The organism is Rhizobium sp. PAMB 3174, assembly GCF_052908375.1.
Map to the genome: position 1 here is coordinate 2,354,026 of NZ_CM128608.1, position 224,370 is coordinate 2,578,395.

Annotated in this window: 226 protein-coding genes, 1 pseudogene and 1 riboswitch (2 of these 228 cut by a window edge); of the genes and pseudogenes, 93 read left to right on the forward strand and 134 right to left on the reverse strand. The window is 63.7% G+C overall.

What is annotated here, in order from left to right:
• Positions 1-313, forward strand: the end of a protein-coding gene (locus ACU5AY_RS11280) for a pyridoxal phosphate-dependent aminotransferase (protein WP_446826275.1). It extends 800 nt beyond the left edge of the window; only the last 313 of its 1,113 coding nucleotides appear in the window; the start codon falls outside the window, past its left edge; it ends in the stop codon at positions 311-313.
• On the opposite strand, the gene ACU5AY_RS11285 is transcribed toward ACU5AY_RS11280, so the two are convergent.
• Together ACU5AY_RS11285 and ACU5AY_RS11290 are read right to left on the reverse strand one after the other, a co-directional pair.
• Positions 306-2,333: a hydantoinase/oxoprolinase N-terminal domain-containing protein gene (locus tag ACU5AY_RS11285; protein ID WP_446826276.1), complete on the reverse strand. Its 2,028-nt coding sequence runs from the start codon at positions 2,331-2,333 to the stop codon at positions 306-308. The genes ACU5AY_RS11280 and ACU5AY_RS11285 overlap by 8 nt on opposite strands.
• 123 nt (positions 2,334-2,456) lie before the next feature.
• Positions 2,457-3,356 carry a DMT family transporter gene (locus ACU5AY_RS11290; RefSeq protein WP_446826277.1) on the reverse strand — a complete coding sequence of 300 codons (900 nt, stop codon included), beginning with the start codon at positions 3,354-3,356 and terminating at the stop codon, positions 2,457-2,459.
• Between the two features lie 101 nt (positions 3,357-3,457).
• Between ACU5AY_RS11290 and ACU5AY_RS11295 the strand changes: the two genes are divergently transcribed.
• The 4 genes from ACU5AY_RS11295 to ACU5AY_RS11310 all read left to right on the forward strand — a co-directional run bounded on the left by ACU5AY_RS11295 (position 3,458) and on the right by ACU5AY_RS11310 (position 5,709).
• Entirely contained in the window at positions 3,458-4,309 is an 852-nt protein-coding gene (locus ACU5AY_RS11295; protein ID WP_446826278.1) for a LysR substrate-binding domain-containing protein, read from the forward strand.
• 80 nt (positions 4,310-4,389) lie between these two features.
• The gene (locus ACU5AY_RS11300; protein WP_446826279.1) at positions 4,390-4,704 is read left to right on the forward strand and encodes an ArsR/SmtB family transcription factor; all 315 of its coding nucleotides are present in this window, start codon (positions 4,390-4,392) and stop codon (positions 4,702-4,704) included.
• Entirely contained in the window at positions 4,701-5,057 is a 357-nt protein-coding gene (locus tag ACU5AY_RS11305; protein WP_446826280.1) for an SRPBCC family protein, read from the forward strand. Before ACU5AY_RS11300 ends, ACU5AY_RS11305 begins: the two co-directional genes overlap by 4 nt.
• A 52-nt stretch (positions 5,058-5,109) precedes the next feature.
• Positions 5,110-5,709, forward strand: a complete 600-nt coding sequence (locus ACU5AY_RS11310) for an ATP-dependent Clp protease proteolytic subunit (protein WP_446826281.1) — start codon at positions 5,110-5,112, stop codon at positions 5,707-5,709.
• Positions 5,710-5,821: 112 nt separating this feature from the next.
• Here the strand turns inward: ACU5AY_RS11310 and ACU5AY_RS11315 are convergent, their stop codons facing one another.
• The 3 genes from ACU5AY_RS11315 to ACU5AY_RS11325 all read right to left on the reverse strand — a co-directional run bounded on the left by ACU5AY_RS11315 (position 5,822) and on the right by ACU5AY_RS11325 (position 8,580).
• Complete coding sequence (locus ACU5AY_RS11315) at positions 5,822-6,298, reverse strand: HXXEE domain-containing protein (RefSeq protein WP_446826282.1); 477 nt, start codon at positions 6,296-6,298, stop codon at positions 5,822-5,824.
• A 524-nt stretch (positions 6,299-6,822) separates the two neighbouring features.
• Complete coding sequence (locus ACU5AY_RS11320; RefSeq protein WP_446826283.1) at positions 6,823-7,812, reverse strand: hypothetical protein; 990 nt, start codon at positions 7,810-7,812, stop codon at positions 6,823-6,825.
• Positions 7,813-8,313: 501 nt separating this feature from the next.
• Positions 8,314-8,580, reverse strand: a complete 267-nt coding sequence (locus ACU5AY_RS11325) for a sel1 repeat family protein (protein ID WP_446824808.1) — start codon at positions 8,578-8,580, stop codon at positions 8,314-8,316.
• 517 nt (positions 8,581-9,097) lie between these two features.
• On the opposite strand from ACU5AY_RS11325, the gene ACU5AY_RS11330 reads away from it, so the two are divergent.
• A complete protein-coding gene (locus ACU5AY_RS11330) occupies positions 9,098-9,439 on the forward strand; it encodes a DUF2147 domain-containing protein (protein ID WP_446826284.1) in 342 nt (113 codons plus the stop codon).
• An 87-nt stretch (positions 9,440-9,526) separates the two neighbouring features.
• Here ACU5AY_RS11330 and ACU5AY_RS11335 read toward each other — a convergent pair whose 3' ends face one another.
• Both ACU5AY_RS11335 and ACU5AY_RS11340 read right to left on the reverse strand, forming a co-directional pair.
• Positions 9,527-9,817 (reverse strand): YciI family protein, encoded by a 291-nt coding sequence (locus tag ACU5AY_RS11335; RefSeq protein WP_446826285.1) that lies wholly within the window; start codon positions 9,815-9,817, stop codon positions 9,527-9,529.
• Positions 9,818-9,861: 44 nt separating this feature from the next.
• Positions 9,862-10,440, reverse strand: coding sequence for a TetR/AcrR family transcriptional regulator (locus tag ACU5AY_RS11340; protein WP_446826286.1), 579 nt, complete (start codon positions 10,438-10,440; stop codon positions 9,862-9,864).
• A 254-nt stretch (positions 10,441-10,694) separates the two neighbouring features.
• Between ACU5AY_RS11340 and ACU5AY_RS11345 the strand changes: the two genes are divergently transcribed.
• The 3 genes from ACU5AY_RS11345 to ACU5AY_RS11355 all read left to right on the forward strand — a co-directional run bounded on the left by ACU5AY_RS11345 (position 10,695) and on the right by ACU5AY_RS11355 (position 13,392).
• Positions 10,695-10,865, forward strand: coding sequence for a hypothetical protein (locus ACU5AY_RS11345; protein WP_446826287.1), 171 nt, complete (start codon positions 10,695-10,697; stop codon positions 10,863-10,865).
• A 72-nt stretch (positions 10,866-10,937) separates the two neighbouring features.
• Positions 10,938-12,437 carry an AMP nucleosidase gene (locus ACU5AY_RS11350; protein WP_446826288.1) on the forward strand — a complete coding sequence of 500 codons (1,500 nt, stop codon included), beginning with the start codon at positions 10,938-10,940 and terminating at the stop codon, positions 12,435-12,437.
• Between the two features lie 10 nt (positions 12,438-12,447).
• The gene (locus ACU5AY_RS11355) at positions 12,448-13,392 is read left to right on the forward strand and encodes a zinc-dependent alcohol dehydrogenase family protein (protein WP_446826289.1); all 945 of its coding nucleotides are present in this window, start codon (positions 12,448-12,450) and stop codon (positions 13,390-13,392) included.
• Between the two features lie 11 nt (positions 13,393-13,403).
• On the opposite strand, the gene gfa is transcribed toward ACU5AY_RS11355, so the two are convergent.
• Positions 13,404-13,976 carry an S-(hydroxymethyl)glutathione synthase gene (gene gfa / locus ACU5AY_RS11360; protein ID WP_446826290.1) on the reverse strand — a complete coding sequence of 191 codons (573 nt, stop codon included), beginning with the start codon at positions 13,974-13,976 and terminating at the stop codon, positions 13,404-13,406.
• A gap of 241 nt (positions 13,977-14,217) precedes the next feature.
• Here gfa and ACU5AY_RS11365 point away from each other — a divergent pair, with 241 nt between their 5' ends.
• Both ACU5AY_RS11365 and ACU5AY_RS11370 read left to right on the forward strand, forming a co-directional pair.
• Positions 14,218-14,541 (forward strand): hypothetical protein, encoded by a 324-nt coding sequence (locus tag ACU5AY_RS11365; RefSeq protein WP_446824814.1) that lies wholly within the window; start codon positions 14,218-14,220, stop codon positions 14,539-14,541.
• Between the two features lie 112 nt (positions 14,542-14,653).
• On the forward strand, positions 14,654-16,135 hold the full coding sequence (locus ACU5AY_RS11370) for a multicopper oxidase family protein (RefSeq protein ID WP_446826291.1): 1,482 nt from the start codon (positions 14,654-14,656) through the stop codon (positions 16,133-16,135).
• Positions 16,136-16,178: 43 nt separating this feature from the next.
• On the opposite strand, the gene ACU5AY_RS11375 is transcribed toward ACU5AY_RS11370, so the two are convergent.
• Positions 16,179-17,450, reverse strand: coding sequence for a serine hydrolase (locus ACU5AY_RS11375; RefSeq protein ID WP_446826292.1), 1,272 nt, complete (start codon positions 17,448-17,450; stop codon positions 16,179-16,181).
• Between the two features lie 118 nt (positions 17,451-17,568).
• The gene (locus tag ACU5AY_RS11380) at positions 17,569-18,540 is read right to left on the reverse strand and encodes a lysylphosphatidylglycerol synthase domain-containing protein (protein WP_446828996.1); all 972 of its coding nucleotides are present in this window, start codon (positions 18,538-18,540) and stop codon (positions 17,569-17,571) included.
• 109 nt (positions 18,541-18,649) lie between these two features.
• Here ACU5AY_RS11380 and ACU5AY_RS11385 point away from each other — a divergent pair, with 109 nt between their 5' ends.
• The 4 genes from ACU5AY_RS11385 (at position 18,650) to ACU5AY_RS11400 (ending at position 24,439) form a co-directional block, all read left to right on the forward strand.
• The gene (locus ACU5AY_RS11385; RefSeq protein WP_446826293.1) at positions 18,650-20,191 is read left to right on the forward strand and encodes an ArnT family glycosyltransferase; all 1,542 of its coding nucleotides are present in this window, start codon (positions 18,650-18,652) and stop codon (positions 20,189-20,191) included.
• Positions 20,192-20,366: 175 nt separating this feature from the next.
• On the forward strand, positions 20,367-21,362 hold the full coding sequence (locus ACU5AY_RS11390; RefSeq protein ID WP_446828997.1) for a glycosyltransferase family 2 protein: 996 nt from the start codon (positions 20,367-20,369) through the stop codon (positions 21,360-21,362).
• A gap of 54 nt (positions 21,363-21,416) precedes the next feature.
• A complete protein-coding gene (locus ACU5AY_RS11395; RefSeq protein WP_446826294.1) occupies positions 21,417-22,940 on the forward strand; it encodes a glycosyltransferase family 39 protein in 1,524 nt (507 codons plus the stop codon).
• On the forward strand, positions 22,937-24,439 hold the full coding sequence (locus tag ACU5AY_RS11400; RefSeq protein ID WP_446826295.1) for a glycosyltransferase family 39 protein: 1,503 nt from the start codon (positions 22,937-22,939) through the stop codon (positions 24,437-24,439). Before ACU5AY_RS11395 ends, ACU5AY_RS11400 begins: the two co-directional genes overlap by 4 nt.
• Here ACU5AY_RS11400 and ACU5AY_RS11405 read toward each other — a convergent pair.
• On the reverse strand, positions 24,436-25,794 hold the full coding sequence (locus tag ACU5AY_RS11405) for an aspartate aminotransferase family protein (RefSeq protein WP_446828998.1): 1,359 nt from the start codon (positions 25,792-25,794) through the stop codon (positions 24,436-24,438). The genes ACU5AY_RS11400 and ACU5AY_RS11405 overlap by 4 nt on opposite strands.
• 119 nt (positions 25,795-25,913) lie before the next feature.
• Between ACU5AY_RS11405 and ACU5AY_RS11410 the strand changes: the two genes are divergently transcribed.
• Complete coding sequence (locus ACU5AY_RS11410; RefSeq protein WP_446826296.1) at positions 25,914-26,489, forward strand: helix-turn-helix domain-containing protein; 576 nt, start codon at positions 25,914-25,916, stop codon at positions 26,487-26,489.
• 85 nt (positions 26,490-26,574) lie between these two features.
• Positions 26,575-27,171: an HD domain-containing protein gene (locus ACU5AY_RS11415; protein ID WP_446828999.1), complete on the forward strand. Its 597-nt coding sequence runs from the start codon at positions 26,575-26,577 to the stop codon at positions 27,169-27,171.
• A gap of 41 nt (positions 27,172-27,212) precedes the next feature.
• On the opposite strand, the gene ACU5AY_RS11420 is transcribed toward ACU5AY_RS11415, so the two are convergent.
• The gene (locus tag ACU5AY_RS11420; RefSeq protein ID WP_446826297.1) at positions 27,213-27,653 is read right to left on the reverse strand and encodes an EF-hand domain-containing protein; all 441 of its coding nucleotides are present in this window, start codon (positions 27,651-27,653) and stop codon (positions 27,213-27,215) included.
• Positions 27,654-27,777: 124 nt separating this feature from the next.
• Positions 27,778-28,197 (reverse strand): winged helix-turn-helix transcriptional regulator, encoded by a 420-nt coding sequence (locus ACU5AY_RS11425; protein ID WP_446826298.1) that lies wholly within the window; start codon positions 28,195-28,197, stop codon positions 27,778-27,780.
• 103 nt (positions 28,198-28,300) lie between these two features.
• Here ACU5AY_RS11425 and ACU5AY_RS11430 point away from each other — a divergent pair, with 103 nt between their 5' ends.
• Together ACU5AY_RS11430 and mgtE are read left to right on the forward strand one after the other, a co-directional pair.
• Entirely contained in the window at positions 28,301-29,314 is a 1,014-nt protein-coding gene (locus ACU5AY_RS11430) for a zinc-binding alcohol dehydrogenase family protein (protein WP_446826299.1), read from the forward strand.
• A 302-nt stretch (positions 29,315-29,616) separates the two neighbouring features.
• Entirely contained in the window at positions 29,617-30,987 is a 1,371-nt protein-coding gene (gene mgtE, locus ACU5AY_RS11435) for a magnesium transporter (RefSeq protein ID WP_446824824.1), read from the forward strand.
• Between the two features lie 56 nt (positions 30,988-31,043).
• Here the strand turns inward: mgtE and ACU5AY_RS11440 are convergent, their stop codons facing one another.
• From ACU5AY_RS11440 to ACU5AY_RS11450, 3 genes are all read right to left on the reverse strand, one after another.
• Positions 31,044-31,997 carry an AEC family transporter gene (locus ACU5AY_RS11440; RefSeq protein WP_446826300.1) on the reverse strand — a complete coding sequence of 318 codons (954 nt, stop codon included), beginning with the start codon at positions 31,995-31,997 and terminating at the stop codon, positions 31,044-31,046.
• Between the two features lie 159 nt (positions 31,998-32,156).
• On the reverse strand, positions 32,157-32,801 hold the full coding sequence (locus ACU5AY_RS11445; RefSeq protein ID WP_446826301.1) for a hypothetical protein: 645 nt from the start codon (positions 32,799-32,801) through the stop codon (positions 32,157-32,159).
• A gap of 180 nt (positions 32,802-32,981) precedes the next feature.
• Entirely contained in the window at positions 32,982-34,088 is a 1,107-nt protein-coding gene (locus tag ACU5AY_RS11450) for a branched-chain amino acid aminotransferase (RefSeq protein ID WP_446826302.1), read from the reverse strand.
• Positions 34,089-34,286: 198 nt separating this feature from the next.
• On the opposite strand from ACU5AY_RS11450, the gene ACU5AY_RS11455 reads away from it, so the two are divergent.
• A complete protein-coding gene (locus ACU5AY_RS11455) occupies positions 34,287-34,433 on the forward strand; it encodes a hypothetical protein (protein ID WP_446826303.1) in 147 nt (48 codons plus the stop codon).
• 108 nt (positions 34,434-34,541) lie between these two features.
• Here ACU5AY_RS11455 and ACU5AY_RS11460 read toward each other — a convergent pair whose 3' ends face one another.
• Entirely contained in the window at positions 34,542-36,206 is a 1,665-nt protein-coding gene (locus ACU5AY_RS11460) for a 4Fe-4S dicluster domain-containing protein (RefSeq protein ID WP_446826304.1), read from the reverse strand.
• 281 nt (positions 36,207-36,487) lie between these two features.
• On the opposite strand from ACU5AY_RS11460, the gene ACU5AY_RS11465 reads away from it, so the two are divergent.
• From ACU5AY_RS11465 to ACU5AY_RS11495, 7 genes are all read left to right on the forward strand, one after another.
• A complete protein-coding gene (locus ACU5AY_RS11465; RefSeq protein WP_446826305.1) occupies positions 36,488-37,780 on the forward strand; it encodes an Hsp70 family protein in 1,293 nt (430 codons plus the stop codon).
• Between the two features lie 79 nt (positions 37,781-37,859).
• On the forward strand, positions 37,860-38,648 hold the full coding sequence (locus ACU5AY_RS11470) for an SDR family oxidoreductase (protein WP_446826306.1): 789 nt from the start codon (positions 37,860-37,862) through the stop codon (positions 38,646-38,648).
• Positions 38,649-38,868: 220 nt separating this feature from the next.
• On the forward strand, positions 38,869-39,912 hold the full coding sequence (locus tag ACU5AY_RS11475; RefSeq protein ID WP_446826307.1) for a diguanylate cyclase domain-containing protein: 1,044 nt from the start codon (positions 38,869-38,871) through the stop codon (positions 39,910-39,912).
• 109 nt (positions 39,913-40,021) lie between these two features.
• The gene (locus tag ACU5AY_RS11480; protein ID WP_446829000.1) at positions 40,022-40,216 is read left to right on the forward strand and encodes a hypothetical protein; all 195 of its coding nucleotides are present in this window, start codon (positions 40,022-40,024) and stop codon (positions 40,214-40,216) included.
• Positions 40,217-40,266: 50 nt separating this feature from the next.
• Positions 40,267-41,136 (forward strand): uracil-DNA glycosylase, encoded by an 870-nt coding sequence (locus ACU5AY_RS11485; RefSeq protein WP_446826308.1) that lies wholly within the window; start codon positions 40,267-40,269, stop codon positions 41,134-41,136.
• Between the two features lie 207 nt (positions 41,137-41,343).
• Positions 41,344-41,526, forward strand: a complete 183-nt coding sequence (locus tag ACU5AY_RS11490) for a hypothetical protein (protein WP_446824834.1) — start codon at positions 41,344-41,346, stop codon at positions 41,524-41,526.
• A gap of 45 nt (positions 41,527-41,571) precedes the next feature.
• Positions 41,572-41,727 carry a hypothetical protein gene (locus ACU5AY_RS11495; RefSeq protein WP_446826309.1) on the forward strand — a complete coding sequence of 52 codons (156 nt, stop codon included), beginning with the start codon at positions 41,572-41,574 and terminating at the stop codon, positions 41,725-41,727.
• Between the two features lie 96 nt (positions 41,728-41,823).
• Here the strand turns inward: ACU5AY_RS11495 and ACU5AY_RS11500 are convergent, their stop codons facing one another.
• Positions 41,824-42,759 carry a hypothetical protein gene (locus tag ACU5AY_RS11500; RefSeq protein WP_446826310.1) on the reverse strand — a complete coding sequence of 312 codons (936 nt, stop codon included), beginning with the start codon at positions 42,757-42,759 and terminating at the stop codon, positions 41,824-41,826.
• Positions 42,760-43,123: 364 nt separating this feature from the next.
• Here ACU5AY_RS11500 and ACU5AY_RS11505 point away from each other — a divergent pair, with 364 nt between their 5' ends.
• Positions 43,124-44,362, forward strand: coding sequence for an MFS transporter (locus tag ACU5AY_RS11505; RefSeq protein ID WP_446824837.1), 1,239 nt, complete (start codon positions 43,124-43,126; stop codon positions 44,360-44,362).
• Positions 44,363-44,368: 6 nt separating this feature from the next.
• Here ACU5AY_RS11505 and ACU5AY_RS11510 read toward each other — a convergent pair whose 3' ends face one another.
• Complete coding sequence (locus tag ACU5AY_RS11510) at positions 44,369-45,307, reverse strand: DMT family transporter (RefSeq protein WP_446826311.1); 939 nt, start codon at positions 45,305-45,307, stop codon at positions 44,369-44,371.
• On the opposite strand from ACU5AY_RS11510, the gene ACU5AY_RS11515 reads away from it, so the two are divergent.
• The 3 genes from ACU5AY_RS11515 (at position 45,306) to ACU5AY_RS11525 (ending at position 50,880) form a co-directional block, all read left to right on the forward strand.
• Complete coding sequence (locus tag ACU5AY_RS11515) at positions 45,306-45,503, forward strand: hypothetical protein (RefSeq protein WP_446826312.1); 198 nt, start codon at positions 45,306-45,308, stop codon at positions 45,501-45,503. The two genes, ACU5AY_RS11510 and ACU5AY_RS11515, sit on opposite strands and share 2 nt — an antisense overlap.
• A 103-nt stretch (positions 45,504-45,606) precedes the next feature.
• Positions 45,607-48,255, forward strand: a complete 2,649-nt coding sequence (gene pepN, locus ACU5AY_RS11520; protein ID WP_446826313.1) for an aminopeptidase N — start codon at positions 45,607-45,609, stop codon at positions 48,253-48,255.
• A 240-nt stretch (positions 48,256-48,495) separates the two neighbouring features.
• Positions 48,496-50,880 (forward strand): PAS domain-containing sensor histidine kinase, encoded by a 2,385-nt coding sequence (locus ACU5AY_RS11525; RefSeq protein ID WP_446826314.1) that lies wholly within the window; start codon positions 48,496-48,498, stop codon positions 50,878-50,880.
• Here the strand turns inward: ACU5AY_RS11525 and ACU5AY_RS11530 are convergent.
• The 22 genes and pseudogenes from ACU5AY_RS11530 to ACU5AY_RS11635 all read right to left on the reverse strand — a co-directional run bounded on the left by ACU5AY_RS11530 (position 50,825) and on the right by ACU5AY_RS11635 (position 75,824).
• Entirely contained in the window at positions 50,825-53,785 is a 2,961-nt protein-coding gene (locus ACU5AY_RS11530) for a bifunctional [glutamine synthetase] adenylyltransferase/[glutamine synthetase]-adenylyl-L-tyrosine phosphorylase (protein WP_446826315.1), read from the reverse strand. The genes ACU5AY_RS11525 and ACU5AY_RS11530 overlap by 56 nt on opposite strands.
• A 50-nt stretch (positions 53,786-53,835) precedes the next feature.
• On the reverse strand, positions 53,836-55,248 hold the full coding sequence (locus ACU5AY_RS11535) for an ATP-binding protein (RefSeq protein ID WP_446826316.1): 1,413 nt from the start codon (positions 55,246-55,248) through the stop codon (positions 53,836-53,838).
• Between the two features lie 7 nt (positions 55,249-55,255).
• Positions 55,256-56,005 carry a response regulator transcription factor gene (locus ACU5AY_RS11540; protein ID WP_446824844.1) on the reverse strand — a complete coding sequence of 250 codons (750 nt, stop codon included), beginning with the start codon at positions 56,003-56,005 and terminating at the stop codon, positions 55,256-55,258.
• 79 nt (positions 56,006-56,084) lie between these two features.
• Positions 56,085-57,620, reverse strand: a complete 1,536-nt coding sequence (locus ACU5AY_RS11545) for a Do family serine endopeptidase (protein ID WP_446824845.1) — start codon at positions 57,618-57,620, stop codon at positions 56,085-56,087.
• Between the two features lie 163 nt (positions 57,621-57,783).
• Positions 57,784-58,239 (reverse strand): cytochrome c-type biogenesis protein, encoded by a 456-nt coding sequence (locus ACU5AY_RS11550; protein ID WP_446826317.1) that lies wholly within the window; start codon positions 58,237-58,239, stop codon positions 57,784-57,786.
• The gene (locus ACU5AY_RS11555; RefSeq protein WP_446826318.1) at positions 58,236-60,227 is read right to left on the reverse strand and encodes a heme lyase CcmF/NrfE family subunit; all 1,992 of its coding nucleotides are present in this window, start codon (positions 60,225-60,227) and stop codon (positions 58,236-58,238) included. The genes ACU5AY_RS11550 and ACU5AY_RS11555 overlap by 4 nt, the downstream gene beginning before the upstream one ends.
• Positions 60,224-60,676, reverse strand: a complete 453-nt coding sequence (ccmE, locus tag ACU5AY_RS11560; RefSeq protein ID WP_446824848.1) for a cytochrome c maturation protein CcmE — start codon at positions 60,674-60,676, stop codon at positions 60,224-60,226. The genes ACU5AY_RS11555 and ccmE overlap by 4 nt, the downstream gene beginning before the upstream one ends.
• Positions 60,673-61,812, reverse strand: coding sequence for a c-type cytochrome biogenesis protein CcmI (ccmI, locus tag ACU5AY_RS11565; protein WP_446826319.1), 1,140 nt, complete (start codon positions 61,810-61,812; stop codon positions 60,673-60,675). The genes ccmE and ccmI overlap by 4 nt, the downstream gene beginning before the upstream one ends.
• 121 nt (positions 61,813-61,933) lie before the next feature.
• Entirely contained in the window at positions 61,934-62,344 is a 411-nt protein-coding gene (locus tag ACU5AY_RS11570; protein ID WP_446824850.1) for a hypothetical protein, read from the reverse strand.
• Between the two features lie 137 nt (positions 62,345-62,481).
• Positions 62,482-63,867, reverse strand: a complete 1,386-nt coding sequence (locus ACU5AY_RS11575) for an ATP-binding protein (RefSeq protein WP_446826320.1) — start codon at positions 63,865-63,867, stop codon at positions 62,482-62,484.
• 5 nt (positions 63,868-63,872) lie between these two features.
• Positions 63,873-64,559, reverse strand: a complete 687-nt coding sequence (locus ACU5AY_RS11580) for a response regulator transcription factor (RefSeq protein ID WP_446824852.1) — start codon at positions 64,557-64,559, stop codon at positions 63,873-63,875.
• 67 nt (positions 64,560-64,626) lie between these two features.
• Complete coding sequence (locus ACU5AY_RS11585; protein ID WP_446824853.1) at positions 64,627-64,875, reverse strand: hypothetical protein; 249 nt, start codon at positions 64,873-64,875, stop codon at positions 64,627-64,629.
• A gap of 113 nt (positions 64,876-64,988) precedes the next feature.
• Positions 64,989-65,195, reverse strand: a complete 207-nt coding sequence (locus ACU5AY_RS11590; RefSeq protein ID WP_446824854.1) for a hypothetical protein — start codon at positions 65,193-65,195, stop codon at positions 64,989-64,991.
• Positions 65,196-65,219: 24 nt separating this feature from the next.
• Complete coding sequence (locus ACU5AY_RS11595) at positions 65,220-69,083, reverse strand: baseplate multidomain protein megatron (RefSeq protein ID WP_446826321.1); 3,864 nt, start codon at positions 69,081-69,083, stop codon at positions 65,220-65,222.
• 32 nt (positions 69,084-69,115) lie between these two features.
• Positions 69,116-69,560 (reverse strand): annotated as a pseudogene (locus ACU5AY_RS11600) (NlpC/P60 family protein).
• Positions 69,557-70,429, reverse strand: coding sequence for a DUF2163 domain-containing protein (locus ACU5AY_RS11605; protein WP_446826322.1), 873 nt, complete (start codon positions 70,427-70,429; stop codon positions 69,557-69,559). The pseudogene ACU5AY_RS11600 and the gene ACU5AY_RS11605 overlap by 4 nt, the downstream one beginning before the upstream one ends.
• On the reverse strand, positions 70,426-71,016 hold the full coding sequence (locus ACU5AY_RS11610; protein ID WP_446826323.1) for a phage distal tail protein, Rcc01695 family: 591 nt from the start codon (positions 71,014-71,016) through the stop codon (positions 70,426-70,428). The genes ACU5AY_RS11605 and ACU5AY_RS11610 overlap by 4 nt, the downstream gene beginning before the upstream one ends.
• Positions 71,017-71,331, reverse strand: coding sequence for a DUF6107 family protein (locus tag ACU5AY_RS11615; protein WP_446826324.1), 315 nt, complete (start codon positions 71,329-71,331; stop codon positions 71,017-71,019).
• Positions 71,332-71,699: 368 nt separating this feature from the next.
• Positions 71,700-72,848, reverse strand: coding sequence for a phage portal protein (locus ACU5AY_RS11620; protein WP_446826325.1), 1,149 nt, complete (start codon positions 72,846-72,848; stop codon positions 71,700-71,702).
• A gap of 224 nt (positions 72,849-73,072) precedes the next feature.
• A complete protein-coding gene (locus tag ACU5AY_RS11625; RefSeq protein WP_446826326.1) occupies positions 73,073-73,702 on the reverse strand; it encodes a glycoside hydrolase family 19 protein in 630 nt (209 codons plus the stop codon).
• A gap of 105 nt (positions 73,703-73,807) precedes the next feature.
• Positions 73,808-75,148 carry a DNA-packaging protein gene (locus ACU5AY_RS11630; protein WP_446829001.1) on the reverse strand — a complete coding sequence of 447 codons (1,341 nt, stop codon included), beginning with the start codon at positions 75,146-75,148 and terminating at the stop codon, positions 73,808-73,810.
• Positions 75,149-75,191: 43 nt separating this feature from the next.
• On the reverse strand, positions 75,192-75,824 hold the full coding sequence (locus ACU5AY_RS11635) for a hypothetical protein (protein WP_446826327.1): 633 nt from the start codon (positions 75,822-75,824) through the stop codon (positions 75,192-75,194).
• A 375-nt stretch (positions 75,825-76,199) separates the two neighbouring features.
• Between ACU5AY_RS11635 and ACU5AY_RS11640 the strand changes: the two genes are divergently transcribed.
• Positions 76,200-77,087: a hypothetical protein gene (locus ACU5AY_RS11640; RefSeq protein ID WP_446826328.1), complete on the forward strand. Its 888-nt coding sequence runs from the start codon at positions 76,200-76,202 to the stop codon at positions 77,085-77,087.
• A 13-nt stretch (positions 77,088-77,100) separates the two neighbouring features.
• On the opposite strand, the gene ACU5AY_RS11645 is transcribed toward ACU5AY_RS11640, so the two are convergent.
• The 5 genes from ACU5AY_RS11645 to ACU5AY_RS11665 all read right to left on the reverse strand — a co-directional run bounded on the left by ACU5AY_RS11645 (position 77,101) and on the right by ACU5AY_RS11665 (position 80,944).
• The gene (locus ACU5AY_RS11645) at positions 77,101-77,454 is read right to left on the reverse strand and encodes a carboxymuconolactone decarboxylase family protein (RefSeq protein ID WP_446826329.1); all 354 of its coding nucleotides are present in this window, start codon (positions 77,452-77,454) and stop codon (positions 77,101-77,103) included.
• An 85-nt stretch (positions 77,455-77,539) separates the two neighbouring features.
• Positions 77,540-78,172, reverse strand: a complete 633-nt coding sequence (locus ACU5AY_RS11650) for a LysE family translocator (protein ID WP_446826330.1) — start codon at positions 78,170-78,172, stop codon at positions 77,540-77,542.
• Positions 78,173-78,258: 86 nt separating this feature from the next.
• Complete coding sequence (locus ACU5AY_RS11655) at positions 78,259-79,308, reverse strand: hypothetical protein (protein WP_446826331.1); 1,050 nt, start codon at positions 79,306-79,308, stop codon at positions 78,259-78,261.
• A gap of 79 nt (positions 79,309-79,387) precedes the next feature.
• Positions 79,388-80,440: a hypothetical protein gene (locus tag ACU5AY_RS11660; protein WP_446826332.1), complete on the reverse strand. Its 1,053-nt coding sequence runs from the start codon at positions 80,438-80,440 to the stop codon at positions 79,388-79,390.
• Positions 80,441-80,515: 75 nt separating this feature from the next.
• On the reverse strand, positions 80,516-80,944 hold the full coding sequence (locus ACU5AY_RS11665) for a YcgN family cysteine cluster protein (RefSeq protein ID WP_446829002.1): 429 nt from the start codon (positions 80,942-80,944) through the stop codon (positions 80,516-80,518).
• Between the two features lie 173 nt (positions 80,945-81,117).
• Between ACU5AY_RS11665 and ACU5AY_RS11670 the strand changes: the two genes are divergently transcribed.
• The 4 genes from ACU5AY_RS11670 (at position 81,118) to ACU5AY_RS11685 (ending at position 87,385) form a co-directional block, all read left to right on the forward strand.
• Positions 81,118-83,310: a transglycosylase domain-containing protein gene (locus tag ACU5AY_RS11670; RefSeq protein WP_446826333.1), complete on the forward strand. Its 2,193-nt coding sequence runs from the start codon at positions 81,118-81,120 to the stop codon at positions 83,308-83,310.
• Positions 83,311-83,490: 180 nt separating this feature from the next.
• A complete protein-coding gene (locus ACU5AY_RS11675) occupies positions 83,491-86,061 on the forward strand; it encodes an autotransporter outer membrane beta-barrel domain-containing protein (protein ID WP_446826334.1) in 2,571 nt (856 codons plus the stop codon).
• Between the two features lie 186 nt (positions 86,062-86,247).
• A complete protein-coding gene (locus ACU5AY_RS11680; RefSeq protein ID WP_446826335.1) occupies positions 86,248-86,835 on the forward strand; it encodes a DUF1214 domain-containing protein in 588 nt (195 codons plus the stop codon).
• Positions 86,828-87,385, forward strand: coding sequence for a DUF1254 domain-containing protein (locus tag ACU5AY_RS11685; RefSeq protein WP_446826336.1), 558 nt, complete (start codon positions 86,828-86,830; stop codon positions 87,383-87,385). The genes ACU5AY_RS11680 and ACU5AY_RS11685 overlap by 8 nt, the downstream gene beginning before the upstream one ends.
• A 19-nt stretch (positions 87,386-87,404) precedes the next feature.
• Here ACU5AY_RS11685 and ACU5AY_RS11690 read toward each other — a convergent pair whose 3' ends face one another.
• Positions 87,405-87,566, reverse strand: coding sequence for a hypothetical protein (locus tag ACU5AY_RS11690; RefSeq protein WP_446824887.1), 162 nt, complete (start codon positions 87,564-87,566; stop codon positions 87,405-87,407).
• Positions 87,567-87,877: 311 nt separating this feature from the next.
• Here ACU5AY_RS11690 and ACU5AY_RS11695 point away from each other — a divergent pair, with 311 nt between their 5' ends.
• Positions 87,878-88,897, forward strand: a complete 1,020-nt coding sequence (locus tag ACU5AY_RS11695; RefSeq protein ID WP_446829003.1) for a DUF2336 domain-containing protein — start codon at positions 87,878-87,880, stop codon at positions 88,895-88,897.
• A gap of 8 nt (positions 88,898-88,905) precedes the next feature.
• Here the strand turns inward: ACU5AY_RS11695 and ACU5AY_RS11700 are convergent, their stop codons facing one another.
• The 4 genes from ACU5AY_RS11700 to ACU5AY_RS11715 all read right to left on the reverse strand — a co-directional run bounded on the left by ACU5AY_RS11700 (position 88,906) and on the right by ACU5AY_RS11715 (position 93,375).
• The gene (locus tag ACU5AY_RS11700; protein ID WP_446826337.1) at positions 88,906-89,244 is read right to left on the reverse strand and encodes a DUF1491 family protein; all 339 of its coding nucleotides are present in this window, start codon (positions 89,242-89,244) and stop codon (positions 88,906-88,908) included.
• A 97-nt stretch (positions 89,245-89,341) separates the two neighbouring features.
• The gene (locus ACU5AY_RS11705) at positions 89,342-90,778 is read right to left on the reverse strand and encodes a methyl-accepting chemotaxis protein (protein WP_446826338.1); all 1,437 of its coding nucleotides are present in this window, start codon (positions 90,776-90,778) and stop codon (positions 89,342-89,344) included.
• Between the two features lie 94 nt (positions 90,779-90,872).
• On the reverse strand, positions 90,873-91,898 hold the full coding sequence (locus ACU5AY_RS11710) for a peptidoglycan-binding protein (RefSeq protein ID WP_446826339.1): 1,026 nt from the start codon (positions 91,896-91,898) through the stop codon (positions 90,873-90,875).
• Positions 91,870-93,375 (reverse strand): sensor histidine kinase, encoded by a 1,506-nt coding sequence (locus ACU5AY_RS11715; protein WP_446829004.1) that lies wholly within the window; start codon positions 93,373-93,375, stop codon positions 91,870-91,872. The genes ACU5AY_RS11710 and ACU5AY_RS11715 overlap by 29 nt, the downstream gene beginning before the upstream one ends.
• A gap of 507 nt (positions 93,376-93,882) precedes the next feature.
• Between ACU5AY_RS11715 and ACU5AY_RS11720 the strand changes: the two genes are divergently transcribed.
• Both ACU5AY_RS11720 and ACU5AY_RS11725 read left to right on the forward strand, forming a co-directional pair.
• On the forward strand, positions 93,883-94,293 hold the full coding sequence (locus tag ACU5AY_RS11720) for a DUF5330 domain-containing protein (protein ID WP_446826340.1): 411 nt from the start codon (positions 93,883-93,885) through the stop codon (positions 94,291-94,293).
• Positions 94,294-94,483: 190 nt separating this feature from the next.
• A complete protein-coding gene (locus ACU5AY_RS11725; RefSeq protein WP_446824892.1) occupies positions 94,484-94,906 on the forward strand; it encodes a SufE family protein in 423 nt (140 codons plus the stop codon).
• Positions 94,907-94,926: 20 nt separating this feature from the next.
• Here ACU5AY_RS11725 and ACU5AY_RS11730 read toward each other — a convergent pair whose 3' ends face one another.
• The 11 genes from ACU5AY_RS11730 to ACU5AY_RS11780 form a co-directional block, all read right to left on the reverse strand.
• Positions 94,927-95,760 (reverse strand): FkbM family methyltransferase, encoded by an 834-nt coding sequence (locus ACU5AY_RS11730; protein ID WP_446826341.1) that lies wholly within the window; start codon positions 95,758-95,760, stop codon positions 94,927-94,929.
• 190 nt (positions 95,761-95,950) lie between these two features.
• The gene (locus ACU5AY_RS11735) at positions 95,951-96,802 is read right to left on the reverse strand and encodes a DUF6456 domain-containing protein (RefSeq protein ID WP_446826342.1); all 852 of its coding nucleotides are present in this window, start codon (positions 96,800-96,802) and stop codon (positions 95,951-95,953) included.
• Positions 96,795-97,232 carry a helix-turn-helix domain-containing protein gene (locus ACU5AY_RS11740; protein ID WP_446824895.1) on the reverse strand — a complete coding sequence of 146 codons (438 nt, stop codon included), beginning with the start codon at positions 97,230-97,232 and terminating at the stop codon, positions 96,795-96,797. The genes ACU5AY_RS11735 and ACU5AY_RS11740 overlap by 8 nt, the downstream gene beginning before the upstream one ends.
• Before the next feature lie 294 nt (positions 97,233-97,526).
• Positions 97,527-97,955, reverse strand: coding sequence for a MucR family transcriptional regulator (locus ACU5AY_RS11745; RefSeq protein WP_446824896.1), 429 nt, complete (start codon positions 97,953-97,955; stop codon positions 97,527-97,529).
• A gap of 432 nt (positions 97,956-98,387) precedes the next feature.
• Positions 98,388-98,726: a monovalent cation/H(+) antiporter subunit G gene (gene mnhG, locus ACU5AY_RS11750; RefSeq protein WP_446824897.1), complete on the reverse strand. Its 339-nt coding sequence runs from the start codon at positions 98,724-98,726 to the stop codon at positions 98,388-98,390.
• Positions 98,727-98,729: 3 nt separating this feature from the next.
• Entirely contained in the window at positions 98,730-99,074 is a 345-nt protein-coding gene (locus ACU5AY_RS11755; protein ID WP_446825920.1) for a cation:proton antiporter, read from the reverse strand.
• Positions 99,074-99,547 (reverse strand): Na+/H+ antiporter subunit E, encoded by a 474-nt coding sequence (locus ACU5AY_RS11760; protein WP_446824898.1) that lies wholly within the window; start codon positions 99,545-99,547, stop codon positions 99,074-99,076. The genes ACU5AY_RS11755 and ACU5AY_RS11760 overlap by 1 nt, the downstream gene beginning before the upstream one ends.
• A 1-nt stretch (position 99,548) precedes the next feature.
• Positions 99,549-101,114, reverse strand: a complete 1,566-nt coding sequence (locus ACU5AY_RS11765) for a Na+/H+ antiporter subunit D (RefSeq protein ID WP_446826343.1) — start codon at positions 101,112-101,114, stop codon at positions 99,549-99,551.
• A gap of 18 nt (positions 101,115-101,132) precedes the next feature.
• A complete protein-coding gene (locus tag ACU5AY_RS11770; RefSeq protein WP_446824900.1) occupies positions 101,133-101,510 on the reverse strand; it encodes a Na+/H+ antiporter subunit C in 378 nt (125 codons plus the stop codon).
• Positions 101,510-101,929, reverse strand: a complete 420-nt coding sequence (locus ACU5AY_RS11775) for a Na+/H+ antiporter subunit B (protein ID WP_446824901.1) — start codon at positions 101,927-101,929, stop codon at positions 101,510-101,512. The genes ACU5AY_RS11770 and ACU5AY_RS11775 overlap by 1 nt, the downstream gene beginning before the upstream one ends.
• On the reverse strand, positions 101,926-104,301 hold the full coding sequence (locus ACU5AY_RS11780) for a putative monovalent cation/H+ antiporter subunit A (RefSeq protein ID WP_446826344.1): 2,376 nt from the start codon (positions 104,299-104,301) through the stop codon (positions 101,926-101,928). Before ACU5AY_RS11780 ends, ACU5AY_RS11775 begins: the two co-directional genes overlap by 4 nt.
• 414 nt (positions 104,302-104,715) lie before the next feature.
• On the opposite strand from ACU5AY_RS11780, the gene msrB reads away from it, so the two are divergent.
• Both msrB and chrA read left to right on the forward strand, forming a co-directional pair.
• Positions 104,716-105,132: a peptide-methionine (R)-S-oxide reductase MsrB gene (gene msrB, locus ACU5AY_RS11785; protein ID WP_446826345.1), complete on the forward strand. Its 417-nt coding sequence runs from the start codon at positions 104,716-104,718 to the stop codon at positions 105,130-105,132.
• An 80-nt stretch (positions 105,133-105,212) separates the two neighbouring features.
• The gene (gene chrA, locus ACU5AY_RS11790; protein ID WP_446826346.1) at positions 105,213-106,430 is read left to right on the forward strand and encodes a chromate efflux transporter; all 1,218 of its coding nucleotides are present in this window, start codon (positions 105,213-105,215) and stop codon (positions 106,428-106,430) included.
• Between the two features lie 82 nt (positions 106,431-106,512).
• Here the strand turns inward: chrA and ACU5AY_RS11795 are convergent, their stop codons facing one another.
• Positions 106,513-107,421 (reverse strand): LysR substrate-binding domain-containing protein, encoded by a 909-nt coding sequence (locus ACU5AY_RS11795; RefSeq protein WP_446826347.1) that lies wholly within the window; start codon positions 107,419-107,421, stop codon positions 106,513-106,515.
• 214 nt (positions 107,422-107,635) lie between these two features.
• Here ACU5AY_RS11795 and ACU5AY_RS11800 point away from each other — a divergent pair, with 214 nt between their 5' ends.
• The 7 genes from ACU5AY_RS11800 (at position 107,636) to ACU5AY_RS11830 (ending at position 110,776) form a co-directional block, all read left to right on the forward strand.
• Positions 107,636-108,061, forward strand: coding sequence for a cupin domain-containing protein (locus ACU5AY_RS11800; protein WP_446826348.1), 426 nt, complete (start codon positions 107,636-107,638; stop codon positions 108,059-108,061).
• A 104-nt stretch (positions 108,062-108,165) separates the two neighbouring features.
• Complete coding sequence (locus tag ACU5AY_RS11805; protein WP_446826349.1) at positions 108,166-108,597, forward strand: hypothetical protein; 432 nt, start codon at positions 108,166-108,168, stop codon at positions 108,595-108,597.
• Between the two features lie 183 nt (positions 108,598-108,780).
• Positions 108,781-109,455, forward strand: coding sequence for a spermidine synthase (locus ACU5AY_RS11810; protein ID WP_446826350.1), 675 nt, complete (start codon positions 108,781-108,783; stop codon positions 109,453-109,455).
• Positions 109,456-109,720: 265 nt separating this feature from the next.
• On the forward strand, positions 109,721-109,936 hold the full coding sequence (locus tag ACU5AY_RS11815) for a hypothetical protein (RefSeq protein WP_446826351.1): 216 nt from the start codon (positions 109,721-109,723) through the stop codon (positions 109,934-109,936).
• A gap of 99 nt (positions 109,937-110,035) precedes the next feature.
• Positions 110,036-110,176 (forward strand): hypothetical protein, encoded by a 141-nt coding sequence (locus tag ACU5AY_RS11820; protein WP_446826352.1) that lies wholly within the window; start codon positions 110,036-110,038, stop codon positions 110,174-110,176.
• A 134-nt stretch (positions 110,177-110,310) separates the two neighbouring features.
• Complete coding sequence (locus ACU5AY_RS11825) at positions 110,311-110,493, forward strand: hypothetical protein (protein ID WP_446824911.1); 183 nt, start codon at positions 110,311-110,313, stop codon at positions 110,491-110,493.
• Positions 110,494-110,530: 37 nt separating this feature from the next.
• Complete coding sequence (locus tag ACU5AY_RS11830) at positions 110,531-110,776, forward strand: hypothetical protein (RefSeq protein ID WP_446824912.1); 246 nt, start codon at positions 110,531-110,533, stop codon at positions 110,774-110,776.
• Between the two features lie 94 nt (positions 110,777-110,870).
• Here ACU5AY_RS11830 and ACU5AY_RS11835 read toward each other — a convergent pair whose 3' ends face one another.
• From ACU5AY_RS11835 to ACU5AY_RS11850, 4 genes are all read right to left on the reverse strand, one after another.
• Positions 110,871-111,371, reverse strand: coding sequence for an N-acetyltransferase family protein (locus tag ACU5AY_RS11835; protein WP_446826353.1), 501 nt, complete (start codon positions 111,369-111,371; stop codon positions 110,871-110,873).
• Positions 111,372-111,414: 43 nt separating this feature from the next.
• Complete coding sequence (trhA, locus tag ACU5AY_RS11840) at positions 111,415-112,080, reverse strand: PAQR family membrane homeostasis protein TrhA (RefSeq protein ID WP_446824914.1); 666 nt, start codon at positions 112,078-112,080, stop codon at positions 111,415-111,417.
• 132 nt (positions 112,081-112,212) lie between these two features.
• Entirely contained in the window at positions 112,213-112,536 is a 324-nt protein-coding gene (locus ACU5AY_RS11845) for a TraR/DksA family transcriptional regulator (RefSeq protein ID WP_446824915.1), read from the reverse strand.
• Between the two features lie 19 nt (positions 112,537-112,555).
• Complete coding sequence (locus ACU5AY_RS11850) at positions 112,556-112,966, reverse strand: universal stress protein (RefSeq protein WP_446824916.1); 411 nt, start codon at positions 112,964-112,966, stop codon at positions 112,556-112,558.
• A 262-nt stretch (positions 112,967-113,228) separates the two neighbouring features.
• Here ACU5AY_RS11850 and ACU5AY_RS11855 point away from each other — a divergent pair, with 262 nt between their 5' ends.
• The 3 genes from ACU5AY_RS11855 to ACU5AY_RS11865 all read left to right on the forward strand — a co-directional run bounded on the left by ACU5AY_RS11855 (position 113,229) and on the right by ACU5AY_RS11865 (position 115,318).
• Complete coding sequence (locus tag ACU5AY_RS11855; protein WP_446826354.1) at positions 113,229-114,512, forward strand: NAD(P)/FAD-dependent oxidoreductase; 1,284 nt, start codon at positions 113,229-113,231, stop codon at positions 114,510-114,512.
• A 102-nt stretch (positions 114,513-114,614) separates the two neighbouring features.
• Entirely contained in the window at positions 114,615-114,974 is a 360-nt protein-coding gene (locus tag ACU5AY_RS11860; protein ID WP_446826355.1) for a type II toxin-antitoxin system RelE/ParE family toxin, read from the forward strand.
• Positions 114,974-115,318 carry a helix-turn-helix domain-containing protein gene (locus ACU5AY_RS11865; RefSeq protein WP_446826356.1) on the forward strand — a complete coding sequence of 115 codons (345 nt, stop codon included), beginning with the start codon at positions 114,974-114,976 and terminating at the stop codon, positions 115,316-115,318. The genes ACU5AY_RS11860 and ACU5AY_RS11865 overlap by 1 nt, the downstream gene beginning before the upstream one ends.
• 189 nt (positions 115,319-115,507) lie before the next feature.
• On the opposite strand, the gene ACU5AY_RS11870 is transcribed toward ACU5AY_RS11865, so the two are convergent.
• Entirely contained in the window at positions 115,508-115,927 is a 420-nt protein-coding gene (locus tag ACU5AY_RS11870; protein ID WP_446826357.1) for a DUF930 domain-containing protein, read from the reverse strand.
• A 253-nt stretch (positions 115,928-116,180) separates the two neighbouring features.
• Here ACU5AY_RS11870 and ACU5AY_RS11875 point away from each other — a divergent pair, with 253 nt between their 5' ends.
• Positions 116,181-118,277: a S9 family peptidase gene (locus ACU5AY_RS11875; RefSeq protein ID WP_446826358.1), complete on the forward strand. Its 2,097-nt coding sequence runs from the start codon at positions 116,181-116,183 to the stop codon at positions 118,275-118,277.
• A gap of 263 nt (positions 118,278-118,540) precedes the next feature.
• The gene (locus ACU5AY_RS11880) at positions 118,541-119,041 is read left to right on the forward strand and encodes an N-acetyltransferase family protein (RefSeq protein ID WP_446826359.1); all 501 of its coding nucleotides are present in this window, start codon (positions 118,541-118,543) and stop codon (positions 119,039-119,041) included.
• Between the two features lie 41 nt (positions 119,042-119,082).
• On the opposite strand, the gene ACU5AY_RS11885 is transcribed toward ACU5AY_RS11880, so the two are convergent.
• From ACU5AY_RS11885 to ACU5AY_RS11920, 8 genes are all read right to left on the reverse strand, one after another.
• On the reverse strand, positions 119,083-119,316 hold the full coding sequence (locus tag ACU5AY_RS11885) for a hypothetical protein (protein ID WP_446826360.1): 234 nt from the start codon (positions 119,314-119,316) through the stop codon (positions 119,083-119,085).
• A 25-nt stretch (positions 119,317-119,341) separates the two neighbouring features.
• Entirely contained in the window at positions 119,342-119,647 is a 306-nt protein-coding gene (locus ACU5AY_RS11890; protein ID WP_446826361.1) for an addiction module antidote protein, read from the reverse strand.
• Positions 119,640-119,945 (reverse strand): type II toxin-antitoxin system RelE/ParE family toxin, encoded by a 306-nt coding sequence (locus ACU5AY_RS11895; protein ID WP_446826362.1) that lies wholly within the window; start codon positions 119,943-119,945, stop codon positions 119,640-119,642. Before ACU5AY_RS11895 ends, ACU5AY_RS11890 begins: the two co-directional genes overlap by 8 nt.
• A gap of 89 nt (positions 119,946-120,034) precedes the next feature.
• Positions 120,035-120,949 (reverse strand): c-type cytochrome, encoded by a 915-nt coding sequence (locus ACU5AY_RS11900; protein WP_446829005.1) that lies wholly within the window; start codon positions 120,947-120,949, stop codon positions 120,035-120,037.
• A 101-nt stretch (positions 120,950-121,050) separates the two neighbouring features.
• A complete protein-coding gene (locus ACU5AY_RS11905; RefSeq protein ID WP_446826363.1) occupies positions 121,051-121,497 on the reverse strand; it encodes a c-type cytochrome in 447 nt (148 codons plus the stop codon).
• Between the two features lie 183 nt (positions 121,498-121,680).
• Positions 121,681-122,280 (reverse strand): superoxide dismutase, encoded by a 600-nt coding sequence (locus ACU5AY_RS11910; protein ID WP_446826364.1) that lies wholly within the window; start codon positions 122,278-122,280, stop codon positions 121,681-121,683.
• Between the two features lie 128 nt (positions 122,281-122,408).
• The gene (locus tag ACU5AY_RS11915) at positions 122,409-123,290 is read right to left on the reverse strand and encodes a branched-chain amino acid aminotransferase (protein WP_446826365.1); all 882 of its coding nucleotides are present in this window, start codon (positions 123,288-123,290) and stop codon (positions 122,409-122,411) included.
• A 188-nt stretch (positions 123,291-123,478) separates the two neighbouring features.
• On the reverse strand, positions 123,479-125,608 hold the full coding sequence (locus ACU5AY_RS11920) for an EAL domain-containing protein (RefSeq protein WP_446826366.1): 2,130 nt from the start codon (positions 125,606-125,608) through the stop codon (positions 123,479-123,481).
• 203 nt (positions 125,609-125,811) lie between these two features.
• Here ACU5AY_RS11920 and ACU5AY_RS11925 point away from each other — a divergent pair, with 203 nt between their 5' ends.
• Entirely contained in the window at positions 125,812-126,465 is a 654-nt protein-coding gene (locus ACU5AY_RS11925; protein ID WP_446824931.1) for a haloacid dehalogenase type II, read from the forward strand.
• Positions 126,466-126,486: 21 nt separating this feature from the next.
• On the opposite strand, the gene prmB is transcribed toward ACU5AY_RS11925, so the two are convergent.
• Positions 126,487-127,407: a 50S ribosomal protein L3 N(5)-glutamine methyltransferase gene (gene prmB / locus ACU5AY_RS11930; protein ID WP_446826367.1), complete on the reverse strand. Its 921-nt coding sequence runs from the start codon at positions 127,405-127,407 to the stop codon at positions 126,487-126,489.
• 144 nt (positions 127,408-127,551) lie between these two features.
• Between prmB and ACU5AY_RS11935 the strand changes: the two genes are divergently transcribed.
• Positions 127,552-128,352, forward strand: a complete 801-nt coding sequence (locus ACU5AY_RS11935) for a pseudouridine synthase (RefSeq protein WP_446829006.1) — start codon at positions 127,552-127,554, stop codon at positions 128,350-128,352.
• Positions 128,353-128,506: 154 nt separating this feature from the next.
• On the opposite strand, the gene ACU5AY_RS11940 is transcribed toward ACU5AY_RS11935, so the two are convergent.
• Positions 128,507-129,382 carry a LysR family transcriptional regulator gene (locus ACU5AY_RS11940; protein WP_446826368.1) on the reverse strand — a complete coding sequence of 292 codons (876 nt, stop codon included), beginning with the start codon at positions 129,380-129,382 and terminating at the stop codon, positions 128,507-128,509.
• 108 nt (positions 129,383-129,490) lie between these two features.
• On the opposite strand from ACU5AY_RS11940, the gene ACU5AY_RS11945 reads away from it, so the two are divergent.
• The 4 genes from ACU5AY_RS11945 (at position 129,491) to ACU5AY_RS11960 (ending at position 132,485) form a co-directional block, all read left to right on the forward strand.
• On the forward strand, positions 129,491-130,123 hold the full coding sequence (locus tag ACU5AY_RS11945; RefSeq protein WP_446826369.1) for a glutathione S-transferase family protein: 633 nt from the start codon (positions 129,491-129,493) through the stop codon (positions 130,121-130,123).
• A gap of 69 nt (positions 130,124-130,192) precedes the next feature.
• Positions 130,193-130,963 carry an enoyl-CoA hydratase/isomerase family protein gene (locus tag ACU5AY_RS11950; RefSeq protein ID WP_446826370.1) on the forward strand — a complete coding sequence of 257 codons (771 nt, stop codon included), beginning with the start codon at positions 130,193-130,195 and terminating at the stop codon, positions 130,961-130,963.
• Positions 130,964-131,037: 74 nt separating this feature from the next.
• Positions 131,038-131,715: a peroxiredoxin-like family protein gene (locus ACU5AY_RS11955; RefSeq protein ID WP_446826371.1), complete on the forward strand. Its 678-nt coding sequence runs from the start codon at positions 131,038-131,040 to the stop codon at positions 131,713-131,715.
• 56 nt (positions 131,716-131,771) lie between these two features.
• The gene (locus ACU5AY_RS11960; protein ID WP_446826372.1) at positions 131,772-132,485 is read left to right on the forward strand and encodes an SDR family oxidoreductase; all 714 of its coding nucleotides are present in this window, start codon (positions 131,772-131,774) and stop codon (positions 132,483-132,485) included.
• 205 nt (positions 132,486-132,690) lie between these two features.
• Here ACU5AY_RS11960 and ACU5AY_RS11965 read toward each other — a convergent pair whose 3' ends face one another.
• The 3 genes from ACU5AY_RS11965 to ACU5AY_RS11975 form a co-directional block, all read right to left on the reverse strand.
• A complete protein-coding gene (locus ACU5AY_RS11965) occupies positions 132,691-133,482 on the reverse strand; it encodes a YkgJ family cysteine cluster protein (RefSeq protein WP_446826373.1) in 792 nt (263 codons plus the stop codon).
• Positions 133,449-133,949, reverse strand: a complete 501-nt coding sequence (locus ACU5AY_RS11970) for a YchJ family protein (RefSeq protein WP_446826374.1) — start codon at positions 133,947-133,949, stop codon at positions 133,449-133,451. The genes ACU5AY_RS11965 and ACU5AY_RS11970 overlap by 34 nt, the downstream gene beginning before the upstream one ends.
• A 140-nt stretch (positions 133,950-134,089) precedes the next feature.
• Entirely contained in the window at positions 134,090-134,980 is an 891-nt protein-coding gene (locus tag ACU5AY_RS11975; RefSeq protein ID WP_446826375.1) for a LysR family transcriptional regulator, read from the reverse strand.
• 170 nt (positions 134,981-135,150) lie between these two features.
• On the opposite strand from ACU5AY_RS11975, the gene ACU5AY_RS11980 reads away from it, so the two are divergent.
• Complete coding sequence (locus ACU5AY_RS11980; protein WP_446826376.1) at positions 135,151-136,047, forward strand: DMT family transporter; 897 nt, start codon at positions 135,151-135,153, stop codon at positions 136,045-136,047.
• A gap of 68 nt (positions 136,048-136,115) precedes the next feature.
• On the opposite strand, the gene ACU5AY_RS11985 is transcribed toward ACU5AY_RS11980, so the two are convergent.
• Positions 136,116-136,508, reverse strand: coding sequence for a hypothetical protein (locus tag ACU5AY_RS11985; protein ID WP_446826377.1), 393 nt, complete (start codon positions 136,506-136,508; stop codon positions 136,116-136,118).
• A gap of 216 nt (positions 136,509-136,724) precedes the next feature.
• Between ACU5AY_RS11985 and ACU5AY_RS11990 the strand changes: the two genes are divergently transcribed.
• The 3 genes from ACU5AY_RS11990 (at position 136,725) to ACU5AY_RS12000 (ending at position 139,254) form a co-directional block, all read left to right on the forward strand.
• The gene (locus ACU5AY_RS11990; RefSeq protein WP_446829007.1) at positions 136,725-138,296 is read left to right on the forward strand and encodes a helicase HerA-like C-terminal domain-containing protein; all 1,572 of its coding nucleotides are present in this window, start codon (positions 136,725-136,727) and stop codon (positions 138,294-138,296) included.
• 92 nt (positions 138,297-138,388) lie between these two features.
• The gene (locus tag ACU5AY_RS11995; RefSeq protein ID WP_446824941.1) at positions 138,389-138,613 is read left to right on the forward strand and encodes a DUF2188 domain-containing protein; all 225 of its coding nucleotides are present in this window, start codon (positions 138,389-138,391) and stop codon (positions 138,611-138,613) included.
• A gap of 5 nt (positions 138,614-138,618) precedes the next feature.
• Positions 138,619-139,254, forward strand: coding sequence for a hypothetical protein (locus ACU5AY_RS12000; protein WP_446824942.1), 636 nt, complete (start codon positions 138,619-138,621; stop codon positions 139,252-139,254).
• A 91-nt stretch (positions 139,255-139,345) separates the two neighbouring features.
• Here the strand turns inward: ACU5AY_RS12000 and ACU5AY_RS12005 are convergent, their stop codons facing one another.
• A complete protein-coding gene (locus ACU5AY_RS12005) occupies positions 139,346-140,572 on the reverse strand; it encodes an argininosuccinate synthase (RefSeq protein ID WP_446826378.1) in 1,227 nt (408 codons plus the stop codon).
• A gap of 126 nt (positions 140,573-140,698) precedes the next feature.
• Here ACU5AY_RS12005 and ACU5AY_RS12010 point away from each other — a divergent pair, with 126 nt between their 5' ends.
• Positions 140,699-141,166 (forward strand): Lrp/AsnC family transcriptional regulator, encoded by a 468-nt coding sequence (locus ACU5AY_RS12010; protein WP_446826379.1) that lies wholly within the window; start codon positions 140,699-140,701, stop codon positions 141,164-141,166.
• A gap of 125 nt (positions 141,167-141,291) precedes the next feature.
• Here ACU5AY_RS12010 and ACU5AY_RS12015 read toward each other — a convergent pair whose 3' ends face one another.
• Positions 141,292-142,080, reverse strand: coding sequence for a VOC family protein (locus tag ACU5AY_RS12015; RefSeq protein ID WP_446826380.1), 789 nt, complete (start codon positions 142,078-142,080; stop codon positions 141,292-141,294).
• 189 nt (positions 142,081-142,269) lie between these two features.
• Between ACU5AY_RS12015 and ACU5AY_RS12020 the strand changes: the two genes are divergently transcribed.
• The gene (locus tag ACU5AY_RS12020) at positions 142,270-142,716 is read left to right on the forward strand and encodes a MarR family winged helix-turn-helix transcriptional regulator (protein WP_446826381.1); all 447 of its coding nucleotides are present in this window, start codon (positions 142,270-142,272) and stop codon (positions 142,714-142,716) included.
• A 15-nt stretch (positions 142,717-142,731) separates the two neighbouring features.
• On the opposite strand, the gene ACU5AY_RS12025 is transcribed toward ACU5AY_RS12020, so the two are convergent.
• Complete coding sequence (locus ACU5AY_RS12025) at positions 142,732-143,157, reverse strand: organic hydroperoxide resistance protein (protein ID WP_446826382.1); 426 nt, start codon at positions 143,155-143,157, stop codon at positions 142,732-142,734.
• A 129-nt stretch (positions 143,158-143,286) separates the two neighbouring features.
• Between ACU5AY_RS12025 and ACU5AY_RS12030 the strand changes: the two genes are divergently transcribed.
• On the forward strand, positions 143,287-143,754 hold the full coding sequence (locus tag ACU5AY_RS12030) for a MarR family winged helix-turn-helix transcriptional regulator (RefSeq protein ID WP_446826383.1): 468 nt from the start codon (positions 143,287-143,289) through the stop codon (positions 143,752-143,754).
• Here ACU5AY_RS12030 and ACU5AY_RS12035 read toward each other — a convergent pair.
• From ACU5AY_RS12035 to ACU5AY_RS12050, 4 genes are all read right to left on the reverse strand, one after another.
• Positions 143,687-144,100: a hypothetical protein gene (locus tag ACU5AY_RS12035; protein WP_446824948.1), complete on the reverse strand. Its 414-nt coding sequence runs from the start codon at positions 144,098-144,100 to the stop codon at positions 143,687-143,689. The genes ACU5AY_RS12030 and ACU5AY_RS12035 overlap by 68 nt on opposite strands.
• 92 nt (positions 144,101-144,192) lie before the next feature.
• Positions 144,193-144,948, reverse strand: a complete 756-nt coding sequence (locus ACU5AY_RS12040; protein ID WP_446824949.1) for a GGDEF domain-containing protein — start codon at positions 144,946-144,948, stop codon at positions 144,193-144,195.
• Positions 144,949-145,112: 164 nt separating this feature from the next.
• The gene (locus tag ACU5AY_RS12045; protein WP_446824950.1) at positions 145,113-145,304 is read right to left on the reverse strand and encodes a hypothetical protein; all 192 of its coding nucleotides are present in this window, start codon (positions 145,302-145,304) and stop codon (positions 145,113-145,115) included.
• 286 nt (positions 145,305-145,590) lie between these two features.
• Positions 145,591-147,942, reverse strand: a complete 2,352-nt coding sequence (locus ACU5AY_RS12050; RefSeq protein WP_446826384.1) for a putative bifunctional diguanylate cyclase/phosphodiesterase — start codon at positions 147,940-147,942, stop codon at positions 145,591-145,593.
• Positions 147,943-148,478: 536 nt separating this feature from the next.
• Between ACU5AY_RS12050 and ACU5AY_RS12055 the strand changes: the two genes are divergently transcribed.
• Positions 148,479-149,849, forward strand: a complete 1,371-nt coding sequence (locus ACU5AY_RS12055) for a TIGR03808 family TAT-translocated repetitive protein (RefSeq protein ID WP_446826385.1) — start codon at positions 148,479-148,481, stop codon at positions 149,847-149,849.
• A 114-nt stretch (positions 149,850-149,963) separates the two neighbouring features.
• Complete coding sequence (locus ACU5AY_RS12060; protein ID WP_446826386.1) at positions 149,964-150,629, forward strand: glutathione S-transferase family protein; 666 nt, start codon at positions 149,964-149,966, stop codon at positions 150,627-150,629.
• Positions 150,630-150,645: 16 nt separating this feature from the next.
• On the opposite strand, the gene ACU5AY_RS12065 is transcribed toward ACU5AY_RS12060, so the two are convergent.
• The 8 genes from ACU5AY_RS12065 to ACU5AY_RS12100 all read right to left on the reverse strand — a co-directional run bounded on the left by ACU5AY_RS12065 (position 150,646) and on the right by ACU5AY_RS12100 (position 157,633).
• Complete coding sequence (locus ACU5AY_RS12065) at positions 150,646-151,422, reverse strand: hypothetical protein (protein ID WP_446826387.1); 777 nt, start codon at positions 151,420-151,422, stop codon at positions 150,646-150,648.
• Positions 151,423-151,707: 285 nt separating this feature from the next.
• On the reverse strand, positions 151,708-152,715 hold the full coding sequence (locus ACU5AY_RS12070) for an asparaginase (protein WP_446826388.1): 1,008 nt from the start codon (positions 152,713-152,715) through the stop codon (positions 151,708-151,710).
• 89 nt (positions 152,716-152,804) lie between these two features.
• Positions 152,805-153,281 carry a DUF2127 domain-containing protein gene (locus tag ACU5AY_RS12075; RefSeq protein WP_446826389.1) on the reverse strand — a complete coding sequence of 159 codons (477 nt, stop codon included), beginning with the start codon at positions 153,279-153,281 and terminating at the stop codon, positions 152,805-152,807.
• 40 nt (positions 153,282-153,321) lie between these two features.
• Entirely contained in the window at positions 153,322-153,816 is a 495-nt protein-coding gene (locus tag ACU5AY_RS12080; RefSeq protein ID WP_446826390.1) for an RES family NAD+ phosphorylase, read from the reverse strand.
• Positions 153,813-154,310, reverse strand: coding sequence for a type II RES/Xre toxin-antitoxin system antitoxin (gene parS, locus ACU5AY_RS12085; RefSeq protein ID WP_446826391.1), 498 nt, complete (start codon positions 154,308-154,310; stop codon positions 153,813-153,815). The genes ACU5AY_RS12080 and parS overlap by 4 nt, the downstream gene beginning before the upstream one ends.
• Positions 154,311-154,386: 76 nt before the next feature.
• Positions 154,387-155,367, reverse strand: coding sequence for an NAD(P)H-quinone oxidoreductase (locus ACU5AY_RS12090; protein ID WP_446829008.1), 981 nt, complete (start codon positions 155,365-155,367; stop codon positions 154,387-154,389).
• A 106-nt stretch (positions 155,368-155,473) separates the two neighbouring features.
• A complete protein-coding gene (locus ACU5AY_RS12095; protein WP_446824959.1) occupies positions 155,474-157,267 on the reverse strand; it encodes a bifunctional diguanylate cyclase/phosphodiesterase in 1,794 nt (597 codons plus the stop codon).
• A 108-nt stretch (positions 157,268-157,375) separates the two neighbouring features.
• Positions 157,376-157,633, reverse strand: coding sequence for a ribbon-helix-helix domain-containing protein (locus tag ACU5AY_RS12100; protein ID WP_446826392.1), 258 nt, complete (start codon positions 157,631-157,633; stop codon positions 157,376-157,378).
• A gap of 336 nt (positions 157,634-157,969) precedes the next feature.
• Here ACU5AY_RS12100 and betI point away from each other — a divergent pair, with 336 nt between their 5' ends.
• From betI to betB, 3 genes are read left to right on the forward strand one after another with little or no spacing between them, the layout of a single operon-like run.
• Positions 157,970-158,572, forward strand: coding sequence for a transcriptional regulator BetI (betI, locus tag ACU5AY_RS12105; RefSeq protein WP_446826393.1), 603 nt, complete (start codon positions 157,970-157,972; stop codon positions 158,570-158,572).
• Positions 158,569-160,095 carry a choline-sulfatase gene (betC, locus tag ACU5AY_RS12110; RefSeq protein WP_446826394.1) on the forward strand — a complete coding sequence of 509 codons (1,527 nt, stop codon included), beginning with the start codon at positions 158,569-158,571 and terminating at the stop codon, positions 160,093-160,095. Before betI ends, betC begins: the two co-directional genes overlap by 4 nt.
• Positions 160,095-161,558, forward strand: coding sequence for a betaine-aldehyde dehydrogenase (betB, locus tag ACU5AY_RS12115; RefSeq protein WP_446826395.1), 1,464 nt, complete (start codon positions 160,095-160,097; stop codon positions 161,556-161,558). The genes betC and betB overlap by 1 nt, the downstream gene beginning before the upstream one ends.
• A gap of 20 nt (positions 161,559-161,578) precedes the next feature.
• Here betB and ACU5AY_RS12120 read toward each other — a convergent pair whose 3' ends face one another.
• The gene (locus tag ACU5AY_RS12120) at positions 161,579-161,929 is read right to left on the reverse strand and encodes a helix-turn-helix domain-containing protein (protein WP_446826396.1); all 351 of its coding nucleotides are present in this window, start codon (positions 161,927-161,929) and stop codon (positions 161,579-161,581) included.
• Between the two features lie 6 nt (positions 161,930-161,935).
• Positions 161,936-162,313 (reverse strand): type II toxin-antitoxin system RelE family toxin, encoded by a 378-nt coding sequence (locus tag ACU5AY_RS12125; protein WP_446826397.1) that lies wholly within the window; start codon positions 162,311-162,313, stop codon positions 161,936-161,938.
• On the opposite strand from ACU5AY_RS12125, the gene betA reads away from it, so the two are divergent.
• Both betA and ACU5AY_RS12135 read left to right on the forward strand, forming a co-directional pair.
• Positions 162,312-163,961, forward strand: a complete 1,650-nt coding sequence (gene betA, locus ACU5AY_RS12130) for a choline dehydrogenase (RefSeq protein WP_446826398.1) — start codon at positions 162,312-162,314, stop codon at positions 163,959-163,961. The genes ACU5AY_RS12125 and betA overlap by 2 nt on opposite strands.
• Positions 163,962-164,095: 134 nt before the next feature.
• Positions 164,096-165,475, forward strand: a complete 1,380-nt coding sequence (locus ACU5AY_RS12135; protein WP_446826399.1) for a chloride channel protein — start codon at positions 164,096-164,098, stop codon at positions 165,473-165,475.
• Positions 165,476-165,479: 4 nt separating this feature from the next.
• Here ACU5AY_RS12135 and ACU5AY_RS12140 read toward each other — a convergent pair whose 3' ends face one another.
• The 5 genes from ACU5AY_RS12140 to ACU5AY_RS12160 all read right to left on the reverse strand — a co-directional run bounded on the left by ACU5AY_RS12140 (position 165,480) and on the right by ACU5AY_RS12160 (position 169,929).
• Positions 165,480-166,511, reverse strand: coding sequence for a sulfate/molybdate ABC transporter ATP-binding protein (locus ACU5AY_RS12140; protein ID WP_446826400.1), 1,032 nt, complete (start codon positions 166,509-166,511; stop codon positions 165,480-165,482).
• Between the two features lie 9 nt (positions 166,512-166,520).
• On the reverse strand, positions 166,521-167,405 hold the full coding sequence (gene cysW, locus ACU5AY_RS12145; protein WP_446826401.1) for a sulfate ABC transporter permease subunit CysW: 885 nt from the start codon (positions 167,403-167,405) through the stop codon (positions 166,521-166,523).
• Positions 167,395-168,258, reverse strand: coding sequence for a sulfate ABC transporter permease subunit CysT (gene cysT / locus ACU5AY_RS12150; protein ID WP_446826402.1), 864 nt, complete (start codon positions 168,256-168,258; stop codon positions 167,395-167,397). Before cysT ends, cysW begins: the two co-directional genes overlap by 11 nt.
• Positions 168,259-168,262: 4 nt before the next feature.
• Entirely contained in the window at positions 168,263-169,282 is a 1,020-nt protein-coding gene (locus tag ACU5AY_RS12155; RefSeq protein ID WP_446826403.1) for a sulfate ABC transporter substrate-binding protein, read from the reverse strand.
• Positions 169,283-169,488: 206 nt separating this feature from the next.
• The gene (locus tag ACU5AY_RS12160; protein WP_446824970.1) at positions 169,489-169,929 is read right to left on the reverse strand and encodes an RrF2 family transcriptional regulator; all 441 of its coding nucleotides are present in this window, start codon (positions 169,927-169,929) and stop codon (positions 169,489-169,491) included.
• Between the two features lie 260 nt (positions 169,930-170,189).
• Here ACU5AY_RS12160 and ACU5AY_RS12165 point away from each other — a divergent pair, with 260 nt between their 5' ends.
• From ACU5AY_RS12165 to cysN, 3 genes are all read left to right on the forward strand, one after another.
• Positions 170,190-170,939, forward strand: a complete 750-nt coding sequence (locus ACU5AY_RS12165) for a phosphoadenylyl-sulfate reductase (RefSeq protein WP_446826404.1) — start codon at positions 170,190-170,192, stop codon at positions 170,937-170,939.
• Between the two features lie 174 nt (positions 170,940-171,113).
• Complete coding sequence (cysD, locus tag ACU5AY_RS12170; RefSeq protein ID WP_446826405.1) at positions 171,114-172,064, forward strand: sulfate adenylyltransferase subunit CysD; 951 nt, start codon at positions 171,114-171,116, stop codon at positions 172,062-172,064.
• A gap of 1 nt (position 172,065) precedes the next feature.
• Positions 172,066-173,544: a sulfate adenylyltransferase subunit CysN gene (cysN, locus tag ACU5AY_RS12175; RefSeq protein ID WP_446826406.1), complete on the forward strand. Its 1,479-nt coding sequence runs from the start codon at positions 172,066-172,068 to the stop codon at positions 173,542-173,544.
• A gap of 330 nt (positions 173,545-173,874) precedes the next feature.
• Here the strand turns inward: cysN and ACU5AY_RS12180 are convergent, their stop codons facing one another.
• From ACU5AY_RS12180 to ACU5AY_RS12190, 3 genes are all read right to left on the reverse strand, one after another.
• Positions 173,875-174,093: a PilZ domain-containing protein gene (locus tag ACU5AY_RS12180; protein WP_446826407.1), complete on the reverse strand. Its 219-nt coding sequence runs from the start codon at positions 174,091-174,093 to the stop codon at positions 173,875-173,877.
• A gap of 202 nt (positions 174,094-174,295) precedes the next feature.
• Positions 174,296-175,513: an NAD(P)/FAD-dependent oxidoreductase gene (locus ACU5AY_RS12185; protein ID WP_446826408.1), complete on the reverse strand. Its 1,218-nt coding sequence runs from the start codon at positions 175,511-175,513 to the stop codon at positions 174,296-174,298.
• A 182-nt stretch (positions 175,514-175,695) separates the two neighbouring features.
• A complete protein-coding gene (locus ACU5AY_RS12190) occupies positions 175,696-176,376 on the reverse strand; it encodes an energy-coupling factor ABC transporter permease (protein WP_446826409.1) in 681 nt (226 codons plus the stop codon).
• A gap of 48 nt (positions 176,377-176,424) precedes the next feature.
• Positions 176,425-176,646, reverse strand: a riboswitch (cobalamin riboswitch).
• A 113-nt stretch (positions 176,647-176,759) separates the two neighbouring features.
• Between ACU5AY_RS12190 and ACU5AY_RS12195 the strand changes: the two genes are divergently transcribed.
• The 5 genes from ACU5AY_RS12195 (at position 176,760) to ACU5AY_RS12215 (ending at position 181,281) form a co-directional block, all read left to right on the forward strand.
• A complete protein-coding gene (locus ACU5AY_RS12195) occupies positions 176,760-177,158 on the forward strand; it encodes a hypothetical protein (protein ID WP_446824977.1) in 399 nt (132 codons plus the stop codon).
• Positions 177,159-177,252: 94 nt separating this feature from the next.
• Positions 177,253-177,957, forward strand: coding sequence for a helix-turn-helix domain-containing protein (locus ACU5AY_RS12200; protein ID WP_446826410.1), 705 nt, complete (start codon positions 177,253-177,255; stop codon positions 177,955-177,957).
• A 53-nt stretch (positions 177,958-178,010) separates the two neighbouring features.
• Positions 178,011-178,547 (forward strand): copper chaperone PCu(A)C, encoded by a 537-nt coding sequence (locus ACU5AY_RS12205; protein ID WP_446826411.1) that lies wholly within the window; start codon positions 178,011-178,013, stop codon positions 178,545-178,547.
• Between the two features lie 240 nt (positions 178,548-178,787).
• Complete coding sequence (locus ACU5AY_RS12210) at positions 178,788-179,939, forward strand: glycosyltransferase family 4 protein (RefSeq protein WP_446826412.1); 1,152 nt, start codon at positions 178,788-178,790, stop codon at positions 179,937-179,939.
• Positions 179,940-179,952: 13 nt separating this feature from the next.
• Positions 179,953-181,281, forward strand: coding sequence for a hypothetical protein (locus ACU5AY_RS12215; protein ID WP_446826413.1), 1,329 nt, complete (start codon positions 179,953-179,955; stop codon positions 181,279-181,281).
• 2 nt (positions 181,282-181,283) lie between these two features.
• On the opposite strand, the gene ACU5AY_RS12220 is transcribed toward ACU5AY_RS12215, so the two are convergent.
• The 18 genes from ACU5AY_RS12220 to ACU5AY_RS12305 form a co-directional block, all read right to left on the reverse strand.
• Positions 181,284-182,423 carry a glycosyltransferase gene (locus ACU5AY_RS12220; RefSeq protein ID WP_446826414.1) on the reverse strand — a complete coding sequence of 380 codons (1,140 nt, stop codon included), beginning with the start codon at positions 182,421-182,423 and terminating at the stop codon, positions 181,284-181,286.
• Positions 182,416-183,429, reverse strand: coding sequence for a polysaccharide deacetylase family protein (locus tag ACU5AY_RS12225; RefSeq protein ID WP_446826415.1), 1,014 nt, complete (start codon positions 183,427-183,429; stop codon positions 182,416-182,418). The genes ACU5AY_RS12220 and ACU5AY_RS12225 overlap by 8 nt, the downstream gene beginning before the upstream one ends.
• Positions 183,422-184,969, reverse strand: a complete 1,548-nt coding sequence (locus ACU5AY_RS12230; protein ID WP_446826416.1) for a lipid II flippase MurJ — start codon at positions 184,967-184,969, stop codon at positions 183,422-183,424. Before ACU5AY_RS12230 ends, ACU5AY_RS12225 begins: the two co-directional genes overlap by 8 nt.
• On the reverse strand, positions 184,966-186,099 hold the full coding sequence (locus ACU5AY_RS12235) for a glycosyltransferase family 4 protein (RefSeq protein ID WP_446826417.1): 1,134 nt from the start codon (positions 186,097-186,099) through the stop codon (positions 184,966-184,968). Before ACU5AY_RS12235 ends, ACU5AY_RS12230 begins: the two co-directional genes overlap by 4 nt.
• The gene (locus tag ACU5AY_RS12240; protein WP_446826418.1) at positions 186,099-188,297 is read right to left on the reverse strand and encodes a GumC family protein; all 2,199 of its coding nucleotides are present in this window, start codon (positions 188,295-188,297) and stop codon (positions 186,099-186,101) included. Before ACU5AY_RS12240 ends, ACU5AY_RS12235 begins: the two co-directional genes overlap by 1 nt.
• Positions 188,298-188,301: 4 nt before the next feature.
• On the reverse strand, positions 188,302-189,456 hold the full coding sequence (locus tag ACU5AY_RS12245; protein ID WP_446826419.1) for a glycosyltransferase: 1,155 nt from the start codon (positions 189,454-189,456) through the stop codon (positions 188,302-188,304).
• A gap of 159 nt (positions 189,457-189,615) precedes the next feature.
• Entirely contained in the window at positions 189,616-191,340 is a 1,725-nt protein-coding gene (locus tag ACU5AY_RS12250; protein WP_446826420.1) for an alpha/beta hydrolase, read from the reverse strand.
• A gap of 139 nt (positions 191,341-191,479) precedes the next feature.
• The gene (locus ACU5AY_RS12255) at positions 191,480-192,472 is read right to left on the reverse strand and encodes an ABC transporter ATP-binding protein (RefSeq protein ID WP_446826421.1); all 993 of its coding nucleotides are present in this window, start codon (positions 192,470-192,472) and stop codon (positions 191,480-191,482) included.
• The gene (locus ACU5AY_RS12260; RefSeq protein ID WP_446826422.1) at positions 192,469-193,494 is read right to left on the reverse strand and encodes an ABC transporter ATP-binding protein; all 1,026 of its coding nucleotides are present in this window, start codon (positions 193,492-193,494) and stop codon (positions 192,469-192,471) included. Before ACU5AY_RS12260 ends, ACU5AY_RS12255 begins: the two co-directional genes overlap by 4 nt.
• Positions 193,495-193,498: 4 nt before the next feature.
• Positions 193,499-194,470 carry an ABC transporter permease gene (locus tag ACU5AY_RS12265; protein WP_446826423.1) on the reverse strand — a complete coding sequence of 324 codons (972 nt, stop codon included), beginning with the start codon at positions 194,468-194,470 and terminating at the stop codon, positions 193,499-193,501.
• Positions 194,471-194,480: 10 nt separating this feature from the next.
• Positions 194,481-195,506, reverse strand: coding sequence for an ABC transporter permease (locus tag ACU5AY_RS12270; RefSeq protein WP_446826424.1), 1,026 nt, complete (start codon positions 195,504-195,506; stop codon positions 194,481-194,483).
• 186 nt (positions 195,507-195,692) lie between these two features.
• Positions 195,693-197,390 (reverse strand): ABC transporter substrate-binding protein, encoded by a 1,698-nt coding sequence (locus ACU5AY_RS12275; RefSeq protein WP_446826425.1) that lies wholly within the window; start codon positions 197,388-197,390, stop codon positions 195,693-195,695.
• Between the two features lie 68 nt (positions 197,391-197,458).
• Complete coding sequence (locus ACU5AY_RS12280; protein ID WP_446826426.1) at positions 197,459-198,352, reverse strand: proline iminopeptidase-family hydrolase; 894 nt, start codon at positions 198,350-198,352, stop codon at positions 197,459-197,461.
• A 30-nt stretch (positions 198,353-198,382) separates the two neighbouring features.
• Positions 198,383-198,973 carry an ANTAR domain-containing response regulator gene (locus ACU5AY_RS12285; RefSeq protein WP_446826427.1) on the reverse strand — a complete coding sequence of 197 codons (591 nt, stop codon included), beginning with the start codon at positions 198,971-198,973 and terminating at the stop codon, positions 198,383-198,385.
• Complete coding sequence (locus tag ACU5AY_RS12290; RefSeq protein ID WP_446826428.1) at positions 198,970-200,157, reverse strand: transporter substrate-binding domain-containing protein; 1,188 nt, start codon at positions 200,155-200,157, stop codon at positions 198,970-198,972. The genes ACU5AY_RS12285 and ACU5AY_RS12290 overlap by 4 nt, the downstream gene beginning before the upstream one ends.
• Before the next feature lie 213 nt (positions 200,158-200,370).
• Positions 200,371-201,540: an alanine racemase gene (locus ACU5AY_RS12295; RefSeq protein WP_446826429.1), complete on the reverse strand. Its 1,170-nt coding sequence runs from the start codon at positions 201,538-201,540 to the stop codon at positions 200,371-200,373.
• A complete protein-coding gene (locus ACU5AY_RS12300) occupies positions 201,537-202,835 on the reverse strand; it encodes a D-arabinono-1,4-lactone oxidase (RefSeq protein WP_446826430.1) in 1,299 nt (432 codons plus the stop codon). Before ACU5AY_RS12300 ends, ACU5AY_RS12295 begins: the two co-directional genes overlap by 4 nt.
• Positions 202,832-204,025, reverse strand: a complete 1,194-nt coding sequence (locus ACU5AY_RS12305; RefSeq protein ID WP_446826431.1) for an MFS transporter — start codon at positions 204,023-204,025, stop codon at positions 202,832-202,834. Before ACU5AY_RS12305 ends, ACU5AY_RS12300 begins: the two co-directional genes overlap by 4 nt.
• Positions 204,026-204,157: 132 nt before the next feature.
• On the opposite strand from ACU5AY_RS12305, the gene ACU5AY_RS12310 reads away from it, so the two are divergent.
• On the forward strand, positions 204,158-204,796 hold the full coding sequence (locus ACU5AY_RS12310; RefSeq protein ID WP_446826432.1) for a TetR family transcriptional regulator: 639 nt from the start codon (positions 204,158-204,160) through the stop codon (positions 204,794-204,796).
• Here the strand turns inward: ACU5AY_RS12310 and ACU5AY_RS12315 are convergent.
• The 9 genes from ACU5AY_RS12315 to ACU5AY_RS12355 all read right to left on the reverse strand — a co-directional run bounded on the left by ACU5AY_RS12315 (position 204,793) and on the right by ACU5AY_RS12355 (position 213,090).
• Positions 204,793-205,131 (reverse strand): DUF2147 domain-containing protein, encoded by a 339-nt coding sequence (locus tag ACU5AY_RS12315; RefSeq protein ID WP_446829009.1) that lies wholly within the window; start codon positions 205,129-205,131, stop codon positions 204,793-204,795. The genes ACU5AY_RS12310 and ACU5AY_RS12315 overlap by 4 nt on opposite strands.
• Positions 205,132-205,223: 92 nt before the next feature.
• Positions 205,224-205,985 carry an SDR family NAD(P)-dependent oxidoreductase gene (locus ACU5AY_RS12320; protein WP_446826433.1) on the reverse strand — a complete coding sequence of 254 codons (762 nt, stop codon included), beginning with the start codon at positions 205,983-205,985 and terminating at the stop codon, positions 205,224-205,226.
• A gap of 23 nt (positions 205,986-206,008) precedes the next feature.
• Positions 206,009-207,055 carry an NAD-dependent epimerase/dehydratase family protein gene (locus ACU5AY_RS12325; protein WP_446826434.1) on the reverse strand — a complete coding sequence of 349 codons (1,047 nt, stop codon included), beginning with the start codon at positions 207,053-207,055 and terminating at the stop codon, positions 206,009-206,011.
• Positions 207,056-207,203: 148 nt separating this feature from the next.
• Positions 207,204-207,851 carry a class II aldolase/adducin family protein gene (locus tag ACU5AY_RS12330; RefSeq protein WP_446826435.1) on the reverse strand — a complete coding sequence of 216 codons (648 nt, stop codon included), beginning with the start codon at positions 207,849-207,851 and terminating at the stop codon, positions 207,204-207,206.
• A gap of 8 nt (positions 207,852-207,859) precedes the next feature.
• Positions 207,860-209,314 carry an aspartate aminotransferase family protein gene (locus tag ACU5AY_RS12335; protein WP_446826436.1) on the reverse strand — a complete coding sequence of 485 codons (1,455 nt, stop codon included), beginning with the start codon at positions 209,312-209,314 and terminating at the stop codon, positions 207,860-207,862.
• Positions 209,315-209,316: 2 nt separating this feature from the next.
• Complete coding sequence (locus ACU5AY_RS12340) at positions 209,317-209,988, reverse strand: class II aldolase/adducin family protein (RefSeq protein ID WP_446826437.1); 672 nt, start codon at positions 209,986-209,988, stop codon at positions 209,317-209,319.
• A complete protein-coding gene (locus tag ACU5AY_RS12345; RefSeq protein ID WP_446829010.1) occupies positions 209,969-211,588 on the reverse strand; it encodes a xylulokinase in 1,620 nt (539 codons plus the stop codon). The genes ACU5AY_RS12340 and ACU5AY_RS12345 overlap by 20 nt, the downstream gene beginning before the upstream one ends.
• Before the next feature lie 86 nt (positions 211,589-211,674).
• Positions 211,675-212,730, reverse strand: a complete 1,056-nt coding sequence (locus ACU5AY_RS12350) for an AraC family transcriptional regulator (protein ID WP_446825006.1) — start codon at positions 212,728-212,730, stop codon at positions 211,675-211,677.
• Between the two features lie 120 nt (positions 212,731-212,850).
• Positions 212,851-213,090 carry a hypothetical protein gene (locus ACU5AY_RS12355; RefSeq protein WP_446826438.1) on the reverse strand — a complete coding sequence of 80 codons (240 nt, stop codon included), beginning with the start codon at positions 213,088-213,090 and terminating at the stop codon, positions 212,851-212,853.
• An 89-nt stretch (positions 213,091-213,179) separates the two neighbouring features.
• On the opposite strand from ACU5AY_RS12355, the gene ACU5AY_RS12360 reads away from it, so the two are divergent.
• The 11 genes from ACU5AY_RS12360 to ACU5AY_RS12410 all read left to right on the forward strand — a co-directional run.
• Complete coding sequence (locus ACU5AY_RS12360) at positions 213,180-214,592, forward strand: coniferyl aldehyde dehydrogenase (RefSeq protein ID WP_446826439.1); 1,413 nt, start codon at positions 213,180-213,182, stop codon at positions 214,590-214,592.
• A 156-nt stretch (positions 214,593-214,748) separates the two neighbouring features.
• Positions 214,749-215,930: an OmpP1/FadL family transporter gene (locus ACU5AY_RS12365; RefSeq protein ID WP_446826440.1), complete on the forward strand. Its 1,182-nt coding sequence runs from the start codon at positions 214,749-214,751 to the stop codon at positions 215,928-215,930.
• Between the two features lie 571 nt (positions 215,931-216,501).
• Entirely contained in the window at positions 216,502-216,906 is a 405-nt protein-coding gene (locus tag ACU5AY_RS12370) for a hypothetical protein (protein ID WP_446826441.1), read from the forward strand.
• 127 nt (positions 216,907-217,033) lie between these two features.
• Positions 217,034-217,744, forward strand: a complete 711-nt coding sequence (locus ACU5AY_RS12375; RefSeq protein ID WP_446826442.1) for a GntR family transcriptional regulator — start codon at positions 217,034-217,036, stop codon at positions 217,742-217,744.
• A gap of 103 nt (positions 217,745-217,847) precedes the next feature.
• Complete coding sequence (locus ACU5AY_RS12380) at positions 217,848-218,681, forward strand: transporter substrate-binding domain-containing protein (protein WP_446826443.1); 834 nt, start codon at positions 217,848-217,850, stop codon at positions 218,679-218,681.
• 113 nt (positions 218,682-218,794) lie between these two features.
• Positions 218,795-219,460 carry an amino acid ABC transporter permease gene (locus ACU5AY_RS12385; protein WP_446826444.1) on the forward strand — a complete coding sequence of 222 codons (666 nt, stop codon included), beginning with the start codon at positions 218,795-218,797 and terminating at the stop codon, positions 219,458-219,460.
• Between the two features lie 12 nt (positions 219,461-219,472).
• Positions 219,473-220,138 carry an amino acid ABC transporter permease gene (locus tag ACU5AY_RS12390; RefSeq protein ID WP_446825013.1) on the forward strand — a complete coding sequence of 222 codons (666 nt, stop codon included), beginning with the start codon at positions 219,473-219,475 and terminating at the stop codon, positions 220,136-220,138.
• A 25-nt stretch (positions 220,139-220,163) separates the two neighbouring features.
• Positions 220,164-220,940: an amino acid ABC transporter ATP-binding protein gene (locus tag ACU5AY_RS12395; RefSeq protein ID WP_446826445.1), complete on the forward strand. Its 777-nt coding sequence runs from the start codon at positions 220,164-220,166 to the stop codon at positions 220,938-220,940.
• A gap of 47 nt (positions 220,941-220,987) precedes the next feature.
• Positions 220,988-221,908: an aminotransferase class IV gene (locus ACU5AY_RS12400; protein WP_446826446.1), complete on the forward strand. Its 921-nt coding sequence runs from the start codon at positions 220,988-220,990 to the stop codon at positions 221,906-221,908.
• 17 nt (positions 221,909-221,925) lie between these two features.
• On the forward strand, positions 221,926-223,692 hold the full coding sequence (locus tag ACU5AY_RS12405; RefSeq protein ID WP_446826447.1) for a chloride channel protein: 1,767 nt from the start codon (positions 221,926-221,928) through the stop codon (positions 223,690-223,692).
• Between the two features lie 236 nt (positions 223,693-223,928).
• Positions 223,929-224,370 carry the 5' portion of an RNA polymerase sigma factor gene (locus tag ACU5AY_RS12410; RefSeq protein ID WP_446826448.1) on the forward strand. 158 nt of this gene lie beyond the right edge of the window, so 442 of the gene's 600 nt are visible here — the first part of the coding sequence; it begins with the start codon at positions 223,929-223,931; its stop codon lies beyond the right edge, outside the window.

A 224,370-nucleotide genomic window follows, 5' to 3' on the forward strand; every position in this document is an offset into this window, starting at 1 on the left:
GGCGCTGGCCGACCAGGCCTATCTGCGTGAGGTGATCGGCCGTATCGCCGCATCGCGCGCCGAAATCACCCGGATCGCCGGCGACAACGGCCTTTCCGCCCTGCCCTCGGCCACGAATTTCGTCGCCATCGACTGCGGCCGCGACGGCACCTATTCGCGCGCCATCGTCGACGGGCTGATGGAGCATGGCGTCTTCATCCGCATGCCGGGCGTCGCGCCGCTCAACCGCTGCATCCGCATCAGCTGCGGCGTCGAGGCCGATATGGCGCTTCTGGCGGAAGCTCTGCCGAATGTGCTGGAAGCGATCAGCTGACCGCTTCCGGATGCGCGATGCGCGGCCGGCCGCTGGCGGTCGCCACCATATGCGCCTCGATGAAGGACCGGCGGCCTTCGATCTCCGCCGTCTTCAGTTCCGTAGACACCTGAATGTCGGCCTCGTCCGTGCCGGCATCCACGGCGCGTCGGGCGACGATTGCACGCAGGCGGTCTTCGGCGGCGGCGAGTGCCTGCTCCTCTGTGGTGAAATCCTCGATGCCGTCCGGCCCCATGACACGGAACAGTCCCTCGACCGGCTGGCTGATCTGTGCTTCCGCCGAGACGCGCACCTGGCCGACGACCGCGCCGAGTGCATTGGCCACGTCCGCATCCTCCGGCACGATGCAGTCGCCGCCGACAAGCGCCGGCAGGTTGCGGTAGTGCAGGCCGGCCGACGCACCGAGGCCGATTACCGGCCGGTCGAGCGAGACCGACAGTTTCGCCACACCCGGGACCTTGTCGATGGCCCGCTGCACCAGCTGGCTTGCGACCATGGCCGCACCATCAAGTCCATCCTCACCGAAGGCGGTCTCGAAGATGACTTCCGCCGAAAGCCGTGTCAGCTGCTTCAACACCAGCCCGGCGAAGACCTCGCCCGACGCCGCAAGCGGCTGGCCGCGCCCGTCCTTCTGGCGACAGAAGAGTTCGGCGCCCATCTTCGCGGCTTCAGAATTCCAGATCGACTGCAGGCCGAGCGCATGGGCAGCGTCCGACGGCGTGAAGCCGACGATGTGGACCACCCCTCGGGCGACGAGCCGGGCGAGGACCGCCGTCTGCGCCGAATAGGCGAGCAGCGTTTCGAGCGGCTGCGGCACGTCGCCAATCTTGGCGTAGACCGCGCTCTCACTCTGCGACAGGCCGGCGGCAAGGCGGGCCGGAACGCCGGTTCTCACCGCAAAACGTCCGTCGTGACGGCCGTTGCCCGAGGCGCGCAGCTGGCGCTCCAGCACCGCGGTGACTGCATCGCCATGCAGATGAGCGGCAAGCGACAGCGGCACGATGCGGCGCGGACCGAGCAACAGCTTCGGCTTCAAGCCGCCCTGCTCCATCGCCACCTCACTGTCGCCGCCGAGCCCGAAGGTGCGCATGGCGACGGCCTCGACCATTGTGCGGTAGCCGCCGACGGTCGCGCCTTCCGGGCTCAGCCGCGGCCTGCCGCCGGCGAGAACGGCGACATCGGTCGTGGTGCCGCCGATATCGGAGACGATGGCGTCGTCGAGGCCGGTCAGGTGGCGCGCGCCGACAAGGCTTGCTGCCGGGCCGGAGAGGATCGTCTCGACCGGCTTCAGCCGCGCCGAGGCGGCCGAAATCAGCGCGCCGTCGCCGCGCACGATCATCAGCGGCGCATCGATGCCACGCGTCGCAAGATAGCCTTCGGTGGCATCGACAAGCCGGTCGATCATCGAGATCAGCCGGGCGTTCAGGAGCGTCGTCAGCGCCCGTTTCGGGCCGCCGAGCTTGGCCGACAGTTCATGGCTCATCGTCACCGGCAGGCCGGTCGCCGCGACGATCCGGTCGCGCACGGCGATCTCGTGGGCGGGATTGCGGACGGCGAACTGGCCGCAGACGGCAAAGCCGGAAACGCTTTCGGCAAGTGCGGGCAGCGCTTCATCCAGCGCATCCATGACCAGCGGCTGGGCGTTGCCGAAGACATCGTGACCGCCGGGGCAGACGACCAGCGGATCGGAGCCCAGAGCCTCCTTCAGCCCGTTCTTGGAAAGCTCCGCCTCGCCGAAGCCGATCAGCACCAGCGCCACGCGACCGCCCTGCCCCTCGACCAGCGCATTGGTGGCGAGCGTCGTCGAGATCGACACGAGCCGGATCTGATGCGGCGGGCATTGCGACTGCGCCAGAACGGCCTCGACGGCGTTCGAAATGCCGATGGCGAGGTCATGGCGGGTCGTCAGCGCCTTGGCCTTGGCGACGATGCCGGTCGCCTCCGACCAGAGAACGGCATCGGTATAGGTTCCGCCGGTGTCGATACCGAGAAACAGCGGAGCCTCAGAGGTATGCAGCATTTCCAATTCGACAGGCTCCTGGTGGCGCGGGGCTGACGCGGCATGATGGCGATGACCAGACATACTGCGCCCGGCTTTTCCTTGGCAATGGGGAGTTTCGCGCCGATGCCCGATCCGGCAGCGCTACGCCGCCGGGGCCGGCACGGCAGTGCGGACGCCCCAGCGCAGGGTGACGCCGAGGCTGGCGATCAGGATGGCGGCGAAGCCGGCATACTGGACCGGCACCAGATGGTGGCCATAGACGACGGCATCGGCAAGGATAGCGCTGACCGGATAGAGGAACAGGAGGACGGCGGCGAGCGGTGTCGAAAGCTTCGGCAGCGCGCCGTAAAGCAGGACATAGACCCCGCCCGTATGCACCAGGCCGATCAGCAGGAACCAGCCCCATTGGCCGGATGTCACCTGCAGCGGACCGAGGGGTGCGGCGGCAAACAGCAGCAACGTGCCGCAGAGGCATTGGACGGTCACGAGCTGCGGCGCGTTCATGCCTTTCAGCCCCTTGGCGATCAGCGTCACCAGCGCATAGAGGACCGCGCCGCCGAGCGCGCAGGCAAGGCCGAGCAGATAGGACCCGCCCGGCAGGACGCCGCCCTCGCCGATATCGGTCGCCAGCACCAGCCCGGCCAGCGCCAGAAGGATCCACGCGCATGTCGCGAGATGCAGCCGCTCGCGGAAGAACAGTGCGCCAAGAAGCACCACGATCAGGGGCTGAACGTGAAAGACGATGGTCGAGACGGCAATACCGATGTGCTGGATCGCCGTGAAGAACAGCACCCAGTTGCCGACCATCAACAGGCCGCTGGCGCAAGCCAAGGCGAGAACGCCCGCCGGCAGGCGCAGGAGCGCCGTCAACCGGCCGCGCCAGGCCGCATGCAGCGCCAGCGCCAGGCCGCCGATCAGGCAGCGGTAGAAGGTGACGGAGATGGGATCGGCGCCGCTTTCGACGACGCTGACGCCGAGCGTACCGAGCAGCGTCTGCGCGGCCATGACGCCGAGAATGCCTTGCGTCTGGCGGGTGATCATCGGCCTCTCCTTCTGCCTGCTGCCGATGAAAATCCTAGCGTCGTTGATTCATTTCACAATCAATATAGTCTGGCGGCATTATTCAGCTTTTCGAGGCAATCATGCAGCTCGACCATGTCCTGCTCCGCACCTTCGTCGCCTGCGTCGACACGATGAGCTTTGCCCGTGCGGCGCAAAGGGTGAACCGCTCGCCGGCGACGATCTCCAGCCAGATCGCCCGGCTGGAGGCGGAGGTGGGCACGCTGCTCTTTGTCCGCGACACCCGCAACCTGGCGCTGACGCGGGCCGGCGAGCAGATGGAGGCGCATGCCCGGCGCATTCTCCGGTTGCATGACGAGGCGGTGGAGGCCTTCCGCAAGCCGGACGTGGCGGGATCAATCCGCATCGGCGCGCCGGAAGACTACGTCGCCAACATCCTGCCGCCGGTGCTCAGGCGCTTCAGCCTTTCCTTCCCCAAGGTGGAGATCAAGGTCGTCTGCGCGCAGTCGACGGTGCTCGTTCCGCAGGTTCGAAACGGCGAGATCGATCTGGCCGTCGTCACCCGCTCGCGCGGCGTCGAGGGACAGCTTTTGCGGCGCGAGCCGATGATCTGGATCGCCTCGCACGACCGCGTGGCGCTGGAGAGACGGCCGCTCCCCGTCGCCCTGTTCGAGCCCGGCAGCCAGGCGCGGCACGTGGTGCTGGCGGCGCTGACGCGCAGCAACATCCCGTTTCGCGCGGCCTATGAGAATGTCAGCCAGTCGGCGCTGCTGACGGTCGTCGAGGCCGGGCTGGCGGTGGCCAGCGTGGCGCGCATGTCGGCACCGCCAAGCGTCGCGCAGCTGACCGAGGCCGACGGCCTGCCGGCGCTCGATGCGGTGGAAATCGCCCTCGTCCGCAGCACGGGCTCCCACAACCGGCTTGGCGACGAGATGGCGGAGGCCATCTGCCAGCGTGCCGACGCCGCGCTCTAACGGCGGCCCGGCGCGGCGGACATCAAAAAATCCCGCATTGCCTCTTGCGAATCGAATAAGTATTGACTTATGTATTATGCATGATCGAGAACGATATCTTCCGGGCGCTCGCCGACCCGACCCGCCGCACGATTTTCGAGAAGCTGGCCGCCGGCCGGCAGAATGCCAGCGCGCTGCGCGAGGGCATGACAATCAGCCAGCCGGCGATGTCGCAGCATCTCGCCGCCCTGCGCGACGCGGGCCTCGTGCGCGAGGAGCGGCAGGGCCGCTTCGTCCATTACGAGGTAGATCCGGACGGGCTGGCGGCGATCGCGCAATGGCTTTCAAGATACCGGGCCTACTGGCCCGCCCGCATCGATGCGCTGAAAGATCTCCTGAAGGACATGGACCAATGATGGACGCCACGACAGACAAGACCGCGCCCCTCCGCCTCGACTACGCGCTCGACGCGCCGCCAGAAAAGGTCTGGCGCGCCATCAGCCTGGCGGAGTTCCGCCGGCGCTGGCTGCCGGACGGTGCGCTGTCCGGGGACGACGGCACGACTATCGTGCCCGGCCGCGAGGTGCGCTACCGGCTGCGCGACAGCGCCCCGCCCTTCCTCGAAAGCGACGTCACCTTCCGCATCACGCCCGACCCCGCCGGCGGCACCTCACTGCAGATCGTCCAGCAGCTGACGGCCGAGAGCCTGGAACGGCTCAGGCGGGCGGCGGCCAACGATGACGGGCCGATGCTGATGCTCGCCGCCTGACGGGCCTAAGCCCCCAACCCTTCGCAACACCAGACATGATTGGAGTTCGCCGATGCGCGAAGCGATGCAACTCGTCCCCATGGTCGTCGAACAATCGAGCCGCGGCGAGCGGTCGTTCGACATCTATTCCCGTCTGCTGCGCGAGCGGATCATCTTTTTAAACGGCGAGGTCAACGACGCCGTCGCGGCGCTGGTCTGTGCGCAGTTGCTGCTGCTCGAATCCGAAAACCCGAAGCGGCCGATCCACCTCTATATCAATTCGCCGGGCGGTGTGGTGACCAGCGGGCTCGCCATGTACGACACGATGCAATATATCCGCGCGCCGGTGCACACGCTCTGCATGGGCACGGCCCGCTCCATGGGCTCCTTCCTGCTGATGGCCGGCGAAGCGGGCGAGCGCGCGGCGCTGCCGAATGCCAGCATCCATATCCACCAACCCTTGGGCGGCTTCCAGGGCCAGGCCTCAGACATGCTGATCCACGCCGAGGAAATCCGCCGCACCAAGCACCGCATGACGCGGCTCTATTCCGAACACTGCAGGCGCAGCTACGACGAGTTCGAAGCCGGCATGGACCGCGACCGCTTCATGACCGCCGAGGAAGCGCTGGAATGGGGGCTGATCGACCGGATCTTGAGGGTGCGGGAGGATTGAGGCTTCGATCGGCTGCGTCGCACACCGATCCGGAGATCGGCGGTCTCCGGACCCGAAGACCGGAAGCCCTCTCTCGTTGCAAACTGTCAAACAACCGAAAGACAGCCCCCTTTCAGCCTGCCCGGGCCCGCCGGCGATGGTTTGTGAGCGACCAGAGCGGATAGCAAAGGCCAAGCGCGGTTGAGAAGACGACCTGTGTCGTGGTCGCCATGCCGTGGCTGACGAGGACGGGCACGCCGGCAAAATAGAGCGGGAGATATAGAAGCGTTCCGGTCACCACGCCCGGAGAATAGCGCCGCATGATCCAGACCGCCCGCAGGTGAAAGAATGCGTTGCTCATCAGGATTGCGGCGAGGACAACCCAGGCCGAGAGGTAGCCTTCAGCCGTCGTGCCGCGCCACGCGATCCATATTGCGACGGCGACCATGACCGCATTGATGCGCACGAGAAAAGCGACCGTCAGGCTTTTTGCGATTTCCGGGCGATATTCGGCGTACCACCGCCCGAAGCCGCCGGGCCATGCGAACTCCTCGATCAGATGGAAAAAGCAAGCGGCGAGCGGCAGATAAGGGAGTATGTCGGCGTTCATGTTCAGGTCTCCATTGTTGATTGAAGCCCGTCAAACACCGCGATCCCCAGGGCATCAAACCCGCTTACGCAGTCTGCAGCCCCCATTCGTGAACGACGGTCAATGCGCTTCACGCTTCGTGAATAACGCGGGTGTTTTCGCAGGGAATTCCGACGCTTGCCGAGTTGGCGCGTGAACAGCAGCCCCGGCCCCGGTAAGCCCCGCCTCCCCTTTCAACGCTTCTGCCACGCCGGATGGCATCGGCCTTTCAGATCAGACATGGCCGGGGCAGCGACGAAGAGTTCGACGCCGGCATGGTCCGCGAGCGACTTATGGCTGTCGAGGGGGCGCTGGGACTCCGGGGGGAACGTTTGGATCATGAGGGTGCGGGAAGATTGAGGGGGATGGGGAACCGGCTGGTTCGCGCCTTCGATTTGGAAGTTCAGGGTATTTCGCGCGGAGCCTGAAAGCTGCCGTTCGGCATGTCCATAGTCAGAGGTCAAAAAAGCAAAATATAGCTTGGCGTGTGGCGGCAACTGCTCCGCCTACATTCGCCTGATATTTGCGGCGTATTGGGCCGCGCGCTTCCTACCCTCCACGAGCTGTTCAGGTGTCGCGATAAAGACTGAAAGAGTACCAGACCAGTCACCTACTCCTTCAACCTCGAAATCAACCTCAATTTGTAGCTTCTGCTCCTCAAGCTCAAACGAAGGGACGGAGACGCGGTTCACCCTATTGACGCACAAGAACGGAGTAGCGTCCGCACCTGTGAGGCGGTTACTTTTCGGGATAGAAGCCAGACGTACAATCTCGTTCATAGCCAGTGGCTCGAACCAAGGCGAGCCATGATAGCGCCAGTACAGGTCAGCTAGGTGGCTGCCCAACCCCAAATCGGCAAACCACTCTCCCCGCGCTATGCCAAGCGTCTGTTCAAAGTTTTGGACGAGCGCGTCCATGCCTTCGATCCATCGGCCTGTCTCGACGCACATGCTGACGATGTTATGTGTCGCATTACGTCGAGGTGTTCGATCTGAGAACGTGAACTCAAGCTCGTAATGGATGCCTTGGCGAGACACGCTCGGCGTGTCAGCTAGCAAACCACCATAACCAAGCTCATTGAGAAGAACGTACCGATCGCCAACGTCAGTTTGTTGGAATTCGTTAGCAAAACGCATGAGGTCTCTGCCTGACCCCTGCACGAAATGAAGCAAGCGCACTTTGAACCCTTCACGCCCTGTACTCAGGATGTCGCCGGCGGTGATGATATGACGCCCGATGGCAATGACATCCGAGCGGTCGATCTCGTTGTCCCCGTCTATACGACGCGACGCTTCATGCTCGTCACGAATACGCCTCAGCTCTGCTACTGTGAAACGCTCTTCGTCCCGATCAATTAGCACGCTACAGCTCGCACAAAGCCAAATTCCATTACTGATGTGTCTCCGCTCTTCGGAGGTCATGTTTGGATCATAGCGACGTGCGCCCTGTCCCGATGCCGCAGCGGAAATATGCGCAGCAATACCGATATTGGTCACTGCGCTTGGACTTTCATCGCTAGGGCCAGATGTCGAGCGCTTGCATTTCGAGCACATGTGGCTAGCCCTAAGGGCTAAATCGCTGCGCGTTTTGGCGCTGAAATCATCTCGGCTGCGATTCATTGAATTATTTTAGTCGTGCTACACGTTTGATTCAATATACCAGATAGCTCTTGATGCAGAAGACGAAATAGATGTGGCCAAGTGGCAGTTCTATTCCGTTGGTTATTAAGTGGCTTGTAACGATCAGTGTCGGATTTGCCGAATGGGATTAGGAAACCTGCCATTCTGCTCCCGGCCCCTTAGCATCTCCCTCCCCCCCAAAACAAAATACCGCGCCGGCCTTGTTCCTGCCGGTCGCGGTTTTCTCAAGTGGCGTCTGCCCCGTCCAAAAGGCCCCGCCTGTCCCCCTCTTGTCGAGGTTTTCCCGCCGGCTTGCGGCGGAGAATTCGATTCAAGGCCCTCGCGAGTTGATTCAGCGAAGGGCCCCAAGCCTTTGAATTAGTGCATCGTCATCCATTCGCGGGCGGCGCGGAGCGCTTCGGCGAGCTCGAGCTTGGACATCGTCGCGGCGACGTCCTGGCGCAGTTCGGCGGCGCGTTCGCAGCCCTTGATGGCGGCGATGTTGAGCCATTTGTGGGCGGCGACGAGGTCGATGCCGCAGCCGCGGCCCGTTGCATACATGAGGCCCATTTCGCAGAAGACGTCGGCCTTGGTTTCGCCACCCATCGTGGCCATTTCAACCGGATTGATTTCAAAGCGTGCCATTGGTCAAGTTCCTGTTTTGCCTGTCTCAGTTGCCATGTCTTGCCCCTGTTTTTTGAGAGGCATGCCCGAGAGGCTCCGCTTTGTCTTTCCTTCGCGGAACCGGTCAGGACCGGCCGGGTTTTCCCCGCTCGTTTGATGAGCCAACTATCGCCGACGGCTTTCAACAGGCGCTTAAGCTGCATGATTAATGGCCCGCAAACAAAATCCAAACAGGCGGTAAACGGCGATTTCCGTTAACCATGCGAGTGCTTGAATTCATTCGACTTTGCCTCGAATTTTACGAAAATTTCACGCGCGCCCCTCAACCCTTTAATAACCAAGGCACGAATTGGCACAGAAGCGCTCGCGGCAAATGGCGTTGTCGCGGCCAGGAAATCCGGCCGAATTGCCTATTTACCTTTACGTGTTGGTAAGATAATTTCAGTGTCGGAACATGCGGGTTTGGCGCCGGCCTGTTCCCTGGAGGAGAGAAGCACCGGCCGGACGTGCCCGGCGGTGAAACGGGATTGGAGGATCCATGGCATTCAAGACACTTCTGGCTGCGGCAGCCATTGCGCTCGCCTCGGCCACGGCCCATGCGGGCGAACCGATCGAAGGCAAGTGGAAGACGGCGAGCGGCGAAACCGCCGAGATCAGCTCGTGCGGCGGGGCGTTCTGCGTGACGCTGAAGACCGGCGAGTTCGCCGGCAAGCGCATCGGCAAGATGAGCGGCAGCGGCGCGGACTATTCCGGCCAGATCACCGACCCGAAGGACGACAAGACCTATACCGGCTACGGCACCGTCTCCGGCGCGGCCTTGAAGATGAAGGGGTGCGTGCTGAAGATCCTCTGCAAGTCGCAGACCTGGACGCGGCTCTGATCCCGAAAATCTGATCCCTGCAAAAGGCGGCGGGCCCATCGGCCTGCCGCCTTTCTTATGCGGTTCGGGCGCAGAACCGGGCTGCGATCACGACGCCATCAGGAATGACAGGCGCGCATCGGTGCGCGCCGGGCTGATCTCGACGATCTCCGCCTCGACCACGCCCTCCTTCACGAAGGGGTCGGCGGCGACCCTCCGCTCCAGCGCTTCGCGCGCAATGTCGTGGGCAATGACCGCGCCGCCGGCGTTCGGCTGCAGGCTGCCGACCATCAGGAAGACGCCGTCTTCAAACCCCTGCCTGATCCAGTCCTTGTGTCCTTCCATGAATTCCGGCGCCCGCGCCTTCGCGCGAGCAAATTTCAGCTGAACGACAAACATCGCGTCTTCTCCTGTTTCCTGACCGGCGGCACGCGCCGTCTTCCTCAAATTGCCGCCCGCGCGGCCGTGGATTGTTCAGCCAGCCAGGCGCACATCTCATCCACTTCCTTGCGGATGAAGACCTCGTCGTGAAACGCGTTGGCGAGTGCGGCCACGCCCTGGCTGCGCGCCAGGAGATGCATCGCGAGCGCATCGGCCCTGCCGGCAAGCCCGATTTCGGAGAACTGCCGGGCAAGCCAGGTGCGGAACAGATCGAACAGGCCGTTCGCCTCCTCGCGCGCCGGATGGGCGAGCTTGGCGAGTTCGCCGCACAAGGTGCCGACCGGGCAGCCGTAGAGCATGATCTTCGCCTGGTTGGCGATCAGGATGTGGATGAAGCTGCGGATCCGCTCCTCGGGGCTCGCGCCGTCGACCTGCCAGCGGTCGAGCATCTCGCGGGTCGAGGCGAGCCGGCGGGCGATCACCGCCTCCAGAATCTCGTCCTTGGTGCGAAAGTGATAATAGAAGTTGCCCCGCGAAATGCCGACGGCTTCGGCGATGTCGGCAAACGAGGTGTGCTCGAAACCCCTTTCGTAGAAAAGCCGGTCGGCCTCCTCGACGATATTGATCCGGGTATCCTTCATGTTGCCTCGCAGATTGCCAATTAGGACAATTGACCAAATAATTAGGACGATCGCCCTAATCTGTCAACATCCACGTCTCTGGCGCCCCGTTTTCCTTCGTCCCCAAAAATTGTCCCATTCCGGTGCCATTCTCTCCTTTCCCTGCCTTGCAAGGGTGTTAAGGAAGCTGAATTCCAGATGAATGCCGGTCTCAGGCGTCATTCAGACGGGTTCGGTCATTGTAACTGCGTCAACACACTTCAAAGGGGCGAACAATGATCCTGGCACGACGCATGACGATTATCGGACTTATCGCAGCGATCTTCGCGATGCTGATGTCGATGGCTGTCGAAGGCACATCCCGCCGCGGCTATGTCCACCAGGCGGGAACCTCGGTCTCCTGCATCTTCAGCGACGATATCGGCTGCCGGCCGGTCATCCGCTAAATCCGAAACGAAATTTCGACGGCAGCCGCCGGCTGCCGTTTGCTTGTCACCAAGGCCAATCTATAATGGCGCATGAACAAGCGAATCTCTCCCATGTCCGTCTCCCATATTCTGACGCCCCCGCCGTTCGAGCCCTTGACCGTCGATGATCCGGCGGAGGCCGTCGAAAGGCTCTCCGAGCTTTACGAACGCAACACCCGCTTCCTGACCGGCGCGTTCGCCGCGCTCGCCGAAAGCGGCGTGCTGCAGGGCCGCTTCCGCGCCTGCTATCCGCAGGTGTCGATCGAGACGACGAGCTTCGGCCATGTGGATTCGCGCCTCTCCTACGGCCACGTGACGGCACCCGGCGTCTACACCACCACCGTCACCCGGCCGGAGCTGTTTCGTTATTACCTGAAGCAGCAGCTCGGCCTGCTGATGAAGAACCACGGCGTGCCGGTGACGATCTCGGAATCGGCGACGCCGATCCCGCTGCACTTCGCCTTTGGCGAGGACAGCTATGTGGAAGCGACGCCGGCCATGGCCGACATCCTGTTGCGCGACATCTTCGATACGCCCGACCTCAACACCACCGACGACCTGATCGCCAACGGCGAATACGAGCCGGCGCCGGGCGAGCCGCTGCCGCTCGCGCCGTTCACCGCCCAGCGCATCGACTATTCGCTGGCCCGGCTGGCGCATTACACGGCGACCAGCCCGAAGCATTTCCAGAACTTCGTCCTCTTCACCAACTACCAGTTCTACATGGACGAGTTCTGCGCCATGGCGCGCAAGCTGATGGCCGATGGCGGCGGGGGCTACGCCGCCTTCGTCGAGCCCGGCAATGTCGTAACCCTGCCCGGCCAGAGCGAGCCGAGCGAGGGTAGCCCGCCCGGACGACTGCCGCAGATGCCGACCTATCACCTGAAGAAAAAGGGCCATGCCGGCATCACCATGGTCAATATCGGCGTCGGCCCCTCCAACGCCAAGACGATCACCGACCATATCGCCGTGCTTCGCCCGCATGCCTGGCTGATGCTCGGCCATTGCGCTGGCCTCAGGAACTCGCAGCGGCTCGGCGACTATGTGCTGGCGCATGCCTATGTGCGCGAGGATCACGTGCTCGACGACGACCTGCCGGTCTGGGTGCCGATCCCGGCGCTCGCCGAAGTGCAGCTGGCGCTGGAAGAGGCGGTGGAGGAGGTGACCGGCTACGAAGGCTTCGAGCTGAAGCGCATCATGCGCACCGGCACGGTCGCCACCATCGACAACCGCAACTGGGAACTGCGAGACCAGGCCGGCCCGGTCAAGCGGCTGTCGCAGTCGCGGGCGATCGCGCTCGACATGGAATCCGCGACGATCGCCGCCAATGGCTTCCGCTTCCGCGTGCCCTACGGCACCCTGCTCTGCGTGTCCGACAAGCCGCTGCATGGCGAGCTGAAGCTGCCGGGCATGGCGACCGCCTTCTACAAGACGCAGGTCAGCCAGCACTTGAAGATCGGCATCGCCGCGCTGGAAAAGCTTGGCGCCATGCCGCCGGAACGGCTGCATTCACGCAAGCTCAGAAGCTTCTTCGAGACGGCGTTCCAGTAAGGCCTGCGGCATGGACGGCGACGCCCTCTGGTACCGGCGCTTCGGCGCGCCGGAAGAGGTTCTCACTCTTGAGGCCCATGAGCCGGGTCCACTGGCACCCGGCGTGCTGCGCGTCGCCATGCATGCGGCGCCTGTCAATCCGTCCGACCTCATCCCGATCACCGGCGCCTACGGGCATCGCGTCCGCCCGCCGCTGATCGCAGGCTATGAGGGTGTCGGGACAGTCATCGCGGCAGGCAACGTTTCAGGAGGCTGGCTCGGCCGCCGCGTCCTGCCGTTGCGGAGCGGCGGCACATGGGCGTCATTCGTTGATTGCGACGCGGCGCTCGCGGTTCCGGTGCCGGACGACATCGACGATACGATCGCGGCCCGCGCCTACATCAATCCGGTCGCGGCACTCCTGATGCTGAAAGGCTGGCCTGTTGCAGGTCGGCGCATCCTGCTGACGGCAGCGGGCTCGAGCTGCGCCGCGCTGCTGGCACAATGGGCGCTTGCGGCCGGCGCGAACACGGTCACCGGCATCTGCAGATCTCGCATACATGATGATCGGCTGCGGGCGCTCGGCGTTGACGTTCTCGCTGACACGGATGCGGAAGCGATCCGGTCAGCGGCATCCCGCGCCGATGTCGTCTTCGATGCCGTCGGCGGTTCGCTGGCGAACGGCATCATGGCCGCCATGCCGCAAGACTCCGCCTTTGTCGGCTATGGACTGCTGTCGGAACGTCCGGTGACGCCGGGCGCATCCGGCCCGGCGCTGCAACGCTTCCATGTCCGCGACCATCTCGCCCGCCTGTCGACGGACGGATGGCACGGATTGTTTGACGAGATCTGGCCGCTTCTGCGCAGGACGACGACGCCACCGACCCGGAGCTTTCCCCTTGCCGACTGGCAGTCAGCCCTGGCGTTCTTCCGGACGGCGTGCCGGCAGGAAAAGCCCCTGTTGCTGATGCGCTGAGGAGACCGGTGCTACTCGACGTAGGTCCCGGCCTTCTTGGCGGCGAAGGTGGCGAGGTAGTCCATCAGCGGCGGGTTGAGGCAGTCATAGGGTTCCAGGCCCAGTTCCTTCAGCCGGGCGCGCACGGCGTCCATCTTCTTCGGACTGACGCCCGATTCGATGACCGAGGAGACGAAGGCGGCAAAGCCCGGCGCCGACCAGCCCTTTTCGGCAAAGCGCTCCGGATGGATGAAGGACAGACCCTTGAAGGCGTGGTCGCGTTCGACCGGACCGTACATGTGGACGCTGCAGACCTTGCAGGCGTGCCGCTGGATCAGCGCGGAGGGATCGACCACGGCGAGCTTGTCGCCGTTTTCGACGACCTCGACATTGTCGCTCGGCACGACGGCCACCACCGAGAACATGGCACCGTCCGGCTTCCAGCACTTGGTGCAGCCGCAGGCATGGTTGTGGGCAACGTCGCCCTTGATCTTCAGCCGCACCGTCCTGTCGGTGCAGCCGCAGGACAGCGTGCCGCCGGCAAAGCTGCCGCTGCCCTTTGATATTCCATTGTCGATAGAGGGATGCAAAGCCATTCCGCCCATGTGAATTCCTCCCACATTGTCAGGCATTCAGCTTTAGTGCGGGAGGAAGTCTTTCACAGCGCCGGACCGGTTTCAACGAGCAGTGCAGCATGACCCGCACTCAGTGCCGCCACCGTCAATATTGCGTGATGGCTATTGAACATCACGCGGCGCACGCGCATATTCATGGGCAACGAAACGTTCGGTTTTCCTGATGGCAATTGCTCGGTTTTCCCGGTCCGGTCACAGGCGCAGCCTCTCCATGATGCTGGCCATCATGATCGCATTCGCGCCGCTGGCCGGCTTCATTGCCGTCTTGTGCCTGAGCACGCCGGACGCTATGGCCGCACCTCACCACATGATGCATCAGTCCATGCAGATGGATGAGGCGAAGCCGTGCCACGGCGATATCGTACCGGCCCAAAAGCTCGCCTGTGTCGGCGCCTGCAGCCAGTTGCCCGTATCGATCGGCACGGTCGAGGCGCCCGTCGTCTTCGACATCACCCGGCCCGTCTACGTTGCGGACGCCATGAGGACGCTGGTCGGCCAGCGCGCGCCTCCCGACCTCGAACCGCCCCGCCTCTGATCTTCCGATGCTGACCGCCTGCACTGCAGGCCGGTTATTCACGACCCGCACGCACTGACGTGCGGGACATCGGTCATGCCGGAGCATCCGGCACATATCAGAGGATCTCATCATGGATCGCAGAGACTTCTTGCGCACCGCGCTCGCTGCCACCACCGCGCTTGCCGCGTCATCCTTCACCCGCTTCGCCAATGCCGCGACGGAAGCGCCGGCCTCGGCCTCCCGCCAAAGACTGCTGATCGGCAGCCGCACACTGGAGGTCAACGGCCGGGCCGCCAAGGTCTTCAGCCTTGTCGGCGCCGACGGAAAGCCGGGGCTCGTCATCAACAGGGAAGACGGCTTCGACGTCGATCTCGAAAGCGCGATCGACGAGCAGACGCTCGTTCACTGGCACGGCCTCACGCCGCCATGGCAGCAGGACGGCGTACCGGGCAATCCCGCCGCGATGCTGGAACCGGGCGAAACGCGCCATTACGCCTTCGCGCTTGCCTCCGGCGGCACCCACTGGATGCACGCCCATACGCTGCAGGAGCAGAACCTGCTCGCCGCACCGCTGATCGTCCATACGGCGGAGGACCGGTCTGCCGACGAGCAGGAGGTCGTCATCCTGCTGCACGATTTCTCCTTCACGCCGGCCGAGGAGCTGCTGGCGCGCCTTTCCGGTGGAGATTCCGATCATGGCGGCGGCATGTCCATGGGTGGGATGTCGATGGGTGGGATGGACCACTCGCAGATGGGCCACTCCATGGGCGGCGGCATGTCCAGCATGTCCGGCATGCCGGGGATGGCCATGATGGATTTCAACGACATCGAATACGACGCCTACCTCGCCAATGACCGGACGCTGGACGATCCAGAGGTCGTTCGGGTCGACAAGGGCGGACGCGTCAGGCTGAGGATCATCAATGCCGCCGCCTCGACGGCCTTCACCCTGTCGACCGGTCCGCTTGCCGGCACGGTCATCGCCGTCGACGGCCAGCCGGTCGAACCGGTCGAGGATCGCGCCTTCCCGATCTCCATGGGCCAGCGGATCGATATCCGCCTGCAGATACCGGCGGATGGTGGCGCATTCCCGATCATCGCCCAGCGCGAAGGCGCCCGGGAAAGAACGGGCATCGTGCTTGCCTCGGCGAACGCCACGATCGGCAAGACGCCCCCCCTCGCCGACGAAGCCGGCCCGGCCGTCGGACTGTCGCTGGAAACGCGGCTTCGGGCCTCGCGCCCGCTTGCAGGCAACGCCGCTGCCCGGCAGTTCAACCTCGACCTGACGGGTTCGATGATGAACGGCTATCGCTGGGGGATCGAGGGCGATCCGATGAAGGTCCGGCGCGGGGAAAGGGTCGAGATCGGCCTGCGCAACATGACAATGATGGCGCATCCGATCCATCTGCACGGCCATCATTTCCAGGTGGTCGAACTGGATGGAAGGCCGCTTTCCGGCGCGCTCCGCGACACGCTGATCATGCCGCCCATGGTCACCGCGAAAATCGCCTTCGATACCGACAATGCCGGCGTCTGGCCGCTGCATTGCCATCATCTCTACCACATGGTGAACGGCATGATGACCTATGTCCACTACGAGGGCATCGGCTGACCGAGAGAGCGGACAGCGGTCGGGCCGGCCAAAACAGGCCGGCTCAGCCGTTGTCGGGAACCAGCATGCAGGTGAACGAGCGGGCCTTCAGCGCCTCGCAGGCGGATGCCGCCGCATCGCGGCTGCCGAAACCGGCGAACCGGGCGCGGTAGAGAACGCCGGCCATCGTGGCGACGCTCTCGGTGTAATAGGTGACGCCGCTGAAATTGGCGGACAGCGTCGGCTGCGCCTTGGCGAGCAGATCGATGGCCGCCTCTTGCGTCGGGGCGGCGGCGATCTGCACCTTCCAACCCTGCGGCGCGGCAGCGGCCGCAGGTGCGGGCTGGGCGGCGGCATCGGGCGCCAGCTGCGGCGGCACGCTCGGCTCACTCGCGGTGGCGAAGGCGAGTGCGGACGGCGCCGGCCGGAGCAGCGGCGTCGGCAGGTTGTCGTCTGCAACGGATGCCGTGGCATAGGTCGCCCCGCCGGCTTCGCGGGCGGCGATCAGCGTGTTCGACCAGCGCGAGCGGGCCTTCGGCACATAGCGGTCAAGCAGCTCGGCCATCTGCGCATCACGGGCCTTGGCCGTGCGTCCGCCCATGACGACGCCGATTACCCGGCGGCTGCCCTTCTTGACCGCAGTGACGATGTTGTAGCCGGACGCATTGGTGTAACCGGTCTTGATGCCATCCATGCCGTCATAGCGGTACATGAGGCGGTTGTGGCCGCCGCGCACCTTGCCGCGAAACTCCATGCGGTCGAGCGCGAAGAGCTTGTATTCCTTCGGGTAGTCATTCATCAGCGCGACCGCCAGGATCGACATGTCGCGGGCCGTGGTGATCTGCCGGTCGTCGGGCAGGCCGGAGGCGTTGGTGAAGACGGTAGAGCGCATGCCGAGATCGCGCGCCCTGGCGGTCATCCGGGCGGCGAAGGCCTCCTCGGACCCCGCAAGCGCCTCGGCCATGGCGGCAGCGGCATCATTGGCAGACACCACGATCATGCCCTGCACGGCTTCGCGCACGGTGATCGTCTCCCCTGCCTTCGCGCCGAGCTTCGTCGGAATTTTTGCGGCGGCCGTCGGCGACATGACGATACGCGAATTCCAGCCGAGGCGGCCTTTGTGCATCGCCTCGAAGGTCATGTAGAGCGTCATCATCTTCGTCAGTGAAGCGGGATGATTGATGACGTCGGCATTCTGGGCGGCGAGAATTTTTCCGCTCTTGGCGTCCAGTACCAGATAGGCATTGCCGGCTGTTGCAAAGGAGGCGGTGAAGAACAGAAGTATCGCCGAGATCAAAAAGGAAGACAGGCCCTTAAAAGCCTTTTCTCTTTGCATGAATGTACCCGCTTGTTCGTCGTCAGCCGCCCACGTGACAGCGAATGCCGTTATAAACGCATTCGACAACAGCGGCATTCATAAAATTTTAAGCAATTCGCTTATGGTTAGCGAAAACTTAACGCCGGTCATCGGTATAGCGCGATTTGCCGCTGTCGGGCAAGACGAGGGAAAGCGCCGTCCCCGCCAAAGCCGAAACGACCACCAGCAGATGCACGTTGATCGCCGCCTTTGCGAGCGTACCCAGCACATCGGAGGCATCCGCCCCGAGTGCGGCCGCACCGGCGGCAATGCCGGCCGGATAGGTGCCGATGCCGCCCGGCGCATGCACGGGCAGGACCGACGACAATTCCCCGCCCAAAGCACCGCCGAAGGCAGCGGCAATCGGCGCGACGCCCATCAGCGCCAGCACCCAGGCGAGCACGACGACCTTGGTCGACCAGTTGACGACGGTGAAGGCCCAGGCGCGGATGAAGGCGGCCATGGTCGCCGGCGTACCGGCGTCGACCTCCTCGATCAGCGCCTCGAGCTTTTGCGGCAGGACGCGGCGGGTGAAGCCGATGATCGGCCGCTTCAGGGCGAAGAGAATGAGCGGCGCGACGAGGACGATGGCCCAGAGCCCCCAGGCGAGAACCGGCTTGTCCGACTCCAGCGCCAGACCGATGCCGGCTGCGACCAGCAACGCATGCAGGTCGAGAAGGCGGAGAACCAGAAGCGCCGAGGTGCCGCGCGCCAGCGGAATGCCGAATTCCGAGCGCATCAGCAGCGGAAAGCTCGTCTCGCCGGTGCGGAACGGCATCATGATGTTCAGGAGATTATGGACCTGCGTGACGCGAAAGAGCGCCAGGAAACGACCCTTCGTCTGGCGCGGGAAATAATCGTGCATCCGCCAGGCGCGGATGATGTAGGTCGCGGTCAGCAGCACCATGGCGATGATGACGACCGAAATACCTGCATGCTGCCAGCCGGCGATGATGACCGACCAGCCCCAGAACCATTCGATGAAAGCGGCATAGGCGAGCACAACGGCCAATGTGAACAGCGGCATGCGCAGGCGGGCGAACAGGCTCTTTTCCGTCGCCCCATTCATCTCGTTCGTTTCCAATGCTGCTTTCCGTCGCGGTTGCTCTCGAATGCCGCTTGATATAACAGAAGCCCCCGGCAGCGCCAGCCAAAAGACCAGCCCCGGAGTACCGGATTTGCCCGCTCCCACGACATCCCCGCGGCCCCCGTCCGCCGATAGCGACAACGCCGGAAAGACCGGCGGCGAACTGCTGTTTCCCGTCATTCTCGCCTGCTATTTCGTCGGCCAGACGCTGCTGCGGCTGTGGATGCCCGACACGCTGCAGCACGACGAGGCGCAGCAGATCTTCGTCTCGCAGTTCCTCGCCGTCGGCTATGACGGGCAGCCGCCGCTTTACAACTGGCTGCAATACGGCGCCGTGCATCTCTTCGGCGTGTCGCTCGTCTCGCTGGCGCTTTTGAAGAACCTCGTGCTGTTTGGCACCTATTTCGTCTTCTGGAAGACGGCCGGACTGATCCTCGACAACCGCAAGATGGCGATCACCGCGACGCTCGGCCTGCTGACGATCCCGCAGCTTGCCTTCGAGTCGCAGCGGGACCTGACGCATACCGTCGCGGTCTTCTTCTCGGCCACCCTGTTTGCCTATGCGCTGATCCGCACGGTCAAATATCCTTCCGCCTTCAACTATGCCCTGACGGGCGTCGCGATCGGTCTCGGGGCCTTGTCGAAGTACAATTTCGTCCTGCTGCCGGTCGCCGCCTGCCTTGCCCTGCTTCTCGACCGCCACATGCGCCGGCATGTGCTGGACATCCGCCTTGCGCTGACCGCACTGGTCGCCGCAGCCATCGTCCTGCCGCACGGGCTCTGGTTCTTCGACCATATGGGCCGCGCCACTGGAACGGCGCTGAAGAAAATGGTGACCGACGACACGAGCTATGCGGCAACCGTGTTCTGGGGGCTCGGCTCGCTTGCCGTCGCCGTCATAGGGTTTTGCGCGCTGACCGCCGTCTGCTTCGCCTTAGCCTTCCGGGAGAACCTGCGGGCGGCGTTGGCCGCACGCGATCCGTGGGTCCGTTTCTTCGAGCGCACGACGGCCTTCGTCATCATCGGGCTCATCCTGATGGTCGTGTTCGGCGGCGTCGACAGCATCCGCGACCGATGGCTGGCGCCCTATCTCGTCACCTTCCCGCTCTATCTCTGCCTGCGGCTCGACCGTTCCGGTGCGCCGCTGGAGCTCGGGCGCCACCGTTTCAGGATCATCGCCGCTGGTCTGATGGTCCTAATTCCGCTGCTGCTGGTCGGGCTGCTCGCGACCGTCCACGTCAACGGCAAGTACGAATACATCAACACGCCGTTTGCGGCCCTCGCCGACGACATCGAAAAGCAGGCCGGGACGCCGGCCGTCTATGTGTCGTCGGAAACGCACTTGAGTGGAAACCTGCATTTCCAGAGGCCCGGCGTGCCCGCCATCGCGCTTTCCTATCCGCAATACCAGCCGGCCTATGACTGGACTGCCGAGCATCCGATCGTGCTCGTCTGGCGGCAAAGCAAGGGCCGGACGCCGCCGCCTTTCCCGGACGACCTGAAGGACTGGCTGACAGCGAAGGGCATTTCGCCGGCAGCGGCTCAGACGCGCGTCGTCAAGCTCCCCTATATCTACGGGCGGCCCGGCGACGTCTATCAGTTCGCCTATACCGTCATCTATCCGGACAACTAGAAGACCAGGCACAGCCCGGGGATGGCCGACGGGCAACACTCCGTGGGCCTCGCCACTTGCAACATTGCGTCGCGGTTGCCCTCCCATGCGGCTTGATATAACAGGAAGCGCCGGCAAGGCCGGCCTTCAAGAGCAATTTTCCGGAGTGATGAATTTGTCCGCGTCCATTGAACCCATGCCCGTGCAAACCGCATTGGAGAGCGGCATAGACCTGTCCGTCGTCATTCCGGTGTTCAACGAGCAGGAAAGCATTGCGCCGCTGATCGAGCGTGTCACCGACGCTATGAAGGCATTTCCGAAGAGCTGGGAGCTGATCATCGTCGACGACGGCAGCGCCGATGCGACGCTTGCCGGCGCGCGCAAGTTCCTCGACCGCGACGGCCTCGACCTGAAAATCGTCGAGCTGCAGCGCAATTTCGGCCAGACCGCCGCCATGCAGGCCGGCATCGATGCGGCCACCGGCCGGCTGATCGCCACGCTCGACGGTGACCTGCAGAACGACCCGCACGACATTCCGACCATGGTTCAGGCGCTAGAGGATCGCGAACTCGACCTCCTGCAGGGCTGGCGCCAGAACCGCCAGGACGCGCTGGTGCTGCGCAAGATCCCGTCGAAATGCGCCAACTACCTGATCGGCAAGATCACCGGCGTGCGCCTGCACGACTATGGCTGCTCTCTGAAGATCTACCGCGCCTCGGTGATCAAGCAGGTGCGCCTGATCGGTGAAATGCACCGCTTCATCCCGGCCTGGGTCGCCGCCGTCGTGCCCTCCTCGCGCATCGGCGAAATGCCGGTCACCCACCATGCCCGCCAGCACGGTGTCTCGAAGTACGGCATCTCGCGGACCTTCCGCGTCATCCTCGACCTGCTGTCGGTGCTGTTCTTCATGCGCTACAAGGCGCGGCCGGGCCATTTCTTCGGCTCGATCGGGCTGGCCGTCGGCGCACTCAGCGCCCTCATCTTCCTCTGGCTCTTCATCCAGAAATTCGCCTTCGGCGAAGACATCGGCACGCGTCCGCTCCTGACCGTCGGCGTCGTCGGCGTCCTGTCGTCGGTGCAGTTCATCACCACCGGCATTCTCGCCGAGCTCATCACCCGCACGTCCTTCGGCAGCATCGAGAAGCCGAACTACATCGTCAGGACCGTGTTCAAGAAGGATGGCCATGCGTAAGCTGCGTCCATTGCGGGCAGCGGAGACGCAACGACCGGACGGGGCTGTTTCCGCATGACCGCCCGCCCCGCGCCGCCGCCGGCCGCACGGGCCTTCGCGCTGCTGTTTCTCTACTTTGTCCTCTCCGCGATCATCCGGCTGTCGCTGCCGCATTCGCTGCGGCTCGACGAGGCCGAGCAGATCTACATGTCGCAGTGGCTTTCCTGGGGCTACGGCGCGCAGCCACCGCTCTACAACTGGCTGCAGCAAGCCGTCTTCACCGTCACCGGCCCGTCGATTACCGGTATCGTGATCCTGAAGAACGTTCTGCTCTTCGCCTGCTTCGTCTTCTACTGGTTCGCCACCTCGACCGTGATCCGCGATCCGGCGCTGCGGCTTGCCTCGATCGCAGGGCTCATCACGCTGCCGCAGGTATCGCTGGTGGCGCAGCAGGATCTCACCCATACGATCGTGCTTCTGGCGGTCACTGCAGCCTTCCTGTACGCCTTTTTCCGCACGCTGACGGCGCCGAGCCTCGCTTCCTACCTGCTGGCCGGTTTGACCGTTGGGCTGGGGGTCCTGTCGAAGTACAATTTCGCGCTGCTGCCGGTCGTCGCCATCCTGGCGCTCCTGCCGGATCCTACCCTGCGCAAGCGGGTCTTCGACTGGCGGCTTCTCGCCGCGCTGGCGCTTGCCGGACTGATCGTGCTGCCGCATGCGCTGTGGTTCCTCGACCATGCCGGGCTCGCGACCCAGGGCACGCTCGGCAAGATGCAGGGTTCGGCGTCGGGCAGCCACATGCTGCGGTTCTTCAAGGGCATTGGCGCGCTCATCATGGGCATTCTCGCCTTTTGCGCGCTGACGCTGGTGATCTTCGCGGCGATCTTCAGGAAGCCCTTCCTCGACAGCCTGAAGAGCGGCAACGCGATCACGCGGGTCATCGAGCGCATGTTCCTGCTCACGGCCGTGGCGCTGGTCCTGATCATTCTCGTCACCGGCACGACGAAGATGAACGAGCGCTGGCTCGATCCCTTCCTGCTGGTGCTGCCCCTCTATCTCGCAGCCAAGATGGAAGCTGCCGGCATGGATATTTCCGCCGGACTGAAGCGCCTTTCAGCAATGGCGGCGGTCATCCTGATCGGTGTTGCCGCCTTCACCATCATCGAGGTAACCGTCCTGCCTCTCGCCGGCCTCTACAAGCGGATCAACATTCCCTATGGCCCGTTCCTGCAGAGCCTGAAGATGGAGAATGCCGAAACGCCGGCGATGATCGTCACGCAAAGCTGGCTTGAAGCCGGCAATCTGCGGCAGGCCTTCCCGAACGTGCCGGTGCTGGCCGGATCCGGCGACGAACTGCGGCCGGCGGAGGCGATAGACGGCCGGCACCCGCTGCTGCTTGTGTGGACCGACAACAAGCACACCGGCGAAATCCCGGCGGGCATCGTCAAGGCGGCACAGGCCTTTGCCGGCGCGCAGGCAACCGACATCGAGCCGCGGTCGATGACGCTCCCCTATCATTTCGGCTGGGACGGCGAGACCTACACGTTCGGCTATGCGTGGCTTCCATCGCCGAGTGCCGTCGGACTGCCGAAACCATGACGGAGTGGCTCAAAGCACGCCCGGAACGCGTCTTCCTGATTGTCGCGGCCTATTTCGCGCTCAACGTCATCGTGCGCATGGCCATGCCGCATGCGCTCGAGTCGGACGAGGCCGAGCAGGTCTTCTTCGCGCAGTGGTGGGCGCTCGGTTACGGGCCGCAGCCGCCGCTCTACAACTGGCTGCAGCATGCCGTGTTCGATATCTTCGGCGTGTCGATGCTGGCGCTTTCGGCCACCAAGTGCGTGCTCCTGTTCCTGATCTACCTGTTCTACGGGCTGACGGCGCGCATGCTGCTCAAGGACCGGAGCTGGCTGCCGATCGCCGTCCTGTCGCTGCTGACGATCCCGCAGATCAGTTTCGAGGCGCAGCGCGACCTGTCCCATACGGTGGCGGTCACGCTATCCGCCTCCTTCTTCCTGTTTGCCAGCGTGCTGACGCTCAAGCGGCCGAGCCTTTCGAGCTATGTGCTGCTCGGGCTGGCAAGCGGCCTCGGGCTGCTCGCCAAATATAACTTTGCCCTCCTGCCCGCCGCCGTCTTCATCGCGGTGCTGACGGACCGCGAGCTGCGCTCCCGTCTCCTCGACTGGCGCATCCTCATTTCGACGACAATCGCCATCCTCCTCTTCCTGCCGCATGCCGTCTGGCTCGCCGGCAATCTGGATGCGGCCAGCGCAAACACGATCGGCAAGCTGACATCCGGAGACGCACCGGCCAACATGGCCATGGGCTGGCTGAAGGGCGTCGGGTCGCTTGCCATCGCGCTTATCGGCTTTGCCGGCGTCACGCTCGTCGTCTATGCAGCGATCTTCCAGAAGGCACTGCTGGCCTCTTTTCGGGCCGGAACGGTCTGGACGCGCTTCTTCGAGCGGGTGATGCTCTCCATCCTCGTCTTTATCGTCATCATGATCCTCGCCGGCGCCGACAACATCAAGGACCGCTGGCTGACGCCGCTTCTCTTCCTGCTGCCGCTCTATTTCTGCCTGAAGCTGGAAGCCTCGGGACTGGCCGGCTCGGCACTGCTGAAGCCGTTCTGGCGCACCGCCGCCGCCTTCATGATCGTCATTCCGGCAGCACTTTTCCTGCGCGTGCCGCTCGCCCACTTCACCGGCGACTACCAGCGGCCGAGCACGAACTACACCGCAGCGTTCGACACCATGACGAAGGACAGGACGCCCGGCCTTGTGGTCACCGACCGCAAGCTCTACGCCGGCAGCCTGCGGCTCAAGCATCCGGACATCCCGTTCGCGACCTCGGAATTCTCGCTGTTCGAGACGGTCAATCATGCCGACGCAGACCATCCGATCCTGCTCTTCTGGATCAAAAAGAGCAGCGACGCCGGCATGCCGGTCAGTCTTGTGAACTGGCTTGAGAAAAAGGGACTGCCGCAGCCGACGGAAGAGGAGATGAAGCAGGTCTCCATCCCCTACCACTACGCGCGCGGCGACGACGCCACGCTCTTCGGCTACGCCTGGGTCACCCCGCAGCCCTCCGGCAACTAACCCTTCATCTTCGCCCATACGGCATCAAGGCCTTCGCGCAGGACGGCGACCATGCGGTCGACTTCGCCTTCCGTGATGACGAGCGGCGGCGAGGCGAGCATGCGGTCGCCGGTGGCGCGCAGGATGAGGCCGCGCTCCAGGCATTCGTTGCGCACCATCGTGCCGATCTCGTCGGGCTTCTCGAAGCGCTGTCGGGTCTTCTTGTCCTTCGCCAACTGCACCGCGCCCATCAGGCCGACGGAGACGACCTCGCCGACCATGTCGTGGTCCTCGAGGCTCTTCCAGGCCTTGGAAAAATAGGGGCCGATATCGTCATGGACGCGCTCGACCAGCTTTTCCTCCTCGATGATGCGGAGGTTTTCGAGTGCCGCGGCCGCGCAGACCGGATGGCCGGAATAGGTAAAGCCATGGTTGAAGTCGCCGACCTCATTCAGGAACACGTCGGCGACGCGGTCGGAAATCAGCACGCCGCCGATCGGCAGGTAGCCCGACGACAGGCCCTTGGCGATCGGCGCCAGATCGGGCTCGACGCCGAAATGCTGGTGGCCGAACCAGTGGCCGAGACGGCCGAAGCCGCAGATGACCTCGTCGCAGACGAGCAGGATGTTGCGCTCGCGGCAAATGCGGGCGATCTCCGGCCAGTAGGTCGACGGCGGCACGATGACGCCGCCGGCGCCCTGGATCGGCTCGGCGACGAAGGCGGCGACATTCTCCTCTCCGAGTTCGTCGATCTTGGCTTCCAGCTCGCGGGCGCGGGCGAGACCGAATTCCTCCGGGCTCATCTCTCCGCCCTCGGCATACCAGTAGGGCTGGCCGATGTGGTGGATGCCGGCAATCGGCAGGTCGCCCTGCTCGTGCATCCACTTCATGCCGCCGAGCGAGGCGCCGGCGACCGTCGAACCGTGATAGCCGTTGACGCGGGCGATCACCGCCTTCTTCGTCGGCTTGCCGATCGCCGCCCAGTAGACGCGGGCCATGCGGAACCATGTGTCGTTCGCCTCGGAGCCGGAGCCGGTGAAGAAGACGTGGTTGATCTTCTCGCCGGCATGGGCGGTGATCTTCTCGGCGAGCAGCGTCGCCGGCGGCGTCGTGGTGCCGAAGAAAGTGTTGTAGTAGGGCAGCTCGTTCATCTGCCGCATCACCGCCTCGGTGATTTCCCGGCGTCCGTAACCGATATTGACGCACCAGAGGCCGGCGAAGCCGTCGAGATAGCGCTTGCCCGCATTGTCGAAGATGTGACAGCCCTCGCCCCGCTCGATGATGCGGCTGCCCGAGGCATTCAGCTTCTTCATGTCGGAGAAGGGATGGAAATGGTGGGCGGCGTCGATTGCGGCAAGATTGGAAAGCGCTGGCATGATGCTCACTGACTGTTGGTCCGGAAGGTGCCCGCAGATTGGCCACAGAAATCCGGTTTGGCAAGCCGCGATCCGATCGCCGATTGCGCGGCCGGCGTGCGCGGACTAATCTGATCGTCATGCAGGAAGACACACCACGGATCGCCAGGAATATCGGCGCCGGCCTCAGACGCTGGCGGCTGATCAATCGCGTCAAGCAATCGGCGCTGGCGGCCGATTTCGGCGTATCGCAGACGACCGTTTCGCGCTGGGAGGCCGGCCTGCTCGTTCCCGTCGGCGATGATGCCCTCCGCATCGAACGCCTCCTCTCCGCACGGCCGAACTCGGCGGCGGATGCGGCGCTCATCCGGCTCGTCTCAAGTGCAACAACGCCGACGCATCTTGTCTGCGACCTCACCCACCGGCTGCTTGCCGCATCTCCGGGACGGATCGCCGAATGGCGGCTCGGCATGGAGGAGTTGAAGGGAAAGTCGCTCTGGCGCTACGCCACGCCCGGCATAAGGCGCGGCGAGGAACAATTGGAGCGCCGCGGCTGGTTTGAGCCCGTCCCACCGGAAATCACGGTGATCAGCGAAGAGGCCGACAGGCCGGAGGTGGGGATCCGGGCCGGTGAAATCCGCTGGACGCGCATGCCGCTGTCCGACGGCACCTTCGCGCGGCTGGTGACCGACGGCGTGCGCATCGCCCGCGCATAACTTATGCGCCCCTCGCCCTTCCCCGTGAGACGCGGGTTTCGCATGATGCGTGGCAGCCACCGAACGCGCCTGGACCCATGCCATGATGACCGATACCGCCGCCGACCGTCCGCCGATCGCCGATGACCGCCTCAGCGGCATCATCGCCTTCCTGCAGTCCGCCGAAAAACTGAAGGACACGCTACGCAGCGACCGCACCTCCGGCGGACGCCCGGAAAGCACGGCGGAGCACAGCTGGCGGCTCTGCCTCATGGTGCTGATGTTCGAGAAGGAACTTGCCGGCTGCGACGTGCTGAAGCTTCTGAAGCTCTGCGTCCTGCACGATCTCGGCGAGGCAATCTCCGGTGACGTGCCGGCCACCGACCAGTCACCGGACGACGGCAAGGCGGCACGCGAGCGCGCGGACATGGAAATACTCGCCGCGCCGCTGCCCACCGATCTACGGCAGGAGGTCATGGCTCTCTGGGATGAGTATGATGGAGCTGCTACGCCGGAGGCGCTCCTCGCCAAGGGCTTCGACAAGCTGGAGACGATGCTGCAGCATGCCATCGGGCAGAACCGGGCGGATTTCGACTACGCCTTCAATCTCGGCTACGGCGTGGCGCAGACCGACAGGCACCCGCTTCTGAGGCAGATCCGCATCCTTGTCGATGCGGCGACGCGGGATCGCATGACGCGGTAAGGAAGGAGGGGCCGGCAACGGCCAGCCCCTCCGACGGCGGCTCAAAATCCTCCGTTGCCCCATTCGGGGCGCATGAGCCGGCCATTGCCGTCGCTATCGGCCGCATCGAAGCGGGCCGCAGCGGCTCCGGTGAATTCTGCGAGGCTCACCAGCCCATCGCCATCGGCGTCCATCGGCTGGAAGCGGGCTTCCTTGTCTGCCTGACGCGCCGCCTGCATGGCGCCGTTGTTACCCTGCTGCTGGCCCATGCGCACCGCCATGTACTCCTCCAGCGTCAGTTTTCCGTCGCTGTCGGCGTCCATCGCGTAGAAGACGCTCTCGGCGCTGTCGAGGAGTTCCTGGCGGCTGAGCTGGCCGTCGCCATTGGCGTCCATGTCGGCAAAGCGGCCCATCTGGCCCCTGCCCTGCTGGGCGAGCGCCAGCGAAGAGGTGAGCGTCATGGCAAGGGCGAGCGCCGCCACGGTCGTGTTCCTGAGTTTCATATCGAGTTCCTTTCCGGGTTTCGAAGTCTGGGCGGTTCCCGCCAACCGCCACCCGGAGAAGGTATTCGACAAAATACATATTAACTTTGATATGTATCAAGCAATGCTGCAGTCGCAGCCGCGCCTATTCCGCCGCCTCGAAATATTTAAGCGCCGCCTTCTGCAGCTCGGTTTTTGGCTGCGGCAATTTCAACTCGTGACGTCCGTCGTTGCAGAACACATGCGCCTCGCCCCAGGCCGCGAGTGCACGAAGAACCGGCTCCAGCGAACGGCCGAGCGGCGTCAGGTCATAATCGACATGCGGCGGCACGACCGGATGAACGGTGCGCGAAACGAGGCCGGCATCTTCCAGTTCGCGCAGCTGTTTCGTCAGCATGCGCTGGGTGATGCCCGGCATCTTGCGGCGCAGGGCGTTGAAGCGCTGGGTGCCGCCCATGAGGTGGAACAGGATGACGCCTTTCCATTTGCCGTCGAGAAAGCAAAGCGTCGCCTCAACGAAGCAACCGGGGAAATTCTTGGTCAGTTTCGCGCGCGGCCTGGACATTTACAGTATCCTTTTGGGTACTACGTACATAAATTGTGCATTCTTGCGTATATCGAGCCTAGCACTTTAATGGGGCCTGTCCAACCAACCAAGGAGTTTCGCCATGCGCGCCGTCGCCTATTCCGCCCCGCTTCCGATCACGGATGAGCAGTCCCTCGTCGATATCGACATGCCCGTTCCCGAACCGACCGGCCGCGACCTCCTGGTCGAGATCAAGGCCGTTTCGGTCAATCCGGTCGACGTCAAGGTCCGCGGGCACCGGCCGCCCCGCAACGGCCCGCAGACGGTACTCGGCTATGATGCCGCCGGTATCGTCAAGGCCGTGGGTCCGGAGGCGAAGTTCTTCAAGCCGGGCGACGCGGTCTATTATGCCGGGGCGATCAACCGTCAGGGCACCAACAGCGAGTTCCACCTTGTCGACGAACGCATCGTCGGGCACAAGCCGAAGAGCCTCGATTTCCCGGCCGCCGCCGCCCTGCCGCTGACCGCCATCACGGCCTATGAAGCGCTGTTCGACCGGCTGAAGGTGCAGGATCCGGTGCCCGGCGAGCACCGCTCAATACTGATCGTCGGCGGCGCCGGCGGTGTCGGATCGATCGCCATCCAGATCGCTCGGGCGCTGACCGATCTGACCGTCATCGCCACCGCCTCGCGACCGGAAACGAGGGACTGGGTCAAGCAGCTTGGCGCCCACCACGTCATCGACCACAGTGAGGCCATGGCACCGCAGGTCGAGGCGCTCGGCATTCCGGCGCCGGGATTTGCCTTCATCACCAATGACAGCGGCCGTCACGGCGGCGACGTCGCCACCCTGATCGCGCCACAAGGACGTGTGGCGCTGATCGACGACCCGGCAAGCTTCGACATCATGCCGTTCAAGATGAAGGCGGTATCGATCCACTGGGAAATGATGTTCGCCCGCCCGGTCTTCCAGACCGGCGACATCGAGGCGCAGCACATGCTGCTCGACCAGGTCGCCGACCTCGTCGATGCCGGTGCGATCCGCTCGACGCTGACCGAGGTGCTCGGCCCGATCAACGCGGCGACGCTGAAGAAGGCGCACGCCATGATCGAGACCAAAAAGACCAAGGGCAAGCTGGTGCTCTCCGGTTTTTGAAGACTGGCAGCACCCACAAGTTATCCCTTCTCCCCGCCCGCGGGGAGAAGGGACGATCCGCGGCAATCGAGCGGACATCATGACGCAGGTTTGACCCGATTGACATTGGGCAATTTCAGGCCGATTTATTCGCCACGCCCGCAGTTTATTGCCGCCGGGCGGATATCAACGGAGCCATCATCCCAGATGCCAAGCGACAGTAGTAGTCGATTGCCCAAGTCCCGCGCGGCCATCACTGACTGACGTCTCCGTCGGTTCGCCTGATCGGCCGTCATTGGCTGATCGACGGAAAGGCGAACCCCATGAACATCAACAGCATCCCCCGCAGGGCCGCAAATGCTGCCCGCTTTCTTGGCACACTCACCCCGGTCACCGTCGCCGAATATGTCGAACGGCTGAACACGACCGGCGCCAATGAGGCCGCGACCGTTCTTCTGAACCTGCCCGAACGCAAGGCCGTGCGCATCCTGTCCATGCCGGAACTGGAAAACGCCGCCGCCATCCTGGCTGCACTGCCAAGCGCCCGCTCGTCGCACCTCCTCAGGCTGGTCGCCAACGACCGGGTGACGGACATCTTCCAGTCGGCGGATTTCGAAACCCGCGCCACACTGTTTGCCCGGCTGGACCCGGAAACGGCCCGCGCCGTCACGCATCTTCTCGACTATCCGCCGCGCACCGCCGGCGCGATGATGACGACGGAGTTCCTCAGCGTGCCGTCGAACTGGACGGCAGCCGCGACACTTGCCCATGTCCGCGAGGTCGGCCATTCCCGTGAGACGGTCTATGCGATCTACGTGCTTGACGACGCCGACCGGCATCTTGCCGGCGTGGTGACGCTGCGCCGGCTGATCGCCGCCGAGCCGGACGATCCCATCCTGTCGCTGTCGCAGCGCGGCGCAATGGTCTGCGCCAGCCCTCTGATGCCGCAGGAGGACGTCGCCCGCCTGATCCGCAAGCACGACCTGCTGGCGCTGCCCGTCACCGACACCTCCGACCGGGTGCTCGGCATCGTCACCGTCGACGACGTCATCGACACTATGATCGCCGACACGACGGAAGACGCGCAGAAGTTCGGCGGCATGGAAGCGCTCGGCAAGCCCTACATGCAGATCGGCCTCCTCGACATGATCCGCAAGCGGGCCGGCTGGCTGTCGGCACTGTTTCTCGGCGAGATGCTGACGGCGAGCGCCATGCAGCATTTCGAAGGTGAACTGGAAAAGGCCGTCGTGCTGACCCTGTTCATTCCGCTGATCATGAGCTCCGGCGGCAATTCCGGTTCGCAGGCAACCTCGCTCATCATCCGGGCGCTGGCGCTCGGCGAGCTGAAGCTTGGCGACTGGTGGCGGGTGGCGCTGCGCGAACTGCCGGCCGGCCTGTCGCTCGGGGCGATCCTCGGCCTCGTCGGACTTGCCCGCATCACGCTCTGGCAGCAGATCGGCCTCTACGACTACGGTCCGCACTGGGTGCTTGTCGGGCTGACGGTGTTCTCGGCGCTTGTCGGCATCGTCACCTTCGGCTCTATGGCCGGCTCGATGCTGCCCTTCCTGCTGCAACGCCTGAAGCTCGATCCGGCCAGCGCCTCGGCACCGTTCGTAGCAACCCTGGTCGACGTCTCCGGCCTCGTCATCTACTTCAGCGTCGCCGTCGTCATCCTCAGCGGCACGCTGCTCTAGAGCAACCTGGCTCTCCGTCGCTGCCAACCGGGAGCGGCGGACCCATTCCGGCCGTTTCAGGCGCCGCCCATCAGGACCCAGATCAGGATGGAGAGCGTGAAGAACGAGGCGCAGGTGGAAAGAAACAGGGCCGGTGCTGCCACGTGCTGGAAGCCGTATCGGGCGGCGAGGATCGGATAGATCGACATCGGCGGCAGCGCCGCATAGATGATCGCCGCCGTCGCCAGCTCACCGTTTGCGATCCCGAAGCCGAGCCCCGCAAACAGGGCCACCATGGCGAAGACCGCCAGGGGATGGACGACGAGCTTGCCGATCGAGACCATGATCACGTCGAAATTGAAGGTGTTGAGGGAGAGGCCGGCGAGTGTTCCACCGATGACCACCAGCGACACGGCGGCGCTGGACGACGCCAGCAGGTCGATCGGCCCGGACACCAGGCGCGGCAGCGGAATGCCGGCAATCGAAATGCCGAGGCCGACGAAGATCGCCACGATCATCGGATTGCCGAGGAGCTTGCCGGCAATCTTGCGGGCGAGCGGCAGCCCGCCGATCTCGCTGTTGGTCGCCCGTTCGGCGAGAAGCAGTGTCAGCGGCAGGATGAGGATGTTCTCGACCATCATGTTGAGCGCCAGTGCCCGGTCCGCGACCTCCGGCAGGAGCACCAGCACGATCGGATAGCCGACAAAACCGCTGTTCGATGAACTGGCGCCGACGGCACGGAACGTCGCCTGCCCGGCCGAGCGCTTCAGCAGGTAGCGGCTCGCCAGGTAGAAGAAGATGAAGCTGATCAGCGAGCCGGCGGCATAGGCGACGAGATAGCCGCCGTCGACGATCTCGGAGAAATCCCTGAGCGCGAATGCCCGCAGCAGCAGCGCCGGCAGGGCGAAGTTGACCGCATATTTGACGAGAACGCCGAGGTCGCGCTCGGAGAAGAGCGAGATCTTGACGGCGAAGAAGCCGAGGGCGATCAGGACGAAGACCACACCGGTCACATTGACGACATCGAGCATTGAAGGTCCGGGCGTGCGAGGATGCCCCGAAATGCGCGCATAACCTCATAGATTGCAAGGGCGATCAGCCGCGAAATCGTCGCCTCTCTGTCGCTTCTCATAAAAAAAGCCGCCGCCGGAAACCTCCGGCAGCGGCCGTTCATGATTCGTCTGTCTCTGTCAGCTCTTTACCTTGGCCGAAGACAGGCAGGTGACCGACACCGGGTAGCTCAGCGACTTGCGCTCGCTTTCCGTGTTTCCCAGGCTCCACTTGTCCTTCTTGGCCTTGCCGGTCTTGGCGGCCACAGCCTGGAACTGGAAGAAGATGTGCGCCTGGACGTCCCAGGTCTTCGCCAGCACGTCTGACTTCTTCATGCCGCCGGCGACCTTCTGCTGCAGCATGGCGTTGCAGATCTGGACCGGGTTCTTGCCCTGCCAGCCAAGCTTCACGACAGGAACAGCGAAAGAATAGTCGCGGCTGAAAGTCTTGGCCTCGCCGCCGCCGATTTCCCGGCCGGTCAGGCTCTGCTGCCAGAGATTGCCCGGGCTCTCAAAAAAATCGACGCCGTTGAACGAGCCGAGCGCGCCGGCAACGATGCGCTTGCCGGACTTCGCCTTGGCGTAGAGATGCAGCGAGAAGTTATGCGACGTGGGTTTGAGCGCCTTGTAACCGCTGTCCCCTGCGGTCACCTGGATAGGCACAACGTCGATACCGCTCTTCGTGATATCGACCTTGTCGATCCAGTCCGCGGCAGACGCGGACGATGCGAGCAATGCACTGCCAAGTGCGAATGAAGCTGCTGCGATGATGATCTTGCGTGTCATGATGTTCCCTCTCCGGTTCGTCTTGTTGACGAGAAAGGTAATATCGATTCAGGCCTGAACTACGAATGAACGACACGTTCATCGCCTGACTATACTTCAATTGCGCAAGAAACTCCCACACCGACATAAATAAAGGCCGGGGCGAACACCCCGGCCTTTCATACGCACTATGCAGGAAGGTCAGATGCCGTCGATGACCTTGACCCAGCCGTGCGGGTCGTTGGTCTGGCCCTTCTGGATGCCGACCAGCTGGTTGCGCAGCTTCTCGGTCAGCGTACCGGTCTCGCCACCGTTGATCTTGAACTCGCCACCGTCAAACTTGACCGTGCCAATGGCAGCGACGACCGCGGCGGTGCCGCAGGCGAAGGCTTCCTTGAGCTTGCCGCTCTTCGCATCCGCCTGCCATTCCTCGAACGTGTAGGGACGCTCGACGACGGTTGCGCCAGTGTCGCGGGCGAGCTGGATGATCGAGGCACGGGTGATGCCGGGCAGGATGGACCCGCCAAGCGGCGGCGTGACGACCGAGCCGTCATCCATGACGAAGAAGACGTTCATGCCGCCGAGTTCTTCGATGTAGCGCTTTTCGGCGGCATCGAGAAAGACGACCTGGTCGCAGCCATTCTTGTAGGCTTCCGCCTGGGCAAGCAGGCTGGCGGCATAGTTGCCGCCGCACTTGGCCGCACCCGTACCGCCGGGGGCTGCGCGGCTGTAATGTTCGGACACCCAGATGGAGACCGGCTTTGCGCCGCCCTTGAAATAGGGGCCGACCGGCGAGGCGATGACGCAGAAGATGTAGTCGCGGGCCGGACGAACGCCGAGGAAGGCCTCGTTGGCGAACATGAAGGGGCGCAGATAGAGGCTGCCGCCCTCGCCCGACGGGATCCAGTCGCCGTCCTGGCGCACCAGCTTGTCGACGGCTTCGAGGAACAGCGCCTCGGGCAGTTCGGGCATCGCCATGCGGCGGGCGGATTCGTTGAAGCGGCGGGCGTTCTGCTCGGGGCGGAACAGAACCGCGCGACCGTCGCCGGTACGGTAGGCCTTCATGCCCTCGAAGATTTCCTGGGCGTAATGCAGGACGGCGCTGGCCGGATCGATCGGGAACGGCGCACGGGCGGTTACTTCCGCCGAATGCCAGCCCTTGCCCTCGGTCCAGCGGATGACCGCCATGTGATCGGTAAAGACCGTGCCGAAGCCGAGATTTTCAAACAGCTTCGCCCGCTCCGCCACCGGCATCGGGTTCGCATTCGGCTTGATGGAAAATGTCAGGGACGCGGTATCGGCAGGCATTGCGGGCAAACCTTTCGTTTCCTCTCGGTCGGTCAGTCATGCTGACCTTTAAATTCGGCTTCTCGCATATCCCTCGCACCGCGCCTCTGCAAGTGTCTTTTGCACGGATACGGGACGACGCCGAAGGTGGATAGGCGCCGGCAAATTTGCCTCATGGCGACCGACGTGTCACCTTGGACGCTTATGGGGAGAGGAAACATGAAAACAACATTCGCCGCAATGACGTTGCTGGGCATGGTGATCGCGAACGCCGCATTCGCCCATGGCGGCGGCTGCCGCAAGAGTTCGCCGGCAGGGCAATGTTGCCACATGGACAACAAGGCCGGCCAGGTTCACTGCCACTGAGCGGACAGGCGAGACGGCTGCACCATCCCGCCAAATCTGAAATCACATGTTCGGATAGACCGGTCCCTCGCCGCCCTTTCCTGGCGGCGGTCCGTGCGGCCCCTATCCTCACATGTTCGGATAGACCGGTCCTTCGCCGCCTTGTGGCGGAACCCAGGTGATGTTCTGGTTCGGGTCCTTGATGTCGCAGGTCTTGCAGTGGACGCAGTTCTGGGCGTTGATGACGAAGGTCTCATCGCCGTCCTTTTCCACCCATTCGTAGACGCCGGCCGGACAGTAGCGGTTCGACGGGCCGGCATAGACGCCGAGTTCCGATGCCTTCTGCAGCGCCATGTCCTTGACCTTCAGATGCACCGGCTGGTCTTCCTCGTGGTTGGTGTTCGACAGGAACACCGAGGACAGGCGGTCGAAGGTCAGGACGCCATCCGGCTTCGGATAGTCGATCGGCTTGTAGTTGGCCGCCGGCTCCAGCGACTGGGCATCGGTCTTGCCGTGCTTCAGCGTGCCGAAGAAGGAAAAGCCGAACAGCGTGTTGGTCCACATGTCGAGGCCGCCGAGGGCGACGCCGATCGCCGTGCCGAACTTCGACCAGAGCGGCTTGACGTTGCGGACCAGCTTCAGGTCCTTGCCGATCAGGCTCGACCGCCAGGCGTTCTCGATCTCGACCGGCTCGTCGTTGGCGCGGCCGGCGGCAATCGCGTCCACCAGCTTTTCGGCTGCCATCATGCCGGAGATGACGGCATTGTGGCTGCCCTTGATGCGCGGCACATTGACGAAGCCCGCCGAACAGCCAATCAGCGCGCCGCCCGGGAAGGACAGGCGCGGCACGGACTGATAGCCGCCTTCGGTGATGGCGCGGGCGCCGTAGGAGATGCGCTTGCCGCCTTCGAAGGTGCCGCGGATCGCTGGATGCGTCTTGAAGCGCTGGAACTCCTCGAAGGGGTAGAGATAGGGGTTCTTGTAGTTAAGGTGCACCACGAAGCCGACGGCCACCAGATTGTCTTCGAGATGATAGAGGAAGGAGCCGCCGCCGGTCTTCATGCCGAGCGGCCAGCCGAAGGAGTGCTGCACGAGGCCGGGCTTGTGGTTCTCCGGCTTGACCTCCCAGAGTTCTTTCAGGCCGATGCCGAATTTCGGCACGTCACTGTCCTTGTCGAGCTCAAACTTGGCGATCAGCTGCTTGGCGAGCGAGCCGCGCACGCCCTCGCCGATCAGCACGTATTTGCCATGCAGTTCCATGCCGCGGGTGAAGTTCGGGCCGGGCTCGCCGTTCTTCTCGATGCCCATGTCGCCGGTCGCAACCCCGTAGACGGCGCCCGCCTCGTTGTAGAGCACTTCGGTCGCGGCAAAGCCCGGATAGATCTCGACGCCGAGCGCCTCGGCCTTTTCGGCCAGCCAGCGACAGACATTGCCGAGCGAGACGATGTAGTTGCCGTGATTGTTCATCAGCGGCGGCATGAAGGCGTTCGGCAGGCGGATGGAGCCTGCGGGGCCTAGAAGTAGGAAGTGGTCGTCCTTGACCTCGGTCTTGAAGGGATGGCCCTCCTCCTCGCGCCAGCCCGGCAGCAGGGCATCGATGCCGACCGGATCGACGACGGCGCCCGACAGGATATGCGCGCCGACTTCCGCGCCTTTCTCCAGCACGACGACGGAGAGGTCCTCGTTCAGCTGCTTCAACCGGATGGCTGCCGACAGGCCGGCCGGACCGGCGCCGACGATCACAACGTCGAATTCCATGCTTTCGCGTTCGGGAAGTTCCATCGCTTCACTCATTCCGTCCACCCCTATATGGCATGCCTGTCTTTCTGGGCATTATCCTTTGTCAAAAGCGCACCCCCTTGTCGAGCCGCAGTGCGACAGACGTGCGCCCTTTTCCGCAAAAGCTATAATAACCTTTACGTAAACGTCAATATATTTACGCGATGAAGTCGACGTCATCGGGTCGCGGGTGGTTGCGGGCCGTGCGCGACGATGCTACCTGCCCCGGCATTCGCGGCGCGATTTGCCGGTGCGGATTTCCGAAACGACACACTGCAGAACATGGGAGTGCGACGATGGCGTCCGCGCTGGGTCTCGATTTTGGCACGACGAACACGGTGATTGCGCTCGCCCAGGCAGGTGGCGGCACGACGTCGCTCGCCTTTTCGGACGGCGCGCAAACCGCCAACAGCATGCGCACGGCGCTGTCCTTCATGAAGGACCGGAAGCTCGGGGCGCATGCGCTGAACGTCGAGGCGGGCCATGCGGCCATTCGCCAGTTCATCGACAATCCCGGCGAATGCCGTTTCCTGCAGTCGATCAAGACCTTTGCCGCGAGCGCCCTCTTCCAGGGCACGCTGGTTCATGCGCGGCGGCACGAGTTCGAAGACCTGATGGAAATCTTCATCCGCCGGTTGAAGCAGTATGCCGGTGACGGCTGGCCAACGGAGGTCAGCCGCGTGATCGCCGGTCGTCCGGTTCGTTTCGCCGGTGCGCGACCCGACGAGGACCTCGCCGTCAGCCGCTACAACGAAGCGCTCGGACGCCTCGGCTTTCCGGAAATCCATTATGTCTACGAACCGGTCGCCGCCGCCTATTACTTTGCCCGCCGGCTGAAGAGTGACGCGACCGTGCTCGTTGCCGATTTCGGCGGCGGCACGACGGACTATTCGCTGATCCGCTTTGAATTCGTTGCCGGCGACTTGCGCGCCACGCCGATCGGTCAGTCCGGCGTCGGGGTTGCCGGCGACAATTTCGACTTCCGCATCATCGACAATGTCGTCTCGCCGCAGATCGGCAAGGGCAGCCATTTCAAGAGCTTCGGCAAGACGCTGGAAGTGCCCACCAGCTACTATGCGCAGTTCGGCCGCTGGAACCAGCTATCGGTGTTCAAGGCCAGCCGCGAGTTTTCCGAACTGCAGAAGCTGGTTTCCTCCAGCCTGGAACCGGAGAAGCTGGAGCGCTTCATCGACCTTATTGATTACGACGAGGGCTATCCGCTCTATCAGGCGGTTTCGGCGGCGAAGATGGCGCTGTCGCACGAAGAGGAAACCGAATTCCACTTCCCGCCGCTCGGGCCCGACAGCCGCCGGACGATCCGCCGGAGCGACTTCGACGGCTGGATTTCGGAGGAACTGGCACGGCTTGAGGAAGGGCTCGACGACGTGCTGGCAAAGACCGGCACCAAGGATAGCCAGGTCGACAAGGTGTTCCTGACCGGCGGCACGTCCTTCGTACCTGCCGTGCGGCGGATCTTCAGCAATCGCTTCGACGCCGACAAGATCGAGACGGGCGAGGAACTGCTGTCGATCGCGCATGGCCTGGCGCTGATCGGCGAGGTCGCCGACATCGAACGCTGGACGGCCTGAGGCCCTTCCCCCTTCCAATCCACCTTCGATCGCCTATAACCACCTCTACGCGAAACAGAAACGTTCAGGGAGTGAGGCGATGGATCTCGGATTGAAGGGAAAGCGGGCGCTGGTTCTGGCCTCGTCGAGTGGTCTCGGCCTCGGCATAGCCCAGGCGCTGGCCCGCGAAGGCGCGCATGTCCTGATTTGCGGGCGCAACGGCGAAAAGCTCGAGGCGAACTGCGACGCGATCAATGCCGAAAAGGCCGGCAAGGCGGACTGGGTCGCCGTCGACCTCAATGACCCGGCGGCCACCGCCAGGCTCGTTTCCGCCGTCAAGGAGAAGCTCGGCCGGACCGACATTCTCGTCAACAATACCGGCGGCCCGGTGCCCGGCAGCGCGCAGGACATGTCTGTGGAGAACCTGCAGACCTATTTCCAGTCGATGGTTGTCAGCATCATTTCGCTGACCGCGGCGCTGCTGCCGTCGATGAAGGAACACGGCTGGGGGCGCATCCTGACGGTCGCCTCGTCCGGCGTCTTCGAACCGATCCCCAATCTGGCGCTCTCGAACACGCTGCGCTCCGCGCTGGTCGGCTGGAACAAGACGCTGTCTTCGGAAATTGCAAAGCATGGCGTGACGGCCAATCTGCTGCTGCCGGGACGCATCGCCACGGCCCGCCTCGACCAGCTGGACCGGGCCAATGCCGAGCGCTCCGGCAAGTCTCTCGAGGATGTCCGCTCGGCGTCTGAGGCCTCCATTCCGACGGGCCGTTACGGTCGCGTCGAGGAGTTTGCCGCGACCGCCGCCTTCCTCGTTTCGGAGCCGGCCAGCTACATCACCGGCAGCCTGATCCGCTGCGACGGCGGCGCGGCAAGGTCAATCTGAAGACAGTGATCGATAGACTTCCATCGATCACGCTCTTTATTGCTTAACCATGCCGATAGATTGCCTGACCATGCCGGGTGAACCGTCGCCGGCATGGGGAAAATCTCAAGAGATTCTTAAAGTGCCGATGCTAGTTATGGCCTCATAGCATAATCAGGTCTAAAGGCGGGGCAAAATCATGAAGCAACCGGTACGAAGCAATCCAAGACAGGAGATGAGCATGAGCACGCTCGCCCTCCTGGAGCGCTTCCGGCTTGAAGCCAGCCCGGTCAACTTCGAGCTCATTCACGACATCGTTTCGGGCAACAATCCGGAACTGCGCCGCCGGTTCTCCGAGCTCGGCAAGAACATCACGCCGGCCTCCGTGGAAGAACTGGCGCGCGAGTTCCTGCCGCATCATTTCGGCGACTCCATCTACGAGCACTCCGCCGATACGCTGCGCGACGAACTGAGCAACCTGCAGCTGCTCCTTCATGAAGGCCAGTCCAAGCTGCAGCAGTACACCGATACGCTGAAGACCGCCAACGAGCGCTTCGACCGGATCAACCCGGCCGACACCACCGCCATCCGCAAGGAGCTCGCCCGCGTTACCTCGGCAACGGCCGAGCAGAGTACCTTTTCCGCCGGCATACTTCGATCGGTCGGCGAGCAGATGCGGTCCGTCGACCGCTTGTCGAACGAGATGTCCGACGTCGCACGCGCCAAGTTCCTGCATCCGATGACCGGACTGAACAACCGCCGCGCCTACAACAAGCAGCTCGCCGAAATCTACCGCCAGGAGCGCTTCACCCAGAGCATCACGCTGATCCTCGGCAGCATCCGCAATTTCGAGTATCTGGACGCGCCGCAGCTTATGAAGCCAAAGACGCTGATCCTGGAAAAGTTCGGCGCCTTCATGCTTCAGAGGCTCGATGAGGACGACACCGGTTTCTGGCTCGACCAGCCGCAAATGGGCTTCCTCATCACCTCCGGCGAAAAGCAGGGGATCCTGCAGTTCTGCAACACCCTGCGGGAGAACCTGACCCGGCAGGTCGAGGCCGTCCGGCCGCTCTTGCCCAAGGCACCGCCGCTTCAGATCTCGTTCGGTTGCTCCGACACGTTCGGCGCCGGCACGGCGGCAATGCTGATCCGCAATGCGGAGCTTGCGCTTGAAAGCGCCAAGACAGCCGGTCCGCACGAAACCGTCTTCCATGACGACATGGGCGATGCGGGCGGAGACGGCCGGAATTACGCGCTCTACGGCCGACAGGGCTTCACCGTCTGACAAGAGTGATCCCGCGCGCCGAAGCGGCACCCCGCGCACTTGCCGTCGCGGCGGGCCCGGCCCATATAGTCGTGTGCAATCACGCACATTCGACGAGGCATCACACATGATCCGCAAGGCCGCGACCGTCATCGCCGTTCTGGCAATCCTCATAGGTCTCGTCTGGATGGGCCAAGGCAGCGGATATTTCCCCTACCCCGCGTCCAGCTTCATGATCGACCAGAGCCCGTGGATCACCAATGGCGCGATCCTCGCCATCGCCGGACTTGTCCTGCTGTGGGTTTCCCGCCGCTACCTGCGCTGAGTGACTTCCCGGCCTTTCAGCCGTGAGGCTGTTGGTCTATGGTGCACGCTATGAACACCACCCCCATCGACCTCTATCAGCCTGACGAACTGGCCGCGCTTCTGCATTTCTATGCGGAATCGGGCGTCGACTGGCTGATCGAGGACGAACCGCAGGATCGTTTCGCAGAATTCAAGGCGCAACAGGCGGCACGCGCTGCAATCCGCGAAAGCCAGGCGCCGGTCCAGAAGGAGCGTCCCGCCCGCAATGCCGCGCAGCGTGCCGAGCCTCAGGCGCGCGCGCCATCCCAGCCTGTCGCCATACCGGACGAGCAGGCGGTCGCCCAGGCGCGGCTTGCGGCCGAAGGAGCGAGTTCGCTCGAAGCGCTCGAAGCGGCCATCAAGGCGTTTTCCGGCTGCAACCTCAAGAACAGCGCGCGCAACAGCGTGTTTTCGTCCGGTGACGCGGCCTGCCGGCTGATGATCGTCGGCGCAGCGCCGAGCGCCGACGACGATCGCGAAGGCGCGCCGTTCAGCGGGCCGGCCGGCGCCCTGCTCGATCGCATGCTGGCCGCGATCCGATTGTCCCGCGAGGATGTGCTGCTGACCTCATCCATCCCCTGGCGCCCGCCGGGTGACCGCGCGCCCTCGCCCGCCGAGACGGAGATCTGCCGTCCGTTCATCGAGCGCGCCATCACGCTGGTACAACCGCCCGTGCTGCTCATCATGGGCAATCTCGCGGCGCGCATGCTGTTCGGCGGCAACCGCCCCATCCATGCGCTGCGCGGCGAATGGCGCGACCTCGATCTCGGCGGCGGCAAGCCGGTGCCCGCCATCGCGACCTTCCATCCGCAGGATCTGATCGCCGCGCCACTCAGCAAGCGCATGGCATGGCAGGATCTGCAGAAGCTCTCCGAGCGCCTCGCGACGCCGGCGGACTGACGCCCGGCACCGCCGGCCCGGCACCGCCGGAGCGGAAGACGCTCGCGGGCGACACCGCCCCCTGACTCCCTTGGTTAAAGTTTTATGAATTCTGCCATGCGTCCGGCGCATGGCAGTTCCGCGAAATGCTGCATTGCAAAATCAACTTCGCACCGCAATATACCGATTGTGTCTTGGGAGGAACGAATCGAATTAGGAACCAAGGCAATGTCCAACCGTTTTCGCCCTATCCATTCGGGTTTTGAAACCCTTCGCATCGCCGGCGACCGGCTCCACGCAGCTCGGTCCTATCACCAGTTCGGCGCCGTCGCCAATGAGCAGATGACCGCACGAGGCTACGGCCACATCACTCGCCCGACTGCGATTTTTGCGGATTTCCAGGAACGTTGAGCCGCCTGGCTCACCCCGGAATATCTCAAGCGAAGGAAAAACATCGTGTTTAAGCCCATCAAGAATATGCTTCACACTTGGAATGAGCTGTCGGCCATCAACCAGGCCGTCAGGGCCTCGCAGGTGTTTGCCGAAGAGCTTTCGTCGAAGGCTCAGCGCCGCAAGACCGTCAACGACCCGGCCGCCACCGTTCCTCTCTGAGCGACCATGTCGCGAACCATGCGCGGCGCTCTTCGCTCGCGCGCCGGCATCTGCCGGAGACAAGGCCCGGCAGCATCTCTCGATGCCGGTGCAATCCTAACGGGCGACGTTCAGACTTGTCGGCCGATCGCTGTTCTTCAACGCTGAATAGATCGTGTTGCGGGCGGCATTGCTGACGACGGGCTCGGCGAGAGCCCATTCAAACGCCTCTTCCACATAGTGGAACTTGATTGCCTGCCAGTGCCTGTATTCGTCCACGAATGCCTCGCTGATCCACATCGGCGAACGGTTTGGCGTGCCCTGCCAGCCGATCAAACCTGCCTTGATCGCATTGCGAAGGATGCGGCGCAGATGCGTCGCCGAAATCATGAAGGTGGACGCCATGTCCTCGACGTCCACCAGACCGAGGTCGAAGTGGCCGTCGACAGGCTTTGTGCCGCCGATCTTCTGCATGAACTCGTCGACCACGAGGCCACCCGAGACCGTCCACAGGAAATGTCCCACCCGCTCCGTCGGGTGACGCCAGCGCTCGTCAGCCAGGCAGTTGCGCGCCATTCTCGGCTGGGCGAGGCAGAATACCTCCGGCCGCTCCAAGAATGTTGTCGCCCGCGCTCCGCCATCCATCGAATCGAGCGACGCGAGGTTGGCGCCGTACCAAAGGAACAGCAGGTAGCTGCTGAATTCCGACGCTGCAAACCGGCGCGGACGCCGCCGCCCGCGAGGCGTCACGTCGAGGATATGCTGATAGGCGAGAAGCTCGTCGATGAAGGCCAGCAGCGTGTTTCGGCTGACCACCTTCAACGGCATCAGCAGATCCTTTATGTCCGTCAGCGTAAAGCCGTCGTCGGACCGATGCAGTTCTTCCATGTATAGCGCATAGGCCGCCTGGATCATCAGCCAGCGCTGATGCGTCGCCATCGACAGGGTCAACCGCGGCGAGCTATCGAACATCGTGCGGCAGGTGGACGACCATTGGGCCAGGGCAGCGAGGAAGGCAGGGTGCTGCGCCAGTTCTTCGACACTCCGTGCCATCAGCGTCTTTCCATGTCCGATCCAGAATTGACAACGCCCGCGGAAAACGCAGCGGGCTAACAATAAAAGCGTTTTAAAACAATAGGGCTGATCCGTGGCATCCGTAGACGGGCCAGGATTTTCTGCAGCGGTATCGCTAAAAATACGCACGACCGCAATCCGCAGATGTTACTACCCGCGTCTCAGCACTGCTCCGCCGTGTCGCAATCCGGCCCATGGAGGGCTGCCGCAGTTGGTAAGGTCTGCCGAATTCGGGACCGGAAGTCACAAAGCATCGGCGACACGGTTGACCTGTGCCCCTTCGCAATGATCCAATTGCGACAATTCGCACGAACAGCCTTGCCTTAACAAGAAAGCGAACCGGATGCTCAATAGCCTCATTTCCGTTGCCAGCCTCATGGTGTCCACGCTGCTGATGATGACCGGCTACGGGCTGATGAACTATCTGGTTCAGATCCGCGCGCTGGCCGAAGGCTGGTCGACCCTGTCGATCTCGATCATCGCCACCGGCTATACTTGCGGCTTCGTGGTCGCCGGCCTCGTCATTCCCAAGCTCGTGCAGCGGGTCGGCCACGTGCGCGTCTTCGGCGCGGTCATCACGCTCCTGACCGTCTCCTGCCTCAGTTGCGCGCTGGTGGTCAACGAATTCGCATGGTTCGCCTTTCGCGGCCTCGCCGGCTTTGCCATCGCCGGCGCCTACATGATCATCGAAAGCTGGCTCAACGAACGGGTCAACAACGAGAATCGCGGCTCGCTCTTCTCCTTCTACATGGTGACGTCGCTGGTCGGCTCGATTGCCGGCCAGTACGCCGTACCGCTCGGCGATCCGCAGACCACCGGCCTGTTCATCGTCTGCGGCATCGTCTTCTCCTTCGCGCTCCTGCCGACCACTCTGTCGAGCGCGCAATCGCCGATGCCGATCAGCCAGGGCAAGTTCGACCTGCCGAAGCTCTTCCGCCGCTCGCCGATCGCCTTCATCGGCTCGCTGCTCTCCGGCGCGCTGTGGGGCACGTGGGGGAGCCTTGGCGGCGTCTTCGCGCAGCGCATCGGCTTTACGACCGCCGAGGGCGCCACGCTGTTGGCGGCCTGCCTCGCCGGTGGCGCGATCTTCCAGATTCCGATCGGCCGGCTCTCCGACAAGTTCGATCGCCGTCTGGTGATGATCGGCTGCGGCGTGATCGGCGGGCTCGCCTGCGTGGTCATGGGCCTGGTCGGCGCCAGCGTTATCACCTACTTCGCCGCCTTCATCCTCGGCATCGGCCTGTTTCCGATCTACGCGCTCAATGCCGCGCATGCCAACGACCTCGCCGACCCTCAGGAATATGTGACGATTTCCAGCGGTATCATGATCCTCTACGGCCTCGGCACCGTCGGCGGGCCGCTTTTGTCCGGCGTGGTTATGAACGCGACGGGGCCGATCGGGATGATCTGGCTGATGATGGTCCTGTTTGTCGTCTACGCCGCCTATGCCGCCTGGCGGCGCACCCGGCGCGCCGACCTGGAAGGCGTCGTCGACAAGACGGACTTCCAGGCTATGGCCGTTCCGATCAATGCCACCGATCCGGTCAACAGCCCCGGCTCGGCGCTCAGCGACGAGATCTGATCGTCTTCAAACCCGCTGCGCGCCGGCTTCGCGCGCCGCACGGCGCTCGAGCCCAAGCTTGTGCTCGCGGTAGATGATGAAGATGCCGGCCGAAACGACGAAGACCGTGCCGATGATGGTCGTCAGCGTCGGCGCTTCGCCGAAGAGGAAATAGGAGATCGCGATCCCGAGCAGGATCGACGAATAGTCGAAGGGCGCGACCGTGGAGACATCCGCCTGGCGGTAGCTCTCCGTCAGCAGGATCTGCCCTGCCCCACCCAGAAAGCCGGATGCGATGAGCAACGTGGCGTGGTTCCAGGAAAGATGCGGCCAGCCGAATGGAATGGTCGCCAGCGAGAAGACGGCGGCCGTCAGCGAGAAATAGAGCACGATCGTCGCAGTCTTCTCCGAACCGACCAGCTGGCGAACCTGCATCTGGGCCAGCGCGCCAAGGGTGGCGGAGGCCAGCACGGCCAGTACGCCAAGTGCGGCAAGCGAGCCGAATCCTTCCGTCTGGAAGAGCGTCAGATTGGGCCAGGAGATGATCATCACGCCGACCATGCCGAAGAAGACGGCCGTCCAGCGATAGACCCGCACCGTCTCGTGCAGCAGCAGCGCGGCAAACACGACCGCCAGCAGCGGCATGGCATAGCCGATGGCGATGGCTTCGGGCAGCGGCAGCAGCACGAGGCCGTAGAAGCCGAGACCCATCGAAATGATGCCGAGAACGCCGCGCTTGAGGTGGCCCACCGGATTGGCGGTCGCAAAGGCCGTCCGCAGCGCGCCGCGATAGGCGAGATAGGAGAAGATCGGCACCATGGCGAAGGCCGAGCGGTAGAAGGTGATCTGGCCGGTGGCGGCGGCATCGCCCACCGCCTTGATGCAGGTCTGCATGGCGACGAAGAAGACGACCGACAGCAATTTGAGAAGAATTCCCCGCATGGGATTGAGGAGGTCGGCGCTCATGACTGCACTTCTTGATTGTATTTTCGGGGCGCTTTGGGAACAGCAGGCGATGGAAGACGAGTTGTCCTCGTCAACGGTCCTAAACCTTTGGGCAGGTTTTTCCAGCCCAAAGGCGGGAAAATATGACCGCATCGCCGCAAATTTCCTGCGCGTGGAATGCCAAGAACTTTTTCGCGGCGAATGTATAAAATTTTAGCTTTGGTTCAGACTTTCATGGGAACATCGGCCAGCGAAATAAAGATTCCGAAGGGAAACTCCCCTACAAGGAATTCCAAACGGGAACCACTCCAGGATTTCTTATGCGAACAGATACGGGCCAGGTCATTCGTCTGGCAGACTACCAGCCGACAGATTTCGTTCTTGAACGCGTTGACCTGACGTTCGAACTGGACCCGACCGAGACGAAGGTCGAGGCGCGCCTGATCTTTCACCGCCGCGAAGGCACAGCCCCCACAGCACCGCTGGTGCTGGACGGCGACAGCCTGTCGCTCCAGGGGCTGCTGATCGACCAGATCGAGCTTGAAGCAGACCGCTACACCGTAACGCCGGAACGGCTCGAAGTCAGAGACCTGCCGGCGAGCGAGCCGTTCGAGATCTGTGTGACCACGATCATCAACCCGGAAGCCAACACGCAGCTGATGGGCCTCTATCGCACCAACGGCATCTACTGCACGCAGTGCGAGGCGGAAGGCTTTCGCCGCATCACCTATTTCCCCGACCGGCCGGATGTCCTGGCGCTCTATACCGTCAACATCATCGCCGACAAGCAGGCCAATCCGCTGCTCTTGTCGAATGGCAACTTCCTCGGCGGGGCCGGTTTCGGACCGGACAAGCATTTCGCCGCCTGGTTCGATCCGCATCCGAAGCCTAGCTACCTGTTTGCGCTGGTCGCCGGCGATCTCGGTGTGGTCGAGGACACGTTCACGACCATGGGCGGCCGCGAGGTCGCGCTGAAGATCTATGTCGAGCACGGCAAGGAGCCGCGCGCCGCCTATGCCATGGATGCCCTCAAGCGCTCCATGAAGTGGGACGAGGAACGCTTCGGCCGCGAATACGATCTCGACATCTTCATGATCGTCGCCGTCTCCGACTTCAACATGGGCGCCATGGAGAACAAGGGGCTCAACGTCTTCAACGACAAGTACATCCTCGCCGACCCGGAAACGGCGACCGATGCCGACTACGCCAATATCGAGGCGATCATCGCGCATGAGTATTTCCACAACTGGACCGGCAACCGCATCACCTGCCGCGACTGGTTCCAGCTGTGCCTCAAGGAAGGCCTGACGGTCTACCGCGACCACGAATTTTCCGCCGACCAGCGCTCGCGTGCGGTCAAGCGCATTGCCGAAGTCCGCCACCTGCGTGCCGAGCAGTTCCCGGAAGACGCCGGACCGCTCGCCCATCCGGTGCGTCCGACGACCTATCGCGAGATCAACAACTTCTACACCACGACCGTCTACGAGAAGGGCTCGGAGGTCACGCGGATGATCTCCACCATCCTCGGCCCGGACCTCTTCAAGAAGGGCATGGACATCTACTTCGACCGTCACGACGGCGAAGCGACGACCGTCGAGACCTTCGTCAAGTGCTTCGAGGACGCCAGCGGCCGCGACCTCAGCCAGTTTTCGCTCTGGTACAACCAGGCCGGCACGCCGCTCGTCACCGCATCGGCCGAATATGACGCGGCGAAGAAGACCTTCACGCTGTCGCTCGAGCAGATGATCCCGGCCACACCCGGCCAGCCGAACAAGTCGCCGGCGCATATCCCGCTGAAATTTGCGCTGATCCTGCCAAACGGCGGCATCGCCGAAGCGTCAAAGGTCACAGGCGCAACCGTGACCGACGACGTGCTGCATCTCCTCAAGCGCAAGCAGAAGGTGGTGTTCTCGGGCGTCTCCGCACGGCCGGTCCTGTCGCTGAACCGAGGCTTCTCGGCGCCGATCAACCTGCATTTCCCGATGCCGGTTCCAGACCTCATCCACATCGCCCGCCATGACACGGACCTCTTCGCCCGCTGGCAGGCCATCACCGACATCGCCCTGACGATCCTGACGGCTGCGGCAAAGGATGTGCGTGCCGGACAACCGGCAAGCTGCGACCCGGCGCTGATCGACACGCTTTACGCCATCGCATCGGACGACACGCTGGAGCCGGCGTTTCGCGCCCAGGCACTGTCGCTGCCGACCGAATCCGATATCGCCCGCGAGCTCGGCAACGACAACGATCCGGATGCAATCCGCGCCGCCCGCGTCGCCGTGATGACCGCGATCGCCAGCCATGACCCGGCGCGCTTCGTCTCCCTGTATGAGGCGATGGCTACGCCGGGTGAATTCAGCCCCGAGGCGGCCAGCGCCGGCAAGCGGGCCCTGCGCAATGGCGCCCTCACCTATCTCGCCCATGCCGACGCCTCGCCTGAGCGCGTTGCCGCAGCGTTTGCGTCCGCCAACAACATGACCGAGCTCGCGCATGCGCTGAGCCTTCTCGTGCATGCCTATCCGGATACCGACGAAACGCGGCAGGCACTCGAAACGTTCAAGAACCGCTTCAAGGACAACGCGCTCGTCATCGACAAGTGGTTCTCGATCCAGGCGACAACGCCCGGTGACGCCGCGCTGTCGCGGGTCAAGGCGCTCAAGGCCGATCCGCTGTTCAACGCTGGCAATCCGAACCGGGTCCGTTCCCTGATCGGCTCGTTTGCCTTCGGCAATCCGACGGGCTTCAACCGCAAGGACGGCGGCGGATACGATTTCCTGGCCTCAGAGATCCTGGCGATCGACGGCAAGAACCCGCAGCTCGCATCCCGCATCCTGACCTCGATGCGATCCTGGCAGTCGCTGGAGGCGACACGCAGCGCGCATGCCCGCACCGCCCTCGTCCGGATCGAGCAAGCAACTGGCCTTTCGACCGACGTCCGCGACATCGTCGAGCGCATGCTGAAGGCCTGATATCGGCCTTTGGCAGGCACCGTTCTGGCCCGCCAAACATCTGTGATTCCGGCTTTTCCTCGCCTTGACAGGCGCGGCCGAGACCCCGCAGCAAATGCCTCCCGAAAAAATGCGAATCATAACAAGCGGTTAAAAAATCGTTACTTTTTAGGCTGGACAACCCGAATCACCTTTGATTCCATAGGCCTAGATTCGCGCGGCAGTTCTTGCGAATCGTGCGGGGAACCAGGGCAGGCTAGAATGACAAACGTGCGGCGGGTCACCGCAGCCGAAGGGCGACTGCGTCTCAAGACGCCGGATTTCAGCATCTTTCACGACTGGCTCAAACGGGGGGCGGAACAGATGTTCACGGCAAGGGCAAGCCGTCTGCCGCAGATCGAGCCTGTTCTCAAGCGCTCGATCCCGATCCTCATCATCATCTTTCTGTCGATCGTCGCAGCCTCGCGGATCATCGGTGTCGTCTCAGAACAGGACCGGCTCGAGGAGAGCCTGCGTCAGTCGACGGTACTGACGCTTTCCGCCGCCAATTCCGCCTTTGGCAGTACAGAAGCGGCGGCTGCCTGGAGCAACCGCGACGCCGCGGAGGAGATGCTCCGCGCCAAGCTTCCGTCCGCCAGCCTGCCGTCCGGTACCTTCATCCTGCTGATCCATGCCGACGGCACGATCTTCGCCAGTTCCCCGACCGGCGCCGGCTTCGTCGGCATGAAGCTTCCCGAACTGCTGCCGGAAATGATGACGGTCGGTCGCTACGGCACAAGCACCGGCATCATCCAGGCGATGATCGGCTCGGTGCCCTATGACGCCGCCATCAGCCTCGCCGGCGACAAGGGCGGCATGATCTTCGTCGCCTCCTCGCGCGAATGGATCGGCCAGCAGTGGCGCAACGAGGTAGCGCTGAACGTCACGCTGTTTGCCGGCACCTCGGCAATCCTGCTCGTCGTCCTCTACGCCTATTACACGCAAATCAAGCGGGCCCGCGATTCGGATCTCGTTTATCAGGAATCGAGCCTGCGGGTCGAAACCGCGCTGTCGCGCGGCCGCAGCGGCCTCTGGGACTTCGATTTCTCCACCCGCCGGCTCTACTGGTCTCGCTCCATGTACCAGATGCTCGGCCTGCCGCCGTCCGACCGCATCCTCACCTTCTCGGATGCCGCCCGGCGCATGCATCCGGAAGACCAGAACTTCTACGCGATCGCCCGCTCCGTGGCGCATGGGGAGGCCCGCAACATCGACGAGGTGTTCCGCGTCCGCCACGCCGACGGTCACTATGTCTGGCTCAGGGCGCGCGCCCAGCTGGTTCGCACTGCATCCGGCAAAGTCCACCTGATCGGCATCGCCATGGACGTTTCCGAACAACACCGCCTCGCCCAGCGCTATGCCGAAGCCGACCAGCGTCTGGCCGACGCGCTGGAATGCACCTCGGAAACTTTCGTGCTCTGGGACCGCTACGACCGGCTGGTGATGTGCAACGCCCATTTCCAGCAGGCGTACGGACTGCCGGACACCGTCCTCATTCCCGGCACCGACCGCAAGAAGGTCATGGCCGCGGCCGCGCGGCCCGTCGTCACCCGCCGCATCGCCGATCCGGACCGCAACGGTCGTTCGCAGACGGCAGAGGTTCAGCTCGCCGACGAGCGCTGGCTGCAGATCAACGAGCGGCGCACCCGTGACGGCGGCCTCGTCTCGGTCGGTACCGACATCACCCAGCTCAAGCGCAACACCGAACGGCTGCGCAAGTCCGAGCGCCGTCTGATGGCGACCATCAACGACCTGTCCGCCTATCGCCAGACACTGGAAAAGCAGAAGGCCGAACTGTCCATCGCCAACGCCAACTACCAGGCGGAGAAGGAACGCGCCGAGGCCGCCAACATCGCCAAGTCCGATTTCCTCGCCAACATGTCGCACGAGCTGCGCACGCCGCTGAACGCCATCCTCGGCTTCTCGGAAATCCTGCTCAACCAGATGTTCGGCGAGCTCGGTTCTCCGAAATACAACGAATATGCCCGCGACATCCACGATAGCGGCAAGCACCTGCTCAACGTCATCAACGACATCCTCGACATGTCGAAGATCGAGGCCGGCCACATGCGGCTGCATTGCGAGGCGATCGATCTGGCGCCGCTGATCGAGGAGAGCCTGCGCTTCATCACCATTCCGGCAAGCCAGAAGAATATCGATGTGATGCCGTCAATCTCCTCCGGCCTGACGCTGGTCGCCGACCGCCGGGCGATGAAGCAGATCATGCTCAACATCCTTTCCAACGCGGTGAAGTTCACCAATGAGGGCGGCCGGGTTTCGGTCAAGGCCCGCAAGGCCGGCGGCGCGGTCTACCTGACTTTTGCCGACAGCGGCATCGGCATTCCGCGCGCCGCGATCTCGAAGATCGGCCAGCCGTTCGAACAGGTCCAGAACCAGTACGCCAAGAGCAAGGGCGGCTCGGGCCTCGGCCTTGCCATCTCGCGCTCGCTGGCGGCTCTTCACGGCGGCAAGATGAAGATCGTCTCGCGCGAGAAGGAAGGCACCATCATCTGCCTGCGCATTCCCGACCTCGGTACCTCCGTCGATCTCGTCAGGCTTTCAAAGTCCTTTGAAAAATCGTCCGTACGGCTTTTGCGCAGCGCTTGATCTCGGCTTCCAGCTGGCCGATGGCCGGGCATCCGCCCGCATGGCAAACGAGATCGACCAGTCCTGACGGCGCCTCCTTCGGATCGAAGGCGTCGTCGATGCACAGTCGAATGATCTGCGAGACTTCGCCGTAGAGCCGCAGCGCCTCCAGGCATGTGTCGAGATCGTCGCGGCTCATCATCCGCGCACCCAACGCCTCCAGCAGCTCCTGTGTCGTCATGCCGGCGGTGTGCACCTCGATATGCTCCGCCCCCGCCGCAAGCGCCAGATACTGGCCGAGGAATTCCAGGTCGATCAGGCCGCCGGCGATCAGCTTCATGTCCCACAGGCTTTCCGGCGGCTTTTCCTTGTCGATCATGCCGCGCATGTCCGACACGTCCTTGGCGAGCGCTGCCGGATCACGCCGGCGCGCCACGATCCCGTCGATGACGGCGACCGTCTCTGCGCAGAGGCGTTTGTCTCCGCAGATCGGGCGGGCACGCGTCAGCGCCATGTGCTCCCAGGTCCAGGCCTCCTCCTCCTGGTATTTGACGAAGGCGCGGAAGCGGGTCGCAAGCGGCCCCTTGTTGCCGGACGGCCGCAGCCGCATGTCGACCTCGAACAGCACGCCCTCTGCCGTCGGCGCCGACAGCGCCGCCATAAGCCGCTGTGTCAGGCGCGTGAAATAGCGCTGCGCGTCGAGCGGCTTCGCACCGTCCGATTCGGCGTTGTCGTCGTCATATTCATAGAGCAGGATCAGGTCGACGTCGGAGCCGGCCGTCAGCTCGAAACTGCCGAGCTTGCCCATGCCGAGGATCGCCACGCGGCTGTCGGGAAACACCCCGTGCGCGGCCTCCATCTCGTCGATCACCGCGCGTAGCGCGGCCGCGATCGCAAGATCCGCCAGATGGGTGAAGGCCTTGCCGGCGTCCGCGCCGCTGATCGCGCCGGTCAAAAGCCGGATGCCGATCAGGAAGCGCTGTTCGGCAGCAAAGATGCGCAATCGGTCGAGCACGTCCTCGTAGACGACCGCACCCGACAGGAATTCCTCGAGCCGTGTTTCGAGATAGATCCGCGTCGGCAGTTCCGACAAGAGCGCCGGGTCCAGCATGCCGTCGAAGACATGCGGCCGCGAGGCGATGATGTCGGCAAGCCGAGGGGCCGACGCCATGATCGTCACCATCAGGTCGAGAAGCGCGGGATTGCTGGCGAGCAACGAGAACAGCTGGACGCCGGCCGGCAGGCCGGACAGGAACTGATCGAAGCGAAGCAGCGCCTCGTCTGCCCGCCGGTTCTCGCCGAACGCCTTCAAGAGTTGCGGCGTCAGCGCCGTCAGCCTCTCGCGCGCCGGCGCCGACTGCGTCACCCGGTAGCGGCCGTAATGCCAGCCGCGGATGACCGACGAGATCGCCTCGGGCCGCTCGAAGCCGAGCTTGCGCAGCGTCTCCAGCGTCGCCGGATCGTCCTGCTGGCCGGTGAAGACGAGATTGCCGGCATCGCTCGCCAGTTCCGCCTCGCGCTCGAACAGCCGCGCATAGCGATGCTCGACGCGCTTGAGCACCGATGTCAGTTTCTGCGAAAAGCCCTTCGTGTCCTCGAAGCCGCACATATAGGCGATGCGTTTCAGTTCTGCCTCGCTGTCCGGCAACACATGCGACTGCTCGTCGCGCATCATCTGGATGCGATGCTCGACCTCGCGCAGGAACCAGTAGGCCGAAGTCATCTCGTCGCGCGTCGATGCTCCGATCCAGCGCGCCTCGGCAAGCGCTTCGAGCGCTTCCTGCGTCGGCCGGATGCGCAGTTCCGGCATACGGCCGCCGGCGATCAGCTGCTGGGTCTGGACGAAGAACTCGATCTCGCGGATACCGCCGCGCCCGAGCTTGACGTTGTGGCCCTTGACCGCGATCTCGCCGTGCCCCTTGTGGACATGGATCTGCCGCTTGATCGAATGAATGTCGGAAATCGCCGCATAGTCGAGATACTTGCGGAAGACGAAGGGGCGTAGCTCGTTGACGAAAGCCGCTCCGGCCTCGAGGTCGCCGGCGCAGGGCCGCGCCTTGATGAAGGCCGCGCGCTCCCAGTTCTGGCCGCGGCTTTCGTAGTAAAGCAGCGCCGCTTCGACGGGGATGGCAAGCGGCGTCGAACCCGGATCAGGCCTCAACCGCAGGTCCGTGCGAAAGACATAGCCGTCGGCGGTGCGCTCCTGAAGGATGCGCACCAGCCGCCGCATGAGGCGGGGAAAGAGATCGATCGCATCGTCCGGATCGGCGACCAGACCCGAGGCCGGATCGAAGAAGACGACAATGTCGATATCGGAGGAATAATTGAGTTCACCGGCACCGAGCTTGCCCATGCCGAGGACGACGAGACCGGACCCCTTCGACGGCTGGTCCGTATCCTTCAGCGTCATGCGGCCGTCAGCCGCGGTGGTGGCGAGAAGATGATCGATCGCCGCCGAGATCGCCGCATCCGCCAGCGCGCTCAGCCACGCCGTTACCTCGGCAGTAGACAAGATCCGACCGAGATCGGCCAGCGCCAGCAGGAAGGAGACACGGCGCTTGGCGACCCGCAGCCGCGACATCACTTCGGCTTCCGCCGGCAGCCCGCCGTCCTTGTCCGCCTTCCAGCTGCCGCGCGCATCCTGCACCAGGGAGCGGATTATGCCGTCGAGCGGTTCGGAAAAAGCGATCGGCAGGAACGATGCCTCCAGCCTTGCCATATCGCGAAGATGCGGGGAAAGCGTCATTGCTGCGAGGAAGAAGGACTTGAGGTCCGGGTTCGCCTCGATCACCGGAGCCAGGTCCGGCGCCTCCGCCATCCACTCCTTCAGGTCCGCCGCCGCCGATTTCAGCTCGCTCTGGCTGAAGGGCCTGATCACCCCTGCCTCGACGTCCGAAAGACGCCGCATGTGTTGCTTTGCGTCCATGCCATTCCTCCCTCAGCCGGTATAGCAGCCGGGGACCGCGATTGCGACCGTCAGAGCTTGGCGGCGGGGAAAATCATCGTGACCGTCAAGCCCTTGGCGACCTCGGAGTCCGGATCCGTGTCGGACAGCTCCAGCCGTCCGCCATGCAGCAGCATGACCGCTTCGACGAGCGACAGGCCAAGCCCCGTGCCAGGCTTGGTACGGCTCTCGTCCAACCGGACAAAGCGCTTGACGACGTCGTCGCGGCGGTCGGCTGGGATGCCCGGCCCGTGGTCGACCACGGACAGGCGGATCTCGCCACCCTCGCTTGCCGCGCGCACGCAGATCTTGCGCTCGCCCTCGCCTTCGACGGCATACTTGATGGCGTTGTCCATCAGGTTGGTCAGCGCCTGGCCGATCAGTTCGCGGTTGCCGAGCATGGAGAGCTTTTCGCCGATATCGGTCTCCAGCGACAGGCCGACGTCCTCGGCCACGGGCTCGTAGAGTTCGGCGCTGTCGGCGACGATCTCGGCGAGATCGACAGGGCTCATCTCGGCGGCGACCGATCCGGCCTCGACACGGGAAATCATCAGCAGCGCGTTGAAGGTGCGGATCAGCTGGTCGGATTCGGCGATGATGCCTTCCAGCGCCTGCTGGCGAGCTTCCGGCTCCGGATTGGCAAGCGCGTCGGCCGCCTTGTTGCGCAGCCGCGTCAGCGGCGTCTTCAGGTCATGGGCGATGTTGTCGGAAACCTGCCGCAGCCCTTCGTTGAGCTTGGCGATCCGGCCGATCATCGCGTTCAGCGATACCGACAGCCGGTCGAACTCGTCGCCGGAGCCGGATTCCGGCAACCGCTGCGTCAGGTCGCCGGCCATGATCTTCTTGCTGGCCGCCGACATCCGGTCGATCCGTTTGAGCGCATTGCGGCCGATGCCGAACCAGATCAGCACCGCGCCGGCGCCCATGATCGCCAACGCCAGCATCAGCGCCCGGCGCACGAGATAGCGCAGCCGCTGCGGCTCGCCGAGATCGCGGGCGATCAGGATACGCAGACCATTGTCGAGGACGAAGACGTAGCCGACCGCGACGTGCTGCGGCCTCTTCGTCTCGTCGTCGGCATAGCGCGTATAGCGGAAGGGATGGTCGACCCAGCCGGTCGCATCGAGCACACCGGGATCAACCGCCTGCACGTTGCCGGCCAGCACCTGGCCGACGGGACCGGCGATCACGTAGAGGTTGGCGCCGGGCTGGCGGGCGCGCCGCTCGATGGTCTTCAGGATGCCGTTGACCCCTGCCCGCGCATAGATCTCGCTGAAATCCTTGATCTCATCGGCAAGTGATTCCTGCACCTGCCGCCCGATCAGCTGGCCGGACATCGACGTCACGTAGAAGACCAGCATGGCGGCGCACAGGCCGAACAGCAGGATATAGAGCGCTGAAAGCCTGACGGCGGTCGAGCGGAAGAGCAGCATCAGTCGCGCCATCCGGCCCTTATCCTTCGTCGCGGATCATGTAGCCGGCGCCGCGGATGGTCTTCAAGAGCGGCCGGTCGAAATCCTTCTCGATCTTGGAGCGCAGGCGCGAGACATGCACGTCGATGACGTTGGTCTGCGGATCGAAATGATAGTCCCAGACATTTTCGAGCAGCATGGTGCGGGTTACCACCTGGCCGGCATTCTTCATCAGATATTCGAGCAGGCGGAATTCGCGCGGCTGCAGCAGGATTTCCTTGCCGTCGCGGCGCACCTGATGCGACAGGCGGTCGAGCTCCAGGTCGCCGACCCGATAGACCATGTCCTGTTCCGGCGTGCCCTTGCGGCGTCCGAGAACTTCGACGCGGGCCAGCAGTTCGGAAAAGGCGTAGGGCTTCGGCAGGTAATCGTCGCCGCCGGCGCGCAGGCCGGTCACGCGGTCGTCCACCTGGCCGAGCGCCGAGAGGATGAGGACGGGCGTATGGATGCCCTTGCGGCGCAGCTCGCTGATCACCGACAGGCCGTCGCGGCGCGGCAGCATGCGGTCGATCAAGAGCACGTCGTACGGGTTCTCGGATGCCATGAACAGGCCGCTCTCGCCGTCGCTGGCGTGGTCGGCCACGATGCCGGTTTCCCGGAATGCCTTGACCAGGTAGGCGGCAGCCTCCAGGTCGTCTTCGATCAGCAGAATCTTCATGTGCGCGACATTAGCCGGTCTTCCGGCATCCGCACAGTCCTTCTCCACAGCGGCGATTTCAGCATCAGACATTCGCTCACTCCATTGCCCGGAACCAAAAAGGCGTCGCGCAGCGGTTGATGCTGCGCGACGCCCGGTGTGTCGGAACCGATCAGCCCTGGCTGACGGGCAGAGCCACGAAGCGGCTGCCCTGCTGGGTCTCGATCTGGAACAGCGCCTTGGTGCGGCCGTTGTCCTTGGCTTCCTTCAGTGCCTTGACGATGTCGTCGGCGCTGGAGATCTCCTGGTTGTTGACCGAGGTGATCTTGTCGCCGGCGCGGATGCCCTTGTCGGCGGCGTCGGAGTTCGGATCGACGTCGTTGATCGTCACGCCATTGCCGTCGTCGGAAGGCGCCACGCTGAGGCCGAGGTCGGCCAGCGCCTTGTCGGTGGACGGCGTTGCCTGGTCGGAGCCTTCATCGGCACTTGCGACCTTTTCGGCCGGCAGCGTGCCGAGCTTGACGCTCAGGTCCTGCGACTTGCCATCGCGCCAGATCGTCACGTCGACCTTGGCACCCGGTGCCATGGCGCCGATGCGGCGGGCGAGATCACGGGAGTCCTTGATCGGGTCGCCGTTGACCGCGGTCACCACGTCACCCTTCTTGATGCCGGCTTCCATGCCCGGAGAGTTTTCCTGCGGCTCGATCACCAGCGCGCCCTTGGCCTCTGCAAGGCCGAGCGATTCGGCGATGTCCTTGGTCACCGGCTGGATCTGTACGCCGAGCCAGCCGCGGTCGACCGCGCCGCTCTTGATCAGGTCGTTGACGACGCCCTGGGCAACGGAGGCCGGAATGGCGAAGGCAATGCCGACATTGCCGCCGGAAGGCGTGGAGATCGCCGTATTGATGCCGATCACTTCGCCGTTCAGGTTGAAGGCCGGACCACCGGAGTTGCCGGGGTTCACGGCAGCGTCGATCTGGATGAAGTCGTCATAGGGACCGGAGTGGATATCGCGGCCGCGGGCCGAAACGATGCCCGCCGTCACCGTGCCGCCGAGACCGAACGGGTTGCCGACTGCGACGACCCAGTCGCCGACGCGAACCTTGTTGTCATCGGCAAACTGCACGTAGGTGAACTTGCGCTTGGAATCGACCTTCAGCACGGCCAGGTCGGTGCGCGGATCGGTGCCGATCAGCTTGGCCGGCATCTCGGTGCCGTCGTTCATGACGACCGTGAAGGCAGAACCGTCGGAGACGACGTGGTTGTTGGTGACGATGTAGCCGTCATCGGAGATGAAGAAGCCGGATCCCTGGGCGGTCGGACGCAGACGCTGCTTGCCCTTGGGCATGCCGTTGCCGTCCTGCGGGCCGCCATTCGGGCCGCCGAAATCGCGGAAGAAGCGCTTCAGCGGGTGGTCGTCGGGGAGGTTGTCGAAGCCGCGCTCACCGAAGTTGAAGTAGAAGCCGCCGTCATCGGCAGCCGGCTGAACCTTGGATTCGACGCGGACGGAAACGACCGCCGGCGAAACGGCATCGACGACGTCGGCAAAGCTTGCGACGTGTGGCGCGTCGACCTCAACCGGTGCCGCATAGCTCTGTTCGACGAGAGCCGGAATGCCGGTCGACAGGAGCACAGCCGCAAGACCCGCGACAGTCGTGGACTTCAGGACGGTTTTCAGGGTGGTGCGACCGTTTTGAGTGCTGGACATGGGGATTACCTTCTCTTCCTTTGTCATTTTGCCTTGGGGGTCGGCAGGAACAATCGATGAAGAAAGGTATAGAGGGTGAGACCTTACGGAGAACTGACCGGGCGATGAATTTTTGGTAATGTTCGGCACTTGTGGAAAACGCCGTATACGAGCCCCCAGAAAATCAGCCTTTCAGTATATTTTCCAATTCCTTGGCCTCTGCCTCGGTCAGCGGCTTGCCGGTCGGCCGAGCGCGGTTCCTGCGCCCGTAGATTAACAACGCGAAACCTCCGGCGACCGCCAGCAGCAAGGGCGCACCCCACAGGATCAGCGTCTTCTCGCCGAAGCGCGGCTTCAAGAGCACGAATTCGCCGTAGCGGGAGACTATATAGTCGATGACCTGCTGGTCAGTGTCGCCCTGCGTCAGCCTGTTGCGGACCAGCAGCCGGAGGTCGCGGGCGAGATCGGCGTTCGAATCGTCGATCGACTGATTCTGGCAGACCATGCAGCGAAGCTCGGACGAAATCGTCCGTGCCCGCGCTTCGAGGGCCGGATCAGCCAATACCTCGTCCGGGTTGACCGCGAAGGCCGGCGCCGCCGTGATCAGGAATGAGAGGATCAGGACAAGACGACGGATCATTCGGCTGCCTCCACCGCCGGTCCGGTCGCCATTTTGGCCCGGCGCTTCGGTGCGCCGACCCGCAGGCGGCGGTCGCTCAGCGAGACGAAACCGCCGACCATCATGAGCAGCGCGCCGCCCCAGATGCAGAGGATGTAAGGCTTCCACCAGATGCGCACGACCATGCCGCCGTCCTCCGTCGGATCGCCCAGCGAAACGTAGAGCTGGCTCAGGCCGAAGGTGCGGATGCCGGCTTCCGTCGTGGGCATGCGGCGGGCTGTGTAGAGCCTCTTGGAGGAGAAGAAATCCGAGACCTGTACACCGCCCCGGGCAATCGAGAAATGGCCCGAATCCTCGGTGTAGTTCGGTCCCTTGCCGGATTTCATCCCGTCGAAAGTGATCTGATAACCGCCGGCCTCCGTCGTCGCGCCGGGCTTCATTTCCACGACGGTTTCCGTCGCGAAGGTCGATACGGCGACGACGCCGAGAACCGAGACGCCGAAGCCCGCATGGGCGAGCGCCGTGCCGAAAGCCGAACGCGGCAGACCCGTCAGCCGCTTCCAGCCGACGCTCAGTCCCGCCTTGGAAAAGCCGGCGCGATAGTAGAGATCGGCGAACGCCCCGAAAATCAGGTAGAAGCCGGCCCCGAGCCCGGCGAGCGCCAGCAGCGGACCGCCGCTCTGCGTGTAGAACAGGATCGCCGCGGCAACGAAGGCGGCTATCGCGAACATGTAGAGCCTCTGGAACGCGCCCAGCAGGTCGCCGCGCTTCCAGGCGAGCAGCGGGCCGAACGGCACGGCAACAATCAGCGGCAGCATCAGAAGGCCGAAGGTCAGGTTGAAGAAAGGCGCACCGACCGAAATCTTCTCGCCTGTCAGCGTTTCGAGCAGCAGCGGATAGAGCGTGCCGGTCAGAACCGTCGCCGTCGATACGGTGAGGATCAGGTTGTTGAGCACCAGCGCCCCCTCGCGGGAGATCGGCGCGAACAGCCCACCGGCCTTCAGGAGCGGCGCGCGGAAGGCAAACAGGCTCAGCGATCCGCCGATGAAGATGATCAAAATGCAGAGGATGAAGATGCCGCGCGACGGGTCCGAGGCGAAGGCGTGCACCGAGGTCAGAACGCCGGAGCGGACGAGGAAGGTGCCGAGCAGCGACAGCGAGAAGGTCAGGATGGCGAGCAGCACCGTCCAGATCTTCAGTGCCTCGCGCTTTTCCATCACGAGGGCCGAATGCAGGAGCGCCGTGCCGGCAAGCCAGGGCATGAAGGAGGCGTTTTCGACCGGATCCCAGAACCACCAGCCGCCCCAGCCGAGCTCGTAATAGGCCCAGTAGGAGCCCATGGCGATGCCGGCCGTCAGACAGGTCCAGGCGGCCAGCGTCCAGGGCCGCACCCAGCGCGCCCAGGCGGCATCGATACGGCCATCCAGAAGCGCTGCGACGGCGAAGGAGAAACAGACCGAGAAGCCGACATAGCCGAGATAGAGGAGCGGCGGATGAATGGCGAGGCCGACATCCTGCAGCACCGGGTTCAGATCCTTGCCCTCAGCCGGCGGCGGGAAAAGCCGCGCGAACGGGTTCGACGTCAGGAGGATGAACAGCGTGAAGGCAAAGCCGATCCAGGCCTGCACCGCCAGCACATTGGCCTTCAGCGTGTCGGGAATGTTGCGGCCGAACAGGGCGACGAGGGCGCTGAAGAAGGCGAGAATCAGCAGCCACAGCATCATCGAGCCTTCGTGGTTGCCCCACACGCCCGAGAATTTGTAGAGCGCCGGCACCAGCGAGTGGGAGTTCTCCCATACGTTGACGACCGAGAAGTCGGAGGTCATGTGGGCGCGCGTCAGCATCGCGAAGGAAAAGGCGACCAGCGCGAAGCCGGTCAGCGCCGCATAGGAGGCAAGATCCATCAGCCCCGCATCGCCGCGCCGGGCGCCGACAACCGGCAGGATCGACTGGACCAGCATGACCCCCAGCGACAATACGAGCGCATAATGTCCAAGCTCGGTCATCATTTGATCGTTTCCTTGCCAGAAAGCGTTACGCCCCGCGCCTCGAGCCTGTCGGCGACATCCTTGGGCATGTAGGTCTCATCATGCTTGGCAAGCACGGTATCGGCAACGAAAACATTGCTGCCCGGCTCGAATGTGCCTTCCGCCACCACGCCCTGCCCTTCGCGAAACAGGTCCGGCAGGATGCCGGTATAGGTCACCTTGACCTCCGACTGCGTATCGGTGACGACGAAGGTCGAGGTCGTGCCGGCGCCGCGCACCCAGCTTCCCTCCTCGACCAGCCCGCCAAGGCGGATCCGGGTGCCCGGCTGCACATGCGCCTCGGCGAGATCCCCGGGCACGTAGAAATAGGCGACCGACTGGCCGAAGGCGAACATCACCAGAAGAACGGCGGCGATGATGAATCCCATGCCGCCGCCGATCACCGCGAGGCGTTTCTGCTTGCGTGTCATTGGCTTACTCCATCCACCGTCAGCCCCATCTCGGTGCCGAGCGCGACGAGCTGCCTGCCCTCGTCACCGTCGGCCGGAAAGGTCTTCAATGCCGTCTTGAGGGCCTCCTCGGCCTTGTCCTTCTGGTTCAGCACCGCATAGGAGCGAACCAGCCGCATCCAGCCCTCGAAATTGTCCGGGTCGTCGGCAAGCTTCTGCGCCAGGCTTGTGACCATCGACTGGATCATCTCCTGGCGGTCGCCGGACGACATGTCCTTTGCGGCCTCCACGTCTTCGGCCGTCGGATTGCCGGGGGCCTTCGCCTCGCCTTCGGCCACCGTCGGCCCACCGCCAACCTGGGCGATATGGCGATTGACGAGCGGCATCCACGGCGCGTCGGCCGGGCTTTCCGCCGCAAGCGCCTTGAAGGCCGCGAGCGCTTCCTCGCGCTTGCCGCTCTCCTCGAGCGCCAGAGCGAGGTAATATTTCGCCTTCGGATTGTTGCCGTCCAGCGCCACCGACTTCTGGAACATCTGCTGCGCCTCGTCGGTAACAATACCGTCGTTGCCGGCAACCAGCGTCTCGCCGAGGCCGGAGAGGCGTTCGGCGTTTTCGCCCAGAAGACGGATGGCGTTGCGATAGGCAAGTTCGGCGTCGCCGATCCGCATGTTGCGGAAGTAGATCGGCGCCAGCAGGTCCCAGCCGCCGCCGTCCTCGGGATTTTCGGCCAGGTGCCGTTCGGCCTTGGCAATCAGGATGCCGACGTCGTTGCCGGGATTGTCCATGCGGGCGGCCAGCGGCTCGTCCGGTGCGCCCGGCGTCCCCGTCAGGCCGTAGAGATAGATTGCGGTTCCGGCAACGGCCAGCACGACGACGGCTGAAACCAGAATGTGCCTTCCGCCCGCCGTCCGCCGCTCCGTCTTCGCCTTGGAGACGGCGATCAGCCGCCTGCCGATCTCGGCGCGGGCATATTCGGCTTCTTCCGCCGAGATGAGCCCGGAAGCGCGGTCCCGCTCCAGCTCGGAGAGCTGGTCGCGGTAAACGGCCGCCTCGCCGGCATTCGTTTCATCGGGCTGACGGCCCCTTCGCAAGAGCGGCATGACGAGCAAGGCCGCGACGAGAACGGTCAGAAGAGTGGCGAGAATCCAGAAATCCATGGCGATCCAAATACTGCAAGCGCGGGGGCTTTCCAACGCTCAAAGTGGCAGACGCGGCAAATTGCTGCGTTTGGCCACACTCGGCCTCGCTTTTAAGGCTTCAGCCTTGCGCCACCATGATTCAGATCAAAGGCGTCCAGCTGCCGTCCTGGTTGCGGCAAGCGACGCCCTTGGCGACTTTCTCGCCATTCGGCGTCTGCAGCGTATGGGAATACTGGCGGCAATTCTGTGAGCCGACCTGATAGGGCGCCGCCGCGACGACCTTGCCGCTATAGCTGCGGCCGGTCCAGGTGACCGCCTGCCCGCCCGGTGCCGCTTCCAGCGCCCGGTACTCTGCTTCCAGCGCCCGCTGCTTGTCGCCATCGCCGAGATCGGCGCCGGTGAGACGCACGATGCCGCCGTTCAGGGCGGCGATGAAGCGCCCCGGAGACGCTGCGTTGCCGATCTTCGGCCCGTTCAGCGCCTGGCAACCGCTCAGGACCATGGCAGTGAGGCAAAGGGACGTAAGGAAGGAAGACCTGATCAAATTCATGAGGAGCAAATACCGGGGAACTGAGCTGTTGTCTGGAACTGGCCGAAAGTGACTTCGCTTTCGTCCGTGGCGTCATTGTGGCGAAGTCTTCACGCTTTTAACACAATCCCGGCAAAGCTGAACCATGTCATTGCGGATCAATCATTTTCCCGGATCAGCGCCGGCAGGAGCAGGCTGGCGCGAAGCCCGCCCATCGTGCCTCGCGACAGGACGAAGTCGCCCTCGTATTCCGTGGCGATCTCCTTGACGATGGACAGGCCCAGCCCCGTTCCGGGCTTGCTTTCGTCGAGCCGCCGGCCGCGCTTCATCGCTTCCTTGATCTCGTCCGGCTCCAGTCCGGGTCCGTCGTCCTCGACGACGATCTCCACCCTGGGCCGCAAGCCGGCTTCCGCGGCTGCACGCCTTGCCGAAATCGTCACCTTGCCCTTGGCGAAACGGGCGGCGTTTTCCAGAAGATTGCCGACCGTCTCCTCGAGGTCCTGCGCCTCCATCGCCAGCATCTGGTCCTTCGGCTCGACCCGAAGCGTGAACTCGACGCCGTCGTTCAGCCGTCGCATGACGCGGATCAGACGCTCCAGCACCGGTTCGATTTCGCAGCGCGCCAGCACCGTGTCGCGCTGCGCCGCGATGCGGGCGCGGTTGAGGTAGGACTGCACCTGCGCCTGCATCGTGTCGGCCTGGTTGCGCACCAGTTCCCCTTGCGCGCCCTGGATAACCCGCGATTCGTTCAATAGCACGGCGATCGGCGTCTTCAGCGAATGGGCGAGATTGCCGACCTGCATGCGGGCGCGCTCGACGATGCGCCGGTTGCTCTCGATCAGCGCATTGACCTCGTTGGCCAGCGGCTGGATTTCGCGTGGGAAGTTTTCCGGCAGCTTCTCGCTTTCGCCGCCGCGGATCTTCTCGAGCGCCTTTCTGGCACGGTCGAGCGGACGCAGGCCGAGCAGGATCGCCAGCGCGTTGATGACAAGGCTGCCGAAGCCGAATACGCCGAGCGCCAGGTAGAGGCGATGGGAGAAATAGCGCACGTCGTCCTCGACGACATCGGTGTTCCCCGCCACGCGAAACCGGGCGATGCGGCCGTCATTGTCCATGATGACCTCGGTTTCGGCGATCATCACGGTGTTGCCGCTACCGTCCGGTTCGGAATAGAGGCGCTCGTAGTTTGCGTCGAACGGCACCGCCGCCGTCGAGACCACCGGCAGCTTGATATCGCCAAGCGAGCTCGAGACCAGCGGCTCGGCCTTGTAGTCGCCGATCGGCTCGACCATCCAGTACCAGCCACTGGCCGGCTGCTGGAAATCGAGATTGCCGAGCTGCGGCGAGCCGGTCAGCTTGCCGGCGTCGTCGACGGAAACCGAGTTGATGACGTTGTAGAGCTGGGCGTGCAGCAGTCCCTCGAAGCCGCGCTCGGCCCCGCGCCGGTAGAGCGTCGAGATGACCAGCGCGATCACCACGATCGCCACCGCCGACCAGACTGTCGCCAGCAGCAGAACGCGGAAGGTCAGTGAGCTGTTGCGCATCGCCCCTATTTCGCGTCGGCGGACTTGGCGTCGCCCGGCGCCTGCATCCGGTATCCGAGACCGCGCACCGTTTCGATCAGGTCGACGCCGAGCTTCTTGCGCAGACGCCCGACGAAGACCTCGATCGTATTGGAATCGCGGTCGAAGTCCTGATCATACATATGCTCGACCAGTTCGGTGCGCGACACCACTTCGCCGAGATGATGCATCAGGTAGGACAGAAGGCGATACTCATGCGAGGTGAGTTTCAGCGTCATGCCGTTGACGGTCGCCTTCGAACTCTTGGTGTCGAGGCGCACCGGACCGCAACTGATTTCAGAGGTGACGACGCCCGCCGCACGGCGGATCAGCGCGCGCAGGCGCGCCAGCACTTCCTCGACATGGAACGGCTTCGTCACGTAATCATCCGCGCCGGCGTCGATACCGGCCACCTTGTCGGACCAGCGGTCGCGGGCGGTCAGGATCAGGACCGGCATCGCGCGGCCTTCAGCACGCCACTTCTCCAGCACAGTGATGCCGTCCATCTCCGGCAGGCCGATATCGAGAACCACCGCGTCATAGGGCTCGGTTTCGCCCAGGAAATGGCCTTCCTCGCCGTCGAATGCCTGATCGACCACATAACCGGCCTCCTTCAGCGTCTCGCTCAGCTGCCGGTTGAGATTTTCGTCATCCTCGACGACCAGAATGCGCATGGCGGTCCCACCCTCTTCACATAAAAAACCTCCCGCCCGGAATCACCGGGCGGGAGGTTGCAGTCTATTACATCGGGACCTTTTTCGTCACCTTCTTCGGTCGCTCGCCGTCGCGTTGCACGAGAACGGTGACGACACACGAATTGCCGGACGCCTGTACCGAGAGTAGCTGCCCGCCCGTCTGGGACACCACCTGCGAGGCGGCAGCCTGGCAATTGCCCCCCGCCTCGACGACATAGCGGGTCGTCTGCGGCGGCTCGAAAGCCATGCCCGACAGCCCTGCAGTGAGTGCGGCGATGATGAGGGGAGACGCCATTGCTTTCCCTTTCGGCATTAAACGATGTTGAAGCCGTTTCTAACCGATCCCACCTGAACAGCAAATGAATGGCAAGGGAAGTCCAATTTGCGCCGCAATTCAGTTGCAGCCGTTCATTTCAGCGCCTTTTTGGCCGTAACGCGACCATAGAGCGCGACCAGCCCGCCGATAGCACCGGTGATTGCCGTGATCGACTCCACCACCTGTCCCTGGTCGGACACGCCGAGATCGAGGCCGCCATATTGCGCCAGCGATGCGCCGATCGCAACCAGCGCGCCCCAGACCGCCTTCGACTGATACCAGTTCTTCTCGCTTTCCATGCACTTCTCCTTTCGCTCCTGTTTTCAAAGGGAAATCAGTCTCTCCGCCGGAATACCGAGCGGCACCTTGCGCCCGAGCTGGCGGACCCGGATCGCGAGAGCGGCCTGCGGCCCGCCGAAATCGGCGACCTCGTCGGCACCCGCATACTCAAAGACCGGGCTTGCCACTTCGACCGTACGGACCGGCAGGCCGCCGGAGAGAATGTCCAGCCGATAGGCTTCCGTCTCCTCGTCCAGCGGAATCTCGCTCGACAACCAGCTATCGGCCTCGATTCGGCCGCGCCGAACCCACGTGATGCGGATGGTGCCGTTCTGACGGCGCACGGCACGCAGATGTACCGGCGCCAGCGGCGTTTCCGCCCGTTCCCCGCCGGTGAAGGCGAATGGCCCGGCCATGCCGTCGGCGGTTTCCACGATCCAGTTGCGCTCCAACCCGCGCTCGGCCGCCGTCAGGCCGATTGCCGCGACCGCATCGTCGATCAGCACGACTGCAGCGCCCTCCTCCGCCCCAGCCGCCATCGCGTCCTCGGTGCCGGCCAGCCCGCGCAGGAGACCGGTCAGGCGCCAGTGATCCGCCGCCGTTTCCTCCGCCTTGAGGAACGAACAGAGTTCCCAGCTGCCCGCCGAAGAGCGGACCGCGATCAGATTGCCGCCGTTCAGCACCGTGGCCTTTTCCGCGGACGCGAAGCTGCCGAAGGCAAGATCGACCTCCAGCGCCTGCGAATGATCGAAGCGACCGGAAACGCCGCCGCCGAATGCCGTGCCAAGCGTCCCGATGATGGCCGGGCGGGTCAGCAGGGCGCGGGCGGCATAGCCTTCGGTCGTCGCCGATGCCGACACCGTAACCGTCTTCCATGGGCTTGCCGTCACGGCGATCCGCGCGAATTCCGATGCCTCGTCGCCGCCATAGCGCGGCAGGTCCATCAGGTCGACGATCGGCGAGAAGCTGGCGGAAGCCGAACCGGATGTGTGCCGGCGCGCGCTTTCCGCCGGCGGCGCCAGACCGGGAGCGCTGACCACTTCGCGCGCCTCCACGCTGCGGCTGTCGCCGTCCTCGATGCGGGTGACCAGAAAGCGGCCTTCCGGACCATCCGCCAGGCGCACCACGTCGCCCGGCTGCAGTCCCGCCATCGAAGGCGACACCGCGAAAGTGATCGACCGCCTGGAAATCCGGTGGTCGCGCAGCAGTCCGTCGGTCGCCAGCAGCGCCTCTTCCTGCGGCAGCGCCGCCACCAGACTGTAGGACAGCACCCGGTCGTTTGCCGCCGCCACCCGGCGCGAGCGTGCGCCCGCCTGTTCGTAATCCAGCGCCGCGTCGTAATAGGTCACCAGCGCCTCGCCGGCATAATCGGCCACGTGCCCCCGCGTCTCCTCCCACAGCGGCTGGTCCTCCTCGTCCACCAGCACCGCCATGTCACGCGCCGGCAGGCTCGCCTTGGCCCGCGAGCGGAACGTCAGCCGCCCGCCGTCCTCGAAGACGTCGAGCTGGAAGACGTCGATCAACGGTTCGAGCAATGAGCGCGCCGTCGTCACGTCCGATTGCACATAGCCGGTCAAGTTGCCGCTCACCTGCGACACGTCGAAATCGGCAAAACCGTGATCGGTCAGCACGGCGCCGATGATGCCGGCCAGCGTCCCCGTCCCCAGCCGGCCGTTCAGCCAATGCCCCGTGCGCCAGTTGTCCCCGTCCGACCAGACGGATGTGTCAAAGGGAAAGGTCGGGAACGGCCGCGCGTCCCAGGTCCAGAGAAACATGCGGCCCGGATCAACCATGCCGGCCGGCGCTTCTTCGCTCGTCCACCAGTCGTGATGCGCTTCGAGAAAGCGGCGCTGGACGCTGTCCGAGCGCGTGGCGTTCGAAAAATACGGCGCCGCATTCTCCGAGGATTTCGGGTCGAAAAAGACATTCGGCTGGTTCGCCGCCTTGTCGATTGCCGCGCAGCCGAGCTCAGTGAACCAGACGGGCTTCATCCCCGGCAGCCAGGCGGTCGGTTCCGCCGCTTCGGCTCCGCCGTGGCGGTCATAGTGCCGGTTTACCCACCAGCCCTCGATGTCCTTGTAGCGGTAGACCCATGGCTTGCCCGCCAGGCCGTCGGCGATCGGGCTGCGGCTGCGGTTCACCCGCGCCGCGTCTCCGGCGTAATACCAGTCGTAGCCTTCGCCCGACGTGATCGCCGCCTTCAACCCGTCCGCATCGTCGGCGAGCCGCAATCCGTCGGGATTTGCCGCCACGAGATCGTCGTCGCGCCAGTCGGCGAGCGGCATGTAGTTGTCGATCCCGACCGCGTCGATATTGGGCGACGCCCACAACGGATCGAGATTGAAGAAAACGTCACCGGAGCTATCCGCCGGGTGATAGCCGAAATATTCGCTCCAGTCGGCGGCATAGGTGAGCTTCGTGGACGCGCCGACGATCGCCCTGACATCGGCGGCCAACGTCACCAGCGCCGAAACGAAGGGAAAGCCGCCGGTCTCGTCGCGCACCCGCGTCAGCCCGCGCAGTTCCGACCCGAGAATGAAGCCCGCCACGCCGCCCGCTGCCTTGGCGAGCTTGGCATAATGCAGGATCATCCGCCGGTAACCCTGGTCACTGCCGTGATAGGTGACTGTCGTGCCGCTGGTGGTGAAGTTGCCTGCCGTCGCGCTGCCGCAGAAGCCGTTGACCTGTGTGCGTGCCGCAGCCGTCCGGTCGACGCTGCCTGCGATCCCTGCGGCCGGATGGCAGGTGATCCGCCCGCGCCAGGGATAGGCATCCTGCTCCGTGCCGCCGTACGGGTCTGCCTTTCCGTTTCCGGCGGGAATGTCCATCATGACGAAGGGATAGAGAAACACCTCCAGCCCGCGCGCCTTGAGATCTGCGATCGCCGCGACCACACTCGCGTCATCGGGCGTGCCGCCAAGTGCCGGTTCGCCGTCGATCCGCGAGACGAGATGCGCGGCCCCTCTCGAAATGCCGGAAACCTTCCAGGTGACGCTTTCCTTCTGCCGCGCGGAGAGCTCAACGCCCGGTACGATGCGGCATTCACCGGCTCTCAGGTCGGTGCCGAACCAGGCGACAACGAGCGCCACCCGTTCGAGGTTCGGGCAGACGGCCATCAGCTCGTCGATCGAGGCTTCCCAGTCGGTTGCCCGGGTCAGCACATTGCGGTTGATCGTCCGGGCGCTCGCCTGCCCCGTCTGCTCCTTGATCGCCACCGGGCTGTAGCCGTATTCGGTCGCGCCCGGCGTTACGGTGATCGCCTTGACGAGGCTTTCCAGCCGTCCGGCCGGCCGCATCACCTCGAACTGCAGGATCGGAATGCGGTTGCCGTAGGTTTCCAGCGGAAAATGCTCGAAAACCACATAGGCGAGACCGCGATAGGCCGGCGCATTGCCCGCCCCCTGCTTGGCCTCGATCAGCGGATCCGGCGCCTGGTCTTCAGCGCCGGCATGGACCCGCATCTCGATCGTCGTCAGATCCAGTTCCTGCCCATCCGCCCACACCCGGCGCACGCCGGCGATCGGCCCCTCGCAGAGCCCGATCGCGACATTGGCGTAGTAGTAATAGCTGTAGGTCGTCACCTTTGAGGAGGAACCCGACGAGCCCTTGCCGCCGCTGCGTTGGGTCGCCGTCGTCACCTCCTCCTGAAAGCGCGTCGCCCAGATCAGCGTCCCGCCGATCCGCATCGTGCCGTAGACGCGATTGACCGCCGTGCCTTCCTCCGCCCCGGCGATGCGGGCCGACGACAGCTGGCTGCCCTTGACCGTCGTCGACGATCCGCCGCCGATCACGGCGCGGTCGATCGCGTTGCCGGCCAGCGCACCCGCCGCCCGGCCGATGATTGCACCAACGGGACCGAAGACGCTGCCAAGTGCTGCGCCCGCGGCCTGAAGCAGAAGCGTTGCCATCAGGACCTCATGCCATCGAAAGGAAAACGGGATCAGAGCCCCGGACGGGCGGGAAAGACGAACACGCCGGCGATCCGCCGCCGCCAGGACGGCACAAGCGCCGAGGAGACCACGGCAGCCTGCTCGTAGGCGTGAATGAAGCGGCCGCCCTCCTCCAGTATGCCGAGATGCTTGGCCGCCATCTCCGCCTTCCAGCGGAAAATCAGAAGATCGCCGGGCAAGGCCGCGTCAAGGCCCACCGCCCCGCCGAAATGGGTAAGCGCCGCCGTCATCAGCCGGTCCTCGCCGGAGCGTTCCGCCCAGTCGCGGGCGTAGGCGCCCGCCCGCTCCGGGCTCGCGGCCATAGAGTTCGCGCCAGATGCCGCGCACCAGTCCCAGGCAATCGCAGCCGACGCCCTTCAGCGAGGCCTGATGGCGGTAAGGCGTGCCGATCCAGTCGCGGGCGATCGCCAGGACGTCATTGCGGATATCGCTCATTCGAACAGCACCCCGCCGTCATGGTTCGCCTCGCCCGTCGCATAGGAATAGGCGAAGTCGCTTCCCGGCATGTGCGGGAAGCCCCGGAAATTCAGATGATTGGCGAACTTCGCCTTGCAGGTCGAAAAGGCCTTGTCGCAGCCGGCCGTCAGCGTCAGCGCGCTTCCCTCCGCCGGCAGCACGGCGAGCGGCAGCCACAGCGTCAGGACGTGATGGTCGCCCTCTGCCGTCACATCGTCGATATCGGCGCTCGTCCCGTCGGCAAAGCGCGCGACGCCCTGGCGGAAGAAGCCCGTCGCAAAACCGGAAACGCCGGCGACCACCAGCTTCGCCGCATCGACAACCGTCACCACGCTTGCCGTCGCCCGATAGGCGGTGAGATCGACCCCGCAGCGTGCATCGCCCAATGTGGCGTCGCAGCGGCGGTTATAGGTCCGGCCCTGCGGCCGCGACAGCTTGTGGGCAAAACTCCTGAGCTCCGCCGAAAAATACCCCTCCGTCCGCCGGACGTCGCCGATCTCCTGCACGCGGAGCAGCAGGTGCTGATCCGGCTCCGCCCAGTTAACCAGGTAGACCTCGACCTTCGCCCCGTCATAGCGTCCGGCGACCAGATCGGCCTCGGTGATCGCCTCGCTCGAAAATCCGCCGGCAACATCCGACGTCTCTGCCGAAAGCCCGCTCGCCTCCTCCGCTTCACTCGCGGAAAAGCCGCTCGCCGCGCGGTACAGCGTTCCGCCGAAGTTCAGGTCACGGTCATGTTCGGTAAAACCCAGCACCGCTCCGTCGGCCAGCGTCACCCGCCAGGCATGGCAGACGGTCGTCACGTCGCCGCCGAGGTGGGTCGCGAAGGCCGTATCGATCGTCCTCATGGCAGGATCTCCATCAGCGGAATGGTCGGAATGCGCCCGGCATTGAAGGCCTGCAGGTTGACGTCGATCCGATCAGTGGCAAAGCGCACCGGCACGTCGAACTCGAAGCCCGCCGTCACCGCCACGCCGTCGCCCGGCAGATGCCCCGCCGAGAAGACGACGAGGCCCATCGCATGGTCGATCCCATAGGTCGCGGCATCCGCAACCACGCCGTCGAGCGCCACCGAAACGCTGCCCGCCACCGGCTTGGCGATCGTCCGCAGCCACGCACCCTCGCCGTCGCCATAGGCCTTGACCAGATGGAACGCCGCCGTCGTCCCGTCGCCGATGCCGAGCGCCTGATCGGTCGCGGCAATCGCCGCGCCGGGCGCACAGGATTTCCAGTCGACCGGGTCGCGAAAGCGGAAGCCGTACATCTCGCCGGCACGCGCCTCGAAGAATGCCAGGACCTCGTAGAGGTCGGCGACCGAGCGGATCCCCGAACCGGCGTCATAGCTGCGCCGTGAATTCTGCCAGCGCTGGTTACGGTTCTCCCGCCCGTTGGACAGGTTGACGATATCGGTGCGCCTGACCGGCCCGCCGGTCACCTACCGCCGCGCGCCGTAGCGTTCGGCGAGCCTAGACAGGATGCCGAGCCCCCACCAGGCGCAGAGGCTGGCGGCCGCCGATCCCGACAGCATGACCTCGCTGCCGGACAGTTCGCCGGAAAGCCCCAGCTTCTCCATCAGGAAGAGCCCGGCCGGACCGCCAAAGATGACCCCGCAAACGAGACCGGTCAGGAACCGCGTCGCCGCTTCCCGCCGGCTTTTCGGCAGCAGATAGATCAGCGAGACCGCGGCGCCGGCAGCGGCACCCGCCGCCCGCGCAGCCCACATTCCGGGCTCGTTGGCAAAGTCGGACATATTGTTAACCTGTTGGTGCGATACTGCTTTTACTCGCCTGAACGCTGCACGGACCGTGCACCGGGGCGCAAAGCCGCACGTCACGCAGAGTCAGGATCAGGGATTGCAGAATCCTTTGAATCGCTTGCGTCGATCCGCTGACAGTCTGAGTCAGCCACTTCACGCAAAGATTCCGGTTCTTCAGGCTTTGAGTCAAAGAAGCGGACAAAACGATTCAGGTCCCCAGCGCAACGCCCTGATCCTGAATCGCTTTTCACTGGCCAGCCGTCTTCAGAGATTGATTCATTTTCGGCGGCGTAGACCAATCCCCCCCTTGCGCGGGAGATGTCACGAAGCGACAGAGGGGGGGGGGTACACTGCCACCTCCCTCAATACCCCACCGCCTCGCGCTTTTCGTCGTCCGACAGGAAGTCCGCCGCGCCGATCCGGCTCCACAATTCGCCTCGCTCGGCGCCGAGGCCCGCCACCTGATCGAGGTCGGGTTCGAAGCGCAGGGATCCGTCCGGCGACAGCCATTGCGAAAAGCGGCTCATGGTGCGCGCCACCAGCGGCAGCACCGTCAGCCGGTAAAAGGCACGGTTCGCCTCCTGGTAGTTCGCATAGGTGTTGTCGCCGGGAATGCCGAGCAGCATCGGCGGCACGCCGCAGGCGAGCGCGATGTCGCGCGCCGCCCCGTCCTTGGCCGCCACGAAATCCATGTCGCGGGGCGACAACCCCATCGATTTCCAGTCGAGCCCGCCTTCCAGCAGCAGCGGTCGCCCCGCCCGCATCGGGCCGGAATAGCCATCGTCCAGTTCCAGCTTCAGCCGGCGATATTGCTCCGGCGTCAGGTTGCCGCCCTCCTTCGGCTGGTAGATCAGCGCGCCGGACGGCCGTGCGGAGTTGTCGAGCAGCGCCTTGTTCCAGCGCGCCGCCGCATTGGAAAGATCGAGCGCCATGTGGGCGGCGGCCAGCGGCGCGAAGCCCAGGTGATCGTCGAGCGGATGGAAGAGTTTCATGTGCAGGAGCGATATGCCCTCGCCGTCCGCCGCAATCCGCCGCGTACGCCCGCCGGCACGGTAGTCATAAGCCGCCGCCCAGCCGTCCGCGCCCTCGACCACGCTCATGCGGTCCGGCCGCAGGAGATGCAGTTCGCGCACCATGCCATCGAGGATGGCGGGCTCGATAAAACCGTTGCCGGAGAGCATCAGCTGACCAAACAGCGTCTCGAAAAATTCCGGCCCGCCCATGCGTGCACTCGGTCGGCGGACAAGGTCGATGAGCGGATGCTCAGACAGCTCCTCCGCCCCCTCGTAGAGAAGCCACGGCACCGCCGCCGCCGCTTCCGCCACCAGCCGGACAGCACGGTGCGCAACCGGATTGCGCATGAAGCCGTTTCGCGACAGCTCGCCGAAGGAGCGCCCGCTCCAGTGCGCCTCGCCACCCGCCGCAATCGCGACCAGCCCGGACTGCGCCTTTTGCTCGGACACGCCAACCGGCGCCGCCGTCCTGAACGGCAGTCGAAAGATGTTTCTCATGTCGTGACTGTTCCCTGGTTTCTGACTGCCGGCGTGGCACAGCGGCAAAACTCTTCCGTCATGCCGGACTTGATCCGGCATCCAGCCACCGCGCGTCCGCGCGGTGGAAAGACTCTGGCAGGCTCGCCACCTTACCAAGCCGTCAAATGAGTGCCCCGCGCGATCGACATCGCGCCGCTGGATCCCGGATCAGGTCCGGGATGACGATGCGGATAGGTCGCGCCTCACGCCGCCTCGGCGATCGTGTAGCTCACCGCGGAATAATAGGTCCGCGCATAGCCGGCGATCTGCTGCGCCCGGTCCATGCCGTTGATGATCCGGCGGGCATGCACCCAGTCCTCGTTCGTCTTCGAGAAATAATCGGCCAGCTTGTGGCCGGTGAACGAGCCCTTGATCATGCCGATAAACATGATCTTGATCGCCACATCCATTTCCATTGCCTGCTCCGGATGCGACACCAGGTCGACGCCGGTCTCCTTCTTCATCTTCTCGTAGTTGTATTTGTGGGTGAGCTGCACCAGCCCGCGGCCAAGCCAGCTCTTGCCGTCCTTGTCCTTGCGCCAGTATGGCTCCTTGACCCAGGACAGCTTGCCGGCGTTCCAGGCGTTTTCCAGCCGGGCGATCGCCTTGTCGTCGGTCGGCGCCAGCGTCTCGCGCACCGGCTGCATGGTGCGCGCCGTCTCGTGATAGGCGGTCGCCAGCATGTAGGCCAGCCAACGGTCGTCCTCCTTGGCGTAGCCCTCTTCCCAGGCGTCCAGAATGGCGTTGTGGTCGTCCACCTGCGACTGGTTCAGGCCGCTGGCAAAAAGCGTGTCATGCAGGTGATCGTAGAAGAACTTGCGATTGATGCTCATGATGTCCCCCGGTTTGGCGCGGACTCCCCATTGGCGTGCATTCGTCCGCAAATGCAATTTTAACATGCAATTTTATCTCTGTACATGCGATGGCTGCACCACCACTCACACGCCCCTCACCTTCGGCTCTCCCGCCCCCTCCAGCATCAATGCCGTCAGCGCCCAGACCAGCGCATCGAGCCGGTCCGGCGAGCGGCCGTTCGACAGTCCGTCCGGGCCGAAATCGCACATCTGGTCTTCGAGCGCGGTAAACCGTCCGGCATGCACCACCCGGCCCTGCTCGTAGAGTGCGGCCACCGGTTCGGCGCGCAGGAATTTCCCCCGCGTCGCCCTCACCGTCGTCACCGGCAGTGAGGCATCGACCGAGCGCATCACGGCGGCCACCATGTCGCCGCCCTGGTTGATCTCGGCGACGATCCGGTCTGCGTCGAAGCGGCGATAGGCCCGCGCCGCGGCTTGCGCCCAGCCGGACGGGCTCGCGCCCTCCACCGAGCAGTCGGCCAGCACCACGCCGCGCCCCGCCTCGTCGATCCCGGCCACCACGATGCCGCAGCACGACGTCTTGCCGGCCGCCGCCGGCGGGTCGACCGCCACGACGATGCGCCGCATCGGCCCCGCGGCCCTGACGGTGAGCGCCTCCAGCTGATCACGCCGCCACAGCCCGTCCTCGCGATCCTCGATCAGTTCGCCGCCGAGCTCCTGCCGCCCGAGCCGTGTCCCGCCATAGCGCGCCTCGAGCGCGGTGATGAAGCCCGGCGCCAGGTTGCGGGCATTGGCGGCGGTCGAAATCTTGCGGACCACCGTGCCCGGATCGGCGATCAGCCGTTTGAGCGCCGGCACCGCCCTCGGCGTCGTCGTCACCAGCTGGCGCGGATGCGATCCCAGCCGCAGCCCAAACTGCAGCATGTCGAAGGTCTCCGTCGCATGGCTCCACTTGGCGAGCTCATCGCACCAGGCGAAATGAAACTGCGGCCCGCGCAGGCTTTCGGGATCCTCCGAGGAAAATATGTAGGCCATCGCCCCGCTCGGCCAGACCAGCCGCCGGCGCGAAATCTCGAATACCGGCACGTTGCGCCGGGCAATCCGGCAGATGCCGGAGACGCCGTCGATCATCACCTCGCGGGCATCGCCCAGCGTCTCGGCCACCAGCGCGATGCGCAGCTCGGAGGCGCCGGCGCCGCTCGCCAGCGCGTGGACCCATTCGGCGCCGGCCCGCGTCTTGCCGGAGCCGCGCCCGCCCATCAGCAGCCAGCTGCGCCAGTCGCCCTTCGGCGGCTGCTGTTCGTCGCGCCCGGCAATCGCCCAGTCCTTCAGCAGTGTCGCCGCAATCGCCGGATTGGCCAGCAGCACCGCGATCCGCCGCTCATGGCGGGCAATCCATTTCACCGCTACCGGCGCCATCGCCCGGCGAGCGACCGCCGCCATCTCATCGGCAAGCGGCCCCATCCAGGGCGCCACCGCAATCCATTCCGGGTTCTCATTTGCAAACTCAGCCCGCGCCGGGCCCCCGCCAATTCTCTCGGCCGTGCTTGGCCCCAACGACCTCCGCGCAGCGAACGCCGCCACCCGATGCTTGGCCGGTGCCGCCATCCCGTGAGAGGCGAACGTCACCCGCCTCGATCCCTCGCCGATCTCCGACGCCATCACCCGCCGCCCCGGCCGGCGAATATCCGCCGTCCCGCTCATCAGCAAGGCGCGCCGCCCGTTCGTCGGCCCGCTCGTCGATAAGCGCCAGCAGAGCGTCGCGGGCGCGCTCCAGTTCGGCCGGATCGGCATGACGGTCTGCCTCCTCTTCGCGGTCGCGGGCAAGCTGGCGCTGCAGCGCGTCGATCTTTTCGAGCGTCCGGACGATGAGCGACATCGCATCCACTGCCGCCTTGGCGTCGGTCCGGCTCGCCGCCCCGTCCGCCTCGCTTTCGCCGCGCAGCCTTCGGAAATAATCGAACTGCGCCCGCATCTCGCGCGTCATGTCGTTCAAGAGCCGGCGCAGATCGTCGCCGCCCTCGCCCGACTTCACCTCCGGCGCATCCGTTTCGCCGGCACCCACAGCCGCGCCCCCATAGACGCGCCGCTCCGGCCAGGGCCCGAAAAGCCCCGGATCGAACCTGTCCAGATTGTCCATGAAACCTCCGATGGCCGGTGGCATTACGCCGCCACCAGCCGATCTCCCCCCTTGCGGGGGAGATGCCCGGCAGGGCAGAGGGGGTAAGCCCCCTCACCCGCCCAACAAAAAAGGTCGGCAAAACCGACCTCTCAAAAACCCTCGTTCCCGACACCGGAAACAGCCCCGACCTTCCCGGCCAAACCGCCGCATCCGGTCGCAACTTTCCGACTATGCCAGAACCCTACCAGACCACCGTAACGCCGTCAAGGATTATTTTCCTATTTTTGTTTTTCAGTGGAAACCCAATCCGAACCATGGGGATACGCAAGTATTAACTATCCACCGTAGGTAGATTCAGCCAAAATAGCAGCGACGAATTGGAGTGATTGATACATGTTGGAACTGAATTGCCGTGCATTTCTCGGCGCCGTCGCTGAAATGCGAACTCTTATCTTGAACATCCAAAGCATCGGCGAGAAGACCAATGTTATTGGCGATCAAGACCAAATTTTAGTCACAAACCATCTCGATCAACTGATTGCGGAACTCGAAAAGATCGGGTCCCGCTCCGCACTTATCAGCGCCACTCGTGTCAGAGGAAGATTTGCGCCAGAAGCTGCCCCGATCAACTACGCGGACCTTCAGGCCGCTATGGTCGACATCGAAAGTAGGTTCGCCGATCACTTGGATGACGTTAAGCTATTTTATCTCCATCCGGAAAAAGTCGTCATGTTACAACCTGTTGATGATCTTTTATCCGTTGGTGAAAGACCCGTGAGAGATTTCTCACTCTCATTTCCGAATGCATCTTTTGAGATCGAAGAAGCAGCCAAGTGTTGGGCGTTGAGCCGCTACACGGCTTCGGTGTTTCATAGTATGCGAGCTTTGGAGTGTGGCATTCGCTCCCTTTGTAAGTTCCTCAGCATACCTGACGCCACCAGGCCCGCAGAAAAAAACTGGGCAATCATCCTAAAGTCGATCACCCAGAAAGTTGATGAGAACTGGCCTCGTAACACCAGGGTATCCGACAGCATGGGCGCGCGATTTGAAGCGCTTTTAGCTACCCTAGACGCTGTAAAAAACCCATGGCGCAACGCCACTATGCATGTGGAAACCATATATGCTCCACACGAAGCACTTCACATATTGCGTTGCACAAGCATGTTTCTCCTGGAGCTGTATACATATTGCGATGAGGAAGGGCGTGGTAGAGAAAAGCCCGCCGCGGCTGCTTCGAGTTCAGGGCAATCCGTTGAATCGCAGCGAGTAAATGACGGATGAGCCCCACGATTACCTACCCCTCCCCCTCCGAAAACTGCTCCCACGCCGCCATGGCGTGCGCGGCGTACATCAGCGAGGGGCCGCCGCCCATGTAGATGGCCATGCCGAGGGTTTCCTCGAATTCGGCCTTGGACGCGCCGAGCTTGATCAGCGTTTCGGTGTGAAAGCCGATGCACCCGTCGCAGCGCGTGGCAATGGCGATGCCAAGCGCCACCAGTTCCTTGACCTTCTTGTCGAGTGCGCCGTCGGCGGTCGCAGCCGTCGCCATCGCCGAAAAGCCCTTCATCACGTCGGGAATGTCGCGGCGCAGCGTCTTGGTGTGGGCAGAAATGTCCCGGGTGATGTCGGGGTAGTATTTCGTCGTCATGCGGAGCTCCTGTAGAAACATTCGTTTTTCGATATGTTTCTACAGGAAGGCGCCCGGCCCTGATTTGCGAAAGATCAAGTCCGCCTCAGCGCGCCGTCGAGAAGGCGAACCAGACGGCGACGGCGGCAAGCATCAGGGAGAGCGCGCGGCGGGCGAAACGCTCGCGCCGCTCATCGGTCAGGATCGGCGTCAGGAAACCGGCCGCACCGACAATGCCGGCATGAATGCCGGTCGCCACCGCCACATAGACCGCCGTCAAAAGCAGCGTCTGGCCGAGCACCACGCCGGCCGGATCGATAAAGGCCGGCAGCACGGCGACGTAGAAGATTGCCGCCTTCGGGTTCAGGAGGTTGGTCACAAGACCGCGCCGGAAGAAGCGGCCATAGCCGTCATTTGCGCCGACGCCGGTCTCGCTGCCGCCGTCGCGCCAGCCGTCCCAGGCGAGATAGAAGAGGAAGGCGATGCCCGCCCAGCGCAGCGTTTCGTAGACGAGCGCGGAAGACTGCACAAGCTCGGCCGCGCCCACTGCACCGGCAATGCCGATCGTCGCCAGCCCCAGCGCCACGCCGGCAACGGCCGCAAAGCCCTTGGCCCGCCCCTCCGTCGCCGCGGCCATGGCCAGCCAGGCCATGTTCGGCCCCGGCGTCAGCTCGATCAGCACGGAAGCGAGCGCGAAGGCCGGCAGCTGGTCCGGCAGGTAGTCGGCAAGAGACGTCACGAACACTCCGAAAAGGGGCAATCACCGGATCTCGTTCCGGCCCGCATCAAGACATTGAGCATTCTGCCTTCGAAGCGTCCTTGATTTCAATCACCGACCAGTTCGGAGAGGTCTTCTTCGGCCCGGTAGGGCTCGGCGATCTCGAGGATCAGCCTGCGCACGCTCTCCGGCATCTGTGCGCCGCGTCCGGCGACCCCCTTGTTGAGGCGCTCGCCCCTGGCGGTCTCGGTATCGGCAAAGGCCTCCGCCAGCTTGGAAGCGTCCAGATAGTCCGGCCCGACATAGGCCGCGATCCGCTCGGCCAGCCCCGGCTTGTCGTTGAGGAAGTCCTTCTCGTAGGACACCCAGAGCGGCTTGACGAAGCCCATCCGCTCGCATTTCTTCCAGGAGAGATAGAACTGCAGGAACCAGTGCGCCTGCAGGTGCACCAGCGCCGTCAGGCGCGTCTCGTCGTCCATCTCGTGATAGCGGTCCGGCAGCGCGTCGAGGAAATAGTCGACATCGGCATTACCGGTGGAGCCCTTCTGGCGTGCCTTGCGGAACATGTCGTCGAGGCTGACGATCGAATCGAACAGGTTGCGATAGGTGACGATCGGCATGATGTTGAAAGTCTTCAACTGCCGGCAGAGATAGGGCGTCGCCCGCACATGGTGCTGCGCCACATAGCCCCGCTGGTTCAGCCCGTGGCGGATCAGCGCCAGCTCGTCGGTTTCCTGCTCGCGCAACACGATGCCCATCGCATAGGGCGTCTGCATGTAAAGGGATGCGGCCATCAGGTTGGCGCCGCCAAGGCTCATGGTCCGCCTCAACGTGCCGCTGATGAAGGTCGACGCCGATTTCGGCGCACAGGCCACCAGGATGTTCGGCTGCCTGGCCCGCGCGGCCGAGAGCTTCGCCCGCATCAGGAGCTCGGAAAACTGGTCCAGGTTGAACGCCAGCCGCGAAACCACCTCGTCATCCACGGCGGGCAGGAAGAAGGGATTGGTCAACGAGAAGACGCTCGCGGCGGCCAGCTGCTCGCGCGGATCGAGCTTGCCCAGGAATTCGTTGCACTTCGCCTCGACAAAGGCGAGGTCCGGACTTTCCGAGATCTTCTCGGCAAACTTCAGCAACAGTGCCTTCGTTTCTGGGTTCATTGCCTTCCTCTTTCTTCCACTCGACACCAGGCAGGGCGACGGCTCGGGGCCGAACGTCGATATCTGCCGGTCGATATCCTCACGCCCTCTCCGGCCCCAGCATCAGCGAAAAATCCGCCTCGTCGCGGAACGGCGCGAAGGCCTTCAATATGCGTTCGCGCGGGCCCTTCGGGATAGCCTCGCCGCGGCCGGCCACGCCCTTGTTCCATTGCAACCGCCCGGCCTCGGGATCGGCCGAAAGCTCGGCAAGCACCGCCTCGGCCGACAGGCCGAAGCCGACATGGGCGGCGATACGTTCCGCCATCGCCTGGCGGTCGCCCAAGAGGTCGCGCTCGTAGGAAATCCACAGCGGCTCCACCATGCCGCGCTGCTCCAGCTTCTGCCAGTGCATCAGGAACTGCACGTACCAGGCCGCCCGGTCGGCGAGGAAATCGAAGCGGTCCTCGTCGGTCATTTCCGTGTAGTGACGGGGAAAGCCCTGCGAGAAATAGCTGACCTCGGGGTCCTCGCCCGCCTCGCGTGAAACCTTCTGCATGCGCTTGAACTGGTCGTCGATCGACACGAACGTGTCGAGGATATTGCGCACGGTGACAATGACGCGGACCTTGTACTGCGCCAGCTGCCGGCAGAGGAAAGGCGTCGGCTTGATGTGGTGCTGGGCGATGTAGCCGACGCCGTTCAACCCGTTGCGGATCAGCGCCAGCTCGTCCACCTCGTCTTCCCTCAAGATGCCGTCCATCATCCCAAGCGTCTGCGGCGTTGCGATATTGGCGCCGAGATAGACGGTCGGGAGTTTTGCCGCCCTGGCGACGGCGACGAAGATGAAGGATGAGGCGGATTTCGGCGCGGCGGCCAGGAGAATGTTCGGCTGGGCTGCATTCGCCGCCGTCAGCTTCAGCCGCATCACCCATTCCATGAACTGGTCGGGTGTCGCCTTCAGTTCCGGCACATTGCCGAACTCGGGCAGAAACAGAGGATTGTAGGCCGTCAGCAGCGAGGCCACCTTGACGATCTCGTCGCCGGGAAACTTGGCAAGCAGGGCGTGGCCCTTCTCGCGCACCGCGACGGGATCGGACATCACGGCAAAGCCGCGCAGAAAAATTCTGACCTTGTCCTGCATCTCGTCCAGCATTGCGCGCCTGTCCCCTTCATTCGGGAACTCCCTTCGCACAAAGAACTGGTCCGAGGCTGGCGAAACGGCGCCCGTTCAGGCCTTTTCGGCGCCCTCGCCCACCGTCAGCGGCCAGTCGACGATGTAGTCCTCATAGTCCTCGACATCGACGTCATCCTCGCTCACCGTGCGGCCGCGGGCCGAGATGCCGGCGGCATGCACGGTCTCCGGATCGCCGGAGACCAGCGGGTGCCACCAGTAGAGGTCATGCCCCTCCTCGATCAGCCGGTAGCCGCAGGTCGGCGGCAGCCACGGGATTTCCGGCACGCTTTCCGGCGTCAGCTGGATGCATTCCGGAACGAAATCCTTGCGGCTTTCGTAGTGGCGACAGCGACAGCTCTGATCGTCGAGCAGGGTGCAGGCGACCGAAGTGAAGGCGACTTCGCCGGTATCCCAATCCTCGAGCTTGTTGAGACAGCACAGGCCGCAGCCGTCGCAGATCGACTCCCACTCCTGCGCGCTCATCTCGAGAAGCGTCTTTTCTTTCCAGAAGGGCTGTTTGTCCGTCACTCTATCGCCTCGGCATCATGGGGAAATCCCGGTTAACCCTGGTATGTCTTCTGTGTCAGTGTGGCACCGGCGGGACTTTCCAAACCGACCCCAACCGTTATAATCCCGCCCGGGTTAACCGCCGGCACATGCCGCCCGGCGGAGGGAGCGACGGCAGCGTGCAGGATCCTTTTTCATCAGACGAGCGCCCGCGCAAGAAGCGCTTCCTCCTGCTCAAGATCGATGCCGCGCTCGATTCCTTCCTGTGGAATGCCGGCTTCCGCATCGCCGACACCTGGGAACGCATCACCATCTTCTTCCGCCGCTTCCGCATGTATGGCTGGAAGCGGGCCGTCTTCGAACTTCTCGGCGAGGCCGCGACCTGGGGCACCGTCGGCGCCGTCCTGATGCTGACGCTGGCGCTTCCCGCCTTCCAGGCCACCAACAAGGATTGGCGCAACAGCGGCGACTACGCGGTCACCTTCCTCGACCGCTACGGCAATGTCATCGGCCATCGCGGCGTCATCCACCAGAACTCGGTCCCGATCGAAGAGATGCCGGATTATCTCATCAAGTCGGTGCTGGCAACGGAAGACCGCCGCTTCTTCGACCATTTCGGCATTGACGTGTTCGGCCTGGTGCGCGCCATGGGCGAAAACGCCAAGGCGGGCAGTGTCGTCCAGGGCGGCTCGACGCTGACCCAGCAGCTCGCCAAAAACCTGTTCCTGTCCAATGAACGCTCCATCGAGCGCAAGATCAAGGAAGCCTTCCTGGCGCTGTGGCTGGAGGCGAACCTCACCAAGAAGCAGATTCTCTCCACCTATCTCGACCGCGCCTATATGGGCGGCGGCACCTTCGGCGTGGCGGCGGCGGCGCGCTTCTACTTCGGCAAGGACGTGCGCGAGGTCAATCTTGCCGAGGCGGCCATGCTCGCGGGCCTGTTCAAGGCGCCGGCGAAATACGCGCCGCACGTCAACCTGCCGGCAGCGCGCGCCCGCGCCAACGAGGTGCTCACCAATCTCGTCCAGGGCGGTTTCATGACCGAAGGCCAGGTGGTCGCCGCCAGGCGCAATCCGGCCACCGCCATCGACCGCGACGCCAATGAATCGCCCGACTATTTCCTCGACTGGGCCTATGACGAGGTCCAACGGCTCGCCTTCCGCTTCCCCGAACATGCGCTGATCGTGCGCACCACGCTCGACATGGGCCTGCAGCACGCCGCCGACCAGGCCACCGAAGCGAGCCTTCGCGAATACGGCCAGAGCTACAAGGCCAAGCAGGCAGCCCTGGTGATGATCGAAAACGGCGGCGCGGTGCGCGCCATGGTCGGCGGGCGCGACTACGGCGAAAGCCAGTTCAACCGCGCCACCAAGGCGCTGCGCCAGCCGGGCTCGTCCTTCAAGGTCTACACCTATGCGCTGGCAATGGAAAAAGGCCTGACGCCGCAATCGACGGTCGTCGATGCGCCGATCACCTGGAACGGCTGGTCGCCGCAGAACTACGGCCGCAGCTATGCCGGCCGGGTCACTGTCGAGACGGCGCTCAAGAAGTCGATCAACACCATTCCGGTCCGCCTCGCCAAGGAAAAGCTCGGCATCGACGGCATCGTCAAGATTGCGAAGGACATGGGTGTCGAGACGCCGATCCGCGCCAACAAGACGATTCCCATCGGCACGTCGGAAGTGACCGTGCTCGACCAGGCGACCGCCTATGCGGTCTTCCCCGCCGGCGGCTACCAGTCGCGCCGTCACGGCATCTCGCAGATCCTATCCTATGACGGCCGCCTGCTCTACGATTTCGAACGCGACGAGCCTGCGGCCAAGCGGGTAATTTCGGAGCAGGCCGACGCCTACATGAACCAGATGCTGACCCAGGTGCCGGTGTCCGGCACGGCGCGCGGCGCCGCCCTCGACCACGGCATCGTCACCGCCGGCAAGACCGGCACGACGCAGGCCTATCGTGACGCCTGGTTCGTCGGCTACACCGGCAACTACACGACCGCGGTCTGGTTCGGCAACGACGACTACACCTCGACCAACCGGATGACCGGCGGCTCCATTCCGGCCCGCACCTTCAAGCGGCTGATGGACTACGCCCACCAGGGCATCCAGCTGAAACCCATTCCCGGCATCGAGGACCCGCTGCCGACCGGCGACCGCACGCCGATCACGGTCGCGGCCGGCAAGAGCAACACCCCAGAAGACGGCTCGCTGCCGCCGCTCGTTCGCCCCCGCTCGCTGTCGCCGGAGACGACGAAGCTCATCCGCGCGATCCGCGACGACCTCATCAAGGCCCCGCCACTCACCCCGCCCGACCCGCAAAAGGTCGCCAGCGTTCGGTGAGGCGCCTCCTCGCTCAATGAACAGCGGAGGCGCGGCGGGTTGCGCATCCGGATATTCGCAACCATTTTTGGTTATAGACGAAAATCTACCTCCGGTCACATTGCCGTCCAGAAGAGAATCTCATCAGTTGCGAAATACACCCATAGGTGTTTAAGATTCCCGCATTGGATGTGATTCAAAATGTCAAAGCTTCCCAGTTCCTCGCGTGTCCGTGCTCTGTTGAGCACCACCTGCATGGCCGCCATGCCATTTGCCGCGCATCTTTCTCTGCCGACCTATGCTCTCGCCCAGCCGATAGCCTCGATCTGCAGCACATCCGGCAATGTTTCCTCCTTAAGTTGCGATAACGGCGGACACGTCAGCATGCTTGGCGGCATTGGTACGTCGGCGCTGACCGTCACCGGGGGTACTGCGACAGCGATCGATATCAGGCCGGAAACCAGCGACACCTCGCCCACGAGCCAGACGCTGACGATTACCGGCGGCACGGTCATCAACAACACGGGGTACAGCGCCGTCTACTTCTCGACCGAAGCCGCCGATCACGACGCGACGATCATCATCGATGCGGGCGTTTCGATCACCGCAAGCGGCGGCGGCTTTGGGGCCGAATGGTTCAGAAATGAGACGTCGGGCGACATCACGGTCAACAGCGCCGCGACGGTAATGGCCTACGTGGGGCCGGGCATCACCGCGACGACCAACGACGGCAGCGTCGACCTGACAAACAGCGGCACCGTAACCTCGACGACTGATTGGGGCCTCTATGCCGATGGCGGTCACAACTCCGTAGAGACGGAAAGCGTCACCATCACCAACAGCGGCACCGTCAACGGCTATCTCGCCGGCATTCGCGCCATCGGCTATGTGGCCAATACCAGCGTCACCAACAGCGGAACCGTCTATTCCACCACGCGCCAGGCCATCACGGCCTGGTCTGACACCGGCACCGCCAGTGTGACGAACTCGGGAACGGTCACATCATATGACGAGATCGGCCTGCAGGCGTGGGGCGCGACTGGCGTCACGGTGGTCAACAGCGGCACCGTCAATGCCTATGATAATACCGAACTGACAGACCAAGGCGTCGGTCATAACGGCATTCAAACGCTTGTACAGGGCTTCGGCACCACGACCATCACCAACACCAAGACCGGTGTTATCTATGCTCCCGACGATGCGGCGATCTCCGCCACCGCTCAAGGGAGCGACAATGAGGACACCGATGGCGGCGGCGATATCACCATCGTCAACGCCGGCTCCGTCACCGGCGCCGACGGGATCGAGGCGACCACCCTCAACGGCAAGATCTCCATCACCAACAAAGGCACGATCACCGGCCTGACCAGCACGGGCGTCACCCTTTCGGAAACGGCGTCGCTCGACAATTCGGGAACGATCAAGGGCGAAAAATACGGTGTCTACCTGGAGGGGTCCGGCAACACGATCAGCAATACCGGCAGCATCACCGGCGGCATCGCATCGGTCTATTTCGCAAGCGGCTCCAACACGCTCAATATATCGCCCGACTCATCCTTCTCGGGCGTCGTCGACTACAATCATACCACGGGCAATACCACCAATTTCGGCGCGGGAAGCTATCGTATCGAGGCGTCGAACTATCTGTCCGGCTTGAACACGATCAATCTCGACAATAGCAGCCAGACGCTGATCATCACAGACGCGGACACCACCGGGACGATCAACGTCGTCACGCTTCCTTCCGCGAGCAAGATGGCCACGCAGTATACCTCGTCGGTGTCGGACGTCGTCGGCAGCATTCTGTCTCTCGATGTCGCCAGGCCTGATTCGGTGCAGGTCGACACGGCCGGTTCCACCGGCGCGCTTGGCTATGCTGAAACGAAGGCGGACACCCCCGCCGTCAAGGCGATCAAGACTCAGGCCGGCAATGCCGCTCTCGACAGCACCGGCAATCTCTTCTGGACGAGGGTGTTCGGCGGTCAGAAGTTCCTGCCGGGCGAAGACGGTCAGTCGGGTAGCGACTCCTACCACTACGGTGGCATTTCCGGCGTCGACCACCAGTTCGACAAGACCCGCCTCGGCATGTTCATGGGCGGCGGCCATGTTTCCAGCAAGGCCAATGACGGCACATCCTCCATCACAGGCAACACGGGCTTCTTCGGTTTCTACGGCGCGCAGCAGTTCGAAGGCTTCCAGCTGGACGCATCTGTCGCCTTCGGTGGCATACACAACCGCTCCAAACGTTCGATCAACGACGGTGACGAGGAAGCGGTCGGCAGCTTCAATGGCTGGTATGCCTCGCCGGAAATTGCACTCAGCACCTCCCGGTCGCTGGCCGACGGCTGGACGCTGACCGGACGAGCAAAGCTGCGCTACACGGGCGCCTGGTACGAGAGCTACGACGAAAGCGGCTCGTCTCAGAACATCGACTACGATTCGCGTATGTCCCAGTCTCTTGAAGGCCGATTGATGGGCGAACTGACCAGGCGGACCGTGCTTTCGACCGGACAGCCGCTCACCTTCACCATGACGGGCGCCGTGTCCGATGTGCAGTATCTCGGCTCCGACAGCATCCACGCCAGCCTCGACAACTCCGAGTTCAGCGTTGCCGATAGCGGCGCGCGCAATGTCGCCGGCGCCGGCATCGGCGCAAACATCGACGTTCAGATCAAATCGAACGTCAGCGTCTATGGCGGGCTGGAAGGCTGGCTATACACCGACAAGTCCAAGGCGTATTCGGGCCGGATGGGCGTGAAGGTCGCCTTTTGACGGACAGCTACCGATGAAATAGAGATCGGCCCGGGGCATCGCCCCGGGCCGATCGCATTGCGCACACCGGGCTTTCCCCTCGCCCGCAGTGGAAAGCCGCCGTTTGCGGCAACTGGCTTGTTCCCATTTGAATCTGAACGCTTTAGGCTCCGCAGCAGTTCGGGGGTCAGAGGGTCCAAGCTCCAGGTGTTCAGAATTCCATTCCTTGTGGCGGTTGGCCTCCTGGTCGCGTTCGGCGTCGGCATCCTGTCGTCGATCTATGCGTTGAAGGCGACCGAAGGGTTCGGGGCCATCCGGCTTGGCGCCTGGACCGCCTTTCCCCGCGCCCAGACCGCCGATGCCGATCCTTACGCCAAGGCGCACCGGGCCAATGCCGGGCGGCTGACCTATGGCGAGGCCGAGGCCCTGCGTTTCGTCGCCGACCGCGACGATTCGGGCGAAGCATTTTCGACCGCCTGCACCTATCGCATTTCCGGGCAGACGCCGCAGACAAGGCTCTGGACGCTCTATGTCGCCGGCGCCGACGGCCGGCCCTTCACCGTAGCGAAGACCCTGCCGATGGCGCTGAATTCCTGGGTGGTCGTGCGCGGCACGGACGGCATGTTCGACATCGTCGCGGCGACTGACGCCAAGCCCGGAAACTGGCTGGCGCTGCTGCCGACGGGCACGTTCAGGCTGGTCCTGACCCTGTTCGACACGCCGACGGCCGGCAGCGCGGGCCTGATGGACCTGACCATGCCGCAGGTGCAGAGACTGGGGTGCAAGAATGCCTGATTTCAGGGGCGTGCCCTTCGCCGTCATCATCGGGCTGGTCGGCGCGGCGATCCTGCATCTGATCACCATCCTCTGGCTGCCGGACTTCACCGGCCGCGACGCCTTCACGCGGGTGATCGCGGAGGGAGAGTTCTACCGGTTCCACCTGCTCGCCGATCAGCCGGATGCGGCAGGGCTTGCCAATGGCGATCCGTTCCTGAGCGAGGCAGTCTGCGGTTTCGATGCGGCGGACGGGCCGGTGCGGCTGCAGGCGGTGGGCGACCTGCCCTTCTGGTCGCTGGCGGTCTACGATTCCAACAGCAACGAGGTCTTCTCGATCAATGACCGCACGTCCTCGGCGGGCGTGCTCGATGTCGTGCTGGCGACACCGGTCGACCTTGCGTCGATCCGCAAGGAGTTGCCGGAAGCCTTCGCAAAATCCATTCTCGTGGAAATGCCGGTGTCCGACGGCTATGCCGTGCTGCGCGCCATGGCGCCCATGCCGAGCTACGGCCCGCTTGCCCGCTCCTTCCTTCAGGAAGCAAGCTGCACGGTGACCCGTCCGGCCTAGGGCCGCCGGATGAAATCCGTCAGCCGCGGTTCTGCGACACGCTGTTGATCATGATCTCGCCGCGGCGCTCGTAGCGTATGCCGGTAAACAGCAGCACCTTGGCGTCGCCGGTGACCGGCCGGCGCTTGACCGGCGGCTTCTTGCTGGACTTGCGGTCCTGTAAACGAACTATCTCTGCCATGCTCGTCTCCTTGATAAGGCGATCGAGACGGATGAAGAGCGATTTCATCCTGCCCGCCGTTTCGGCCGGGCTGGCGCATCTCCAGATTGGGGACCTCGAACCTTCGGAGGCATCTGCGCCGTTCTCTCGTCCACCGGTTTCCGCTTCGCCTTAGCGCATCAAACGGATCACCGGTGGTGATGGTTCCATTCAGACACAGCATAGTTAACAGGTCGTTAGCGAATTTGGTCTAATTTGCTCTTTCAGATGTAGTGCGTAGCGTGGGTAGGGCCGTGAGTGACCGGTACAGAGAGCTGGAAGGACCATTGGGTGTGCGTAGGAAGGATGTGGTGCTGATGGCGACCGTGACGAGTTTCGAGTCGCTCAAACAGCCGACCCGGACGGAACTGCAGCAGTTCGCCGAGCTCTTCACACCGTTCTTTCACGCCTCGTCCGAAGAGACCCGCCGCCAGGCAATTGCCGCGCTTTCCCAGTGCGAGCATGTTCCCCAGGCCGTCGCCCTTTTCATCGGCAGCCAGCCGATCAGCCTTGCCGCGCCCTTCCTCACCAGTTCCCCCGCAATCCATGACGAAACGCTGATCACCATCGCCCGCACGCAAGGCGGAGCGCATGCCCGCGCCATCGTCCGGCGCGAAAACCTGTCGCCGCGCGTCGTCGACGCGCTGGTAGGCTTGCGCCATACCGAACAGCGCGGCGAACAGCCGAGCCGGGGCATGCCGCATCCGGCAGCGCTGGCGCGACAGGAGGGAGCCGACGCTCCGCAGGCGACCGCTGCCCGCGCCGATACGGCAACGCAGCCCGCCGCCGTTGCCGCCCCGGCCGCCGGGGACGAAGAGATCCTGCGGCTGGCGCGCGAGGAAGCGCTGCGCGATCAGCTGAAGCAGCTTGCCCGGCACATGGCCCGCCCCGAAACCGACCGGCTCGGCCTGCGCTCCATTTCCGAAATGCAATCCGCCCTCCTCGTCCGCTTCGCGCGCAACATGGAAGCCGGACACTTCGCCACGACCCTTTCGGATACGCTGACGTCCAGCCGCTGGCTTGCCGAGCGCATCATGCTGGACATTTCCGGTCACCAGCTGGCAACGACACTGATCGGTGTCGGCATGGCCGAAGAGGACATCCGCCTGATCCTGGCCGCCCTCTATCCCCATCTCGGGGACGTCAAAGACGGCAGGACGATGGCGGACATGCTGCTCGGCGAACTGGACCCCTGGGACAGCCTCGAGCGCGTCGAGACCTGGTGCCGCGCCGACCGCTACACCTTCTCGGACGACGAGGATGCCGTCGCGCCGCCAATAGCGCCGGCAAGCAAGGACGAGCGGGCGGCCTAGCGGGCTCCCTACCCCTCCACCTCGAACAGGCCCTCGACGCTGTCGCATTCGAGTTCGACGATCCAGAGGTCGGAATCGAAGCTGGCTTCACGTGCCAGCAGGGCATCGACATCGGCGGCTTCGGCGAGCTCCAGACGCTTCTCGAACAGCCGGCCCATCGCCTCGTCTTCCTCGAAAAAGCTCTGCGGCGCCGGGCCGTAGAGGTTTTCGCGACCGTCGCGGAAGCGTTGGCGGATGAAGATCGCGCCGGCGGCGTCTGCTCCCTTGCGCTCGACGGCGGCAAATCCGCCGGCGGAAAAGACGCGGCGGACAAGGGCGGAGACGAAGATTTCGGTTTTCAGGCGCATGGATTTGTCCCGGTACTAGGCGTGAGCCATGGGGATCGCATGCATGCGCGCAATCCGCAAGCCGATGCCAATATCAGCGCCAATCCGGGAAGCGCCTTCAGACCTTGATGGCCAGCCGCAATCCGCCCCAATGGCGACCTTTGACGGCGATCGGCGCGGAAATATCCTTCATCAGCACGAAATTGCCGCCACCCATGTCGCGCCGATAGGTCTGGACCAGGAACGGTGCCGTCGACCGTCCGGCAGCAAGCCCGACGCGGTCGTTGAAGATGCGGCGGTTGCGGCAGTTCGCCATGTTCCAGACAGGGTCGTCCGGCTTCTGCGGCTGCGAGAACTTGCGATTGTGGGTGGAAAGGTAGCCGTTGTTGTCGACGGCGGCGCAGAAGGCGATGCGCTCGTCCTCCTGCAGCACCGGCTCCTGTATCGGCGGAAACAATTCGTCGGTGATCGCCGTGAAGGCCGTCAGATATTGCTGCGGATCGCTGCCGGGCACCGGGCGGTAGTTGCGGTCGAAGAGATCGGCATCGGAAATGCGCCCACTGGCGACAGCACCTTCGAGCGCCGCCGAAATGGCGCCGGCGACGTCGCTCGCCATGCCGATCCAGCGGCTGTCGGCGGTCTCGATGCCGGCGCTGGCCGTCAGCTGGATGATCGTCTCGGAGAGGCCGACGAGATCGTCGAGGCGTTCGCTCGCCTTCTGCATGCCGGCATTCGATTTCAGCATCTCGCCGGCCATGCCGCCGAGCGTGTCGACGAAGGCGGCGCACTGGCGGTCGACCGTCTCCGTCGTGCGGGCGAATTCGGAGGCCGAATCGAGGATGCTCGACATCACGCCCTCCATCTCGCCGAACGAGGCGCGCACGGCGGACGACGTCTCCTGCACCTCGCGCGCGCTTTCCGCCGCGCCGGCGCCAGAGCCGGTCAACCGTTCGATCTTGCCGCCCAGTTCGTTGAGCATGGCCTGGATTGCCTCGGTCGCCTTCGAGGTCTGCAGCGACAGGGCGCGGATTTCGGCCGCGACCACGGCAAAGCCCTTGCCGCTTTCGCCGGCACGCGCCGCCTCGATCGCAGCATTGAGCGCCAGGAGGTTGGTCTGGCGGGCGATGATGGAGATTTCCTGGGCGATGCCGTCGACATTGGCCAGCGATTGCGAAAAGCTGCCGATCTCGGCGGATATCTCGCCGGTGCTTGACAGCATCTTGTCGATCTCGGTTGCCGACAGCGTCAGCCGTGCGGAGGACTCCTGCATCATGGCGCGGGCGCGCGCGGCATCGTCGTCGGTGCGGCGCAGGCTTTCGGCCAGCGTGTTGTTCGTGCTGGCGATTTCCAGCGCCGCATCGGTGATTTCGGAAAAGGTCCCGGCGTGGCGGGACGACATGGCCGCCGTATCATGAACCGCGCCGGCGATATCGACGAGGTCGATGCCGAGATTGGACGCCTCGCGGGCCAGCTTGCCGATGATTGACTTCAATTCGCGCGCGTCTGGACCGGCCTCGCCGGCGACGTCTTCCTGTGGCTGCACCATGGATTGCATGACCATCTCCTCACCAACGACGAGGATATGCTTGGCATGGTTAATCAATCCATAATATTAGAGAGGACGCAACTACGCAGGCAGCGCGCAATACTTACAATGCGCCGATCTGCTGCAGCTTCTTCAGCACGGCGGCATTGGGTTCGCCGGTCACAGGCAGACGGTAATGCTTCTCGAAATGGCGGATCGCCGCGCGCGTCTGGCCACCGGCGACTCCGTCGACCTTGATGTCGGCATAGGCAATGTTGGAAAGGCCGCGCTGGATCTTGGTCACCAGGTCGGATGCGGTCGCGTTAGCCGGTGCGGATGCCTTGGTCACCGGCGCGGCGGCCGGCGGCTTGGCTGACGCCTGGCGGATCGCATCGGCAACCGGATCGGAAACGGGGACCTTCGGCTGCGGCTTTGCCGCCACCACGGTCTTTGTCGAAGGCGCCGGCTTTCTGTCGGAAAGTTCCGGCGTGGGCCGCGAGGCCGGCACGACGACGGGTGCGGTCGGCGCAGGCTTCGGGTCTGCGGCGGCGGTCTTGCCAATGCCGGATTGCAGGAGCACGAGAATGTCGTCGCGTGCCTCCCCGGTCGGCTTCAGGCCGATCCGCTGCTCGAAGGTGGAGATCGCCGCGGAAGTGCGTGGCCCGTCAAGACCATCGATCGCGCCGTCATAGAGGCCACGCTTGGCGAGTTCGCCCTGGATCTCGCCGACCAGCACGTCCGGCTTCGGCACGGATGCGGTGACGCCGGCATCGTCCGGCGCGGGACGCTCCAGCGGATGGACGGCAGCGGTCTGTGTGCTGTCGAGGTCGCTTCCGGTTTCGCGCTCGATCCTGAACGTAGTGACATTGTTTTCCGGCAGTTCGTTCGGCTTGCGCACCAGACCGGCAATGCCGTTCGGGTTCTTGTCCGTGCGGGTCCTCAGGATCGGGGCCGGATGTTCGTTCGGCTGGTACCAGAGCGCATTGGCGGCGACGAAGCCGAAAATGACGGCGAAGGCCAACGTGCCGCCGAACAGCGACGGGTGCCGGCCGATGACCGCAGCCGTGCGGCCCCCGCCCCGAACGGCAAGGCGAAGCAGGACGGCGCCTGCTCCCTGCTTCTTAGGCGGTTTTCGCTTGCGAGCGGCCATTGATCTCTTCCTTGCATTGGCTGTCTGCCGGCGTATCGCTGGTCTTCAGGCGCGGCGGAAACTCCACCATGCGCCCGTCGCCCTCGGCCGCCGCGCGTGCCGCGCCGCTGCCGTCCGCCGGCAGAACGATCGAAATCACCGTGCCTTCGCCAGGCGTGCTATCGATCAGGAACTCGCCGCCATGCAGCGCGACAAGTCCCTTCACCAGCGAGATGCCAAGGCCGGTGCCTTCGTACTGGCGGGTGTAATCGTTCTGGATCTGTGTAAACGGCCGTCCGAGCAGGGCGATCTTGTCGGCGGCAATGCCGATGCCCGTGTCGCTGACCGTCATCTTGAAGTTGTCGCCCTCGCGCACGGCGTCGATGGTGATGACGCCGCCGGCATCGGTGAACTTGATGGCATTGCCGACGAGGTTGATCAGGATCTGCTTGAGCGCGCGCTGGTCGGCGACCAGTTCGCCGATGTCGCGCTGGACGCGGCTCGTCAGCGAGACGCCCTTCTCCTTCGCCTGAAGGCCGAGCATTTCCTCGCAGGTCTTGACCGCGCGGCCCGGCGCGAAGGGCTCGAGCATCAGTTCGTAATGACCGGCCTCGATCTTGCTCATGTCGAGCATGGTGTTGACGACCGACAGGAGGTGACCGCCCGACTGGCGGATCAGCTGCACATATTCGCGCTGGCGCTCGTTTTCGAAGCGGCCGAAATATTCGCCGGCGAGAATGTCGGAGAAGCCGAGAATGGCATTGAGCGGTGTGCGCAGTTCGTGGCTGACGGCGGCCAGGAAGCGCGACTTCGCCTCATGCGCCGATGCGGCCTCTTCGCTCTTGGCCTGCAGCTCGACAGCCATGTCCTTCTCGGCCGACACATCCGTCAGCGCGCCGAGGATGCGGGCCGGACGGCCATCCTTGATGGCGCCGGCGCTGAGTTCGAGGCGGACATGCGAGAACTGGCCGTCGCCGAGACCGCGACGCTCGAGCCGCAGATCGACGGCGATGCTCTGGCGCGTGCCCTGGCGCAGGACGTCGATGGCCTTCAGGAAATGGATGCGATCGGAAACGTGAATGTGCTCGACGAAGCCGCGGCCGGGATAGCGGGCGGCCTGCTCGCCATGGCCCTCGGCGCCGCGGCCGCCGACGGCTGCAACATGGCCTTGCAGATCGAAGAGAATGAGAAAGCCGGGATAGGCGGCAAACAGGCTCGCCTCGTCAACAGGTTCAGCAGCCTTGGCGACAGCCGGCCGCTCCTCGCGTGCACTGAGACGCGACAGGGCAACGGCGCCAACGGCGGAAAACAGGAAGCCGGCGGCAACGGCGGCGACACCGGCAGGCAAGGCGACGGCGGGGCTGGTGACGAGAGAGAGGCCGGCGGGCACGGCAAGCAGGGCCGTGGACGAGACCAGGATCAGCCGGCGAAGCACGGCGACCTCGGCAGTCTCGGCTTCCTGGCCCGCATTCGAACCGGCGAGCCACGCAGTGGCCATCCGGTCGGCGAGGCCAACGGCCCGATCAGCAATGTTACGCAATACCAGCACTTAAACGAGCCCTGTGAGACGCTTCTTTCTTATGGGGCAAATGTACAGGGCGGCGGCTTAAGGAAAGTATAAAAGGGGGCCTCCGGAAGGGCCGGCCAAACCATAAAAATCCCGATTTGGGACGATTCAACGGTGCTTTGCAATTCGTGGTTAACGAGGGGTAAGCGACGGATTTGGCTTGATTTTTCGTTTCGCGTTAACATTTGTGGCAGGCTTGCCCACACACTTGTCCAGTGTTTTCAGGCGCGCCGCTGCCCATATGATTAACACCGGTCGTTCAAATTCTAATCAATGTTTCGGAAAATTTGAAAAAGCGGCATTTGAGCAAAATTCGCGGCAAATGTGAGCAAATTCTGCAAAGGGTGATTCGCTTCTCGCCCCTATAGTGCCCAACAAGACCGGTAAATGGTCAGGTTGAACCGGCGACAGACCGGACGACAAAACAGGATGGGCATCATGTGGTTTCTGATCAAAGGAGCGTTCTGGTTCTCGATCGTCCTTGTGGCGTTATCATTCTTCGCCACCGATCCCGGCGAGGAAATGGCCAAGGGCGAGACCAGAGTTGAATTCGCAAACGCCTTCACGGCGGCGAGCGGCGCGATCCGCTACATGGGCGCGATCTGCTCGGAGCAGCCGGACGTCTGCGAAAAGGGCGCCAGGACATTTGCAGCGCTGAGCGTCAGGGCGCGCGAAGGCGCCAAGGTCGCCTACGAGATGCTCGACACCTATCTGGACAACAAGGACAGCGCCAAGACCGAAACCGCCGGGCTCGAAGACGTAACGACCGCCACCGACGAGAACGATCCGGTCGGCGCCATCATCACCGGCACGGTCGTGCCGCACCCCATTCCCAAGCCGCAGCGCTGACATTTTCCGAAGGCGGCGCGACCGCCTTCATCCTTCCGTGACTGCCTGTCACACCACCTCGGCAATCTGTTGCCAGCGCCATGGGGAGCCCATCCGCCATGGCGTTTTCTTTTTTCCCGCCGATGGTTCATTTATCGGCCTGTTTGGCCTATATGCGGGAGACACCAGACAGCAAAGACGACGGCCCGACATGACCTCACTCGATCAGATCATCGACGATTTCGCTTTCCTCGAAGACTGGGAAGACCGCTATCGCTACGTGATCGAACTCGGCAAGGCGCTCCCCGATCTGCCCGACAGCCAGAAGACAGCCGAGAACAAGGTGCAGGGCTGCGCGAGCCAGGTCTGGCTGGTCGTCAACCCGGCCGACGACACGGCCGATCCGGTGCTGACCTTCGCAGGCGATTCCGACGCCCATATCGTGCGCGGCCTCGTCGCCATCGTGCTGGCGCTCTATTCCGGCAAGCACGCCTCCGAGATCGCCAGGCTCGACGCGCTCGACACCTTCAAGGAAATCGGTCTCGTCGAGCACCTTTCGGCGCAGCGAGCGAACGGGTTGCGCTCCATGGTCCAGCGGATCCGCAACGAAGCAGCGTTGCGGATCGCGGCATAAGGTAACTCCGTTGGTTCGGGCTATCCGTTCAGGATTGCGATATAATCGCGGTGCACGCAGTCCCTGGCAGACTTGATTTCGGGATATTCCAGCCTTGTCAGCCTTTTCTTGATCCCATGGACCCGGTAGCCAAGCGATCTCAACAGGCTGCCGATGACGGCGTCCGGCGCCGCCTTGTCACCATGATCCTCGAACACGATGATGCGTGGCCGGAACTTGGCAAGGATTGAGCGCGAGGCCTGAAAGACCGTTTCCTCGTGGCCTTCCACATCGATCTTGACGATGTCGATCTTCGTCGGCTTGAGGGCCTCGATCAGTTGCTCGGGCGACCACAGTTCCACGTCCTGCGTCTCGCCGTCGCCATGGCTGACAAGCCTGCTTGCGCCCCTGTTATCGTTGTTGATCTCAAGAAGGCCGCGGCCGCTCTCTGCGGACAGGGCCACAGGCGCGATCTCGGCACGGCCGGGAAAGCGCCCAAGATTGGCGCGCAGCAGATCGAGAACGCCCGCCTGCGGCTCGACGGCGATGACATTCGAGCCTTCGACATTGGCCAGGAAGCAGGCGCTCATGTAGCCGATATTGGCACCGATATCGAGCAGGGTATCGCCGGGCCGGCTGTGCTGGAACAGGACATCGAAGACGCCCTGGTCGAACTGACCCGTGAGATAGAGAACCCGCCCCACATGTTCGTTGGGCATGACATCGATCGGGAACCCATCCCTCGTCATGACCGTTGCCCGCTGGTGCCTGAACTTCAGGCCGGAAAAGAATTTGATCGTCAGCCGCCCCACGCCATAGGGAAATGGCCACGACCGCAGAAACAACTGCGGCAGTATATGTTCATTACTATTCATGCACTGTCCCCACATACGCTAAAAAATGAAATTCCCGCTACGCATTTCGACATTAGTGCGACCATCACGAGAAATTCAACTTCTGATAAGATCTGTGGTTAATCTGCCCGAGAGCAAAGAATAAATGGGGACAGCCTTCGGATTTGCAATCAGATGATGAAGATTCATTGCTTGCGATGTGTGACGGCCGTCACCTTTCCCCGATGTCCGGCCGATAGCCGTCCGCACCCCAATGCCGGATGTCGCGGCGGGTGGTCGCTGCCGGCGGCTGATAGTGCCGCGCGAGCGCCATAAGCGCGGTTCTCAGCATCAGCTTTGCAGAGCGGGCCGGCCATTGCCGCTCGCGTTCGACGGCTTCAAGCCCCTTGCAGAAGCAGCAGACATCAAGCGCTATCCCGGCAAGGTCCGGCCCGAGTGCGTCCAGTGCCCGGTTCACCCGGCGGCGCGCCTCGATGGCGCTAACCGCAAGATCGGCCATGCCGCCCGGCTGTCCCCTGCCCCGGCTCTGCAGACGCGGCTCCCATGAGGCGGTGACGCGCGGTTGCAAACCGGCGCGGGCGAAGTCGGCGGCCAGCCTCTCGCCGGCGGCGACAGCCTCTTGCGGCAGAAACAGATTGCCGTCCCGTCCCTTCAGCCGCAGCAGGGACGCCAGCGGAGATTCGCTGCGATTGACCGTGACGGTCTGGCGAAACCCCTCCATCTCCACCGATGTCTGGTCGAGGTCGCGGTGCTGGACAGCGAAGGCATCGCCCTCCGGACCTTGCCCGTTGGCAGCACGCAGCCGGACCAGAAGCGAAGCCGCCTCCGGCCGCAGCGTCAGACTGTCGCCGTTGCGACGGACGACGCCCTCGGAGATGAGCGCGCCGACCAGATCCGCGGGAAAGGCGCGCGTGCCGCCTGCCCCGCCGGCGGACAAGGACAGCATGTCGGGGTTGACGGCCGCCCCGTCATTTACCGACGCGCCGGCGGCGCCGATAAACTCGAGGAGCCTGAGGGTCCGGGTCCTGCGCCGCGGCGTCCAGTTGCCTGCCATCTCAATCATCGCCGCCTCCCGCCGTCACCGCTGCAATCGACAGCGCAATGCGCTCAACGGTCGCGACGAACTCATCGAAGGCCCTGTCGTCGCGCCGGTCCTCGACCTTGGCGCAGGCATGCGAGACCGTGGTGCGGTCGCGCCCGAAGGCGATGCCGATCTCGCTCATCGGCAGGCTCAGCGAGACATGGCAGACATACATGGCGATCTGGCGAATATGGCAGGCGGTGCGCCGGCGTTCGCGGCGCACCAGAATGCGCTCGCCGGTCAGCAGGACGAGTTCGGCCGTGATGTTGCGAACCACACGGCAGAGCGCCCTTTCGCGCGACAGCGGCAGGATCACTGGACGACCGGGACCCTTGACGGGGAACGACCGGCGGCGGGAGGTCGGAGGCGGTTCTTTCGCCTGACTGGTGGCATGTGGGACTATCGGCAGCATGAAACAACTCCTTTGCGAATAGGAATTTATTCATACACCCTATGGCAAATGCGGGGATGCATGAAACATCCCGTCTGCAACCATGCCTTGTTTTTGCTGGAGAAACAGCGATTCCGATGACAATTTATGGGATTTATTTCCTCGTCACAAAGACGCAATGGCTCTCCGGACGGACGGATCGAAACAGCAGCGGCTAGCATCTGCTCCCCGGCAATCCTGGCGCTCAAACAGAAAACCCGGCCACAGGGGCCGGGTTTTGCTCCAATCACCTCTCATCGAGAGGCGATACACATATTACTTGCCGCGCTTGCGACGCTGGCCGAGGCCCATTTCCTTGGCCAGGCGGGAGCGAGCTTCCGCGTAGGCCGGAGCCACCATCGGATAATCGGCGGGAAGTTCCCACTTTTCGCGATAATCTTCCGGCGTCAGGTCATGATGGGTCATCAGGTGGCGCTTAAGCGACTTGAAGGTACCGCCACATTCCAGGCAAGTGATCTGGTCGTCCTGAACAGACTTGCGCACGGAAACGGCAGGCTTCTGCTTCTCGGCCGCGGCGGCCGCAGGAGCGGGGGTGGACGTATTATGCAATGCGTTGTGAACATCTGCAATCAGACCAGGCAGTTCACTGACTGGAACAACGTGATTACCGACATAAGCGGCGACAATATCTGCCGTCAATTCCACTAACAAATCCTGGTTGCTCTCCAAAGCAAGCTCCGTCATTATTGACTATCTCCTGTTCAATATCTCGCCCAATCCGCCGCCTTTTCGTGGGAAAGGACGACGAATCAATAACACAGACACCGAACGCCGGATGGGATAGATGACCTATCTCTAATATAACGATGCCCACCCCAAGCTTCGTTATGACATTCCGACGCCCGATACAGCAGCGATTGCCCATTTTTTCATCTGAATTTCCACCAAGACCAGGTCAGATTACCTCAATCAGCAACATGACATGTGCTTCTAGACGTGTGAAAATTCAGCGGTACGGGATATCGATACTGACGATCCGCGAAAGTCAAATATCACTATTCTTCAAGGTCGCCAATTATTATTTCTTGTAATTTTCAATCATCATTTTCTGCCAAAGGCGTCGAATACTTTCGGGTGTATTAATCACTTCTGGCTAAAGAAAGGCTCTGTAATCGATTAATGCGCGTCATCTTTCTCAAGATCGTCGCGTACCGAGACGCTGTGAAGCGGGTAACCCGCCTTGTGCGCAGCCTTGGCGAGCAGATGTGCCGAGATCGGCGCCGTCAGGATGAAGAAGACAAATCCGGCCAGCGCCCGCTCGAAGGTGGCGATGTCGCCCGAGTGCAGGCCGACGGCCAGGAACATCAGGCCGGAGCCGACCGTGCCGGTCTTCGAAGCCGCATGCATGCGGGTATAGATGTCCGGAAGGCGGATGATGCCGATGGAAGCGGTCAGCGTGAAGAAGACGCCGGCGAAGATGATGAGCGAAATGACGATCGCAAAGATCAGGTCCATGGTTCAGCCCTCCTCCTTGCGCACGGCAACCGGTGCGTCGGGGTGATCATCCTCGCTCTCGCTTTCCACCATGCTGTTGCGCGACAGGATGAAGCGGGCAAACGCGACAGTCGCCAGGAAGCCGACGAGGCCGAGCGAAATGGCGATGTCGATGTAGAGCGTGAAGCCGGTCTTGATGGCGATCACGCAGATGAAACCCATGGCGGTTGCCACAAGCATGTCGAGCGCCACCACCCGGTCCGGCAGGGTCGGACCGCGGATCACCCTGTATACGGTGATGAGGAAGGACAAAGCCAGCAGGACAAGGGCGATCTCGGTGCTGACATAAATGATGTTTTCGGGCGTGATCACCGGAATGCCTCCATGATCTTGCGTTCGAATCCGTCGGCGATCGAGCGGACGGTGCCTTCCGGATCCGAGCAGTCGACCGCGTGGACGTAGAGCGTCTTGCGGTCTTCCGAGACATCGACGGAGAGCGTGCCCGGCGTCAGCGTGATCATGTTGGCGAGCAGGACGATCTCGAAATCACGGTCGACGGTCAATGGAAAGGCGAAGATGCCGGGCTTCAGGTTCATGTCGCGGCGCAGGACAAGCCACGCCACATCCCAGGCGGACAGCGCGAGTTCCTTCAGGAAGAGAAGCACCAGGGCAAGCACATTGCGGGCGCGCATGAAGTAGCCGGCACCACCGATCTGCTCGCGCACGACGCCAAGCGCCAGCAGGGCGAGGACGAAGCCGAAGCCGAGATTGAGCAGCGACGCATCGCCGGTAACCGAAACCCAGATCAGCGCCAGGATGAGATTGATGACGAACAGACGCATCTTACGCACCTCCAGCCGGGAAGACCGAGTTGAGATAGGCCTGCGGGTTCAAGACCCCGTCGGCGGCGATCTGCGCCAGGCGGATGAGCCCGTCCGGGAAGACGCCAAAGAAGACGACCAGTGCGAACAGCGCGATCATCGGCAGCCACATGCCGGCGGGCAGCGAGACGGGCGGCGCCTCCTCCTCGCTCGTTGCGGCCGGGCGCCAGTAGGCGATCAGGAACATGCGTCCGAGCGCGATGGTGGTCAGGAAGCCGCTGACCAGAATGGCCGCGGCAAGCCACCACGAACCGATCTTCATCGACGCTTCGACCAGCATGATCTTCGGCCACAGGCCGGAGAACGGCGGCAGACCTGATGCGGCAAAGAGCAATGCCAGCGACAGACCGGCAAACCATGGATTGGTCGCGTAGATGCCGCCGAGTTCCGTCATCTTGAAACCGCCGCCGATGCGCGCGGCGGCGCCCGCCATCAGATAGAGTGCCGTCATCAGAACGATTGAATGCAGCGCATAGACGATGGCGCCGGAGAGGCCCGCCGGCGTGCCGATCGCCACACCGGCCATCATGGAGCCGATGCCGGAGATGACCAGATAGCCGAACATGCGGCGAAGATCGCTCTGGGCCATGGCGCCGAGCGCGCCGAGCACCATGGTCAGGCCGGCGGAGACGGCGAGAACGCCGGAAAGGCCCGCAAGCCCCACCGGCAGCAGCATGACCATGACGCGGATCAGCGCGTAGACGCCGACCTTGGTCAGCAGGCCGGCAAACAGCGCCGACACCACGATGCGCGGCGTGTGATAGGAGGCCGGCAGCCAGAAATTGACCGGGAAGGCCGCCGCCTTCATGCCGAAGGCGAGGATGAACAGCGCCGAAAGCGTCAGAAGCGGTGCGCCGTCGATGCCCGCCCTCGCCTTCTGGGCGATGTCGGCCATGTTGAGCGTGCCGAAGATCGAATAGAGATAGCCGACGGCGATCAGGAACAGCGTCGTGCCGATCAGGTTCAGGACCGCATACTTCATCGCCCCGTCGATCTGCTCGCGCTCGGAGCCGAGGATCAGCAGGCCGAAGGACGAGATCAGCAACACTTCGAACCAGACATAGAGGTTGAAGATGTCGCCCGTCAGGAAGGCGCCGGTGACGCCGGCCAGCAGCAGCATCAAAAACGGATAGAAGCCGTAGCGCCGGCCGCTGTCATTGATGTCGTGCAGCGCGAAGACGGCGCCGCAGAGCGCGACGATGGCGGCTGTAAGCGCCATCAGCGCACCGAACACATCGACGGTAAAGGCAATGCCGAAGGGCGGCAGCCAGCGGCCCATGACCATGGTGACCGGACCATTGGCGACCACCTGGGCCAGCAACAGCGTGTCCATCACGACGACGACGGCAAAGCCCGGAACGGCGATGAACGGCTGCAGGTGCATGCGGCCGCGCATCATCAGGAGAATAGCGCCGAGCGCGATGCAGAGTACAACCGGCAGGATGACGAGCCAATGGGCGACCGGCACCGGCTCCATAACCCAGGCTAGCGAGAGATCCACGGTCGGTGTGTGTGACGTTGCGGCCATGAGGTTTCAGCGTTCCCTTCAGTATCCGGCCGGCGGCGGTTCGGGATGTTCGGGTTCGGCGACGCGCATGTTGTCGGTATCGTCGGTTCCGAGATCCTGGAAGGCGCGATAGGTCAGCACCATCAGGAAGGCGAAGAAGGAAAAGGAGATCACGATCGCCGTCAGGATCAGCGCCTGCGGCAACGGATTTGCGGTGGTCGAGGGCAGCGTGTCCATCGTGTCGGAAATGATCGGCGGCACCTCGCGCGTCAGCCGGCCCGCGGTGAACAGGAGCAGGTTGACCGCATTGCCGAGGATGGCGATGCCGAGCATGACGCGGACGATGCGCTTCGACAGCATCAGATAGATGGCAGTGGCGAAGAACAGGCCGACGAGAACCGAAAACAGCGCTTCCATCAGTCACTATCCCTTTCTTCGAGCGCCAGCGCGATCGAGGTGATCGATCCGACGACGACGAGGTAGACTCCGGTATCGAATGCCATCACGGTCGACAGCGGCACCTCGACGCCGAAGATCGACGGGTAGATCCAGAGCGCCGTCATGAAGGGCACGTCGGGGAACAGCGACAGGAGGCCGGCGCAGCAGGCCAGCAGCAGACCGGCGGCGGCAATGGTCATCGGATGGAAACGGATGGCCCGGCGCACCGTCGCGACACCGCAGGCAATACCGTAGATCGCCAGCGCGGATGCGGCGATCAGGCCGCCGATGAAGCCGCCCCCCGGCTCGTTGTGGCCGCGCAGCAGCACGAAAACCGAGAACAAGAGCATGAGGCTGGTCAGGAACGGCGCGGCGGTGCGGAAGATGACGGTGTTCATGGACGTGCGGCCTCCGCCGGCTTGTCGGGCGTGTTGTCGGCAATCGGCCGGCGTCCGGCCACGCGGATGCGGATCAGCGCCAGGATGGCGAGACCGGTGATCATCACCACGGCGATTTCACCCAGCGTATCCGTGCCGCGGAAGTCGACGATGATGACGTTCACGACGTTCTTGCCGTGCGCCACGGTCTTGGAGAACTCGTTGAAGAAGCGCGTCAGCGACGCATCGAACGGGATCTCCGTCGCCTTCAGGAGCAGCATGCCGAAGCCGAGGCCGCAGGCGGCCGCTATCGAGCCGTCGATGATTTTCTCGCGCGTCGGGCGATGATCGCTCGGCGACAGGCGAAGCCTTGTCATGACCAGCGCGAGGATGACAACCGACAGCGTTTCGACCATGAACTGGGTGAAGGAGAGGTCCGGCGCGCCGAACAGCAGGAAGATGACGGCGACGGCGAAGCCCTGGATGCCGAGCGAGACGATGGCCGTCAGGCGGTTCTTGGCGCCAAGCACGGCAAAGAGACCGACGATGGCGATGAAGATGATCGCCCATTCGTGGAACATCACGTCTTCCGGCAGCAGCGGGAAGGAAGGCAGTTCGCCGAAGACGAAGGGCGGCACCAGCAAAACGATGGCGACGGCGATGAAGGTCACCGTCATGTAGATGTCGAGACGGCCGGACTGGATGATGCGCGTGACGCGGAAGGCGAAGGCGGCGAGGCCGGAAATGAAGCCGTCGAACCACTTGTCGGGGCCATTGCCGAGGGCCGTGAACATCGCCTCCAGGCCGGCGCGGGCGCGATCATAGGCGAGATAGATGGCGACAGCGAGCGCGATGGTGATGCCGGAGAGCGCCAGCGGCAGGCCGACATGCGGGATCAGCGAGACGTAGATGTCGACGGGTTCGCCGGCGACGGCCGAGGCCATGGGCGACGAGATGGCGTGGTGGAATGCACCGGAGAAGACGGCGGCGAGAAGACCCGCCGTTGCCAGCACGACCGGGCCGGCAATCAGCAGGATCGGGCCTTCATGCGCGTGCTTGGGCGTTTCCACCTTCGGGCCGAGGAAGGGTTTGAGCGCGACGGCGAAGGCGATCGCGAACATCAGCGCGTTGCCGATGATGGCGACGACGGTGATGAAGATCGACCAGGGATCGCCGGCGGCGATGCCGGCATAGATCTCTTCCTTGGCGAGGAAGCCGACGAAGGGCGGCAGACCGCCCATGGAAAAGGCGGCGGCAAGTGCTGCGGCAAAGGTGACCGGCATGGCCTTGGCGAGACCGGAGAGTTTGGTGATGTCACGCGTTCCGGCCTCGTGATCGACGACGCCGGCAACCATGAACAGGCAGCCCTTGAACATGGAATGGGCGAGAAGATAGAGAACCGCCGCCTCGATCGCCTTTTCCGTGCCGAAACCGGTCAGCATGACCAAGAGGCCGAGCGAGGAGACGGTGGTATAGGCGAGCATCAGCTTCAGGTCCATCTGGCGGACGGCAAGCAGCGTGCCGACGATCAGCGTCGCGCCGCCGAAGAGCGGCAGTACCGTTTCCCACAGCGCCGTGTCGCCGAGCACCGGATTGAGGCGCATCAGCAGGTAGACGCCGGCCTTCACCATGGTGGCGGAATGCAGGTAGGCGGAGACCGGGGTCGGCGCCTCCATCGCGTTCGGCAGCCAGAAGTGGAACGGCACCTGCGCCGACTTGGTGAATGCGCCGCCGAGAATGAGGACGAAGACGGCGAGATAGAGCGGGCTCTGGCGCAGGAGATCGTGGCTCGCCAAAACGTCCGACAATTGCGTCGCACCCGTCAGGTTCCAGATCAGCAGAAGGCCCGCGAGCAGCATCAGCCCGCCGCCGCCGGTGACGACCAGCGCCTGCAGCGCCGCCCGGCGCGAGGCTTCGCGGGTGTGGTCGAAGCCGATCAGCAGGAAGGAGGTGATCGAGGTCAGCTCCCAGTAGACGAACAGCGTCAGCAGGCTGTCGGAGACGACGAGGCCGAGCATCGCGCCCATGAACAGGAGAATGAAGGAGAAGAACCGGCCCTGCTGGGGATGGCCCTTCATGTAGCCGCCGGAATAGAGAACGATCAGCGTGCCGATGCCGGTGATCAGCAGCGCGAAGGTGGCCGAGAGGCCGTCGATCATCCAGGAAAAGCGGATGCCGTAGCTCGAAATCCAGTCATAGCCGCCGGTCACCGTGCCGCCGGTCGAGACGATGTCGAGCATCGAGAAAAAGTGCCAGAAGGCCAGCGCCGGGGCGATGGCCAGAAGCCAGGCCGCCTTTTCGGCAAGCAGACGCGTGAGGATGGGGGCAGCAAGGGCGCCGATAAACGGCAGGCACAAGACCACAAATGTCAGCGCATCGGCACCGGCGTTCATGCCGTCTCCTTCTTCTTGTCATTCGCAAGGCGGCTTATGGCCGGGACCCCGAACCCACTTAAGATAAACAAACCCCCGTCTCAAGAGGCGCACGTCAAAAAGATGACAGGCTTCAACGGTTGTAGAGGCGGAACCCGACGAAGGCGAAGACTTTGAAGCGGCGTTCCCGCCATCAGCAACAACCCTTGCGGTTATAAGTCACAGGCAGTCGAAGCCAAGTTCTGTCCATCAAATAACAATCGCATGAATGTGTAGAGCGCGGCGCTTGCCCGTGAGCTGGCCGGACATTATTTCTAGCGTCCGGGACGGAATATCAAAGGCCAATACCGGTTCCACAAGCGGAACAACTTCAAGGCCACAATCAACCAAGATGTCCACGCCGGGCCCGTCCACGCCAACAACAGGAGAGCGAGCATGTCTGAAACGGTGCGCCCCAAGATCACCAAGAGCGACACGGAATGGCGCGAGGAGCTGTCGCCGGAGCAGTACCGCATCCTGCGCGAGGCCGGCACCGAACGGGCGTTCACCGGCCCGTTCTGGAACAGCCACGAGAACGGCCTCTACCGCTGCGCCGGCTGCAACGAGCCGCTGTTCTACTCCGACACGAAGTTCGATTCCGGCTGCGGCTGGCCGAGCTATTTCGAGCCGGTGAGCGAGGATGCGGTGATCGAGCTGCGCGACACATCGCACGGCATGGTGCGCACCGAAATCCGTTGCGCGACCTGCAACGGCCATCTCGGCCACGTCTTCCCCGACGGCCCGCCGCCGACCGGCCTGCGCTACTGCATCAACGGCCATTCGATGACGTTTGAGCCCGAGAGCGCGAAATAGACTGAGAGCGATGCCGGCGTCGAAAGACGCCGGCATCATTTTTACTGGCAGCCGGCGCAGGGGCTGGACAGCGGGGGCGGATGGATTTTTTGTCGGAAGAAATCGAGAGGCGTCCGACACTTGGCACGGCGGGAGAGGTTTTCCTGACATTCCTGAAGCTGGGCCTGACCAGCTTTGGCGGGCCGATCGCGCATCTCGGCTATTTTCGCGATGAGCTGGTGGTGCGCCGCCGATGGCTGAGCGAAAGCGCCTATGCCGATCTGGTGGCGCTGTGCCAGTTCCTGCCCGGCCCCGCCTCCAGCCAGGTCGGTTTTGCGCTCGGCATGATGCGTGCCGGCTGGCTCGGGGCGCTGGCGGCCTTTCTTGCTTTCACGACACCATCCGCCCTGCTGCTGCTCATATTTGCCGGAACCGCGTCTACCCTCAAGGGACCGGTCGGGGTCGGCGCATTGCACGGGCTGAAGATTGTCGCTGTCGCCATCGTGGCGCAGGCGGTCTGGGGCATGGCAAGATCGCTCTGCCCGGACAGGGAAAGGGCAACGCTCGCCGTCGTTGCGGTTGCAATGATGGCCTTCATTCCCGGCATGTACGGGATGCTGGGCGCCATTCTTGTCGGTGCTGCAGCGGGCCTTTTCCTCCGCTTCGGCGCGGTTTCGTCGAGCGGCACACCCGTGCACATGCCGGTCACGCGGCTGACGGCGCTTGTGGCGCTCGCGACCTTCTTTGCCCTCCTGATCCTGACACCACTCCTTGCCGGCCAGTGGCAGGCGCTCGACATCTTTGGCGGTTTCTTCCGCGCCGGCGCTTTGGTGTTTGGCGGCGGGCATGTCGTTTTGCCATTGCTCCAGAGCGAGGTCGTGCAACCCGGTTGGGTTTCGCCTGACGCATTCGTTGCCGGCTACGGCGCCGCGCAGGCGGTGCCCGGCCCCCTCTTCACCTTTGCCGCCTATCTCGGCGCCGCGCTGCAACCGGAACCCAACGGAATTGCCGGCGCTCTGCTGGCTCTGGCCGGCATATTCCTGCCAGGCTTTCTCATTCTTGTCGGCATCCTGCCGTTCTGGGATCGCTTCCGGAGGATGGGACAAGTGCAATCGCTGATGCGCGGGGCGAACGCCGCCGTCGTCGGCATCCTGGCGGCCGCGCTCTATTCGCCGGTGTTTACCAGCGCCATCGGCAACATGAGCGACTTCGCGCTGGCGCTGACCTGTTTCGTCCTGCTGATCGCCTGGAAAGCCCCGCCATGGCTTGTCGTGCTTGTCGCCGCATCAGGCGGCGTGGCGCTGCAGCTGTTTGCTTGAGACCCTGCCGGCGCCATGATGCGCCGACGACCTGAATTGTTGAGGCATTTGTTTCGGACTTTACGCGGCTGGGCAGGGAATTTCAGTTGAGGTCCGGATGACCGGCAAGATGTTCCACGAGGAAGGACACGAAGCTTTTCACCTTCATGGCGATGTGGCGGTTGGCGGGATAGACCGCATGGATCGGTATCGTCGCCACCGACCAGTCCTGCAGGACGGGGACAAGCCTGCCCGAGCGGATTTGCGGGCCGACGACAAAGGCCGGGGCCAGCATGATGCCGGCGCCGGCAACGGCCGCGACGACGAGGCTGCGGCTGTCATTGCACTCCATCTTCGGCAGCAGCGGCACGCGCAGACTTGCCTCACCCTTATGGAACTGCCAGACCCTGCCCCAGCGCAATCTCGAGAAATTCAGACAGGCGTGCCGGATCAGATCGTCGGGTCTTTCCGGCGCGCCGAAGCGTTCCAGATAGGCCGGCGACGCGCAGGCGATCATCGGTGAAGCGCCGATCTGGCGGGTGATTATGTTGGGCTCCACCGACACCGTCCCACGGATGGCGAGATCGAAATTGCCTTCGATCAGGTTGACGACATCGAGCGACAGGTCGAGGTCGATCGACAGGCCGGGATTGAGCTTCAGGAATTCGGCGATGGCCGGAGCGATGTGATCCGGCCCCAGATCCGGCGCTGCCGATATGCGCATGCGACCGACTGCTTCGTGCTGAAAGGAACCGGCGGCGCGTTCGGCTTCGCGGATCTGCGGCAGGACACCCTGCAATGCATCGCGATAGGCCGTGCCGGCCTCTGTCAACGTGACCGCGCGGGTGGTGCGCTGAAGCAGGCGGGTGCCGAGCCGCTTCTCCAGAGCCTGGATCTGCGCGCTGACGGTCGCCCTGGACATGTCGAGCTCCTCTGCCGCCTGCGAGAAGCTGAGACTTTGCGCGACGTTGAGGAAGGCGGCAATGCCGGCAAAGGGATCGAGTGTCTTCATGTTCATTTATCCAAACAGTGATGCGCGATAATCGATCTTATCATCGGCGGCGAATTTGACTAGAAAATACACATTCCAACGATGACGGCCGGCATCGGAGGAAGCGGACCGGACCGCAGCAAGCCGGACTTTCCCCAATCACATCAGCGCGTTCCGCCTTGCGCGGGCGCCATCAGCAAAGGTTATCACCATGTCCGAGAACGGCCGTTGGTTCATGAACGCATATCTGAAAATCCTGCTCGCCCAGTCCGAGAGTGCCGCCGGCGTCTCGATCATCGAGCACGACATGCTCGGCGGATTCTTCGTACCGCCACACGTCCACCACACCGAAGACGAAACCTTCTACATGCTGGAAGGCAAGGTCCGGTTCATGATGGAGGGCGACATCGTCGAACATGTCGCCGGCCAGTCCCTGCATGTCCCCGGCGGCAAACGACACGCCCTCAAGGTGCTGTCCCCGCGGGCGCGCTTCCTGACGGTCACCAACGGAAACTTCGAAGCCATGGTGCGCGCATTCTCCGTGCCGGCGAAGCATCCGGGCATGCCACCCCAGGTGCCAATGACGACGGAGGACCAGCAGAAACTCGCCATGCTGTGCAATCGCAACGGCATCGAATTCGTCGGACCACCGATCGACTGACGGAGACACTGACGGGAACTGTGGTGGTTGCGAGAGCACCGACGCGGATCGCAACCACCACTCCGGAAGCCAGACGGGAAAAATTGCGCAACGAGGTGCCAATCATGACGCTGAATGAAAATGACCTTTGGAGCACTCTGCCGCTTGGCCGCGTGCGGCGATGGCTTGAAAGCGCGCTCCATGCCGACAGGCCGCGCAGGAGCCGCCGACAGCTGCATGTGCGCTGTCACCGGCTCGACGGCGCGCTGTTCGTCAACGATGAATATGTCATACGCGGCGTGGCCGGCCGCCTGCTTCGCCACTTCCTCTGCGCCTATGCCGAGAACGGCACGACGGAGTTCTTCAACCGGGACGTCAGGCGCCAGCAATCGCTGTTGCTGCCCGCCGACAAGGACAATCTGGAAGCGCGCCTGATCCTTCTCGAAAGGAGGCTGGCCCAAAAGCAACTGCCGGTTCGCGTGGCCCGCCGGAACCGTGGCTGCATCAGCCTGACGGTCGACGAATCGTCCCGGCTGAGGATAACCGACGTTGCCTGACGCCACCAAAGAACTGGACGAATGCGTTTGGCTCTGTCACAAGCCGCGTCGGGACGCGACCGCCGTTAAATTTAGAACGGGGTCGGGCTGCTGATTGACGTCAGGCGGCTGCCGCGAGACCACGCCGGCCGTCCTTTTTGCGCCCTCGCCGGGCGCACCCGTTTTTCAATGCGAGGTTCGGCCATGCTGCCCTGGATTCAGCTCGATCAGGCGAAGATACCCGGTGACGGCGGCGAATTGCGTTTAAAGCAGCGCGGCCGCGAATTCTCGATCATGCTCGGCGCCAACGAGCTGATGAACAGCCGGCTGAGCGGCTCGGAAGAGGCGCTGGCGACGCTCTCCTGGGAGAAGATCAAGGGCCGGCAAAAGGCGAAGATCCTGATCGGCGGGCTCGGCATGGGTTTCACGCTGCGCGCGGCGCTGGCCGTCCTCCCCGACGACGCCGAGGTGACCGTTGCCGAGCTGGTGCCGGCCGTCGTCGCCTGGGCCCGAGGGCCGATGGCGGAGGTGTTTGACGGCTGCCTCGACGATCCGCGCGTCAGCATCCACGAAGGCGACGTCGGCGAACTGATCCGCCGCTCCGCCGACGGTTTCGATGCCATCCTGCTCGATGTCGACAATGGGCCCGACGGGCTGACGCGGACGTCGAACGACCGGCTCTACGATCACGGCGGGCTGAATGCAGCGCGCGCGGGCCTGAGGCCCGGCGGCGTGCTGGCGGTCTGGTCGTCGGGACCGGACGCGGCCTTTACCCGCCGCCTGCAGCAGGGCGGCTTTTCGGCCTCCGCCGTCAATGTCCGCGCCAACGCCAAGCGCGGCGGGGCGCGGCATGTCATCTGGCTTGCCGTCAGGCCATAAGCGTCCGCTTTTATGGGCCGACGCGCCGATGGCAGACCGGTCAGGGCTTGTTAAGACCATAATTTAAGTGCATGATCTGTCATCGGCGGCACTTGAAACGGGCGCCTCCGACTGAGGGGTCACGACCTTCGCCCCAAATACAGGAGGACAGCATGTCTTCCGTCTCTCAGCATTTCCATGACATCCTTTATGCCCGTACCACGGGCATGCTTGTCGCGTTTCTGAGCATCGCCGCAATTGTCTACATGTCGGCAGGAGGCCTGTTATGGTAAAGACCCGTCTGTTTTCCGGCCGCACCGGCGGCGCTGCGTTCCAGCATGCCGGCCTGCGCCGGGCCGTCCATTGCGCCGCCGATCCGATCGCGGAAGCGAGCAAGGACATCGCCCGCAAGATCACCGCCGTCCTGACCATTCGGGGCGTCACGATCTACCACAGGGATTACCCGGTCGCGCCCAAGGCGCTGCCGACGATCGCCCCCTGACATCGCCCAATCAGACGGCATACGCCTTCCGCCGGCATCAGAAGATTTCACCGGGCAAGCCGCCCGGACCAACGCGGCTCTACGTCAAAGGAGAAGACCATGGCAAAGGGCCAAGTTCGCAGCAATCGCGAAGTGCGCAAGCCGAAGAAGGACAAGGCGGTCAAGGCTGCGGAACCGCAGCAGGGATCGCAGGTCAAAGCTGCGACCAGCAACATGACGCGTTCGGTCGGAAAATCGTAACGCACGGCCGCATTTGCGGCCGGGTCAACCGATTGCCCAAACCGATTTTCGGGACCTCGCGCCGGCCAGTGCCATGCGCGGGGGCTTTGCCCGGGCCGGGGCAATCGTTCAGAAGAATTCACAAGGACAGATACATGACACAGTACACACCGCGACGGGCGGCCGAGGAGCTTTTCCTTCCACCCGTCGCCGACAAGGGCTCCAACACCGAAAAGCTGCAGGCCCTTCGCCAGCGCCAGGTGCTGAGGAAACGCGAACTGCGCGTGACCGAACGGCAGCTGCGCCTGAATGCAAGACCGAAGGCCGGCACGGCCTGATCTCCACCCCTACCAAGAACTATACAGGACCCATAACGTGGCTGAATTCAACTACATGACCGCTGCCGGACTTTACGCCGGCAAAAAGATGCGTGGCAGCAGCGGCCTGCGCTATCGCCGTTTCGACACGGCTGCCGAAGCCGTGCGCTTCGCCATCGAAGAGATGCCCGGCTCGCAGTTGCGCGGCTCGGTGCTGGAAGTCAACGAGACACGCTTCGTCGACCGGCAGATCCGCATGCTCTACGACGCACCGTCCTTTCCGCTGGAACGCCGCGAATCGTAACGCCTGGCCCCAGCGGCCGCACCCACATCGCCGCCGCGCCTCTCAGGCGCAGTGCGGCGGTCCAAGGCCCTGAAGCCTTGCGACGACTGGCGCGCTAAAGAACCTTTTCCATGCAGTAGAGATCGAGCCAGCGGCCGAATTTCTGGCCGACTTCGGTAAACCGCCCGACGCCGCGGAAGCCCAGCTTCTCGTGCAGGCAGATGGAGGCGCGGTTTTCCGCCTCGATGGCGGCGATCATCACATGCTTGCCCTGTGCCGTGGCGCGATTGATCAGCGCCACCATCAGCGCCTGGCCGATGCCGCCGCCGCGGGCGTCCTTGTCGACATAGACCGAATGCTCGACCGTGTGGCGGTAGCCGTCGAAGGCGCGCCAGTCGCCATAGGAGGCGTAGCCGACCACCCTGCCCGCGCGCTCGGCCGCCAGGACTGGATAACCCTGCTTCATGCGGGCGTCGAACCATGCCTTGCGGTTGTCGAGGTCGACGATCACCTCGTTCCAGATCGCGGTGGTATGCTCGACGGCGTGATTGTAGATGTCGCGAATGGCGGCAAGATCCGCCTCGACGGCGTCTCGAATGGTCAAAGGCTCGCTCAAGGCGTTCGCTCCGGGAATCAGATGGGCTCGGGGCCGGACAGGATCACACTATCGGCTGCACCGAAAGACAGGCAACCACGGCCGAGTAATGCACCGCTGCCGCCGTGACCACGAAGCCGTGCCAAATGGCATTCTGGAAGCGCAGCTTTTCCCAGACGTGGAAGATCACGCCGAGCGAATAGATGATACCGCCGATGACGATCAAGAGCAGCGAGGCGAAGGGGATGTGGTTGGCGATCGGTCCCGCGACCATGACGCCGGCCCAGCCCATGCCGAGATAGAGCGCGATCGCGAGGCGATCGAAGCGGCCGGGAAAGGCGCATTTGAGCACGATGCCGCCAATGGCGAAGATCCACATGCCGATCAGCACGGAGAAGATGTAGGGGTCGCTGGCGCCGCGCTGCAGGAACGGCGTGTAGGTGGCGGCGATCAGGATGAAGATCGAGGAATGGTCGAAGCGGCGCAGGATCCACTTGGTGCGCGAGACCGGCCAGATATTGTAGGTGAACGAGACGGAGAGTGTCAGCACCAGGCCGATGCCGTAGATCCAGGCCGCGGCGAGATCGCTGCCACTGGCCCAGACCGTGGCGTAGAAAATCAACGCCGTTGCGCCCACCAGCGCCAGCACAATGCCGACGCCGTGGACGATGGCGTCCGCAATGATCTCCATCTTGTCATAAGGCCAAGGAATACCCTTGAATTCGGCCATGCACAGTCCTCGCGATGTCCCGTTGAAGGTGACATCGCGGCCTGACACATGCAAGGGCGCGGCGATCAAAAAAAGAGACGGCCTGCGCGACATTGTGAAGCCGTCCCGCTGGCGGGGCGGCCGATGCTTGCCTCAGAGCGCCGCTGCGCAGGTCTTGCAGAACGGCGTATAGGGAACCGCCTCAAGGCGCTCGGGCGAAATCGGATCGCCGCATTTCACGCAGGTTCCGAAGGTGCCGGCGGAGATGCGCGACAGCGCCGCGTCGATCGCCTTCAGCTCCGCCTGACCCGTGCTGCCGAATTCCTCCAGCACCTCGTCGTTCTCGCTCTCGGTCGCCCGTTCCTCGCTGTCGGCGGGGCGCTGCTTGCCGAGATCGATGTCGATCTTCTGCAGTCGCGCGTTGATTTCCTCGCGGCGCGCTCGCAGGATCGGTTCGTACTTGTCACTGATGGTCATCGGATTTCGATTCCTCCCGTTAGCGGTCGACCAGAACCGAGCATTTCGAATGCCGGACAACGCGGTCGGCCGTCGCTCCGATCAGATAGTTGGACAGATCGGGCTTGTGCGATGCGACTATGATAAGATCGGCATTGTGTTCATTTGCAAGCGCTATGATTTCGCGCGCGGCCGGACCCCGGCGAATGAAGGTCCGGGCATTGACGCCGGTCTTCTGTTTCAGGCCCGTCAGACGGTCCATCGCCTCCTTGCCGGCCTTCTCGATGAGGTCAGTCGGCAGGTCGATCGCCAGATAGCCGGGCACCTCCTCGACCACATTGACCAGAATGATCTCGCCGCCGTCGTCAAGCAGTGTCGAGGCCTTCGTGAGGATGCGCTCTCCCTTGTCGAGGGCTCCGACGTCGACCGGAACGATGATTGTCTTGTACATGGCTCACCTCCCTGAATTGGGCTGCTGTTTAAGATATAGGCAAAGCTTTGCCCTTCGCCATGGTCGCCGCATTGATCAAGATCAAGAACAGCGGCCCCGCCTGGTCCCATGATGATCTCGAAAGCCGTCACTGCGGGCCGCTTGTACAACGGTCAACGGATCAGGCGGGCAGGCTTGTTATATTCATAAATATGATTATTTATATGTATTGAGGAGCGCCGGATGATCCGGCGTCGTGTGGCTATTCGCGGAGGAGACAGAAATGGCGCATGTCGTAGTGTTGGGAGCCGGTCTGGGCGGCACGATCATGGCTTACGAGCTGAGGGACGTGCTGGGCAAGACGCATCAGATCACCGTGGTCAACAAGGGTTCGACCTATTCCTTCGTGCCGTCAAACCCCTGGGTGGCGGTCGGCTGGCGCGATCGGCAATCGGTCGAAGTGGACCTCGTGCCGGCCTTTGCCAAGCGGGAGATCGCCCTTCGCCCGGAAGGCGCCAAGCGGCTGCATCCAGACGAAAACCGCATCGAGCTGAATGACGGCTCGTCGCTTTCCTACGACTATCTGGTGATCGCCACCGGCCCGGAACTCGCCTTCGACGAGATCCCCGGCCTCGGCCCCGACGGGCACACGCAATCCATCTGCCAGGTCGATCATGCGCTCGGCGCGAAGGACGCGTTCGACGCGCTGGTGAAGAAGCCCGGACCGGTGATCATCGGCGCGGTACAGGGCGCATCCTGCTTCGGCCCGGCCTACGAGTTCGCCTTTATCCTGGAAAAGGCACTGCGCGACGCCAAGGTGCGCGACCGCGTGCCCATGACCTTCGTCACGTCGGAGCCCTATATCGGCCATCTCGGTCTCGACGGTGTCGGCGACACCAAGGGGCTTCTGGAAAGCGCCCTGCGCAACCGGCACATCAAGTGGATCACCAATGCCAAGGTGCAGAAGGTGGAGGCCGGCGTGATGACCGTGGAGGAACTCAACGACGACGGCAGCCAGAAGGCCGTGCACGAACTGCCGCACGAATTCTCGATGATGCTGCCGGCCTTTCGCGGCGTCGAGGCGGTCCGCGGCATCGAGGGGCTCACCAATCCGCGCGGCTTCATCCTTGCCGACAAGCACCAGCAGAACCCGACCTTCAGGAACGTCTTCTCGATCGGCGTGTGCGTGGCCATCCCGCCGACCGGCAAGACGGCGGTTCCCGTCGGCGTGCCGAAGACCGGCTTCATGATCGAATCCATGGTGACGGCGACGGCGAAGAACATCGCCCGGCTGGTCGCCGGCGAGGAGCCGAATGCGCAAGGGACGTGGAACGCCGTCTGCCTTGCCGATTTCGGCGACGGGGGCATCGCCTTCGTGGCGCAGCCGCAAATCCCGCCGCGCAACGTCAACTGGTCGTCGCAGGGCAAATGGGTGCACGCCGCCAAGATCGGCTTCGAGAAATACTTCCTCTACAAGATCCGTCTCGGCAAGGCCGAACCGTTCTACGAACGCCTGGCGCTGCAGGCACTCGGCATCGACAAGCTGAAGGCGGTCACCTTCGACTGACGCGACCGGGGTCGGCACGGCATTGCCGCCGGCCCTCGCCTACCCTAATTGACGCGCAAATATGCACTTGAAATCATATGCGCTAAGGTGCATATTTTCGGAATGATCTGGCGTGTCGATTTTCACGACGAATTCGAGGACGAGTTTGCCGGCTGGTCCGATGACACGAAGATCGAGTTGGCGGCTATGGTCGGCTTGCTCAAGGAATTCGGTCCGCAGCTTGGCCGCCCGCATGCAGATACGCTCAAAGGGTCAAAACACGCCAACATGAAGGAACTGCGTTTCAAGGCAAATGATGGCGTGTGGCGAGTTGCTTTTGCGTTCGATCCTGACCGCAACGCCATTCTGCTGGTTGGCGGAGATAAATCAGGAACAAGCGAGAAGCGCTTCTACAAACAATTGCTGCAGAAGGCTGACAAGCGTTTCCAGGATCACCTGAATGAAATGAAAGGAAGTTTGTGATGTCCCGCCCTGCCGATGACGTTTTCAGGAGACACCTCAGCGCCGCTCAGCTTGAAAAGGCGAAAGCACGCACAGAACAGCTGATTGGCGAATACAAGACGCTGCAGGAGTTGCGCAAAGCGCGCGACATGACGCAAGCCCGGCTGGCCGACATTTTAGGCGTTACCCAGGATAACGTTTCGCGCATCGAAAAGCGATCCGACATCTTGCTCTCGACGCTCCGCAGCTATGTGGAAGCCATGGGGGGAGAACTCGATCTGGTGGTTAAATTCCCGGATCGAGCGCCTGTACATATTCAGTCGCTAGGTGAGCTTGCCTGGTCAAATGATGACTCATCGCGATAAGGCAACGGCATGTGGGCGTAGCAACAGTCTGTATCACTCCCGACACCTGCTCCACTTCGGGATGGGATGAAACCGAACGCCTAGCCACAATGGCTTATCGAGCCCGTGGCAAGGAATTTGCCTTACCCGAGGCTTAATAGCAGAGCCCTAGTCTAACCAAGAAGACCCCACACTTAGCCCTGCCCGACGTCAATCGTAGAGATAGTGCGAATCCCACTGATCGCGGGGCACTTCGGAGCCGATCTTGTAGTCGAACTTCTCGACGGTGAGCCGCTTCGCCCCCGTCTCACAGGTGTAGCTCAGCCGGTACCAGTGTTCGTGCGAGCGGAAGACGGCACCCTTGGCCTTGATGGTGGTGCCGTTGACCTGGGTCGGACCGAAGGCGTAGGCGATCACCTTGTCGGGGTCGAACTTGGCGTTGTCCTTGTCGATGCGGTTCATCGCCTCGATGTCGCAGCGCTGCTCGAGTTCCTCCTCGGGCGCCAGCCGGTCGAGCTGCTTTTCCACCTGTACGGTGGGCGTGGAGCCGGCATGGGCCGCCGAAAGCTGTCCGCAAAGAAGGGCTGGGACTGCCGCCGCCCAGGCAAGATATCCGGAAAATCTGCGCATTGATCACATCCCCGTGGGCCGGCATCGATGGCCGGCTCTGCTTTTGCCGTTTCTTGTCGTCGTCTATAGGCCGCTGATTTCAACGCCGCCACGTCAAAATTTCAAGGCCCGCAGGAGGTGGGCGCGCAATCCGGCAAAAATTTGTCAACCCTGGGACAATCCAGGCTTTCCCACCGCCGTTTCCCGCTTGATGCCGGACAGCATTGGGCCTATCTCTCGTACCGCTCAAAACGCAATGCGAAAGACCCCATAAGTGACGATTTTCAAGAATTTGCCCGACGCTCCGCGCGCCCAGAAGCGTCCGACCGAAGACATTCGCCACGGGATCGCCCGGACCGACAACTACGCATGGCTGAGAGCCGACAACTGGCAGGCGATGTTCAAGGATCCCTCGATCCTCGACGACGACATCCGCCGTCACCTGGAGGCCGAGAACGCCTACATGAAGGCGGCGATGGCCGACACGGAAGAGCTGCAGAAGGTGCTGTTTGCCGAGATGCGCGGCCGCATCAAGGAAGATGATTCGTCCGTCCCCGTGCCGGACGGCCCCTATGCCTACGGCACATTCTTCGTTACCGGCGGCGAGCAGCCCCGCTATTTCCGTGTTCCGCGCGGCGGCGGCGGCGAGCGCGACGTGCTGCTCGACGGCGACAAGGAAGCCGACGGCAAGGCCTATTTCAAGCTCGCCGGCCTCGACCATTCGTCCGATCATTCGCTCGGCATCTGGGGCTATGACGACAAGGGATCGGAATATTTCACGCTGAAGGTGCGCGATCTTTCGACCGGCGAGGACCTTGCCGACGTGATCAACAACTCCGGCGGCGGCGGTGCCTGGGCGCCGGACGGCAAGAGCTTCTTCTACACCGAACTCGACGACAACCATCGCCCCTCGAAGATCTTCCATCACATCCTCGGCACGCCGCAGTCCGAGGACCGGCTGGTCTACGAGGAAACCGATCCGGGCTTCTTCATGGGCGTCGGCGGCTCGCTGCTCGACGATTTCATCTTCATCGACATCCACGACCACGAGACGAGCGAATACCGTCTGCTGTCGACCTCGAACCTGACGGCCGAGCCGCAGCTGGTGGCTAGGCGCGAGACGGGCATCGAATATTCGATGTGCGAGGGCGGCGACGTCTTCTACATCCTGACAAATGCCGACGGCGCCAAGGACTTCAAGATCATGGAAGCGCCGGTGACGGCGCCGGGCCGCGACAACTGGCGCGAGGTCGTCGCCCACAAGCCGGGCCGACTGATCCTCTCGCATGCCGCCTATGCCCGCCATCTCGTCTGGCTGGAGCGCAATGACGGCCTGCCGCAGATCATCATTCGCGACCGCAAGAGCGGCGAGGAGCACGCGATCGCCTTTGCCGAGGAAGCCTATTCGCTCGGCCTGCAGGGTGCGGCCGAATACGACACCGACGTCATCCGTTTTTCCTACTCGTCGATGACGACGCCGGGCCAGCTTTACGACTACAACATGGTGACGCGCGAGCGCACGCTGCTGAAGACGCAGGAAGTGCCGTCGGGCCACAACCCGGACGACTATGTGACGCGCCGGGTGATGGCGCCCGCCGAAGACGGCGAACTGGTGCCGGTCAGCCTGCTCTATCGCAAGGACACGCCGATCGACGGCTCCGCCCCGTGCCTGCTCTACGGCTACGGCTCCTACGGCATTTCCATCCCCGCCTCGTTCAACACCAATTGCCTGTCGCTTGCCGACCGCGGCTTCGTCTACGCCATCGCCCATATCCGCGGCGGCAAGGACAAGGGCTTCGCCTGGTACGAGAACGGCAAGATGCTGAACAAGCTGAACACATTCCGCGACTTCATCGCCGCCGCCGACCATCTGGTGGCGGAAGGCTTTACCCACTACGGCAAGATCATCGCCCAGGGCGGCTCGGCCGGCGGCATGCTGATGGGCGCGGTCGCCAACATGGCACCGGAGAAGTTCGGCGGCTTCGTCGCCGCCGTGCCGTTCGTCGACGTGTTGAACACCATGCTCGACGACACGCTACCGCTGACCCCGCCGGAATGGCCGGAATGGGGCAATCCGATCACATCGCGCGAAGCCTACGACTACATCATCTCCTATTCGCCCTACGACAACGTCGCGGGCCTGCCCTACCCGCCGATCCTGGCGCTGGCCGGCCTCACCGATCCACGGGTGACCTATTGGGAACCGGCGAAATGGGTGGCGCTCCTGCGCGAGAAGACCACCGGCGACGCGCCGATCCTTCTGAAGACGAACATGGGCGCGGGACATGGCGGCGCGTCCGGCCGCTTCCAGAGGCTGGAAGAAATCGCGCTCGAATATGCCTTCGCGATCAAGGCGGCGGGCAAGCTCTAGGGCCTGCCCTTGATAACGATATTGGAGACGGCTCCGCCGATCGTCCGACGGGAAACGGCGCCGACAAAATTCCGATTGACAAGGCCGGAGTTTTGGAAGAAACAAACGTCCATGATCAAGCCCGTGACCCACGCTCCGAAGTATTTTTGGCTGTACCTCTAAGGTGCGGCCCGCTTGATCTCATTCAAACAAGGCCGCCGGTTCAGGGCGGCTTTTGTTTCTAGACGAACTCCAAGCACCCTGACGGCAAAGAAACCAGAAGGATGCTTGAAATGCCCGAAGATACCGAAATCAGCCTGGATCGTCCGCCGGTGGTCAATATCCGCCTTGCGAAGCTGCGCGACCTGCCGTCGCTTGCCGAGATGATCGCCGCACTCGCCGCCCATCACGGCGACATCGCGGCGATGACCACCGAACAGCTGGAACGCGACCTCTTCTCCGCCACACCCTGGATCACCGCCCTCGTCGCCGACGCCGGCAGCGAAGGCCTGATCGGCTACGCCATCCTCGTGCCGCTCTACAGGGCGCAGGAAGGCAAGCGCGGCATGGAACTGCATCATCTCTTCGTGCGCGACGGCCATCGCGGCCACGGCATCGGCGAACATCTGGTCGCCAATGCCCGCGCCCATGCGAAAGCCGCCGGCTGCAACTACCTCTCGGTATCGGCTGCCACCGGCAACATCAGCGCCCACCGCTTCTACGAGCATCTCGACTTCGTGCCGCGCCCGGTCACCGGCATGCGCTATCATCAGGCGCTGGCCTGATACCAGGGTTGAGGGGTCGGCCTCCCCTCAAGCATCCTTCGCTACCGGGAGGAATGCGGCGGTTTCTTCGCCCATTCCTCCAGCGTCGCGCGAATGAAGGCGAGCCCCGCCCGCCGCACCTCGGCCTTCTGGCTTTCGTCCGTAACAGCTTCCAGGCGCTTCTCGAGCGCGGCCAGCGTATCAGTCACCCAGACCGCCATCGGATCCCGACGCCCTGAAAATTTCGCCTGAAGCCGCAGGATGGCAGCCTCCGCCTCGTCGGACGCAGCGCTCATACCGTGTTCACTTCGTCATAACAGTTCACGCCGGTTCCGATCGCCGTTCCTGCGGCCTGGCGGTCAACTTAATGCCGAGCGCCTTCATCACCGCCAAGGTCGTCTTCAGCGTCGGATTGCCGTTCGCGCTGAAGGAGCGGTAGAGCTGCTCGCGAGACAATCCTGTTTCATTGGCGATCTGCGTCATGCCCTTCGCACGGGCGACGACGCCGAGCGCATGGGCGATATAGCCGGCGTCTTCCGATGCGAAGGCCTCGGCCATGAAACCGGCAATCGCTTCGTCGGACGTCAGGCCTTCGGCGGGATCAAAGGGGGTCAGTTTTTCAGCCATGTTCTTCACTCCATTCCTTCGCCAGACGCTTTGCCGTCCGGATATCCCTGCCCTGCGTGCTCTTGTCGCCGCCACACAGCAGGATGACGAGCGTGTTGCCGTGCTTCTGGAAATATACCCGGTAGCCGGGACCATAGTGGATCCGCAATTCGGATACGCCGTCGCCGACCGGCTCGACATCGCCGGCATGACCGTAAGCCAGGCGGTCAAGCCGGGCGAAGATCGCGCCTCGGGCGCGCTCGTCCTTCAGCTTCCTCCACCATTTCCGGAAGGTTTCCGTTTGCTTCAGCTCGACCATGAGCAAATGTAGTTTTAAAACTACAAAACTTCAAGGTCATTTGACGATATTGGACAGCAATCCGCATGAACTCTCCAAACTCGCCAACCTCACTTCGCCGGGATCGCCTTCAGGTAGGCGGCGATTGCTTCGCGGTCGGAGGCAGGGAGCTTCGCCATGTTCTGCTGGACCTCGAGCATCGATCCGCCAACCGAATCGAAATCCGGAGTGAAGCCGGAGGTCAGGTATTCGACGATGTCCGACTCGCTCCAGGAGCCGATGTCCTTCGAACCCGGGGTGATGTTCGGGATCATGCCCTCGCCATCCGGGTTTTTGGCGCCGGCCAGCCATTCGCCGGGCTTGAAGCCGCCGAGCGCATCGCGCGGTGTGTGGCATTCGCCGCAATGGCCCGGCCCTTCAACGATGTACTGGCCGCGCTTGACCTGATCGGACGGGTTGTCGAGCGCCACGCGGGGCTGATGGCTGACATAGAGGAATTTCCAGCCGCCGACGGCAAGCCGGATGTTGAAGGGGAACGGCAGATCGTGCGGCGGCGGACGGTTGTCGCTTGGCGGCAGGGTCTGCATGTAGGCCCAGAGGTCGTTGACGTCCTTGTCGCTCATACGGGCGTAGGAGCCGTAGGGAAAGGAGGGGTAGAGATGCTCGCCGCCCGGCCCGACGCCACGCTTGATGGCATTGCCGAAGTCGGCGAGCGTCCATTTGCCGATGCCGGCATCCGGATCGGGCGAGATGTTGGGCGCATGGAAGGTGCCGAAATCGCTCTTGATGGCGAGACCGCCCGACAAGACCAGCTTCGCTTCGTCCTTGGCACCCGGCGCTGCATGACAGGAGGCGCAGCCGCCTTCCCAAAAGACCAGTTCGCCGTTGGCCGGATCGGCGGGGCCGAGACCCTGCCAATGGCTGTCAGGCAGCGGATCGGGCGCCGTCACGTACAGGAATGCGCCCGCGCCAATGGCGCCGAGCCCCACCAGCGACACCAGAACTTTCGTCAGCCGACCCGCCATCATATCTCCTGTCGTCTTTCTGGTCCGCCGCCCCTGTCAGGAACGGCGGACAGCAAGGGCCGGCATTTTGACCGGCCCCTTCCGAGTTCGAATGAGGCCGCTCAGTTCTTCAGGCGGTATTTCTGGTGGCAGGCGCCACAATCAGCGCCGAGCGTCTTGACCGCGGCACCGACGGCGGCCTGATCTGCCGGCAGTTCGGCCAGCAGCGTGTCGGCATCGGTGGCGAGCTTCATCGACAGCGCCTTGAAGTCATCCATGTTGGCCCAGATCGCCGGCGAGGCTTCGGTCTTGAAGCCGGTTTCCGTGCCCTCCGGGAAATAGTCCGGGAATTTCTTGGAGTCTTCGGAGAGCGAGGTGAGAGAGGCCTTCACCGTCTCCGCGTCGTAGGGCTTTTCACCCTTGGCAATCGCCACGAGCGCACCGATGGCCGCGCCGTTCTTCTTCATCATTTCCTGGCGCAGCACCTGCGGCTCGTCGGCAGCAACGGCGATCACGGCGGTCGCGCCGGCCAAAAGACCGGCGGCAAGACAGATCTTCGCAAACTTCATCAGGCTCTCTCCATGGTTTTCGGTCGGCGTGAGGCCGACCCGTTTATCCAGCCATCGGCATCTTTGCCGAATTTGCATGACCGAATGAAGTCACAAAGATTTGAAGGACATGTGATGGCCGGGCATGAAAAAAGCCCCGGCCTAGACCGGGGCTTCCAACATCGTGCGATGCGTCGCTTAAAATCAGGCGGCGGCTTCGTACATTTCCAGGACGTAGTCCCAGTTGATCAGGCTGTCGACGAAGGCTTCCAGGTACTTCGGACGCAGGTTGCGGTAGTCGATGTAGTAGGAGTGTTCCCAGACGTCGACGCCGAGGATCGGGGACGCGCCGTGAACCAGCGGGTTTTCGCCGTTCGGGGTCTTCATGATCTGGAGCTTGCCATCCTTGACGGCAACCCAGGCCCAGCCAGAACCGAACTGGCCGACGCCGGCGGCGATGAAGTCCGCCTTGAACTTGTCGAAGCCGCCGAGATCGGAGGCGAAGGCGGATTCCAGCTTGCCCGGCAGCTTGTTGCCGCCGCCACCCTTCTTCATCCACTTCCAGAAATGGACGTGGTTGTAGTGCTGAGCGGCATTGTTAAAGAGCGGCTGGTTGTTGCCGTAGGACTTCTTGACGACTTCCTCGACGGACAGGCCACCCATGCCGGCTTCTTCGGCCAGCTTGTTGCCGGTCGTGACATAGGCGTTGTGGTGCTTGTCGTGGTGGAATTCGAGCGTTTCGCGCGACATGTAGGGGGCGAGCGCGTCGTAGTCATACGGGAGGGGCGGAAGTTCAAAGGCCATAGCGGTCTCTCCTTAATCTTGTTGATTGCAGCCAAGATGCAAACCCGAGCGGAACATAGTGCGGTTGCATCGCAATTGGAACCATTTGGCGACAGGATTTTCGTCGGTGACGACGCTTTTCTCCGCGCTCAGGCATCTACAGAGGAATGCGCCCACTCCATATAAAGTTCCAATGCCTTGCGGGTGACCGGACCTTCCTGGTAGTCGCGGCCATCGAGTCGGCTGACGGGCATCACCTTGGAATAGTTGCCGGTCATGAACACTTCGTCGGCAGCGAGGAAATCCTGAACCGAGAGCGTCGTTTCCATGACGTCGAACCCGGACTGGCGCAGAAGCGCGATGACGCGAGCGCGGGTGATGCCGGCGAGGAAGGTGCGGTTGGCGGCAGGCGTGAAGACGACGCCGTCGCGGACCATGAAGATGTTGGAGGATGCGGTTTCGGCGACATTGCCGTTCATGTCGAGCGCCAGCGCATTGTCGAAGCCGCGCGACTTCGCTTCCATGATCATGCGGCCGTTGTTGGGATAGAGGCAGCCGGCCTTGGCGTCGGTCATGGCGCATTCCGGCGTCGGGCGGCGGAAGGGCGAGACGGTCAGCGTCACCGGCTTGGCGGTATTCATCGGCGCCTCGAACAGGCAGAGCGCGAATCGCGTCGAGCGCCCGTCCGGGGCGACGACATTGCCGGGAAGGCCATGCTCGGCCCAGTACATCGGCTTGATGTAGACGGCGATGTCGCCGGAAAACCGCTTCAGCCCTTCCCAGGCGAGCGCCTCGATCTCCTCCGCCGTCAGTGTTGGCTTCATGCCCATGGCGGTGGCCGAACGGTTGATGCGCTGGCAGTGCAGGTCGAGATCCGGGGCGATCCCGTCGAACCAGCGGGCGCCGTCGAACACGGTCGAGCCCAGCCATGCGGCATGCGAAACCGGGCCGATCAGCGGCGGATTGCCGGCAAGCCACTCGCCATCCACATAGGTCCAGGTTGTCGTTTTGGCGGACGTATCGACTGCCATCGGCTGCCTCCTTCATTTTCAAAGGCTGGACTGAAGGACAGTCGGCGGCGGCGGTCAAGCGGAAAAGCCTGCCGATTTTCATGGGAGCGGCGCGGCCGTCCGGAGGCGTTGCCGAATGCGCACGCCGCCGCGGGCGACGCTGATGAGTGCATCAAACCCGCTGATGGCGGAGCAGACGGAGGGGGAATTCAGGCGGTGCCGAGGGTTGTGCCGGGGTGTTCGAAATCGATGTTAGGACCGGCGATCTCGGACTGCCGCATGAAGTTGGCGAGCAGCGAGGACGGAACCTCGCCTTCCGGCATCGGTTGCGCGAAGTAATAGCCCTGGAACTGGTTGCAGCCGACCGAGCGGAAGAATTCCGCCTGCCTTTCGGTTTCGATGCCCTCGACCGTCACACGCAGGCCGAGCGTGCGGCAGAGTGCTGCGATGGTCTCGATGATCGGCGCAACCTGGGCGGTGTTCTCCGACCAGCCGATGACGAAGGAGCGATCGATCTTGACCTTGTCGAACGGCAGGTTCCACAGATAGCTGAGGCTCGAATAGCCGGTGCCGAAGTCGTCCATGGCGAGCGAAACGCCGAGGTCGTGCAAGGCCATGATCTCGGCGACCGTTTCTTCCGACCGCTCCAGGAACACGCTCTCGGTGATCTCGAGCTCGAAGCGCGACGGCGCCAGTCCGGATTGGTCCAGCGCCTCGCGGACGATCTCGCTGATCGCCATCTGGCCCTTGCGGCCGCCGGTGGAGAACTGCATCGGCGACAGATTGACGGCAACGAACAGATCGTCGGGCAGGCTGGCCGCAAAGAAGCAGGCCTTGCGGACGACCCAGGCGCCGATTTCGCGGATCAGCCCGTTTTCCTCGGCGAGGTGAACGAACTGCGACGGCGGCACAAGGCCCCCTTCCCCGTCCATCAGGCGCAGAAGCGCCTCGAAGCCTTCGATATTGCCGGACTGCGCATTGTGGACCGGCTGGAAATGCAGTTCGAAGCCATCCTGGCTGATGGCGCGCTCGATCATGCCCTTGAGATCGCGACGGCGCTTGAGCTGCGCGAGCATCTGCGGCTGGAACAGCCGGTAGCAATTGCCGCCGCCGGACTTCGCATCTCGAAGTGCGATGTCGGCGCGCTGCAGCAGGCCGTCGCGGGCCATCTCTCCGCCATGGCTGAGGGCGACGCCGACGCTGACGGAAACCGTGACCTGTTCGCGTCCGGCCGTGATCGGCGTGGCAAACGCCTCGACGACGCCGGCGGCGAAGGCCTGCGCCCGTTCCAGCGCTGCGGCTCCGGGCTGGACGATGATGAATTCGTCTCCGTCGCCGCGGCCGACCAGGGCATCCTTGCCGGCAATCGCCTTCAACCGGTCGGCAACCGCGCGAATGAGCAGATCGCCGGAGGGCCGTCCATAGGATCCGTTGAGCTCTCCGGTCCGGTCGATGCCGACGAAATGCAGCGCCGAGAGACCGCCGGCCTTGTCCTTCGCCATCTCCTGCATCAGATCGAGTACACTCTGGCGCTTCAGGAGACCGGTGAGCGGATCGTGATGCACCAGCAGTTCCATGTGCTTGCGCACCTCGGCGTTTTCGATCAGCCGCCGATGGAAGAAGAAGGCGATGGTCATGATCACCAGGATGCTGGCGAGCGCCGCGAGACCGACGATCTGCAGGATGACCTTCGCCTTGTTCTCGGCAGCGGCGAGGCTCGGCTCGATCATGCGCGAGACTTCCAGAATGCCGCGTACATCGCCGAGCTTCCAGCCGGTCTTCGGCGAGTTCGACTGGGTGTTGTGGCATGCCACGCAGGCTTCGGCCGTCAGGCGGTCGGCAATCGCGGTCCGGACGTAGCGCTTTCCGTCGACCGTCTCCTCGCGGATCACCGGCGCATCGGGATTCGTCTGGAAACTGTCCCAGGCCATCTTCTCGAAATCGTCGAGCGTGCGCCCTGCCCGGTTCGGCCAGGGATACGGGCTGGTCATGGAGACCTCGACCCCGCCGCCCGACAGGAGCGCGGAGACGTCCAGGACGAAGGTCGCCGGCAGCGGAATGCCGTGCGGATCGGTCGCGTGGTCGACTTTCGGGGTCAAAAAGGGTTTTGCCTTGGCGACGACGGCAGACGAATAGAAGTTGCGCACCGTTGCGATGTTGTGCGCCATGGATACGCCGCTGGCGGCGGTCATCTCCCGCGCTCCGGCCATCATGGCGCCCGGAAGATAGAGCGCGAGGGCCATGAAGCCAGCAATGATGGCAAGGCAGACGGTACCGGTCACGGCCCAGATGAAAGCGATGCGCGGGCGCTGGCTGTCGCCGATCCCAAACCTCGACAAGAATTGAAACATCATCAGACGGCCGGTTTCCCAAGAGTATTCCTACATAGTGATATCGCTATTTTTCTAAGTTAAAGTTAAGCGAACGACTTGCCCGCGACGGTTTCAAACCGTATTGATCTGGCATCAAATTCGCGTAAATTCCCGAAAAAGTTGCATTATAGTCGATACCGCCCCGCGCTTCACTTCCATGGAATGATCTCATGACTTTCGCCGCTTATGTATTCGATGCCTATGGCACCCTGTTCGACGTGCATGCGGCGGCGCGCAAGCATGCGGACCGGGCCGGGCCCGACTACCGGATGTTTTCCGAAATCTGGCGCGCCAAGCAGCTGGAATATTCCTGGGTCAGGGCGCTGATGGGCCGCTACCAGGACTTCTGGTCGCTGACCGAACAGGCGCTGGACTACGCGCTGGCGCGCGTCGAGACCGTGGACAAGGGCTTGAGGCAGGACCTGCTCGACGCCTACTGGAAGCTCGACTGCTATCCGGAAGTGCCGAAGGTGCTGAAGCAGCTGAAGGCGCAGGGGACGAAGGTGGCTATCCTCTCGAACGGTTCACCGGCCATGCTGCAGGCGGCGGTGGAGAATTCCAAGCTCGACACCGTCATCGACGACATCTTCTCCGTCGACCTCTTGAAGACCTACAAGACCGCGCCGCCGGTCTACGAACTGGTGACGACCAATTACCGGCTCTATCCGGACGCCGTCTCGTTCCAGTCATCGAACCGCTGGGACGTGGCGGGCGCCACCACCTTCGGCTTTCGCACGGTCTGGATCAACCGGCTGAAGATGCCCGACGAATATGGCGACTGCACACCGTCGATGATCCTGCCGACGCTCGACGGGCTGGCCTGACGAGACCCGCCACGACCGCGATCAGGACTCGCCGAGCGCTTCGGCCGAAATCCAGAACACCGCGTCCTGCGATTCCGCCGTCTCGATCCACTGGAATTCGAGATGCGGGAACTCCTCCTCGAGGATTTCGCGGCCCGAGCCGATCTCGCAGATCATGCCGCCGCCCGGATTGAGATGGGCGGGCGCGTCGGCGAGGATCTTGCGCACCAGATCGAGGCCGTCTTCGCCGCCGTCATGGGCCATCTGCGGCTCGGCGCGAAACTCCGGCGGATAGCCGTCCAGCGCATCGTGATCGACATAGGGCGGGTTGGTGATGATCAGGTCGTAGGTGCGGCCTTGAAGCGGCGCGAAGAGATCGCCCTGGTGCAGCTCGACCTGGTCCTCGACCTCGTGCTCGGCGAGGTTCAGCTTGGCGACCTCCAGCGCATCGGCGGAGAGATCGACGGCATCGACGGAAGCCATGGGGAAGAACTTGGCGGCGATGACCGCCAGGCAGCCCGAACCGGTGCAGATGTCGACGGCGCTTTCCACCGACATCGGATCCGGCAGGACGGCGGAGCCCTGGCCGTTCAGATATTCGTTGAACAGGATCTCGCCGATATGCGAGCGCGGCACGATGACCCGTTCGTCGACAAGGAAGCGCACGCCCTGGATATAGGAGCGGCCGGTGAGATAGGCGGACGGCTTGCGGGTCGTCACGCGCGCCTCGATGCGTTCGGCGAGCAGCCGGCGCTCGGCCGGCAGCAGGCGGGCGTCGAGGAAGGGATCGAGCGCATCGATTGGCAGGTCGAGACTGTCGAGCAGCAGGAAGGCCGCGTCATCGCCCGCCGTCGTCGTGCCGTGGCCGTAGCTTAAGTCCGCGGCGTTGAAGCGGGAAATGGCGTAGCGCCAGTAATCGCGCAGGGTCTGCAATTCGCGGATCGTCTCGTCGAGGTTCGACATGCTCGTCTCTTCCAATGTTCGCGCAGCTGTCCTATTGCCGGTCGGACGGCAGGAAGACAGGATGCGGCTGGCCAGACTTCGCTCTAGAATGACGAGGGGTGGCCGGTCAACCGATCCGAAGGGTCAAGGACAGTGGCGAAGGGCATCAGGCACAGCAAAGGCGGCACAAGGCGGCCGGCGACGGGCGCAAAAGCGCGGCCCGAGAGCCGGAAACCGGCGGCGGCCACCGACGGCAAGCGGGTGACGCTGCCGCGGGCGCTCTCCAAGCTCGGCTTCTGTTCGCGCACGCAGGCCGAGGCGCTGATTGCCGAGGGCCGCGTGACGATCAGCGGCAAGGTGGCAACCGATCCGGCGACCTGGGTGGACCTTACCAGTGCCAGGATCGCCGTCGACGGCAAGACGGTTGCCGCCGAAAAGCCGGTCTACCTGATGCTGAACAAGCCGCGCGGGCTGGTGACCACCCGCCACGACCCGGAGGGCCGGCCGACCGTCTTCGACTGCCTGAAGGATCACCTCACCTCGCATCTGTCGCCGGTCGGGCGGCTCGACAAGGCGAGCGAGGGCCTGCTCCTCTTCACCAACGACACGGACTTCGCCAACGCGCTCCTCGACCCGCAGACGCACGTGCCGAAGACCTATCACGTGCAGATCGACCGGGTCGCCGACCAGGCCGTTCTCGACGCGCTGGCGGACGGCGTCGAGCATGACGGCGAGCGGATGCGCGCCATGCGGGCGACTAAGCTGCGCGAAGGCGACAAGACCTCCTGGCTGGAGATCACGCTGGACGAAGGCAAGAACCGCCAGATCCGCCGCATGCTGGAAACCCTCGGCATAGAGGTCCTGCGCCTCGTCCGCGTGGCGATCGGGGGGCTTGCGCTTGGGGCGCTGGAGAAGGGTGCGGTGCGGGCGCTGACGGAGGAGGAGGTGAAGGGGTTGCGGGGGTGAGCGAGTTCGTCCGTTGAGGTGGTGGGATGGGGGTGAAAACGGGTGGCGGCTTTGCGCCGCCAATTCGGTCATCGTTTGCGTCTTGCACGCATGCCCTAACCGGACATTCCCGCATCCTGATGGGGTGGTGCCTTCGCGCTCATGGGCGTTACATCTACCCAACGATCTGCTCCACGAAGTCCGCGAATGCGCGCGCCTTGGCGCTGGCCAGTCGCCCGGTCGGAAAGACCGACCAGAGGTCGACACCGGGCAGTTCCCAGTCGTCCAGCACCCGCGTGACCTCGCCACGCTGGAGTTCCGGCCAGAACATCCAGTCGGATGTCACGGCCAGTCCCATGTCGGCCTTGACGGCGGCGCGAATGCCCTCGGCAGCGGTGAAGCGCAGCCGTCCGGAGACGGCGACAGAGGCTTCGGTGCCATCCCTGCGGAAGGTCCAGCTATTGCCGAGCTGGGTGTAGACGAGGGCCTGATGCGCGGCCAGATCGGCCGGGACTTTCGGAATTCCGTGCGCCTCAAGATAGGCCGGCGTCGCGACCACCGAACGGCGCCCGGTGGCGATCTTGCGGGCGACCGCAGTGGAATCGGCCAGTTCGCCCATGCGCAGCGCGATGTCGATGCCCTCGGAGACCAGATCGATCACGCGGTCGTCCAGAACGACATCCACCTCCAGATCCGGATGGGCGGCCATGAACTCCGGCAGACGCGGAATGATCATGAGCCTGGCAAATGTCGTTGCCGCGCAGACCCGAAGACGGCCCGACAGTCCGGCGCCGGCGCCCTTGGCTTCAAGCTCCGCCTCGTCCGCCTCCTGAATGGCCGTCTTTGCCCTTTCATAGAAGCGAACGCCGGCATCCGTCGGCGACAGGCCGTGGGTGGAGCGAATGAGCAGGCGGACCTGCAGGCGGTCTTCCAGCTGGGCGATCGTCTTGGAAACGGCCGGCTGTCCGACCCCGATCCGACGGGCCGCCTGCGAAAACGATCCTGTTTCCACCACACGCACGAAGACGGTCATCGCCTGCAATCTGTCCATCGCTTATTCTCCTTGGGAATAAGCATTATCGCTTCATGCCGTCTGCCGCAATATCCAGGGAATGGTCATAACTGCCTCCAACGGAACACGATCCGATGGAGATGAACAATGATCGAAGTCCACGCCTTTGCCACCCCGAACAGCATCAAGGTCTTGATAGCCCTGGAAGAATTGGGACTTCCCTATGCATTGAAGTCGGTGAACGTCCGCAAGGGCGAGCAGAAGGACGATGCATTCCTGGCGCTCAACCCGAACGGCAAGGTCCCGGTTCTCGTCGAGGACGGCTTCGTCCTCACCGAGAGCGCCGCCATTCTCGTCCATCTTGCCGAAAAGACCGGCAAGCTGCTGCCCGAACACGGAAATGACCGCGCCCGCGTCTTCGAACAGCTGTTCTTCCACGCCTCCGCCTTGAGCCCCGCCTTCGGCAATGCCGGCTTCTTCAAGCGCTCGTCGCCCGAACCGCAGCCGATCGCCGAAGCGCGTTTCACGACCGAGGCCGAACGCATTCTCGGCCTTCTCGATGCGAAGCTTGCCAGTCAGGCCTTCATGGCCGGCGATGCCTTCACCATCGCCGACATTGCTCATTTCGGCTGGCTGTGGCGCCGCCAATTCCCCGGTGTGACGCTCGATGCGCGCGCCAACCTTTCCCGCTGGTACGAGGCAGTAGCCGCACGCCCTGCCGTCCAGCGGGCCATCGCCCGTGCCGAGGCGCTGGTCGAAGCCGCGCCGTCCGCCGGCTGACCCATGCGTTTCCTGTCCCGCCTTCTCTTCACCCCCAACCGCAAAACCGCAACACAAAGGAGTACCATCATGTCCCGTTTCGACACCTACAAGAACAGCTTCGCGAATGCCCGCCTGACCCGTTCGCCAAGCGGCGTCCTCGAAGTCGCCCTGCACAGCGACGGCGGCAAGCTCGTCTTCAACGGCCACACGCATGAGCAGTTCGTCGAGCTCTTCCACCAGATCGGCGCCGACCGGGAAAACCGCGTCGTCATCCTCACCGGCTCGGGCGATGCCTTCATGGATGCCATCAGCCCCGACGGCTTCGATTTCTTCTCGCCCGTCGGCTACGACAAGATCCTGCGCGAGGGCAAGAAGGTCCTCATGAACATCCTCGACATCGAAGTGCCGATGATCACCGCGCTGAACGGCCCCGTCCTCCTGCATTCGGAATATGCGCTGCTTACCGACATCATCCTTGCCACGCCGGAAACCGTCTTCCAGGACAAGCCGCATTTCGACTTCGGCATCGTGCCCGGCGACGGCGTCAACCTGCTCTGGCCGGAAGTGATCGGCTCGATCCGCGGCCGGTATTTCATCCTCACCCGCCAGGTGCTCGACGCGGCAACAGCCAGGGACTGGGGCGTCGTCAACGAGATCGTGCCGGCTGACCAGTTGCTCGCCCGCGCCCATGAGATCGCCGAGGGGATCGCCGCCCTGCCGCCGCTGACCAGCAGCTACACCCGCATTGCGCTGACGCAGAAGCTGCGCCGGATCATCGACGAAGGCGCCGGTTACGGCCTCGCGCTGGAAGGCATCAGCGCCGCCGAAGTCGCCCGCTCGATGGCAGCCAACGGCTGACCGCTCCCCCCATCAACCGCCAGGCTTCAGGGTTCACCCTGAAGCGGCACTTTCCAGCCTCACGGAGAATGAAAATGACACTCCAGTCCAAGCTCGATGCCTTCAAGGCCGATTTCGAAGCCGGCAAGCCACCCTACAACGTACCCCGTTCGGTGATCGAGACGATGCGCCGTGCGACCGCAGAACTGATTGCCTCCGGTGCCGCCCAGAAGGCGCTGAAGGCCGGCGACCGTCTGCCGGACTTTACGCTATCCGATCCCGAGGGCACGCCGGTGTCGTCCGCCGAGCTGCTGGCGCAGGGACCGCTGGTCATCAGCTTCTACCGCGGCGTCTGGTGCCCCTACTGCAACATGGAGCTCCAGGCCCTGCAGGAGGCGCTGGCCGAGTTCGAGGCGCTTGGCGCGAAACTCGTCGCCATCTCGCCGCAGACCCCGGTCAACAGCCGCAAGTCGACCGCCAAGAACAACCTGACCTTCCCCATCCTCTCGGACCCGCGCAACGACGTTGCCAATACCTTCGGCCTGCGCTTCGACATGCCGGACTATCTGGTAGAGCTCTACACGTCGCTGAAGAACGACCTTCCGGCCTTCAACGGAGACCCGAGCTGGACCCTGCCGATGCCGGCCCGATACGTCGTCGGACAAGATGGCGTCATCCTCTATGCCGAGGTCAACCCGGACTACACCCGCCGTCCGGAACCGGAAGACATGCTGCCGGCGCTTCGCCTCGCAGCCAGCCGCACCGCCGCCTGATCCATTCAACCCGCAAAGGCCCTGCTTCATCAGAAGCAGGGCCAGAGGATTTTCCGATGAAGCGAACATTCCTGATCACCGGCGCCAGCAAGGGCATCGGTCTCGCCCTCGCCCACCGTCTTGCCGCAAACAACCACACCGTCATCGGCATCGCCCGCCACCCGACCGATGCGTTTCCTGGCCCACTCCATGCACTCGACTTATCCGAACGCGCTGCCAACGAGGAACTGTCCAGGATCGTCAAGGACAGCAACGTCGACGGCGTGGTCAACAATGTGGGCCTCGTGAGAGCGGCACCGCTTGGGGACATCGCGGTTGACACGCTTGAGGAGGTCATGCGCGTCAATCTCCATCCGGCCCTCGTCGCCGTGCAGGCCGCCCTGCCCGCCATGCGCGCGCGTGGCTGGGGCCGTGTCGTCAATATCTCCAGCCTCACCGTTCTCGGCAGCGTGCAGCGCACCAGCTACGCCGCGGCCAAGGCAGCGCTTGTCAGTTTCACCCGCAGCTGGGCGCTCGAACTCGCACCGACCGGGATCACGGTCAACGCCGTCTCGCCCGGGCCGACCGAGACGGACCTGTTCCGGGCCAACAATCCGGTCGGCAGCGAAGGCGAGGCGCGATACCTCTCCGGTGTGCCCATGGGCCGGTTCGGCCAACCCGACGAGCTCGCCGCGGCGATCGCCTTTCTGCTGTCGGACGACGCCGCCTTCATCACCGGGCAGACGCTGCATGTCGACGGCGGGGCTTCGATCGGAAAGTCTACGCTTTAGCAAATTCAAACGGTCCAGCGCCTCATTGGGACCGGTTGTGAAGATGGGCACAGGACAGACAAATGACTGTCATCATGTTCCAAACTCCGGAAACGGACGGTCCGCTTCCGGCCCCAAAGGTGCCGTTGCACACGCGAAAAGGTGAGAGTTCAATTAGCTGCATCCATCACCTAGGAGATGATATTCTCCCTATGGGCCCACCCCCTCACCGCCGATACCTCCCCAATTCCGCCATCGCCTCCCGATAGTAGCGGTGGTGTTCCGCCGCCTTCGGGTCGGCGGCCGTCTTCTCCGCCCAGGCCTCCAGAACCGGCAATTGGAGGGCGGAAAAATCGAGGAGGTCGAGGCGGTTGTCGTAGCGCAGGTAGGAGACGAAGCTGACGATGACGCGGCCGGGAGCTGGCGATTGGGCGGCTTTCAGGACGCGGGCGTGGTGGGCGGGGGCGTGTTTGAGAAGCAGGTCCGCATAGCGCCTGAGCGCCGGGGTCTGGTCGACGAGGGCGTCGCGTTCGGCGTCGAAATCGGTGCGGTCGACGATCTGGCGGTCGCGGTAGACGACGGGTGCATCCTCGCCGGTCTCGCAGAGCCAGCCGGCGCGGGGCTTCAGCATGTCGGCCTGATGCGCCTCGTCCCTGTAGGGATAGAAGGGCATGGTGCGACAGCGCAGCGGCTTGGTCGTGTGGATGGAACAGAGACCTTCGGGGTCAAGCTCGGGACAGGGCAGATGCGGCGGCACGAAGGAGACGGGCGTCACCAGGATCGGCATGGTCTTCTTGCGGGTGATGTCGATCGTCGCGGCGATCTCGCCCACCTTCTGATAGCCGGGGGCCGTCGTCTTGACCGGCGTGATGCTGATCGCCAGCGGAAAGCGGCCGGCGCCCGAAAGCGCCTCGGCCACCGTCAGCGGCAGCAGGCCGTGGCAACAGAGGCCGCAGGCGGTGCAGCGGAACCGCTGTTCGCTCATCAGCCGGCGGACGCCGCGCCCGAGCCGCAGCACTTCTTGTATTTCTTGCCGGAGCCGCAGGGGCACGGATCGTTGCGGCCGACATGGGCGACGCGGACGGGTTCGGACTTCGGGTTGATCTCGCTGTCATGAAAACGCCATTCGCCATCGACGCGCAGGAAGGTGGCGCGCTCGACCTGAGTGAACGGGCGGCCATTGGCGCGGAAGCTGAAGGCGAAGCGCACCGTGCCCGTCTCGTCGTCCTCGCCGCCGGCCTCGGTGTCGCGGATGTCGAGCCCCAGCCATTCGGTACCCGGCAACGCGCTTTCCATGTCGACGCGGTTGAAGGAGGCGGCGGCGTGGTCGGTGATCGTGCGCTCGATATAGTCGAGGTCGCCGCGGGTGAAGGCCGTGTAGCGCGAGCGCATCAGCGCCTCGGCCGTCGGCGCGGGCTGGCCGGCGAGATAGGGGCCGCAGCAGTCTTCGAATGTACGACCGGAGCCGCAGGGACAGGACGTCATGGAAGGTTCCTCCGTATCGATTCCATACGACCGGTCTTACCACCCGCCCCCGGACGCCTCCAGTGCCGGTGGGCGATATCCCCTGTTGCAGCGGGAGGGCGGGCACCGGCCAAAGACGTGGGTAAGGGAAAGCGCGGCGCCTATCCCGCCAGGACGAGGCCGCCATAGCGGCTGATTTCGGTCTCGATTTCGGCGACGAGGGAATCGAGCGCCGGGTTCCGTCCCTTGCGGGCGCGGCGGATCACGTAGGCGAGCGAGGGCGGCTGCGGCAGGCGGTCCGTGATGACCTGCATGTCCGGGCGCAGATGGCGATCGCTCAGAAGCGCCACGCCCAGCGCCGAATTGACCGCCGAGACGATGCCCGCGGCGCTGGAACATTCGAAGACGGTTTCGAGCGCGACGCCGCCATCCTGGCCGATGTCGAGCGCCCATTGCCGGTAGAAGCAGTCATTGTCGAAGGAGAGGAACGGGATGGGATCGGCCTCAGGCAGAGCGAGCTCGGGATGCTTGACCCAGTGAAGGCCCTCGCGCATCAGCACGATGTCGGTCGGGCGGACTTCGTGGGCGAAGACCTGGATGATGGCGGCGTCCAGTTCGCCGCGTTCCAGCATGGCCCTCAAAACGAGGCTCATGCGGACCTTGGTGCGGACCGCCACATGCGGATGCAGACGCCGGAAACGGCCCAGGATGCGGGCGATGTCGGTGCAGGCGGTATCCTCGGTGAAGCCGAGCGCGATGCGGCCGGCAAGCGCGGTCTTCGACAGGCTCAGCAGCGCTTCGTCATGCAGCACGAGAATGCGGGAGGCATAGGTGAGCAGGTCCTCGCCGGCGGCGGTGAAGACCGGGGCGCCGGGCTTGCGGTTCATGAGATCGCAGTCGAGGCTGGTCTCCAGCCGCTTGATCTTGTGGCTGACGGCGGATTGCGACAGGCCGAGGGCATCGGCCGCGCGGGTGATGCCGCCATGCTGGCGGATCGCCCACAAGGCGCGCAGTGCGTCGATTTCCAGTCGCCGGCCGTTCAGTTCACTCACGCCATGTCCACCCGTCTTGTGTTCCGCATCATCTATGCGGATGACGGCTGCCGCTGGCAAGTCTTCATTCATATTCGGAATGGCGTGTCATGATGCCATCGATATTTGTCATGTGCGCATCTGCGATCCGTACCCTATGGCTGCCGGCAGTCACACCGACCGAGACCCACATGACCGACCAGCCCCTAACCACCCCTTCCCCCGTTCTTCCGCGGCTCCTCTGGCCGCTGACGGCGGCGTTGCTGGTGGTCACCTGGAGTTCCGGCTTCGTCGGCACGCGCTATGCCAGCGACCAGGCGAGCGTGATACTGGTCTTGTTCTGGCGAACGCTCCTGTCGGGGCTGATCCTGCTGCCGTTCGCCCTGATGATCGGACCGCGGATGCGGCTGCGGGCGGTGCTGGAACAGATGCTCTATGGCGCGATGATCGTGTTTCTGTATCTCGGCGGCTTCGCGCTGGCGATCGAACAGCGCGTGCCGACGGGGCTCGTGGCGCTGATCTCGGATCTCGTGCCGCTGGCGATCGCTGCGCTGGCCCAGCCGCTTCTCGGCGAGAGGCTGAGCCAGCGACAATGGCTCGGCACCGCGATCGCCGTTGGCGGCGTGCTCATGGTGTCGTTCGACAGCCTCGCCTTTGGTGCGGCGCCGATCTGGGCCTACGGGCTCACCGTCGGCTCCATGCTCATCTTCGCGCTCGCCTCCGTGCTGCAGAAGCGCCGGCGCACCATCCATATGCCGGTCCACCAGTGCATCTCCATCCAGATGCTCACCGGCGCGGTGCTGTTTGGCATCGCCGGTGCGATGCAGGGCAGCCTGGCGCCGCCCATGACCCGCGACTTCGCGATCGGCATGGCCTGGCTGGTGCTGATCGCGACCTTCGCCTCCTACTCGATCTACTATACCAGCCTGCGCCTGTTCCCCGTCGCCAAGGTGACCGCGGTCATCTATCTCAGCCCGGCGGTCACCATGCTGTGGGCATGGGCGCTGTTTTCCGAACCACTGACGGCGACGATGTTCGTCGGCCTGGCGATCACCTTTGTCGGCGTCTGGCTGACCTCGAACGGCTGAACCAAACGGAAAAGAAAAAGGCCGGAGATCGCTCCCCGGCCCTTCCTGATTTCTTTGGTACGATGTTCTCAGACGAACTGGCTGAGGCCCGGGACGGAAGCGACGACTTCGTCGACGACTTCCTCGCCGGCATATTCCTTGGCCATGGCGATCGTTTCCCTGGCGAGCGAGGTGATCTGGCCCATGCCGAGGCCTTCGCTCATCAGCTGCTGGCCGAGCGCCATGACGCCGCCACCACCGAGCGCGCCCATCAGGCCGCCGAGCAGACCGCCGCCACCCTTGGATTCGCCATTGTGCTGGGCTACCAGTTCGGCGCCGCCGGGGATCGCCTCGATCATGCGAGCGACCGCGCCGTCATCGGCTTCGCGCTGCAGGAAGCCGAGCATCATGCCGAGCGCGGTTTCGGCCAGTTCCTTGTCGATGCCGACCTTATCGGCGATCTGGGTGACGATGTCGTTCATGCTGCCTCCTCGAAGCGTTTATTGACGTTAACGTTCACGTAAAACATCCGCTCGTATCGCGCAAGCGGATTTGCGGGCTGTCCGCCCCAGCATGCCCTTTTCCCACCCGCTCCCGCAAGGCCGTTGCCGCTTTCGGCGTCGATACTTATAAGGGAGTGATGATGGTTCGATGACGCACCGCGCCAAAGGCCGGCAGCGCAAGGGAGAAGACGCATGATGCTGAAGGACGGGATGATCTATGTCGGAACCAGCCGCAACCCGGATGACAGCATCAACAAGGGCGAATATCTCGACCTGAAATACGGCAACCGGCACGGGCTGGTGACCGGGGCGACCGGCACCGGCAAGACCGTGAGCCTGCAGATCCTGGCGGAAGGCTTTTCGAACGCCGGCGTGCCGGTGTTCTGCGCCGACATCAAGGGCGACCTTTCCGGCATCGCCGCCATGGGCCAGCCGAAGGACTTTCTTTTAAAGCGCGCCGAGCAGATCGGCCTCGAACCCTACGACTTCCAGGAATTCCCGGTGATCTTCTGGGACCTGTTCGGCGAGAAGGGCCACCGGGTTCGCACCACGATTGCCGAGATGGGCCCGCTGCTGCTCGCCCGGCTGATGGATGCGTCCGAAGCGCAGGAAGGTGTATTGAACATCGCCTTCAAGATCGCCGATGAGGGCGGGCTGCCGCTTCTTGATCTGAAAGACCTGCAATCGCTGCTGAACTACATGGCCGAGAAGGCCTCCGAGCTTTCCAAGCAGTTCGGGCTCATTTCCGCCTCCTCCGTCGCCTCGCTGCAGCGCGGGCTTCTGGTGCTCGAACAGCAGGGTGCCGAAGAATTCTTCGGCGAGCCGGCGCTGAAGATCACCGACATCATGCGGGTGACCAATGACGGGCGCGGCGCGGTCTCGGTGCTCGCGGCCGACAAGCTGATGATGAACCCGCGGCTTTACGCCACCTTCCTCCTGTGGCTGCTCTCCGAACTGTTCGAGGAACTTCCCGAGGTCGGCGATCCGGACAAGCCGAAGCTCGTCTTCTTCTTCGACGAGGCGCATCTTCTCTTCAACGACGCGCCGAAGGTGCTGATCGAGCGCGTGGAACAGGTCGTCCGCCTGATCCGTTCGAAGGGCGTCGGCGTCTTCTTCGTCACGCAGAACCCGCTCGACGTGCCGGAGACCGTGCTCGCCCAGCTCGGCAACCGTGTGCAGCATGCGCTGCGCGCCTATACGCCGCGCGAGCAGAAGGCGGTGCGGACGGCGGCCGACACCTTCCGCCCCAACCCGGCCTTCGACTGCGCCACCGCGATTACCACGCTCGGCACCGGCGAGGCGCTGGTCTCGATGCTGGAGACGAAGGGCGCGCCCTCGATCGTCGAACGCACGCTGATCCGCCCGCCGGCCGGCCGGCTCGGTCCGCTGACGGACGCAGAACGCGCGCAGGTGATGGCGGTCAGCCCCGTCGCCGGCGTCTACGACAAGGACATCGACCGCGAATCCGCCTTCGAGATCCTCGCCGCCCGCGCAGAGAAGGCCGCCGAACAGGCCGCCGCCCAAAGGCAAGCCGAGGAACAGGCCGACCAGGCCGAGGCGAGCGCTTCCAAACGCTGGACCCTGCCCGGCTTCGGCGACGACGACGACAGCTCCACCACCAGCTCCAGCCGCAAGACCACCACGACGCGCCGCAGCTACCAGCGCGAAACGGTGATCGAGGCGGCGATGAAGAGTGCCGCAAGGTCGGTGGCCTCGTCGGTGGGACGGGCGATCGTCCGGGGTATCTTGGGGAGTTTGAAGCGGTAGGGGAGAAGTCGCAAGCATCACTCTCACTAGCGAGTTGCAGCGATATCACCTATATTCTTGCTACGCATAAACGCTCAAGCGGAGAGTTAGTCATGTCAAAAAAGGGCCAACACGTCGTCCCCAATGGCGGAAAGTGGAGTGTGCGAGCGGCCGGCGCGCAGCGTGCCAGCAAGACATTCGACACACAGCAAGAGGCAATTGAAAGCGCAAGGAGAAGAGCTCAAAAGCAAGGCTCGGAACTCTATGTACACGGCAAGGATGGAAGGATACGCGAGCGTAGCTCCTACGGTCGCGACCCGTATCCACCAAAGGGATAATGAATGTGGCATTTGAGTTTGAGACATCGGTCTTCGTCAACTGCCCGTTCGACAACACTTATGCCCCACTGCTTGAAGCGGCGTTGTTTTGCATTGTTTATTTCGGTTTCGAGCCACGGTTAGCCAACGAGCGTTTAGAAGCTGGAGAAAATCGCCTCGAAAAAATCGTCGGCATGGTCCGCGGCTCCAAGTACTCAATTCATGATCTATCGCGATGCACGGCTCAAGCCATCGGCGAATTCTTCAGAATGAACATGCCATTTGAATATGGCGTCGACGTAGGTCTGCGAATAAGCGGTGTGGGCAATCTTGACCAGAAGAAATTCCTCATTTTTGAGCGAAATGCATACGATCTGAAACGGGCCCTTTCAGATATTTCCGGGCAAGACGTCGCCAATCACGGCGACAGCTACGAGCTGGTTATAAAGCATGTCAGGGACTTTTTCCGCGTCGAGGCCAATATCGCGGTACCAGGGCCAGCAAGGCTGGAGGCAGATTACGCAACATTCCTCGGCTGGATGACCGAAAAGAAGATTGCAGAGGGGCACTCTGAAGCGCAAGCGCTTAATCTTCCTACTCGTGAGCGACTTGATGAGATGAAGAACTGGATTGCCGATGGCAAGCCAGTCCGCTTCGTGTAATTCATCCATAATTGGCGCGAATACTGAGGGCTTGCCATATCGGACAACCCGAGATCTTTCGACATGAATTGCTGCCACCGGATCCTCTCGCCTAATTATTGTCTTCGAAAATCCTCCGAGCCGACCAGCTCTTCAACCTCAAGCCATTCAGCCTGATGAAGCCTTCCGCGTCGTGGTGATCGTATTGCACGGCTCCTTCCTCGAAGGTCACGAGGTCGGCGGAATAGAGCGAGCATGGCGAATTGCGGGCGACGACGGTTGCGCTTCCCTTGTAGAGCATCATGGTGACGTCGCCGCTGACGAAGTTCTGGCTGCGGTCGATCAGCGCCTGCAGCATTTCTCGCTCAGGCGCATACCAGAAGCCGTTGTAGATCAGCTCCGCATAGCGGGGCATGATCTCGTCCTTGAGATGGGCCGCGGCCTTATCCAGAGTGATCGACTCGATGCCGCGATGGGCGGCGAGAAGGATGGTGCCGCCGGGCGTCTCGTAGACCCCGCGCGACTTGATGCCCAGGAAGCGGTTCTCGACCATGTCGACCCGACCAATTCCGTGCTTGCCGCCCAGCCTGTTCAATTCCGACAGCAGGGACGCCGGGCTCATGGCCTCCCCGTCAAGCGAAACCGCGTCGCCATTTTCAAAGCCGACAACGACCATTTCCGGCGCGTCCGGCGCAGCCACCGGGGAAGCCGTGCGCTGGTAGATATGGTCCGGAGCGATCCTCGCGGGGTCTTCCAGCACCTTTCCCTCGGTCGAAGTGTGCAGCAAGTTGGCATCGACAGAGAACGGCGCGTCGCCGCGCTTGTCAGTCGGGATAGGTATGCCGTTACGCTCCGCATACGCGATCAACTGCTGGCGCGACTGAAGCGTCCATTCGCGCCAGGGGGCAATGACGGCGAGTGACGGATCGAGCGCATTGACCGCGAGTTCGAGGCGGACCTGGTCATTGCCCTTGCCCGTGGCACCGTGGCAGATCGCATCAGCGCCCACCTCCTGAGCAATCGCGACCAGGTGTTTGGCGATCAAGGGCCGCGCGATCGCGGTGCCGAGCAGATACTGCCCCTCGTAGACGGTGTTGGCCCGCATCATCGGGTAGACGAAGTCGCGGACGAATTCCTCGCGGACATCGACGATGCGGACATCGTTCACACCCAGCTGCGACGCCTTGCGCCCCGCCGCCTCAAGGTCTTCATCCTGCCCCAGATCGGCCGTGAACGTCACGACCTCACAGCCATAGGTCTCCTGCAACCATTTGAGGACGATCGATGTGTCCAGTCCGCCGGAGTAGGACAGCACTACCTTCTTGATTTCCTTGTTCATCGCAACACTCCATGTCAAAGCTGGCGCAACGATAGACCAGCCTGTGCGGCCAGGAATTGCGAAGTTTCTTCTCTTGAACGCATTATTGGCATAACGTGCCAATGATCTAAATAAATGAGACGAGACATGCCAAAATCTCTAGACGCCATTGATAGACGCATTCTTCGCGTCCTGCAGCGCAACGCGCGCATTTCGAATGTCGACCTCGCCAAGGAAGTGGGACTGTCCCCGTCGCCGTGCCTGCGCCGGGTCAAGCTGCTGGAGGAAGCCGGCGTGATTTCGCGCTACGTCGCCGTGCTGGATCCGGAGAAGGTGGGTGCCGCACTGACGGTTTTCGTGCGCGTCTGGTTCAAGACCCAGGATGCGCAGGTCACGCTGCAGTTTGCCGAGGCGATGGACCGGCTGCCGGAGGTGATGGAGTGCTATCTGACGACAGGCGAATGCGACGCGGTGCTTCGTGTCGTTACTGCCGATCTTCACAGCTACTGGCGCTTCCAGGCCGATCACCTGACGCGCATCCCGAGCGTGCTGAACGTCAAGACGGACGTGCCGATGGAAACGCTGAAGCGGAGCTTTGAACTGCCGCTGATGTAATCGGTCACAGCAGAGCGGTGCCAAGAAGCTGAATGCTGAGCTTGGGAAAATACAGAGACGAGGCGACGAAGTTGGCCACCTCGTCTCTGACGGGCAATACTCACGTTATGCTGCGCCGCTTCCCCTCAGCGCTTCGGCGCCACCAGCGCGAACGTCGCCCCTTGCGGATCGAGGCACTGGATGATCCACGAATCGCCGGGCACTTCCATCGGGCCGTTCACGACCTTGCCGCCGGCGGCTTCGACCCGCCCTGCGGCCGCATCGATCGCATCGGTGCAGATGTAGTAGTTCCAGAAGGGAACGGGCATGTCCGGCATCTTGGTCATGATGCCGCCGAGATCCGCGCCTTCGTACTGGAACAGCTGGTAGGTGCCCATCGGGCCCATATCCATGCCCTGCCCCTTCTTCCAGCGGAACATCTTCGCATAGAAGTCGAAGGCTTGCCCGCCGTCGCCGGCGTAGAGCTCGTGCCAGCCGAAGGTGCCGGGCGTCGGCGGCTTCGGCATCTCCGGCACCGGGCCGTCCGGCATTTGCGGCTTGAAGAGATAGATGACCGCGCCATGCGGATCGGCGACGACGGCGAAGCGGCCGATGCCGGGAATGTCGGTTGCCGGCATGTGCACCCGGCCGCCGGCCTCCCAGAAGTCGTTCGCCTTGGCGTCGACGTCGTCGACGCAGACATAGCCGACCCAGGCGGGGCGGACATCGCCGGACGCCATATCCGGCGTGATCGCCATCATGCCGGCGGTTCCCGCCTCGTGGCCGGGCACGTGGAAGATCGTGTAGTCCATGCCGCCGGCGGTCGTATTGTCCGCCTTCTTCGCCGTCCAGCCGACCACCTTTTCATAAAATGCGGCCGCGGCCGCCGTGTCCGAGGTCATCAGCTCGTACCAGATAAATCCGCCTTCCTTCATGACCGTCTCCTTCCGGCGTTTGATCGGTTTTCATGGCCGCCCAAGGGCTTGTTCGGGGACCGTTTCCCTGAAAGGGTAATGGGATCGCGCACGAGCGCATTCCGGACCTCGCGCAACGCGCCGGAATGATGCATAGTGCATGCGATATGTTTCACTTGACTTTTGAGTTGATATCAACATAATATGACAATGTCAAACAAGCAACCCGTTCCCTATTCCACCACCATCCATGTCCGCGACCATTGTCTGTGCCTGCATGCGCAGCGCGCCGCGCGGGCGCTGGCCCGGCGCTTCGACAATGCGCTGAAGCCCTATGGCGTGACGAACGGGCAGTTTTCGCTGATGATGTCGCTCAACCGGCCGGAGCCGCCGACGCTCGGTTCCGTCGCCAACCTGCTGGCCATGGACCGCACCACGCTGACGGCCGCACTCAAACCCCTTGAAAAGCGGGGGTGGATCACCAGCAAAGCCGACCCGAAGGACCGCCGCTCGCGGCTCTTGGTGCTGACGGAAGACGGTGCTTCGGTGCTCGCCGACGCGCTGTGGGTGTGGAAGTCGGTTCACCAGGAACTGGAAAAGGAAAGGCCGCAGCTGGATTTCGACCGGCTGCGGCATGATCTCGCGGAATTGTCCTGAGATTTATCAGAAACCTCAGCCGGCCAACGTGGCGCTCACTTCGGTCGAAGTGCGCATGGCGTGGCTGTAGGGGCAAATGATGTGCGCGTCGGCCACCAGCTTTTCGGCCAGTTCGCGCTCCATGCCCGGAAGGCTTGCCTCGATCGAAACTTCAATGCCGAAGCCGGTGCCGTCGTCGCGCGGGCCGATGCCGACCTTGGCCGTTACGGTCGTATCCGCCGGCAGCTTGACCTTGGCGTTGCGGGCGGCAGCACCCAGCGCGCCGGTGAAGCAGGCGGAATAGCCGGCGGCAAACAGCTGCTCCGGATTGGTGCCGCGCGCGCCGTCACCGCCGAGTTCCTTCGGCACGGTCAGCGTCACGTCGAGAACGCCGTCATCCGACTTCGCATTGCCGGCACGACCGCCGACGGCGGTGGCCTGGGTCCGGTAGAGAATTGCCATATCGAGGCTCCTTTAATTAGTGCAAAATTAAATTGGACACAATTCAATTTACCGCGTTGCATTCGGGAGTCAAGCCTGAAACAATGGAAACATGAGAGATCGGCACGGCGAGCCGGCCAGGACAAGACGATGAGCAAAGACCCGTTCACATTGGAAAACCAGCTGTGCTTCGCGATCTATTCCGCGAGCCACGCCTTCACCCGCGCCTACAAGCCCGTGCTCGAGCCGCTGGGGCTGACCTATCCGCAGTATCTGGTCATGCTGGCGCTGTGGGAGAAAGGCCCCCTCACCGTCAAGGCGATCGGCGAGGCGCTGATGCTCGATTCCGGCACGCTGTCACCGCTCCTGAAGCGGCTGGAACAGGTCGGGCTGATCACCCGACGGCGTGACAGCCGCGACGAACGGCAGGTGGTGATCACGCTGACCGACCAGGGCAAGGCGATGGAGGCAGAGACGCGGAAAGCGGTTCAGCCGGTGATGGAGGCCGTCGGCTGCGCGCTCGACAGCCCGCCGGAGATCCGCGACGCGCTCAACACACTACGTCGCAGCCTGATGCTTCTTCCGCAGACTTGTAGACCGGCTGATCGCCCGGAATGACCGGCAACGTGGAATAAGGAGCGCCAGCGCCGGCCGGCTGGTAGACTTGGCCGCCATTGCCCGCATAGGTCTCCTTCGCGAGGAGCTTGCGGCCGCGATACTCGTCGTCCCAGATCACCTGGTCGAGACCGAAGGTGGAAGCGACCGAATCGACGACGGCGTCGGCGACATGTTTCTTCTGCTTCGGCGTCTGCTCGTAATAGACCGGCCAGGTCTCGGCGACGAAGCGGTCGGGGTCCGTCGCGCCGGTATCGGGCAGGACATAGCATCCCTGCAGCCCGTTGCAGATCGCAAGGACCGCGCCGATGCGCAGCCCATGACGCCGAAAAGAAAGATTGCAAAGCATAATCGCCCACTGTCACCAGATATGATCCGGCGGCACTCTTCCATGTTGCGCTGGCGCGAAACTGACTTGGGTGGAGCCGGCAGACGCCGGCGTCAGGCGGCCGCCCTGCTCTTGATGGAGAGGCGCTTCGCAACGACCCGATTGCGTCCGTCTTCCTTGGCCGCATAAAGGCAGAGATCCGCCTGATGGTAGAGGTCGCGGAAGCCGCCGGCATTGTCGGCGCAGGCAACGCCGATGCTGACGTTCAGCGGATAGGTTACGCCGCCGACCTCGAACTTGGAGGTGGCCACGGCCAGACGGATGTTTTCCGCAGCAAGCGTGGCGACGGACGGCACCGTGTCATGCATGAAGACCGCAAACTCCTCGCCTCCGAGGCGGCCGAACAGGGCGCCCTGGGGAAGGCTTGCGGCAACAGCACTGGTCACGGTCTGCAGCGCCCGGTCGCCGACCTCGTGCCCGAAGGTATCGTTGACGCGCTTGAAGTGGTCGACGTCGACGACCATCATCGCATCGATGCGGTCTTGCTTCTCACCCTTGACCGGCCGGCGCAGCGTCTCATCCACCTGGCACGCGAAGGCGCGGCGGTTCAACGTGCCTGTCAGCCCGTCGGTCATGGCCAGGACCTCAAGCGCCCGGCGCGCCACGCGCAACTGGGCGATCTTCCAGGAGGCCAGCAGGAAATTCGGGAAGGCGATCACGAGCGGCACAAACATATGGTCGAGCACGGCCCATAAGCGTCGGCCTGCCGGAACCTCGATCAACACGTCCACGTCAAACAGCAACGTCAGCACTATGCACACGAAAGTGCCTACGGCAGACGCTGCGGCGACCTGTATCCAGTCCGCCATTTGCAATTTGAAACTGTACAACTCGACAATCCCCTCTTTGCGGAGAGGTTAGGCGAAATTGATAAATATTAGGTTGCGCAAGACGGCTTAGAGATGGCCGTCTTGCGTGGTAAACGCGCTGTTTGGCCTACCGCTTCCGCTGTCGTGTCAGACAGCGGCGAAGCTCAGCGTGATACGGTCGCAGATATCCGCCGCGTGACCAGCCAGGTGGCGGGCAAGGCGATGACGGCACCCGCGACCGCTGCGGCGACGATCGAGCGCGCATCCATCATCGACATCGACAGGACCGCGACGACGGCGGCGCCGGCGAGCGCGGAGGCGATCAGCACATAGAGAATTGCAGCAAGACGGAACATGTAAAGCCCTCCAGTCCATCGTTGATGGCGGAAGGCTAGGCGTTGGCGTGGTCCGGGCATTGATCCAGGACAAACAAATATCGTTTTCTATATATCTTTGTCGCTCATTTGCCGGCCAGGACCCGCTCGAAGCGGCGATCGGGAATGAGCCATGTCGCGGCCACGCCGACGAAGATGGCGATCACGCCATCCGAAAACGCTTCCAGCCTGCCTTTCGTCATTGCCAGCCCCCTGCACAGCCTGATCATGCCAAGCTGCGATGAAGCGGCATTTCTGGCAAGAGCGCTCAGAAGCGGCGCTGGCGATGGAGATCGGCGATGTCGTCCGGCGAGACCGGCCGCGAGATCAGGTAGCCCTGGATCTGGTCACAGCCCGCAGACCGCAGGAAGGCGGATTGCGCGATGGTCTCGACGCCTTCGGCGATGACCTTCAGGTTGAGCTTCTGCGCCATAGAGATGACCGCCGAGCAGATCGCCGCGTCGCTCTCGTCGCCCGGAAGGCCGGCGACGAAGGACTGGTCGATCTTCAGGCGCGAGACGGGAAAGCGCTTGAGCGCGCTGAGGCTGGAATAGCCAGTGCCGAAATCATCGATGGCGATGCGCACGCCGAGCGCGTCCAGCTCCTCCATGGTGGCGACCGCGTGCGGCAGGTCCTGCATGATCAGGCTTTCCGTGACCTCAACCTCGAGGCTTGCGGGGCTCAGCCGGTTGGCGGCGAGCGCATCGCGCACCACGTCGATGAAGCCCTGCTCCCGGAACTGACGTGCAGCGACATTCACCGAAACCGGGACTTGCGGCAGGCCCGCATCCTGCCAGAGCCGGTTCTGGCGACAGGCTTCCGCCAAGACCCAGCTGCCAAGCTGGGAGATCAGGCCGGATTCCTCGGCAACCGGAATGAAAATCGCCGGCGGGATCAGGCCGCGCCGGGGATGCTGCCAGCGCACCAGCGCCTCCAGGCCGACGATGCGGCCAGAGGCAAGCTCGATCTGCGGCTGGTAGACCAGCCGCAACTGGTCGTTCTCGATGCCGATGCGCAGTTCCTCGTGCAGCGCCAGCCGCTCGCGCACATTGGTTTCCATGTCGGCATTGTAGCGCTGGCAATTGTCGCGCCCGAAGGCCTTGGCGCGGTACATGGCGGCGTCGGCCTGGGCCAGCAGCGCCTCCATGTCGCCGGCCGTGGCGGGAAACCCGGACGCGCCGACGCTGCAGGTAATGGAAAAGTCGGTGCCCGCCGCCAGGATCGGATCGGCGAGCTTGCGGTGTATCGCGAGAAGGCTTTCCCAGGCATTCGTGCAGGTGGGATCCCGGTCCCGCATGACGACCAGGAATTCGTCGCCGCCCATGCGGTAGGCCGCTTCGAGGCACGGCAGGGACTGGCCCAGCCTCGCAGCGACGCTGCGCAGCGCCTCATCGCCGGCAGCATGCCCCAGGCTGTCATTGACCATCTTGAAATTGTCGACGTCGATATAGGCGACCATCACGCCCTCGCCGGCGATGCGGGCCGCATCGATGGTCTCCTGCAGGTTCTTCTGCAGCGTCGCGCGGTTCGGCAGGCCGGTCAGCGTGTCGTGCAGCGCCATGAAGCGGATGCGGTCCTCGGCATATTTGCGGTCGAGTGCGATGCCGGCAATATCGGTTGCGAACTGGATGAGCGACTTGGCGTAATCGTCCGGCGCCCCGGCTTGCAGCGAATAGAGGCCGAACGTGCCGAGCACGCGGCCGTCATGCGAGAAGATCGGCGTCGACCAACAGGATCGCAAGCCGAACGGCCGGGCCAGCTCGCAATAGTCCGCCCAGAGCGGGTTCGTGAAGATATCCTCGACGATCACCGGCTTGCCGGTCCAGGCGGCCGTTCCGCAAGAGCCGACGGACGGACCGATCTTGACGCCGTCGATCAGGTCGCTCCAGGCGACAGGCAGCGTCGGCGCGGCGCACTTGCGCAGATGCGTTCCGGTTTCATCGAGAAGCAGAAGCGAGGACATCACCCCGTCGAGCAGCCCCTCGATCAGGCGCAGGAGCTCCTCCAGAATGGTTTCGACCGGCTTGCTGAGGGTGATCATTTCCATCAGCGCCGACTGGCCCTTGAGCAGGTCTTCGGCGAGCTTGCGGGCGGTGATGTCGTGACCGCAGCAGATGACGCCGATCACCTCCCCGGTTTCCGACCAGACCGGCACCTTGCTGGTCAGCACCCATTTCACCTTGCCATGAGCATCGATGATCCGTTCGGTCCGGCCGATTTCCGACTTGCCGCTTGCCATGATCTGCTGTTCACGGGCGAAGAACTGTTCGGCCATCGCCTTGTCGTGGATGTCGAAATCGGTCTTGCCGGCGATCTCCTCGGCCGTCGCAAAGGGCGTGTCGGCCAGCATCGCGGCATTGGCGACGACGTAGCGGCTCTGACGGTCCTTGGCCCACAGATAGTCGGGCGTCACCTCGAAAATCTCTTCCAGCCAGGCCTCGCGCGGCAGCGCCGAGATCTGCTGGTTTCCGATCACCATGGCGTGGCTGTTGAGGGCGCGGCCTGCCGAAAGCAGGCGGTCGGTCATCACATCGGCAAGCCGGTCGGGGCCGGTTCTGCCCGTCGCGCTCCATTTCGAAAATTGCGGCGACTTGTTCTTCATGATCGACCAGTGAAACATTTCCTCAACCGTGATTTATAGAGCCACAGCATTAACCGGGGGTTGCGAATGGCGACCATGGAGGCCGAGACTGCCGGCAGGCACGCCGGAAATCGGATCGTGGTTAAGGAGTCGCAAAGCTGTGCGCAAAAAGAAACCGGCGCCCGCGTGAACCGCGAAAGCGCCGGGAGAAAGGACGCAATGACCGGTAGCCGACAATATCGCCGAGCAGGAAGCCCCATTCCTGTCGGCAGCATCACTGGCGCTGTCATTCATCGCCGTCGCCACAACAGCTCGAATGACACCTTAGTTTCCAGCAGGCCAATGCCTTTTCGAGAGGCACCGGCCGCTCCCAGGAAATGCGCCGGACATCGACTGAAGAAGTCGTCGTCATTGCGTCCCGGTCATTGCGGATTTCAATCTAGCGGCTCCGGGACGGCGCTCGTTGATATAGATCAACCCCGCCTGCGAAAGTCGTCCGACCCCGCAATTTGTCCCATTTCGGGACATGTCCGTCTGGCACGCTTTGTGCTGCCATGATGGCAAGGAGTGACGGGATGTTTCAAAGACGCACGTTCATGGCGGGACTTGCCGCCGCAGCCGCAGCCGCACTTTCGAGCCGCGCCAGCGCCCAGGCGCCGGGCGTCGCGGACACGGTGCTGCGCGGGCCGATCGGCAAGGCGTCGGCCGGCTACCTGCCGGCCGCGGCCGATCGCAAGAGCAGGACGTTCAGCGATCTCCTGAAGGAGGCGACGCGCAACCGCGCTCCCGTCTTCCTGCCGCCGGGCGACTATGCGATCTCAAACATCGAACTGCCGGACGGCGTGCACATCACCGGCGTCGCCGGCCAGACGCGCATTATCTATGATGGCGAGGGTTACCTGTTCGCCGCCAACGAGGTGCAGCGCGTCAGCTTTTCCAATCTCGTCATCGATGGCGGGCAGCGGTGGCTCGCCGACTATGCCCCGGCGCTGATCCACGCCCGCGCGGTGAGCGAGGTCACCTTCGACAATTGCGAGATCCGCGGCTCTTCAAAGCACGCCCTGCAGCTGGAGCGCTGCGGCGGGCATGTCCGCGACTGCCGGATCGCCGGCGCCGGCGATGCCGGCGTCTACGCGGTCGAGTGCACCGGCATGGCGATCGCCGACAACATCGTCGAGGATTGCGGCAATGGCGGCATCCTCGTCCACCGCTGGACGAAAGGTCCGGACGCCAGCATGGTCTCCGGCAACCGCGTGCGGAGGATCAGCGCCAAGGCCGGAGGCACGGGCGAGAACGGCAACGGCATCAATGTCTTCCGCGCCGACAATGTGCTGATCTCCGCAAACCACGTCTCCGACTGCGCCTTTTCCGCGATCCGCTCGAACGCCGGCTCGGACGTGCAGATCGTCAACAACCAGTGCCTGAACTCCGGCGAGACGGCGATCTATTCGGAATTCGGCTTCGAGGGCGCGCTGGTCTCCGGCAACCTGGTCGACGGAGCCGCCAACGGCATTTCCATCGTCAACTTCGACAATGGCGGCAGACTTGCCGTCGTCACCGGCAACATCGTCCGCAACCTGTCGGCGACCGGGCCTTACGAGCAGGACGGCGGCTTCGGCTACGGGATTGCGGCGGAGGCCGACACCGTCATTTCCAACAACGTCGTCGAGAATGCGCCGCACTGGGGCATATCGCTGGGCTGGGGGCCCTATCTGCGCAATCTCGTCGCCACCGGCAACATGGTCCGCAGTACGCCGGTCGGCTGCGCTGTCAGCGTCGTCGAAGGCGCTGGCAGCGCACTTATTTCCGACAACCTGTTCCAGGATGTCGCGGAGGGCGGAGTGCTCGGCTTCCGCTGGCTGGAAAAGGCGACCGGCGAGCTCGCCGAGGACGCCGGCGGTTACGACCATCTGACGATCGGACGGAACCGGGTCGTCAAGGGCTGATCCATCAGACAGCGTGATGGGTGCCTGCCGAAAAGTCATCGGCCGGCCGCTTCCCGCGCGCCGCCTGCCCGGTTAGTCTCTGCTTCGACCCACAGGAGCCCTACGGAGCCCGGCATGCTGACGATCTACGGCGTCTATCACTCGCGCGCCTCGCGCAATTACTGGATGGCCGAGGAACTCGGCCTCGAACACCGCTCGGTCCCCGTCGTCCAGGCGCGGCTGCTTGCCGATCCGCAAGCCGCCGGCGCGCCGATCAACACACGCTCGCCGGACTTCCTCGCCGTCAATCCCGCGGGCCAGATCCCGGCGGTGGAGGACGACGGGCTGGTGCTGACGGAATCGCTGGCGATCAACCTCTATCTCGCCCGTCGCCATGGCGGGCCGCTTGCCGGCGCCGATGCAAGCGAGGACGGCATGATCGCGCAGTGGACGTTGTTTGCCGCCACCCAGATCGAACCGCAGAGCGTGAGGATCGTGCTGACCTACGACAACGAGGCGGAAGGGACGGAGGACGGCCGACGGACGATCCGCGAGGCGGTCCTGCTGCTCGCCAAGCCGTTCGAAATCCTGGAAAAGCGCTTGAGTGAGAGCCCCTATCTCGCTGCCGACCGGTTCACCGTCGCCGATCTCAACATGGCGGAGGTGCTGCGTTATGCGCAGACGCAGACCGCTCTGTTCGACAGCCACCCGAAGGTAAAGGACTGGCTGGCGCGCTGCCAGTCGCGTCCGGCCTTCAAGGCGATGATGATGAAGCGCGAGGCGGAAGTCCTGCCGGTGTAGCGGCCGCGGCGCCTCTTCAGCGGGCCGGGCGCAGGGGCACGGGATATCGCCGGCGTCTCGGCTTTTCTGCCGGCGGAGGCGCCAGCGACGTCACCGCCGGGCGTATCCTGAGGATGACGAGGAGCGCCAGGACGCCGAAGTAGACGATGAACATCGACAGCGCAGGACTGGAAACGAGCCCGCCCATACCGGCAAGCGACGTTCCGAAGCCTTGCAGATACTCAACAGCTGAAACGGCTAGGCCTGGGCCGGGTAGTCGGTGGAGAAGCGCAGGCAGCTCTTCCATTCCGGCGAACGCCGCAATGCACGACCAAGCGGCGGCAAGGGCGGCGAGCCAGTTGGCCACCCGCCAGGGCGGGCTTGACGATTCCTTGAAGGATTCGATCGGAAACGCGAGGAAGACGAGCAGGGCAGCGAGGAACAGGACCTGCTGCGGCGTGGTTTCGATAAGCACGGCCGGGCGCGGGGCGCCGCTCCACAGCGATGCGAGAATCATGAGCTTGCCGGCGGATGCGACGAGCCAGATGCCGATCGCGGCGATCCAGGCGGGCGCAAGGCGCAGGTAGAGGATGCGTGCCGCGCTGCAGCCGAAGACGCCGACAGCCGTCATCGTCAGGCCGAAAGGTTTCAGGAAGCCGTTGAAGAAGGCGGACTGGCCGGCACAGCCCTCGGGTGTCGCGGAACATTCAGTCAGCGCCGCGAAGAACCAGACGACATAGGGATAGAACACCGCGAAGAACAGGAACGCGGTGACCGCCATCAACATCCACCAGACATAGCGTCCTGCAAACACCGGCGGGTCTCCCTCTCCCCGCGCCGAACGAAGCGGCGGCGGCGCCTTCGTGCCACATTGATGCAACGCGGCCGGCCACGAGGGCCGAACCCTGCTGCATGACGAAAGGAAGACTATCATCTCCGCAAAACGCCCGCAGGAAAGCCTCTGCGGCTGGTTGACGGATCGCGACGACGACAGGCGGGTGCAGCGCTATGGCGCGTAAAGCCGTGCCAGAACGGCACAATCCGCTACCGGAAGATGAACTGGCAGGCGGGAATACATCCAGACTCGATGAGACGGCGATCAGTTTGCGAGCGGTCCTGCAATGCGGACGTCGCCGACATGGATGCCGTTCCAGTTGTGCATCGCATGGCTGGCGAGCCCGAGAAGGGCCGTCTTCTCGGTGCTGCCTTCGTCGAAGAAGCGGGCGAGCGTGCCGGCCACCATGGCGTTTGCCGCACGCTCGGCGCCGTCCTCGCATTTCAGCGCGACAGCGATGCCCTTTTCCGGAATGACGGCGCAATAGACGCCTTCGGCGCCGACCTTGGCGAAGACCTTGCCGGGCACGGCTTCCATCAGCCGCGTGCAGAAACGGTTGGTGCCGGCAACATAGAAGGGTTCGGCCATGGCGGCGTTCAGGAGCCGCGTGGCGGCTTTCGCGCGCACGGGTTCCAGCCCGGTGCCGGTTGCCATCTTTGCGAAACCGTGGGCGAGGTTTTTCAGCGGAATGGCATAGGTCGGGATCGAGCAGCCGTCGGTGCCGCAGATGTCGGCGTCATGGACGGCGCCGGTCAGGTTTTCCATGATGCCGCGCAGCTCGCCCTGGAACGGGTGTTCGTAACCGACATAGCCTTTCAGCCGCGTGCCGGAATGGGCGCAGGCGCACAGGAAACCGGAATGCTTGCCCGAACAGTTGTTGTGGAGCGCGGTCGGGACCGCCATTTCGCGCGCCTGCTCGATGGCGACCGGCTGGTAGAAGGACCAGTGGGCGCCGCATTCGAGATCGTCTTCGGAAAGGCCCGCGCGGGCCAGCATGGAGGCCGCCAGCGAGACATGCGCCGCCTCGCCCGAATGCGACGCGCCGGAAAAGGCGAGCTCCTTGTCGCCGAAGCCATAGGCATCCGCCGCGCCGCTTTCGACGAGCGGCAGCGCCTGCATCGCCTTGCAGGCCGAGCGCGGGAAGACGGCGCTGTCGATATCGCCCTTCGACCACACGACCGCGCCATCGCCATCGACAACGGCGATGATGCCGCGATGACGGCTTTCGACGCGATTTCCGCGGGTGACTTCGACGAGGACCGGATTTTCCATGACCATTTCCTTCGGGCCGTTCTGACGGGGCGTTTTGGCCGCGTACATAGAGGATCGGCGGCGGCTTGGGAAGGGTGCACCCCTCCCCTTCACCGCACCGGCAGATGGCGGCGCATGAGGCGGTATTCGTGCCAGATGAGTGCGATGACGACGATGTCGAAGACAGTGAGCACGATCAGGAAGAGGCTGTGGGTGTAGGAAAAGCGGTAGAGCTGGTAGGCGATGAAGAGGCCCATCACGACGAGCGAGGCCGGATAGGCCCAGAGCCTTTCCTTCAAGAGCCCGGCGACGAGCAGGAGCTTCACCAGACCGTGGCTCAACAGATAGAAGGCGTAGAAGGTCTTGGTGCCGACGGAAAAGCCCTGGGCCCAGGCAAGCAGATGGGTGGCGACGAAATCATGCGGATCCTCGAGCAGCTCGCTCTGGGTCATCCATTTGACCAGCCCGAGGATGGAGCCGGTGCTGACAAAGGCGAGCATCAGCCCGCCGATGCATTCGGCGGCCGCATGCAGGCCCTTGAGGATGACGCTCACCTCGAAAAGGCGGTGGATGGTGTTTTCGTTCATGCTGCGGCGCGGCTCCCGACCGCAAATGGCACGCGCGGCCTCATGCCGGGCCCGGACCGCCGCGCAGCCGCGGATCGTAGTCCCAGCGGCGCAGCTTGGTGGCAGTGAGCCGGCCGATGTCCGGATGCTGCGGATTGACGAGAATGTTGGTTTCCTCCGGCGCGATGATGGAGGGCACGACGAGGCAGAGGGTCTTGCGTCCGGCAAGCCAGCGTGTGCCATAGGCGATGCTCGCCCGGCCCGGCGGCCGCGCATCCCAGCCGACCGGCGCCGTGGTGGCATCGAGGACCTCGGCGGCGGCGAAGACGTCATCGGGAATGTCGATGCGGACCAGATAGCGGTTCAGCGGCAGCCCGGCGGAGCCGAGATGCACCAGCGTTTCGAGCGCGGCGAGCGCGATAGAGCTTGAACAGTAGAGAACGGCGGAGCCCTTCTCGTTCCAGCGGCCACCGGTGGCCTGGGCACCGGCGCCGGACAGGTCGTCGGCCTCGTAGTCCGGCGTATCCGTGGCGATACGCCAAACGCTTGCCGTCATGCGTAGGCCCCGCTCTGCATCTGGGCGATCAGACCGGAGACCATCGCCTGCCCCTCGACGGTATCGAGGAAATCGAGCGGCCTTGCCCCGGCAAGCGCCGGTGCGGGCTGCTGCAGCCATTCGGAGAGCCACTGCGCCGCATCGAAGCCTTCGATCTCGCCCGACTGGCGGACGATTTCCTCCACCTGCCCGATCATCTTGGCGATGCCGACAACGCGCTCGCTGTCTTCCGGCGAAAGGTTGTCCTTGCGGCCCACCTTGCGATTGAGGGTCGCCGGGGAAATCCTCAGGCTGTCGAGCAGCAGGCCCTGCGGCATGTTCAGCCGTTCCTGAAGCGCCTTGACGTCACGCGCGGGCACGCCGGCCCGGATCAGGCCGACACGCATCCAGGCGGGCGAATGGAAGAGGTCGAGGTGATCGGAGATCGAGATATTTTCGTCCCGCTCGCTGTTGCCAGCCGGGTGTTTCGCCGTTGCCAGTGCCGGTTCGCTCATGTTCAGCCACCTGAATTGAACTCAATTGACCCTTAATATAGTTCATTTGAGCAGCAATACAAGGAACCGGTATGGCTCACATCTCCAGCATGATCTTGCCGATGTGGCGGCTGGATTCCATCAGGCGGTGGGTCTTGACGACGTCGGCGAAGGACATGGTGGTGTGGACGACGGGGGCGACCTTGCCCTCGTCGAGCAGCGGCCAGACCTTCATCAACAGCTGGTCGCGGATCTCGCGCTTTTCGTCTGCGGTGCGCGGGCGCATGGTCGAGCCGGTGACCGTCAGCCGCTTGAGCATGATCGAGGTCAGGTCGACCTTCTCGGCAACCGCGCCGCCGAGGAATGCGATGATGACGAGGCGGCCGTCGCGGGCGAGCGAGCCGATGTTGCGCTGGAAATAGGAGGCCCCGATCATGTCGAGGATGACGTCGACGCCGGCCTTGCCGGTCTCCTGGCGGATGACGGCGGCAAAATCCTCCTCGCGGTAGTTGATGGCGCGCTTCGCGCCGAGCTCGACGCAGGCATCGCACTTCTCCTTCGAGCCGGCAGTCGTATAGACCTCGGCGCCGAAGGCGCTGGCGAGCTGGATCGCCACCGTGCCGATGCCGCTCGACCCGCCATGGATCAGCACCTTCTCGCCTGCCTTCAGCCCGCCCATCATGAACAGGTTGGCATATACGGTGAAGAAGGTTTCCGGGATTGCGGCGGCGCGCAGTGCATCGTAGCCCTTGGGGAAAGGCAGCGCCTGACCGGCTGGGACGGCGCAATATTCGGCATAGCCGCCGCCATTGGCGAGCGCACAGACCGGATCGCCGATGGAAAAGCCGTCGACATCCGGGGCGATGGCGGCGACCGTGCCGGCAACCTCGAGACCGAGGATGGGGCTTGCATCTTTCGGCGGCGGATAGGTGCCCTGGCGCTGGGCGACATCCGGACGATTGACGCCCGCCGCCTCAACCTTGACAAGGATCTCGCCGGACTTCAGCTCCGGCAACGGGCCGTCGGCAAGGTGCATGACCTCCGGCGCGCCGGGCGCGGCAAGCGCCACGTAGCGCATCTTTTCGGGCAATGACACGGATAACTCCCCCTTTCAGGCTGCGACTCATACGTCCTCAAAAGAGACTATAGGGCGCTGACCGCCGATTTCACCCGTCAATCGTCGATCAAATCTCGCGGAAAACCAATCCGGCATCGCTCTCCTTGGCCTCGCCCTTGATGTCGGCGATCGCGGCGCTGATGCGGCCGATGTCCTCGATGACAAGGCCGCAAGGGAGTTCGATGACGGCGATCGAGCAGCGCAGAAGCGGGAAAAACTGGCTTTCGCCGCTGCGCCCATGGCCGAAGATGCCGCCGGCGGCGCGGTCGGCCTCGGAATAGAGTTCGGCCGCATCGCTGCGGAAATCCTGCTGCAGGCGGGCGAGCACCGCGGCGATTTCCGCCCGGTTGCGGCTCGACGATCCGATGAAGAAATCGTCGCCGCCGATATGGCCGAGGAAATCGCCCTGCGAGAAGAAATAGCGGTGCATGAGGCGGGCAAAAAGCGCGATCGCATGGTCGCCTGCCTGGAAGCCGTAATGATCGTTGAACGGCTTGAAGGTGTCGAAGTCGCAATAGCAGAAAAAGCGGTTCTCATCTCCGTCACGTGCGCTCATCTGCATGAAGTCGCGGATCGAGCGGTTGCCGGGAAGCCCCGTCAGCGGGTTCTGGTCCTGGGCAATGCGGACCTGCTTCTCGTTGATGATCTTGATCAGCGAAGCGGCGGAGATGACGCCGGCATAGCGCATGTTCTCGGTGAGGATGATGCAGTCGGCGCCTTCCACATTGGCAAAGGTCGCCATCAGGCTTTCGGCATTGCTGTCGAGGCCGACGACCGGCACGCGGTCGACGAAATTGGCGATGGTGCGCTCGTAGAGACGGTTCTTCAGAAGGTCGCGGCCGAAGGGCTGGTAGATGTATTCCTTCAGGTGATGCTCGTGGATGACGCCGCGCGGCTCGTCATTGGCGTTCAAGACCGGGAAGAAAGCCTGCTTGGGGTTCTGGCGGAAATGGGTGAAGACCTCCTCGATGCCGTCGTTTTCGTGGACGACCGGCAGGACTTCCACCTGCTTGCGGATGAGGATCTCGTCGAGCGACTGCAGCGATGGCTTGGGACGCCCGACCTCCTGCAGATGCGGGAAGGACTGGCGCAGTTCGGCAATCGCGGTCGTCGGCCTGGCGATGTACCAGCCCTGCACAAGATCGGCGCCGTATTCGCGGCAGGCCAGGAACTCGGCCTCGGTCTCGACGCCCTCGGCGATCACCCGGACGCCCAAGACATGCGCCATGTTGACCAGGTGCTTGAAGAGATGCCGCTTGCGGCCGCTGCGGTCGATGCCGGAAACGAAGTGGCGGTCGATCTTCATGTAGTCGACCGGATAGTCGCAAAGGAGCTTGGTCTCGCCATGGCCGACGCCGAAGTCGTCGATCGCCAGCTTGAAGCCGGCCTTGCGGGCCTTTTCGAAGAAGCCGCCGAATTCCGGGACGCGGGTGTTGTCGAAGCGCTCGGAGAGCTCGAAGCAGATGGAGGATGGGGGAATGGCGTTCTTGGCGAGATGGCGCACGAGACGCTCGATGATCTCCTCGCCCTGAGGGATGAGGCGGACGTCCACATTGAGGAACAGCGTCGTCGAGGCAAAATCCGGGAGGGTGGCGAACTTGGCGAGCGAACGGCTGGCCAGCATCTGTTCGACCGCGACCAGATGGCCGGTGGTCGCGGCATGGTCGAGGAAGTCGAGCGGGCTGGTGAATCCGATGCGGTCGAAGCCGCGCAGCAGGGATTCATAGCCGAAGACGGCGCCGGTGCCCGCTTCGACGATCGGCTGGAAGGCCGTTTCGACGACCAGTTTCGCGAGTGACACAAGCTGGTCGTCGGCAAAACGGCGCACGACTTCCGCGCCAACGGTCGCTAAAGCGGTCATGAAAAACTCTCCCGGTATGCAATACATTAAATACCGGAACAGCCTGACGAAAAGCCGTCAACAAACCCTTATTTTTCAATGACAGTTCAATGAAGGTTTTATGACGCCTCAGGCGCGCGAGCGATTGCGGTGCGCGTCGAAAAGCTCGGCGATGCATACGCGCCCGGCATAGGCCTCGTCGCCCAGCGTGAAGGTTGGGGACTTGTCGTCCGCAGCAGCCGCCGATCCGTCGGCCTTGCGGGTCTCGGACCAGAGATGCAACGCCTCGCGGACGACCTGGCTGCCGGAGGCATACCCTCCGTTTTCGACGGCTGCGCGGATCTGCGCGGCCTGCTGCGGCGATACCGAAACTGCGATCATGGGCATGGCTTGTCTCCGATCCCGATCTGACGGATGCAAATGCGCGTCAGCGCAGTTCCATCCTTAAGGGTCCGGGCTTGATGCCTTGCGGCGGCCCGGGACATCGTCCGGGGATGGCATTGCGGGCTTATCTCGTCGCCGGAACTTTCCGCTGCGAGCGCCGTCCCATCACGGACAGGGTTTTGACACATCCTCTACAAACGCCACAGTCATTATGGTCCCAATCGGGGGTACTGTCAAAATACCTCGGTGTCGCAGCGCAGAAGCCACAAAAGCGGCCAGTGAGTTTTTTCTTGATTGATCAGTCAATAAAAAATATCCTGCGCCGGAAAGGACCCCATCATGCCCAAAGTCGGAATGGAACCGGTGCGCCGCAAGGCGCTGATCGATGCCGCGCTGCTGACCATAGGCCAGCACGGGTCGCTGAGCGTGACCATGGCGGAAATCGCCAGGGAGGCCGGCGTCTCGTCGGCGCTGGCGCACCATTATTTCGGCTCGAAGGAACAGCTGCTGCTGGAAACCGTGCGCTCGCTGCTGCGCGACCTGCGCGAAGACGTCACGGCGGCACTGACCAATGCCGCCTCGCCGCGCGAGCGGCTGTCGGCGATCCTGCGGGTCAGCTTCCAGGAAGACCAGTTCGCGCCCGGCACGATCGCCGCGTGGCTGGCCTTCTACGCCGAGGCGCAGCGCTCGGAGGAAACCCGCCGGCTGCTGGTCATCTATGCCAAGCGGCTGCGCTCCAACCTGCTCTCCGGTCTGAAGCGCATCTGCCCGCCCGATGATGCGGTGCGGATCGCGGAAGGCGCGGCGGCGATGATCGACGGTCTCTACATTCGCCAGAGCCTGAAGTCGGCGCCGGTCTCTTCCAGCGCCTCCGTCGCCCTGATCGAGGATTACCTGACAATCAAGCTCAGGCCATTCGAACGCGCGGGAGGCGCAGCATGACGGAACGTCCCAATATCCTGATCATCATGGTCGACCAGCTGAACGGCACCTTCTTCCCGGATGGCCCGGCCGACTTCCTGCACGCGCCTAATCTCAAGGCGCTCGCCGCCCGATCGGCGCGCTTTACCAACAACTATACCTCGTCGCCGCTCTGCGCACCGGCGCGCGCCTCCTTCATGGCAGGCCAGCTGCCGAGCCGCACGCGCGTCTACGACAATGCGGCGGAATACGTTTCCTCGATCCCGACCTATGCGCATCACCTGCGCCGCGCCGGCTATTACACGGCGCTCTCCGGCAAGATGCACTTCGTCGGGCCGGACCAGCTGCACGGTTTCGAGGAAAGGCTGACGACCGACATCTACCCGGCCGACTTCGGCTGGACGCCCGACTATCGCAAGCCCGGCGAGCGGATCGACTGGTGGTACCACAATCTCGGCTCGGTGACCGGCGCCGGAGTGGCCGAGATCACCAACCAGATGGAATATGACGACGAGGTCGCGTTCCTGGCCAACCAGAAGCTCTATCATCTCGCCCGCGAGAACGACGACGCTCAGCGTCGCCCGTGGTGCCTGACCGTCTCCTTCACCCATCCGCACGACCCCTATGTGGCGCGGCGGAAATTCTGGGATCTCTATGAGGATTGCGAGCACCTGGAGCCGGTCATCGGCGACATTCCCTTCGAAGAGCAGGACCCGCATTCGAAGCGGCTGATGCTCGCCTGCGACTACGAGAACTTCTCGATCACGAAGGAAGACGTCCGCCGCTCGCGCCAGGCCTATTTCGCCAACATCTCCTATCTCGACGAGAAGGTCGGCGAGCTGATCGACACGCTGACGCGCACGCGGTTGCTGGACAACACCTACATCCTGTTCTGCTCCGACCATGGCGACATGCTGGGCGAACGCGGCCTGTGGTTCAAGATGAACTTCTTCGAAGGCTCAGCCCGCGTGCCCCTGATGGTCGCCGGACCGGGCATTACGGCGGGCCGGCATCTCGCGCCCGTCTCCAATCTCGACGTGACGCCGACGCTTGCCGATCTCGCCGGCATCTCGCTCGACGAGATCATGCCGTGGACGGACGGCGAAAGCCTGAAGCCGGTCATCGACGGCGGGACGCGCACCTCGCCGGTGCTGATGGAATATGCCGCCGAAGGCTCCTATGCGCCGATGGTGGCGATCCGCGAAGGCAAGTGGAAATACGTCCACTGCACGCTCGACCCGGAACAGCTGTTCGACGTCGACGCCGATCCGCGTGAAATGACCAACCTTGCCGACGATCCGGCCCATGCCGACGTCATCGCCGGCTTCCGCGCCAAATGCGCGGCACGCTGGGACATGGACGCCTTCGACGCTGCCGTGCGCGAAAGCCAGGCGCGGCGCTGGGTGGTCTACGAGGCGCTTCGAAACGGCGCCTACTATCCATGGGACCACCAGCCGCTGCAGAAGGCATCCGAGCGCTACATGCGCAACCACATGGATTTGAACATCCTCGAAGAATCAAAGCGTTACCCAAGGGGCGAATAATGCGAGCACAACCGAAAGCCAGCCACTTCATCGACGGAGACTATGTCGAGGACACGAGCGGCACGCCCTTCGACAGCATCTATCCGGCCACCGGAGAGGTGATCGCCAGGCTGCATGCGGCAACGCCTGCAATCGTCGAAAAGGCCGTGGCCAGTGCCAAGCGCGCACAGAAGGAATGGGCTGCCATGGCGCCGTCGGCGCGCGGCCGCATCCTGCGCAAGGCCGCCGACATCATCCGCGAGAGAAACCGCGCGCTCTCCGAACTGGAAACGCTCGACACCGGCAAGCCGATCCAGGAAACGATCGTCGCCGACCCCTCCTCCGGCGCGGATTCGCTCGAATTCTTCGGCGGCGTCGCAGCGGCCGGTTTAAACGGCGACTACATCCCGCTCGGCGAGAGCTTCGCCTATACCAAGCGCATGGCGCTCGGCGTGTGCGTCGGCATCGGCGCCTGGAACTATCCGCAGCAGATCTGCTGCTGGAAGGCTGCACCGGCGCTCGCCTGCGGCAATGCCATGGTCTTCAAGCCTTCGGAAATGACGCCGCTCGGCGCGCTCAAGATCGCAGAGATCTTCATCGAGGCCGGCGTGCCGAAGGGCGTGTTTAACGTCGTGCAGGGCGACCGGGCGACCGGGCCGCTGCTCGTCAACCACAAGGACGTCGCCAAGGTGTCGCTGACCGGCTCGGTTCCGACCGGCCGCAAGGTCTATGAGGCGGCAGCTTCCGGTCTCCGCCACGTCACCATGGAGCTTGGCGGCAAGTCGCCGCTGATCGTCTTCGACGACGCGTCGCTGGAAGACGCGATCGGCGGGGCGATGCTCGGCAATTTCTATTCGACCGGGCAGATCTGCTCGAACGGCACCCGCGTCTTCGTCCAGAAGGGCATCAAGGAAAAGTTCCTCGCCCGCCTCAAGGAACGCACCGAAGTCATCAAGCTCGGCGATCCTATGGACGAGGCGACCCAGCTCGGCCCGATGGTCTCGGCTGCCCAGCGCGAAAAGGTGCTCGGCTACATGGAGACGGCGAAGAAGGAAGGCGCGCGGCTGGTGACCGGCGGCGGCATTCCCAACGACGTGCCGGCTGAAGGCTCCTACATCCAGCCGACCGTGTTTGCCGACGTCACCGACGACATGACGATCGCCCGCGAGGAAATCTTCGGGCCGGTCATGTCGGTTCTCGATTTCGACACGGAAGAGGGAGTGGTCGCCCGGGCGAACTCGACCGAATTCGGCCTCGCGGGCGGCGTCTTCACCGCCGACATCACCCGCGGCCACCGGGTTGCGGACCAGATCGAGGCAGGCACGGTGTGGATCAACGCCTACAACCTGACCCCGGTCGAAATGCCGTTCGGCGGCGTCAAGAGCTCCGGCTTCGGCCGCGAGAACTCGCTTGCCGCGCTCGACCACTATTCGGAGCTGAAGACCGTCTACGTCTCGATGGGACCGGTCGACGCGCCGTATTGAGGTTGAGAAAGATGAGCGGGTCAGACAACCAGATCGTCGAGATCGACGGAGAGCGCGTTGGCGAGGCGTTTCAACACGTCGACCGATCCCGTCTTTTTCCCGTTCTCGATGTCAGAAAGATGGGGTTGCGATATGCCCGCAGCCTTCGCCAGCGCAGCCATGGTCATGCCACGATATTTTCGGTAGGTGCGGAGACGGCTGTCGGTCGCGGCAAGTTCCACAACCAGTTCGTGAGGCCATGTTTCCTCGCCCGCGGCGACGCGCGCCATGATCTTGTTGGCGTGGATGACATCAACGAGATCCTCATAGTCTTCCTCGCTCAGCAGAATGTAGTTCTTGCCGTCAATGGTCAGCCGCTGAATGTCGCCCACGTCTCATCACTCCTTGTATATGCCGCCGCGAGGGCCAGCATCGATAACCATGACGACGATACCTTGATCGTCGATGATGACGCGGTCCTGGCCAACCCGGATGCGGTAGTACTCGCTACCCTGCATCTTCTTTATGTCTACGCTTTCGCCGCGTGCGTAGGCTTCCAGTTTTGCGATGATCGCCAACCGGCGTTTTGGCTGCATACGGTCGAGGCTTTTCTTCGCGTCGCGGCTGTACTGGATCGCCTTCATTACAGCAATATAGCTAATTGCTATATTTTGATCAATCTCTTCATTCGTCAGTTCGCAGACCTGGCCGGTGGAGACCCTATCCCAGTGCCCGGAATTCACGTCCCAAGGGCAATAGGCTCCGGAGAATAACATGCAGGCAGATTACGTCATCATCGGTTCGGGTTCGGCGGGCGCCGCCATGGCTTACCGGCTGTCCGGGGACGGCAAGAATTCCGTGATCGTTCTGGAATTCGGCGGCTCCGACGTCGGCCCCTTCGTGCAGATGCCGGCGGCACTCGCCTATCCGATGGGCATGAACCGCTATAACTGGGGCTATGTCAGCGAGCCCGAGCCGCACTTGAACAACCGCCGGATGATCGCGCCGCGCGGCAAGGTCGTCGGTGGCTCGTCCTCGATCAACGGCATGGTCTATGTGCGCGGCCACGCGGAAGACTTCAACCGCTGGGAAGATCTCGGCGCGCGGGGCTGGTCCTATGCCGACGTGCTGCCCTATTTCAAGCGGATGGAGAGTTCGCATGGCGGCCAGGAGGGCTGGCGCGGTACCGACGGTCCCCTGCATGTGCGCCGTGGCGAAGCGGCCAATCCGCTCTACAAGGCCTTCATCGAGGCCGGACAGCAGGCCGGTTTCGAAGGTACGGAAGACTATAACGGCGAGAAGGGCGAAGGCTTCGGCCTGATGGAGCAGACGAGCTGGAAGGGCCGGCGCTGGTCGACCGCCAACGCCTATCTGCGTCCGGCGCTCAAACGCAAGAACTGCCACCTGATCCGCTGCTTCGCCCGCCGCATCATGATCGAGAACGGCCGCGCCGTCGGTGTCGAAATCGAACGCGGCGGCAATGTCGATGCCGTGCGCGCCCGCAAGGAAGTGATCATCGCAGCCTCGGCCTTCAACTCGCCGAAGCTCCTGATGCTGTCGGGCATCGGCCCGGCGGAACACCTGAAGGAAATGGGCATCGACGTGGTCGCCGACCGTCCCGGCGTCGGCCAGAACCTGCAGGACCATCTTGAATTCTACATGCAGCAGCACTGCCTGCAGCCGATCACGCTCTATTCGAAGAACAACTGGTTCTGGAAGGGCGTCATCGGCGCGCAGTGGCTGTTCTTCAAGAAGGGCATCGGCACCTCCAACCAGTTCGAGGCGGCCGCCTTCATCCGCTCGGCAGCAGGCGTCAAGTGGCCGGACATCCAGTATCACTTCCTGCCTATGGCGATTTCCTATGACGGCTCGTCGCCCGCCAAGGCGCACGGTTTCCAGGCCCATGTCGGCTACAACATGTCGAAGTCGCGCGGCCAGGTAACGCTGCGCTCGCCGGATGTCGCTGCGCCGCCGGTCATCCAGTTCAACTACATGAGCGAGCAGGAAGACTGGGTGAAGTTCCGCCATGCGGTCCGCATCACCCGCGAGATCTTCTCGCAGCCGGCCTTCGATCCCTATCGCGGTCCCGAGCTTTCGCCCGGCCCGCGCGTCCAGAGCGACGAGCAGATCGACGCCTTCCTGCGCGAGCATCTGGAGGGCGCCTATCACCCGTGCGGCACCTGCAAGATGGGCTCGGCGAACGACCCGATGGCGGTCGTCGATCCGCATTGCCGCGTGATCGGCGTCGAGGGCCTGCGCGTCGCCGACTCGTCAATCTTCCCGCACGTGACCTACGGCAACCTCAACGGCCCGTCGATCATGACGGGCGAGAAGGCCGCCGACCACATTCTCGGCCGCGATCCCCTGCCCCGCTCCAACCAGGAGCCGTGGATCAACCCGCGCTGGGAGACGAGCGACAGGTAGAATCGCGGCAAGGGCCGAAGTTTTTTGGAAAAATTCCGGGACCAACCTTGAAAGTGAGGAACAAGGGGAGTTTAACCCCTGCTATCAGCCCCGTTGCAGCCGCCCCTCCAACCGCCTGAAAGCGCCATAAAAAAATGCCAAATTACCGGAAAGCGAAACTCCTCAGACGGTCACGCGTTTTCTGGGGGTCGGCCCGGCTTTGGAAACCGCGCGCAGTGTTCTGGATCGGCGCGCTGGCGATCGGCGTGGTCTCCGTCCTGTTCGCCAAGGCGGCGGACATGGCGCAGCATTACTTCCAGGCGCTGACGACCGGCGGTCCGGCATGGCACGCCTACCTGCCGCTGATCATCACCCCGGCCGGCTTCGTCTTCTGCGCCTATATGGCCGTCGTCTATTTTCCGAACTCGCAAGGGTCCGGCATCCCGCAGGCGATCGCCGCGCGGCACCTGCGCTCGCACGAGGCCCGCGAACGGCTTCTGTCGATGAAGGTCGGGGTCGGCAAGGTGGCGCTGACCATCGTCGGCCTGTTCTGTGGCGCCTCGATCGGCCGTGAAGGCCCGACCGTGCAGGTCGGTGCGGCGATCATGCAGTATGCCGCCAAGATCGGCGGCATGGCGCAGGCGCGCGGCCTCATTCTTTCCGGCTCGGCCGCCGGCATCGCCGCCGCCTTCAACACCCCGCTCGCCGGCATCGTGTTCGCCATCGAGGAGATGAGCCGCAGCTTCGAATCGCGCGCCAACGGCGCGGTGCTCACCGCCGTAATCCTCTCCGGCCTCGCGGCCCTCGGCCTCGTCGGCCACTACACCTATTTCGGCACGATGAACGAAGTCTCGATCGGCATGGTCGAATGGGCGCTGGTCTTCATCTGCGGCATCGGCGGCGGCATTCTCGGCGCGGCCTTTTCGGGCGGCGCGCTGTACCTGTCGATCCGCATCAAACGCTGGACGCTGACCGCACCGCTGAAGCGCGCGCTGCTGCTCGCCGGCGGCTGCGGACTTGGTGTGGCCGTCATCGGCGTCGCCTTCGGCGGCACCACCTTCGGCACCGGCTACGACGTGGCGCGCGGCGCGCTGGAAGGTCAGGCGGCCGATCCCTTCTTCTTCGTCGGCAAGCTCATCGCCGGTTTCCTGTCGATGATCTCCGGCATTCCGGGCGGCATCTTCGCGCCCTCGCTTGCCGTCGGCGCCGGCTTCGGCTCGACCGTCGGCATGGCGCTCGGCACCAATATCGGCCTGGCGGCGCTGCTCGGCATGGCCGGCTATTTCGCCGGCGTCGTGCAGGCGCCGATGACCGCCTTCGTCATCATCCTGGAAATGACCGGCAACCATGAAAGCGTGATCGCCATCATGGCGACCGCCATGCTCGGCTACATCACCTCGCGCCTCTTGTCGCCCGAGCCGCTCTACCACGGCCTGTCGCGCGCCTTCATCGCCGACAGCATCCGGCACACGCGCGCCAGCCAGCGCGCCGAGCAGGATCCCGCCGAGGCCGACGAAGCCACCCCGGCGAAGTAATCGCTCAGAAGAGCTCCCAGCGGGTCGGCCGGAAGGAAATCTCCCGGCCCGGCTCGGCCGCGAGGTTCAGCGGCACGTCGATCTCGATGAGGCCCTCCGGACCGATGCCGGTGTCGATCTCCGCGATGCGGGTGCCGGCGAGCCGGCGGACCGACACCACCCTGCCCTTGAGGGACGGTCCCTCCTCCACCAGTTCGACATCCGCCGGCCGGAAATAGATCCGCGTCGAGCCGGCATGCCGCCTGTCGGCATGAACGCCGCTCGGCGCCATGTTGAAGAGAACCTCGGAGCCGTCGACCAGCACCGGCAGGCTGGCGCTGTCGCCAACGAAGGAGAAGACGAAGGGCGATTCCGGCTGGTCGTAGATGTCATCCGCCGAGCCCACCTGCTCGATCCGCCCGTTGCTCATGACCACGACCCGGTCGGCCAGTTCCAGCGCCTCCTCCTGGTCGTGGGTGACAAACAGCGTCGTGTGGCCGGTGCGGTCGTGGAATTCTCTCAGCCATTTGCGCAGGTCCTTGCGCACCTTGGCGTCGAGCGCGCCGAACGGTTCGTCGAGCAGCAGCACCTTCGGCTCGATCGCCATGGCGCGGGCGAGCGCCACGCGCTGGCGCTGGCCGCCCGAAAGCTGCGCCGGATAGCGGCCCTCGAGGCCGGCAAGCTGGACCATGTCGAGCAGCTCCAGGACGCGGCGGCGGATCTCGGCCCTCGGCGGGCGGTCCGGTCGCTTGCGCACCTCGAGGCCGAAGGCGATGTTGTCGAACACCGTCATATGGCGGAACAGCGCGTAATGCTGGAAGACAAAGCCGGTCTGACGCTCCTGCACGCTTTTCCAGGAGGCGTCCTCGCCGCCGAACAGGATGCGCCCCTGGGTCGGCTGTTCGAGGCCGGCGACGAGCCGGAGCAATGTGGTCTTGCCGGAGCCCGACGGGCCGAGCAGCGCCACGAGTTCGCCGGAGCGGATGTTCAGCGACACATCGTGCAGCGCCGGAAAATCCCCGAATTCCTTGCGGATCTTGTCAATGCGGATATCCATCATCCTCTCCTATCTGTGCGCGCCGTTGCCGACGTCATTGCCGAATTTCAGTTCGAGCACGGCCCTGAGCCCCATCGTCACCAGCGCCAGTACGGCGAGCAGCGAAGCGACAGCGAAGGCGCCGGCGATGTTGTAGTCGTTGTAGAGGACCTCGATCTGCAGCGGCATGGTGTTGGTCTTGCCGCGCACATGGCCCGAGACGACCGAAACGGCGCCGAACTCGCCCATGGCGCGGGCGTTGCAGAGAAGGACGCCGTAGAGCAGCGCCCATTTGATGTTGGGCAGCGTGACCCGGAAAAAGGTCTGCCAGCCGGAGGCACCGAGCGAAATCGCCGCCTCCTCGTCGCCGGTGCCCTGCGCCTCCATCAGCGGGATGACCTCGCGGGCGATGAACGGGAAGGTCACGAAGATCGTGGCCAGCAGGATGCCCGGAAAGGCGAAGATAACGGGAAAGCCGAGATCCTTCAGCCGTGGGCCGAGCCAGGAATCCGCCCCGAAGAGGAGGACGTAGACGAGGCCCGCGATGACCGGCGAAACGGAGAACGGCAGGTCGATCAACGTCGTCAGGAAGGTCTTCCCGCGAAAATCGAACTTGGCGATCGCCCATGCGGCAGAGATGCCGAAGACGAGGTTGAACGGCACCGCGACGGCGGCGACGGCGAGCGTCAGGCGGATCGACGCCAGCGTGTCGGGATCGCCGATCGCCTCGACGAAGCTCGGCCAGCCGGCGCGCACGGTCTGGGCGATGACCGTGCCCAGCGGCAGGACCAGGAACAGCGTGAGGAAGAGGAGCGCCAGCCCGATGACCGTCACGCGGACGGCGACGGGTTCGGACACCGGATCCTGTGCCTTCGGGACAGGAAACGTGGCGACTGAGGTTGTCTCATCGACCATGTCCGCCTCCCCGCTTCTGGCTCCAGCTCTGGATGAGATTGATGAGGAAGAGCATCAGGAAGGAGATCACCAGCATGATCGTGGCGATCGCGGTCGCCGCCGGATAGTTGAACTCCTCGAGACGAATGACGATCAGCAGCGGCGCGATCTCGGAGACATAGGGAATATTCCCGGCGATGAAGATCACCGACCCGTATTCGCCGATGCCGCGGGCGAGCGCCAGCGCAAAGCCGGTCAGGATCGCCGGCAGAAGATGGGGGAAGACCACGCGGACGAGCGTCTGAAGCCGCGTCGCGCCGAGCGTGGCGGAGACTTCCTCCGTCTCGCGGCTGATCTCCTCGATCAGCGGCTGCACGGTGCGGACCACGAAAGGAAAGCCGACGGCGATCAGGGCGACGACGATGCCGGGCGGCGCATAGGCGATCTTGACGCCGAGCGCGGCGAAGAACTGGCCGACAAGGCCCTTCGGCGAATAGATGGCGGTCAGCGCGATGCCGGCCACCGCCGTCGGCAGGGCGAAGGGAAGATCGACGATCGCATCGACGAGACGGCGCCCGGGAAACCGGTAGCGCGTCAGCGCCCAGGCGGTCAGCGTGCCGAAGACCGCATTGACCGCCGCGGCGACGAGCGCGGACAGGAAGCTGGTCTTCAGCGCGGCGGCGATCCGCGGCTCGGCGGCCAGGGCCAGAATGCCCGTCGGGCCGAGCGCCCCCGCCCTCAGCACCAGAGCCGAGAGCGGAATGAGAACCACGAGGGTGAGCATGGCGAGCGAGAGGCCGAGCGCCGGTCCGAAACCCGGAATGACGCTCGGTTTTCGCCACTGCCAGCTCTTTGAGGACAGAGCGGCAGCCATGCGATCAGTTCCCCGGCTTGTAGAGCGTGTCGAAGACGCCGCCGTCGCCGAAGAATTTCGGCTGTGCACTCTTCCAGCCGCCGAAATCGGCGATCGTCACGAGGTCGAGCTTCGGGAAGCGGGCGAGCAGCTTCGGATCGACACCGGACGGATCGGACGGCCGGTAGTAGTGGCTGGCGGCAAGCGACTGGCCTTCCGGTGAATAGAGATATTCGAGATAGGCTTGGGCGACCGCCGTCGTGCCCTTGGCATCGGCATTGCCCTTCACCAGGGCCACGGACGGCTCGGCCTTGATCGAGACCGAGGGGGCGACGATGTCGAACTCGTCCGGCCCGAGTTCATCGAGCGCCAGGAAGGCCTCGTTTTCCCAGGAGATCAGCACGTCGCCCAGACCGCGCTCGGCGAATGTCTGCGTGGCGCCGCGGGCGCCGGTGTCGAGCACGGGCACATGCTGGAAGAGCTTCGTGATGTAGTCGCCAACCTTGGCGTCGTCGCCGCCATACTGCTTCTCGGCCCAGGCCCAGGCGGCGAGGAAATTCCAGCGGGCGCCGCCGGAGGTCTTGGGATTGGGGGTGACCACCTGGACGCCGTCCTTGATGAGATCGCCCCAGTCGTGAATGCCCTTCGGATTGCCCTTGCGGACCAGGAAGACGATGGTCGAGGTGTAGGGAGCGCTGTCGTCCGGGAGCAGCGTCCGCCAGTTTTCCGGGATCTTTCCGGTCCTGGCGGCGATCGCGTCGATGTCCGCCTCCAGCGCCAGCGTCACGACGTCGGCGTCGAGGCCGTCGATGACCGAGCGCGCCTGCTTGCCGGAGCCGCCATGCGACTGATCGATGGTGACGTCCTCGCCGGTCTTTCCCTTCCAGTATTTTTCGAAGGCGACGTTGTAGTCCTTGTAGAACTCGCGGGTCGGATCATAGGAGACGTTGAGGATTTCCTGGCCGGCGATGGCCGGGATGATCGTGCCCGCGGCCAGATAGATCGCCAGGGTGAAGACACCGTATTTCAGCTTTCTGCGTGACATGCTGTTACCTCCGTTTATCGATTGCACTAAAACTCTATCGACTAGGTAGAGTTAGTCAACAATCCACATACGGAACGCAAAAGAGGTTCCCGGCGTGCGGGACGGCGTCGAAAATCATTCCCTGAAAATCGGTTCTGGCAGCAATGGTGACGGTGAAAGGATGGCGGGCGGAAGAAAGCCGTTTCAGCCTTCAGGGGCCCAAAAGCTCACGCCAAAGCGTCGATCGGGTCGCTTTCATCGGCGATCGAGTCGGCGATGGTCGTGTGGAAAAGCACCTGCCGCGTGGCATCCGCGACACGGGCGAAGACCTGGCGGATCTCGCAGCTGTCCTCGCCCGAACAGTCTTCGCAGCGCCTGTACGCGGTCAGCGACAGACAGGGCAGCGGCGCGATCGGGCCGTCGATGATGCGCAGGATTTCGCCGAAGGTGATCTGATCGGCCGGGCGCAGGAGACGGTATCCGCCGTCGCGGCCGCGCCGGCTCTCGACGATGCCCTGGTTGCGCAGGCTCAGCAGAATCTGCTCGAGGAACTTCTTCGGGATTTTCTGGCCTTCGGCGATTTCGGAGATCAGCAGGGGCTTGCTGTTGTCGGCCCTGGCAAGGGCCACCAGCGCTCTCAATGCGTATTTTGCCTTCTGTGAAATCATCGCTGCCAATTGCCCGCCGCCCCGGTGGCGGCACGTCCTCATTCCCTCTCAGGCCGGTGTGCCTGCGAATGGCCTTCAAATCAAGTGCGCGCGGGGGCGGAAAGCGGGCGCGGTCACGCTTTTGCGCGTTATCGGCGCTCTGGAGAGATATTTGCTCCCCCCGCCTGTTGTTTGGAAATCCGTTTTTCTGTCCTTCATGCGGCCGACCTGAAATACTCCGGCTCAATAGGAATGGACTGACAAAGACTGGATGGATCCTCATGACCGCCATCGGCAAAAGTGAAGCTGCGGAATCGCTGAATGAAAAGCTTGCGGGCCTCGACCTCGCGGGCCGGTTGGCGCTGGTCTCCGAACTGGGTGGCCGCTCGGTGTTCACGACCTCGCTCGGCATCGAGGACCAGGTGATCACCCACGCCATCGGCATGCACTGTCTGCCGATCGACGTCGTGACGCTGGAGACCGGCCGGCTGTTTGCCGAGACCGTCAACCTGATCGGTGAAACCGAGGAGCGCTACGGCATCAACATCCGCCGCTTCCAGCCGAACCAGGCGGATGTCGAGGATTATGCCGCCAAGTACGGCATGAACGGTTTCTACGAGAGCGTCGAGGCGCGCCACGCCTGCTGTTCCGTGCGCAAGCTGAAGCCGCTGGCGCGTGCGCTGGAAGGCGCATCCGTCTGGATCACCGGGCTGCGCCGCGGCCAGTCGGGCAACCGTTCCGACACGCCGTTTGCCGAATATGACGCCGAGCGCGGCCTCATCAAGATCAATCCGCTGGCCGATTTCGACATCGAGTCGATCCGCGCCTTCGTCGCCGAGCACGACGTGCCGGTCAATCCGCTGCATGCGCGCGGCTATCCGTCGATCGGCTGCGAGCCCTGCACCCGCGCCATCAAGCCCGGCGAGCCGGAACGCGCCGGCCGCTGGTGGTGGGAGAACGACGAGAAGCGCGAATGCGGCCTGCACGTTCCGGAAGCCGCGGCTTCGTCGATCACGTCGAGTTCACTCTAGAGATCAAGGGCCCCTCATCCGCCTGCCGGCACCTTCTCCCCGCCTGCGGGGAGAAGGAGACAAACAGTAGCCGCAGCATCCCCTCTCCCCGCTCGCGGGGAGAGGGTCAGGGTGAGGGGCAGAAACAACCAAAGGATTGAACCGGCATATCCGGTTCTGAAGAAGGCAAGACAGATGCATATTTCCGAGTTCGATGCCCATATCCAGGATCCGCCGACCAAGGCGCCGCTCGATCCGCACCTGAAGGCGCTGGAAAACGAAGCGATCCATATCATCCGCGAGGTCGCAGCCGAGTTCGAGAACCCGGTCATGCTCTACTCGATCGGCAAGGATTCCTCCGTGCTGCTGCATCTGGCGCGCAAGGCCTTCTATCCCGGCCGCGTGCCCTTTCCGCTGTTGCACATCGACACCGGCTGGAAGTTCCCGGAAATGATTTCCTTCCGTGACGAGATGGCGCGGCGGTTCGACCTCGACCTCGTCGTCTACACCAATCCGCGCGGTGCATCCGAAGGTATCGGCCCCTTCAGCCACGGCTCGTCCTACCACACCGACGTGATGAAGACGGAAGCGCTGCGCCAGGCGCTCGACGCCGGCAAGTACGATGCGGCCTTCGGCGGCGCGCGCCGCGACGAAGAGGCAAGCCGCGCCAAGGAGCGCATCTACTCCTTCCGCACGCCCGACCACAAATGGGATCCGCGCAACCAGCGCCCGGAACTGTGGAACGTCTATAACGGCATGATCCGCCGCGGCGAAAGCGTGCGCGCCTTCCCGCTGTCCAACTGGACCGAAGTCGACATCTGGCGCTACATCCAGGCCGAAGCCATTCCGCTGCCGCCGCTCTACTATGCCAAGCCGCGCAAATACGTGGAGCGCGACGGCATGCTGATGTGGGCCGAAGACCCGCGCTTCGAGCCGCTGCCGGGCGAACAGATCCAGGAAGGCATGCTGCGCTTCCGCACGCTCGGATGCTGGCCGCTGACCGGCGGTATCCGCTCCAATGCCACCACACTCGACGAAGTGATCGCCGAACTGGAGATCGCCACCGTCTCCGAACGCCAGGGCCGTGCGATCGACAGGGACCAGGCCGGTTCGATGGAAAAGAAGAAACGCGAAGGATATTTCTGAGATGACCGCCATTGCAGCAGCAGCCGTTTCCGCCATCCCGGAAACCGCGCCGGAAAAAGCCACCCGCGATTCGCGCCCGCTCCGCCTGATCACCTGCGGCTCGGTCGATGACGGCAAGTCGACGCTGATCGGCCGCCTTCTGTGGGACACCAAGGCGGTCAAGGAAGACCAGGCCGCGACCCTCGAGCGCGATTCGAAGGGCAAGCAGAACGATCTCGGCCTGCCGGACTTCGCCCTGCTTCTCGACGGCCTGCAGGCCGAGCGCGAACAGGGCATCACGATCGACGTCGCCTATCGCTACTTCTCGACCGACAAGCGCTCCTTCATCGTCGCCGACACGCCCGGCCACGAGCAGTATACCCGCAACATGGCGACCGGCGCCTCGACCGCCGATCTCGCCGTGCTGCTGGTCGATGCCCGCACCGGCATCCTGGAACAGACCCGCCGGCACGCCACGATCGCGACGCTGATGGGCATCCGCCAGTTCGTGCTCGCCGTCAACAAGATCGACCTCACCGGCTACGACAAGGCCGGCTATGAGCGCATCGCGCACGAATTCCGCGAGCTCGCCCTGTCGCTCGGCGTCAAGCAGGTGACCGCCATTCCGATGTCGGCGCTCAAAGGCGAGAACGTCGTCTATGACGGCAAGGCGTCCATGCCCTGGTATGACGGCCCGACGCTCGCCGAAACGCTGGAACTCGCCACCGTCCGCTCCGCGCAGACCGTCGGCTTCCGCCTGCCGGTGCAGCGCGTGTCGCGTCCGGGCGAAAGCTTCCGTGGCTATCAGGGCACGGTCGCCGGCGGCGCGGTCAAGCCGGGCGACAGCGTCGCCATCCTGCCGTCGGGCATGATCGCCAACGTCAAGCAGATCGTCACCTTCGACCTCGTGCGCAACGCCGCCGTTGCCGGCGATGCCATCACGCTCGTCCTCGACCGGCAGGTCGACGTCGCGCGCGGCGACATGATCGTTTCGCTCGACAGCCAGCCGCAGACGGGCCTTTCCTTCGACGCGCAGATCGTCGCGCTGCAGCCGGACGGCATCCAGCCCGGCAAGCGCTACTGGCTGAAGTCCGGTTCGCGCCGCCAGCGCGTGCAGGTCCAGCCGGTCAGCCGTCTGGACCTGAAGTCCGGCAAGTGGGAGCAGACCGACGAAGCCTTCACGATGAACGCCATAGGCAAGGTGCACCTCTCCTTCGACGAGGCGGCGATCTTCGACCCCTACGAGCAGAACCGCTTCACGGGCGCCTTCATCCTGATCGACCCGGACACCAACAACACGGTGGCCGGCGGCATGATCACGGCGAAGCGTTCGGACCTTTCCGGCATCAATGCCGCGGATGCCCGCGTGCTGCTGTCGCTGCCGACCGATCTCGCCGACCAGCTGATGGCGACCGAGATTTTCGCCAACCGCCGCGACGAGGCCGAAATCCGCCGCGTCAGCGCCGGCAAGGCGGCCGAAATTCTCGACAAGCTCGACTGAGCGAAATTGCCTCCCAAGCATGAAGAAAACCCCGCAGACATCATGTCTGCGGGGTTTTCATTTCAGGAACAGAATCTGCCGGGGCGGAGGGGGGGGCGACATGGCAGATCCGCTTCCTGACGGGGACCTTTATCAATCCGCGTCTCTCCTAGAAGAAGAAATACCAAATCAGCAGAACGACCACGAAGGGCACGCCCAAGAGCCAAAGTATTAAAGCGCGGATCACGTTGTTTCCTTTCCCGTTCTCTTTCGAGTTCGGTGGGAAAACGCGCCGATCGGCCGTTGGTTCCTTGCTTGACGATATTTTTTAGGAAAAATTGCGAGGCGATCTCAGGAGACGAATGCGACGCCGATTTCCTTCAGCTTGCGCCACTTGATCTCGCAGGCATGCCGGGTGTCGTCGGATAAGACGAGTTCGAACGTCTCGGGGATCTGCATTGCGTTTTCGACGAGCAGCTTGGCGCCCGTTGCCGACATGTTGCGCACCGTGCAGTTGATGGTGCTGTATTCGTGATTGAAAACGATGCGTCCCGCCTTGAGCGACCGCATCCGGTGCTCCCTGCGTCTTTCTTCTGTGTTCCCGCTTTCCATTTGCCCGTTCCTGACGTCATGTCATTGAATGCCAATGATTTAAGTCTCGATACCTTAAAGATCTGCAAACAGGGGCTGCATGGTTTTAACGATACCCGCATTTGCCGCAAAATGGCGGGGTCAAAGTCGCAAATCGGGACACAAGACGCGGGCCGAGGCCTCAGCCCAGCAATGCCTTCAGGTCCGAGGCCGGATCGGCGAGCACGCTCTTGTCCGGGTTGATGCCGCTCTCCAGCATCTTCTTGCCGGTCACATAGGCCTTGGCATCGTTGATCGCGTCGACGGCGATCAGGCGTCCATCGCGGAAATACCAGACGGAAGCGGCGCCTTCCCGTTGGCCGGGGCGCAGCAGGGTTTCGTCGTAGCCCCTGTTGAAGCCGGCGATCTGCAGCTTGACGTCGTACTGGTCCGACCAGAACCATGGTTTCGGGTCGTATGCCGCATCGCCGCCGGCCATGACGGCCGCGGCGGCCTCGGCCTGGTCGACGGCGTTCTGGACGCTTTCGAGGCGGATCTCCTCGCCCTGCCATGGAAAGACCACGCAGTCGCCCATGGCGTAGATGGACGGATCGGAGGTCCGGCAGTGCGCATCCACGACGATCCCGTTGGCGACGGCAAGACCAGCCATCGCGGCGGCGCGATCGTTGGGCGTGACGCCGATGCCGACGACGACGAGATCGACGGGAATGGTGGAGCCGTCCGAGAGTTCGGCGCCGGTTACCTTGCCGTCCTCGCCGATCAGGCGATGCAGGCCGGTTTCCTCGCGAATGACGACGCCGTGGCTTTCGTGGACGGCGCGCATGATGTCGGCGGTTTCCTTCGCCGCGACGCGCTTGAGGATGCGGTCCGCCATTTCGATGACGGTGACCTCGAGGCCGAGCTTGCGGGCGACGGCTGCCGCCTCCAGGCCGATGTAGCCGCCGCCGATGACGAGCAGCCGGCGGCGGGGCGTCATCGCCTCCGCAAGCCGGTCGCAATCATCCTTGTCGCGGACGGTGAAGACGCCGGCGAGCTCGCCGCCAATCGCTTCCGGCAGCTTGCGCGGCGTGGCGCCGGTGGCAAGCGCCAGCGTCTCGTATTCGACCCGCGTGCCGTCCTGCAGGCGGACAGTCTTCGCGGCCCGGTCGATCTCCTCAACCCAGGCAGACAGGCGGATGTCGACGTTGTTGTCGGCGAACCAGCTTTCCGGCCGGAACAGCAGGCGGTCGAAGGTCATCTCGCCGAGAAGATATTTCTTGGACAGCGGCGGGCGCTGGTAGGGAAGGCTCGCCTCGGCGCCGAGGATCGTGATCGGACGTTCGTCCTTCAGGGCCCTCAACTTGGCCGCCAGCGCGAAGCCCGCCTGCCCTGCCCCGACGATCACCAGCCTGCCAGCCATGGCACCCTCCACATATCGTTAGTATAGAAACGAATTTACCAAGATGAAGGTCTAGCGCATCGCCGCCCGAACGCCAAGGGGCCGGCCATCAAACGCGCGTGTCTCTGGCGTGAAGCCCGGGCCTTCGAAGAGGGAAAGGCGCAGTCCACAGTCCGCGCCCTTCCGGTTTCGTCGGACCGGGATCAGCCGGCCTGATGCAGGCGACGCGCGAAAAGCGGGCCGCGGCTTGCCTTGTTGAAGGACTTGGCGGCGGCAAGCACGGCGAGGTCGATCAGCGGCTCGATGAGCACGACACTCATATAGGCGACGCCGAACGAACCGACGGCGGCAAGGTTCTGAGCACCGAAGCCCTGGCCGTAGAGCGCCCAGAAGGCGACCCAGGCAACGATGCCGCCCTGATAGGTGGTCGAAAGCGCCAGCGCCTGCTTGTAGGTCACGTCGACATAGGCCGTGCGGGCAGGAATGATGCGGCGCGCGACCGCGCTGATGGCCCAGAGCGGCACGAGCAGCGTGGTGACGTTCATGCCGTATTGTGGCAGGTCGAAGGGCGCGAAGAAGACGCCCTGGATCAAGAGCCCCAGCGCCAGGCCGATCGCCGCCGGCCCCGCCCCGAACATCAACAGCAGCGTCGAGCCGAGGATCAGGTGCACCTCGGAAACGCCGACCGCATGATGCGGAAGGACCTGGAAGAAGGAAAAGACCAGCGCGGTCGTGACCGTGCTGCGCATGGCAAGCGCTGCGACGCCGCCATCGTGACGGACGGTGTCGACCGCCATCTTGAGGCCAAGCCCGAGGGCTCCGGCTGCCGTTGCGTAGGAAAGAACGATCTTGGCGCCGTCGACGACGCCGGGTTCGATATGCATGTTGACTCCTTTCCGCGCCCACCGCGCGGCAAGTGATGAGAATGGGCGAAATGCCCGGCGATGATGGCAGGTCTCCTGGCTCGCGGGTCTTCATTCGGCCTGCCTTCCCGACTTCTCTTCAAAGCCAGTGGCATCAAGGCGTCATTCGCCGCTCACAGTTGCGGGGGCAGCCATGGTCTCGGTCCCTGATGGGTACGCCTCACCATGTTCCCTTTTCATCCGCCGTCCCTGTTTCGGGGAGATGGCGGAACCATCGCCGCCAGTCGTAGAGCAGGGATTTTTCCGATTCAACTCTCGACAGGCAGAAATGCACGCCCAAATTGCCGCATTGTCATTTCGAAGGCCGGGTGATATTCGATGCCCGTCTTTCGAGTGGGGCATCGATGAAACGGCGGATCGGGACGATCAGGAACCTGTTGCACATTCTGTGTGCGCTGGCCGTGTTCGCCATCGGCTTCGCGCATAAATCCCCCGTACTTGCCTCTCAGATACCCGCCTCCGAACTGGCCGCCTATGCGCTGCCGGACGGCACCATTCCGTTCATCTGCGACAGCGCCCTCGACGACGAGGCCGGTGGCAAGAAGCATGTGCACGACCATGGCTGCGAGGCGTGCCGCATCAGCGCCGGATCAATGCTCGTGGTCCCGCCCTCCGTCGGCGGTCCGCAGGTCCGTATAAGCGGAACCGAGCGGCTGCCCGCCTATCGGGAAGCCTTCTACCGCCAGCTTTTCCCGCCCAACGCATCACCGCGCGCCCCTCCCCTTTCCGGCATTTCTGTCTGAACCGCAGCCGCCTTGGCGCGGCCGCTTTCACAGTTCGCGCCGGACTTCCGTCTCCTGACGGCTTCTGCCGGCGCCCATGCCGGATCGACACATCATGTTACAGAGGATCACCGCGGACCCGAACGCGTCCGCCCGATCGGCGAACGGGCCGCAAAGGCCGCTTGTCGCCGTATACTCACAAACATTCAACCGCTTCGAAGCCGGGTCAGCGATCACCATCGAACGCAAGGGAAGACGGGCACTCCTCGTCATCCGCGAAGGCTGCGTGGCGCTGCACCAGACCCTGCAGGACGGACGCCGCCAGATACTCGACATTCTCGGCCCCGGCCGCGTGTTCGGAAAGGGCGTCACCGACCAGCTCGGCTGTCACGCCGAGGCGCTCGCCTTCACCCGGATCGAGACCATCGCAGAGGATGGACGCGACGGCGGCGGCCAAGCCAGGGCGCTCGTGGAGTTCACGCAAAGGCTGCAGGACCACATCACCCTGCTCGGCCGCCGGACGGCGCAGGAGCGGGTCGCCTTGGCGATCCTCGATCTCGCCGGTCAGTTCGGACGCCGTGGCCATGGCGCCCGTCCCGCCGCCGGCACGTTTCGCCTCTACCTCAAGCGGGTTGACCTCGCCGACTGGCTTGGCCTGACGCTGGAAACCGTCAGCCGCAACCTGAACGGCTTCAAGCGCGCCGGGCTCATCGATTTCTCCACCCCGGAACTCGTGACCATCAAAGACCGCAAGCGGATCGCCGCCATCGCCGGCGCGGTCGACGACGAGGCTGCGCCGCGAACGCAGCTCCTCACCTGACCAACCACGCTTTCAGCCAATTCAACCCAAAACATCCAGGAAAAGGAAACACCATGCAAACCACGACAATCCGTATGCTCACGCTCATCGTCGCGCTCATGACGGCGCCGCTGGCCTGGGGGCATGAGTTCAAGGTCGGAGATCTCGAGATCATCCATCCCAACTCGCGCGCCATGATCCCCGGCGCCAAGGTTGGCGGCGGCTATCTGAAGATCATCAATCACGGCAGCACGGACGACCGGCTGGTGGCGATCAAATCCGACCGGTCCGACAACGTGCAGATGCATGAGATGTCGGTCGAAAACAACGTCATGAAGATGCGCGAGCTGCCGGACGGCATCGCCATCCCGGCCGGCAAGACCGTTGAACTGAAGAAGGGCGGCCTGCATGTGATGTTCATGGATGTCAAAAAGCCGTTCAAGGAGGGCGACATGGTCAAGGCGACGCTGGTCTTCGAAAAGGCCGGCTCCGTCGACGTCGAGTTCGCAGTCGGCAATGCCAGCGGCAACGATGGCGGCGACATGAAGGGCATGGATATGAAGTCGATGGACGGCATGAACCACGACGCCATGCCGAAGATGGGCAACTAAGCCTCGATAATTCCTTCGGAAACGACGGCCGCCGAGCGGATTGGCGGCTGTCGCACCCGTCCGTTCCTAACGAAAATTTAATGTCCGGGAGCGCCGCCTTCCCATTCACATCCTTTAAATTTAGTTTATGATATCAAAGTGTTCCGGGATGAAACATCCCAAAACGGGACATACTGTGCTGCGTCTTACACCTTAATCGACCTCCGGCGCTTTTTGGGACGGTTTGTCTTGGAGTTGGGCATGGAATTTGAGGTCGCACAGATCATTCAGGAATTCAGTACTGTCGGTGGCGTGGAACGCGTCGCCTGGGACCTTGCTCTTGCGCTCGGCCGCCTCGGCCAACCCAATTCCGTCGTCTGCTCCACCTATGCCAATGACACGCCGTCAAGCGTGAAGATAAGGCCGCTGGTGCGCTGGCTTTCCCGCGTCCCCAAACGCGGCGCCATGAAATATGTCGGCCGGATGATCGTCGTGCCGATATTTGCCATTGCCTCGAAGTTCGCCGAATTGGCCAAGGACAACTCGATCATCATCAGCCATGGTGACAGTCTCGTCGGCGATATCGTCGTCATTCACGCCGTCAACGCCGAAAGCCTGAGAGAAAAGCGGCGCGCCGGGCAAGTGGCGTGGCTCTTCAACCCGCTGCACGCCTGGGTGGCGGTGCGCGACCGCATCATGATCGGCGGCCTGCGCTTCAAGCGCTATGTCGCGGTTTCGGAGCGCGTGAAGCAGGAACTGATCGCGCACTACAATGTGCCGGAAGCGCGCATCAAGGTCATTCCCAACGGTGTCGACCTGTCCCGTTTCAACCCGAACATTGGCAACCGCGAGACCATGCGGGCCGAATTCGGAATACCGGCGGACGCACGGCTTCTGCTCTTCGTGGGCCACGAATACAACAGAAAGGGCCTCGCCTTCGTCATCTCGGCGATGGAGAAGATGACGGATAGCAATCTGTGGCTGCTCGTGGTCGGCTCGGAAAACGGCGACTCCTACAGAGACATGGCCGTTCGCACGGCGGCGCGGATCGTCTTTGCCGGCGAGCGCCGCGACATGGAGATGATCTACCCCATCGCCGACGCCTTCGTGCTGCCTACCGCCTACGAGACCTTCTCGCTCGTGTGCATGGAAGCCATGGCATCCGGCGTGCCGATCTTCGCCACCCGCGTCGGCGGCATCGAGAACTATCTTGCCGACGGCGTCAACGGCTACGCCATCGAGCGGAATGCCGACGACATCGCCGCCAAGCTGACAATGGCCTTTTCGGCCCCTGAAGGTCTTGCCCCCCTGAAAAAAGGTGCAATCGCCACTTCGCTCCGATACAATTGGGACGAGGTCGGAAAGCAGTACATCTCCCTGGCCGAAGAGATCGCGAGCGAGAAATGGCACTGACGTCAGGGCAGGCATGGCAGGCATAGGCGGGAAGCGATCCTGGCGCTGCCTTTCCGCGCTCACCTTGCTGCTGATGCCGACGCTCGCATTCGGCGACGATGCGCCCCTGAGATGGCGGACGGGCGGCGGCAACCTCGTCACCCATCTGACCGGCCCCCCGAGCGCAACCCTGTACCAGGCCCTCGAAGGCGTCGGCGCACGTCTCGGCCGCATGAATTCCTATGGCTGGCGCGATCTTCAGCGCAATCCGATACCGACAAATTTCGACGCCGCCATGCTGGAGGCCCACCGGCATGGCATCTGGCCGATTATGCTGCTGGAATACGAGGGCAGTTACCAGACCCTCGACCCTCCGCAGCCAATCGGCTCCTACGACGACTGGTTCAAGGCCGGGAAGGCCATGGCGGAGCGCTTTCGCCCGGGCGGCGACTGGGCCCGTGAAAACGGGATCGACGACGGCTATGGCGTGACGACATACACGGCAGTCAACGAACCAGACGTGCAGAACACCATCCCTAAACAGGCCTATCACGATGCGATGGAAGGCTTGGCCGACGGCGTCCACTCCGTCGATCCGTCGCTGAAGGTTGTGCCCGCCGGTTTCGCTGCCTGCAATATCGATGGCGATGCAACGCTCAGGGGCTACGGTCCGGCGATCGCCGACCTGTTCGAAAACGGCAAGCTGGACGGCATCGACCTGCACACCTACTACAATTACCAATTCTATCCGTTGACCGCGGGCCGGCAGTTCTCGGCGCAAAACTGCTTCGACAAGATCAAGACGACGCTCGGCATCACCCGCGACATCAATTTCTATGCGACGGAATTCAACGTGACGCGCGAGGGCGAGTGGGAGAACCGCTCACTGATCGCCAGCCTGTTCCTGACGGCGGCCTGGGACAATTTCGGCGTCGTCGGCAACAATGACCGACCCGCGATGGTTCTGGCCTTTCCCTGGAGCCTCCTCGATACCGGTCGCTTCGAAGGCCCCGGCTATGCCATGGCCGCCCGTGAGAACCCCTGGCTTCCGGAAGTTCGCGCCAAGGTGCTGCAGCGCGTCCTGGATATCGCCGGAGACATGCGCTTCGTCTCGGCGGATCCTCGGCACACGGGCATGTTCCATCTCTCAGGCGAAAAGGGCGATCTCTACGTCTGGCAGAACCGGGAAGGCTGGACGGATGCCCCGGGCCACAGCTGGACGCTGACCCTGCCAGACTGGGCAAGACGCGTCGAGCTTTGGGGATATGACGGCCTGCGCAAGGTCGAGGATTGCAGCGGCGGTCCCTACACGTTCGACAACCTCAAGGGTGGCGAGACGCTGATGGTGCGGGTTCTGCGCTGACGCTACCGGCGAGGTGTATCGGCGGCGGCTCGCCAGGCGGCGTAAAGCTGATCGGCGACGACCGGATAGGTGAAGCGCGAGCTGACATTGTCGATGCCGGCCTGAGCCTTGCGCCTGCGCTCCGCCGGATCGCTCGCCAGCCGCGACAGCAGCGAGGCGAGTGCATCCGGATCACGCTGCGGAACGATCCAGCCGCCATCCGCTACGATATCGGGAATGGCGCCGGATTGCGCGCCGATCACCGGAATGCCGCAGCCCTGGGCTTCGATGATGACGCGGCCGAACTGTTCCTTGACCGCGGCCGTCGTATGGGTCAGCAGGATCAGCGCATCGAGCTTCCTCAGAAACTCCGCCACGACTTCGGGCGTGCTCCAGGGCCGGATTGTCACACGGTCTGCGATGCCAAGCGCCTCGGCCTTCTCCTTGAGCTTCTGCTCATAGGGGCCCTCGCCGATCATTTCGAGTCGAATGTCGGCCGGGCTGCGGGCCATCGCATCGAGCGCATCCTGCACGCCTTTTTCTTCCACGAGCCGACCGACATAGCCGATGACCATTCCGGCATCCGCCGGTTCCGGGCGCGGCTTTGCCGGCGAGAAGATGTCTGTGTCGACGCCGTAGCTGATCATGCTGACCGGGCCGTCATACCCCCTCGCGCGGACCACCATGGTCGCATCGTCGCTGCGAGACAGCACATGGCTCGTATGGGCCAGAACGTATTTGCGCATGGTTTCGAAAGGCGGCGGCAGCGTCTTCAGGATGTTCTGGTCCACCTCCATCACCAGCGCCGCATCGCCTTTCAGCAGGCAGGCCTGCAGGGCCACGACGCTCCACGGCTCTTCCCACAGATGGATCACGTGCGGGCGGACCTGCCGGATAAGCTGCGCCAGTCCCCAGTAGCAGTGCAGATACCAGCTGAAGGGGCCGGCATGGGAAAAGAGGATCGGCAATACGTGCATGGTGACGCCGGGATCGTCGCCGGGATCGGCAAGGATGGTGCGGCCGAAATGCCGCCAGCGCCGAGGCACGACGAGATGGACGTCGAGATCGTCGCGTTCGGCGAACGGATGGTAGCGCAGCCGGCCGGCCGGCCGTGACACAGCGGTGTGCGCAATCGAGATGACCCGAAGCTTTTCTTCAGCCATGGCCGAGCATCCTTGCCGCCAGTCCTGTCGCGCCGGACATATGCAATTCGGCAAGCACGAGCTTGCGGTGCGCGCCGTTCAATGTGTTTCGGGGAAAGGCATAGGCAGACGGGCCGCGCCGAACCACGCCCTTCGTGGTCGTCGCCACGCTCTTGTATCCGGCAGCGCGAGCGATGTCGAAGTCCCGCGGGCCGCAATCCTTGGCGCGGCCATAGGGAAACGCGAAATGGTCGACGGGAACGGCGAGCCTTTCCTGCAGCCGTACACGGCTGCCGGCGAGTTCCGCCCTGGCGCCGTCGTCGCTCAGGCTGGAAATGCGTGGATGCATGACCGTATGAGAGCCGATTTCGACCAGCGGATCGTTGGCGAGTTCCGACAGCATTTCCCAGCTGATGGCATGCTTCCAGTGAAGCGCCTGCTCGTCGAGTTCGTTCTCGGTGCAAAACCTGGTGTAGTGCTCTCCCGCCGATGGGCCGTCCCAGCGCTGCTGGACCGCCTGAAAGACCGCCATCTTGCTTTCGATCGAAGAGACATCGACAACCTGTCCGTCCAGGACGACCCGGTCGCGGTTCTGCAAGGCATCTTCCAGCCCCGCGCCCCACATCGGCATCGTTCCGTCCGGGATGCCGGTGGTCACGAACAGAGTGACGGGCACCTGGTGTCGCCTGAAAAGCGGCACGACCGCCTCATAGGTGTCGCGGTAGCAGTCATCGACGGAGAAGTTGACATAGCTGCCGCCGTCCGCGCCGGCAGCCGAAAGGCGGCGGCCTTCCTCAACCGTGACGATCCGGCGACCGCTGGCCTTGAGATATTCCAGCAGCGTGTCGAGAAACTGCAGGTCCAGATAGAAATTGCGGTTCGGCAGCGTTGCCCAGACATCCGGGGCGGCCGCACGGTGAAAGGTAAAAAAGCATCCCCTGGAGCCTAGCAGTCCCTGGATGCGTCTGGCGGCATTCCCGAGCGCCCGAGCGCCAAACGGGAGCCGTGTCTCAATGCGTTCAAGCATCTGGCGTGTTCCCTCTTCTCGATGATACGGCACGGTAGATTTTCGAATAGAAACCGGGGCTCAGCAGCGCGGTGGCGAAAAGCACCGAAGCGCCGTAGCCCAGACCACCGACCAGCAAACGGATGAAGACACCGTCCACATTCGCGACGATCCAGTAGGCGACGGCGGTCATGGCGGCGCCCGGCAACAGCGACACGGCGACGATGCCGAACAGATGCAGGCGCACATTCATAGCCAGGATGCCGGCAAAGCAGAGAACCAGCCCGCGCGCCGTCTCGCCCAGTCCGAGCAGGAAGATGCCGTTATCCGTCGTCTGCTGCAGGTTGGCCGTGGCGATATTGACCAGCAGGTTGACGCTGTAGGCCGCGACGAGAATGCCGGCGGCCAGCATGTTGCGCTTGGAGCCGTTTAAAAGCCGCAGCAGGATCCAGCCAAGCGTCGAGGCCCAGATGCCGACCGAGATGCCGCTGAGGGCCTGGCTTGTCAGGAGCACACCGGTGTCGCCGAAGGCGCCGCGCTTGAACACGAGGCTGATGATATCGGGCGCAAAGACATACATGTAGGCCGAGGCGGGCATCATCAGGATCAACACGAAACGCGTCAGCGTCTTTGCCTGCTCATCGACATTCGTCCCGCCGCCATGGGACAGGACCGCAAGTCCGATGGGCTGCGCGACGAGAAGCAGAGAGCTTTCCGTCAGTGTGCGCGCGTATCCCAACGATGCGATGACCCCGGTGGTCAGGCGCGAGGCCAGCAAGCGCTCGATCCAGATGTTGGCCTGCTCGACCGCCGGCAGCGGCATGAACGGCAGCAGCCGGCGCGCGAAAAGGCGCGTCTCGAACCAGATGCTGGAAAAGCTGAGGTCGTTGAATGCGAGATTGCCCTCGCGCCAGAGCACGAAGATCGCCCAGGCCGCGAGCAGGTTGAACGAGAGCGTGAAGGCAAGCGCCAGAGTGATCGCCTGGTCGGTGAGGACAAGCATGCCGACTCCAAGCATGACGCCGACGTTCAATATGCTGGCGCGGGCATTGGTAAGGCGCGTCTTCGCCAGCACGATCTCCCCCGCCGCGAGCGAATTGATCATCACCGATGCCGGCATGCTGAACGCCATGATGTAGACGAACTGCACGGTCGTCTCTCTCTCCTCGAGCGAGAGGCCGTCGAGCATGGCGTCGACGAGGAGCGTGGCCCCCACGATGGTCGCAACCATCAGCAGGACCGCTATCGCCGTCAGTGCAGCCGTCATGGCGGCCAGCAATTGGGGCGCCCGGCCTTCCTCCTGGGCGTCCCGCATCCTGGGGATGAGGATCGCCGGCACGCTTTCGTTCTGCAGAAACACCATGGGCACGAAGATGATGGTCGTCGCGCTGCGAAAGCTGTCGGCGAGCGCCGCGACACCGATGACATGGGCGACGAGGATTTCGCGCACGAAACCGAGCCCTTTGCTGAACAGCGCTCCGCTCGTCAGGCGTGCCGCCACACGCCGGACAGACGACCCGGTCGCAGGCGACGGGATGCTGGCGCCCACATCATCCGTCATGGCGCGACACCGTCGACAAGCTTCCGAACGGTCTGGCGCATGGTGGCAAGTCCGTAAACCGTTCGGGCCCGTTCGCCGGCAAGCCGCACCTGCTCCCCGAAGGCCGCCGGGTCCGCGAAATAACGCAAAAGTGCGGCAGCCAGCGCCTCCGGATCGCCAGGGACGATCAGCGTGCCGGCTTCTCCGTCGGCAAGGATTTCGGTCGCCGCCCCCGTGTCGGTGGCGATCACCGGCGTGCCGGCCAGCATCGCCTCGACCAGCGTCAGACCGAACGGCTCCGGATCAACGGATGGATGGACGACGACGTCGACGGACTGCATGAGTGCCGGCACGTCGGCGCGCTGGCCGAGAAAGGTGACGCGCTCCTCAAGACCCAGAGCCTTGACCAGGGCCACCAGCCGATCGCGGTAGGCATCCTCGCCGAACAGCGCGCTGCCGACGATGACCAGGCGGACGCCGGGAACCTTCGCCAACGCCTCGATGACGACGTGCTGGCCCTTCCATGGCGACAGACGGCTGAACACCCCGACCAAAGGCCCGTCCGGCAAGCCGAGCGCGTGGCGCTCGACCGGAATTTCGGCGGGCGGCTCGACTCCGTTCGGGACCACGCGGACGAGATCGGCCCGGCCGCCGGCGCTTACGAACGCGTCCGCCGCCGCGCGGGACGGGACGATGACGAGGCTGGCGCGGCGATTGGCGAGTGCAACCTGGATACGGCGCTGGGTGATGCCAAAATGGCGCTCATCGAGAATATCATGCAGATGCCAGACCAGGGGCCGGCGGCGGACGACGGACGCCAGCGCCGACAGCATGAAGGCTTTCTGCGAATTGGCGTAGACGACATCGGCATCCCTGGCTGCCGAGGCGATCGCGGCAGTCAGCCTGACCAGACGGATGGCGAGCGGCAATGCCTTCAGCAGCGATCCGTCACGGCGGATGGCATGGAGCCGTGCTCCGGCCGGCGCCACCGTCACGTCCAGTCCCTGCGCGGCAAGCGCATCGGCCAGAGGACCCGGTTCAAACAGGAAGGCAGCGCCCCTCTCCCAGCCCTTCGTCATGTTGGCGAGCACATATTCGGCGCCGGACATCACGCCGGTCTGGCTGACGAACATCACCTTCGCAATCGTCATCAGGCGATCTCGGTTCCGGCGAGATCATAGCCGTTGGAGGTGTTGTCGTGGATATCGAGCCGAGGGAGGACCACCGTGCCAAGGACATGTCCGCCGGACCTGGCGACGGCAAGCTGGGCCTCGCGCAGAACATCTTCCGTCGCCCCTGCCCGTCCGACGCAGACAAGCGTATCGAAAGGCCGGTCGGCAAACGGCAGGGCACTGACCGTGGATGTGTCGCCGATTGCCGAGGCAGCGCTCATGAGGACGAGATCGTAAGGCTCGGCCCAGTCGACCAGCGTCTGGAACCGGCGCTTGTGGACCGCGCGCGAAAGATCGAGGTCACCGTTGCCGGCAACGATCACATGCAGACCGTGGGTCGCGGTGGGAGCGGCTGCGCGCACGGGATCGAGTTCCCCGGAGAGAATCTCCGAAAGCCCCGGCGAGGCCGCGTGCATGCCGAGCGCTGTCACGAAATCCGCCCGCTTCGGCGAGCATTCGATCGCCAGCACCATCAGGCCGCTTCTGGCGGCAGCCTGGCCGAGGGCCAGTGTCAGAAAGGCCGGCCCCGGGCCGGGCTCGTCCGCCGGCAGGATGAGCATCGGCTTTCCGGCATTGCGCTGCCGCAGGTCGTGCAGCAGGTCCGTCAATGCATCCTGCATGCTCCGGCTTGCCGTGCTTCGCCGCAGGGCGAGGCCGAGCGTCATCGTGCTGGCATCGAGAAGACTCGGCGAAGGCAGGTCGGGCAGAGCGGCAACCAGATCGGCCGGCGTGCTCATGGCGTGGGCCGGTTCGGCCGGCGCGGCGGGTTCGATTTGCGTGGCGGAGACGGTGCCCGAGGAACCGGCGAGAAACTTATGCCCGCCCATCCGGCGAAATGTGTCCCACAAAATGCACGCAAGGCTGGCCAGCATGAGCCCGAGCAGGACCCCGGCGGCGGCAAACAGCGATTTCTTCGGGAAGTAGGGCTTCAGCGGCGTTTCGGCGAGGCTGACGAGACGGGCGCTGCCGGCCAGCGAACGGCGTTCCGTCTCCATCTCGCTGGCGCGCTGGTAAAGCTGCGCGTAGAGCTGGCGCTTGACCTCGACGTCGCGGACCATGCCCTCGATCGAGGATTCGTCCGACGCGGCCGTCGCGGCCGTCGCCTGTGCGGAGTTCATCTGCTGCTGGAGCGCGGCGACCTGTGCGACCGCCGTATCGTAATCCTTCTGGGCGCTGCTGCTGATCCGGTCGATCTCGTCCTGCATCTGCCGCTGCAGGGAGGAAAGCGAGTCCCGCAGCATGAGCAGCTGTGGATGACGCGGGCCGAGGACGGCGCTGCGCGCGGCGAGGTTACGCCTGGCGGTGGAGATCTGCTGCTTGAGATCAGCGACCGTGCGACTGTCGAGGACATTCGATGTCGAAGCCGCATCGCTGCCGTTGCGGACATCGCGGATCGCGTCAAGACGCGCCTGGGCCTGGGCGCGTGCCTGCTCGGCGAGCGCCAGCTGTTGCGCCACGCCGCTCAGCCGTTCCGAACTGATCGGAGCAGTCGCACCGCGAACCAGCCCGTTCTCGCGGCGGTAGGCCTCGATCTTGGCGTCGCTGTCGCGAATTTCCTGGTCGAGATCGGCAAGCTCCTGCCAGAGCCACTTTGCCGCGACTTCGCGGCCGTCCGACATCGACGCCTTCTGGTCGTCGAGATAGGTTTCGACCAGCGCGTTGGCCATGGTCTTCGCCGTCGCCGGCAGAGGCGACCTGTAGGAGACCTCGATCACCCGCGAACGACCGGCCGCACCGGCGCTGTATCGTTTCGCGACATAGTCGGTCAGTTCGGTCGAGGCCGGCTTGAAGTCCAGGCACTTGCTGTCGCCGACCGCCCGGCATTCCGCCATGACAGCGTCGTAGACGCCGGGCTGCTGGGCGGCCATGCCGAGCAATCTGGACGATTCCAGAATGACGACCTGGCTTTCCAGATCCGCAGGATCGCCAAGTTTCTGCGACCAGGCGTCGGCCGTTCGCGTCAAAGCGGGATCGGGCTCAGCCAGGATGACGGAGCCGGTGGCGACATATTTGGGGGTGACGGTGTAGGCTACCAGGATCGCCAGGGCGGAGACGCCGAGAAAGGTCGCCGCGAACAGTAGCCTATGCCTCCAGAGAGGCACAACGAACTCGAACGGAAACGGCAGCGGCCCATCCGTCTGCACCCGATCTTCCGCTTTTGTTCCGCGACGCAACATGCTTTTATCCAATATCGGTCACTGTTTCGGCGACGTGCGATTGCACATGATCGGTCGATTTATACGTGGAAATGGTTTCCTGAACGTAAGTGACGAGCTCTTGCCTGAAGCGTTCGGCAGAAAAGCGGGAAGCCTGCGACTGGCAGGCCGCCGCTGAAAACTCGGATTCCCTGTCGATAAACTCGCCTACCGTCGCCGCAATCGCCACCGGATCAGGCGTATCGAAGAACAATCCCGTCTTGCCGTCAACGACCGTTTCGCAGGAGCCGCCACGGCGAAGCGCGAGCACCGGCGTTCCTTCCGATTGCGCCTCGACCGAAATGATGCCGAAGTCTTCCTCGGCGGCGAAGATGAAGGCACGGGCGCTCGCCATCAGGTCGCGGAGCGCCGCATCGGAGACGAAGCCGGCGAATTCCACGTTCGGCGTTGCGATCTTCTTCAGTGTGGCGGCCTGTGGCCCCTCGCCGGCGACGATCAGCCTCTGGTCCGGCAGCGTCGCAAACGCCCGGACGATCTGCTCGATGTTCTTGTATTCGACGAGCCGGCTGGCTGCCAGGAAATAGCTGCCGCGCACGGCGGGCTCCGTCCGTTGCGACAGGAGCACCGGCGGGTAGACGACCCTTGCCTTGCGGCCATAGACCTTGCGGATCCGGCGGGCGATGAAATGCGAGTTTGCCAGCATCAGATCCGGACCGTTGGCGGTTCTGGTGTCCCAGACCCTGATCCAGTGCAGGAGTATGCGGGCAATCACGTTTTTCAGGCCGCCGCCATTCTTCGCGAGATAGGAATGCTGCAGATCCCACGCATAGCGCATGGGCGAGTGAACATAGGCGATATGCACCTGGTCGGGGCCGGTCAGAACGCCCTTGGCCACCGCGTAGCTGCTGGAAATGATGAGGTCATAGGGGGACAGGTCGAACTGTTCGATGGCTATCGGCATCAGCGGCAGGAAGAGCCGGTGCGAACGGCGGACGAACGGCAGTTTCTGCAGGAAGCTCGTATGGGTCTCGGATATGCCGATCTTCGCCCTGTCCTCGGGCGTCAGGAAATCGAACAGCGAGAAGACATCGGCGTCCGGATAACATTGGATGATTTCATGCAGGACGCGTTCGGCGCCACCAATCGTATACAGCCAATCGTGCACTATTGCGACGCGCATCCTGCGGGAACCTCGATTTATAAGACTTCACTGCCGCCCATTCTCAAATAATTTCAACAGGAAGGGCACAGATCAGAGCATTGTCACATTCCCATACAGGAAATTCATGAATTTGAATTTAATTGTGTCCAATCGCGAACTTTTCGCAACTTTTGCGGGTCATGTCGAGACGGCGTCGGCAACGTCCGAAATCGCGTTCAAGATCGCCTTGCGGGCATGCGCCGCACTCATGGTGTGTTCGGCGTCAGGCACGATGCGTACCTCGGCATTGTCACAATCCTGCGGGCGGCGACGTCCGAAATAGCGCGCCAGTTCGTCCAGGCCGCCGTCGTTTTCGGCATAGACCAGGACGGTGCGCACGCCACGCGACCGAAGGGTTTTGGTCTGCTCCCTCACGATGCGATAGAGGCCCGTGCCCAACAGACGCTGGAGGCATGCTCTGATCTGGGTGCAAAGCACGCGTCGCGCCTTGGCGGCAACGGCGCCCAGGGCCAGGCGACCGGACATCACGTCCTTCACCAGATCCAGGGACAGGGCCCGGCGGCGATAGACGCTGATCGACGATGTGCCTTGTGCAAGGACCTCTTCGACCGTTTCATCGACTCCGATCGCCAGGCGCGGCGTGTTGACGGCGACCAGGCCGCGGACGCGAGCATCCCGTATCGCCGCCTGCAGCGCGGCATATCCGCCGCTGCAGCTCCCCGAGAGGACGACCGGTCCGAGGTTCAGTCGCTCGGCGCAGGCGACCGCGTCGACGACATCCATGATGGGCTTTTGATTGTAGAAGATCGGCGCATCCGTTCGAGCGCTGTCGCCGATGCCGCGGATGTCGATGCGCAGGGTCGACACCCCGCGCCCGGCCAGATTTCGCGCAAACTCCACATGCATGCGCGACCAGCCGACGTGATAGTTGTCGCCCGAGTTCAACAAGACGACAATGGCGCGGGACGGCACAGCCTGGGGTTTGCAGACAACGCCGAAAAGCCTCTCTTCGGGACCGAAGACGACCGGCTCTTCCAGGAATCCGTGCCCCTTCAGCTGCCGCACGGCCGATCGCGCCCCTGCTCTTGCGAGTTCCGGCGCCCTGCCGGGGATGGAGCCGCTTGGTACCAAGGCGGTCAGCCATGCCTGCAGATGCCGGAAGGCAGCAATCGGCGTGACCGAAGACCGGTTATGGGCGAAGAAGCTCTCGTAGCCTTCATAGTCAGCCCGTGTGACATCGAAGCCGGCGGCCACCAGCCGCTCCGGCCATTCGGTCGCCGCCCGCGTTCCCTCCCGCGACATCGCGAGAACGGGCAGCGCGGGACGCTGCGTGCCGTCGTCGATCCTAAGGGCCGCAATTTCAGCGGCAAACGTGCGGGCGATGCGAAAGCCGGCAACCTCGATGACCGTTTCGTCCGATACCGGAGAAATGTCCAGAAACGAGCTCATCATCTTGCCCATGAGGTCAAGCTCGCGCAGGCCCGCCTTGCCCTCGTTCTGCGGGGCCATCATCACCACCGCCTCTGCGGAAAGGCGTTCGGCCAGATGCGGCGCAAGGAGCCCGCCCATGCCGTGACCGAGGACAACCAGCTTCTTGATGCCGTGCAGGCCCCTGAGATAGTCGGCAGCGCCCGCGGCGGCATTCGTCCAGCGATCGAGCGACATGTCGCGACCGGTATCGCCCAGACTGTCGCCGACGCCCGGCCAGTCGAAACGCAGGCAGCAGTAGCCGGACCCGGCGAGCATCACGGCCAGTTCCGCCCATCCGCGCCGGATGGTGAACTCCTCGAATCCCCAGGCCGGCATCATCAGCACGGCCGTGCTGCCGCCACCATCGTGGATAAATCCCGTGCAGTCACCGATGACCAACGGCACGCCGAATTCGCGACTTTGGCCGCTCACCTTGACATTCATGTTCACGCTTCAAACCCGAAGATGCAGATCGTTGGCCGCATTTTGAGGTTGAAGTCCGAACATTCCGTTTACGTGCAGCCTGCCCCCGGGCCAGGACACCCTCTCCCCGTTCGGCCCCTGCCGACCGTTACGAGACCGCCAGGGGATAGTGACAGGCGACGCGGCGGTTGCCGTCGATCGCGGAGAGAACCGGCCGCTCCTGCCGGCATTTGTCCGTCGCATAGGGACAGCGCGGCGAGAACTTGCAGCCCTTCGGCGGATCGAGCGGGCTCGGGATTTCACCGGTCAGGATGATGTGCTGGCGCTTGCCGCGGTTCTTCGGCTGCGGGATCGCCGAGATCAGCGCCTGGGTATAAGGATGGCGCGGCGCGGCAAACAGCGCGTCGGCATCCGCCAGTTCGACGATCGAGCCCAGATACATCACCGCCACCCGGGTCGACACATGCCGCACGACGGCAAGGTCGTGGGCGATGAAGACATAGGTGAGGTTCAGCCGTTCGCGCAATTCGCTGAACAGATTGACGATCTGCGCCTGCACCGAGACGTCGAGCGCCGAGACCGGTTCGTCGGCGACGATCAGCTTCGGTTCGACGGCCAGCGCGCGGGCAATGCCGATGCGCTGGCGCTGCCCGCCGGAAAACTCGTGCGGGTAGCGGTCGAGATATTCGCGGCGCAGGCCGACAAGGTCCATCAGCTCGGCAAGCCTTGCCTCGATCTCGCCCGGCGGCCTGAGCTTGTGGATCGCCAGCACCTCGCCGATAATGTCGCGCACGCGGCGGCGCGGATTGAGCGAGGCGGACGGATCCTGGAAGATCATCTGCATCTTGCGCCGCGCCGGTTTCAGCTCCCCCTCGCCGGCCCTGGTGATGTCCGCGCCATCGAAGGTCAGCGTGCCGGAGGTGATGTCATAGAGCCTTGTGAGACAGCGGCCCAATGTCGACTTGCCGCTGCCGGATTCGCCCACCAGTCCAAGCGTTTCGCCCGGATAGACGTCGAGCGAGATGTCCTCGACCGCATAGAGCGTCCGGCCGGAGCCCGGCATGATCGTCTTGCCGACGGTGAAGTGCTTGGACAGCGACCGCGTGGACAGGAGCGGCGCTTTTTCGGCATGCAGGGTCATGCGGGTTCCTCGAGGGACAGGATGGAGGCGCGCAGTGCTTCGCGTTCGGGGGACTGCAGGACGCAGAGCGCGGACTGCTGGCCGGAGGTCTGCAACGGCGGCCGGTCGGCGCATTCCGGCCGGGCGAAGCGACAGCGCGGCTCGAAGCCGCAGCCCGGCGGAATGTTCTCCGGCGTCGGCGGCATGCCGGGGATCGCCGGCAGCTTGTCCATGCGCGCGCCCGTCAGCGGCGGGATAGAGGCGAGCAGGCCCCAGGTGTAGGGGTGCATCGGGTTGGAGAACACCTCCTCCGTCGTGCCGCGCTCGATGATGCGGCCGGCATACATGACGTGCACCCGGTCGGCGACTTCGGCAACGACGCCCATGTCGTGGGTGATCAGGATGATCGCCGAGCCAAAATCCTTGCGCAGCTTCAGGAGCAGATCGAGCACCTGCGCCTGCACGGTGACGTCCAGCGCCGTCGTCGGCTCGTCGGCAACGAGAAGCTTCGGATTGCAGGAAAGCGCCATGGCGATGACGGCGCGCTGGCGCATGCCGCCGGAAAGCTGGTGGGGATAGCGGTCGACGGCTTCCGCAGGATTGGCGAGACCAACCTCGCCGAGCAGTTCGATCGCCCGCAACCGTGCGGCGCGCTTCGAGATGTTTTCATGGGCGCGGATCTGTTCGGCGATCTGCCAGCCGATCGTGTAGACCGGGGTCAGCGCCGTCATCGGATCCTGCGAGATGAGGCCGATCTCCTTGCCGCGCACCCGGCGCATTTCCCGTTCGCTCATTTCCAGGATGCGCTTGCCGCGGAAAGCGACGGCGCCGTCGACAAAGGTCGTGCGCGGATCGTGCAGGCCGAGAAGCGAGAGCAGCGTGACCGACTTGCCGGAACCGGATTCGCCGACGATCGAGAGGATTTCGCCTTCCCTGACCTTGAAGGAGACGTCCTGGATGGCGCGGGCGCGACCGCGATCGGTGGCAAACGAGACCGAGAGGCCCTGCACGTCGAGAAGAATGGGGGGTTCGCTGTTCGTCATGGTGTCAGGCTCCCCTCACCCGCGGATCGATGAGGACATAGACCATGTCCACGACGGCATTGGCGACGACCACGAAGAACGAGGCGTACATGACGGTCGCGAGAATCATCGGCAGGTCGAGGTTGAGCAGCGCCTGGTAGGTCAGCCGGCCTATGCCGTTCAGGCCGAAGACGACTTCGGTGAGCAAGGCCGCGCCGCCGACCAGCACGCCGAAGTCGAGGCCGAACATGGTGACGAAGGGGATGAGCGAGGTGCGCAGCGCATGGCGGAGCATGACCCGCACCGGACCGAGCCCCTTGGCGCGGGCCGTGCGGATGAAATCCTCCTGATAGGCTTCCACCAGATTGGCGCGCAGCACGCGGCCGTAAATGCCGATATAGAGGGCGGCGAGCGTGAACCACGGAATGATCAGCGTCTTGAACCAGCCCCAGGGATCGGTCGAGAACGGCTTGTAGCCGAGGCCCGGCACCCAGGAGAACAGCCAGGTGTCATGAAAGCGGCTCTGCGAGACGAGGTTCATCATCTCGCCGAACCAGAAGACCGGCATGGACACGCCGATCAGCGCCAGCACCATCAAGCCCCGGTCGATGAAGGTGCCGCGCGTCATGGCGGCGATGACGCCGACCGTTATGCCGCCGACCACCCACAAGACCGCCGCGCCGAAGACCAGCGACAGCGTGATGGGTGCGGCCGACAGGACCTGCGGGACGACCTTCAGGCCGCGATTGACGAAGGAGGTCAGGTCCTGGGTGACGAACAGCCGCTTCATCATGATGGCGTATTGCACTGGCAGCGGCCGGTCGAAGCCGAAGTCCTTGCGGATCGCCTCGACGGTTTCCTGCGCGGCATTGCGGCCGGCGATGCGGGCGGCCGGATCGGCACCTGGCGTGGCAAAGAAGATGAGGAAGACCAGCGCCGAGATGCCGAACATCACGAAGATCATCTGCAGGAGGCGCTGAAGGAGAGCAATGGCCATGGTGATCTCCTCAGCCGATCTTGGTCTTGGGATCGAGCGCGTCGCGCACGCTGTCGCCAAGCACGTTGAGGGCCAGCACGGTCAGGACGATGGCGAGGCCGGGCGCAAGCGCCACGACCGGGCGGCTGTAGAGCAGCGTCTGCCCGTCCTGGATGATGGTGCCCCAGCTGGCATCCGGCGCCTGCACGCCGATCGACAGGAAGGAGAGCGCGGATTCGGTGACGATGTTGAGCGCCATCATCAGGGGAATATAGACAATCAGCGTCGTCGTGACGTTCGGCAGAATGTCCTTGAAAAGGATGCGCCAGCGCGGGATGCCGAGGCCCCTGGCCGCCAGCACGAACTCGCTTTCCTTCAGCGTCAGCACCCGCCCGCGGATCGGCCGGGCGATATAGGGCACGTAAATGATGCCGATGATGCCGATCGGCAGCAGAAGGCTGCCGGAGGTGATTTCGATCGGGCCGATGGAGATCCCTTGCGAGATCAGGACGATGGAAAGCGAGATCGCCAGCAGGTAGACCGGGAAGGCCCAGAGAATGTCGAGAATGCGCGACAGGACCATGTCCGTAACGCCGCCGAAAAAGCCGGCCGTGATGCCGACCAGCGCGGCGAGCACCAGACAGATGGCGGTGGCGGAGCCGGCGATCAGCAGCGAATTGCGGCCGCCGTAAAGCAGCCGGGCGGCGACGTCGCGGCCTTGCGCATCCGCGCCCAGAAGATACTGCGCCTGCCATGTCGGGCCGATGGGGGTCACGCCGAGCCCGAGCCCTTCTGTTGAGGCCTGCATGATCTTCGTGCGCTTGCCGTCGATCATGATCTTGCCGCTCAGATTGGAGCGGAATGGATCGGTGCCGGAAACGTGGCTCGCATAAAGGGGTGCTGCGAGGCTCGAAAGAATGATGACGAGCAAGATGACGGCGGCGGTAATGGCCGAGCGGTCGGACTTGAGAATGCGCCATGCCCTTTGCCAGGGGCTTTGGCCGCCCCTTGCCACGGGCGCGCCTGCGGCTCCGCCTTCTTCCATATCGTCAGTCATGACTGATGCTTGCGACACTGTATCTTCCTTGAAGGGCCGGCTGTTCGAAGGACCGGTCCGAAGCCGGACTGGGCCCGCTCGCAAATCGGGGCGAGACTTGCGACATTGACCTGTCATCCGGCCCGGAGGCCTTCTTCGCGGTCAAAAGAGGGGAAACGCCCGAAGACCGGGCGTTTCCCGTTTCAATTACTTCACCCAGGACTGGCTGATGACCCAGCGGAACTGGTTGGAGAAGATGAAGTTGCCGACGCGGGCCGAGGTGAAGTCGACGTTCTTCGGCGTGAACAGCGGCGCCAGCGGAGCCTGTTCCATGAAGGCGGTATCGATCTTCGCCCATTCGGCATTGGCGCCGTCCGGATCGGTGATCGACTGGGCCATGGCGGCCTTCATCTTGGCATCGAGATCCTTGTTGCAGTAGCCGGCGATGTTGATCGAGGAATCGCTACCGGGCGTAAACGATGCGCAGGACAGGAGCACATTCAGGAAGTTCGAAGCGGCCGGATAGTCCATGTACCACTGCGAGACGCTGATCTGCACCTTGTTCTCGGTGTTCTGGATGTAGGTGAACTGGATGTTCGGCGAGATGGCCTTGACCGTCGCGTCGTAGCCGAGTTCGGACAGAACGCTCTGGATGTAGGTGCCGATGGCGCGCGAGGTGGCGTTATCCTCGGCGATCACGGTGACCTTCTGGCCGGCCGTGCCGGATTCCTTGACCAGTTCCTTGGCCTTCTCCATGTCGGGTGCCGACCATTCCGGACCCGGGTCCTGCGTGTAGAGGCAATTGTCGACATGGCCGGGGAAGTCCGGCGGCAGGATCTGGCAGACCGGCTGGGCGAGCACGTCGCCGCCGAAAAGGCCGACCAGCGCATCACGGTCGATCGCATAGTTGACGGCCTGGCGGACGCGGACGTCATCGAACGGCGCCAGGTTGGTGTTCATCGGTGCGTACCAGAAGGCGGCCAGCGGATTGACGTGGACCTGGCTCGCATACTTCGTGCCGAGTTCCGGCAGGCGGTCGGCCGGCGGCGTGTCGAACATCCAGTCGACCTGGCCGTTCTGGATGGCGTTGATCGCGGCTTCCTCGGTCATGCCGAAGCGGTAGACGATCTCGTCCGGATAGCCGTCCGGCTGGGCGTCGATGCTCCATTCCTTGAATTCCGGATTGCGCTTCAGCACCATCTTGTCGTTCGGATCGTAGCTGGCGATGACATAGGCGCCGGTGCCGGGAGGCGCTTCGGTGCCGAGATCCTTGGCGGCGGTGTCGGCCGGCAGGATGGTCGCATGCGGGACGGCGAGCTTGTCGAAGAATTCCGAATCCGGATCGACCAGATGGAAGGTGACCGTGCCGGCCGCGTCATCGCCCTCGATGCCGCCTTCGAGCGTGCAGGTGGCGCCGTCCTTCAGGCATTTGTCGGCGCCGACGATGTTGTTGTAGAAGCTGCCGGAGGTCGGGCCGTTGATCTTGAAGATGCGCTGGAACGAGGCGACGACGTCAGAGGCGGTGACGTCCTTGCCGTTCGAAAACTTGATGCCCTTGCGCAGCTTGAAGACGTAGGTCTTGCCATCGTCCTGGGGCTCGGGCAGAGCCTCGGCGAGATCCGGGACGATCTCGAAGCCTTCCTTGCGGTCGGCCTGCTTGAACTTCAGGAGACCGTCATAGGTCATCTGGAAAACCTGCCAGAACTGCGCCGTGTAGTTGATCATCGGATCGACGGTGCCGGCGGCGGAGACGGCCGACAGCGTCATGGTGCCGCCGCGATGCTCCTGCATCAGCTGGGCGCGGTCTTCGGCGCGGGCGCCGGAAGAGAGCGCCGTCTGGGCAAGAAGGGCGGCGGCCAGAAGGCCCGCGCCTTTCAGTGAAGTCCATTTTCTGTGGTGCATCATGTTCCCTGTTCCTTATCGTTCGTGAGCTTGTCTGTTGAAACGTCGCGGCGCCTTGGCGGCGCTCGTGGTTATGCTGCCTTCTCGTCGAGGAAGGCCCCGACAACGGCCATGCAGGCCTCCCGTTCTTCCACATGCGGCATGTGGCTGGACTGTTCGAAAATGGTCCAGCGCACGTCCGGAATCTCGTCGGCAAAAGGCTGGACACAGGCTTCGGTCGCCTCGTCGAAGCGGCCGGAAATCAGCAACACCGGCACGTTGATGGTGCCAAGCCGCCCGACGATGGACCAGTCCTTCATGGTGCCGATGACGTGGAATTCGTTCGGGCCGTTCATCGTGTGGTAGACGGTCGGATCCTGGTCGATCGCATCGAAGGTGCGCTTGACCTCCGGCAGCATCGGCACGACGCGGCAGACATGGCGCTCGTTGAAAACGTCGGTCGCCGCCTTGTATTCGGCGGTGTCGGTGGTTTCGGCCTGTTCGTGCTTCAGAAGCGTTGCCTGAACGTCGGCTGGCAGCTCTTCGCGCAGGCGATTGGCCTCCGAGATCCAGGTCTTCATTGCGGCAGGCGAATTTGCGATCACCAGCGCCTTGAGGCCGGCCGGCTGGTCGACGGAAAATTCGGCGCCCAACATGCCGCCCCAGGACTGGCCGAGCAGGCAGTAGCCGTCGCGGATGCCGAGGTGATCGATGAGGTTGTGCAGTTCCTTCTTGAAGAATTCTACGGTCCAGAAATCGCCGCCCTTTTCCGGCAGATGCGTGGACTTGCCATTGCCGACCTGATCGTAGTGGACGACCGCACGGCCTGTCGCGGCGATATCCTTGAAGCTGTCGACATAGTCGTGCGTGCAGCCGGGGCCGCCATGGGCGACGATCAGCGGCGGCTTGCCGGATTTCAGGTCTCCCGTGACCCGGTACCAGGTCTTGTATTCTCCGTAGGGCGCATAACCTTCAACGACTGACACGAACGATGTCTCCTGTGCTTTTCTAGTTTCTCAGGCGCCCGTCAGGGTACGCCCGTCATTGTTGCAAATGGCTTCCGCCGCTTCCTCGACGGTGATGCGCCAGGTCATGGCGAAGGCGCGCAGACGCTTCATGGCGCTGGCTTCGTCCTCGCCGCATTCCTGCATCAGCTTGACAACGGCGCGCACGACCACGGGGCGCTGGCGCAGCCGGCCTTCGAGCGACCGGATGTCGTCTTCCTGGGCGCGGGCGTTTTCGTAGGCGTGGGCGGCAATCAGCAGGGCGCTGTAGGCGCCGGTCGAGCCGATCGGCTTCAAAAGATGGGCGTTGGATCCCTGCGACAGCGCCCATTCGATCCGCCCCGGCGCTTCCGAGCCAATGAGCGCGATGACCGGCATCGGCGCATGGCCGGCGGGCCAGGGAAACTGTCCGTCATGGCCCATGTCGGCGTCGAAGAACACGACGTCCGCCTCGATATCCGTCTCCAGCAATTGCGGCCAGACGACCCGGACATGGATGTGCAGGGCCTCGAGCTGGCGCTGCAGCGCATCGACGGCCGGATGCGGGCGGTGGAGAATGACGGCGTGCCAGCCGGCGAGCGTGGGTCTCTTGCGCTGGTTCATTTGACCACCGTGAGAGAGGGCCTGGAGATGTCGCCCGGCGCTTCGCTGCGGACCATCAGCGGCGGAAACTGCACGTCGGCGCAGACCAGATAGGGATCGGCCGGCACCGCCTCCGGAGCGCTTTCGAGGATCTCGAATTCGCAGCCGCCGTTCGACCTGCCGAGAAGCGGGCGCAGGGCGGCGTGATGCGTCTTCGGATCGATCTTCAGCGGACCGAGCGGCGTCGAAAACAGGCGCGACGTCACCATTTCGCGGATCGCGCGCGGGTCGTCGGTCGCCGCATCGGCAATCGTCTGGGCAAGGATGGAGACGGCCATGTAGGCGGACACATAGGGCGAGCCCATGGTGCGGACGCCGTGACGGCCGGCCATGCGCGCCTTGAAGTCGCGGTTTTCAGGCGTGTCCAGTCCATCGAAGTAGATCGACGTGGTGATATGGCCCTCGGCGGCCTCGCCAAGCCCGGCGAGATCGCTTTCCGTCATGTTGCAGGACAACACGGGGCGGACGGAATGGGAGAATTGCGGGTCCTGGCGACCGAGCGCGCTGTAGGCCTTGATGAAGGCGTTCGACGACTGGCCGACGAGATTGCTGAGGATGAAATCCGGCTTCTTCTCACGGATCTCGGCGATCAGATGCTCGACTTCCGCCGAACCGAGCGGCACGTAGCGTTCGGCGAGCACCTCGCCGCCGGCGGCCTCGGTGAATTCGCGGGCGATGCGGCCGATTTCCCAGCCCCAGATATAGTTCGAACCGATCACGAAGGGCCGGCCGCCATAGCGCGGGAAGGCATATTCGAAGAGCGGCAGCAGGTGCTGGTTCGGGCAGGCGCCGAGATAGATGACCTGATCGCTCGCCTCATAACCCTCATAGGGAAATGCGTACCAGAGCAGCGCGCCGTGGCGTTCGACCACCGGCAGCACTTCCTTGCGGCTCCAGGAGGTGATGGTGCCGATGACATGGCGGCAGTTGGCATTGCGGATCGCGCCATCGGCAAGCGACGCGTACTTCTCGGCACTGCCGCGCGGGTCGGCGATGACCGGTTCCAGCCGGAAGGCAAAGCCGGCATCCGCATTGACTTCCGCGATCGCCGCAAGCGCGCCATCGATAGCTTCCTGCCCCAGCGCCGCGTAAGGCCCCGACGAGGAGTAGAGAAGACAGACGGGGATCAGGTCACGCGTGCTCAAGCGGCTTACTTTCACAAGAAGGACGAAAACAGCAGGCCCAGAAACGACAAAAGCCCCGACACGTTCCTGGGGAACGTAAATCGAGGCTCGCTTGCCGTGGCGTCCAGTGCCTATGTTGGTCACGACGATATGATCAGATTAAATTTCGGTCAATATGGATTTTTGCTTATTTTTAATACAACCATGACGCGGAGCCGCGCTCGTCCGGCGCACTCAGCCCGGCGGCAGGACCGGCCACATCGCCTCGATCCGTCCACCGGAAAAGACGGCCAGCGGACCGAACTGCTGCATGACCGCCTCGCTCTGCGTCGGGCGGAAGAAGGTGAACTCGTCGGGCGCGAGGGGGCAGTCGTCCGGCAGTGCCATGAGCTGCTGATTGGAGGAAAGCCCCCAGATACCGCTTTCCTTCATGCCGGCCGGATGAACCGGCTTCGCCATCCATTTGCCGCCATAGAGAAAGCAGCCCTTTCTCGGGAACAGCCGAAGAGCCTGCAGCAGGCGAGTGATCGCGAGCGGCCCCGGCAACCGGGTGTCCAGAACCTTCAGCACCGGCGTGGCGATGAACAGCGCGGGCTTGAGGGCGGCAAGCGAGGGAAGGTCGAAATCCGTTGGCTTGACGAAGGCCGAGCCGACGGAGATCTCGTTGGCAGCACCCGCGTCCCCGAGCGCCAGCACGGTCTTGCTGCCGCCGGTGTTGAGGATGCCGCGGCAGTCCGGCGGCAGGGCGGCAGCGAAGGCGGCAATGCGGGCGGTGACCTTTTGCGCCTCGCCGGCTGGCCCGCCGAACAGACCCGGAATTTCCGGAACATGCGCCTCATATGCCATCAGGCCTTCGAGCTTGAGACCGCCCTGCCCTGTCACCCTTTGCGCCGCGATACGGACCGCGTCGGGTGTCTCGAACCCGCCCCGGTGCATGCCGGTATTGACTTCGAGCGCGATGCGGAAGGTCATTCCTCGCTCGGCCGCCAGCCGCGCAAAGGCATCGAGCCGCTCGACAGTATCGACGAGGAATACGGTGCGGGCGACCAGCCTTTCGGCCTCGTCCGCGCCGGCCTGCGACAGCAGCGACGCCAGCGCACCGGCCGGCAGCGGTTTGCCGTAGAGAATGTCCGCGTCCGGAAAAGCTTCCAGCACAGCCAGGGTCACCGGCAGATGGAAGCTCATGATCCGCGTCGTGCCGGTCCTGGCCATCAGATGGGACAGCAGCGGGATCGACGGCAGCGACTTGTCGACCAGCCGAAGCGGCAGGCCCCGGGGCTTGCCGCGCAGCAGCACGTCGATATTCCCGTCCAGCCGGTCGCGGTCGAGAACCAGCGTCGGGCGGAAAATGCCCGCCTCGCGGAGGGCGGTGCCAAGGCGCTCGAAATACGCGGCGTCCGTCATCGTCCGACGCCGAGAAGGCGGGCGATGTAGGGCGAGACGAAGCGGTTGTCCGGATCGATGTCGCGGCGAACCTCCATCGCATCCTTGAAGCGCGGATAGATCGCGGCGAGGTCGGCGGCTGTCAGGTTGTGCATCTTCCCCCAATGCGGCCGGCCGCCATACTTGCGGAAGACGGTCTCCGCCGCGCGGAAGAACGCCGTCGGGCTCTCGCCGACATCGTGATGCACGGCAATCGAGCAGGTCTTGCGGCGATAGAACGGGCTCAGCCAGAACTCGTCGGCCTGAACGGTCCTGACCTCGATCGGGAAATAGACCTCCGGGAACTGCCTTTCCGTCAGGCGGATGATCTCGGCGAGCGCCCTTGCCCCTTCCTCGAAGGGGAGATGATACTCCATCTCGTTGAACTTGGTCTTCCGGTCGGTCACGTAGACCTTCATCCATTCGCCGGAAAATTCCTCGTCGGAGAGCTTCGCCATGGCCGAGCCGATCAGCTTGCGCCTCAGCCACGGCACACGCTTGAGGAAGGTGCGCAGCAGCTTCAGCGTCGCCAGACCGTCCTCATCTTCCTCCGAGACCTGGAATTCGCCGGGCTTGTCGGTGAGGTTCAGCATCTGGTGCAGGGCATGGCTGGCGAAGGGGATGATGAAAAGCTCCGCCGAGCGGTGGGACGACATCAGGCTTTCGAAATCCCGCAGCATGTCGCCGACTGGAATGACCGTGCGGCGGCGGCGCAGGCGGTAGGCCGGCACGTTCTGCAGCGTGACTGCCGTCAGCGCACCGAAGACGCCGAGCGTCACGCCGGTCGCGTGGATCATCTCCTGGTCACGGTCGGCGGTGTATTCGCGCAACGCCCCGCGGCCGTCGGCAAAGCGCATCGAGCGCAGCAGCGTGTGATAGGCACCAAGCGACAGACCGGAACCATGGGTGGCGGTGCCGAGCGCGCCGGCGATCGCCTGCTTGTCGATATCGCCCATGTTGGGAAGCGCCTGGCCGATGCCGGCCAGGAGGCCGGTCAGCTGCGACAGTTTCGTGCCGGCGCCGACCGTTGCCGTCGACTGCGCGGCGTCGTGCGCCAGCAGGCCGGAAAAGGCCGACATGTCGAGGATCGTTCCCTCGCTGGCAACCAGCGGCGTGAAGGAATGGCCGGAGCCGATGATCCTGAGCGGACCCGGAGCCGCTTGAATGGATGCGCTAAGATCGTCTTCGTTCCGCGGCGCTTCGACCGATTGCGGGCGGGCCGTCACGGCGCCGGACCAGTTGTTCCAGATGCGTGCTGCCGGGGTCTGCGCCATCATCGCGCCTTCCAGGTCTGCGCGGTTGCGGGACGGTAGCCCATGACGGAGAGGACGACTGCGGCGACCGACAGGAGCGCGCAGACCGCGGCAAACCAGGCGACCGGTGTCGAAGCGCCGGCATCGGCGAAGACAGAAGCGCCCGCCGGCCCGAGCGCCGCCCCCGTCAGCTGCGCCGCCGGGACGAGAAGCGCGGTCTGTCGCGTCTCATCCGCATCGATGGTCAGGCGGATCTGGAAGGGAACGACGAACAGCCAGATGAGGCCGGTCAGCATTGTCACCAGCCAGAAGATGCCGACCGACGGCTTCTCCGCGATGACCATGGCGACGGCGAAGCCGATGAGGCTGGCGGCGACCAGCACGGGCCGGAACCGCAAGCGGTTCTCGATGAAGGTCGCGCACAGCGCGCCGACGATCTGCGCGCCGAGGCTTGCCGACACCATCAGGCCGACGACGGACGCCGGAATGCCGGCATCGGCGCCCAGCGGCTCGAGAAAGGCCCAGATCGAGCCGAGGAACATGTAGAAGAACAGGATGCTGGCGAGCGCCAGCAGCGGCCGGGCACGAAACACCCCGCTGGCGCCCCCACTTTCCGACTTCGGCAGTTCGCCATAGGCGCCCGGCAGGAACAGGGCCGCGGCGATCGACGCGAGCGAGACGACGGCCAGCGTTTCGAAGCCGCCGAAGGAGCCGAGGCGCGGTACGATGACAAGCGCCAGCGGGATCGCCAGAAGCGCCTGCACGATCGTCTGCAGCGAGACGAAATAGCCGCCGAAGCGTCCGGCATTCCTGGAGCGGGCGATCAGCTCCACCGCGAAGGCGACGAGCGCGCCCTGGGCGAGGCCGGCAAGCCCGCGCCAGAGGATGATCATCGCCGGCGTCATGGCAGCGGCGGTCAGATGGTCGAAGAGTGCTGCGAGCGCGAGGATGACCGCCGCCTTCACGCGAAGCGCGCGGCCGCCGATCAGGAAGGCCGTCATGATCGAGCCGAGGCCGATCGCCAGCATTTCCACGGTCGCGGCAAGCGCCAGCTGATCGAAGCTGACGCGCTGCTCCTCGAGGAGCGCGCCGAGCAGGATCGGCTGCAGACCGAGGATGAGCAGGCCGCAGGTGCCGACCCAAAGTGCCGCAAATTGCGCGGGACGGCCGGGATTGCCCACCAGCCAGTCCCTGTTACCGGTTTCTATCACCATTGCTTTACGTTCCCCTGTTACCGGCTGCCGGGTTGTTTTCTTTTAGGCATTCCGGTTAAAGCTGACACAGTGTCAGTTTTTAAGCTGATATCGACAAACCGAGTTTGTCAACTCGGAAAAATGGAGGCCGAAGTGGCGAAGGGGCAGAAGACGTTGCGGCGACAGCCACGGCAGGAACGCAGCCGCGAGCGCGTCGAGGACGTGCTCAAAGGCGCCATGGCGCTGATCGGCGAAAAGGGCATCGCTGCGACCACCATGCGCGACATCGCGGCGGCAAGCGGCATGCCGCTCGCCACGGTCTACCATTACTTCCCCAACAAGACGGCCGTCATCGCCCTCCTCTACCAGCATTATTCCGAAGCGACCCGCAACCGGATCATGGTTGCGCTTGAGACCGTCGAGAGCGTCGCCGACATTCCGATCGCCGCCGAGGCAATCATCGATTTCTATTACGCCCGCGTTCGCAGCGATCCGGCGATCCAGGACCTCCTCAACGCTATTCAGGCCGACAAGGCACTGAAAAACGCCGACATCGAGGAGACCCGCAGCCAGTCCGTCCTGTTCAGCGACGCGACCGACCGGCTGATCGCCGACCATCACCGGCAGGACTACCGCCGCTCCGTCTACCTCCTGTTCCAGCTGGCCGGAGCGACCGTGCGCCTGGCGCTCAGCGAAGGTGATGCCGGCGGGGCGCAGGTCATCGCCGACTATTACCGCCTGATCCGCGGCCAGATACGGCAGTTTGACCTCGCAGAAACCGACGCGACCTAGAGCCTGTTCCAGGTCACAGACTTGCAGAAGATCTTCAGCGCGCAGCCCTTGAGCTTCAGCGTATCACCGCTGACGGTCGCAAAGCCGCTATAGGTCTTGTCGTCCTCCGGATCGGTGATCTGTCCCGAATAGTCGGTGCCGGCACCCGACAGCTTGCCGATCTGCTTTCCGGCGAACTTGCCGTTGGTCATCTTCAGGCAGAAGCCGCCGCCGCAGGGCTTGATGGCGATGACCTCGGTCGGTCCATCCTTCCAGTTGCCCTCGATCGGCTCGGCAGCGGCCGCACCGGTCGCCAGGACGGCGACGAGGCCGATCGCCGCAATCGACAGTTTCATGATCATGTTTTCGTTCCCCTTTTTTTGCCTGTCGCTCCGCTTCGGCCGGCAGGCGGCCTTTCCGGGAGCAGAGCGTCCCGGATCTTCATCTGCTAGGGCATGGATTTCGCCAACAGCCAGTTGACCAGCGGCTTCGGCAGGATGCGGGCGATCCGGATCAGCCAGCGCATGACGAAGGGAAAGAGATAGTCCGGCTTTTCCTTGCGCAGGGCGTAGAGGATATGGCCCACGGCTTTTTCCTCGCTGATTTCGAGCGGCGCCGGCATGCCATCGCCCTTGGTGCTCTCGGTGGCGACGAAGCCCGGGTAGACGGTGACGAAGCGGATGCCGTGCGGCGCGAACTCGATGCGGCAGGTATCGATGAGCAGCCGGGCTGCGCCCTTGGCGGCGGAATACGGCCCCTGCAGCGGTATGCCGAGAAACCCGGCCAGCGAATTGGTATGCGCGACCAGTCCTGCCTTCTGCTTCTTCATCTGCGCCAGTGCGGGAAACAGGTAGTTGACGACGACATCGTAGTTCAGGCGCATGCAGGTATTGACCTCACCCGCACTCATGCGCGTCATGTCGAGGGCGGGCGCGCCGCCGGCATTCAGGTAGATCATGTCCAGGCGGCCGAAGCGCTCGACGACGACGCGCACGACCTCGGCGGCCGCCGCCTCATCCGTGGCATCGGCGGCAAGCGCCACGCAGACCCCACCGGCCGCACTGATTTCGCCGGCGAGCGCGTCGAGGAGCGGCTGACGCCTGGCGGTGACGACGACCTTGGCGCCCTCGCCGGCGAGACGCCTGGCCAGCACCCGGCCCATGCCGGTCGATGCGCCGACGATCAGCACGATCTTGTCCTTGAAACTCATGCGGTGCCCTCTCCGGCTTCGTTTCAGCGGCCCGAGCGCTGCTCTGCCCAGCTCCGGTAGTGATCCCGCATCGTCTCGGCGAAGGGCCGGTAGACGATGCCAAGTTCGGATCGGCTGCGGCGGTTGTCGAGCGCGAAGCGGACGCCGAGATGATTGGTCATGTATTGCTGGGTCAGGCCGAAGAGCGGACCGATCGCCCTGACGACGATATTGGGGATCTGCCAGGAGGGCAGCAGCCAGGCGCGGGGATGAAACTTGCGGGCGACGGCGGCGATCTCGATGAAGGTGCGGGTGTGATCCTCGGAGACGATGTAGCGGCCTTTGGCATCGGGATTGTCGGCAGCACGGATATGGGCAAGCGCCACATCCCGCACGTCCACGCAGGCGAGGCTGAGATCTGGCATGCCGTAGAAGAAGTAGCCCTTGAACATCTCGTCCAGGAGGAAGAGCGAGCCGGATTCGGATGCCGGCGTGAGGGACGGTCCGAGGATCATGCCGGGATTGATGGTGACGAGGCTCCAGCGGTCCTGCGCGGCGTTCAGCGCCCAGGCCTCCTTCTCGGCGATCACCTTGGAATAGTGATAGGGATTGTTGCTCACATTCGACGAGGTGTTGAAATACTCCTCCGCCACCGTCCGGTTCTTCATGGCGTAAACGTCGATATAGTCACCGAAGATCGCGCCGATGGTCGACGTCATGACGACACGCCGGACGCTTTGCGTCCTCTCGACGCTCGCCAGCACGTTGCGCGTGCCATTGAGGGCCGGCTCGACCATTTCCGTCTGGCCATCCTTGATCTTTTCCGGGAGCTTGAAGGGCGATGCGACATGGAAGACGACGCCGCAGCCGGCCATCGGCGCGTCGAAGGAAAAGGGCTTGAGGAGATCGGCCTCGAAAAGCGTCAGCTTGCCCGGAAACTCGGCCTGCATATCCAGCAGAGGGCGAGCCTTCGCCGTGTTGGCGAGACTGCGGACGGTGGTGTGCACCGTTCGCCCGCTCTCCAGCAGCTGGCGGATGATGTGGCTTGCGACAAAGCCGCTGCCACCCGTGACGAGAACCGCTTCACCCACCGAAAACTCCTTCATCTGGTTGTCACAAGCATCAAAGCGCGGCACGCGCACGGTGGGAATATCCCCTTCCGTCTCTGGCCTCATGCGTCCGTCAAATGGCCGCAAATGACCCGGAAACCGGCGCCGGTGCGCTCAACACCGCCAGCCGTCAGTACCCGGCCCGGGGAACCGCGCGTTCGCCGCGCAGGTGATGCACCCTCGCCTCCTTCTCGTCCTGGCGCAGCTTTCCATTGGCGATGAAGCGGACGATCCACGGAATGCGCCGGATGCGCTCGCCGGTGGAGATGGCAAGGAGGTAGGCCTTGGCGCATTTCTCCAGGAGTTCGGTGTTCATCACCACGCGATCCAGTGTCATGCCGAAGCACAGCACCTGACGGTCGAGCATGAAGGCATTGGCGCCGCCGGACAGCATCACGGCCAGCGCCTTGCCCTCCGGCAGGCCGGAGATCCGCCTGACCTCGAGGCCGAGATGACGGATCTGCTCGTCGAAGACGGCAGGCAGGCCGCGATCGCGGGTGGCGAGCGCGCTGGCCCAGGACGGTTGCCCGGCCAGCACCGCTCCGACATCCGGGCGTGCCGCGAAGATGCGGTGATGCTGCATGTCCGGCGCTGCCGAGAGGCTCGACCAGACGACGTCTTCGGGGACGTCCTGCCTGGACCGCAGCGTGACGGCGGCCACGGACTGGCGCTCGGGGATGCGCTGCGCCAGCGTATCGCCGGGCATCATCAGCCCCTTGCCGGCGAGCTTGGCGGCCGCGTGGCAGAGCTTGTGTTCAATGTCGGCGTGGCTTTCCATGAACCACCTCACGCCAGCTTGAAGACGGTTTCGAACCGATCGAGCGCATCGTCGATCACCTCGTCCGTATCGGCCATCGAGGTGTAGATGCGGCTGCCGGCAAGCGTCAGCAGGCCGTGCGCCATGTAGGCGGCGCCCATCTCCTCCATCACGTGCTTGCGCTTGTTGGCCTCCTTCATCAGCTTGATCGGATTGCGCATGCTCATCAGCAGCACGGCCGAAGTCTGCAGGTGGACGATGGAGCCGAGATTGTAGACCACGTAAGGCAGGCCGAGCCGGTCGATGATCCCCTTCAGCCCCTTGGCCAGCCGGTCGCCGGCGCGGCCGGCCAGAACCGGCGCATTGGTGCGGGCCATCTCCTCGATGGCATAGTAGCCGGCGACGCAGGACAGCGGATTGGCGGTCAGCGTGCCACCGACGAAGGCGCGCTTGGCGGTCGTGCCGATGCCGCCGACGAGCGACATCATCACGTCCTTGCGCCCGCCGATGCCGCCGGCCATCGGGAAGCCGCCGGTGATCGCCTTGCCGAAGACGGTGATGTCCGGCTTGACGTTGAAATAGCCCTGAGCGCCGCCCATGCCGACGCGGAAGCCGGTGACGACCTCATCGAAGATCAGCAGCGCGCCGAACTCGTCGCAGAGCTTGCGGACCTCGCGGTTGTACTCCGGCGTGACCGGACGCGTGCCGCTTTCCGGGCCGAGCGGCTCGACGATGACGGCGGCGGTGCCGCCACGGATGCGGTTCAGCATCAGCTTGCGCCGCAGCGTGCCGAGTTCGTTGGGGAAGACCTCCTGCGTGTAGGCGGTCGCGCCCTTCGGGATGCCGATCGCCTCGCGGCGGCCGGTGCCGGGCACGCGCATTCCGTAGACCATCTGGTCGGACCAGCCGTGATAATCGCCACCGACCTTGATGACCCACTTGCGGCCGGTATGGGCGCGGGCGAGACGGATCGCGCCCATGCAGGCTTCGGTGCCGGAACCGAGCATGCGGAACATCTCGACGTTCGGCATATAGCGGTTGATGATCTCGGCGAGCTTGACCTCGTATTCATGCAGCAGGCCGGTGACGGGGCCGCATTCGTCGATGATCCTGTGCGCCTTTTCGCGCACGGCCTGGTCGTTGGAGCCGAGAATGGTCGGGCCGCCGGCCTGCAGGAAGTCGGTGTAGCGATTGCCGTCGACGTCCCACATATAGGGACCGTCGACGCGGGCGGCGGCGATCGGGAACGGATAGTTGAAGGCGAGATTGTGCTGGACGCCGCCGGGGATGACGCGGCTTGCGCGCTCCGCAAGCGCCTTGGAGCCCTTGCACTTCTCTTCGAAGTAGCTCAGCACCTTCGGCATGTTCTCCGGCCGGATGCCGCGTGGCGGCAGCTTCAGGAGCGCATTCAGCCGGCCCATGAGCTCGGCATTGTCCGGCCAGGCGCTGATCGAATAGTCCGACTGCTGGATCTTGGCGTTCATGTTCATTTCTCTCCTGCCTCCTTGATGGCTGTATTCAGGCTGCTCTCGATGAGGCGCCTCACGTCATTGTCGATGCCCGGTCCGAGCTTCACGCGCTGTTTCAGGAAATGAGCGGCGGCGGCCTCGATCCGGCCGATCATGTCAACGCCGTCCGCCAGCGTCACGCCGGAGCAGATGACGCCGTGGCTTGCCATCAGATAGGCGTAGATTTCGGGCCGCAGCGCCTTGGCGGAAACCTTGGCCAGCATCTTCGTGCCCGACGGACGATAGGGGATAAGCTCGATCATGGTGCCGAAGCGCTGTAGGTCCGTGCCCGGCGGCCAGGGCAAGCGGCAGCGCAGAAGAGCGACGGCGCTGGCGATCGGCTGGTGGGTGTGGACGCTGGCAAGGCGTGCCGGATGCTGCCTGAGCATCGCCGCGTGAATGCCGCGCTCGACGGAGGGCGGCTTGGTGCCCTCGAGTTGTTCCAGCGTGTCGAGGCGCAGGATGGCGATATCCTCGGCCTTCATGGTGTAATAGTCGGTCGCCGACGGCGTGATCGCGAAGCGCTTGTCGTCGAGACGGACGGCGATGTTGCCGCCGGTCGCCGCGAAATAGCCCTTGTCGGTCATGTACCGGCAGACATCGACGATCTGCTGCCGCTGGGGCATGAAGCTAGACGTGGTGTTGAGCATGGGATCCGTTCAGCCGCTTGTAGAGAGGGGAAAGGCGCTTGTAGAGCTCGTTGAAGAGCCCGAACCGCTCGTCGTAGAGCGAGCGTAGCGCCCGGTTTGGTTCGAACACATTCGGCACATCGACCCAGCGGGCCGCCGACTTGAAATCCGTCAGGCCGAGGCCGACGGCGCCGATCATGGCCGCGCCAAGCGCATTGGCCTTCAGCGGATCGCGCGGCCGGCGGATGGCAACGTTCATGACGTCGGCAAAGATCTGGCACCAGGCATTCGACAGCGCGCCGCCGCCGATGATGGTGAGGTGCTCCGGCCGGCGGCGCAGGAAGCGGCTGACCGGCTTCATCATCCAGCGTGTGTTGAGCGCGGTGCCTTCGAAGACGGCCCGCACCAGCGTTTCGCGGTCGTGCTCCATGCTCAAGTTGAACAGGCCGGCACGTAGCGACAGGTCGTCGACCGGGCAGCGCTCGCCGAACAGCCAGGGCAGATACATGAGCCCCTTGCTGCCGGCAGCGGTGCGCGCCGCGATCTCGTCGAGGACGGCGTAGACGTCCGGCGACGGCTCGGTGTCGATCAGTCCGTCATCGTGGAAGATGATCCTGTCCTTGAGGAAGGCGATGTTGTTGGCGCCGCTCGATTGCAGCGCGACCATCAGATATTTCGACGGCAGGCCGCAGGGGACGGAGGCGATCTGGTCCATGACGCTCGTCTTCTTGAACGGCACATGGGCGGCGATCCATGACGACGAGCCGACATAGAGGTGGGCCTCGTAGTCCGCGACCGTGCCGGCGCCGATCGCCGCCGCCGAATTGTCGATCGCGCCCGCCACCACCTTCGTCGTCGACGGCAGGCCGAGCTCGTCGGCGACGCCCGGCAGCAGCGTGCCGATGACGTCGGTGCAGCGGATGAGATCAGGGAACTTGTCGCGGTCGATACCGATCATCCGGATCAGGCTGTCGACATAGCGCAGATTGTCGACGTCACGGTTGTCGGTCACCCAGGAGGTCAGGATCGAATCCTGCGTGGCGGTGAACCTTCCGGTCATGCGCAGGTTGAAATAGTCGAGGACATTCAGGAATTTGTAGGTCTTTTCGTAGATCTCCGGGTGCTCGTCGCGGACAAACAGCATGTGGCCGACGAGGTCCTTGCCGGAGAGTGCCGGGGCGCCGCCGCAAAAGCGCAGCCAGCGCTGCAGCTTGACGGCGTCGTAGCCGGCCACCTTGAGCGAGCCGCGCATCAGGCGCTTCAGCGACGCCGCGCCGCGCATGTCCATCCAGATGATGCCGTTGGTCAGGGCCCGGCCCTCGCGGTCGACGGCAACCATGCCCTCGCCCTGCGTCGACGACGAGACCGCGATAATGCGGGACGGCGCGATGCCGGAAGTCGCGATCGCCTCGCGGCTCGCTTCGACGAAGGCCTTCCACCAGTCGTCCGGACGCTGCTCGGCGCCGTTCTGGCCGAGCACAAGCAAGGATACCGGACGGAACGCCCAGCCGGCGACCCGGCCGGTCAGAGAGATCAGGGCAACCTTGCATCCGCTCGTCCCGAGATCGATGGCGAGGATGAAGTGTTCCTGATCGGTTTGATTGTGCGACGGGCCGCTAATCCTCGTAACTCCCCTGTTTGTTCGTTCAGAGGAGAGTAAGCCCGGACCCCGCAACCTTGTAATGGCGGATGGGTCCGAATTGGGGTCTATTTCGGCCAGTTCTCCTGGATCTCGCCCCTCAGCACACCGGGCGTCTTGCCCGTCCAGCGCCTGAAAGCACGGCGGAAGTTGTGCGGGTCGGTGAAGCCTATGGCAAAGGCGATCTGCTCGACGGACAATTGCGGATTGGCAAGGAGTTCGAGGGCACGGTTCTTGCGCAACTCGTCGAGCAGGGTCTGGAAGGAGACGCCGCAATCGGTCAGGCGCCGGCGCAGCGTCCGTTCGCTCATGCAGAGCTCGCGCGCCACCTCGCCGACATGCGGCTGTTCGCTGAGCCTCTGGCGCAATGCGCGCTCGACGGATTCGATGATCTCGGCGCTCTCGCGGTTGCGGGTGCGGCTGTATTCCAGAAAGCTCAGAACCTGGCGATGGCTGAGCAGATCCGCCGTCTTCAGGGGCTGATCGTACCAGGACTTGTCGTAGATGAAGCGGTTGGCCATCTGGTTGAAGAGAACGTCGCAGCCGAAGGCCGCCCGGTAGGCGGCCGCATAGGGCGGCGCCGGATAGGAAAGCTCCACGCGCTTCGGCCGGAAGCCGTCGCCCACCAGGTCGCGGGCGATCTGCATGAAGTTGGCGAAGGCCTCCTCGACCAGGAACATGTGGATCTCGGGATCCGGAAAGCGGCTGCCGGCGGTGACGGAGACGGCGTCGCCCTCCGAGCCGACATAGAACTCCAGCATGCTGCCGGTGTCCTTCTGAAGCTGGAGGCCGAGATCGATCGCCTCGCCGACGGTGCGGCAGGTCACCATGGCGTAGCCGACGAGACCGATCGACATGATCGTCTGGCGCGCGCCCGTCTCGAGGCCGAGCGGCCGTCCAGACGCCATCTTAAGGGCACGGCGGATCATCTCCCGGCCCTGCCGGAAAGAGATGCGGCAGGCGGGATCATTGAGATCGTCGAGGCTGAGCCCGAGGCCGAGCGTCAGCCGCGCGGTGTTGATGCCGAGGTCATTGAGTGTCGCGGCGAGACACCGCAACAGAAAGACGGGAATATTGGCACTCAGATAGCGAGGATCGGCGGCTCCGATCTGTTTCGTGGTCATTCAAGGCTCCCTCACTCCCGCTTCGCCTCCCCGTCGCAACGGGTGTCTTCAGCCCGTGTGGCAGCGGGCCTCGGCAGAAACGGCGGCACGGCTCCCAGCATGCCGCCCGTTCGCCTGCGGTCAAGGTGCATACTTGGAGAGGCCACGGCGTTGGCCGAGTTTGACACATTTCTGGCCCCATTTCCCATTGTTGATCCAGCGCCGGGCCATATCGTTGGCCAGATTGCCGCAGTGGCAAGCCGCCGCCGGGTCTATCGGGCGACCCGCGACGATGACGAAAGGCAAAACGATGCATACCGGAATGGATTCTGGAGACGGAAAGCCTGCCTTTGACGGCAAAGGCGCAGCTGCGAGTGTCATGGGCACTTGCTTCGGACTTCGCGCGCTCCCATGCTCTTCCGATGACAGATCATCACCCTCCCCTTCCCCATCCAGCGCGAGGTAACCGGTTGCTGACGCCTGATGCCCATGACCTTCAGACGACCCTGACGCTGCAGCGCGCGGCTTTCGTGGCCGACCTCTATCCGTCGCTGTCCGTCCGGCGCGACCGCCTGGAGCGCATCGGCAAGATTGTTTCTGCATATCAGAACGACTTCTGCGAGGCGGTTTCGCAGGACTTCGGTCATCGCTCGGCCGACGAAACCAGCCTTCTTGAATTCGGGCCGCTGATGGCGGCGCTGCGCCACACCAGCGGGCATCTCGGCCGCTGGATGAAGCCGGAGCGGCGCGGCCGCTCGCTTGAATTCCTGATGATGAAGAACCGGGTTCACTACCAGCCGCTCGGCGTCGTCGGCATCATGGTGCCGTGGAACTATCCCATCCTGCTGGCGCTCGGTCCGCTGGTCGACGTCCTGGCGGCCGGCAACCGGGCGATGATCAAGCCGTCGGAACTCCTGCCGCGGACATCGGAGCTGCTGACGCGCACCGTGGCCGAATTCTTCTCCCCCGAGGAAGTGACGGTCGTCACCGGCGGCGTCGACGTCGCCGAGGATTTCTCGCGCCTGCCGTTCGATCATCTCGTCTTCACCGGTTCGACCGCGGTGGGGCGCAAGGTGATGGCTGCCGCGGCGGAGAACCTGACGCCGCTGACGCTGGAGCTCGGCGGCAAGTCGCCGGCCCTCGTTGCCCCCGGCTATCCGATCGAGACGGCCGCCCGCGACATCGCCTTTGGCAAGCTGATGAACGCCGGGCAGACCTGCATCGCGCCGGACTATGTGCTGGTGCCAAGGCCACAGCTCAAGGAAATGGCCGAGACGATCCTCAGGCAGGTAGCAAGTTTTTATCCGAGCGGCAGCGGTGCGGGCGACTACACCAGCATCGTCGGCGAGCGCGGCCATCAGCGGCTGCTGGCCGGCATCGAGGAGTGCCGGCAGGGCGGCGCCGAGGTTCTCAGCCACGACAGCGCGACGCCCGGACAGGGACACCGGATCGCCCCGACGATCATCATCGATCCGTCACCGGACTGCCGGCTGATGCAGGAGGAAATCTTCGGGCCGGTGCTGCCGATCATTCCCTATGACGATCTCGAAGCGGCGATCGGCTTCATCAACGACCGGCCGCGCCCGCTGGCGCTCTATGTCTTTTCGCAAAAGACCTCGGCGACCAAGGGAATACTGGAGCAGACGCATTCCGGCAATGTCACGGTCAATGGCACGCTTCTGCACATCGCCCAGAACGACCTGCCGTTCGGCGGCATCGGCCCGAGCGGTCTCGGCGCCTATCACGGACGGGACGGCTTTCGCCGGTTTTCGCATGCGCGCGGCATCGCCACCGTGCGCCTTTTCAATCCGGCACGCTTTGCCATGCCGCCCTATGGAAGGATCGCGAGATTGCTGAAGCGCTTCATGATGCGCGGCCTCTAGCCGGGCCGGACTGAGCCCGAAGGGGTAAACCAGACATTCACTTAATTCGACGAATTGCGGCAGGCGACGTGCTCGGCTTCCGCGATAGAGGACAGCCACGTCCTCGAACAAGGCACTCCACAGGAGGCCAATCCAATAAAAAGAGGGGTACGACCAATGATCACAAGACATGAGCGCTCGATCGGTCGAGCGGGACTGACGGTCGCGGGCTGCTGCCTGCTGCTGTCAGCGATGCCGGCTCTCGCCGGCGGATTTTCACGCGGGGAGGCAGACACCGACCTGCTCTACGAAGACGGCGACGTCAGCTTTTCCAGCAGCGCGGTCTATGTCTCGCCGAGTCGCAGCTACTCATCCCTGATGGGCAGTTCCGTCAACGAGGACGCCTATTCCAACGACTTCTGGATACCGTCGGTGGCGATGGCCGCGCATCTCGGTGCGAACGTTTCGTGCGAGTTGAGCTACACCCAGCCGTTCGGCGCGTCCGCCACCTATTCGCAGGCCGCGCAGAATGCCGAATATGCAACCGCGACCGCCAACAGCGACCCGTTTCCCAATCCGACGTCGCACATGGCGTTCTCGACCGACGAATTTGGCACGACCTGCGCCGTCAAGTTCGCGGCCGGCCCCGGCAATTTCCACGTGATCGGCGGCCTCTTCCTCGAAACATTCGACTACAAGGAAGACACCTGGTTCGGCTCGATCCACCTGAAGGACGACGGCCAGCTGGGGTATCGCCTCGGCCTCGCCTACGACATTCCGGAATATGCCGCGCGGGTGCAGGTCATGTACCGCTCAGCCGTCGATCACAACGGCGACGGCACGTTTACCCCGACCCAACTCGGCATCGACAACGGCATCACCGACACGCTGCCGGCAACCGGCGCCGGCACCCTGCCGCAATCGCTGAAGCTCTACGCCCAAACGGGCGTCGCGCCCGGCTGGCTCGTCTATGGCTCGGTCACCTGGACCGACTGGAGCGTGCTGCAGAACTTCCAGTATGACATCACCGGCCTCGGGGTGAGCAACAAGGTGTTCAACTACAAGGACGGCTATACGGTCCAGCTCGGCGTCGGTCATGAATTTTCCGACGCGCTGTCGGGCACGGTCAACGTGACCTGGGACCAGGGCGTGGGGACCGGAGCCGACATCACCACCGACACCTGGACGCTCGGTCTCGGCGGCGAATACAAGAGCAAGGTGGGCACCTTCGGTCTTGGTGTCGCCGTTTCCTACCTGGCTGCGGGATCGCAGAAGGTCAGCTCCGGCGCCACCTACGACGCCACGGCCGATGAGGACTGGGCTGTCGGCGTGGGCATGTCCTACAAGGTGAGCTTCTAGGTATCGCACCCGAACAAGTAGGGCGGCCCGAATGACGCAGCTTCGTCGGGCCGCTTTTGCGTAGACAGTCGATAGCAAGGCGAACGCTGCATACGGTATCCCCTCGCCTTTTTCCCACAGCAGAGAGCGCAAAAAAGCGGCATTATGTTGCAAGTGCCACAAAGTGAATATTACGCGATTTTCAGGTTCTCAAATCCCGTGAAGCAGCCCAAAATGCAGGTCTGAGTTGGGGAGAACATGCGTGAAGATAGCCGCCGTCCAAAATCCTGTGGCAGTTTCTCCATAAAGCCGGAAAGGACTGCATTGCCTATGCGCGGAACACTGTCGCAACTTTTAATTGTAGTGTATACGCTAAGTTAGTACCCCTCTTTTACAAAGACAGATGCATTCCCATCATTCCTCGTTCACCGTCTAAAGCCCTACCTTTGTTATGAACCCTATTCTGTATGTAGGAGTACTGAGTCATCTAAGCTGCGAAGTGCGCCCCATTTTTACAACGGTGGCCATCGTCGGGGGTGTCATCTTATTTATGGGGTTAATCTGGCTCGCTATCGCATTGAAGCACAGAGGCTTGCCAGAAGCACGCGAAGTCAGGCTGCTTTTGAAATGGAGCAGCGTTACGGCGGTAGGACTTGCACTTTTGTTTAGCGTGGTGCCCATGTTGGCGGCCTCCTTGACGGTTGTTTATCTTGCCGGTGATGAGGTTGTTGCAACTGGTTGCAAGCGTGGCATCGCCTATGAGGTACGTGAACCGCTCATTCAAATGGATTCGAAGCTGTTTAATGGTAAGGGCGGCCCAATGGCTCTCATTTATTCGAAAGACGGAAAAATCCGGTTTCGTGCGCGATTGGAGGGGAGCAGATTCCTTGCCAATCTCGCAACGGTCGCACCGGCCGCCTTGCGGGACTACGCTGATCAACTCCGCTCAAACGGCTCTCCGGTCCCAGAAGCGCTCCTGAAACTAGGCTCGCAGTAACGACGGTGAGTTTGGACGCCGTCCAAAAACCGACCCATGAATGAGAAAGCAAAATTACCGTTCACTCTTGACGGGCCCCTTCGCCGATGATTGATTGTTGACAATCGATCATCTGGGAAAGATCCGAATGGCTCCGGAAGTACAGGCCTTCAATCGCGTGAAAAAGGCGACGTTTCGCGATCACATCGCCGACGCGCTCAAGGGCGCCATCCTCAACGGCGATCTGGCTCCAGGATCGCAGGTCACCGAATCGAGTCTCGCCGACAAGTTCGGCGTCAGCCGCGGCCCGTTACGCGAGGCGATGCGACAGCTGATCGACGACGGTCTGCTGATTGCCGTTCCCTATACCGGGACGCATGTCGTCGGCCTGTCGCTCGAGGACATACGGGAAATCTACTCCATGCGCGTGACGCTGGAGATCTTCGCCTTCGAACTCGTCTGGGACCGCCGCGACACGGCCTTCCGCAACGGACTGCTCGCCCGGCAGGCGGAACTGACCCGCACCATCGACGCCCAGGATGACGCGGCCAGCATTCACGCCGAGCTACAGCTGCACGGCTATGTCTACGAGGCGGCCGGTCACAGTATTCTGCTCAAATCATGGGAAAGTCTGAAAGGCCGGCTACAGCTTTACTGGGCGGCCCACCACCGCGCGCATGGCATCCGCGGTCCGCGCCGCGACGGTCACGACAACTACGTCGCCACCGCGCTCGGCGACGATATCGAGGCGCTGCGCGCGGAAATCCGCGCCCACATGGCGCGCGGCGGCAGCCAGACCGAGGCCTTCGTCGCGCAACTGCAGGCGAATGCGCCGGCCAAAACCGGCAAGGCCATGTGATGGCGCAAGAACTCCAGACCGGTTGAGCGATCGCTGGTCTTCACCAACGCAAAGAGAAGCCCGAAGCGGCCAAATTCACGAAACCTGACAGAGGATTGAAGTCATGAATACGACACGCCGAAATTTCATGGTCATCAGCGGCCTTTCGCTTGCCGCACTCACCGTGCCGGCATTCGCAGAAGACCCGTCGACGCTCGACAAGATCAAGGCCAGCGGCAAGCTCCGCATCGGCGTCACCTCGGCAGAGCCGTGGTTCTTCAAGGACCCGATGACCGAGAAATGGACCGGCGTCGGCGTCGCCATGGGCCAGAAGCTCGCCGACAAGCTCGGCGTCGAACTGGTGCCGGTCGAAACCACCTGGGCGAACGCGGTCGCCGCCCTGCAGGCCGACCAGATCGACCTGATGTTCGTGCTCGACCCGACCGAGGAGCGCCGCAAGGCGGTCGACTTCCCGGAAGCGCCGCTGTTCTACTACGCGCTCGGCGCACTGGTGGCCGAGGATTCGGACGCCAAGGCCTGGACCGACCTCGACAAGGCCGGCACGCGCGTCGGCGTCGTGCTCGGTACCTCGGTCGACAAGAACGTCACTGCCATGATGAAGTCAGCCGAGATCAGCCGCTTCTCCAACAATGACGAAGCCGTCGCGGCGTTTGCGGCCAAGCGCGTCGACGTGGTCGTGCTGTTCCACCCTGCCCTCGTCGTCCAGTATGCCCGCCTCAAGCTCGGCAAGGTCATCCTGCCGCAGCCGGTCACGCCCGTCGCGACCAGCGCCGGCATGCGCAAGGAAGACAACCCCGCCTTCAAGAACTGGGTCAGCGAACAGTTCGCCGAACTCTACAAGGCCGGCGTCCCCGACGAACTCTTCAAGGCGTACATGTCCTCCAAGGGCATCGATCCCAGCGGCATACCGGGCCTCGTCAAGGAAGCCTGGAACTGATGCGCTGACGCGGTCCGGGGCAAGCTCCTCCCCTTGCCTTGGGCCGCATTTCTCCTCACGAGGCGCGCGGGGCCTGTCATCGCTCCGCCCGCCCGGCTCCGGAATTCCAGATCATGAGCTACAAATGGGACTTCTCTCCCGTGCTGGAGAGATCGGACATCCTGTTGATCGGCCTCTTGAACACGGTCAAGATCGCCGCCGTCTCCATCGTCTTCGGCGTCGCCGTCGGCATGCTCTTGGCGCTGATGCGGCTCTCCGACCGGCGGCTTGTTCGGGCACCGGCGATCGCCTTCATCGAGTTCTACCGCAACACGCCGCCGATCATCCATTTCTTCTGGTTCTTCTATGCGCTGCCGGTCGTCATGAACATCAGCCTCGACCCGTTCGTGGCCGCCGTTCTGGCGCTGTCGACCCAGTCGGGCGCCTTCTACGCGGAAGTGTTTCGCGGCGGCATCGTCTCGATCGAGAAGGGCCAGTGGGAGGGCGCACGCGCACTCGGCATGAGCCGGTCGGCGTTGATGCGGCGCATCATCCTGCCGCAGGCGATCACAAGGATGATCCCGCCCTTCGTCGAACGCTCCTTCGAGCTCCTGAAGACCACGGCGCTCGCCTCGACGCTTGCCTATGCCGATCTCCTCTACCAGGCGATGCTGGTCAACAGCGAGACCTTCCGCCCGCTCGAGGTCTACACGACCATCGCACTCATGTACGTCACCCTGCTGGTATCGGCCAGCGCGCTCGCGCGCTTCGCCGAGGCGCGGCTGACGGCCTATCGATGAGGGAGTGAGGCGATGTCCTATCAGATCGATTTCAACCTCATTCTCCAGAGCTTTCCGGTCCTCATGCGCGGACTGGTGGTCACCATCGAACTCTGGCTGCCGAGCGTGGCGATCGGCGTTTCGCTCGGACTGTTCCTGGCGCTGGCCCGGCTGTCGCGCTTTGCCGCCCTGCGCTGGCCAAGCCTCGTCTACATCGAGCTGTTTCGCGACACGCCGGTCCTCATCCAGCTCATCTGGTTCTTCTATGCGCTGCCGATCCTGATCGGCCTGCAGATGACGCCGTTCCAAGCGGCCCTGCTCGGCCTGACGCTCAATACCTCGGCCTACTCTGCGGAAATATTCCGCGGCGGCATCCAGTCGGTCGTGCGCGGCCAGTGGGAAGGCGCCAAGGCGCTCGGGATGACGGGGGCGGCGACGCTCCGCCGGATCATCCTGCCGCAGGTCTTCAAGCGCATGCTGCCGGCCTTCACCAACCGGGCGATCGAGGTCGCCAAGATGTCCTCGCTCGCCTCCGTGCTCTCGGTGCACGAACTCATGTACCAGGGCCGGCTGTTGAGCTCGACCTATTACCGGCCGCTCGAAATCCTGACCACGGTCGCCTTTGTCTATTTCGTCCTCATCTATCCCGGCAGCTACCTTTCCGCCCGCCTCGAGCGGCGGATGGCGGCCAGGGATTGAGTGCGGCGGAAATGGGAGAATTCTGATGTCCAATGCCATCATCCGCGTCGCCGGCCTGAACAAGTGGTTCGGCGATCACCACGTCCTCAAGGGCATCGACTTTTCCGTCGAACCGGGCGAACGCGTCGCCATCATCGGCGGCAGCGGCTCGGGCAAGAGCACCTTCCTGCGCTGCCTCAATTTCATGGAGATGCCGACATCCGGCACCATCGAACTCGACGGCAACGTGCTGGGCAAGCCGACGGCCAAGGGCGATCAGCGCGCCTATTCCGAAAAGCAGCTTTGCGAGGTGCGCGAGCGCGTCGGCATGGTGTTCCAGCAGTTCAATCTCTTCCCGCACATGACGGTCATCGAAAACGTCATGGAGGGCCTTCTCACCGTCAAGAAAATGAAGAAGGCCGAGGCGCGCGAGATCGCCATGGCGGAACTCAACAAGGTCGGGCTTTCCGACAAGGTCGACGCCTATCCGGGGCGGCTGTCCGGCGGCCAGCAGCAGCGCGTGGCGATCGCCCGGGCGCTGGCGATGGAGCCGGAAATCCTGCTCTTCGACGAACCCACCTCCTCGCTCGACCCGGAGCTCGTCGGCGAGGTGCTGCGCGTCATCCGCAAGCTTGCAGATGAAGGCCGCACCATGCTGCTCGTCACCCACGAGCTCGGCTTCGCCTATCACTTCGCGACCAAGGTCATCTTCCTCGCCGACGGCGGCTTCCACGAGGTGGGCACGCCCGACGAGGTGCTGAAGCACCCGAAGCAGGAACGCACACAGGCCTTCCTCAAGCGCTTCACCGAATTCTCATTCTGAGAGCCGAGCCTCTCAGTCACAAGCAGACTTCCGAAAGGGAAAGACACATGAACCCGACCGTTGCCAGCAATACGAGCTCCCAGGGATATGTCGACGACGAACGCAACGAGCATGTCCAGATCTACGTCAACGGCGAGTTCTTCGCCCGTAACGAGGCGAAGGTGTCGATCTTCGACGCCGGCTTCGTGCTCGGCGACGGCGTGTGGGAAGGCCTGCGGCTGATCAACGGCAAGCTGCTGGCGCTCGACGAACATCTTGACCGCCTCTACGAGGGCGCCAATTCGATCCAGCTCGACATCGGCGTCACCCGCCAGCAGATGACCGACATCATGTGGGAGACGCTGAACCGCAACAACATGACCGACGGCGCGCATATCCGCCTGATGGTCACGCGCGGCAAGAAGAAGACGCCGAACCAGGACCCGCGCTTCGCGCTCGGCCAGGCGACCATCGTCGTCGTCGCCGAATTCAAGAAGCCGAAGCCGGAATCCAAGCAGAAGGGTCTCGCCCTGCTGACCTCGACCATCCGCTGCAGCACGCCGGACGTCTTCGACCTGCGCCTCAATTCGCACAGCCGTTTGAACTTCATCCAGGCGCTGATCCAGGCGATCAATGCCGGCGCGGACGAGGCGCTGATGCTCGACCCGAGCGGATTTGTCGCAAGCTGCAATTCGACCAATTTCTTCATCGTTCGCGGCGACGAACTCTGGACCTCGACCGGCCGGTTCAATTTCTGCGGCATCACCCGCAAGAAGGTGATCAGCCTCTATGCCGGGGCCGGCAAGACGGTGCGCCAGCACGACTTCACGCTCGCGGAAGTCTACGGCGCCTCGGAAGCCTTCGTCACCGGCACGCTCGGCGGCATCACGCCGGTGACAAAGATTGACGGAAGACAAGTCGGCGACGGTTGCCCCGGCCCGGTGACGGCGTATATAGCGGAGCTTTACGATCGCTATATCCACACCTGACGATGTCCGAATTCACCGTGCCAGACGACAGGAGCGCCGAGACAGAAACATCCCGGCACTCGATCATCCCCCGCAAGGTCCGTGCGCTCATCCGCAGCGAAGAGGCGGCGCTTGCGCTGCTGGCGGCCGTTATCGGGGCGCTTGCGGGCCTGTGCGTCGCCGGCATGGTTTCCGTCATCCAGTGGGTTCACCACATACTCTTCGCCGTCGAAGGCCATGAGGTCAGCGGCGCGGAGTTCGTCGAGCCGATGAGGGCCTTCTTCGTGCCGGCGGCGGGCGGCATTCTCGTCGGCCTGCTCGCCTTCATCCACCAGCGGCGCAAGACGCTGCAGATCATCGACCCGGTGGAGGCCAATGCGCTCTACGGCGGCCGCATGCCGATCCGCGGCAGCCTGTTCCTCGTCCTGCAGACCATGGTGTCGAACGGGGTCGGCGGCTCGATCGGCATGGAGGCCGGCTATACCCAGATCGGCTCGGCGCTCGCCTCCAAGATCGGCAAGCTCTTTCATGTGCGCCGCAACGACCTGCGCACGCTGGTCGGCTGCGGCGCGGCCGGCGCGATCGCGGCGGCCTTCGATGCGCCGCTGACGGGCGCCTTCTACGCCTTCGAGCTGATCATCTCGACCTATTCCATCGGCATGCTGGCGCCCGTCGTGGTCGCGGCGATCTCGGCCTTCGGGGTCATGCGCTTCGTGATGCCGCAGGCGTCCTTCCAGGTCGGCTTCGCCGGCGCGTTGTCATTGTCCGACTACACCCTCGTCTTCTTCATGGCATTCCTCAGTTCGCTGGTGGCGATCGCCATGATGATGACGGTGACGCTCATGGAGCGGCTGTTTACGGCAAGCCGGCTGCCGGTCTGGGCGCGCCCCGTCGTCGGCGGCACCTGCGTCGGGGCCATGGCGTTGGTGACGCCGGCGGTGCTGTCGTCCGGACACTCGGCGCTGCATGTCGGCTTCGGCGCCTATTATACGGCGCCGTTCCTGCTGATGCTGATCGTCCTGAAGATCCTTGCCTCGGCGACATCGATCGCCAGCGGCTTTCGCGGCGGCCTGTTCTTCGCCTCGCTGTTTCTCGGCGCGATGCTCGGCAAGCTCGTCGCCATCGGCTGGATGCTCGCCTTCGGCCTGCAGATCCCCGCCATGGTGGTGGCGATCATCGGCATGTGCGCCATGGCGACCGCCGTGCTCGGCGCGCCGCTGACCATGTCCTTCCTGGCGCTCGAAACCACCGGCAGCCTGCCGCTGACGGCGGCGGTGCTGGCGGCGGCGGTCGTCTCGTCGCTGACGGCGCGGCGGGTGTTCGGCTATTCGTTTGCCACCTGGCGCTTCCACCTGCGCGGAGAATCCATCCGCAGCGCCGCCGATGTCGGCTGGGTCAGGGAACTGAGCGTCGGGCGGATGATGCGCAAGGACGTGCGCACCGTCCTCGTCGACACGCCGCTGGAGCGCGTGCGCCGCGACTTTCCGCTGGGCGCGACCCAGCGCGTGATCGTCACGGATTACGACGGCCGCTATTGCGGCATCGTCTATGTGCCCGACCTGTACCGTGACGAGGGCGACGTGGCGGAGACACTCACCGACCTGTTGCGCCTGACCGAAACCATGCTGACGCCCGACCAGAACATCCGCCAGGCGATCGACATCTTCACCAAGGCCGAGTGCGATGCGCTCGCGGTCGTCGAGAACCGGTCGTCGATGCGCGTCCTCGGCCTCCTGACCGAGCAGCATGCGCTGCGCCGTTACAGCGAAGAGCTCGACCGCCGGACCAACGAGACCTATCGCTAGGCCGTCACCGCCCCACGGGAGGACCTGTCGACAGGACGGTCCTTTGCGGATTGAAAGCCGGCAAGATTCAACCCACTATGCGATCGGCGCCTGTCGGCCTCACTGACGCCGGCGCCCGTGCGCCGCCATTTACCAACGGGAAGGATGCGCGCGACCAAAAATAAAACCGGAAGGCAATGAACCTTCCGGCCGATCGGGAACACTCACGGGTGCAGAGAGCAAGGCGAAATTTCTAAATGGGCATACTCAAATCCGTCCAGTCGACATTCAGGGGAGGCTCCGTCGCGGCGGATCTGCGCCTGTTGAAAGCGATCGCGGCCGGTGACGTGAACGCCTTCGAGCGCCTCCATGGCCAGTATTTCCCGAAGCTGATGCATTTCGCGAGGCGCGTCATCGACAGCACGGAAGCCGCCGAAGAAATTGCCAACGACACGCTGATGGTGGTCTGGCGCACGGCAGACCGGTTTGAGGGACGCTCGAAGCCCTCGTCGTGGATTTTCGGCATCGCCTACCGGCTGGCGCTGAAGCAGGCGCGCAGCAACGGGCGGCACAAGGGAACGGTGGCGCTGGAGGAAGACATGGTGCACGACGAACAGGACACCGCCGACGCGATCATGAACCGGAAGGACATTCATACGGCCCTGCAGCAGTTGACGCCAGAACTGCGCGCCGTCGTGG

Coding starts and splice junctions, on each gene's coding strand:
- ACU5AY_RS11285 (WP_446826276.1), bottom strand. CDS start 2,333: ATGCTGCATACCTCTGAGGCTCCGCTGTTTCTCGGTATCGACACCGGC.
- ACU5AY_RS11290 (WP_446826277.1), bottom strand. CDS start 3,356: ATGATCACCCGCCAGACGCAAGGCATTCTCGGCGTCATGGCCGCGCAG.
- ACU5AY_RS11295 (WP_446826278.1), top strand. CDS start 3,458: ATGCAGCTCGACCATGTCCTGCTCCGCACCTTCGTCGCCTGCGTCGAC.
- ACU5AY_RS11300 (WP_446826279.1), top strand. CDS start 4,390: ATGATCGAGAACGATATCTTCCGGGCGCTCGCCGACCCGACCCGCCGC.
- ACU5AY_RS11305 (WP_446826280.1), top strand. CDS start 4,701: ATGATGGACGCCACGACAGACAAGACCGCGCCCCTCCGCCTCGACTAC.
- ACU5AY_RS11310 (WP_446826281.1), top strand. CDS start 5,110: ATGCGCGAAGCGATGCAACTCGTCCCCATGGTCGTCGAACAATCGAGC.
- ACU5AY_RS11315 (WP_446826282.1), bottom strand. CDS start 6,298: ATGAACGCCGACATACTCCCTTATCTGCCGCTCGCCGCTTGCTTTTTC.
- ACU5AY_RS11325 (WP_446824808.1), bottom strand. CDS start 8,580: ATGGCACGCTTTGAAATCAATCCGGTTGAAATGGCCACGATGGGTGGC.
- ACU5AY_RS11330 (WP_446826284.1), top strand. CDS start 9,098: ATGGCATTCAAGACACTTCTGGCTGCGGCAGCCATTGCGCTCGCCTCG.
- ACU5AY_RS11335 (WP_446826285.1), bottom strand. CDS start 9,817: ATGTTTGTCGTTCAGCTGAAATTTGCTCGCGCGAAGGCGCGGGCGCCG.
- ACU5AY_RS11340 (WP_446826286.1), bottom strand. CDS start 10,440: ATGAAGGATACCCGGATCAATATCGTCGAGGAGGCCGACCGGCTTTTC.
- ACU5AY_RS11345 (WP_446826287.1), top strand. CDS start 10,695: ATGATCCTGGCACGACGCATGACGATTATCGGACTTATCGCAGCGATC.
- ACU5AY_RS11350 (WP_446826288.1), top strand. CDS start 10,938: ATGAACAAGCGAATCTCTCCCATGTCCGTCTCCCATATTCTGACGCCC.
- ACU5AY_RS11355 (WP_446826289.1), top strand. CDS start 12,448: ATGGACGGCGACGCCCTCTGGTACCGGCGCTTCGGCGCGCCGGAAGAG.
- gfa (WP_446826290.1), bottom strand. CDS start 13,976: ATGGGCGGAATGGCTTTGCATCCCTCTATCGACAATGGAATATCAAAG.
- ACU5AY_RS11365 (WP_446824814.1), top strand. CDS start 14,218: ATGATGCTGGCCATCATGATCGCATTCGCGCCGCTGGCCGGCTTCATT.
- ACU5AY_RS11370 (WP_446826291.1), top strand. CDS start 14,654: ATGGATCGCAGAGACTTCTTGCGCACCGCGCTCGCTGCCACCACCGCG.
- ACU5AY_RS11375 (WP_446826292.1), bottom strand. CDS start 17,450: ATGCAAAGAGAAAAGGCTTTTAAGGGCCTGTCTTCCTTTTTGATCTCG.
- ACU5AY_RS11380 (WP_446828996.1), bottom strand. CDS start 18,540: ATGAATGGGGCGACGGAAAAGAGCCTGTTCGCCCGCCTGCGCATGCCG.
- ACU5AY_RS11390 (WP_446828997.1), top strand. CDS start 20,367: ATGCCCGTGCAAACCGCATTGGAGAGCGGCATAGACCTGTCCGTCGTC.
- ACU5AY_RS11395 (WP_446826294.1), top strand. CDS start 21,417: ATGACCGCCCGCCCCGCGCCGCCGCCGGCCGCACGGGCCTTCGCGCTG.
- ACU5AY_RS11400 (WP_446826295.1), top strand. CDS start 22,937: ATGACGGAGTGGCTCAAAGCACGCCCGGAACGCGTCTTCCTGATTGTC.
- ACU5AY_RS11405 (WP_446828998.1), bottom strand. CDS start 25,794: ATGCCAGCGCTTTCCAATCTTGCCGCAATCGACGCCGCCCACCATTTC.
- ACU5AY_RS11410 (WP_446826296.1), top strand. CDS start 25,914: ATGCAGGAAGACACACCACGGATCGCCAGGAATATCGGCGCCGGCCTC.
- ACU5AY_RS11415 (WP_446828999.1), top strand. CDS start 26,575: ATGACCGATACCGCCGCCGACCGTCCGCCGATCGCCGATGACCGCCTC.
- ACU5AY_RS11420 (WP_446826297.1), bottom strand. CDS start 27,653: ATGAAACTCAGGAACACGACCGTGGCGGCGCTCGCCCTTGCCATGACG.
- ACU5AY_RS11425 (WP_446826298.1), bottom strand. CDS start 28,197: ATGTCCAGGCCGCGCGCGAAACTGACCAAGAATTTCCCCGGTTGCTTC.
- ACU5AY_RS11430 (WP_446826299.1), top strand. CDS start 28,301: ATGCGCGCCGTCGCCTATTCCGCCCCGCTTCCGATCACGGATGAGCAG.
- mgtE (WP_446824824.1), top strand. CDS start 29,617: ATGAACATCAACAGCATCCCCCGCAGGGCCGCAAATGCTGCCCGCTTT.
- ACU5AY_RS11440 (WP_446826300.1), bottom strand. CDS start 31,997: ATGCTCGATGTCGTCAATGTGACCGGTGTGGTCTTCGTCCTGATCGCC.
- ACU5AY_RS11445 (WP_446826301.1), bottom strand. CDS start 32,801: ATGACACGCAAGATCATCATCGCAGCAGCTTCATTCGCACTTGGCAGT.
- ACU5AY_RS11450 (WP_446826302.1), bottom strand. CDS start 34,088: ATGCCTGCCGATACCGCGTCCCTGACATTTTCCATCAAGCCGAATGCG.
- ACU5AY_RS11455 (WP_446826303.1), top strand. CDS start 34,287: ATGAAAACAACATTCGCCGCAATGACGTTGCTGGGCATGGTGATCGCG.
- ACU5AY_RS11460 (WP_446826304.1), bottom strand. CDS start 36,206: ATGAGTGAAGCGATGGAACTTCCCGAACGCGAAAGCATGGAATTCGAC.
- ACU5AY_RS11465 (WP_446826305.1), top strand. CDS start 36,488: ATGGCGTCCGCGCTGGGTCTCGATTTTGGCACGACGAACACGGTGATT.
- ACU5AY_RS11470 (WP_446826306.1), top strand. CDS start 37,860: ATGGATCTCGGATTGAAGGGAAAGCGGGCGCTGGTTCTGGCCTCGTCG.
- ACU5AY_RS11475 (WP_446826307.1), top strand. CDS start 38,869: ATGAGCACGCTCGCCCTCCTGGAGCGCTTCCGGCTTGAAGCCAGCCCG.
- ACU5AY_RS11485 (WP_446826308.1), top strand. CDS start 40,267: ATGAACACCACCCCCATCGACCTCTATCAGCCTGACGAACTGGCCGCG.
- ACU5AY_RS11490 (WP_446824834.1), top strand. CDS start 41,344: ATGTCCAACCGTTTTCGCCCTATCCATTCGGGTTTTGAAACCCTTCGC.
- ACU5AY_RS11500 (WP_446826310.1), bottom strand. CDS start 42,759: ATGGCACGGAGTGTCGAAGAACTGGCGCAGCACCCTGCCTTCCTCGCT.
- ACU5AY_RS11505 (WP_446824837.1), top strand. CDS start 43,124: ATGCTCAATAGCCTCATTTCCGTTGCCAGCCTCATGGTGTCCACGCTG.
- ACU5AY_RS11515 (WP_446826312.1), top strand. CDS start 45,306: ATGACTGCACTTCTTGATTGTATTTTCGGGGCGCTTTGGGAACAGCAG.
- ACU5AY_RS11510 (WP_446826311.1), bottom strand. CDS start 45,307: ATGAGCGCCGACCTCCTCAATCCCATGCGGGGAATTCTTCTCAAATTG.
- pepN (WP_446826313.1), top strand. CDS start 45,607: ATGCGAACAGATACGGGCCAGGTCATTCGTCTGGCAGACTACCAGCCG.
- ACU5AY_RS11525 (WP_446826314.1), top strand. CDS start 48,496: ATGACAAACGTGCGGCGGGTCACCGCAGCCGAAGGGCGACTGCGTCTC.
- ACU5AY_RS11530 (WP_446826315.1), bottom strand. CDS start 53,785: ATGGACGCAAAGCAACACATGCGGCGTCTTTCGGACGTCGAGGCAGGG.
- ACU5AY_RS11535 (WP_446826316.1), bottom strand. CDS start 55,248: ATGGCGCGACTGATGCTGCTCTTCCGCTCGACCGCCGTCAGGCTTTCA.
- ACU5AY_RS11540 (WP_446824844.1), bottom strand. CDS start 56,005: ATGTCTGATGCTGAAATCGCCGCTGTGGAGAAGGACTGTGCGGATGCC.
- ACU5AY_RS11545 (WP_446824845.1), bottom strand. CDS start 57,620: ATGTCCAGCACTCAAAACGGTCGCACCACCCTGAAAACCGTCCTGAAG.
- ACU5AY_RS11550 (WP_446826317.1), bottom strand. CDS start 58,239: ATGATCCGTCGTCTTGTCCTGATCCTCTCATTCCTGATCACGGCGGCG.
- ACU5AY_RS11555 (WP_446826318.1), bottom strand. CDS start 60,227: ATGATGACCGAGCTTGGACATTATGCGCTCGTATTGTCGCTGGGGGTC.
- ccmE (WP_446824848.1), bottom strand. CDS start 60,676: ATGACACGCAAGCAGAAACGCCTCGCGGTGATCGGCGGCGGCATGGGA.
- ccmI (WP_446826319.1), bottom strand. CDS start 61,812: ATGGATTTCTGGATTCTCGCCACTCTTCTGACCGTTCTCGTCGCGGCC.
- ACU5AY_RS11570 (WP_446824850.1), bottom strand. CDS start 62,344: ATGAATTTGATCAGGTCTTCCTTCCTTACGTCCCTTTGCCTCACTGCC.
- ACU5AY_RS11575 (WP_446826320.1), bottom strand. CDS start 63,867: ATGCGCAACAGCTCACTGACCTTCCGCGTTCTGCTGCTGGCGACAGTC.
- ACU5AY_RS11580 (WP_446824852.1), bottom strand. CDS start 64,559: ATGCGCATTCTGGTCGTCGAGGATGACGAAAATCTCAACCGGCAGCTG.
- ACU5AY_RS11585 (WP_446824853.1), bottom strand. CDS start 64,875: ATGGCGTCTCCCCTCATCATCGCCGCACTCACTGCAGGGCTGTCGGGC.
- ACU5AY_RS11590 (WP_446824854.1), bottom strand. CDS start 65,195: ATGGAAAGCGAGAAGAACTGGTATCAGTCGAAGGCGGTCTGGGGCGCG.
- ACU5AY_RS11595 (WP_446826321.1), bottom strand. CDS start 69,083: ATGGCAACGCTTCTGCTTCAGGCCGCGGGCGCAGCACTTGGCAGCGTC.
- ACU5AY_RS11605 (WP_446826322.1), bottom strand. CDS start 70,429: ATGAGGACGATCGATACGGCCTTCGCGACCCACCTCGGCGGCGACGTG.
- ACU5AY_RS11615 (WP_446826324.1), bottom strand. CDS start 71,331: ATGTCCGACTTTGCCAACGAGCCCGGAATGTGGGCTGCGCGGGCGGCG.
- ACU5AY_RS11620 (WP_446826325.1), bottom strand. CDS start 72,848: ATGAGAAACATCTTTCGACTGCCGTTCAGGACGGCGGCGCCGGTTGGC.
- ACU5AY_RS11625 (WP_446826326.1), bottom strand. CDS start 73,702: ATGAGCATCAATCGCAAGTTCTTCTACGATCACCTGCATGACACGCTT.
- ACU5AY_RS11630 (WP_446829001.1), bottom strand. CDS start 75,148: ATGGGGCCGCTTGCCGATGAGATGGCGGCGGTCGCTCGCCGGGCGATG.
- ACU5AY_RS11635 (WP_446826327.1), bottom strand. CDS start 75,824: ATGGACAATCTGGACAGGTTCGATCCGGGGCTTTTCGGGCCCTGGCCG.
- ACU5AY_RS11640 (WP_446826328.1), top strand. CDS start 76,200: ATGTTGGAACTGAATTGCCGTGCATTTCTCGGCGCCGTCGCTGAAATG.
- ACU5AY_RS11645 (WP_446826329.1), bottom strand. CDS start 77,454: ATGACGACGAAATACTACCCCGACATCACCCGGGACATTTCTGCCCAC.
- ACU5AY_RS11655 (WP_446826331.1), bottom strand. CDS start 79,308: ATGAACCCAGAAACGAAGGCACTGTTGCTGAAGTTTGCCGAGAAGATC.
- ACU5AY_RS11660 (WP_446826332.1), bottom strand. CDS start 80,440: ATGCTGGACGAGATGCAGGACAAGGTCAGAATTTTTCTGCGCGGCTTT.
- ACU5AY_RS11665 (WP_446829002.1), bottom strand. CDS start 80,944: ATGAGCGCGCAGGAGTGGGAGTCGATCTGCGACGGCTGCGGCCTGTGC.
- ACU5AY_RS11670 (WP_446826333.1), top strand. CDS start 81,118: ATGCCGCCCGGCGGAGGGAGCGACGGCAGCGTGCAGGATCCTTTTTCA.
- ACU5AY_RS11675 (WP_446826334.1), top strand. CDS start 83,491: ATGTCAAAGCTTCCCAGTTCCTCGCGTGTCCGTGCTCTGTTGAGCACC.
- ACU5AY_RS11685 (WP_446826336.1), top strand. CDS start 86,828: ATGCCTGATTTCAGGGGCGTGCCCTTCGCCGTCATCATCGGGCTGGTC.
- ACU5AY_RS11690 (WP_446824887.1), bottom strand. CDS start 87,566: ATGGCAGAGATAGTTCGTTTACAGGACCGCAAGTCCAGCAAGAAGCCG.
- ACU5AY_RS11700 (WP_446826337.1), bottom strand. CDS start 89,244: ATGCGCCTGAAAACCGAAATCTTCGTCTCCGCCCTTGTCCGCCGCGTC.
- ACU5AY_RS11705 (WP_446826338.1), bottom strand. CDS start 90,778: ATGCAATCCATGGTGCAGCCACAGGAAGACGTCGCCGGCGAGGCCGGT.
- ACU5AY_RS11710 (WP_446826339.1), bottom strand. CDS start 91,898: ATGGCCGCTCGCAAGCGAAAACCGCCTAAGAAGCAGGGAGCAGGCGCC.
- ACU5AY_RS11715 (WP_446829004.1), bottom strand. CDS start 93,375: ATGGCCACTGCGTGGCTCGCCGGTTCGAATGCGGGCCAGGAAGCCGAG.
- ACU5AY_RS11720 (WP_446826340.1), top strand. CDS start 93,883: ATGTGGTTTCTGATCAAAGGAGCGTTCTGGTTCTCGATCGTCCTTGTG.
- ACU5AY_RS11725 (WP_446824892.1), top strand. CDS start 94,484: ATGACCTCACTCGATCAGATCATCGACGATTTCGCTTTCCTCGAAGAC.
- ACU5AY_RS11730 (WP_446826341.1), bottom strand. CDS start 95,760: ATGAATAGTAATGAACATATACTGCCGCAGTTGTTTCTGCGGTCGTGG.
- ACU5AY_RS11735 (WP_446826342.1), bottom strand. CDS start 96,802: ATGATTGAGATGGCAGGCAACTGGACGCCGCGGCGCAGGACCCGGACC.
- ACU5AY_RS11740 (WP_446824895.1), bottom strand. CDS start 97,232: ATGCTGCCGATAGTCCCACATGCCACCAGTCAGGCGAAAGAACCGCCT.
- ACU5AY_RS11745 (WP_446824896.1), bottom strand. CDS start 97,955: ATGACGGAGCTTGCTTTGGAGAGCAACCAGGATTTGTTAGTGGAATTG.
- mnhG (WP_446824897.1), bottom strand. CDS start 98,726: ATGGACCTGATCTTTGCGATCGTCATTTCGCTCATCATCTTCGCCGGC.
- ACU5AY_RS11760 (WP_446824898.1), bottom strand. CDS start 99,547: ATGCGTCTGTTCGTCATCAATCTCATCCTGGCGCTGATCTGGGTTTCG.
- ACU5AY_RS11765 (WP_446826343.1), bottom strand. CDS start 101,114: ATGGCCGCAACGTCACACACACCGACCGTGGATCTCTCGCTAGCCTGG.
- ACU5AY_RS11770 (WP_446824900.1), bottom strand. CDS start 101,510: ATGGAAGCGCTGTTTTCGGTTCTCGTCGGCCTGTTCTTCGCCACTGCC.
- ACU5AY_RS11775 (WP_446824901.1), bottom strand. CDS start 101,929: ATGAACACCGTCATCTTCCGCACCGCCGCGCCGTTCCTGACCAGCCTC.
- ACU5AY_RS11780 (WP_446826344.1), bottom strand. CDS start 104,301: ATGAACGCCGGTGCCGATGCGCTGACATTTGTGGTCTTGTGCCTGCCG.
- msrB (WP_446826345.1), top strand. CDS start 104,716: ATGTCTGAAACGGTGCGCCCCAAGATCACCAAGAGCGACACGGAATGG.
- chrA (WP_446826346.1), top strand. CDS start 105,213: ATGGATTTTTTGTCGGAAGAAATCGAGAGGCGTCCGACACTTGGCACG.
- ACU5AY_RS11795 (WP_446826347.1), bottom strand. CDS start 107,421: ATGAAGACACTCGATCCCTTTGCCGGCATTGCCGCCTTCCTCAACGTC.
- ACU5AY_RS11800 (WP_446826348.1), top strand. CDS start 107,636: ATGAACGCATATCTGAAAATCCTGCTCGCCCAGTCCGAGAGTGCCGCC.
- ACU5AY_RS11805 (WP_446826349.1), top strand. CDS start 108,166: ATGACGCTGAATGAAAATGACCTTTGGAGCACTCTGCCGCTTGGCCGC.
- ACU5AY_RS11810 (WP_446826350.1), top strand. CDS start 108,781: ATGCTGCCCTGGATTCAGCTCGATCAGGCGAAGATACCCGGTGACGGC.
- ACU5AY_RS11815 (WP_446826351.1), top strand. CDS start 109,721: ATGGTAAAGACCCGTCTGTTTTCCGGCCGCACCGGCGGCGCTGCGTTC.
- ACU5AY_RS11820 (WP_446826352.1), top strand. CDS start 110,036: ATGGCAAAGGGCCAAGTTCGCAGCAATCGCGAAGTGCGCAAGCCGAAG.
- ACU5AY_RS11825 (WP_446824911.1), top strand. CDS start 110,311: ATGACACAGTACACACCGCGACGGGCGGCCGAGGAGCTTTTCCTTCCA.
- trhA (WP_446824914.1), bottom strand. CDS start 112,080: ATGGCCGAATTCAAGGGTATTCCTTGGCCTTATGACAAGATGGAGATC.
- ACU5AY_RS11845 (WP_446824915.1), bottom strand. CDS start 112,536: ATGACCATCAGTGACAAGTACGAACCGATCCTGCGAGCGCGCCGCGAG.
- ACU5AY_RS11850 (WP_446824916.1), bottom strand. CDS start 112,966: ATGTACAAGACAATCATCGTTCCGGTCGACGTCGGAGCCCTCGACAAG.
- ACU5AY_RS11855 (WP_446826354.1), top strand. CDS start 113,229: ATGGCGCATGTCGTAGTGTTGGGAGCCGGTCTGGGCGGCACGATCATG.
- ACU5AY_RS11860 (WP_446826355.1), top strand. CDS start 114,615: ATGATCTGGCGTGTCGATTTTCACGACGAATTCGAGGACGAGTTTGCC.
- ACU5AY_RS11865 (WP_446826356.1), top strand. CDS start 114,974: ATGTCCCGCCCTGCCGATGACGTTTTCAGGAGACACCTCAGCGCCGCT.
- ACU5AY_RS11870 (WP_446826357.1), bottom strand. CDS start 115,927: ATGCGCAGATTTTCCGGATATCTTGCCTGGGCGGCGGCAGTCCCAGCC.
- ACU5AY_RS11880 (WP_446826359.1), top strand. CDS start 118,541: ATGCTTGAAATGCCCGAAGATACCGAAATCAGCCTGGATCGTCCGCCG.
- ACU5AY_RS11885 (WP_446826360.1), bottom strand. CDS start 119,316: ATGAGCGCTGCGTCCGACGAGGCGGAGGCTGCCATCCTGCGGCTTCAG.
- ACU5AY_RS11890 (WP_446826361.1), bottom strand. CDS start 119,647: ATGGCTGAAAAACTGACCCCCTTTGATCCCGCCGAAGGCCTGACGTCC.
- ACU5AY_RS11895 (WP_446826362.1), bottom strand. CDS start 119,945: ATGGTCGAGCTGAAGCAAACGGAAACCTTCCGGAAATGGTGGAGGAAG.
- ACU5AY_RS11900 (WP_446829005.1), bottom strand. CDS start 120,949: ATGGCGGGTCGGCTGACGAAAGTTCTGGTGTCGCTGGTGGGGCTCGGC.
- ACU5AY_RS11905 (WP_446826363.1), bottom strand. CDS start 121,497: ATGAAGTTTGCGAAGATCTGTCTTGCCGCCGGTCTTTTGGCCGGCGCG.
- ACU5AY_RS11910 (WP_446826364.1), bottom strand. CDS start 122,280: ATGGCCTTTGAACTTCCGCCCCTCCCGTATGACTACGACGCGCTCGCC.
- ACU5AY_RS11915 (WP_446826365.1), bottom strand. CDS start 123,290: ATGGCAGTCGATACGTCCGCCAAAACGACAACCTGGACCTATGTGGAT.
- ACU5AY_RS11925 (WP_446824931.1), top strand. CDS start 125,812: ATGACTTTCGCCGCTTATGTATTCGATGCCTATGGCACCCTGTTCGAC.
- prmB (WP_446826367.1), bottom strand. CDS start 127,407: ATGTCGAACCTCGACGAGACGATCCGCGAATTGCAGACCCTGCGCGAT.
- ACU5AY_RS11940 (WP_446826368.1), bottom strand. CDS start 129,382: ATGGACAGATTGCAGGCGATGACCGTCTTCGTGCGTGTGGTGGAAACA.
- ACU5AY_RS11945 (WP_446826369.1), top strand. CDS start 129,491: ATGATCGAAGTCCACGCCTTTGCCACCCCGAACAGCATCAAGGTCTTG.
- ACU5AY_RS11950 (WP_446826370.1), top strand. CDS start 130,193: ATGTCCCGTTTCGACACCTACAAGAACAGCTTCGCGAATGCCCGCCTG.
- ACU5AY_RS11955 (WP_446826371.1), top strand. CDS start 131,038: ATGACACTCCAGTCCAAGCTCGATGCCTTCAAGGCCGATTTCGAAGCC.
- ACU5AY_RS11960 (WP_446826372.1), top strand. CDS start 131,772: ATGAAGCGAACATTCCTGATCACCGGCGCCAGCAAGGGCATCGGTCTC.
- ACU5AY_RS11970 (WP_446826374.1), bottom strand. CDS start 133,949: ATGACGTCCTGTCCCTGCGGCTCCGGTCGTACATTCGAAGACTGCTGC.
- ACU5AY_RS11980 (WP_446826376.1), top strand. CDS start 135,151: ATGACCGACCAGCCCCTAACCACCCCTTCCCCCGTTCTTCCGCGGCTC.
- ACU5AY_RS11985 (WP_446826377.1), bottom strand. CDS start 136,508: ATGAACGACATCGTCACCCAGATCGCCGATAAGGTCGGCATCGACAAG.
- ACU5AY_RS11990 (WP_446829007.1), top strand. CDS start 136,725: ATGCTGAAGGACGGGATGATCTATGTCGGAACCAGCCGCAACCCGGAT.
- ACU5AY_RS11995 (WP_446824941.1), top strand. CDS start 138,389: ATGTCAAAAAAGGGCCAACACGTCGTCCCCAATGGCGGAAAGTGGAGT.
- ACU5AY_RS12005 (WP_446826378.1), bottom strand. CDS start 140,572: ATGAACAAGGAAATCAAGAAGGTAGTGCTGTCCTACTCCGGCGGACTG.
- ACU5AY_RS12010 (WP_446826379.1), top strand. CDS start 140,699: ATGCCAAAATCTCTAGACGCCATTGATAGACGCATTCTTCGCGTCCTG.
- ACU5AY_RS12015 (WP_446826380.1), bottom strand. CDS start 142,080: ATGAAGGAAGGCGGATTTATCTGGTACGAGCTGATGACCTCGGACACG.
- ACU5AY_RS12020 (WP_446826381.1), top strand. CDS start 142,270: ATGTCAAACAAGCAACCCGTTCCCTATTCCACCACCATCCATGTCCGC.
- ACU5AY_RS12025 (WP_446826382.1), bottom strand. CDS start 143,157: ATGGCAATTCTCTACCGGACCCAGGCCACCGCCGTCGGCGGTCGTGCC.
- ACU5AY_RS12030 (WP_446826383.1), top strand. CDS start 143,287: ATGAGCAAAGACCCGTTCACATTGGAAAACCAGCTGTGCTTCGCGATC.
- ACU5AY_RS12035 (WP_446824948.1), bottom strand. CDS start 144,100: ATGCTTTGCAATCTTTCTTTTCGGCGTCATGGGCTGCGCATCGGCGCG.
- ACU5AY_RS12040 (WP_446824949.1), bottom strand. CDS start 144,948: ATGGCGGACTGGATACAGGTCGCCGCAGCGTCTGCCGTAGGCACTTTC.
- ACU5AY_RS12045 (WP_446824950.1), bottom strand. CDS start 145,304: ATGTTCCGTCTTGCTGCAATTCTCTATGTGCTGATCGCCTCCGCGCTC.
- ACU5AY_RS12050 (WP_446826384.1), bottom strand. CDS start 147,942: ATGTTTCACTGGTCGATCATGAAGAACAAGTCGCCGCAATTTTCGAAA.
- ACU5AY_RS12055 (WP_446826385.1), top strand. CDS start 148,479: ATGTTTCAAAGACGCACGTTCATGGCGGGACTTGCCGCCGCAGCCGCA.
- ACU5AY_RS12060 (WP_446826386.1), top strand. CDS start 149,964: ATGCTGACGATCTACGGCGTCTATCACTCGCGCGCCTCGCGCAATTAC.
- ACU5AY_RS12070 (WP_446826388.1), bottom strand. CDS start 152,715: ATGGAAAATCCGGTCCTCGTCGAAGTCACCCGCGGAAATCGCGTCGAA.
- ACU5AY_RS12075 (WP_446826389.1), bottom strand. CDS start 153,281: ATGAACGAAAACACCATCCACCGCCTTTTCGAGGTGAGCGTCATCCTC.
- ACU5AY_RS12080 (WP_446826390.1), bottom strand. CDS start 153,816: ATGACGGCAAGCGTTTGGCGTATCGCCACGGATACGCCGGACTACGAG.
- parS (WP_446826391.1), bottom strand. CDS start 154,310: ATGAGCGAACCGGCACTGGCAACGGCGAAACACCCGGCTGGCAACAGC.
- ACU5AY_RS12090 (WP_446829008.1), bottom strand. CDS start 155,367: ATGCGCTACGTGGCGCTTGCCGCGCCCGGCGCGCCGGAGGTCATGCAC.
- ACU5AY_RS12095 (WP_446824959.1), bottom strand. CDS start 157,267: ATGACCGCTTTAGCGACCGTTGGCGCGGAAGTCGTGCGCCGTTTTGCC.
- ACU5AY_RS12100 (WP_446826392.1), bottom strand. CDS start 157,633: ATGCCCATGATCGCAGTTTCGGTATCGCCGCAGCAGGCCGCGCAGATC.
- betI (WP_446826393.1), top strand. CDS start 157,970: ATGCCCAAAGTCGGAATGGAACCGGTGCGCCGCAAGGCGCTGATCGAT.
- betC (WP_446826394.1), top strand. CDS start 158,569: ATGACGGAACGTCCCAATATCCTGATCATCATGGTCGACCAGCTGAAC.
- betB (WP_446826395.1), top strand. CDS start 160,095: ATGCGAGCACAACCGAAAGCCAGCCACTTCATCGACGGAGACTATGTC.
- betA (WP_446826398.1), top strand. CDS start 162,312: ATGCAGGCAGATTACGTCATCATCGGTTCGGGTTCGGCGGGCGCCGCC.
- ACU5AY_RS12125 (WP_446826397.1), bottom strand. CDS start 162,313: ATGTTATTCTCCGGAGCCTATTGCCCTTGGGACGTGAATTCCGGGCAC.
- ACU5AY_RS12135 (WP_446826399.1), top strand. CDS start 164,096: ATGCCAAATTACCGGAAAGCGAAACTCCTCAGACGGTCACGCGTTTTC.
- ACU5AY_RS12140 (WP_446826400.1), bottom strand. CDS start 166,511: ATGGATATCCGCATTGACAAGATCCGCAAGGAATTCGGGGATTTTCCG.
- cysW (WP_446826401.1), bottom strand. CDS start 167,405: ATGGTCGATGAGACAACCTCAGTCGCCACGTTTCCTGTCCCGAAGGCA.
- cysT (WP_446826402.1), bottom strand. CDS start 168,258: ATGGCTGCCGCTCTGTCCTCAAAGAGCTGGCAGTGGCGAAAACCGAGC.
- ACU5AY_RS12155 (WP_446826403.1), bottom strand. CDS start 169,282: ATGTCACGCAGAAAGCTGAAATACGGTGTCTTCACCCTGGCGATCTAT.
- ACU5AY_RS12160 (WP_446824970.1), bottom strand. CDS start 169,929: ATGATTTCACAGAAGGCAAAATACGCATTGAGAGCGCTGGTGGCCCTT.
- ACU5AY_RS12165 (WP_446826404.1), top strand. CDS start 170,190: ATGACCGCCATCGGCAAAAGTGAAGCTGCGGAATCGCTGAATGAAAAG.
- cysD (WP_446826405.1), top strand. CDS start 171,114: ATGCATATTTCCGAGTTCGATGCCCATATCCAGGATCCGCCGACCAAG.
- cysN (WP_446826406.1), top strand. CDS start 172,066: ATGACCGCCATTGCAGCAGCAGCCGTTTCCGCCATCCCGGAAACCGCG.
- ACU5AY_RS12180 (WP_446826407.1), bottom strand. CDS start 174,093: ATGCGGTCGCTCAAGGCGGGACGCATCGTTTTCAATCACGAATACAGC.
- ACU5AY_RS12185 (WP_446826408.1), bottom strand. CDS start 175,513: ATGGCTGGCAGGCTGGTGATCGTCGGGGCAGGGCAGGCGGGCTTCGCG.
- ACU5AY_RS12190 (WP_446826409.1), bottom strand. CDS start 176,376: ATGCATATCGAACCCGGCGTCGTCGACGGCGCCAAGATCGTTCTTTCC.
- ACU5AY_RS12195 (WP_446824977.1), top strand. CDS start 176,760: ATGAAACGGCGGATCGGGACGATCAGGAACCTGTTGCACATTCTGTGT.
- ACU5AY_RS12200 (WP_446826410.1), top strand. CDS start 177,253: ATGTTACAGAGGATCACCGCGGACCCGAACGCGTCCGCCCGATCGGCG.
- ACU5AY_RS12205 (WP_446826411.1), top strand. CDS start 178,011: ATGCAAACCACGACAATCCGTATGCTCACGCTCATCGTCGCGCTCATG.
- ACU5AY_RS12210 (WP_446826412.1), top strand. CDS start 178,788: ATGGAATTTGAGGTCGCACAGATCATTCAGGAATTCAGTACTGTCGGT.
- ACU5AY_RS12215 (WP_446826413.1), top strand. CDS start 179,953: ATGGCAGGCATAGGCGGGAAGCGATCCTGGCGCTGCCTTTCCGCGCTC.
- ACU5AY_RS12220 (WP_446826414.1), bottom strand. CDS start 182,423: ATGGCTGAAGAAAAGCTTCGGGTCATCTCGATTGCGCACACCGCTGTG.
- ACU5AY_RS12225 (WP_446826415.1), bottom strand. CDS start 183,429: ATGCTTGAACGCATTGAGACACGGCTCCCGTTTGGCGCTCGGGCGCTC.
- ACU5AY_RS12230 (WP_446826416.1), bottom strand. CDS start 184,969: ATGACGGATGATGTGGGCGCCAGCATCCCGTCGCCTGCGACCGGGTCG.
- ACU5AY_RS12235 (WP_446826417.1), bottom strand. CDS start 186,099: ATGACGATTGCGAAGGTGATGTTCGTCAGCCAGACCGGCGTGATGTCC.
- ACU5AY_RS12240 (WP_446826418.1), bottom strand. CDS start 188,297: ATGTTGCGTCGCGGAACAAAAGCGGAAGATCGGGTGCAGACGGATGGG.
- ACU5AY_RS12245 (WP_446826419.1), bottom strand. CDS start 189,456: ATGCGCGTCGCAATAGTGCACGATTGGCTGTATACGATTGGTGGCGCC.
- ACU5AY_RS12255 (WP_446826421.1), bottom strand. CDS start 192,472: ATGACCCTGCATGCCGAAAAAGCGCCGCTCCTGTCCACGCGGTCGCTG.
- ACU5AY_RS12260 (WP_446826422.1), bottom strand. CDS start 193,494: ATGACGAACAGCGAACCCCCCATTCTTCTCGACGTGCAGGGCCTCTCG.
- ACU5AY_RS12265 (WP_446826423.1), bottom strand. CDS start 194,470: ATGGCCATTGCTCTCCTTCAGCGCCTCCTGCAGATGATCTTCGTGATG.
- ACU5AY_RS12270 (WP_446826424.1), bottom strand. CDS start 195,506: ATGACTGACGATATGGAAGAAGGCGGAGCCGCAGGCGCGCCCGTGGCA.
- ACU5AY_RS12275 (WP_446826425.1), bottom strand. CDS start 197,390: ATGATGCACCACAGAAAATGGACTTCACTGAAAGGCGCGGGCCTTCTG.
- ACU5AY_RS12285 (WP_446826427.1), bottom strand. CDS start 198,973: ATGAACCAGCGCAAGAGACCCACGCTCGCCGGCTGGCACGCCGTCATT.
- ACU5AY_RS12295 (WP_446826429.1), bottom strand. CDS start 201,540: ATGACGGACGCCGCGTATTTCGAGCGCCTTGGCACCGCCCTCCGCGAG.
- ACU5AY_RS12300 (WP_446826430.1), bottom strand. CDS start 202,835: ATGATGGCGCAGACCCCGGCAGCACGCATCTGGAACAACTGGTCCGGC.
- ACU5AY_RS12305 (WP_446826431.1), bottom strand. CDS start 204,025: ATGGTGATAGAAACCGGTAACAGGGACTGGCTGGTGGGCAATCCCGGC.
- ACU5AY_RS12315 (WP_446829009.1), bottom strand. CDS start 205,131: ATGAAACTGTCGATTGCGGCGATCGGCCTCGTCGCCGTCCTGGCGACC.
- ACU5AY_RS12320 (WP_446826433.1), bottom strand. CDS start 205,985: ATGAGTTTCAAGGACAAGATCGTGCTGATCGTCGGCGCATCGACCGGC.
- ACU5AY_RS12330 (WP_446826435.1), bottom strand. CDS start 207,851: ATGGAAAGCCACGCCGACATTGAACACAAGCTCTGCCACGCGGCCGCC.
- ACU5AY_RS12335 (WP_446826436.1), bottom strand. CDS start 209,314: ATGAACGCCAAGATCCAGCAGTCGGACTATTCGATCAGCGCCTGGCCG.
- ACU5AY_RS12340 (WP_446826437.1), bottom strand. CDS start 209,988: ATGCTCAACACCACGTCTAGCTTCATGCCCCAGCGGCAGCAGATCGTC.
- ACU5AY_RS12350 (WP_446825006.1), bottom strand. CDS start 212,730: ATGACCACGAAACAGATCGGAGCCGCCGATCCTCGCTATCTGAGTGCC.
- ACU5AY_RS12355 (WP_446826438.1), bottom strand. CDS start 213,090: ATGACACTCGCAGCTGCGCCTTTGCCGTCAAAGGCAGGCTTTCCGTCT.
- ACU5AY_RS12365 (WP_446826440.1), top strand. CDS start 214,749: ATGATCACAAGACATGAGCGCTCGATCGGTCGAGCGGGACTGACGGTC.
- ACU5AY_RS12375 (WP_446826442.1), top strand. CDS start 217,034: ATGGCTCCGGAAGTACAGGCCTTCAATCGCGTGAAAAAGGCGACGTTT.
- ACU5AY_RS12380 (WP_446826443.1), top strand. CDS start 217,848: ATGAATACGACACGCCGAAATTTCATGGTCATCAGCGGCCTTTCGCTT.
- ACU5AY_RS12385 (WP_446826444.1), top strand. CDS start 218,795: ATGAGCTACAAATGGGACTTCTCTCCCGTGCTGGAGAGATCGGACATC.
- ACU5AY_RS12390 (WP_446825013.1), top strand. CDS start 219,473: ATGTCCTATCAGATCGATTTCAACCTCATTCTCCAGAGCTTTCCGGTC.
- ACU5AY_RS12395 (WP_446826445.1), top strand. CDS start 220,164: ATGTCCAATGCCATCATCCGCGTCGCCGGCCTGAACAAGTGGTTCGGC.
- ACU5AY_RS12400 (WP_446826446.1), top strand. CDS start 220,988: ATGAACCCGACCGTTGCCAGCAATACGAGCTCCCAGGGATATGTCGAC.